We start from the raw sequence: 226770 nt of genomic DNA, 5'->3' as shown, positions 1-226770 counted from the left end.
TTACCGGCGAGGTGCGTCTCACCCTGTGCTCGGCGCTGGACGCGACCATCGAACACATCTTCTCGTCGTTGAATTTCTCGTCCATCGTCATCGACCTGACCGAGACGCAGAGTATTGACAGCACCACCCTGGGCCTCCTGGCCAAGCTGTCGATCCTGTCGCGGCAGCGCATCGGGCTGCTGCCCATGCTGACCACCAACAACCCGGACATCCTGCGCCTGCTGGATTCCATGGGTTTCGATCAGGTGTTCAACATCGTCGAGACCGTACTGCCTTGCCCGGATTGCCTGACCGACCTGCCACCGCAGGACCAGTCCGAAGCCGAGGTGCGCAGTCGCGTGCTTGAAGCCCATCGGGTGTTGATGGGCCTCAATGAATCCAACCGCAATGCCTTTCGCGATCTGGTCAGTGCCCTCGAAAGGCACTGACCGAATGATCCCTTAGCGCTTGCCGGGCAGCAGCACTTCCAGCTTTTCCTGATCCCGCGCGAACTGGCGAATGCCTTCAGCCAGCTTTTCGGTGGCCATGGCGTCTTCGTTGTGCGCCCAGCGGAAGGCGGCCTCGTTCAGCTGCTGCTTGGGCTCGCCACCGGTGCTGTCGGCGTTCAGCACGCGCGGCAGGTCGCCCTGGGCTTCCGACAGCTGCTGCAGCAATTCGGGGCTGATGGTCAGGCGATCACAGCCGGCCAGCTGCTCGATCTGGTTCAGGTTGCGGAAGCTGGCACCCATGACCACGGTGTCGTAGCCATTGGCCTTGTAGTACTGGTAGATGCGGGTCACGGACTTCACGCCCGGATCTTCCGCGCCTTCGTAGTCACGGCCTTCGGCCTTCTTGTACCAGTCGTAGATGCGACCGACGAAGGGCGAGATCAGGAATACGCCCGCTTCGGCGCAGGCGGCGGCCTGGGCGAAGGAGAACAGCAGGGTCAGGTTGGTCTGGATGCCTTCCTTCTCCAGTTGCTCGGCGGCGCGGATGCCTTCCCAGGTGGAGGCGATCTTGATCAGCACGCGGTCCTTGCCGATGCCAGCCTTCTCGTACAGTTCGATCAGGCGATGGGCGCGATCCAGGGTGGCGGCGGTATCGAACGACAGGCGCGCGTCCACTTCGGTGGAGATGCGACCGGGGATCAGCTTGAGGATCTCGCCACCGACGGCCACGGCGAAGCGATCGCAGGCCAGACCGATGTCACCCTTGGCGCCGCTGAAGGCAGCCTGCAGGTGTTCTTCGTAGCGGGGCAGGGCAGCGGCCTTGAGCAGCAGCGAGGGGTTGGTGGTGGCGTCGTAGGGCTTGAGGCGGGCGATGGCGTCCAGATCGCCGGTATCGGCGACGACCGTGGTGTATTGCTTGAGTTGTTCCAGCTTGCTCATGGCAGGTCTTTCCTTCGGTTAACGAATGGACATCGTGGAGACGTGACTCAGTGGCCCCTGAGAAGTTCAGTGGCCTCGTCATACAGGCGCAGCGGTTCAGGGCTGCGATGCAGATCGGTGGACAGCAGTTGACGGAAGCGCCGCGCGCCGGGAAAGCCCTGCGCCAGGCCCAGGATATGGCGGGTGACGTGATGGATGAGCCCACCCTGTTGCAGATGTGCTTCGACATAGGGCCGCAGCTGCAGCATGACCTCATGGCGGGTCAGTTGCGGGCGGTCGCAGCCGTAGAGTGCCGCGTCCACTTCCGCCAGTAGGTAGGGATTCTGGTAGGCCTCGCGACCCAGCATCACCCCGTCGAAGACCTCCAGCTGCTCGCGGCAGGTGTCCAGGGTCTTGATCCCGCCATTCAGGATGAATTCGAGATCTGGGAAATCCTGCACCAGCTGCGCGGCCACGTCGTAGCGCAGCGGCGGGATCTCGCGATTCTGCTTGGGCGACAGCCCTTCGAGGATGGCGATGCGCGCGTGCACGGTAAAGCTGCGGCAACCGGCCTCGGTGACCTGGCCGACGAAGTCCCGCAGGGCCTCGTAGCTGTCGCGCCCGGAGATGCCGATGCGGTGCTTGACCGTCACCGGGATAGCCACGGCATCGCGCATTGCCTTGACGCTGTCGGCCACCCGCTCGGGATAGGCCATCAGGCAGGCGCCGATCATGTTGTTCTGCACCCGGTCGCTGGGGCAGCCGACATTCAGGTTGATCTCGTCATACCCCGCCTGCTCACCCAACCGCGCCGCGGCGGCCAGCTCGGCCGGCACGCTGCCGCCCAGCTGTAGCGCCAGGGGATGCTCGGTCTCGTCATGGCGCAGAAAGCGCTGGGCATCGCCATGCAGCAGGGCACCGGTGGTGACCATCTCCGTATAGAGCAGGGCATGCTGGGACAGCAGGCGGTGGAAATAGCGGCAGTGACGGTCCGTCCAATCCATCATGGGCGCCACGGAGAAGCGGCGGGACGGCTCAGGGCGCGTGGTTGCTGGGTTTGAGGCGGTTTCGGCAAGCATCTCGGTACGTCTGTGTGGAGCCGGTTTGCTACCTTTCAGCCGCTTCGGTAGAGCTGTAGCTGCAAGGGCGCAAGCGTAAGGAGCATGAGTTGAATCGGAAGGGGACCGCTGGCGGTTCGCAGCCAAAAGAAGGCGGAATGGGCATCCCGGTCCGGGTCTGCAGCATGCTGGAGTTCTGGGTAGAGTCTATCAGGAAAGCCAGGCATCCGATTGGAGGCGGACCCTTCAAGTATCGAGAAGAAAGTGAGAGATGGAGCGTGTCCAGAGCACAACGTGGCCTTCCGCAGTTCCAACTAAGAACTCTACGCCGGCGTCTTGAACCGGGTGATGCGGACCATCCAGGGGATGGTGCCGGACTTGGAGGCTTATTCGATCGACGAATGCTGGGCGGACCTCATCGGCATGCTGGGTGTCCTGGGGGCTGGACCGGAAGAGCCTGACGCGAGTGCATATACCCATCGGCGTCGGGATATCCAGCACCAGAACGCTGGCGACGCTGGCTTGGTGGGTGGGCAAGGCCTTGCGCGTGGTCAGCGGGATGGTGGGTCTCACTGATTCGCTCCGGCAGGGGCGTCTGCTGCCACTGGCGCCCGCGGGGCCTGGACATCACCACCGCCCAGGACCTGGTCCAGGCGGATCTGCTGGTGAGCGTGCAGACCGGCCAGCACGAACCCGAGGAGCGCCGCTACTACTGCAGCCTGTGTATCCAGCTCGCGCACCCGAACGATGAACCCCGCATCTTGGTGCAGGCCGTTCTGGCCGGCTTGGACCCCATTTATCGCGAGGGCTATGCCTACTCGAAGTGCGCCATGGTGCTGGGCAGCATCGTGCAGACGGACGAGTTCATGCCGGATCTCTTCGCCCCGGCCGGGCAGGGGCGGCCCAGCGAGCGGATGCGGGTGGTGGACCGGATCAATGCGCGATACGGGCGGGTGCCCGCCGATCCGGGATGGCAGATGCGGCGGGAACTGCTGTCGCAAGGGTATACGACCAGGTGGGGGGAGTTGCCGCGGGTGGACTGAGCTATAGATATTTTTCTGATAAATTATTATCGAATCTACATGGTAAAGATTACTTGGGCGATTGCATAAGCTCAATAGTGATTCCGTCAGGGCCACTTATGTACGCAACAACTGTCCCTGCGCGCGGACCGCCTGGAATGGCTTGTGAAGAGCCTTTTATTTCCCAGCCGTGCGCTCTGATCTTCTCGACAGTCACATCTATATTTTCCACCCTTACAGCGATATGTGCTGCGCCGATCGCGCCGGCGCTGCCAGGTGCCCTGCCTAAAGTGCTAGCTGTCGAATACTCCAGAAGCTCTATAGGGAACCCTGAAGGTGATACGACTAGTGCCATACGGCACCGTGGATCATCGACACCCGTTACCTCTCGCAGGAAGTCACCGCCCATTTCGCCCTTGCGGACAACTTCGAAACCCATAGCCTCCGTCCAGAATTTTACTGCTTCTTCGAGCGAAGACACTGAGAGTCCAATGTGATCTACCACTACGGCACCATTAATCATATTCAAGCTCCATTGTTTCTTCACTTCTATGAATAATTTAAATTTGGTGCATTCGATCTATAACTTTGTATCTTTATAGGAGGTTATTCGTTTGTCATAGGCCTTTCGCAGAGGTTCATTCTGACATTTCTATCTGGTCGCCGGAGCGACATCGCTACTTAGCCTCGACAACCAGATGGAACGCTCCTGCATCTTCTTCCACTCCTGCTACACCGCCCGCTTCGCCGTCGCCTTCGTCGCGTACAGGTGCCGCTATGCTCCTTGCCGGTCTTTGGATCGCGGTAGTAGGCGATGATGTCGGTGTAGCCGCTCTGGATCTCGTCGACCAGATCCTCCGGCAGCTTGGCTTCCAGCTCCAGGCGGGTGGTGTAGCCGCCGTCCGCCGTGAGGCTGTGCTGCACGTTCTCCCCATACCAGATGATGGCGTCAGTCTCGGCCTTCACGCCCTGCCGGATGTAGGTGAGCTCCGGGCGGCATAGGGCAAGCTGGTAGGTGAGGGTGGCGGAATTGCGCTGCAGGCGGTTCCGTTCGGCCCGGGCCGCGCACGGCGCTGAGAGTTGGCCGGCGTAGGTGTGGCGCAGGTCCTTCACGTTGTCGCCGCCGCCGGCGATGGCTCCCTGCTTCTTGGCGTTGTCGAAGTCGTAGTGGAAGGTCCGGACGGCGTCGTAGCTCTTGCGGTCGACCTACAGATAACTGTGCAGGTCGCCGTTGTCATATATCAGGCTAGCGCCTTCTGTTCTTTCGAAAATCCTGACAGGGCCAGGTAGGCCACACCTGCCATGATCGCTACGTCCGCGAGGTTGAAGACGCCTGTGTGGAGTGAGCCCAGGTTCAGGACCAGGTAGTCGACAACGTGGCCATCGCGAAAGAATCGATCGATGAGATTCGAACCGCCTCCAAGAGCGATCAGGTACAGAGCCGCCGAGCGACCTGGGGACTGCTGCCAACGCGAGAGCGCCCAGTAGCTGACGCCTGCGACAGCTGCCAGCGCGCAAAGGAAAATCACTGATTTCACTGTCGATGGCAGATCCTGACCGATGCTGAGGAAGGCGCCAGGATTCAGACTCAGGACCACATCCATCCATAGGCTGGAGGTGCCAAGCCGATAGGAGATTGCGGCAAGCTGAGCCAGCGCAGCGAGCTTAATCAGTTGGTCTATCGCTACAAAAGCCAGTCCCGCCCCTGCGATGGCCCAAAGGGTCCAAGTGCTCCGCTTCATCCAAATCTCCATCTATCTACGTTAGCTGGCGGCATGATCGCATCAAAGCTGCCTTTTAGCTTCGCAGATGGGAATTTCGCCGAGACTCCAAGGGCGCAGGATCCGGGCGCGTCTCGCGCAGCTGACCAGTCAGAATGCGGTCTGGTATGGCTCGCCACGGAAGAGGTAACCGCCCCACGGATCGCTACCAAGTAAAAGCGGACACCCCTGACAGGTGTCCGCCCGCCGCCTGCCGCTTACTTCGGCATCAGCACGGTATCGACCACATGGATAACGCCGTTGGACTGCATCACGTCGGCGATGGTGACGGCGGCCTTGCCGCCCTTGGCGTCGACCAGCCAGAGTTTGCCGTCATGCAGCTTCACGGTGAGGTCTTCGCCCTGGACGGTTTTCAGCTTGGTCATGCCGCCATGCATCTTCGCCTCGGCCATCAGTTGTTTGGCGGTGTGGGTACCGGGCACCACGTGGTAGGTCAGGATCCTGGTCAGGTCGGCCTTGTGCTCGGGCTTGACCAGGGTATCGACGGTGCCGGCCGGCAGCTTGGCGAAGGCTTCGTTGCTCGGCGCGAAGACGGTGAAGGGGCCCCTGCCATTGAGGGTGTCGACCAGACCCGCCGCCTTGACGGCCGCCACCAGCGTGGTGTGGTCCTTGGAGTTGACGGCGTTCTCGACGATGGTCTTGGACGGGTACATGGGCGCGCCGCCGACCATGACGGTATCGGCGGCGAAGCTGAGCGGGGCGGTGGCACCTAGGATCGCGAGACTGGCTACGATGGCGATGCGCTTGAGCAAGGTGTGCATGGTGCGTCTCCTGAGTTTTTCGGCCCTCCGGATGAGGGTGATGAATGTACGGAGCAGCCCGGCAAACGGATGCATCAAAGCGCGATTATTTTTCCCTGGGCGATGACCGGCCCCGTCGGCGCGCCTGTCGGCGAGCCGGTCCGCGGCTCAAGGGAGACTGCCAGTACCGCCCCTGGCGTCAGTGCCGAAGCGAGTCCCGCGGGTACGGCCAGGGTCACGGCCGTAGCGTCGTCGAGCAGGCCCAGGGAATGGGGTTTGCCATCCGTCGTGATGATCCAGGCCTCGGCGCTCCTGTCTGGCCAATCCGGCTTGCCGGTGGGCACGAACAGCAGCTGCCGGCCGTTCCCCTGCAGGGTGACGCTAAATGCCAGGCTGCCATCGCTCTGTTCCAGGCGGGCGAGCAGGGCGGGTGTCGCGACCTGGACCGGGCGCAGCAACACGAGCAGCGCCAGCAGGAGGGCAGCGGCCAACGCCAGCCCGGTCGCCCAGCGCCACAGGCGCGGGTTGTTCCAGCGGCGAATCGGCTCGGGTGCCGGTTCCTCAGTCGGGAACAGCCGTTGCTGGATACCGTGCCAGACGTGAGCCGGCGGTTCGACGACCGGAAGCTCATCGAGCCACTCGGCGAAATGCCGTTGCCAGGCCGCCAGTTGCGCCTGGTATGCGGGATCCTGCCGCACGAGCTCTTCCACCTGCAGGCGTTCTTCGGAGGACAGTACGCCCAGGGCGTATTCCGCGATGAGCAGCGCGTGTCGGTCGGAAGGGGGGATCTCCTTGTCGTTCATAGGCCCAGGCACGCTCGCAGTTGCAGGAGGCCACGCCGGATCCAGCTTTTCATCGTACCGAGCGCGATACTGTGGCGGGCGGCCAGTTCGGCATAGGAATAGCCCTCGAAGAAGGCGACCCGAATATAGGTCTGCTGGTCCTTGCCCAGGGTTTTCAGACAGAGCTCGATCTGGCGACGCTGGCGATGGGCTTCGAAGTCTTCGGCGACGGACTGGGTTGCCGGCCACTCGGCAAAGGTTTCGAGCGGCTCGTGTCGATGCTGGGCGCGGCGTCGATCGATGGCCTTGTGGCGCGCCAGGGTCGCCATCCAGGTCAGGGCGCTGGAACGTGTGGCGTCGAAGGTGCCGGCCTTGAGCCAGATGGCGGTATAGACCTCCTGCAGGACCTCTTCCGCCTCCGCGCGATCCCCCACGTACTGCAGGCACACGCCGAACAGTTTGCTCGCGGTCACGCGGTAGAGCGATTCGAAGGCCAGGCGATTGCCCTGGCCGCAGGCCTGCAGCAGGACATTGAGCGCAACGGGCTCCGGGTTCATTTCAGGGCTGGCCGATACGGCTGATCTGCTCGTCAAGGATGGCGTTCCGAAAGGAGGCGCAACAAAGGTAGCTGGGCGTCAGCCCTATCGGGGCCGAGCAGCAAGAGGCCCGGGAGTGCGGTGCTTGATGGCTTCACCGCCTCGGACGGCCGCAGCAGCGAGGGGCGATCTGTTCGATTTACCATCGAACGGGCGGCTTCGCAATCGCGATTACCCTCGTGCGCTAATGCTTGCTCGGGTGGCTTAGGGCGCGCGGGCCTGCCGGCTCCCTCTCCGTATCCGCTCCTTGACCACCTTTACACAAGGCTACATGCCAGGCCGTAGCTGCCTCGCGGGCTGAGCGGCTAGCATGCACGTCCAGATCGTCCGACTGTCCAGGTAGCCCCGATGTCGCTGTCATCCGAATCCCCGCGCTGGACCTCGCGCATCCTGCTGGTGGATGACGATCCGTCGATCCGCGAGTTGATCTGTGGCTATCTGGCGCGTTTCAGCATCAATGCCCGGGGGGTGGGGGACGGCCTGGAGATGCGCCGGGCGCTGGCGGAGGAGGCCTTCGATCTGGTGGTGCTGGACCTGATGCTGCCGGGGGAGGACGGGCTTTCCCTCTGTCGTTCGCTGCGGCGCGACAGCGGCATTCCCATCCTGATGCTGACCGCCCAGTGCGAGCCGGCGGATCGCATCATCGGCCTGGAGCTGGGCGCCGACGACTATATGGCCAAGCCCTTCGAGCCCCGGGAACTGGTCGCGCGGATCCAGTCGGTGCTGCGGCGGACGCAGGATGGCCGCGTGCCCCAGCGCAAGGCGCCGCGAACCAGTGTCAGCTTCGATGGCTGGAAGCTCGATGGCGTCCTGCATCAGCTGCACTCGCCGGCCGGGGTGATGGTTCCCCTGTCCAATGCCGAGGTGCGGCTGCTGTGGGTCTTCATCGAGCAGCCGCGCCAGGTACTGAGCCGTGAGCAGTTGCTCGACGCCACCCGCGGCCGGGCGATCGAGGCCTTCGATCGCAGCATCGATCTGCAGGTGTCGCGCTTGCGCAGCAAGCTGGGCGACGATCCCCGGGCGCCGCAGTTGATCAAGACCGTGCGTGGTGAGGGCTATCTGTTCGATGCCAGGCAGATAGGGCACTAGCCGTGCGCCGCCTGGATACGCTGTTCGCCCGCCTGTTCGCGGTCTTTCTGCTGGCGATCCTGCTGGGCCATCTGCTGGCCTTTTTCTGGTTTCGGCATGGACTCGGCGAGCGACCGCCGCCACCGCCGCCGCCGCCCATGGAGGCTGAAGCCGCCTTCGATCGGCCACCGCCGCCCGGGCCTTTCCCGCACCGGGAGCCCGGCGTCTGGCGGCGCATCGAGTGGTTCCTCGGCGGCCCGCTGATCTTCCAGCTAGGCTCGCTGGTGATCGCCGCCTGGCTTGGTGCGCGATTGCTGACGCGGCCGCTGCGCCAGCTGACCGAGACCGCCGAACACCTCAGCCATAACCTCGACGGTTCGCCCATTCCGGTCACCGGCCCCTGGGAGACCCGGGAGGCCGCGCGGGCGCTCAATCGCATGCACCAGCATCTGCTCGAACAGCTCCAGCAGCGCGGGCGCATGCTCACGGCCATCTCCCATGACCTGCGCACGCCCCTGGCGCGGGTGAAGCTGCGCATCGAGGACATCGACGATCCGCGCCTGCATGCCCGGGTCAGCCAGGACGTGGACGACATGATCGAGTTGCTCGACGGCACCCTGAGGTACCTCCGCGAACAGCACCGCCAGGAGCGTCCCATCCTCTGCGACGTGCAGGCGCTGGTCGAGGCCATGGCCGAAGATGCGGCGGAGGAGGGCGCCCAGGTCGCTGTCGAGGGCAGCTGCCAGCCGTTGAAGGTGGCGCCCATGGCGTTGCGCTCCTGCCTGGGCAATCTGCTGCAGAATGCCCTGCGCTACGCGGGCCAGGCGGAGATCCGCCTGAGCGAGCAACCGGAGCGGCTGCTGATCTCCATCTTCGACCGCGGGCCGGGAATACCAGCCCAGTATCGGGAAGCGGTGTTCGAACCCTTCTATCGCCTGGAGGGCTCGCGCAATCGATCCTCTGGTGGGACCGGGCTGGGGCTGGCCATCGCCCGGGAAGCGGCGGCGCACATGGGCGGCGAGCTGACCCTCGGGGAAACGCCCGGCGGCGGCCTGACCTGCCAGGTGGTGCTGCCACGCCCCTGATGTATCGCCAGGCATACAAAGTGACCAAATGGCTGACATCTACCCGTCGGATACTGGGCGGTGCGGAACACTGATGTCCGCATTTCCCGGGAGAGACATCCATGATCAGCGGAATAGGCAGTGGCTACTCCAGCTACTACAGCAGTGCCAGCGCGATCAAAGGCACAGCTACGACAGCGTCCGGCGATAGCGTCAGCGGGGGTGAAGACGGCAATCCGTTGAAGAAGCTGTTCGACAAGCTCGACAGCGATGGCGACGGCGCCATCAGCAAGAGCGAACTCACCGCCGCCGTCAGCGCGGCGAGCGATACCCAGACGGATACCGACGAAAGCGGGGCTATCGACGTCGACAAGCTGCTCGGCATGCTCGACCAGGATGGTGATGGCAGCGTCGGCGAAAGCGAATTCGCTTCGGTCTTCGCACCGCCGCCCGGTGGTCCCCAGGGGCAAGGGGGCACCGAGGAATCCGGCAATTCCAGCGTCGCCGGACCGGGCGGTTCAGCGCGTCCGCCCATGCCGCCGCCACCGCCGCAGGGGGCGAGCGGGCAAGGGGACAGCGAGGCCGAATCCAGCGCTCAGGCGTCGTCGAGCCCCTACACGCAACTGGTCCAGGCGGTATTGCGCCAGTACCAGAGCATTGGCAGCAACGGCAGCAGCACCGCCACGGGCAGCACCTTGAACGTGGCCGCCTGAGCGGAGATCGACAACACAGGGCAGGGCGGCCAGCGGCCGTCCGGTCTGCGCAATCACCTTGTACTCGATTCCCTTCTTGCCACCAGCTCCCTTGAGGGGCGAGTACCTTGGCCTACGGCCAATCGGACTGGACCTCATCGCCTGCCGCCGCTCCGCGACAAAATCTCCAGCTGTTTCAAGATGTTGCCACCACAGGTAAGGCTTGGCTTATAGCGAAAACGTTATGATATAACGTGCGCCTTCATTGGCTTGGCCGATGCTCGGCTGTCAGCTGCGGGTATCGGCGCTTTCGCTCTGCTAAGGACTGTCATGCCTGTATCCCGCACCCTCCGGTCGGCGCTGACCGCTTCGGCGTTGGCGACCCTGGTCGCCTTCGTGCCGAAGCTTTCCAGCGCCGAGGAACGCGTCTTCGACGTGGTCGGCCCCTTCGAGATCGGTGGACTGGATCCGTCGATTTCCGGCTTCGTCTTCCAGCGCATGCAGATCACCGAGACGCTGCTCGAAGCCGATGCCCAGGGCCAGCCGCTCCCTGGCCTGGCAACGCGCTGGACGGAATCGGCGGATGGACTTACCTGGCGGCTCGCCATTCGCCAGGGGGTGAAATTCCATGACGGCAGCGACCTCACGGCGGATGCCGCGGCAGCTGCCCTCAATGCGGCACGCGGCAAGCCCGGAGTACTAAGGCAGGCAGGAATGGAATCAGTCACTGCCGAGGGCAACGAGGTGGTGATCCGCCTGGCGAAACCCTTCAAGCCCTTGCTGGCCCTGTTGGCGCATTCCTCCACCAATATCCTGGCGCTGGCCGCCTACGACGGCGAAGGCAAGGTACAGCAGATCATCGGCACGGGGCCGTACCAGCTGACCCTGCTGGAACCGCCGCAACGCCTGGCTGCCGAGCGCTTCACGGGCTACTGGGGCGCCAAGCCGGAGATCGCCAGGACCTCCTACCTGGCCGCCGGCCGCGGCGAGACCCGCACCCTGATGGCCGAGAGTGGCGATGCCGAGCTGGTATTCCAGCTCGATCCGCCCAGCATTGCCCGACTCAAGCGCTCCAGCAGTCTCAAGGTGCTGATCGAGCCAGTCCCGCGGGTGGTGCTGCTGACCCCCAACTCCGGTGCCGGCGCCACCGCGCCGGTGGAAGTACGGCAGGCACTCAGCCTGGCCATCCAGCGCGAAGGCGTCGCCGCCGCCGTGTTACGCGCGCCGGGTACCGGGGCGACTCAGCTGTTTGCCAGGAATGTGCCCGCCTGGCACGACCCCGAGCTGGCGCCGCTCGCCTACGATCCGGCGGCATCGCGCAAGCTGCTGGCCGGGCAGGGCTGGACACCGGGATCCGATGGCATCCTGCAAAAGGACGGCACGCCCCTCAGGCTCAAGCTGCTGACCTATTCCGACAGACCCGAGCTGCCGCTGATCGCCACCGCGCTGCAGGCGCAGTTGCGCGAAGTGGGCGTGGACGTGGAGGTCGCGGTGCAGAACTCCAGCGCCATCCCGGCCGCGCACAACGATGGCTCGCTGCAACTGGCGCTCTATGGCCGCAACTTCGCCCTGGTCCCGGATCCCCTGGTTACTCTGCTCAATGATTTCGGCCACGGCGGTTCGGAATGGGGTCCGCTGGGCTGGAAGAACCCGGTCTTCGACCAGGCTCTGGCCGCGCTGCTGGCCAGCGACGATCCAGCCGAGCAACAGCGCCAGCGCCATGCCGCCATGGCCCAGGTGCAAAAGGACCTGCCGGTGATTCCGGTGGCCTGGTATCGCCAGACGATGGCCGTGTCCAATGCCGTCGAAGGCGCCGCCATCGATCCCTTCGAGCGCACCTTCGGCCTGAGCAGGCTGCGGTGGACCCCATGACCCGCCTGCTTGCCTTTCGCCTGCTGCAGGCGGGGCTGGTCGCCCTGCTGGTCGGCGGTCTCACCTTCCTGTTCATGAATCTGCTGCCGGGAGACGCCGCCTACCGCATCGCGGCCGGGCGTTACGGCTATGATCTGGTGGATACCGCCGCAGCTGCGGCGGTGCGGGCCGAGCTGAATCTGGATCAGCCCCTGCTGTGGCGCTTCCTCGCCTGGATCGGCGATCTGCTGACCCTGGATCTCGGCCATTCGCTGGTCTCCGGCAAGCCGGTGATGGACGTCGTCGCCCACGAATTGGGCAGCTCCATCCGCCTGGCCATCGGTGCCGTCTGCCTGTCGTTGCTCCTGGGCCCGCCGCTGGGCGTGGTGGCCGGTCTGCGTCCGGGCAGTCTGCTGGACCGCGGCCTGCTGGTGCTGACCACCGCGATCCGCGCGCTGCCGCAATTCGTCCTGGGCGTGATCTTCGTGCTGCTGTTCGCCATCTCCTGGCAGCTGTTCCCGGCGGCCGGTCACGGTACCTTCTGGCACAGCGTCTTGCCCACGCTGACCCTGGCCCTGGGGCTCGCCGCGGTGTCGTCGCGGGTCGCCCGGGACGCCACGGTGGAGGTCGCCGCGTCCGCCTACTACCGCTTCGGCCGCCTCAAGGGCCTGAAAGGCGCCAGCGTCTTCCTGCGCCATGGCCTGCGCAACATCGGCGTGCCGGTGGTGACCTACCTGGGCGTGCAGCTGGTGTATCTCATCGAGGGCGTGGTGGTGGTGGAGACGCTGTTCGCCTGGCCGGGCATCGGTCACGGTCTGGTCCACGCCATCGTCCAGCGCGACGTGCCCATGGTGCAGGGCACCGCCCTGGCGATGGGGCTGCTGTTCGTCATCCTCAATACCCTGGTCGATCTCGCCAACCACCTGATCGATCCGCGCGGGAGAAACGCATGAATCTCGACGCTACCCTCGCTGCGGCGGCGCCTCCGGGCAAATCTTCCGCGCGCGGGCTCGGCCTGGGCCTGCTGGCGACACTGATCGCCTTCGCCGTACTCACCCCGCTGCTCTGGCCGGGCGATATCGCCCATCAGGACTATGAGGCGATTCTCGCGGGGCCCAGCAGCGCCTATCCGCTGGGTACCGATCACCTGGGCCGCGACATGCTGGCGCGGCTGTCGGTGGCCATCCGCTTCTCGCTGGGGCTGGCCTTCATCAGCGTCTGCACCGCCGCCATTCCCGGCGTGCTGCTGGGCATCCTGGCCGCCTGGAAAGGCGGACTGGTCGACAAGCTGCTGGGCGGCCTGGCCGAGCTGTTCCTGGCCTTGCCGGGGTTGCTGCTGGTGCTGCTGATCGTCGCGGTGTTTCCCGGCTCCTTCGTCGCCCTCTACAGCGCCGTGGCCCTGGTGCTCTGGGTGGAGTATTTCCGCATGACCCGGGCGCTGGCGCGCACCGTGCTGGCCTCGCCGGCGGTGGCCGCCAGCGGGCTGCTGGGCTTCGGCCCCGTCTACATCATCCGCCGCCATCTCTGGCCGCAGATGGCGCCGCTGCTCCTGACCATCGCCGCCTTTGGCGCCGCCTCGACCATCATGGCCATCGCCGCCCTGGGTTTCGTCAGCATCGGCGTGCGCCCGCCCACGGCCGAGCTGGGCCTGATGATCACCGAGTTGCTGCCCTATTACGCCGAGGCACCCCTGGTCATGGGCCTGCCTATCCTGGCGATCTTTCTAACCGTGCTGTCGCTGCTGCTCATCACCGGAGGGCGCAAGCCATGACCGCCTTGCTCACGACCACGGCGCTGGAGATCCGCACCGCCGAGGCCCGATTGGTGGAACCGCTGTCAATCCGCCTGGCGCCGGGGCAGGTGTTGTCGATCATCGGCGAGACCGGCTCGGGCAAGAGCCTGTTCGCCCAGGGCGTCGTCGGCAACCTGCCGGCGGGGCTGCAGGCCCACGGGCAGATAGGCCTGGCGGACGGCTTCAGCGAAGAAGGCCGCGAGGCCGGTCGCCGTAAGCACTGGGGCAGGGGGCTGGCGGTGCTGCCCCAGGAACCCTGGCTGAGCCTGGATCCGACCATGCAGGCACGCTCCCAGGTCGCCGAGACCTACACCCAGGTCGTCGGCCTAGCCCGTGCCGAAGCCCGCGACCGGGCCAGCGCGGATCTGGCGCGGCTGGGCCTGGCCGGCGCCGAGCGCAAGTATCCCTTCCAGCTGTCCGGGGGCATGGCCCAGCGCCTGGCCTTTGCCGCCACCCATGCCGGTGGCTCGCCAGTGCTGATCGCCGACGAGCCGACCAAAGGGCTGGATCGCGACCGCATCGACGAGGTCATCGACCTGCTCAAGGCCATGCTGGCCGAGGGGGGCAGCCTGCTCATCATCACCCACGACCTGGAAGTCGCGCGCCGCCTGGGCGGCGAGGTGATGATCATGCTCAAGGGACGGGTCATCGAATCCGGTACGGCCGAGCAGGTGCTGGGCCAGCCGCAGCATGCCTATACCCGTGAGCTGCTGGCGGCCGATCCCGCCCGGTGGCCGAAACGTACCTCGCGAGCCATTACCGACGAAGCCGTGGTGACGGTGGAGGGCCTTGCCGCCCAGCGCGGTGGCAAGCAGCTGTTCGAGGGATTGTCCTTTGGCGTTCGGCCTGGGGAGATTCTCGGCGTGACGGGACCGTCTGGCTGCGGCAAGTCGACCCTCGGCGATATCCTGCTTGGCCTGGCCGCGCACAGCGCGGGTGCGATCCGCCGCCAGCCGCGTCTCGGTCGCTTCGCCTTCCAGAAGCTGCACCAGGATCCGGTGGCTGCCTTCGCGCCCTCGGTGACCATTCGCCAACTGCTGGCGGATCTGGTGCGGCTGCATCGGCTGGATACAGCGCGGATTGCGCGGCTGATGCAGCGCCTGCGCCTCGACGAGCGCCTGCTGGATCGACTACCCGGCAACATCTCCGGAGGTGAGTTGCAGCGCTTTTCCCTGCTGCGCGTGCTGCTGCTCGACCCGGCGCTGATCTTCGCTGACGAGCCCAGCTCGCGGCTGGACCTCATTACCCAGAAGGAGATGATCGAGCTGCTGGTCGAGACCGCCGAGGAATCCGGAACCACCATCCTCTTGGTCAGCCATGACGAGGACCTGGTGGGCGCCGTCGCCGATCGGCGCATCCACCTGACAGATCCGGCGGCGCCGATGCGCAGTCAGGTGGAGCTGAAGTCCCGGCCTGAGGCGGCGGAGGTGGTCCTCGCCGCCCGCGACTAGGATTTCGCCGGTATCCCTCGGTACCGGCAGCCCCCTTCCAGCTAAGCGACTCGTCTGACATGCGACGGCAGCGGTCACGTGCTGGGCGCAACAAACGTCCAGTGAGGTTCGCTGCGCGCTGAAAAAAGCGTCGGGTATCCAGGCCCTGCTCCGAAAGCGGCAGGTTTCAACTTGGTATTACTTTACCAAGAGTTCTTGGTAGTGATTTTTGGACTGGTTAGAAAGAGATCCTGGGTTGGCCAAGCAAACTTGCACAGCTCCTGAGTCGAAACTTCCTGAGCTTGGCGCACTGAGCGATGGGACCGATGTTTTCCCGTCTGTATCTGTTAGATGAGGGACAAGGCGTGGGTTTCGTGAATCGCGCTAGAATGTTCTTATAATATGTCCTTCTTTTTATGGTAAGTGCTCGATTTTTAATGGAGATATAGGAGGCGAGCTGCGGTAAAAAACCTTAATGACTTGAATATCCAAATTTGAATTTTAGGTGAAAAGACGCCGTAAACCTTGACGCCTGGCGATAGGGAAAAGCAGCATTACGCATCCTGTGTCGACGTGCCCTTGCTGCCAATCGACTGCATTGTTCGATTCCGCGGCAGTGCCTGCACGCAAGTGGAAGCTGTCAGCGAAGTTCATGTGACGACTGATTTCTACCTCTTTGGCTGTGTGTGAGAGTTCCAGCGGTTTTATCCGGATAGTTTTGGCGTGGCAGTGAGTTATATCGAAAGATTGAACAGGCAGGCCCGCAGGTCCGTTGGTTTCGAAAATTAAGAGATCGAGTAATTCCCATGTCCGCTTTGTTTTCTTTCTGGTAGTCGATTTGCCAGCACTATGACCTGATTTCAGAGCCCGTACTGGGGAGTGCGGGCTCTCTTCAACGCGCATTTCAAGCCACGCCGGTGCGGCTCTGCTGTCCGGTGCGCGTCTGGCTGCGCGTCTTCAACCACTAGTAGTCGCCGACAATGAATAGGGGAAGTTATGCAAAGCACGCGTAATCAGAAAGGAGCGATATCCAATACCCATTTGACCAGTTTCAGCCGACTCCTCGGCCGCTGGACGTTTGGGGTGGTGGGCGGCTGTACGCTGCTGCTTGGCTGCAATGCAGCCTTCGCGGAGGGCTTGGTGGACGACAGCAAACTGGTGCTGACGGTACGCAACTTCTACTTCAACAGTGACCGCGCCAACGGACGGGCGAATCAGGAAGACTGGACCCAGGGTTTCCTGCTGGACTATCAATCAGGGTTCACACCGGGTCCCGTGGGGGTCGGGGCGGATGCCTTCGGCTATCTGGGCCTCAAGCTCGATGGCGGTCCAGGGCGCCGTGGCACCGGTAACTTGCCCGTTCATGCCGGGAATAAGCCGGCTGATGAATATTCCCGTGCCGGTGCTGCGCTGAAGCTGCGGCTGGGCAATACCGTGGTGCGCTATGGTCAACAGGCGCCCACGGCGCCGGTCTTCGCCATCAGCACCAGTCGCCTGCTGCCGCAGACTGCCACGGGGTGGAGCGTGCTCAGTAGCGACGTGGCGGATCTGTTGCTTGAAGCAGGGCATTTCACCTCTTCCACCGATCAGGTCAGCACTAACCGCGATGGCGATCTCTGGGCCGGATACGCGCGGCAGCGCGCCGATCACATCGATTTCGCCGGTGGCAAGTACAGCCCGGTCAAGGGGGTCAGCCTGTCGCTCTATGCGGCGCAGCTGGATGACATCTGGAACCAGTACTATGGCAACCTGAATCTGGTAAGGGCGCTGTCCAGCACCCAGGCACTCACCTTCGATGCCAATCTCTATCACACGCGGGATACCGGAGCGGCCAAGGCTGGCCCGATCGACAATACGTCCTATAGCCTGGCCGCTGCCTTCAGCCAGGGACCTCACACCTTCACGCTGGGCTGGGAGCAGATCGATGGTGATACGCCGTTCGACTACGTGGCCCTGGGCGACAACGATCGCCTCGGTGGCGGTATCCTCCTGGGCAACGCCGTGATGCTCTCCGACTTCAATGCCCCTGGCGAACGCTCCTGGCAAGCGCGCTACGATCTCAGCTTCAAGACGCTCGGCGTGCCCGGCCTCAGCCTGATGACCCGCTACCTCGAGGGCTCCGGTATCGATGGTCGCGAGCTGCCGGTCAACAGCGCCTATCGTGGGCTCTACGGCGCAGACGATCACGAGCGGGAAGTCGACCTGGAGGGTCGCTACGTCCTGCAAGCGGGAGCGGCCAAAGGACTGTCGATCCGGGTCCGCCAGGCCTGGCACCACGGCTCGCCGTCCACCGGCGGTTCGGTCAATCAGCTGCGGGTCATCCTCGACTATCCGCTGCAATTGCTCTGACGCTCGCGTAATCCCCAATGGACGGCCGCGACCGCTGGCAAGCGGTTCGCGGCCGTCCGTCGTCGCTGGCTTAAGCGGGCCCCGCTGCGCCGATAGCCCTAATAGTCATTTTATTAGGGATAACCCTCATGAGTCTTCGCAGCCTCAACGTCGCGCCCCGCGCCGTGCTGTTCTTTTCCGTCATCGTCCTGATCGTCTTCGCCCTCGGTGGCGTCGCCGTGGTGCAGATGGGCAAGCTCTTCGAGGCGGAGCAGGAAGTGGAGACCAACTGGCTGCCGGGCAACCAGCTGGCGGCGAAGATGAGTGGCGGATTGCTGCGGCTGCGCCTGGAAAGTCTCAGGGCCACCACCACACCGGATCCGCAGCTGCGCGCCCAGACGGTCGCGGCCTTTCCCGGTTATCGCGATGCCTTCTTCACGGCGGTCAAGGACTACGAAAAGACCCTGGCCAACGCTGAAGACCGCCAGTTGTACGGCACCGTGGTCAAGGGCGCCGAGAGCTACCGGACCCTGCTGGATGCCTTCGAGCCCAAGCTGCGCGCGGGTGACAACGAAGGCGCCATCGTCCTGATCAACACCTCGATCCGTCCGCTCACCAACGCGCTGGAAAAGACCATTGCCGAACTGAGCGCCTTCAACGAGCGCGGTGCCCAGGCGGCGGGGCAGGCGGCGGGCGCCACCTATGCCAACGGCCTGTTCTGGGTCTATGGGCTGATCGGCCTGACCATAGCGGCCACCGTCGTGCTTGCGGCTCTGCTGATCCGCAGCATCACCCTGCCGGTGGGTGAGGCCTTGCGCATTGCCCAGCGGATCGCCCGCAAGGACCTTACCGAACGGATCACCGTGGTCGGTCGCGACGAGGCGGCGGGCATGCTGCAGGCCCTGGCCCAGATGCAGGGCAATCTGCGCGACACCGTTTCCCACCTCGGCGACAGCTCGACCCAGCTGGCCTCCGCCGCGGAAGAGATGACCGCGGTGATCGACGAAGCCAGCCGCGGCTATGTGCGGCAGAACGACGAGGTCAACCAGGCTGCCAGTGCCGTCACCGAGATGAGTTCGGCGGTGGAGGAGGTTGCGCGCAACGCCGCCGATGCGGCCAGCACCTCGCTGCATACCCAGAACCTGACCAGCGACGGCCTGGACAAGGTCACCCGCACGGTGCAGTCGATCGAGGCGCTGGCGCAGAACGTGGCCAGCACCAGCGAGCAGATCCAGGCCCTGTCGTCCCGCGCCCAGGACATCAACGCCGTGGTCGAGGTCATTCGCGCCATCGCCGAACAGACCAACCTGCTGGCGCTGAACGCTGCCATCGAGGCGGCCCGGGCGGGTGAGCAGGGCCGGGGCTTCGCCGTGGTCGCCGACGAGGTACGGGCACTGGCCCATCGTACCCAGCAGTCGACTCGCGAGATCGAGCAGATGATCGGCGCCATCCAGAATGATTCATCCCAGGCCGTCAAGGCCATGGCCGAGAGTCAGCAGCTGGCCGGTGAATCCACCTCGGTCGCCCAGCTGGCCAATGTGTCCTTGGAGCAGATCGCCGAATCCATCTCCCAGATCAACGATCGCAATGCGGTTATCGCCACCGCCGCTGAAGAGCAGGCGCAGGTGGCGCGGGAGATCGATCGCAACATCACCAGTATCCGTGACCTGGCCACCCAGAGCGCGACCGGCGCCACCCAGACCGCCAGCGCCAGCGCCGAGGTCTCCAGGCTGGCCAGCGGATTGAATCTCGTGGTTCGCGAATTCGCCGTCTAGGAGGAGGGCCATGAGGCCTTCTCGCCACGCGGCGGCGGGAAGGCGTCCTTTGCGACTGGCTCCAGGTTCGTCGCGGCAATAGAAAGACTAACAAGGGCTCTGGGGCATTCGCCCGTGCGACTGCGCTGCGCTGGCACGCCTGCTCGCCGCTGGAATGCCCGCCCGACAGTCTTTAGTATTCCGTTACATCGCCTCTGGCATCGGGTAGAGAACGAATCGGCGCTTGGCCTGCCTAAACAGTGTCCAATCAACCCGGAGTCCTACCATGAACGCGAAGAAAATCTCTGCCTTGATGTTTGCTGGTCTGATCGCTGCCAGTGGCGCTGCTTTCGCCACCGAAGGCGCAGGCAATCCGCCGAAGGCCAACAGCGCTGGTATGGGCACCCCGGCTGGTCAGAAGACCGGTGAAGGTGCAGGCGCCGCGACCGGCGCCGGCAAGACCACGCTCAACGAGCAAGGCCAGAAGCAACAGCAGTAATGTCCAGGGGGTCGCCGGCACGTCCGGCGCCCCCTAAATCTGCGTCTAGAATGGAACTTTGCAAGCCTCTTGTGTCCAAGGGGGCCGAGCGTGTGGGTACAGGGGTCAGATGGTGAGTGCGGAACAGAGCAAGGTTGTCCTGGTCGTCGAAGATGAGCCGCAGATTTTGATGATTCTGGCGGATTATCTTTCCGAACTGGGTTACACCGTCCTGCAGGCGCCCTCGTCACTCGAAGCCTTTCGCATCCTGGCCGGTCGGCCACGCCTGGATCTGCTGATCACCGACTTCCGCCTTCCCGACGACGTCTCTGGCGTGATGATCGCCGAGCCCGCGCTCAAGTTGCGCCCCGATCTCAAGGTGCTCTTCATCAGTGGCTATCCAGCCGAAATCATCGATACCGGCTCGCCGTTGCTGGGCAAGGTCCCCTTGCTGACCAAGCCATTCTCCCTCGAGCGTCTCCACCTGCAGGTGCAGAAGCTGCTCGGCGCCTGATCCTCTCCCTCGCCACAGATCGTTTTTCCGCCGGCACAGTCTATCTGTCAGGTGCGACCACTCCGGTCGCCTCAGGTTGGAGATACCGGCGCCCATGGCTATCAAGCATTTCAATCATCACGAAGCGATTTCCTCTGCCGTTCCGGCTGAACAGGGTTTCGAAGCGGTCATCGCCGTCAAGGCGCGGCGCGAGGATGCCCATCCGACCTTTCACAAGGTCGCCACCGAGCGTCATTTCGATCTGGCCTCCGAGGCGGAGGAGGCCGCCGATGCCGCGCTCAATCGCGTGACCGAGATCGGCGACGACGATGAACTCCTCTGGGACGAGCGGGCCGTCTGATGAAGAGAGGCCAGGAACAGGGCGAAGAACCCCGACAGCGGCATGAATCCGGTCCGGACGACCCTGAACTGAGTCGCGAGGAAGAAGAGGACGTCGACGAGAACCAGCTGCCACGCGCCGTGGTGCTGCACGAGATCATCCGTACCCAGGGTGATCACGAACTCGAACGAACGATCGCGGCGCTGTTCTGGTCGGCGCTGGCCGCCGGCCTGACCATGGGTCTGTCGTTGATGGCGATGGGGCTACTCAATGCCAATCTGCCCGAGGGTGGCTACAGCAAGGCCATCGCCAGCTTCGGTTATTCGGCTGGCTTTCTGGCGGTGATCCTGGCACGTCAGCAGCTGTTTACCGAAAACACCCTGACGGCGGTACTGCCGGTGATGAGCGAACCCACGCTGCACAATTTCGGTCGCCTGGGGCGGCTGTGGGGTGTGGTACTGGTGGGCAATCTCATCGGGACCATCCTGGTCGCCTACGTGATCCTCAATCTGCCGCTGTTCGATGCCAAGGCCGACGCCGCTTTTCTGAAAATCGGTACCAAGGTGATGGAGAACGATGCCTCGGCGATGTTCGCCAAGGGCATCGTGTCCGGCTGGATGATCGCCACCATGGTCTGGATGCTGCCCGCTGCAGAGCACGCCAGGATCTGGATCATCGTGCTCATCACCTACCTGATGGCCCTGGGGGACTTCACCCACATCGTGGTCGGCAGTCTGGAGGTGGCTTACCTTGTGTTCGCCGGAGAGGCGAGCTGGGGCGATTTCTGGCTGACCTTCGCCGGGCCGACCCTGGCAGGCAACATCGTCGGGGGCAGTCTGATCTTTGCGCTGATCAGCCATGCCCAGGTGCGCAGCGACACCTGAAAGCGAAAGGGCCGGCAAATTGCCGGCCCTTCGCGGTGATCAGGTAGCTGCTTCGATCACTCGTCGTCGTTGAGCTGACCCATGGCGGTGGTGTTAAAGCCACCGTCGACATAGAGGATCTCGCCGCTGATGCCCGACGCCAGGTCGGAGCAGAGGAAGGCGCCGGCGTTGCCGACTTCGTCGATGGTCACGTTGCGGCGCAGGGGCGTCTGACGCTCGTTGGCGGCCAGCATCTTGCGGAAGCTCTTGATGCCCGAGGCGGCCAGGGTGCGGATGGGACCGGCGGACACGGCGTTGACGCGGGTGCCTTCCGGGCCGAGGCTGCCAGCCAGGTAACGGACGCCGGCTTCGAGGCTGGCCTTGGCCATGCCCATGACGTTGTAGTTCGGCATGGTGCGCTCGGCGCCCAGGTAGGACAGGGTCAGCAGGCTGCCATTGCGGCCGCGCATCATCTCACGACCGGCCTTGGCCAGGGCAACGAAGCTGTAGGCACTGATGTCGTGGGCGATCTTGAAGCCGTCACGGGTGGTCACGGCGGTGAAGTCGCCGTCCAACTGGTCGCCGGGGGCGAAGCCGACCGAGTGGACGATGCAATCCAGGCCATCCCACTTCTTCGCCAGCGCGGCGAACACGGCTTCGATCTGGGCGTCGTCGGCGACGTCGCAAGGGAAGCACAGCTCGGGATTGGAACCCCAGCCGGCGGCGAATTCTTCGACGCGACCCTTGAGCTTCTCGTTCTGGTAGGTGAAGGCCAGCTCGGCGCCTTCGCGGTGCATGGCCGCGGCGATGCCGGAGGCGATGGACAGCTTGCTGGCGACGCCGACGATGAGAACGCGCTTACCGGCGAGAAATCCCATGGTTTTTTCCTCTTCTGTGTTGAATCCCGGGCAGCAGCCAGGGGCTGAGGTCCGGGTTGGGCAGGGCTCTGCGCAGGTCAGAGCGAGATCTTGGCCTGGCTCCGCTAGGGGTCAGGCACGGGTGGGGCGGTAAGGTAGCAGGTCGATACCCGGGACAAAAGCGCTGGTTGACCGCTGCGGTGCGCGGTCGCGCCTCAGTTGAGGAACAGCGTCAGGGTCTGACCAGGGGTCAGGGCGGAAGCGCTGCGCGGATTCCAGTCCTGCAGCGCCTGCACGCCGATGTTGTAGCGCTTGGCGATCTGATAGAGGGAATCGCCGGCCTTGACCCGATAGTAGGTGGGGGCGGCCTTGGTCGTCTTAGCCGTCTTTACCGCCGGCTTGGTGGTCTTGACGGTATAGGAGGCCGGCATCGCCACGGCCGTGGCGGTGCTGCTGCCCGTGCCATGCAGCTTCAGCGTCTCGCCGACCTTGAGGCCTCGCTTGCCGAGATCGTTCCAGCGCTTGAGGTCACCCAGTTCCACCTCGTTGGCCCGAGCGATGGACCAGAGGCTGTCGCCAGTGCGCACCCGGTAGGTGCGCACCACGGGTTCTTCGGCCACGGCGATGGTTTCCAGGGGCGTCGTGGTCTTGCCGGTCTCGCGCCGCGGGATCATCAATTCCCGGCCAGCGGACAGGCGGCTGCTGCTGCTGAGCTTGTTGAGCGCGGCGAGTTGCTCGACGCTCACACGATTACGCTTGGCCACGCTGCGCATGGTATCGCCGCGGCGCACCTGGTATTCCTGCCACTGCACCACGGCATCGGAGGCGATGTTGGGCAGGGTCGCGACCAGGCGCTTGGCCTTTTCCGCCGGCACCAGCAGATGCTTGGGGCCGTCCATGGTCACACGCTGGGTATAGGCGGGATTCAGGCGATAGAGTTCGTTGGCATCCAGATCCGCAAGTTCCGCCACCCGGGCCAGATCCAGGTGCTGCTTGATGTCCACGACTTCGAAATAGGGTTCGTCCGGGATGGATTCCAGGGCCAGGCCGTAGGCGTCCGGATTGCGTACGATCTGGGAGACGGCGAGCAGCTTGGGGACGTAGTCCTGGGTTTCCGGCGGCAGCGACGACAGGTTCCAGTAATCGGTGGGCAGGCCGAGCGACTGGTTGCGCTCGATGGCGCGGCTGACCGTGCCTTCGCCGGCATTGTAGGCAGCCAGGGCCAGCAGCCAGTCGCCACCGAACATGTCGTGCAGCTTGCTCAGGTAGTCCAGGGCGGCGTTGGTCGAGGCGGTGATGTCGCGGCGACCGTCATAGAAGCGGGTCTGGCGCAGATTGAAATACTTGCCGGTGGTCGGGATGAACTGCCACAGACCGGAGGCGGCGCTGCGCGAGAGGGCGTTGGGATTGAAAGAGCTTTCCACCACCGGCAGCAGGGCCAGTTCCAGCGGCATGTTGCGTTCTTCCAGGCGCTCGACGATGTAATGCAGATAGGGCGCGCCGCGGCTGCATGACTGCGCGAGGGCGGCTTCGTGGCTGGCGTACCAGAGGCGCTGACGATCGATGCGCGGGTTGGTGCCGTTGTCACCGGCCCCCTGGAGCTGATAGCCGTCCCGCACCCGGTCCCAGATGTCGCCGCTGGTGGCCGCCGTGGTCGGTGCCTTGCGCAGCCATTCAGGCGGACGCTGCATCTTGCTTTGCGTCATGTGCAGATCGGCCTGATAGGCACGATTGTCTGGCTGCTGGTTGCTCTGGCAGCCGGCGAGGAAGACGGCGAGGCAGAGCGCCGAGACTTTGAAGGAGGTGGCCAGCACGTCTGGTTCGCGGGTTTTCGGCGTCGCTGGCGGCATCGGTCTGGGCTTTCCGGGAGCTGGAGGATGGGCGATTCTAGGAACCGCATCCCGGGGGGTCAAGGAACAACCCCTTGGCCTGTGACCTGTACGACGACCGCAAACCCTGGCTTACAGCGTGCTGACGGGGTCTGGGCAATAGGTGTCAGAACGTGTCCTTCCAGCCTCTCAAGGCCGCGAAATAGGTATCCTCCGGCGCATCTGCCGCCACCCCGCGCTCCTCTTGCAGACGCAGACGTACGCTGCTTTCGGCGGTACGCAGGAAGGGATTGATGCGGCGTTCGCGGCTCAGGGTGGAGGGCAGGGTGGGACGCTGGGTCTCCCGCAGCTGCTGCGTCTCGGCCAGGGCCTGCTGCACCGCGGGGTTTTCCGGTTCTACCGCCTGGGCGAAGCGCAGGTTGCTGAGGGTGTATTCGTGGCCGCAGTAGATTTCGGTGGCGTCCGGCAGGCTGGCCAGGCGTTGCAGGGAGGTCAGCATCTGGCTGGGCGTACCTTCGAAGAGCCGGCCGCAGCCGGCCGAGAAGAGGGTATCGCCGCTGAACAGCAGGGGTCGCTCACCCGCGACATGGAAGGCGATGTGGCCGGCGGTATGGCCGGGCACCCGCAGGACCTCAAAGGGAACGCCCAGCACCTCCAGGCGCTGGCCGTCCGCCAGGGGGAGGTCGACCGCGGCGATGCGTTCGTCAGCCGGCGCACTGACCCGGGCGCCGCTGCGCTGCTTGAGCGCAGTGATGCCACCGGTGTGGTCGTTATGGTGGTGGGTGATCAGGATATCGGTCAGGCGCCAGTCCGGATTGGCATCGAGCCAGGCCAGGACGGGGGCGGCATCGCCCGGATCGACCACGACCGCCTGTCTTGTCGCGGCGTCCTTGATCAGCCAGATGTAGTTATCGTTGAAAGCGGGCAGCGGAAGAATGTCGAACATGGACGAGCTCTCTGGTCGGACTGCAGGCCCCTAGGGTAGCAGTGGGTGGTAGGGCTAAGGCTTCAATATGAGAGGACCAGACGATGCACGATGAATTCTCCGCCCAAGTCGATCCGCGCTGGCTGAGGCTGATGAGCTCGGCACGGGACTGGCTGGCCGGTCCACTGGGCCAGCTGCTGCTGGAGCAGGAGCGCGTGCTGATCGACGAAGAGCTCAAGCGTCACTTCGGCAGTTACCTGATCCATTACGGTCCGCACCCCGAGGCGCCGGCCAATTGCGGTCAGCTCCGCCATGCGGTGCGCATAGGGCCGCCGCTGGGTGATGTGGACATCGTCTGCGAAGAGGGTGCCTGGCCCCTGGGCGAGCACGCGGCCGACGTGGTCCTGTTGCAGCACGGTCTGGATTTCTCCCTGGCGCCGCATCGGCTGTTGCGTGAAGCGGCACTGAGCGTGCGCCCGGGCGGGCACCTGGTGGTGGTGGGCATCAATCCCTGGAGTCTCTGGGGCGTGCGCCATTACCTGGCTCGGGATGCCCTGCGCAAGGCCCGTTGTTTCGGCCCCAGCCGGGTCGGCGACTGGCTGTCGGTGCTGGGCTTCGCGCTGGAGAAACGGCGCTTCGGGTGTTATCGTCCGCCGCTTTCATCCCCCAAGTGGCAGCAGCGGCTGGCCTGGATGGAGCAGGGTGAAGCCGAACCCAACTGCGAGCAGGCAGCGGGCGCGGGCTTCTATCTGCTGTCGGCGCGCAAGCTGATGTTCGGCCTGCGCCCCGTGCCCCAGGCGCGCAAGGAACCGCGCGGCAAGCTGGTGCCCATGCCGGTGGCCAAGATCAGCCGCCGCGAATCGAGTGAATCCAATGAGTGACGACATCGTCGAGGTCTTTACCGACGGCGCCTGCAAGGGCAATCCCGGCCCCGGTGGCTGGGGCGCCTTGCTGAAGTTCAAGGGTGCGGAGCGAGAGCTCTGGGGCGGCGAAGCCAACACCACCAACAATCGCATGGAGTTGATGGCGGCCATCCAGGCCCTGGCGGCGCTCAAGCGCCCCTGCCAGATCCGCCTGACCACCGACTCCGAGTACGTGATGAAGGGCATCACCCAGTGGCTGGTGAACTGGAAGAAGCGGGGCTGGCAGACCGCCGCGCGCCAGCCGGTGAAGAACGCCGAGTTGTGGCAGGCCCTGGACGAACAGGTGCAGCGCCACCAGGTCGAGTGGCGCTGGGTGCGCGGCCACACCGGCCACCCCGAGAACGAGCGAGCCGACCAGTTGGCCAACCGCGGTGTCGACGACGTCCGGCAGGCCAAGCAGGCCGCCAAGGCGTAACCAGGCAAGAGGTTAGCGATGAGATACGTAGTTCTGGATACCGAAACCACCGGCATGCCGGTGACCGATGGCCATAGGGTCATCGAGATCGGCGGGGTCGAGGTCGTCGGCCGGCGCCTGACCGGGCGGCATTTCCATGTCTACCTCAACCCGGATCGGCAGATCGACGAGGGCGCCATCGCGGTCCACGGCATCACCGATGAATACGTCGCCGACAAGCCGCGCTTCGCCGAGATCGCCGACAGCTTCTTCGAGTTCATCGAAGGCGCCGAGCTGGTCATCCACAACGCGCCCTTCGACGTGGGCTTCATCAACATGGAGTTCGCCCGGCTGGGTGTCCATCCCGAGCGTGCCGACATCTCCCAGCACTGCTCGGTGCTCGACACCCTGGTCATGGCCCGCGGCCGGCATCCCGGCCAGCGCAACAGCCTGGATGCCCTCTGCAAGCGCTATGGCGTAGACAACTCCAACCGCGAGCTGCATGGCGCCCTGCTGGACGCCGAGATCCTCGCGGACGTCTACCTGGCCATGACCGGTGGCCAGACCAGCCTGTCGCTGGCCGCCCACGGCCAGGAAGGCAATGGTGACGGCAATTACGTCATGCCGATCAGGCGGTTGCCGGCCGATCGCCCGCGGACCCGGGTGATCAGCGCGACCAGCACCGATCTCGATGCCCATGCGGCGCGCATGGCGGCCATCGAAAAGAGCTGCGGTCGGACTCCCCTTTGGCTGGCCGGCGCCGACGCCGAATAGCGCCTTTCAACGCTCGCCAGACAGCCGCTCGGTCCGGGAACGGGCGTTCGCGTTCGTCTGAATAAGCTGAAAGACCTCACAATTTTCAGCTATTGTTCAACTAAGATGCTGCAGGCTGGTCATTTGAGCCCGCATGAAGCCTCGAATTTCGAATTGCGCGGAACTTTATTTGTTCCTCAAAATCATATGACGATTCGGAATTATCGCTTCGCTGTTGTGGATTTACAGGTCTAGCGTTCCAGAGCAAGGTTCTTTGGCGTGGCGAGTAGTCCCATACCCGTCCGCCTGGAATGATTAGTGTGACCCGGTCAGGAAGACGCAGGTACCTAGGCTCCAGTTGGAATAGCAAGCCTTTTTTCCCGTTTTAAAATGGCGTTGGCGAGGTTGTAATGGCGCAGGAGGCGTAAGGCACCATGGTGACCGGAGCAAGAGCTTTGAGCTTGGTCCGCGAACAGCTGTTCGCGACCATCGAGGAAGCTGAATCCCATCTCGAGCGATTCATCGTCGAGCGGCACTGCAGCAGCCTGTTGCAGCGCGCGGTCGAGAGCATCGGCCAGATTCGTGGCGCCCTCACGCTGATAGAGCTGACTGGTGCCCAGTTGCTCGCCCATCAGACGCTGCAGATCGCCAACGACATTCCTGCCGGCGCCGGTGCCGAACATGACGAGCACCTCATGGCGATCTGCCGTGGACTGCATGTGCTGCGCCGCTATCTCGAACAACTGCGTAGCGGTCAGGACGAGATGCCTGAGCTGCTGCTGCCGGCGATCAACGCCCTGCGACTCGCTGGCGGCGAACCCGAACTCCCGGAAAGCTATTTCTTCAGTGTCCGTCTCGATCAGCGTCCCCTGATCAGCGAGACCACCAGTCTTGGTGTGCGTGAGCGTCAGGCCCAGGCTCGCCGGATGCGTCAGATGTACCAGGTCGGCCTGCTGGGTTTCCTGCGCGACATCAATGGCGTGGCCAGCCTCAGGCTCATGGCCAGGGCACTGGAGCGCTCCGCGGCGCTGCTGCACGATCATGTCGGCGGCTACCTGCCCTGGGTCGCCGCGGCCACGGTCGAGGGCTTCGCTCAGGGCCGCCTGACGGCCACCCGTGAACGCAAACAATTGTTCGCCCGGGTCGATCGTGAACTGCGTCAGATGCTGGGCAACGAGCTGCACGAGCCGGCTCGCAGCACTCTCAAGGAGCTGCTCTATCTGCTGGCGCTGGCCGGTGTCGAAGGCGCCCATCCGCAAGAGGTCATGAACGCCTACGGCTTCGAGCGACTCGGCTTTACCGATGCCCAGCTCGAAGCCGGCAAGAAGCGGCTCGCCGGCCCCGGTCATGCGGTGATGCATTCGCTGTCCGCGGCGATCCGCGAAGAGGTGGAGACGGTCAAGGACCTGATCGACCTCATCGAGGCCGAGTTGCGCACCGGCGCCGAGCAGAATCGCCTGCCTCGCTCCGATAATTTCTCCCGGCTGTATGTTCAGGTCGGCCTGCTGGGCAAGACCCTGGAGATGGTCGGGCAGGAGAACGCCGGTCAGGTGCTGCAGCAGTGCCTGCCCAATATCTCCCAGTTCCGCGACCGGACGGTCGTGCTGGAGGACCTGGCGCCCCTGGCCGATGCCCTGTTGCTGGTGGAAAGCCTGCTGGGCCAGCCCGAAGGGCAGGGCTCGCTGATCGACGTGCCGCTGGAAGCCGAGGGTGTCCAGGTCAGTGTCGCCAACTATCAGCTGGGCGAGGCCCAGGCGTTGCTGCACCGGGAGGCCTACAAGGGCCTGACCGACGCCAAGCGCGCCATTGGCGCCTTTCTCGATTCCCGTGGCGATACCCTGCACCTGGCCACCGTGCCGGCGCTGCTGGATACCGTTCGCGGTGCCTTGTTCTTCCTGGGTAATCCCCGCGCGGCCGAGCTGGTGCGGGCCTGTACCGGTTATATCCAGCGCTGCCTGATCGAAGGCGGCCAGGCCTGCGAGTCGGCGACTCTCGAAGTGCTGGCGGATGCCCTCAGCAGCATCGAGTTCTTTGTCGAAAGCGGTGGCACCGAGAGCCAGGACGGCACCCCGGAGATTCTTGATATCGCAGCGCAAAGCATTCGCGCCCTTGGCTGGACCTCGGCTGCGGCATGAGTGTCTGGCAGCCTGGCTGGTTCCAGACTGCCCAGCCCTCCGGTGGTTGGCTGGTCGTCCACAGTGGCCAGGCGTTTCTGAGCTCGGGCACCGAGGTGCTCTTCGCCCTGGATGATCCGCGCGTCCAGGGCTTCGTGGGGGACCGCCACGGCCTCGGTCAGTGGCAGGCGCAGCCGGTCACGCTGCTCGAGCTGGATGCGCCCGAGGACATCGGCGGCTGCGTATGGCAGCCCCTGCGGCCGCTGATGCTGCAGTCGCCCCATGCGCTGTTCAAGTTGCTGGGCTATGCCAACCAGATCGGAACCTGGGCGCGGCAGCATCGCTTCTGCGGCCAGTGCGGTACCCGGACCTTCGCCCTCGACGGCCAGCGCGGCCTCAAGTGTCCGAATTGCCAGCTCACCCAGTATCCACGGCTATCGCCCAGCATGATCGCCCTGGTCACGCGCGGCGATGAGGTGCTGCTCGCGCGATCGCCCCGTTTCGCGCCCGGCGTCTTCAGCACCCTGGCGGGCTTCGTCGAGCCGGGCGAGTCGGCGGAAGCTTGCGTGCACCGGGAGATCATGGAAGAGGTAGGGGTATCGGTCACCAACCTGCGCTACCAGGGCAGCCAGAACTGGCCGTATCCGCATTCCCTGATGCTGGGTTACCACGTCGATTACCTGGGCGGCGACATCCGTTGCCAGCCGGAGGAAATCGAAGACGCCCGCTGGTTCCATCTGCGCGAGTTGCCGACGCTGCCGCCGGCCTTTTCCATCTCGCGCTTTCTGATCGATCGCTACCGCGTCGAGCGGCTAGGCGGCGCTGAACCAGTGCTGCCAAATTAGCTTGACGGTCAAGGCCAGCACGACGCAGATGAACACCGGGCGGATGAACTTGGCGCCGCCGGCGATGGCGCTGCGCGCGCCCAGATAGGCACCCAGGGTCAGTGACAGGCCCATGGTCAGCCCCAGTACCCAGAGCACCTGCCCCAGGGCGATGAACATCATCAGGGCGACGCCGTTGCTGACGAAATTCATGGTGCGGGCCACGCCACTGGCCTTGAGCAGGTCCAGCGGGTAGAGCAGCAGGCTGCTGACGGTCCAGAAGGCGCCGGTGCCCGGTCCGAAGAGGCCGTCATAGGCGCCCAACGTCAGGCCCTGGGGCCATTGGCGCCGCTGCGGCACGGGCGCATCGCTGAGCACCGGCGCCTTGGGCGTACCGCCGAACAGCAGATAGAGGGCACAGCTGAACACCACGACCGGCAGCAGCTGATTGAGGAAGTCCGCGGAAAGATGGTGGGCGACCAGGGCGCCGATCCCCGCACCGATGGCGGTAGCCACCAGGGCATGCCGCCACTGACGGGGATGGAACAGCTTGCGTCTATAGAAGGTGTAGGCGGCGGTGGCGCTGCCAAAGGTGGAGCTGAGCTTGTTGGTGCCGATCGCCAGGTGGGGCGGCACGCCGGCCATCAGCAGGGCCGGCACCGTGAGCAGGCCACCACCGCCGGCGATGGCGTCGATGTAGCCGGCCAGAAAGGCGACCCCCGCCAGCAGCGTCAGGGTCATGGGGTCCAGGGCGAATTCGAGCATGGGGTAGGGCGCCAGATGGAACGGGGGCGCCATCATGCATCAGACGCGCAGCCGTCACCACCTGTCGCCGCCCCTGGTCAGTCCAGTGCGGGGAAGGGCAGTCCGACGTAGTTTTCCGCGATGGTCGTGCGACCCGCTCTGGAATCGAGCAGCGCCTGGAGTTCGGCGTCCTGCACCCGCTGGGTGAAGGCGTCGGTATCCGGAAAGCGGTGCAGGGCGGTGGTCATCCACCAGGAAAAGCGCACCGCCGCCCAGATGCGTTTCAGGCAAAGCGTCGAATAGCGTTCGAGGCAGGCGGCATCGCCGGTGCGATAGGCCTGCTCCAGCAGCAGATGCAGATTGCGCACGTCGCCCAGGGCCAGGTTGAGCCCCTTGGCGCCAGTGGGCGGGACGATATGGGCGGCATCGCCGACCAGGAACAGGCGGCCGTACTGCATGGGCTCGACCACATAGCTGCGCAGCGGGGCGATGCTCTTTTCCAAGGACGGACCGGTCACCAGCTGGGCTGCCGTCTCGGCGGGCAAGCGGGCCTTGAGTTCCGCCCAGAAGCGCTCGTCCGGCCAGTTCTCCACCGAGTCCCCGGCTGCCACCTGCAGGTAATAGCGGCTGCGAGTCGCCGATCTCATGCTGCACAGGGCGAAGCCGCGGGGGTGGTTGACGTAGATGAGTTCATCGGCGGCGGGCGGGGTATCGCTCAGCAGTCCCAGCCAGCCGAAGGGATAGACCCGCTCGTATTCGGTGAGCACACCGTCCGGGATGCTGCGGCGCGAGACGCCATGGAAGCCGTCGCAGCCGGCGATGTAATCGCAGTCGATGCGCAGGGTCTCACCGGCTACCTGGCAGGTGACATGGGGACGCTCGCCCTTGAGCTCATGGGGCTGGACATCGCTGGCCTGGTAGAGGGTAGGGGCGCCGCTGGCCTCGCGGGCGGCCATCAGGTCGCGGGTCACCTCGGTCTGGCCATAGACGGTGACGCAGCGTCCGCCCAGCAGATCGTTCAGGTCCAGCCGCTCGCGCTGGCCATGGATGGCGAACTCGACCCCCTCGTGTACCTGGCCTTCCTGTTCCAGCCGCTCGGCGACGCCGGCCTGGCGCAGCAGATCGACCGTGCCCTGTTCGAGCACGCCGGCGCGGATGCGGCTGAGGACATGATCGGCGCTCTGGCGCTCGACGATGACATTGTCGATGCCCGAACGGGTGAGCAGTTGACCCAGCAGCAGCCCGGATGGGCCCGCGCCGATGATGACGACTTGGGTACGCATGGAGTCTGTCCTCTTGTCTGGCGTGATCGCCGTCTTGTTATAGGGCTCCGGTATTTTTGGACGATTTTGGCTGGTATCGACAGGGACCTTTCCGATACTTTCTGGTACTTTTCAATGATTCGTGCGGCTATCGCCCAGGGACTGACGGTGACCAACGCCTTTCCACCCATCTTCAAGCTGTATGGCGAGGCTCAGGCCTGGCCGGCACCGGATCTGCTGCATTGCGAGACCATCGAGAGTCGCAGTCGGCTGCATGCCTGGCATATCGACACCCATCGCCACGCGGATCTCGCGCAACTGCTCTATGTGCGCACCGGTGGGGTACGCCTGCAGCTGGAAGACTGGCAGGGGGAAAGGCGCGGACCGCTGCTGGTGGTGCTGCCGGTGCTGTGCGTCCATGCCTTCGACTTCGATCCGGCGGTCGAAGGCTTCGTCATTACCCTGCCGGTACCCCAGGTGGAGCGGCTGAAGCAGCGCTGCCAGCGAGCCGGTCAGGGATTGTTCCTGGGGGCCGAGTGCCTGGACCTGGCAGCGCCCGATGCCCTCTGGATCGATCAGTTGATCGGCCAGCTGGTCGCTGAATACGAAGGGCACAAGCCGGGTCGCGAGATAGTGCTCGAGGCCCTGCTCGACAGCCTGGCGATCTGGCTGTTGCGGCAACATCGCCAGGAGCAGGGCACGGCCTTGCCGCGGCGTGCCGAACAGCACCTGGGACGTTTCCTGGCGCTGGTCGAGCAGCATTATCGCGAGCACTGGAGTCTGGGTCGCTACGCGACGGCGCTCGGTATTTCAGGGGTACACCTGAACGGTCTGTGTCGGCAGCTGGCCGGTGCCTCGGCGCTGGCCATCGTGCACCAGCGGCTGCTGCTGGAGGCGCGCCGCACCCTGAGCTACACCCAGGCGTCGGTGGGCGAGATCGCCGATGCCCTCGGCTTCGCCGATCCGGCCTACTTCGCGCGCTTCTTTCGCCGCGGCACCGGCCAGAGCCCGCTCAATTATCGGCGTCTGGCGGGCCAGCAACGGCAGGGCTGACGGCCGCCAGGGTTTCGCCGACCCGCGCAGCCAGGGCGTCGAGGTTGAAGGGTTTGGTGATCAGCGTCATGCCGGGGTCGAGATAGCCGTCCAGATGCGCCCCCTCGGCATAGCCAGTGGCGAACAGTACCCTGAGACCAGGCCGGCGCTGCCGCGCGATCTCGGCCAGCTGGCGACCGTTCATGCCCGGTAGCCCGACGTCGGACAGCAGCAGATCGATGGGACGTCCGCTTTCCAGCAATGGCAGGGCGCCACGGGCGTCTTCGGCCTGCAGGGTGGCATAGCCCAGCTCCCGCAGCAGATCCACCACCATCTGCCGGACCACGGGTTCGTCCTCCACCACCAGCACGGTCTTGCCCGCGCCCTGGGGCGTGACGGTGGGCGACGTCAGCCGCGGCGGCTCGACATCGGCGCCCAGGTAGCGGGGCAGATAGAGGCCGACGGTCGTACCCTTGCCGGGCAGGGAGTCGAGTCGGACATGGCCCTTGGACTGCTTGGCGTAGCCGTAGATCATCGACAGCCCCAGGCCGGTCCCCTGCCCGATGGGCTTGGTGGTGAAGAAGGGGTCGAAGGCGCGGGCCATGACCTCGGGCGGCATCCCGGTACCATCGTCCACCACCAGCAGCGCCACATAATCGCCGGCACTCACGGCGTCCAGGCCGTTGCCACTGTCGGTCAGATAGACATTGCGGGTCTCGATGCGGATGGTGCCACCATGGGGCAGGGCATCGCGGGCATTGATGACCAGGTTGAGCAGGGCGCTCTCCAGCTGGTGCGCGTCGGTCAGCGCCTGCCAGACGTTGGTGTCCAGGTCGAGGACCAGCGCGATGTCGCCGCGCAGACTGCGCAGCAGCAGCTCCTCCATGGAGCGCACACTGTCGTTGACATGAATGGGCTGCAGATCCAGCGCCTGGCGCCGGGAAAAGGCCAGCAGGCGCTGGGTGAGGGCGGCCGCGCGCTGGGCCGAGGTCAGCGCCGCATGCAGATACTGGTCGAACTTGTCCTGCCGGCCGGCCTTCTGTTGCCGCTGCAGCATGTCGAGGCTGCCCATGATGCCGGTCAGTAGATTGTTGAAGTCATGGGCGATACCCCCGGTAAGCTGGCCCACCGCTTCCATCTTCTGCGCCTGGCGCAGCTGTTCCTGCAGCTCCTGCTGCTCGGTGACGTCACGTCCGACCGCGTAGATCAGATCGTCCTCGGCACTGGCGGTCCAGTCGAGGATGCGATAGCTGCCATCACGACCGCGCAGGCGGGCCCTGAGATTCGCCGAGCCCTGCTGGCGGCCCAGACAGCGTAGCGTATCGAAGACCTGGCGCTGATCGTCCGGATGGATCAATTCGGTGAGCTGGACGGTCGCCAGGTCGGTTTCGCGTCGTCCCAGCAGGCGGGTGGCGGCGCTGTTCACCGTCTTCACCTCGCCGTCGGCGCGGCAGATCACCATGAGGTCATGGCTGATACGCCACATCCGGTCCCGCTCGCGGGTGCGCAGCTCGATCTGCTGTTCCAGCTCCCTGCGTGAGCGGGTGAGCACTTCCCGGGCATCGACGATGCTCTGGATGTCGGTGCAGGTGCCGAACCACTGCTCGATGCGCCCCTTGGCGTCACGCACCGGCTGCGCTCGACCGAGCACCCAGCGATAACGGCCCGAGCGGTGTCGCAGGCGGTATTCGATATGGTAGGGCTCGCCGGTGCTGAGGCTGTGGTGCCAGACTTTCCAGGTGCGCTCCTGGTCGTCGGGATGGAAGACGTTGGCCCAGCCTTCGCCTTCCGTGGAGCCTTCCGGCACCCCGGTGAATTCGTACCAGCGATCGTTGAAATAGAAGTGGTGGCCATCGGGGCGGGTGGCCCAGACCATCTGGTCGATGGAGTTGATGATGGCGCGCAGCTGCGCCTCGTTGCGGGCCAGCTCCTGGGCCTGGCGCCGGTGACCACTGATATCGATGAACAGCACCGCGAAGCGATCGCCCGGCAGCTTGTGGGCGCGCACCTCGTACCAGTGTTCGTGCTGCAGGTGCAGCAGGATGTCGAACTGGGTGAATTCGGCATCGCCGTTCATGAAGTCGATATAGGCGGGCAGCAGATCGGCTTCCAGCTGCGGCAGGGATTCGCGCAGCGTCCGCCCCAGGACCTGATCCAGGGGGATGCCGGTCAGGGTGGCGAAGACCGGATTTACCTCAAGGAAACGGAAGTCCTGCATCCGGCCACTGGCATCGCGGATCGCCTGGGCCATGTAGAAGCCTTCGCGCATGCCGTGATACAGCTCCTGCAGCCAGAGATCGCGCTCGGTGATGGCGGCTTCGTTGAGCTTGCGCTCGGTGATGTCGTAGCACACGCCCAGGTAGCGGCCATTGCCCTGGCTGGTCATCAGCTGGCCGCGGCGACCGAGCCAGCGCTCCTCGCCGGTGTCGGCCCGGCGGATGCGGTATTCGAGATAGTCGAGGGCGTCGTCGTCCGGCGCGGCAGTCAGGGTTCGCAGGCTGGCGACATCGTCGGGATGCAGCTGGCGGACCAACTCATCGAGGGAATAGCTGCGGCTGACCGGTAATCCCCACAGCTCGCAGAACCCCGAGGACACCAGCAAGCGGGCCTCTCCGGGCAGCAATTCGAAGGTGCCGACGCGACCGACGTCCTGGGCCAGGCGTACCCGCTCCTCGGCCATCAGCTGTTCGGTGCGGTCCTGCAGCACATGCACGAAGCCGAGTACGGTATCGGCGTCCTTCAGGGCCGTGGTAGCGATCTCCACCCAGCGCGGCGTACCGCCCTCTACCGTGATCCAGCCGGCGCCCTGGCCATGTTCATCGACCAGCGCCTGATGCTGAGCCGTGGTCAGGAAGGAGATATCCCGATCGGGCGCCAGCAGTTCAGCGAAGCGCTGACCGCGGGCTTCGTTGGCTGGCCAGCCACACAGCAGTTCGGCGCCCCGATTCCAGCGCTCGATGCACCCGTGGTGGTCGGTGATGACCAGGGCGTGGGACGTCAACTGCAGAAGCGCCTGCTGTTCGAGCAGCGAGATCGACATGCGTAGATTCCATTCAGCGAGCGGGCGTGTGGCTAGCGATTCCTAGGCTTCGATACCCTCGCTCAGCTGGACGTTCAAACTGCGCAGGGCATTCCAGTACTCAGGATAGGTCTTGCCGACGCATTCGGGGTCCAGAATGCGGATACCCGCCACTTTCAGGCCCGCCAGGGCGAAGCACATGGCGATCCGGTGGTCGGCGTGGGTCTCGATCACGGCATCGGTCCGGGTACCGGCCAGGGCCGGGTCCGCGGCTACCAGCAGGTCGTCACCCTCGACGCGGGCAAGGCCGGTGCGAATGGCGTTGAGGCCGTCGTGCAGCGCCGCGACCCGGTCGCACTCCTTGACCCGCAGGTTGGCCAGGCCGACGAAGCGCACCGGCGTCTCGTTGAAGGCGGCAAGAACGGCGAGGGTAGGGATGGCATCCTGCATCTGCGAGCCGTCGATGACCGCCGGCAGCCGCGGGAAGGCCGCGATATGGTCGCGGGCCTTGGCATCGGGCTGGGTGAAGGCGTCGTCGGCCACACCCAGATCGATGGCGCCGCCGGTCAAGGCCTGGGCCGCCCAGAGATAGGTGGCGGCGGAGGCGTCCGGCTCGATGAAGTAGTCCCGGGCGACATAGCCGGTCGGGGCGACGCGCCAGGTGGCGGCGTCCAGCTGCTCGACCTGGGCCCCGAAGGCGCGCATCGCCTCGACGGTCAGGTCGACATAACCACGGGCGCCGATGTCGCTGCCGCGCAGGGCGACGTCCACCGGTTCGCTGCCCAGCGCGGCCAGCATCAGCAGGGCGGAGACGTACTGGCTGGAGAGACCGGCATCCACCTCGAAGCGGCGGGCGGTGAGGCGGCCCTGGCCGGTGACGGTCACCGGCGGGCAGCCGCTAGGGGCGTCCACCTGGATACCATTGGCCCTCAGGGTTTCCAGCAGGGGACCGATGGGGCGCTTTTGCATATAGGCGTCACCGGTCAGGGTCACGGTGCCCGCGACGGTCGCCACCGCAGCGGTGAGGAAGCGTACCGCCGTGCCGGCGTTGCCGAGGAACAGTGGCTGGGCCGGCTGCTGCAGGTGACCGGAGCTGGTCACCACGAAGGTGGTGGCATCGGGCTCGTCGACGGTGACACCCATCTGCCGCAGGGCCTCGGACATGTGCCGGGTGTCATCGCTCTTGAGGGCGCCGGTCAAGCGACTGGTGCCCTTGGCCAGCGCGGCCAGGAGCAGCGCCCGATTGGTGATGGACTTGGAACCGGGCGGGGCGATCCGTCCGTGCAGCGCGACGTTGGGCGGGGTGACGGTGATAAAGGGTCTGGCGGACATGGAGGCTCCAAGCAACTTCGCGACGGCCGTGACGGCGGTTCGTAACAGGGGCGCCATGATGCCATTTCGGGGAGCCAGGCCAAAGCGCCTGTTGGTTAATACCACCCCTATAGAGCAAGAAAGGTTTATCTGACACCTCTGATGTCATGAACAGGTAATCAAGGCGGGGTAGTGCTAGCGGTTTTCCAGCAGAGGCCAATGCTATGTCCCTTCTCCGTCCTGATCGTCGTCGTGTCCTGCAAGGCCTGGGTGCTTCGCTTCTGTTACCGGCCCTGGGGCAAAGGACCTGGGCCGCGCCGGCCGGACGTCCAGCAATACCCGACGGTATTCAGGCCGGGGATGTCACTGACGGCCGCGCATTGATCTGGAGTCGCACGGACCGGCCCGCCCGGTTGCTGGTGGAGTGGGATACCCAGGAGAGCTTTCGCTCGCTGCGCAAGGTGGCCGGTGCTGTTACCACGGCCGCGCAGGACTATACGGCGCGTATCGACCTCGCCGAATTACCGGCCGATCAGCACATCTTCTACCGTGTCCGCTTCGAGGACGTGGACAGTGGTGCCCTCAGTGAAGCTGTCGCCGGTCACCTGCGCTCGGCGCCGAGTCAGCGTGGCGATATCCGTTTCGTCTGGGGCGGCGACACTGTGGGGCAGGGCTTTGGCATCAATCCCGATATCGGCGGCATGCGCATCTACAACGCCATGGGCGAGCGGCGACCGGACTTCTTCCTGCACAGTGGCGACACCATCTATGCGGACGGGCCGGTGCCGGCGCAAATGACGGTGGAAGAAGGGCGCATCTGGCGCAATATCACCACCGAGGCCAAGAGCAAGGTGGCGGAAACCCTGGACGAATTCCGCGGCAACTATCGCTACAACCTGATGGACGACCATCTGAAGCGGTTCAACGCAGAAGTCCCGCAGGTATGGCAGTGGGACGACCACGAGACCACCAACAACTGGTCGCCAAGCAAGACGCTGGACGAGCGCTACCAGGTCAAGGACATCAATGTGCTGAGCGGTCGGGCACGCCAGGCCTTTCTGGAGTACGCACCCATGCGCGGCGTCTCGGCCGATGGAGCAGGGCGCATCTATCGCCGGATCGCTTATGGCCCCCTGCTGGAGGTCTTCGTGCTGGACATGCGCAGCTATCGCGCTGGCAACGACAGCAACCTGGGCAGCGAAGAGAGCGGTCAAGGCGCCTTCCTCGGCCAGGAACAACTCGACTGGCTGAAGAAAGCGCTGCAGGCGTCCACGGCGACCTGGAAGGTGATCGCGGCCGATATGCCCATCGGGCTGCAGGTCCCGGACGGCAAGGATGCGCAGGGCCAGGCGCGCTGGGAGGCCATCGCCAATGGCGATCCCGGAGCCCCCAAGGGGCGCGAGCTGGAAACAGCCGACCTGCTGCGCTTCATCGCACGGCAGGGGGTTCGCAATACCGTCTGGCTCACGGCGGACGTGCATTACTGCGCCGCGCACCACTACCACCCGGACAGGGCGGCGTTCCAGGATTTCGAACCCTTCTGGGAGTTCGTGGCAGGGCCCCTCAATGCCGGCAGCTTCGGTCCCAACCCGCTGGATGCCACCTTCGGCCCCGAGGTGGTGTTCCACAAGGCGCCACCCCAGGCCAATACGTCACCCCTTAGTGGTTTTCAGTTCTTCGGCGAGGTCGAGATCGACGGTAAGACTGCGGAACTGCAGGTCACCCTCAGGGATCAGGATGGCCATCCGCAATTTACCCAGAAATTACAGCCCATACAGAGTAATACCACCCCTATATGATGATTTATTTATTGGAAATTCCTCTGCACAGTAATCAAGAAGAAGCCCAAGTTCGCGCAAATGCTAGAATCTGGTCGTTATCAGGTTGGAGTTGGCCATGCACGAAGACATCAAGAGCGCGTTCGAAGACCTCAAGCTGAGCATCGCGACCTTCAACGAGCGCTGGCCAGGCAAGGTAGTGGCCGCCCGGGTCTGGCGGCTGCCTTTGCTGGCGCAACAGCGGGTGCCGGACCACATCGCCGCGGAGTCCTTCGAGGGTAGCGCTGCGGTGGAGCTTACCCGTGATGCCTTGCTGGCCTTCCACCTGCAGCCCGGCCAGGCGCCGGGTACCGTCAGCCGCCTGCCAGGCTATATCGCCCTGACCGAACCCCTGATGGAGGAGGTCCTGGCCATCAACACCTGCAAGGCGGCCTTCAGCGCGGCCATCGAACAGACGCGCCTGGAGCTGGAGCTGGCGCCCGAGGCGCGGCCGCGCATCATGCGCAAGGCCCTGGGCGGCGCCTTCAATACCAAGCAACTGATCCGCAAAGTCCATGGCTTTCCCGATCCGGTCCGGCAGCTGACCTTTACCTGGGCCGGCCACACCGCCGGAGGAGAGCGGGTCAAGGTGTCCAAGGTACGCGAGCAACTCAAGAGCCTCGCCATGGCCCGCGCCGATCGGGAGCGGACCGCCCTGGATCGCACGCCGGAATGGCAGGAGCATCAGGCACTCAATCGCATGGCGGACGACGACATCCTGGTCCGGCACAAGAAGATCGCCCCGCATCCACGGGCGATGCTCTGGTTCGGCGAGGAAAGTCGCTATGACGCCATGATCCACGCCAACCTGCCGGTCTTCGTGGTACCGGCCCAGGACGGCATGCAGGTCGTCGACCTGCGCGATTTCGACCGTACCCAGCGCGGGGCGCTGCGACCCGACATCAAGCCGCGTCGCGAGGTGCTGGCCACACGGCTGCTGTACCTGCCTACCGACAATCCCGAACGACCTGCCGCCCAGCGCAACAACGAGGCGACACTCAAGCGTTCGACCTACAGCCGCTGAGCGCCGTTGGCGTTACCGAGCGGGTGGATGTCGTAACCAGATCCTTCACCGCTGAGTGAAAAGGTAACGAAATCCTCCGCAACAGTTGTCTCAATGTCAGGCTCCAATCAATAAAATCTATCTATTTCAACGACTTATGAATATTGGCACGGCGAGTGCGTTATTACTGACACAAGAACAACAAGATGCGCCGCTAACCGCCAACAACAAGAACAAGACGGCCAAGGCTCGCGAACCGATCATTTTGGAACGCTGCAGAGCAACCAAAGTAATCTGTTCACTTCCCACCTGCTTGGTGGGGCGTACTAAAGATCGATGACGTTGATGTCCGACAACAAAAACAAGAGGACAGCAGACGTACTTGAACAGGGGAGCCTCCGGGCTCCCTTTTTTCATGCCTGCAAGAAGGTCGCTAGAGGGCAGGGGATGGCTGCCCTGACAGCACGATTAACCTCCAGCTTTGGCGCATCCCGCGTCCTTGATCTATCGTGTGCGCAGCCCATCCGCCGCGGATAACCGTCATGACCCTTGCGAAGACCTTGCCCGCCCACTGGCTGAACGAGCCGAAGCGCTGGTCCGACACGGATGGCCTGCTGCACATCTGCACCGATCGCGAGACCGACTTCTGGCAGAAGACCCAATACGGTTTTGAGCGTGATAGCGGACATTTCCGCGGTTATGCGGCCGGAGCGGACTTCACCGCCCAGGTGCGGATCACCGGGACCTTTTCCGAGCTGTATGACCAGGCCGGCCTGATGGTGCGGCAGGGCCCCGAGCAGTGGTGCAAGACCGGGCTCGAGATCAGCGATGGCATCGCCCATCTGGGCAGCGTCCTCACCCTGGGGCATTCCGACTGGGCCCTCGGGCCCATGCCTGATGCGTTGCGCGGCTTCTGGCTGCGGATGACACTGCATGACGAGGTGCTGCGCCTCCAGTATTCCCTGGATGGTCTGAGCTGGCCGCTGTTGCGGCTGTGCCGGTTCGCGAGCGAAGAGGGCGCGGACTTGCAGGTCGGGCCTTATTGCTGCTCGCCGCAGCGCGAGGGCCTGGAGGTCAGCTTCGCCGACCTGCAGATCGGTCGGGCGATCGTCAAGGAACTGCATGACCTGAGCTGACCGCAGGGTGGATCAGCTCATCCAGTTGCCGCCGTCGACGTTGTAGGTCTGGGCGACCACGAAATCGCTGTCGCTGGACGCCAGGAACAGCGCCATGCCGACCAGGTCCTCGGCGGTTCCCATGCGGCCGTAGGGTACGGCTTCACCGACCAGGCGCTTCTTCTCGCCCAGCGGCCGTTGCTCGTAATGGGCAAAGAGGGCGTCCACACCCTCCCAATGCTCGCCGTCGACCACGCCGGGGGCGATGGCATTGACGTTGATGCGGTGCTTGATGAGGTCGAGGCCGGCCGACTGGGTCAGGCTGATGACCGCGGCCTTGGTCGCGCAATAGACGGCAACCAGGGCTTCGCCGCGGCGCCCGGCCTGGCTGGCCATATTGATGATCTTGCCGCCATGCCCCTGGGCGATCATCTGCCGGGCAGCGGCCTGCAGGGTGAACAAGGGCCCGGCTACGTTGATTGCGAACAGCCGGTCATAGCTTTCCCGCGAGATCTCGACGATGGGGGCCAGGTCGAACAGGGCGGCATTGTTGACCAGGATGTCGAGCTTGCCGGCGGTAGCGACCACCTGGGAGATGGCCGTGTCGATGGACGCCTGGTCGGTGACGTCCATGGCAAGAGCGTAGGCGCGCTCGCCCAGTTCGTTGGCGGTCTCCCGGGCTCTTTCGATATTGATGTCGGCGATGGCCACCGTCGCGCCTTCCCGCAGGTAGGCCTCGGCGAAGGCCTTGCCGATACCGCGCGCAGCGCCGGTGATCAGGGCGCTTTTTCCTTCCAGTCTGTTCATAGTCTTGGCTCCGATCGAGAGACTGACCGCGCGCTGCAGCGCGCAGTCAGGTCTTGGATAAAGGGACGTTACTTGAGATAGCCCGCGCGTTTCATTTCGCGGGTCGTCGAGGTCTGGGCCGCGTTGAGGGCCTGCTCGACGCTCATCTGGCCGGTGAGGGCAGCGGAGAACAACTTGCCGACCGAGGTACCGATGGCCTGGAACTCGGGGATGGTCACGTACTGGATACCGACATAGGGCACCGGCTTGGCCGAGGGATGGGCCGGGTCGGCGTGCTGCATCATCTCCAGGGTGATCCTGGCGAAGGGCGCAGCGCTCAGGTAGGCCTGGCTGTAGGTCGACTGGCGAGTGCCCGGCGGGACGTTGGAGATGCCATCCTGGTCGGCCACCAGCTGGATGTATTCCTTGGAGGTCGCCCAGGTGATGAAGGTCTTGGCAGCCTCCTTGTGCTTGGCGCTCGCCGGGATCGCCAGCGACCAGGCATACAGCCAGGACGAGCCCTTGTCGGTGACCTCATGGGGCGAGGCGGCGAAGCCGACCGCATCGGCCACCTTGCTCTGGCTCTTGTCGGTGGTGAAGGAGCCGGCGACGCTGGCATCCACCCAGAGCGCGCACTTGCCGCTGTTGAACAGGGCCAGGTTCTCGTTGAAGCCGTTGCTGGAAGCCCCGGGCGGGCCGTACTTCTTCATGTTGTCGACGTAGAAATTGGCCGCTGCCGTCCACTCGGGACTGGTTAGTTCGGGCTGCCATTGTTCGTCGAACCAGCGCGCGCCGAAGGCGTTGCCCATCAGGCTGAGCAACGCGACGTTTTCCCCCCAGCCGGCCTTGCCTCTCAGGCAGAGACCGTATTGCTCCTTGTCCGGCTGGTTGAGCTGGCTGGCGAAGGCGGCGAGTTGCGTCCAGGTCGGTTTGTCGGGCATCTGCAGGCCGGCGGCCTTGAACAGATCCTTGCGGTAGTAGGTGACGGTGCTTTCGCCGTAGAACGGCAGTGCATAGAGACGGTTGTTGACCGACAGCCCCTGGCGGACCGCCGGGAAGATGTCTTCGACGTCATAGCTGGCAGGGAGGTTGTCGAGCGGCTCCAGCCAGTTCTTGGCACCCCAGAGCGGTGTTTCGTAGGTGCCGATGGTCAGGACATCGAATTGGCCACCACCGGTGGTGATGTCGGTGGTCAGCCGCTGCCGCAGCACATTTTCTTCGAGCACCACCCAGTTGAGCTTGATATCGGGGTGCTGTTTTTCGAAGACCTGGGACAGGCGCTGCATGCGCACCATGTCGCTGTTGTTGACGGTGGCAACGGTGACCGATTCGACGGCCTGGGCAACACCGGTCAGTCCGAGACCGGCCAGCAGCAGCAACGCGATAGGGCGCTTCATCTTCTTCTCTCCGTGACTGCCACGGCGGGCAGCTTGTTGTTGTTATGAGCGGCTGGCCGCCGATATAAATCTGATCTCGACAGGCCCGCTGGAGAGGATTACAACAGCAGGGCGAAGCCGCTGGCTAACCTGGCATTGACCAGTTGCCGATACATTTTTGACCTGGATCGCACAGCGCGCCGAGGTCAAAAAAGCATCGATAGCCAGGCGGACGGGTGCAGCCTTACCAGAACACGCAGAGGTACATCATGAAGGCGACCGCCTTCCTCGAGGCGCGGCCAGCAGAGCTGGAAGTGATCTTCGCCGCGCCCGACCAGAGTTTTCGCTGGTACGAGCACAACTATCCCTACGCCCTGGCGCGCTGGAATCATCACCCCGAATACGAGATCCACCTGATCCGCCAGGGCAGTGGCCGACTGCTGGCCGGCGACTATGTCGGGCCCTTTGCGGCAGGTCACGTAGCCATGATCGGGCCGGATCTGCCACATGACTGGATCGGTGATCTGCCACCCGGCGAGGTACTCGCCGGTCGCGATGTGGTCATCCAGTTCAATGGTGACTTGCTGCGCTCGCTGAGCGCTGTGGCACCGGAGCTGGGCGATTATCTGCCGTTGCTGGAACAGGCCCGACGCGGTCTGGAGTTCACCGGCGATACGGCCCTGCAGGCGGCTGCATTGATCGAGGCGATGGGCCAGGCCCGGGGTGCCGAGCGCCTGCTCAGGCTGTTCGCCTTGCTGGGCTTGCTGTCCCGGGCGCCGGGACGCGAAAGGATCGTCCTGGCCAGTGCCTGTTATGCGCCGGCGCTGGATGCCCGCAGTTCCGCAAGGGTGCATCAGGCCTTCGACTATCTGCTGAGCGAACTCACCGAAGATATCCGGCTGCCGGTGATTGCCAGGCGTGTCGGCATGAGCGAGGCGGGGTTTTCACGCTTTTTCAAGAAGGTTACCGGCCACGGCTTCATCGAACTGGCGCGCAAGCTGCGCATCCAGCGGGCCTGTCGTCTGCTGCGGCAGGCGGAGCTGTCCATTGCAGCCATCTGCTTCGAGGTGGGCTATTCCAATCTGTCCAATTTCAACCGGCATTTTCGCAACGAAACCGGACAGACGCCCAGCCAGTATCGCCAGGAACAGATCGGGACGCGGCGTCAGCAGCCGCAGAGGTGAGGGCGGGCGAGGGTGGTTATGCCCTGCCAGGACCCTATAAAGGTAGGCGTAGCTGACGCTGGAGCGCCCGCTACGCCAGGCGGAGCCTTATTCCGCGCTGGACGGCTTGGCCCAGAGATTGATGTCGCCTTCGACCGCATGGGTATCGATCTCGGCCAGTTCCTCGGCGGTAAAGGTCAGGTTGTCCAGGGCTGCCACGTTTTCCACGATCTGCTCGGGCCGACTGGCGCCGATCAGGGCGCTGGTGATGCGCGGATCGCGCAGGGTCCAGGCCAGGGCCAGCTGCGCCAGGCTCTGGCCGCGGCGCTTGGCGATGGCATCCAGGGCGCGTACCCGGGCCAGGTTCTCGTCGGACAGATGACCTTGCTGCAGCGACTGGCCACCGGGCTGATTGACCCGGGCTTCGGCTGGAACGCCATTGAGATACTTGTCGGTCAGCAATCCCTGGGCCAGGGGTGTAAAGGCGATCACGCCACTGCCGATTTCCTCGGTCGCCTCCAGCAGATCCTTTTCGATCCAGCGATTGAGCAGGTTGTAGGCCGGCTGATGGATCAGCAGCGGGATCTTCCAGTCGGCCAGCAGCTTGGCCATTTCCCGGGTCTTGGTCCCCGAATAGGAGCTGATGCCGATATAGAGCGCCTTGCCTTGCTGGACCGCCGTGGCCAGGGCACTGGCGGTTTCTTCCAGCGGGGTGTGTTCGTCGAAACGGTGCGAATAGAAGATGTCGACGTAATCCAGGCCAAGACGCTTGAGGCTCTGATCCAGGCTGGCCAGGACGTATTTGCGCGAGCCGCCACCTTGGCCATAGGGTCCGGGCCACATGTCCCAGCCGGCCTTGCTGGAAATGATGAGTTCGTCGCGGTAGGCCGCGAAGTCTTCGCGCAGCAGCCGACCGAAATTGATCTCGGCGCTGCCATAGGGCGGCCCGTAATTGTTGGCCAGGTCGAAGTGATTGATGCCCAGATCGAAGGCGGTGCGCAGCAAGGCGCGTTGACGATCCAGCGGCGTGGTGTCGCCGAAGTTGTGCCACAGGCCCAGAGAAAGCGCCGGCAGCACGAGACCGCTGCGACCCACGCGGCGGTAAGGAATACGGTCATAGCGATCGGAAGCGGCTTGATAAGCCATGCAAAACTCCTTGGGATGGAATACGTGTTGGAAACCCAGGACATTCGCGCGCGGTGACACAGGCAGAGGCGCGACAACCGGAAAGAACTCCGGGAACGAACGCCATCCGATTAAAGCTGCCAGCGGCGTCTTGTACAAACGGGCGCTGCGGAATTTGCGGTGCAGGTGTACGGTAAGCGGCGATCTGAATCCCTGGAGTCGTAGTGCCAGGCAACGTGGCGTGGTCGTGGCAAATTGAAGAAAGCCGCCAGCGTGAAAAGGCAGCCACCTGGTGCAGCGCTCCCTAACCCTGACTTCGCATAATGTATATTATGTTAAATTGGATATGGGCCTGGGCTGACAACTGCCCTTTGCCATCCCATTCGGCGTTTAACGTTCTCGCCAATCCAGCCAGCAGACTCCACTCTCGCTTCCCTACCCTGGCGCTGCCGATCAGCATGTTTTGCAAGACGTGCAGCTTCGAGCAGGATTTCCTTGAGTGACGATCCTGAAGACGCGTCCGTTACGAACGACGCCTTCAGGATCTCCAGACCGATCGCCGCAACGTCCAGCGACCCTCAGGTCGCCAGGACCTGCTCCAGTCGCTGCAAGCGCTCCCGGTACACACGCCGTGCGGCCAGCGCGTCTTCCAGGGTCACGGCGACGAACCGGGCTTTCTGATTCGGCTGCAGCTGGCCGATTAGATCCAGGTCACTGCTGATGACGGTGCCGATCATGGCGTAGCCGCCGCCAGACACCGCGTCTCGGTGCAGGACGATGGGTTCAAGGCCCGCCGGCACCTGGATCGAGCCGATGGGATAACAGCTGTCGACGATATTGGACGGATCCGAGCCGGCGCCAAAGGGTTGTTCGCGCGGCGTGAATTGCAGCGGCCGACCGCCCTTGAATCTATAGCCGATGCGATCGGCTTCGGAGCCTACCGTCCAGGTATCGGCGAAGAACGCCTCGGCGGCGTCCGCGGTCAGGCGGTGATGATAGAGACCCGGCACGACCCGCAGGATCACCTCGCCGCCGCAAGCCGGCACCAGGTCGCCTGGCAACCGGACGCCAGGCTTGACGCCTGTCGCCGGGGTGCCGACAGCCAGTTCGTCACCCGCGGCGAGCCTTCGACCCTGGAAGCCACCCAGGCCGCCCAGGGTGTACGTCGAGCGACTGCCCAGCACCTCGGGCACATCGAAGCCGCCCGCCACGGCCAGATAGCCACGGGCACCGGCCTTGAGGTAATCGAACTTGAGCACCTGGCCGACGCGTACGCTGAAGGCTTCGTCCAGCGGCATTTCGGCGCCGTCTAGGCGTGGCGTCATGCGCGCGCCGCTCAGGGCGACCAGGGCGTCTTCGGCGAAGAGCAGCTCCGGACCGAGCAAGGTGCATTCCAGGGCCGCGGCGCCGGCTGTGTTGCCCACCAGCAGATTGGCCGCGCGCAAGGCATAGCTGTCCATGGCACCCGACGGCGGAATGCCCAGGTGGTAGTAGCCTTCACGGCCGAGGTCCTGGATCGAGGTGGCCAGGCCGGGTTTGAGTACCTTGATCATGCCAGCTCCTCCATCAGGGTGCGCGGATAGCCACGGGGATCGTCGAGGAAGGCGTCCAGGGAAAAGTCCACCGGCCGGATATTCAGGGTGAAGCTACCCTCCTCTACCTCGGCCAGCATCCGGTCGTACTCGGCGCGGTCGATGGCGCGGAAACGGACGATGTCGCCGGGCCGGAAGAACACCATAAGCTCCTGCAGGTAATCGAGCCGCTGCGCCGGATCGTAGATGGGCGCCGGCGTCACACCGAACATCTGGTAGCCACCGGCGCCCCGTACCGAATAGATGCAGCCGAAGCAGCCGCCGTGGCCAAGGGTCTGCTTGGGTGTGTCGGTGCGGGGTCGCAGGTACTTGGGGACCTGCAACTGCCGCTCGGACTCCACCATCTGGAACATGAACGGCAATCCGGCGACGAAACCCACCATGGACACGAACCAGGGCGCGCCGCTGTGGGCGGCGATAAAGGCTTCGACGTCGGCCAGGCCGTTGACGCGCGCAGCGTATTCCAGATCGGTGGCGGACGGATCCTGGTGGCGATCGCGAAAGCGCATCAGCGTCTCGTGGGTCCAGGGATCGTTGTAGAGCACCGGGATTTCGATCATCCGCGTGGCCAGTTGGCGCTCGGCCACCGCCTGGTCTTCCACGCCCTGGACCGCGGCCAGGAGCCGGTCGGGCGGCAGCACGTCGGGATCGAAACGGATCTGGAAGGAGGCATTGGCCAGGCAGATGTCGTGGATGCCGGGCAATTGCAGCGCCTGCACCGCACGGGTCATGGCCAGGCCACGGAAAAACGCTTCCAGGGACATGCTTTCGGACAATTCGACGAACAGGTGCTCGTCGCCACCGAAGCTATAGCGGATCGCGGTCGTCATGCGGAGATCTCCTCGGCCAACCAGTGTTCCAGGGTACCGGTGTCGAAGCGCGCTTCGATCACCCAGGGCTCGTCCAGCAGACGGCGATGCAGACTGGCGGTGGTGGCCATGCCGCTCAGACGCAATTCATCCAGCGCCTGGCGGGCACGGGCCAGGGCCTCGCCGCGATCGGTGCCATGGGCGATGAGCTTGGCCAGCAGCGAGTCGTAATAAGGGGGTACCCGATAGCCCGCGTACAGATGACTGTCGACACGGATGCCCGGGCCCTGCGGCCAGGCGAGCTGCTCGACCGTCCCGAGGCTGGGAAAGAAGTTGCGCGCCGGATCTTCGGCGTTGAGTCTCAGCTCGATGGCGGCGCCCTGCAGATGGATGTCTTCCTGGCGCAGCCCCAGGGGTTCACCCCCGGCGATGCGCAGCATGGCCTGGACCAGATCGATACCGGTGACCATCTCGGAGACCGGGTGCTCGACCTGGATGCGGGTGTTCATCTCGATGAAGAAGAATTCGCCGCTGGCTTCATCGAACAGGTACTCCAGGGTCCCCGCGCCGCGATAGCCGAGGCGTTCGGCCAGGCGTACCGCGCTGGCGCAGAGGGTCTCGCGCTGGGCAGCGCTCAGCACCGGCGATGGCGCTTCTTCCAGGAGCTTCTGGCGGCGCCGCTGCAACGAGCATTCGCGCTCGAACAGATGCACGGCGCGCTGGCCATCGCCAAGGATCTGCACCTCTATATGACGAGCGCGCTCGATGAAGCGCTCCAGATAGAGGGCGCCGCTGCCAAAGGCGGTCTGGGCTTCACGCTGGGCGACGGGAAATTCCCGCGCCAGCTCGGCGGCGTCGCGTGCCAGGCGGATGCCCCGGCCTCCGCCCCCGGCCGCTGCCTTGATCAGCAGCGGATAGCCCACCGTCTCGGCTGCCGCTATGGCGGCCTCTATATCAGCCGGTTCGCTGGCAGAGCCTGGGACCACCGGAACGCCAGCTGCCTGCGCGGTACGTCGTGCCTCGGCCTTGTCGCCCATGCGGCGGATGATGTCACCCGAGGGGCCGACGAAGACGGCACCCGCCTCCTCCACTGCATCGGCAAAGGCGGCGTTCTCGGCCAGGAAGCCATAGCCGGGATGCACCGCATCGGCGCCGCTGTCACGCAAGGCTTTGAGCAGGGCCTCTATATTGAGGTAGCTGCGATCCGCGCGCGCCGGGCCGATCACCACCACGGCATCGGCCTGGCGCGCCGCCAGCGAATCCTGGTCGGCCTCGCTGCAGGCCAGCACCGTCTCGATGTCCAGCGCCTTGGCGGCGCGCAGGATACGAACGGCGATCTCGCCACGATTGGCCACCAGCAGACGGCGGATGCCGCCTCCTGGCGTACTCACGAGGAGGCTCCGCTCAGGGTGGCCAGCAACTGACCCGGCTCGACCGGATCACCGTCCTCCACCGCGAAGGCCGTCAGGGTCCCGTCCACCTCGGCATGGACCTCCGAGAATTGCTTCATCACCTCGACCAGGCCGATCACCGTGCCGGCGGTGACGGTTTCCCCGACCTCCACATAGGGCGCCGCATCGGGCGTGGGTTTGCGATAGAACGTTCCGGGCAAGGGCGAGAGCACCGAATGTTCGGCCATGACGATTCCTCTTCTAGGCAATGTTGTCGGAAAGGCAGGCGTAGCGAAGGACTGGAGGACCCGGCGTCTTGGCGCCGGTGTCCGCATGAAAACTAGCCGGCGCCTGGGGCGCGGATGGCGATGCCGGCGGCGGCGAGGCGCTGGCGGATGGCCTGGGCCAGGCCCAGCGCACCAGGGGTATCGCTGTGCAGGCAGATGGATTCGAAGGCCACCTCAACATCGCCCCCCTCCACCGTGGCGACCCTGCCCTGCTGGCAGGCTCTGAGTACCCGTTCGGCCACGGCCTGGGGATCGAGCGCGCCCATGCGCCGGACCAGCACGATGGACCCGCTGGCGTCATAGTCCCGGTCGGCATAGAACTCGCGCATCAGGGGCTGGCCCAGCTCGCGACCGATTCGCCAGGTGGCCGAATCGGGCAGGCAATAGAGCAGCAGCCCGGGTTCGAGCCGTTGCAGCGTCTCCACCAGCAGCCGGGCAGCCGTCTCGTCCCGCGCCAGGTGCATGAACAGCGCGCCATGGGGTTTGAGATGTTGCAGCCGCAGGCCATGCAACCGGGCGAATTCACGCAGGGCGCCGAGCTGATAGACGATATCGGCCACCAGTTCTTCGGCGGGCATCTGCAGGGGCCGGCGGCCGAAACCCACCAGATCGCGATAGCCCGGATGGGCGCCGATGGCCACGTTGCGCGCCTTGGCCTGCAGCACGGTGCGCTGCATGAGGGCGGGATCGCCGGCATGGAAGCCGGTGGCGATATTGGCCGAACTGACCAGGTCGAGCAGCTGGTCATCCACGCCATCGCCCAGTGTCCAGGCGCCAAAGCCCTCGCCCATGTCGGAATTGAAGTCCACCTCGATCATTGCGGTATTCCCTGGCAGTGGTGCGGTGTCCTCGACCTTAGGACTGCCCTGCCCCCTTGGGAAGATTTATTATCCAAGGTCCAGCGTTCGGAAAAATCGATACCTCAGGACAGTCGTGATGGCCCTTACCCTGCGTCAGCTACGCTACTTCACCGCGACCGCCGAACTGGGGCAGATCTCCCAGGCGGCCATCCACCTGAACATTTCCCAGTCGGCGGTGACCAGTGCCATCCAGGAACTGGAGAGTCTGCTGGGCGCCAGTCTGTTCGTCCGCTCGGCGCAAGGAATGGCGCTGACCGATGCCGGCCGGCATTTCCTCAACCATGCCTACGGCATCCTGCGCGGGGTCGACGATGCCCTGAGCAGCGCCCTGCCCGACCACCGCGCCAGCGGCGAATTGCGCATCGCCGCCAGCTATACGGTGATCGGCTACTTCCTGCCGCACCATCTGCAACGCCTGGCGCAGCTCTATCCCGAGGTGACGGTGGCGGTGCACGAACAGGAGCGCCAGGCCATCGAGGAGGCGCTGCTGGACAGGCGCATCGACATGGCGGTGGTCCTGACCGCCAACCTGACCCACGAGGACATCGTCTCCGAGACGCTCTTCAATTCCGAACGCCGTCTCTGGCTGCCGAGTGGCCATCCCCTGCGCGATCGACCCAATGTCAGCCTGGCCGATGTCGCCCGCGAGCCCTATGTGCTGCTGACCGTCGACGAGGCGGAACAGAGTGCCAGGCGCTACTGGCGCCAGTCAGGCCGTGAACCCCAGGTGCGCTTGCGGACCAGCTCGGTGGAAGCCGTGCGCAGCATGGTGGCCAACGGCAGCGGCGTGGCCATTCTCTCCGACCTGGTCTATCGCCCTTGGTCGCTGGAGGGCAAGCGCCTGGAGACGCGCACCCTGGTAGAGCCCATCACGCCCATGAGCGTGGGGCTGGCCTGGCACCGCGAGCACCCCCTGACACCGGCCATGCAGGCCTTTCGCAGCTACTTCCACAGCGCCTTTCTGGCACCCCAGCAGCTAGGGGCGCGACGTTAGTAGAAGATTGAAATCCTCATGATCGAAAGGATTCCGTATTTGCAGCGTTATCAACGACTGAAATCCTCACGTTCTTGAGGATTGCGCTGCCTTTCCCTTTAGCGTTAGCCTGATCCCCACGCTCGTGAGGATAAATCATGCAGGTGATACTCAAGAATGCCGCCGACCTGGGCGCCCTCGTCCGCCAGGCGCGCAAGGCCCAGTCACTGCGCCAGGACGACGCCGCCGGCAGTCTCGGCGTCAGTGAAAACTTTCTCGGCAAGGTCGAGCGCGGTGGCGAAACCGTCCAATGGGGCAAGCTGTTCCAGGTACTGGAAGGCCTGGGGGTGCGTCTGATCGTGGATCTGCCCCCTGAAGTGGCAGCCCAGCCGGATACCCGGACACCATGAGGCGTGAACTCCTGGCCTGGATCGACGACCAGCTGGTGGGTCGGCTGGCTGACGAGAACGGTATCTGGTCGTTCCGGTACGAGTCCGGTTGGCAGGCCTTCGGGCTCTGTCCGCAATTGCCCTTGCAGCGCGAGCCGCTGATCGATGGCAGTTCGCAGCGACCGGTGCAGTGGTACTTCGACAATCTGCTGCCCGAGGAAGGCCAGCGGCAACTGCTCGCCCAGGATGCGCGCCTGGATGCCGCCGATGCCTTCGCCCTGCTGAGCTGGTACGGCGCCGAATCCGCCGGCTCCCTTACCCTGCTCGCCGAAGGTCAGCACCTGCCGCCGGGAGATCGCCGCCCCCTGAGCGATGCCGATCTCTCCCGGCGGATCCAGGCCATGCCGCAGCTGCCGCTGACCCACGAGGCGCACAAGCGCATGTCGCTGGCCGGCGCCCAGCACAAGCTGGCGGTGATCCTCGATGACCAGGGGCTGCAGGAACCCGTGGGCGCCCTGCCCTCCACCCATATCCTCAAGCCGGACCATCCCCACGAGGCCTTCGCCCATTCGGTAATCAACGAGTGGTTCACCATGCGCCTGGCGGGTCTGGCCGGGCTGATGGTTCCCGCCGTCGAGCGCCGCTACGTGCCCGAGCCGATCTATCTGATCGAGCGCTTCGACCGCGTCCGTACCCCGGGCGGCTGGCAACGGCGCCATGGCATCGACGCCTGCCAGGTGCTGGGTCTGGACCGTCATTTCAAGTACCAGGCGGGTAGCGTGGAGCGCCTGGCCGAACTGGCCCGGCTGTGCGAGGCGCCCGCCGTGACCCGGACGCGGCTGTTCAACTGGCTGGCCTTCAACGTGCTGGTGGGCAATACCGATGCCCATCTGAAGAATCTGGGCTTTCTGGTCTCACCCCGTGGGCTGGCCCTTGCGCCCTGCTATGACCTGCTCTGCACGGCCGTGTACGAGAGCCGCGCCTTCGATCAGCAGCGCTGGCCGGACGCGACCACCCTCGCCTGGCCGATCCTGGGTGAAAGCCGGCTGGTGGCCATCGACCGCGAGCGACTGCTGGATGCAGCCGAAGCGCTGGGTATCAAGCGCTCGCCGGCTGCTGCCCAATTGCAACGCCTGCGCCAGCGCCTGTCCCTGCAGGCTCAGCAGTTGCTGGAACAGACCGAGCGGGAAAATCAGACTCTGGCCGGCGCGCGACCGGAGCTGCGGGCGGTCTTCGCCGGCGAGTTGCGCTGTCTGCGCGCGATCAGGGCTCTGATCGCCGAACAGGTCGAGCGGCTGGCATGACGGCTACGCTCAAAGCGGCAACACCGCCAGCAGGCGTTCGCGTCTGAGCTGCTGCAGGCGGGCAATCAGCTCGCGCGTAGGCGTGCCGCTCGTGAACTGTTGCAGCCGTTGACCGTCGACCGATCCCAGCCATTCCAGCTGGTTCGAGCCCGCCGGCTCGACCGCCAGCAGCAGGCAGTCACCGCCCAGCCGGGACAACAGCCGTACGATCCGGCTCTGCGGACCCTGGGTGAGCCACTCTTCGTGCAGCCCGCCGACGTCCTCCAGTTGCAGCACCGGGAGGTCGCTGCAGTCGGGCAAGCCGCTGCGCAATTCCGCCGTTACCGCGGGGTCGAGATCGCCATGCAGGATGACCAGCGCCACGGCCGGTCGGAGGTCGTCTACCGCTGTCCAGCATTGGCTCGTCATGCGGGACCTCCTGGTGATCGGTCGTGGTTTTGGGTTCAGGCGAAGGCGTTGTGGTAGGCGTTGAGCGCCGGGGCACCCCCGAGGTGAACATAGAGTACCCGGCTGCCCTTGGCGATCTCGCCACTGCGCGCCATGGCGATTAGCCCGGCCATGGATTTGCCCTCGTAGACCGGGTCGGTGAGCATCCCCTCCATCTGCGCGGTGTAGCGGATGGCCTCGACGGTGGGACCATCCGGCAGGCCGTAGTCCGGTCCGCAGAAGCGGGGCTCGATGATGACATCCTCGTCGCGGATCTCCTGCTTCAGGCCGATCATCTCGGCGGTGTTGCGCGCGATCTTGGTCACCGCGGCGCGGGTCATCTCGGCGTCCGCCGCCGTGTCGATGCCGATCAGGCGCCGCTCGCGCTCCTGGGCGCGAAAGCCCACGACCATGCCGCCCTGGGTAGAACCGGTACAGGTGGCCGTCACCACGGTATCGAAGAAGAGGCCCTGCTCGCGTTCCTGACCGGCCAGTTCATCGGCGAAATGGGCATAGCCGAGGCCACCCAGCGGATGGTCCGAAGCGCCGGCGGGAATGGCGTAAGGCTTGCCGCCTTCACGCCGCACCTCATCCAGCGCGCGCTCCCAGGTCGCCTTCACCGCGGTGGAATAGCCCTCGCCTTCCAGCAGCGTCTGGGCGCCCATCAGGCGGGACAGCAGGATGTTGCCGACCTTGTCGTAGACCGGGTCTTCCCACTTGGTCCACTCCTCTTGGACCAGCCGACACTTCATGCCCAGCACCGCGGCGACGGCAGCGACCTGGCGCGTGTGGTTGGACTGGATGTTACCGATGGAGACCAGGGTGTCGCAGCCCTGTGCCAGGGCATCGGCGGCCAGCCATTCCAGCTTGCGCACCTTGTTGCCGCCATAGGCGAGACCGGAGGAAACGTCGTCACGCTTGGCCCAGAGTTCGATACCGAGGTCCTTCGACATGCGCTCCAGCTTGTGCAGGGGCGATGGGAAATAACCGAGCTTGACGCGGGGAAAACGCTTTTCGAGGTCCAGGGACATAGCAGCGACTCCAGTGGTGAGAGAACGCCTTCAATGCTAGGGAAAACCCTGAAAAAGGTGCTTTCGAATGAGCGGTACGAAATCTGCTTTCCTTTTGAACGAATCCCAGAATCCGCATGGATGTTCCTCCAACAACCGCTTTCCAAGGAGAATCTTTCGATGAGCGAAGCTGCGGAACTGACCCCGGTAGAACGCAAGATCCTGCGCGCCTTGCAGCAGGACGGCCGGCTGAGCAATGCCGAGCTGGCGCGCCAGGTTGCCCTGAGCCCGAGCGCCTGCTGGAACCACACGCGCAGGCTGTTCGAGAGCGGCGTCATCACCAGCGTCAGGGCCCATGTGGACCCCAAGGCGGTGCAACGGGAAACCGCGGTACTGGTAGGCGTGGTGCTGGACAGATCGACCCCGGACTCCTTTGAGGCCTTCGAAGCGGCCGCCCGCGCCCTGCCCCCGGTGCTGGAGTGTTACCTGGTGGCCGGCGACGTTGACTACTTCATCAAGCTCAGGGTCAAGGACATCGCCGCCTTCAATCGCCTGCACAGCGAACGGCTGATCGCCCTGCCCGGCGTGCGCCAGGTGCGCACCTTTTTTGTGCTGAACGAAGTCAAGACCGAGGGGCTGTTGCCTATCTGAACAGGCGGGTGGCGCCCAGGGAGGGACGGGTGCCGAGCGGCGCCCGTTCAGATAAGGGGTTTCACAGAGGGCGGCGTCCTGATTTGACGCCGCCTCAGGTCATTACACGACCACGTTCAACAGCAACACCACGATCAAACCGACCACGGCGACGATCGATTGCACCACCGAAATAGTCTTGGTGGCTTCGCCCATCGTCATGCCGAAGGATTCCTTCACCATCCAGAAACCTGCATGGTTGGCGTAGTTGAAGAACAGCGAGCCGCAGCCAATGGACAAGGCCAGCAGCGGCAGGTTGAGGCTGGGATCGGCACCGGCAAGCGGCGCCAGCAAGCCGGCAGCCCCTACGATACCGACCGTGGCGGAACCGGTAGAGACCGAAAGCAACATGGCGATCAACCAGCCGAGGACCAGCGGAGGGAACGCCGACTGCTGAGTCAGGTGGACAATCGCATCGCCCACCTTGGCGCTGGTCAGCAGCTGCTGAAAGGCACCGCCGCCAGCGATGATCATGATGATCGAGGCGATTGGCTTGAGGCTCTTGCCCAGCGATTCGCGTAATTGCTCCGCATCGCCGCCGCGCGCGAGTACCAGACTCGCGCCGGCGAACAGCACGCCCAGCAGCATCGCTATCAGCGGATTGCCGAGGAAACCAGCCATTTTCAGCAGCGCATTGTCCTTGGCCAATACCATCTCGGCGACGGCATGGATCAGCATCAGGATCGCCGGCAGCAAGGCTGCCAGCACGCCAAGGTATACGCTGGGGCCTGGTTTATCGTCGGCTTTTTCAGCCAGGGTGAACTGATCCAGCAACACCTGATCGGGCCGAGTGCTCATGCGCGGGGAAATGAAAGCGCCATACAGTGGGCCGCCCAGGATCATCGCCGGGATAGCCGCCAGGAAACCATAGAGCATGGTCGGCCCGACCGAGGTTTTCAGCGCGGCGATGGCCGTCAACGGGCCAGGGTGCGGCGGGACCATACCGTGCATGGCAGCCAGTGCGGCAATCACCGGAACGCCCACATAGACATAGGCTGACCCCTTGAAGCGCGCCTGACTTTCCAGCTTGCGCGCCACGCTGAAGATCAGCGGCAGCATGATCACCAGGCCGACCTCGAAAAACATCGGAATGCCAATCACGAACGCGACCATCATCATCGCCCACGGAATCATCCGATCCGATGTGCGCCTGAGGATGACCGCGGCAATCTGCTCGGTGACGCCGGCGTCCGCAAGTATTTTGCCGAGCATCGCCCCCAGCGCGATGACCACCCCCACAGCCCCCAGTGTCTTGCCGGCGCCGGTGACCAGCTGGGAGACGATGCGATCTGGCTCCATACCGGTTGCAAAGCCTACGCCGACGGAAACTACCAGCAAAGCCAGCAGCGGGTGCATTTTGAGGCGCGAGACGATCAGCACTACCAGCACCACGACGCTGATCAATGCAGTCAGTAACAGATCTATATCTAAGGGAGTCATGAAAGGTTCTCGGTTGGGCTGGTGCCAAACTCTTGTAAGAGGGTGAGATGAATGGCCTCTGCAGCGGCTAGGTTGCAGCGTTCGTCTTTCTAGAAACCAAATAACCTGCGAGGCGCCTGCACCAGTAGCGCGGCGCTGGCTTGCGCGGAGAGCTCCAGGGCTTGCAACTGGTCGACGACGGTGGCGAAGTCAACGCTTTGCTCATGTTGCGTATGCGGCCAGTCGCTGCCCCATACCAACTGATGCGGGCCAACGCTTTTTTCCAGCAACGGTAATGCCCTTCGAGCGAAATCAATGTTCTGTCGTGGCGTACCTCCCAGACGATAGATTCCCGATACCTTGATCCAGATCGAGCCTTTCGATCCGGCCTCAAGCAACTCGCCAAACCCGGGCTGATCGAGACCCGCATTCGCGTCCGGCCGCCCCAGGTGATCGATCACCACTTTCACGCCGAACGGCGTCAATTGCCGGATCAAGCCCGGCAGATCCCTGATTTCCCGGTGCAACTCGACATGCCAGTCGAGCTCGGCGATATCGCTGAAAAATCCTTGCCAGGCACTGTCACGAAAATCAGGTAACGCCTTGCCGATCAGGTTCAGGCGCACGCCGACCACGCCCAGTTGCGCCATGTCATTCAAGGTGGAACGACTGATGCCTGGCTCCAGCACGACCACACCGCGCAACTGCTCAGGTGCTTGCTTCAACGCCGCCAACAGGTAGCTATTGTCGGTGCCAAGGAAACTTGGTTGCACCAATACACCGTGACTCAAACCTTGGGTTCGCAAATGCTCAAGGTACTGGTCAAGCGTGGCGTCGTACTCGGGACTGTAGCGGCGTGCACCGATCAGCTGCAGATCACGGCTGAACACATGGGCATGGGCGTCAATGCCGGTGATCGATTTGGAGCGAGGAGCTGACATGGGTTTCATCTACTAATGGTTGGGATCATCACGCCCGAGCGCGCTGATTACCGTTGATAGTGGCCGGAACGGCGGTGGCATTAGCTTCAAGGTCCCTGCCCCGGGTTTCAGGCAGGCAAAGTGCGGCAAGCACCCCCACGCCGTAGGCGATTCCGGCATCGATACCTATCGCCGAACCCAGGGACATAGAATCACTCATGTGCCCGACCAGGAATGGAAATACAGCGGACAGCACCCGGCCAAAGTTGTAGCAAAAGCCAACGCCGGCGCCGGCGCCGCGTACATCGGCCGGGTAAAGTTCGTTGAAGAACGCTCCCAGACTGGCCGGAATACCGGCGGCGAAGAACCCCAGCGGGAACCCCAGGAACAGCATCTGCGTATTGGTCAGTGGCAAAAATACGTAGCACTGCACCGTGACCACGCAGCACAAGGCAAACAGCACAATGTTTTTTCGACGGCCAATGCGATCGATCAAATAGCCGCTGGCCACACAACCACACCAGAAGGCGAGGATGACCACCGCCAGATAGCCGCCCGAGTTCAGCACAGACAGATGGCGCTCGGTCTTGAGGAAAGTGGGTAACCAGGTCATTACCGCGTGATAGCCACCGTGTGCGCCCAGCCCCAGCAGCCCGCCAAACAGCGTCACGCGAATCAGTTCCGGGCGGAAAATGCCCGCGAGCGACGTGAAGAAACTCTGCGGAATGGCGTTGCCTTCTTGCAGACGCCGGAAGCTGTCCGGCTCCTCGACGTTACGACGCACCCAGAAGATCAGGAACGACGGCAGCAACCCGACCAGGAACATCACCCGCCAGGCCATGTCCTGCGGCACAGAGGTATAGATCAGCGTGAACACCCCGACCGCCAGGCCCCAACCCACCGCCCAGGCACTTTGTACAGTGCCCATGACCTTGCCGCGATAGCGCGGATTGATCGTCTCGGCCATCAGTACCGCGCCGGCCGCCCACTCCCCGCCAAGTCCGAAACCCTGCAGCGCCTTGACCACCAACAGCTGATTGAAGCCCGTGACGAAAGCCGAGAGAAAGGTGAAGAACGAGAACCACAGAATCATCAACTGCAAGGTGCGCACACGGCCGTAGCGGTCAGACAACGTCCCACCCACCCAGCCACCGAGTGCCGAGGTGACGAGGGTAACGCCGCTAATCAATCCGGCATCGCCCTTGGTCAGCGCGAAAGCGGCGATCAGCGCCGGAATCGCCAGACCGAACATCTGTACTTCCAAGGCGTCGAGCGACCATCCGCCGAAGCAGGCCCAAAATGTCTTGCGCTCACGAGGAGTGATTTGGCGATACCAGCTGAACATGAGTCTTATCCTTATAGGTGTTACGCAAGACAGCCGACGGCCAACCCGCCGCGAGAGGGTCGACGTTGGCAACCAAACAGCAATCGGGCGGCGATCTAGCCGCCGCAGAACGCTTGGCTACGCAGACAGGCGTCAGCGAATATCCACGCTGTAGCGGAAATGCTCGGCGTGGCCGCGCGAGCGACGCCACTCCAGCGGGCTACCCGCGTAATCGCGTGCCAAGCGCTCGATCACGATCACCGGACTGTTGACCGGTACCTGGAGCAGGCGGGCATGCACGTCATTCACCGATTCGGCGGTCAGCGTTTCTTCGGCCGAGGCAACAACCTGTCCGCACACCTCTTCGTAGATCGGATACAGCAGCGGCCCTTCGCGACTGAGGTCGATCTCCAGCAGCTCCTGAAACCGCTGGCGGGGCAACCAGATTTCTTCGGCGAGCACCGGCTTAACATCGAGCAGACGCACACGGACAATACGAATGACCAACGCATCGGCGGGCAACCCTAGCGCTTGCGCTACGGCCGAAGGTGCGGCAACGGGCTCGATCGAGAGGATGCGACTCTCCGGGACCTGGCGCTCACCGGAAACCGTCTGGAATCGGAAGAAACGAAACAAGGAGGATTGAAACTGCGCCCGTCGAATGAACGTCCCGCGCCCTTGCTGACGTTCCAGAATGCCCTCACTGACCAAGGCATCAATCGCCTTGCGCACCGTGCCGGTGGACAGCTGATATTCCGCAGAAAGCGCCGCTTCGGTAGGGATCGCCTCCCCCGGACGCCAGCGATTATTGGCGATCTGCTCAGCCAATTGGTCACGCAGGCGTTGGTACAGCGGCAGTCGGGCATCACTGGATAAAGAATTCATCGACTTTATTCACCTTGTTATCTAGTCATCTATATGAATCTTGCAGCGAGTATTTGCCCAGACAACTTCGCTGTCAAGGAAGGGCCTTTTGTCTCGCTGACGAATGGCTGCCCTACCGCCCTTGTCATCGACAGGCAGGTCTTCGCCAGCAATATCAGATCCTGGCCGATTGCTGCCCCGAACCAAGGGCAGCTATGAATCGATAGCTCGAGGATCTAAAGCCGCCAATTGTGGCCCTCCCCGACCAGGAGTCGCACCTGTTTCGGAAACCGGCGTGAGGGTCAGGCCTTTACGGCCAGGGCCAGGATGGTCGCCACCAGCGCCTGGGTGCGTGGAACCAGGGTATCGAGCACCAGGAATTCGGCGTCGGTGTGTACCTTGCCCCCCACGGGGCCCAGGCCACAGAGGGTGGGCACGCCCAGGCTGGCGGTGAACCCGGAGTCGGCGCAACCGCCGGTGAATTCGCCCTCGACGCTGAAGCCGAGGTCCTGGGCCTCGCGCTGGTAGAGAGCCAGCAGGTCGTGGCTCAGGTGCGCCTCCATCGGCAGGAACAGGCAGGTGGGTTCGACACGGGCGGCTGTCCCCGGCACCTCCACCTCGGCGATGATGGCCTCGATGCGCGCCTGCAGCGCGGGCCAGTCGGCCAAGGCGACGAAGCGCACATCCAGGCGCGCGGTGGCGCTGGGCGCCACGGTATTGCTGGAGGTGCCGCCCTCGATGAGGCCGACGTTGGTGGTGATGCCGCGCTCGTAGTCGGTCAGGGCGTGCAGCTTGGCCACCTTGAGCGCCAGGGCCTGGATGGCACTGGCGCCCTCGGCGTGGCTGACGCCGGCATGGGCGGCACGACCGCTCACGCTGATAGCCAGGGTGGCGCCGCCCTTGCGCGCCTTGACCACGTTGCCACTGACCCGCCCGGGCTCGCAGTTGAGCACGGCCCGGGCGCCGCGGGCCGCCGCTTCCAGGTGCGGGCGAGCCGTGCCGGAACCGATCTCTTCGTCGCCGGTGTAGAGCACCCGCACCGGAAACGGCAACTCGCCGGCGCGCTTCAGCGCGCGCAGCGCGAAGCAACTCGCCACCAGTCCACCCTTCATGTCCGCGACGCCGGGGCCATAGGCCCGGCTGGCATCGCGGGTGAAGCCGCGGCTGGCCACGGTGCCCGGCGGAAAGACGGTGTCGCGGTGGCCCAGCAGCAACACCGCAGCGCCGGTGGCGGGCCCCACCTGGGCGGCGAGGACGTCACCGAAGTCGGCGATCGGCGTCCGGGCAACCTCGATGCCGTCTTCGGCCAGGGCGGCGGTGAGCACTGCACCGACGGCATCGACGCCGGCCTTGTCGTAGCTGTTGGAATCGGTATCGACCAGGCGTTGCAGGAGAAGGGTCATCGGCTCGCGCTGGGTGGCGAGCCACTCCAGGGCAGTGGTCTTGGCAAGGGGCATCAGCTGCGGCTCCAGCGATCGCCCAGGTCCCAGAACAACCCGGCCATGAGTTGCAGCCCCTGCCGCGCGACCGGGGCCAGGAGATGCTCGTTGGGCGCGTGCTGGGAGCAGGCGGGATAGGAATGGGGCACCCAGAGGGTGGGCAGTTCGAGGATGTCGGCAAAGATGTCATTGGGCAAGCCACCGCCGAAATTGGGCAGCAAGGCGGGCTTTTCGCCCAGGGTGCGGGTCAGGGAGGTCAGCGCCCAATCCACCCAGGGATTCTCCGGGTCCAGCCGCGAGGCGTGGAGGATCTCGTCCTTGGCACGGGAAACGCGCACCGCGGCGAAACCCCGTTCGGCCAGGTGCGCCTCGATCAGCGGGATGAAGGTCGTGCAATCGCAGCCGGCGACGAAGCGGATCTGGCAGTGGGCGCGGGCGCTGCCGGGAATGGCATTCACCGGTGCCTCGGGATTGCCGGTGGTGAAGGCCAGCAGTTCGAAGGTGTTCCAGCCGTAGACACGTTCCGCCGGGGTCAGCCCGGGCTCGCCCCAGTGGGGATCGATGGCCGGATCGCCCGGCGCGCCGCCCACCTCGATGTCGGCCAGCGCCCTGCGCACCGGTGCGGGCAGCTCGGTGGGCTTGAGCCCCGCGACCTGGATCTGGCCCCGGGCATCCACCAGGCTGGCCAGGGCATGGGCGAGGATGATCCCGGGATTGGCCAGCAGCCCGCCCCAGTTGCCGGAGTGATGGCCGCCTTCGCGCAGCTCCAGGTGCAGATCGAAATTGAAGGTGCCGCGGGCACCCAGGAACAGCGTCGGCCGGGATGCCGAGACTCGCGGACCGTCGGAGGCGATGAACAGATCGGCGGCCAGGGCCTGGCGCTGCTCCTGGCAGAAGGCGCGCAGGCCGACCGAGCCGATCTCCTCGCCCATCTCCAGCAGCAGCTTGACGTTGTAGCCCAGGCGTCCGCCGCGGGCGGCGATCACCTGTTCCAGCGCCGCCAGGTTGAGCAGGTGCTGGCCCTTGTTGTCGGCGGTGCCGCGGCCGTACCAGCGCTCGCCCTGCTCCACCAGGGTCCAGGGCGCGAGGCCTTCGCGCCAGCGGCTGGCATCACCGCGCACCACGTCACCGTGGCCATAGCTGAGCAGGGTCGGCAACGCCAAGTCCTCGATTCGCTCGGCGATCAGCAAGGGCCCCTTGCCGGCGACCGGATTGTCCAGCTGCCGGCTGGTGAAGCCGAGACTGGCCACATAGGGGGCGATGAATTCATCCAGGTAGCGCTGCAGCTCCGCCTGGCGCTCGGGCTCCTGGCTTTCGGTAGGATGGGCCACCGCGGTGGCGAGCCGCGTACGAAAGGCGCCGCTGTCGAAGTGCGCGGCGGCAAGCTCAAGGGCATGGGTACGGCTGGTCATGGCGGACTCCGGGGTCAGGCAGGTTCGGGCAGATGGCAGCGCTTGCTGCCGCCGGGGATGGGTTCACGTTCCGGATAGCGCTCGGCGCAGGGGCCGAAGCAGCGCGGGCAGCGGGGATGGAAGGCGCAGCCGCTGGGCGGCGAGATGGGATTGGGAAAGCTGCCGCCCAGGCCCAGCGCCGGCAGGCCCAGGCTGGGATCAGGGGTGAGCACCGCATCCAGCAGCGCCCGGGTATAGGGGTGCGCCGGCTGGGCGAACAGCGCCGCTCGCTCGCGCTCCTCGACGATCTTGCCGAGGTACATCACCGCCACCCGGTCGGCCAGGTGCTCCACCACCGCCAGGTTGTGGCTGATGAGCAGATAGGTCAGACCGAATTCACGCTTGAGTTCCAGCAGCAGGTTGAGGATCTGCGCCTGCACCGAGACGTCCAGTGCCGAGGTGGGTTCGTCGCAGATCAGCACGTCCGGGCGCATCACCAGGGCGCGGGCGATGGCCACCCGCTGGCGCTGACCACCACTGAGCTGGCCGGGATGGCTGTCGGCGGCGCGCCGTGGCAAACCCACCACGTCGAGCATCTCGGCGACCCGCTGTTGCTGCTCGGCCGTCGAGCCCAGGCCATGCACCTTGAGCGGCAATGCCACGATCTCGCGCACCGTCTTGCGCGGATTGAGCGACGAATAAGGGTCCTGGAAGATCGGCTGGATATGCCGGGCCATTCGCTTGCGATCCACCCCGCGCAGGTGCTCGCCGCCTACCAGGATGTCGCCGCTGGTGGGTGCCAGCAGCCCCAGCAGCAGCTTGGCCAGGGTGCTCTTGCCGCACCCCGATTCCCCCACCAGACCCAGGGTCTCGCCGCGATGGAGCCGCAACGAAATGCCATCCACCGCCTTGAGGGTGGCCGGCGGGCGGAACAGGCCGCGACCCAGGGTGAATTCGCGGCGGATGTCGCACAGTTCCAGAGCGATCTCGCGGCTCATCGCACACCTCCGACCCGGCGCAGGGGTTCGCTGGGCAGGGCGAAATGGCAACGCGCCAGGTGCGCGCCCTCCTCCAACAAGGGCACGCTGTCGGCGCAGACCGCCACCGCCTGCGGGCATCTGTTGCGAAAGGCGCAGCCGTGCTGCTCGCCGACCAGGCTGGGGACCAGGCCGGGAATGGCGCCCAGCGGCTGCCCGGGACGGGTCCGGCCCGGTACCGGGATGCTCGCCAGCAGCCCACGGGTATAGGGGTGTCGGGGGGCGGCGAACAGCTCGGCGGCCGGTGCCTGCTCGACGATCTGGCCGGCATACATGACCGCTACCCGGTCGGCGATGCGCGCCACCAGCCCCAGGTCATGGGTGATGAACACGATGGCCGTGCCGAATTCCCGCTGCAGATCGCGCAACAGGTGCAGGATCTGCGCCTGGATGGTGACGTCCAGCGCCGTGGTGGGTTCGTCGGCGATGATGAGGTCCGGTTCGCAGAGCAGCGCCATGGCGATCACCACCCGCTGGCGCAATCCGCCACTGAGCTGGTGCGGATACTGGCGCAGGCGCTCGCCGGCGTTGCTGATGCCGACCTTTTCCAGCATGGCCTCCGCGCCTGCCCAGGCGGCCTTGCGATCCAGCCTGCGGTGACGCCGCAGCACCTCGGCGAGCTGGTCGCCGATGCTGTAGGCCGGATTGAGGGCGGTCATGGGTTCCTGGAAGATCATCGCCAGGCGATTGCCGCGCAGGTCGCGCATGCCCTTTTCGCCCAGCGTTAGGAGGTCGTGCTCGCCCAGCGTCAGGCGCGCCGCCTGGCGCCGGGCCTGACGCGGCAGCAGATCCATCAGCGCCAGGGAGGTGAGCGACTTGCCGCAGCCGGACTCGCCCACCAGGCAGAGCATCTCGCCCCGCTCCACCTGCAGGTCCAGGCCGCGCACGGCGTGCAGGGTGTCATCCCCCAGGGGGATATCGATGCGCAGGTCTCTTACGTCGAGCAGTGCCATGGTCAGTCCTCCGCTTAGTTGCGCCCGCTGGGCGCGGCCAGATCCCGGATACCGTCACCCACCAGGTTGATGGCCAGCACCAGCAGCATCAGGGCGATGCCGGGAATGGCGATCACCCAGGGCGAAAAGAACATGTAGGGCTTGCCTTCGGCGATCATCAGGCCCCAGGACGGCAACGGCGGCTGCACGCCCACGCCGAGAAAGGACAGGGTCGCCTCCAGCAGGATCGCGTGGGCCATCTCCAGGGTGATCACCACGATCAGCGCGCCCAGCACATTGGGCAGGATCTCGCCGACGATGACCCGCCAGGGCGAACAGCCCAGCGCCTGGGCAGCGGCGACGTATTCGGCGTCGCGAATCTGCTGCACGGCGGCGCGCACCACCACGGCGAAGCGATCCCACAGCAGACAGCCGAGCAGGATCACCACCACCTGCAGCGAGCCACCCACCAGGGAGGCGGCGGCCAGGGCCACCATCACCACCGGCAAGGCCAGGCGGGTGGTCACCAGGTAGCTCACCAGGGCGTCGACCTTGCCGCCGTAGTAGCCGGCGAGCACCCCGAGCAAGGTGCCGATGGCGCCGGAGATGAGCGCCGCGGCGAGACCGATGAACAGCGAGATGCGCGCGCCATAGAGCAGCCGGGAGAGATAGTCGCGGCCGAGCTTGTCGGTGCCCAGCGGATGGGCCCAGGTGCCCTTGGCCATCCATACCGGTGGTTTCATCCGCTGCATCACGTCCTGGGCATAGGGGTCGTGGGGCGCCAGCCAGGGCGCGGCCAGGGCGGCGAAGACGATGACGACGAGCAGCACGGCGCCCAGGGCGAAGCCGCGGTGGCCGAACCAGCGGCGCAGCTGGCGGCCCAGCGTCGGGCGCGGGGGCAGATGGTCGTCGAGCACGAAGGGATTGGCGACGGTCATGGAGCCTCCTAGCGCACGCGAATGCGCGGGTCGAGCAAGGCGTTGAGCAGATCGGCCACCAGCGTCAGCACGATATAGATCAACGCGATCAAGAGGACGATGGCCTGCACCACCGGGAAGTCGTTGCGGGCGATGGCGTCCCAGGCCAGTTGGCCGATGCCCTGCAGCGAGAACACCGCCTCGATCACCACCGAGCCGCCCAGCATGAAGCCGAACTCCACCGCGGCCAGGGCCACCACCGGGATCAGCGCATTGCGCAGGGCGTGCTTGAACAGTACCCGCGCCGGACTCAGGCCCTTGGCCCGGGCGGTGCGGATGTAGTCGGCGCCCAATACATCGAGCATCCCGGCCCGGGTCAGGCGCATCAGCGAGGGAGTGGCGTAGTAGCCCAGGGCGATCGCCGGCAGGATGAAGTGCTGCCAGCTGGTATTGCCGGACACCGGCAGCCATTTCAGGGTGACGGCGAAGACGACGATCAGCACTAGGGCGAACCAGAAGCTGGGCATCGCCTGGCCGAAGGTCGCCAGGGTCAGCGCCAGGCGGTCGATCCAGGTGTCGCGCCGGACCGCGGCCAGCACCCCGAGCGGGATGGCGATGAGCAGCGCCACCAGCAGCGCGATGGCGCCCAGGGTCAGGGTGATGGGCAGGCGGCTGGCGATGAGATCCCGTACCGATTCCTGGAAGAAGAACGATTGCCCCAGGTCCAGGCGCAGCAACTGCCCGATCCACTCGACGTACTGCGTCGCCAGGGGTTTATCGAGGCCGTGTTGATGACGCACCACCTCGATCTGCTCGGCGGTGGCCTCGGGTCCGGCGATGGCGGTGGCCAGGTCGCCGGACAGGTGCAGCAGGAAGAAACTGATGAGGGAAACGGTAAAGGCCACGGCCAGGGCGATACCCAGGCGGCGCAGGAGGTATGCGGACATGCTCGGCTCCTCGGCGAGAGGCGCCCCCATGCGGGGCGCCGGGACGGATCAGTTCCAGTGGGCCAGGGCGAAGCGCGGCAATTCGTCCGGATAGGGCTGGAAGGCCAGGTCCGAGGTGAAGGCGTAGTTGATGGAATAGTTGAACACCGGCGCCCAGTAGGCCTGCGCGGCGATCCGCTGCAGCGCCTTGCGGTAGTTGTCCTTGCGCACCGCCGGATCCATGGCGGTGTCGGCCACCTTGAGCCAGTCGATCACCTGGGGATCCTTGGCGACGTCGTCGGCATTGCCCTTGAAATACACGCCCGTGGCCGCCGAGGCGTCGGCGATGGAGAACGAGCCCCAGGCGAGAAAGGCCATGGGCACCTTGCCGGCGCGCTGCTGGTCGCGCAGGGCAGCGTATTTCAGATACCGCAGCTTGGCATCGATGCCCACCGCACGCAGGTCCCCGATCAGCGCCTCGACCACGTCACGATCGCGGTAGGCGAAGATCTCGGTGCTGAAGCCGTTGGGATAGCCGGCGGCCTTGAGCAGCGCCTTGGCCTTGGCCGGGTCGTAGGCGTAACCCGGTACGGCTTTGGCGTCGCAGCCGAATTGCTCCGGATAGCAGGCCACCTGCAGCGGCTGGCTGCCGCCTCCCATGAGCTGACTGGCGATGGCCTGGCGGTTGATCGCGTAGTTGACCGCCTGGCGCACCTCGGCCTTGGCAAAGGGTGAATCCGGGCTGGAGGCGCCCTGGGCGTCCATGCTGAGGAAGCCGATCCTCATGCTGGCGCCGCTCTCCACGGTGAGGTTGGGCGCGGCCTTGAGTTGCTCGGCCTGGTCCGGCGCCACGCGCCAGGCCCAGTCGATGCCGCCGGTCATGAGCTCGGCGAGCCGGGTCTCGGCGTCGGGGATGACGCGGAACTGGATGTGGCCGATGCGTGGCTGACCCTGGGGACTGTCCTTGAAATAGTCCGGATTGCGCTCCAGCGTGACCCCCTGGCCGCTGGTGACCGCGACGATGCGATAGGGCCCGGTACCCACCGGCTTTTGCGCGAAGCCCGCCAGACCGACCTTCTGGAAGTACTTGCCGGGATAGATGGGCAAGGGATTGGCCAGGTATTCCAGCGCGGCGGGAAACGGCTGCTTGAGGTGCAGGCGAACCTTGTATTCGCCCAGCTTCTCGGCGCTCTTGATCCAGTTGACATTCTGCTGGGTGACCACCTTGCCTTCGGGCGAGGCCACGTAGTTGAAGGTGAAGACTACGTCGTCGGCGGTGAAGGGATCGCCGTTGTGGAAGGTCACGCCCTGGCGCAGATCGAAGTCGAGGGTCAGCGGATCGACCTGCTGCCAGCCGGTAGCCAGCATCGGCCGGTATTCACCGGTCTGGGGATCGCGGTAGATCAGGGTATCCCAGGCCAGGTGGGCGAGGATGACGCCTTCACGGGCATCATTGTGATAGGGGCTGACGTTTTCGGGCTCGGTGTCGGAGGCGTAGACCAGGGTGTCGTTGGCTTTGCCGGCGAAGGCCTGGCCCTGGGCCAGGAAGAGGGAAAACGCGATGCCACAAGCGAAACCTTTGAGTCCCATGCCGTCTGTCTCCGGGGCGGTGGTTGGTCAAAGGCAGGTCCGCGAAGCGCGGGAAAGGAGTTCTTGCTGAAGCCTGTTGTTGGTCTCTTGACCCGACTCTAGGTCTTGCCATCCCATGCCACAAGCAGAATATTTAGATGCAAGCCATGCCTTTTCGGCAAAGGAGACCCTATGCAGCCCTATGGCATTCAGTCCACCGCCCTGCGCTATTTCCTCGAGGTGGTGCGGTGCGGCTCCATCAGCGAAGCCTCCCAGCGGCTCAACGTCGCGGCCAGTGCGGTAAGTCGCCAGATCGCCAAACTGGAGCGCGAACTGGAGACGCCGCTGCTCGAACGCCGCGCCCGTGGCGTCGTGCCCAGCGCCGCCGGCGAGCGTCTGGCCGTGCATGCGCGCAAGGCGCAGCTGGCCAGCGAGCAGGTCGCGGCCGAGTTGCGGGGCCTCGCCGACCTGCGCCGCGGCCAGGTACGCCTGGCCACCACCGAAGGCTTTTCGCTGGACTTCCTGCCCGAGGTCATCGTGGCCTTTCGCCAGGGCTATGCCGGCATCCACTTTTCCCTGGAAGTCTGCGCGCCGGCGGCGGTCACGCGCCGGGTCCAGGAAGGTGACGCCGACCTGGGCCTCACCTTCAGCCTCAGGCCTGAGCCGGACATCAGCGTCGACGCCACCTTGAGTGGCGCCATCGAGGCGGTGGTGGCGCCCGAGCATCCCCTTGCCGGCCGTACCGGGCTGACCCTGGCCGATCTACAGCCCTTTCCGCTGGCGCTGCCGATGCCCGATACCACGGTGCGCCAGCTGTTCGACATCTGCTGTGGCGTCCAGGGACTCTCCTTCGAACCCGTGCTGGTGAGCAACAACATGCAGGCGCTCTATCGCTTCGCCGCCTTGGGCGGTGGCGTGGCGCTCTCAAGCGAACTGAGCCTGCGTAGTCGACTGCGCGAAGGCCAACTGGTGGCCCTGCCCCTGCTGGACGAAGGCCTGGCCGCGCGGCGGATCGAATTGCAGAGCATGGCGGGTCGCGAATTGCCGCCGGCGGTGAATGCCTTTCGCCAGGCGCTGATCGCGGCGCTGGGGCGCTGAGTCAAAGCAGTGCATCGTGCCGCTTCGAACGCACTGCAACGGGGCGGCACGCTGGATACAGCCTCAACGTCATGGCGAGCAATCAGCATGGCACGGGGCCTGGCGGCAACTGGCACGCATCTGGCAAAGGCCATAGCGTGCAGGAGCACCGGCCAGCCGGTTTGATGCACCACAATCTGCAATGGATGACTAGGGTTCCGACTCGCTCGTGCGGGTGTCTGGTCCGAGAGTCGTCGACCTCTGATGGGGTTACACGGCGGGACAAAAGCCCGGGAGACACAGCGCCAGTCGCGTGCTCCTGTCCCGTCGTCCATCCTATTGGAGGTCCCATGCGCCATCCCCTGCTCGCCTCGCTCGTTCTCGGTTGTTCCCTGCTGCTTGGTGCCACCGCTCAGGCGGCGCCGCGCGACGACTTCAAGGTGTGCTGGACGATCTATGCCGGCTGGATGCCCTGGGGCGAAGCCCAGGCCCAGGGCATCATCGACAAGTGGGCCAAGAAATACGGCATCCACATCGAGGTCGTGCAGCTCAACGACTACGTCGAATCCATCAATCAATACACCACCGGCCAGTTCGACGGCTGCGCCATGACCAACATGGACGCCCTGACCATTCCGGCCGCCGGCGGCGTGAACAGCACGGCGCTGATCGTCAGCGACTACTCCAACGGCAACGACGGCGTGGTGATGAAGGGCAAGGGCAAGACCCTGGCCGACCTCAAGGGCCAGCAGGTCAACCTAGTGCAGTTCTCCGTCTCCCACTATTTGCTGGCGCGCGCGCTGCAGAGCGTGGGGCTGAGCGAGAGGGACCTGACCACCGTCAACACCTCCGACGCCGACATGGTGGCTGCCTTCCAGACCGCCGACGTGCGCAACGTGGTGACCTGGAATCCGCTGCTGGCCGAGATCAAGGCTCAGCCAGACACCACCGAGGTGTTCGACTCCAGCAAGATTCCCGGCGAGATCCTCGACATGCTGGTGGTGAACACCGCCACGCTCAAGGACAACCCGGCCCTGGGCAAGGCCCTGACCGGTGCCTGGTTCGAGATGCTGGCGCTGATGCAGTCCGGCGACGCCAAGGGCAAGGCGGCTCTGGAGGCCATGGCCAAGGCCTCGGGTACCGATCTCGCCGGCTTCCAGGCGCAACTGGACAAGACCCGGCTGTTCGCCACGCCCGCCGAGGCCCTGGCCTTCGTCAAGGATCCCGCGCTGCCGACCACCATGCAGCGCATCGCCCACTTCTCCTTCGAACACGGCCTGCTGGGCCAGGGCGCACTCAGCGCCGAGGCCATCGGCATCGCCTATCCGGGCGGCAAGACCAGCGGGGACGCGGGCAATCTCAAGCTGCGCTTCGATCCGACCTTCGTACAGCTGGCCGCCGACGGCAAGCTCTGAGCCCCGCCGCGAGGACGACGCCCATGCGCTTCATCAATCGGCATCCCGATCGGGGCGGCCGGCTCCTGCTGGTCCTGCTGGTCCTGCTGCCCTTCGCCCTGCTCGCCCTGCTCTATCTGGTGGGCTCGGCCACCCGGCTGGCGGAGAACCCCAACGACAAGCTGCTGCCCAGCGTGGCGCAGATGGCCGATGCGGTGCAGCGCCTGGCCTTTACCGCCGACGTGCGTACCGGGGGTTATCCGTTCTGGCAGGACACCCTGGCCAGCCTGCAACGCCTGGGGCTGGGCCTGGGAATCGCCGCGCTGATCGCCCTGGTGGTGGGCATCGCCGCGGGCAGTCTGCCCCTGGTCGGCGCGCCGCTGTCGCCGCTGGTGACGGTGCTCTCGATGATCCCGCCGCTGGCGATCCTGCCGATTCTCTTCATCGTCTTCGGCCTGGGCGAACTGGCCAAGGTGATGCTGATCGTGGTGGGCGTCACCCCGGTGCTGATCCGCGAGCTGGACCAGCGCGCCCGGGAGCTGCCACGCGAACTGCTGATCAAGGCCCAGACCCTGGGCGCCAACAGCTGGACGGTGATCCTGCGCCTGGTGCTGCCGCAGCTGCTGCCGCGCCTGCTCATCGCCCTGCGGCTGCAGCTGGGCGCCGCCTGGCTGTTTCTCATCGCCGCCGAGGCCATCGCCGCCACCGATGGCCTGGGCTATCGCATCTTCCTGGTGCGGCGCTATCTGGCCATGGACGTGATCCTGCCCTATGTCGCCTGGATCACCCTGCTGGCCTGGCTGCTGGACGCGGGCCTGCGCCTGCTGACGCGGCGCGCCTTTCCCTGGTACGGGGAGGGTCGCTGATGATCGAGGTCCGCAATCTCTGGCAGCGCTATGGCGAGCAGGTGGTGCTCGAAGGCCTCAATCTGCAGGTGCGCGAAGGCGAATTCTGCGCCCTGGTCGGTGCCTCCGGCTGCGGCAAATCCACCTTCCTGCGCCTGCTGCTCGGCCAGGAGCGGCCCAGCCGTGGCGAGATCCGCATCGATGGTCAGCCGCTCTCGGCGGAACCGGATCCCGAGCGGGGCGTGGTCTTTCAGCGCTATACGGTGTTTCCCCACCTGAGCGTGCTGGACAACGTCGCCCTGGGCCTGGAATTGCCCAGGTCCCCGCTGCTCGGCCGGCTGCTGGGCACGGCCAAGCGCCAGGCCCGGGAACAGGCCGCCGCCCTGCTCGAACGCGTCGGCCTGAGCCAGGCGCTGGGCAAGTACCCGGGGCAGCTGTCCGGCGGCATGCAGCAGCGCCTCGCCATCGCCCAGGCGCTGATCGTCCGGCCGCGCATCCTGCTCCTGGACGAGCCTTTCGGCGCCCTCGATCCCGGCATCCGCAAGGACATGCACGCCCTGCTGCTGGAGCTCTGGCACGAGCGCCCGCTCACCGTGTTCATGGTCACCCATGACCTGCACGAGGGCTTCAGCCTGGCCACCCGGGTGCTGGTGTTCGACAAGGTCCGCCAGGACCCGCAAGCCCCCGGCGCCTATGGCGCCCGCATCACCTACGACCTGCCCCTCACCGCCAAGACCCGGCCCGTGCATGCGCCTGGGACTCGGCCAGCCCTTACCTGACGAGGTTGCCCATGACTGACGAGGTTGCCCATGACTGACGAACTGCTCTACCAGGAACGCGTCCCCGGCGGCGGCACCGCCTCCTTCATCCTGCGCCGCGGCCAGACCCTGCGGCTGACCGACGTGGAAGGCGGCGCCAATGTCAGCCTGCTGCTGTTCAATGCCGATGACCGCAGCGAGTGGCTGAACCTGCCCGATACCCTCAAGGGCCAGCACACCGCGCGTCTCACCGCCGGCCATTGCCTCTATTCCGACATGGGGCGGGTGCTGGCGGCCGTGGTGCGCGACACCTGCGGCTGGCACGACAGCTTTGGCGGCGTGGCCAATGCCGCCGAGGTGGCGGAGAAATACGGCGCGGGTCGCTACCAGGAGCTGCGCAACGGCTTCCACCGCAATGGCACCGACAACCTGCTGGTGGAACTGGCCAAGTGGGGCCTGGGCCTGGAAGACCTGCTGATGACCCTCAACCTGTTCAGCCGGGTGGACGTGGATGCCGAGGGCGCCTTTGCCTTCGTGCCCGGCAACTCCCGCGCCGGCGATCTGGTCGAGCTCCATGCGCCCATGAACACCCTGGTGGTGCTGACCGCCCTGCAGCATCCGCTGGACCCGGACCCGATCTATGCGCCGCGCCCGGTCGATCTCGCCCAGTTGCGCGCGGCGCCCGAGGTGGCCGAACGCTGCCGCACCTCGCGCCCGGAAAACGAGCGCGCCTTTCAGAACACCGCCCGCTACTTCCTCTGAGGCCCTGCCATGACCCTGATCGCCAGCACCAAACGCCTGGAAGATGCCAGCTACCGTGCCCTCCTGCCGGCCGGAGCGCCCTACCTCAAGGAGGTCAAGGCCGGCCAGACCCTGCGCATCCATGACCTGGAAGGCAACCAGGCGGTGGACACCCTCTTCTACGCCGCCGCCAACCCCCAGGAACGCTACGATCCCCAGCGCACCCTGAGACGCCAGGGCCGGGTCTATCTGTCGACCGGCAGCGTGCTCTATTCCAACCTGGGCAATCCCCTGCTGACCATCGTCGCCGACACCTGTGGCCGCCACGACACCCTGGGCGGCGCCTGCTCCCAGGAGAGCAACACGGTGCGCTACGCCCTGGATCGCCGGCAGATGCACAGCTGCCGTGACAACTTCCTCTGCGCCGGTGGTCATGACGGGCGCCTGGGCAAGCGCGACATCGGCGCCAACATCAACTTCTTCATGAACGTGCCGGTGACCGCGGACGGCGGCCTGACCTTCGCCGATGGCATCTCCGGCGCCGGCAAGTATGTGGAGTTGCGCGCCGAGACCGACGTCATCGTGCTGATCTCCAATTGCCCGCAACTCAACAACCCCTGCAACGGCTGGAACCCCACTCCGGCGGAGGTGCTGCTATGGGACTGACCCGCGCACGCCAGCTCTGGCAGTGGCTGCGACCGCATCTCCATCGCCTCTGCGAAGTCCGCGCCGGGCGCTACAGCTACCGCGGCAAGCGCTAGACGCCGACTGACCTACCGCCCTCGCGCGGCCTCCTGGGGACGACCCCCGGAGCTTTTATCTGGCGGGACGGCCCGCCGCCTTCGAGGACGCCTCGAATGTTCACCACCCTGCTCATCGCCAATCGTGGCGCCATCAGCTGCCGCATCCAGCGCACCCTGCGCGACCTGGGCGTCGCCGCGGTCGCCGTCTACAGCGAAGCCGATCGCGCCAGCCGCCATGTCAGCGCGGCCGATCAGGCCTTCAGCCTGGGCGAAGGCGCCGCCGCGGCCACCTACCTGGACACCGCCAAGCTGCTCGAGGTGGCGCGCCAGAGCGGCGCCCAGGCCATTCACCCGGGTTATGGCTTCCTTTCCGAGAACGCCGCCTTCGCCGAAGCCTGCGAAGCCGCCGGCATCGCCTTCGTCGGGCCCACCCCCGAGCAACTGCGCACCTTTGGTCTCAAGCACACGGCGCGGGCCCTGGCGCGCGCCCAGGGCGTGCCGCTGCTGGAGGGCACCGAACTGCTGGATACCCTGGAAGGGGCACTGGCGGCCGCGCAACGGATCGGTTATCCGGTGATGCTCAAGAGCACCGCCGGTGGCGGTGGCATCGGCATGCGCGTGTGCCGCACGGACCCTGAACTCGCCGAGGCCTTCGACGCCGTGCGCCGGCTGGGTCAGAACAACTTCAGCGACGCGGGCGTCTTCCTGGAGAAGTACATCGAGCGCGCCCGGCACCTGGAGGTGCAGGTGTTCGGTGATGGCCAGGGCGAGGTGCTGGCGCTGGGCGTGCGCGACTGCTCGGTGCAGCGCCGCAACCAGAAGGTACTGGAGGAGACTCCGGCGCCCAACCTGCCAGCCGGCATGGCCGAGGCGCTCTGCGCCGCCGCCCTGGAGCTGGCACGCGCGGTACGCTATCGCAGCGCCGGTACCGTGGAGTTCGTCTACGACAGCGACGCCGACCGCTTCTACTTCCTGGAGGTGAACACCCGGCTGCAGGTCGAGCACGGCGTCACCGAGCAGGTCTGGGGCGTGGACCTGGTGCGCTGGATGATCGAACTGGCCGCTGGCGAACTGCCGCCGCTGGCCGTGCTCGCCGCGGGGCTGCAGCCCCAGGGCCATGCCATCCAGGCGCGGCTCTATGCCGAAGACCCGGGTCGCGACTTCCAGCCCAGCCCGGGCCTGCTGACCCAGGTCGACTTCCCACCCGCGGATGGCCGGGCGCTGCGCCTGGACACCTGGGTCGAGGCCGGCTGCGAGATCCCGCCCTATTTCGATCCCCTGGTGGCCAAGGTCATCGCCTGGGCCCCCGACCGTGACGCCGCCCGGCAACGCCTCGATCAGGCCCTGGCGGCGACCCGGCTCTACGGCGTGGAAACCAATGGCGACTACCTGCGGCAGATCCTCGCCGCCGCGCCCTTCGCCTCGGGCCAGCCCTGGACGCGCTGCCTGGAGGGGCTGACCTACCAGGCCACCACCCTGGAGGTGCTCAGCGCCGGCACCCAGACCACGGTGCAGGACGCCCCCGGGCGCCTCGGCTACTGGTCGGTGGGCATTCCCCCTTCCGGCCCCATGGACGACCGCGCCCTGCGCCTGGGCAATCGCCTGCTCGGTAACGACGGCCGCGCGGCCGCCCTGGAAATCACCCTGGCCGGTCCTACCCTGAGATTCAACACCGAGGCCGTGGTGGTGGTCACCGGCGCGGCGCTGCCGATCCTGCTGGACGACCAACCCCAGGCCATGGACAGCGTCTTTCGCGTCCCCGCGGGTGCCATCCTGCACCTGGGCGCCATCACCGGCGCCGGCGCCCGCAGCTATCTCTGCCTGAGAGGCGGCCTGGACCTGCCCGACTACCTGGGCAGTCGCAGCACCTTCACCCTCGGCCAGTTCGGCGGTCACGGTGGCCGCGCCCTGCGCGCCGGCGACGTGCTGCACCTGCACCCGCTGACCGACGCACGCGCGCAGGCCCGGCTGCCCCTCGCCCTGACCACCCGATTGCCCGAGACCCGCACCCTGCGCGTCATCTATGGGCCGCACGGTGCGCCGGACTATTTCAGCCCGGCCTATCTGGATCTCTTTCTCGCCACCGACTGGGAGGTGCACTTCAATTCCAGTCGCACCGGCGTGCGACTGATCGGCCCCAAGCCGGAATGGACCCGCGAAGACGGCGGCGAGGCCGGTCTGCATCCCTCCAACATCCACGACAATCCCTATGCGGTGGGCGCCGTGGACTTCACCGGCGACATGCCGGTCATCCTCGGCCCGGACGGCCCCAGCCTGGGCGGCTTCGTCTGCCCGGTCACGGTGATCGAAGCCGACCTCTGGCAACTGGGCCAGCTCAAGGCCGGTGACCGGCTGCGCTTCCTGCCGGTGGACCTGGCGACCGCGCGGCGCCTGCAGCAGGCACGCCTGGCCGAGGAAAGCAGCTTGCAGCCGCAGGCGGCGATCGCCATCACGCCCAGGCGCGGCGATCCCGTGGTGCTGGACCTGGGCCAGGGCGCCGAGCGCCTGGTGGCGCGGCTTTCCGGAGATACCCATCTGCTGCTGGAGATCGGCCCGCCGGAGCTGGACCTGGCCTTGCGCTTTCGCGGCCATGGGCTGATGCAGGCGCTGGCCGCGCTGGCGCTGCCCGGGTTGTACGAACTCACCCCCGGCATCCGTTCGCTGCAGGTGCACTATCAGCCCGAGGCACTGCCCCTGGCAGAGCTGCTGGCGGCGGTCAGTCGCTGCTGGCAGTCGCTGGGCGATGCCCAGGACCTGCGGGTGCCCTCGCGCATCGTCCATCTGCCGCTGTCCTGGGACGATCCGGCCTGCCGCCTGGCCATCGAGAAATACACCACCACGGTGCGCAAGGACGCGCCCTGGTGCCCGAGCAATCTGGAGTTCATCCGCCGGGTGAATGGCCTGGAGTCCCTGGAGGCGGTCAAGCGCATCGTCTTCGACGCCAGCTACCTGGTGATGGGCCTCGGCGACGTCTATCTGGGCGCGCCGGTGGCCACTCCCCTCGATCCGCGTCACCGGCTGGTAACCACCAAGTACAACCCGGCGCGTACCTGGACCGCGGAAAACTCGGTGGGCATCGGTGGCGCCTATCTCTGCGTGTACGGCATGGAAGGCCCCGGCGGCTATCAGTTCGTCGGTCGCACCCTGCAGATGTGGAATCGCTACCGTGACGTGGAAGCCTTCCACGGCCAGCCCTATCTGCTGCGCTTCTTCGATCAGATCCGCTTCCATGAGGTGTCGGCGGACGAGCTGCTGCGCATCCGCGCGGACTTCCCCCTGGGTCGCGTGCCGCTGCGCATCGAAGAGAGCGAATTGTCCCTGGCCGACTACCAGGCCTTCCTGGCACGCGAAGCCGAGGGCATTACCACCTTCCGCACGCGCCAGCAGAGCGCCTTCGCCGCCGAGCGGCAGCGCTGGATCGACTCCGGCCAGGCGCATTTCGACAGCCAGGAAGCCGCCGTCGAAGCCACCGAGGATGCCCCCCTCGCCAGCCACCAGCTGGCCCTGGAAAGCCCGGTGGCCGGCAATCTCTGGCAGGCCCAGGTACAGCCGGGCGACCAGGTGGAAGCCGGCCAGCCGTTGCTGATCCTGGAATCCATGAAGATGGAAATCCCGTTGCTCGCGCCCTGCAGCGGCCGGATCCACGACCTGCAGGTCCAGCCCGGCTCGCCGATCCGCGCCGGCCAGCGCCTGCTGGTCATCGACAAGACGTGAAGGAAGCCACCATGACATTCGATCTGCGCCTCGACACCCTGAGCGCCGCCTATGCCGCCGGGACCCGGACCCCACGCACGCTCATCGTTGAATTGCGGGAACAGGCCGCGGCCCTCAACCCCGAGTACCACCTGTTCATCCACCTGCTGACCCCAGCCGAGCTGGAGCCCTATCTCGCCGCCCTGGACGATCGCGATCCCGCCGAGCTGCCGCTCTATGGCATCCCCTTCGCCATCAAGGACAACATCGACCTCGCCGGCATCCCCACCACGGCGGCCTGCCCGGCCTATGCCTATGTGCCCGAACGCTCGGCGACCCTGGTGGAACAGCTGGTCGCCCTGGGCGCCGTGCCGCTGGGCAAGTGCAATCTCGACCAGTTCGCCACCGGCCTCAACGGCACCCGCTCGCCCTACGGCGCCTGCCGCAACAGTGTCCACCCGGACTATCCTGCCGGCGGCTCCAGTGCCGGTTCGGCCCTGGCCGTGGCCCTGGGTGTCGCCAGCTTCGCCCTGGGCACCGATACCGCCGGTTCCGGGCGCGTGCCCGCGGGGCTGAACAACCTGGTGGGCCTCAAGGGCAGCAAGGGACTGCTGTCCACCGCCGGCGTGGTGCCCGCCTGCCAGACCCTGGACTGCGTGACCTTCTTTACCGCCACCGCCGCCGAAGCCAGCACGCTGCTGGCGCTCACCGCCCGCCTCGATCCGCGCGATCCCTACAGCCGCGCCAATCCACAGTGGAACGAGGCCAGCGCCTTCGGCCGCCCGCGGCCCTTCCGCTTCGGCGTCCCGACCCAGCTGGAATTCCTCGGCTGCCCGGAAAGCCCGGCGCTGTTCGCGGCCACCAAGGCGCAGCTGGAAGCCCTGGGGGGCGAAGCCGTGCCGCTGGATCTTGCGCCCTTCCTGGAAGCCGCACGCCTGCTCTATGAGGGCCCCTGGGTCGCCGAGCGCTACAGCGTGACCGGCGCCCTGATCGAGGCCGAACCGGACGCCGTACTGCCGGTGATCCGCGCCGTGCTGGAAAAGGCCCCCGGCACCACGGCGGTGGACGCCTTTCGCGCCGGCTACCGCCTGCAGGCGCTGAAAGCCCGGTGCGACACCCTGCTCGCCGAACTGGATTGCGTCCTTACCCCCACCTATCCGCGCCCGGTGACCCTGGCCGAACTGGCCGCCGAACCGGTCGCCCGCAACGCCGACCTGGGTTACTACACCAACTTCATGAACCTGCTGGACTACGCCGCCGTGGCCGTGCCGGCCGGCGTCATGGCCAACGGCCTGCCCTGGGGCGTGACGCTGTTCGGCCGGGTGTTCACCGACCAGTACCTGCTGAGCCTGGCCGCGGCCCTGCAGGAAGCACAAGGCCTGGCGCTGGTCGGCGGCGCCCTGCCACACGCCAGCCTGCCGGCGCGTCCCGCCCGCCATGACCGTACCCGCCTGGTGGTCTGCGGTGCCCACCTGCAGGGGCTGCCGCTCAACGGCCAGTTGCTCGCCCGTGGCGGCCGACGCCTGGCGCTGACCCGGAGCGCGCCGCACTATCGCCTCCACGCCCTGGCCGGCGGTCCGCCGCTCCGGCCCGGCATGGTCCGGGTCGCCGAAGACGGCGCCGCCATCGAGGTGGAGGTCTGGGAGCTGCCCAGCAGCGAACTAGGTAGCTTTCTCACCGGCATCCCCGCCCCGCTCGGCCTGGGTAAGGTCGAACTGGCCGATGGCAGCTGGGAAACCGGCTTCATCTGCGAGCCCTATGGCCTTGCGGGAGCCGAGGACATCACGGCGCATGATGGGTGGCGGGCGTGGTTGGCGAGTCGCAGCGCCGTTTAGGTCGGGAAACGAGCTAGGCGGCGAAGCCACCGTATCAGCCAGGATGCGCAGCGCCGCTTCTAACCGCCGCTGTGCAAGCGGTGGACGCAAGCACCCGTCTGCTGTTCATGAGCTTCTTTCAAGCCGCCATGAGCTGCGGGCGCTAGCCGTACCCGTGGCCGCCTGCTATCAAGGGTGTTCGAAGCCGCTGACCGTTGCTGGGCAGTGGCGCCTCCTTGCTTGAAGATCGAAACACCCTCATGCCTCTCTCCTGCACCGACCGCTACGACCTTCCCCTGTCCACCGCTTCCGCCCGCGCCGCCGAGCGCTATCAGGCCGGCGCAGATCTCTTGCTGTCGCTCTGGCCCGGTGCGGCGGAAGCGTTGGACGAGGCCATCGCGGCCGATCCTGGCTTCGCCCTGCCCCATGCAGCGCGGGCACGGCTGCAGCTGATCGACAACCAGGCCGGCGCTGCCCGGGAGACCATCGCCCAGGCGCAGCGGCTGGTTGAGCGACATGGCACGGAGCGCGAGCGCAGCCATGTCGAGGTCGTGCGGCGGCTGATCGCTGGGGAAGCCGCCCAGGCCCTGCAGGGCGCGCTGGAACACGCCGAGCGCTGGCCGCGCGACATCCTGATCCTCGGCCTGCCGCTGGGGGCCTTCGGCTTGCTGGCATTTTCGGGGCGGGCGGATCATGACCAGGCGCGGGTCGACCTCTGCGAGCGCCATGCCCGCCATTTCGCCGCGGATGACTAGTGGTTCCTGACCTACCGCGGCTGGTCCCACGGCGAGAACGGCGACGTGGTCCGCGGTCGGGCGCTTGCCGAGCGGGCGCTCGAGCTGCGCCGCCACAACGTCAACGCGGCCCATGCCCTGACCCATGTCCTGCACGAATCCGGCGCCAGCCAGGCCGCTCAGGCCCTGATTGCCGGCTGGCTGCCCGAGTACCCCCATCACGGTACCCTGCATGGCCATATCGCCTGGCACGGCGCCCTGGTGGCCCTGGAACAGGGTGACAGCCAGGGCGCGCTGGCCCTCTACCAGCGCTTCGTGGCGCCGGCCGCGTCCACCGCCGGCCCGCTCAATCGGGTCAGCGACAACGCCTCCTTTCTCTGGCGCCTGGGCCTCTATGGCCATGAGGTGCCCGCCGGCCTCTGGCAGGCCACCGCCGCCAGCGCGGATGGGCTGTTCCAGCAACCGGGGCTGCCCTTTGCCGATGTCCATATGGCACTGATCGCCGCGGCGACCGGGGATCGTCGGGCGGTGGAAACCCGCGTCGCTGTATTGGAAAGTCGTCTGCGCGATGGCGTCCTGCCCGCCGGGCCGGTCGTCCCGCTGCTCTGCCGTGCGCTCCTGGCCTTCGCCGAAGCCGATTACCTGGGTTGTGCCCGCCTGCTGGAGCCATTGCGCGCTGACGTCCCCCGCATCGGCGGCAGCGGCGCCCAGCGCGAGGTCATCGAAGACACCTTGCTGGTCGCCCTGCTGCGCGGGGGTGAACAGGCCAAGGCCGCGGCGCTGCTGGACGAGCGGCTGCACCGCTGGCCCTCTACCCGGGATCGGCGCTGGCAGGCCAGCCTGGCACTCCCTCGCTAGGACGCCCACCTAGCCGCCCTAGCCGCCCTAGCGAGGGAGCGGTAGAGCCTCTATCTCTGTAGATGCGAATTCATTATATTTGCCTCTACAGATTGGAGAATCCTATGTCCCAGGTTGCCGTCGTCGAGCAATTTTCGAAAAGCCAGAGCACGATTGGTCTAAGGGCAGCGCTCAATATCCTGGAAAGATGGCAAGCTTCCAGCGAGCAGAGTTGCCGGATCCTGCGCATCTCACGCAGCACCTATACCCGAGCGTCGCAGCGGGACAGCGAATGGGCGGTGAGCCTGGATGCCGATCAACTGCAGCGTGTCAGCCTGGTGCTGAACATGCATTCCGCGTTGCGCCTGGTTTTCGACAACCCGGAAAACGTCTATGGCTTCGTCGCCATGGCCAATCACAATGAATTCTTCAATGGCCGTTCGCCGCTGGAGATAATGGCCCAAGGCGACATGATCTCCCTCTATGAAACCTTCCGGCGTATCGACGTCCTGCGCGGTGCCGGATGGTGAAGCTGGAGGACCTGCCCCTGCTGGCCGATGAGCGTCTACAAGGGCATCGCCTGGTCAACTCCAAATTCCCGCCCATCCACCTGTTCGACGATGTTGCCAATGCCGAAGATTTCGCCGTGCTCCATCAGTTACAGGTGTTGACCAACCCGCGCCTACAAAACGAACTGGGGCGTCTGGAGCTGATTCCCCGAGAACAGATTCCCTTCGGCATCTCGGGTTGCTCCTATGCGACAGCGCCCTTCATTCACGTCAATCCAGAGGGTTCGCGCTTCAGCGATGGCACCTTCGGCGCTCTCTATCTGGCCGACCATCCCGATACCGCCCTTGCCGAAGTCCACCATCATCAGCAGGCCTACTGGTCGAAGGTGCCGGCACTGAAGTACGAGCGTTTCGTCTTCCGTAATCTTTCGGTGAGCTTCTCCGAGAAGGGGGTACGCGACGCCCTGGTGCTAAAAGCAGCAGACCCTATCCATGATCCCTTGGACTACAGCGCGGCGCGCAGTCTGGGCGCCGCCGCCAAACGCGCCGGCTGCCCAGGTCTGCGCTATCGCTCGGTACGCCGCCCCGGCAGCCATTGCTGGGCGCTGCTAACCCCGCGCCTGGTCACTGCCGTGGTCCAGGCGGCGCCGGTTGAGATGATCTGGAATGGCGGCATCATCAGCGTGAATCGCCTCACCGCCGTGCCGGGCGAGTCGGACTGATCTGACACCGACCCATCAGGCGTGGGTCAGATACCAGCGCCAGTCCTGTTCCCCCACCTCGGCCATGAACTGCCGGTATTCCGCACGCTTGATCGCCAGATAGACCTCGACGAAACGCTCACCCAGCGCCTCCCGGATCCAGCTGGAGCGCTCCAGCGCCTGCAGCGCGGTGAGCCAGTCGGTGGGCAGGAAGTCGGTGGCCTGCTCGTAGCCATTGCCGACGATGGCCGGCCCCGGGTCGCGTCTGTCACGGATGCCTTCGTGGATGGCAGCGAGGATGGCCGCAGCGGCCAGATAGGGATTGGCATCGGCGCCGCAGATGCGGTGCTCGATGTGGCGACTGCTGGCCGGACCTCCAGGTACGCGCAGGGATACGCTGCGGTTGTTGACTCCCCAGCTTTTGGCCAGCGGCGCATAGCTGTTGGCCTGGAAACGGCGGTAGGAGTTGGCGTTGGGACAGAAGATCGCCAGGGCGTCCAGCATCCGGTGCTGCATGCCGCCGATGGAATGGCGCAGCAGCGGCGTGCCCTGCGGGTCCTCGCTGGCATAGAGGTTGTTGCCCTCGGCATCGGCCAGGCTGACGTGCAGGTGCAGGCCACTGCCCGCCTGGTCGCCGAACGGCTTGGCCATGAAGCAGGCCTGCAGGCCGTGGCGGTTGGCCACGCCCTTGACCAGGCGCTTGTAGCGAATGCCTTCGTCGATGGCCTGGAGGGCGTCGAAGCGGTGCAGCAGGGTCAGTTCGAGCTGGCCGGGGGCGTATTCGGAGATGGCCGTGCGCACCGGCAGGCCCTGCACCTCGCAGGCGGCGTAGAGGTCATCGAGAAACGGCTGCAGCTGCTCCAGTTCGTAGACCCCGTAGACCTGCGGCGAGCCGGGTCGCACGCCATTCATCTGCAGCGCCGGTTGCGGCCGGCCCTGGGCGTCGCGGGTGCGGTCGAGCAGATAGAACTCCAGCTCCACCGCCATCACCGGCTGGAAGCCGTCGGCCTGCAGCCGTTCGATCACCCGTACCAGGGCGTGCCGGGGATCGGCGGGCGTGGCCGGCAGCCCCTGGGTCGGGTGCATGCTCACCTGCACCTGACCGGTCGGGGTGCTGCGCCAGGGTTGCAGGGTCAGACTGCCGGGCAGTGGATAGGTCCAGCAGTCGACGTCGGCGACCTCCCAGACCAGACCGGTGGCGTCGACGTCCTCCCCCTGCAGGGTCAGCGCCAGGATGGAGCTGGGTAGCGGCCGGCCCTCCTCATAGATGGCCAGCAGTTCGTCCCGGTGCAGCAGCTTGCCGCGGGGCACACCATTGGCATCGATCAGCATGAGTTCGATGCTGCGCACCTCGGGGTGGGCGGCGAGGAAGTCGCGGGCTTCCTGAGCGTCGGCGAAGTTCATGGCTGACACTCCCGGGCGCCGGGCAGCGCCAGGAGTTCGGCGAGGCCCTGGTCGAGGGTGGCGAGCAGTAGATCGACGTCTGCCGCAGCGAGATCCGGGCAGCACAGGGTCATGTTGTGGAAGGGGGTGATGAGGATGCCCCGGTTGATCAGATAGAGGTGCAACGCCTGCTGCAGGCTGTCATGGAAGGCGGCTTCCGCCTCGGCGCCGGTGGTGGGCGGCGTGGCGCAGAACTGGAATTCGCAGCGGGCGCCCAGCTCCGTCACCGACCAGGCCAGGCCATGGCGGGCGATCACCGCGCGCAGACCGGCGGCCAGTCGCGCTGCCATCGGCAGCATCCGTTCGTAGGCGGCCGGCGTCGCCACTTCCTCCAGGTTGACTCTCAGGCAGCGCATGGCCAGGGCATTGGCCGACAGCGTGGTGCCCATGCCGCTGTGCCCATGGCCGTGGCTGGTCTCGCTGGCGTGCTGCTGCGCCAGGCGCATGGCCTGGGCCATCTCGTGGCTGCAGCCATAGGCCGAACAGGGGACGCCCCCGGCGATGGGTTTGCCGAAGGTGATGAAGTCCGGCTGCAGATTCCAGGCGCGGGTACAGCCGCCGGGGCCGGTGGACAGGGTATGGGTCTCGTCGATGATCAGCAGGGTGCCGTATTGCCGGGTCAGGGCGCGGACCTGGTCCATGAAGCCCGGGGCGGGCAGCACCATGCCGATGTTGGTCATGGCCGGTTCGCAGATCAGCGCGGCGACGTCACCCTTCGCCAGTGCCTCCTCTAGCGCCGCCAGGTCGTTGAAGGGCACGGCCCGGCTGGTCTCGGCCAGGTTGTGCGCCTGGCCGATCAGGCCGCCGCGGTGCACGGTGCGACCCTCCTGATGGCGCACCATGACGTCGTCGACGGTACCGTGATAGCAGCCGTCGAACACCAGCAGCACCTTGCGATTGGTGATGGCGCGCGCCCAGCGGATGACATAGCGATTGGCGTCGGTGGCGGTGGTCGCCACCTGCCAGAACGGCAGGCCGAAGCGCTCGGCGAGCAATTCCCCGGCGACCACGGCATCCTCGCCGGGCAGCATGGTGGTGAGCCCGCGCGCGCCCTGCTCGGCCAGGGCCCGGGCGATGGGCGCCGGCGAATGGCCGAACATGCTGCCGGTGTCGCCCAGGCAGAAGTCGATGTACTCGTGGCCGTCTACATCGTGGAAGCGCGAACCCTGGGCATGGCTGACGAACAGCGCACTGGGCATCGACCAGTCGTTCATCCAGTGCATGGGCACGCCGCCGAACAGCGAGTGCCGGGCCCGCTCGGCCAGGGCGAGGGATTTGGGATTGCGCGCCAGGAAGCGCTCGCGTTCGGCCGCGACGCAGGTCTGGACGGCGGCTTCGCTGATACCACTGGTGGTCATGTCGGACTCCTCTTGGGGTGGAGGGCGTCTCGGCCGGGCTCAGTGCCCGGCCGAGACGCCGCAATCGATGGCCAGGTCGGCGCCGGTGATGGAGCGGGCGGCGGGTTGGCACAGGAAAAAGGCCAGTTCGGCGACTTCCTCGGGTTGGATGAAGCGCGCCTGCTCGCCTTGCGGATACTTCTCCAGCAATTCCTGCAGATAGGCGGCGGGATCGCCATTGCCGTAGCGCTCTGCCTGAAAGCTCAGCATGGGCGTCGCCACATCGCCGGGGGAGATGCTGTTGCAGCGCACCCCGCTGGGCGCCAGGTCCAGCGCCAGGGCCTTGGTCATCAGGGTCACCGCGCCCTTGCTGGCGCAGTAGACGGCGGCATTGCGATTGCCCTGGCGACCGGCATCGCTGCTCAGGTTGACGATGGCGCCGCGGGTGTCGCGCAGCGCGGGAATGGCCGCGGCGCAGAGAAAGAAGCTGGCCTTGAGATTGACGTCCAGCACCAGGTCGAAGTCTTCCTCGCTGAAGGTCTCGGCCGGGCCTTCGCGCCAGACGCCGGCGCAGTTGACCAGGGCGTCGAGGCGACCGAGGCGGTCCAGGACGCTGGCGACCACCTCCCGGCTCGCGCGGGCCTGGCGCAGGTCAGCAGCGTGCTGGCCGGCAAGGTGGCCGTCGGCCTGGAGCGCCGCCAGGGCTGCGCCGTCGAGATCGGTGCCGAAGACCTGCCAGCCCGCCTGCAGGAAATGCTCGCGCACCGCCCCCCCGATGCCACCCAGAACCCCACTGACCAGTACGACCGGCTGCATGTCAGGCCCCCTTGTTTTCGATGCGGCTGTTGCCGCCGTCCACCACCAGGTATTCCCCGGTGATGTAGCTCGCCTCGGGCGAGGCCAGGAAGGCCACCGCCGCCGCGACCTCGGCGGGGCGGCCGGCGCGACCCACGGGGACCCGCGTCGCCGCCTGCAATTCTTCCGGCAGGCTGGAGGCGGTTTCGATCCAGCCAGGGGCCACGGCGTTGACCGTGATGCCCTGCCCGGCCACCTCCAGCGCCAGACTCATGTTCATGCCGACCATGGCCGCCTTGGCCGCGCTGTAGGCCGCTGCCTGCGGAATGCCCGCCCGGGTGCCGGTGGCGGAACTGACGTGAACGATGCGGCCATAGCCGCGCGCCTGCATGCCGGGCAATACGGCGCGAGTCAGCAGGAAGGCCGTGGTCAGGTTGCGCGCCAGGGTCAGATTCCAGTCGGCCAGGGTCATCCGCGCCACCTCCACCAGGGGCTCGGGACTGCCCTGCATGGTCATGCCGGCGTTGTTGACCAGGATGTCGATGCGGCCCCAACGCGCCTCGGCCCACTGGCAGAAGTCGCCAACGGCGGCCTCCTCGGTGAGATCCAGGGCCTGACCTTCAGCGGTAAAGCCGGCGGCGCGCAATTCCGCCACCCGCTCCGCGATCCGGGCGCTGCTGGCGGTGACGAGCAACCGTACCCCCGCCGCGCCCAGGCGGCGGGCTATCGCCATGCCGATGCCAGCTTCGCTGCCGGCACCGCTGATCAGGGCCACCTGGCCCGCCATCGACTCGCTCATATCACTGTCTCCGTTGTTGTCTGACTGGACTCTAAGCCTGTCTGGCTGATACAAAAAGACGATCGTTATCAGCGAAATTGACAACCATGGCTTTTACCAGTGAAACGCTTCGAGTCTTCCTCGCCGTGATCGACGAGGGCTCCTTTTCCGCGGCGGCCCGCGTCCTGGGGCGGGTGCCGTCAGCGGTGAACATGGCGATTTCCCAGCTGGAGGCCGAGCTGGACCTGGTGCTGTTCGATCGCGCCACCCGCAAGGCCTTGCCGACCCCCGCCGCGCGCGCCCTCGAACCCCAGGCGCGGCAGGTGGCCAGCCAGCTCAATCTGCTCGACGCTCACGCCCTGCAATTGCACGCTGGGCTGGAGCGGCGCTTCGTGCTGGTGATGGCGCCGGAGTTGCAGACGGGTGCCTGGAGTCGGCCGCTGGTGACCCTGGCCGAGGAATTTCCGGCGCTGGAAATCGAGATCCGCTCGGCGGCACGCGCCGAGGCGATCCGCCTGCTGCACGATGGCAGCGTCGACCTGGCGCTGATCTTCGAACGACCGGGGATCAACGAGCAGGAAGGTTTCGCCGAGGCCGGCAGCCAGTTGCTCACGGCGGTGGCGGCGCCCGGCTACCCCTCGACCCACACCGGTCGACCTCTGGGCGAAACGCTGATGGCCGATACCCGCCAGATCGTGGTGGCCGGCGGCGACCGCAACGCCTCGGACCCGCAGATCGTGCTGTCGCAGCGGGTCTGGCTCACCGACAGCTATCTGGCGACGCTGGACCTAGTGCAGGCCGGGCTGGGCTGGGCCTATCTGCCTCACCCGCTGGTGCGCCCACTAATCGCCGCCGGGCTGCTCGAACAGGTGCAATTCGACAACATGGCCAGCCAGATCCGTCGCTGGATCGACGTCATCTGGATCAAGAACCGCCCCCAGGGCCTGGGCGCGCGGCGCTATCTGCAACTCCTGCGGGAGCAGATCGGCACCAAGCCGGAATAGTAGCCTTAGCGCCCTTCGGTGAGCCGCTGCAGCAGTTGCACACGCCGCGCCTGGTCCGCGGCTTCCTTGGCCCGGGCCAGTGGCAGCAAGGCTGCGGCCCGCGCGGGCGACAGGATGAACAGGCCGTCGTCGTCTCCCAGGGCGAGGTCACCGGGGCAGACGAGCGTCTCGCCGAGCTGAAGTTCGACGTTCAATTCGCCCAGCGCCTCGCCGCCCTGGGTGGTGACGGCGCTGATGCCGCGATGGAAGACCGGCAGACCGAGTTGGCGAAGCGCCTGGATGTCGGTGATGGCGCCGCTCACCACCACGCCGGCCAGGCCCTTGACCAGGGCCGCCAGGGTGCGCAATTCGCCCCAGCAGGCGCAGTGGGGATCGCCGACGGCCTCGATCACCAGGACGTCGCCCGGGCGACTGGTGATCAGCGCCTCGCGCAACAGGGCGCCGTGGGGCAAGGGAATGCGCGCCGTCACCACCCGGCCCAGCAGGCGCGCACCGGCTATCGCCGGCTTGAGCTCGGGCAGGTAACCCGTACGTCCGAGATGCCCCAGGGTCGAGGCGGAAATCTCGGCGTAGCCGGCGATCAGCGCGGCCGGCAGCTCGCTCAGGTGGCTGGGCATACGGCCTCCCGGGGGCGGATCAGCGGGCAGTTGGAGCAGTATTCGGCAGGTGCCGTGGCCTGGTAGTAGAAGCAGCAGGTGCGCCGGAAGCGGACGGGACGTCCCACGGTACTGGCCGTTGCAGGCCGGCGGAATTGGGCCAGCGGATTGGTCTCCAGCCCCAGCTCCGCCGGCGTGGCCGCCAGCAGCCAGGCGAAGTCCTCGGCGCAGCGGGCACGAATGGCCGGATCGTCCAATTCGGCAAGGCGGCGGTCGTACAGCGAATAGAGCCGCACCGCGACGTTTTCCCAGAGGATGCGCGGCGAGACGCGGCCAACCTGCGCCAGGGTCTCCCAGAGCGGCCGCAGCAGCTCGCCGAACAGGGCGCGGGCCAGCAACGCCCGGGCGGTGGCGTGATCGTCGAGGGCAGGCAGCGGCCGGGTATCGCTCAGCGGTAGCGACGAGTGCCAGCGTCCCTGGACGTGGCCATCCTCGATCCAGACATTGCCAGGCGTCAGGTCCAGGCGCCGGTCATAGGCCGACAGGGCGTGGAAGGCCACCCCGGTGGTAAGGAAGCCCAGCCGTTTGGTCAGCAGCGATGCCGCGACCCGCCGCGTAGGGGCTTGCATGCGCGCCCCCAGGTCGTCGAGCAACTCGGCACAGCGCGCGGCGTCCAGCCAGGCGGCGACCGGCTGGCTGTGCTGCCCATCGCGCTCTCTGGCTTCGCGCAGGCCGAAGGTAGCGCGCAGCTCGTCCCGTTGGGCACTGTCGAGGGTGGGCCTCAGGCACATGGCGGTACCTCGCGACCGAAGGGAATGCACAGCGGCGTGCCGAAATAGGGATCGGCGATGATCCGGCATTCCAAGGCGAACACCTCGCGTACCAGGGCTTGCGTCAACACCGCCGCGGGAGCCCCCTGGGCGTAAGCGCGACGCTGGTGGACGGCGACCAGGTGATCGGCATAGCGGCAGGCGAGATTGAGGTCGTGCAGCACCATGACGATGGTCTTGCCCTCCTCCCGGTTCAGCTGGCGCAGCAGGTCCAGCACCTCGATCTGGTGCGCCAGGTCCAGGTAGGTGGTGGGTTCGTCCAGCAGCAGGCAGTCGGTATCCTGGGCCAGGGTCAGGGCGATCCAGGCGCGCTGGCGCTGACCGCCGGAGAGGTCGTCCACCGGCCGCTCCGCCAGCGCCAGCAGGTCGGTTAGGCGCAGCGCCTTGTCCACCGCCGCGGCATCGTCCGCCGACCATTGACGCATCCAGTTCTGGTAGGGATAGCGGCCCAGGCTGACCAGCTGCCGCACGCTGATGCCCTCGGGCGCCACCGGGGTCTGTGGCAGGACCGCCAATCGCCGGGCCAGGGCGGCGGTGGACTGCCGGTGGATGTCCTGGCCGTCGAGCAGCACCTGGCCCTGGCGCGGTTCCAGCAGCCGGGCGCAGGCCTTGAGCAGGGTGCTCTTGCCGGAGCCGTTGCTGCCAATGAGGACCGAGACGCGACCCGGTGGTAGGTCGAGGTCGAGGGCCTCGATGATGGTCTGGGTGCCGTAGCCGAGGGTCAGGCCGCGGCTGGCCAGGGTTGCCATGAAGCCTCCTTCAGGGGCGTTGCCGGATCAGCAGGTAGAGGAAAAAGGGCGCCCCAAGGGCGGCGACGAAGATGCCGGCCGGCAGATCCAGGGGCAGGAACAGGGTACGACCCAGGAGGTCGGCGAGCATCACCAGCAGCGCTCCCACCAGGGCCGCCAGCAGCGCCTGACCGGCGAACCCACTGGGCAGCAGGCGGCGGGCGATATGGGGCGCGATGAGGCCGACGAAGGCGATGGCGCCCCCCCAGGCGATGGCCACCCCGGCCAGGGCCACGGCCAGCGCCAGCAGGGCCGCGCGTTGCCGCTGCAGGCGCACGCCGAGGCCGCGGGCCAGGTCGTCGTCGAGTTGCGCCAGCACGGCGTGTCGCGCCAGGACCGCCAGTGGCAGCAACAGGGCCAGCCACCACAGGCCCAGGGCGCGCACCTCCGGCCAGCTGGCGCCATAGACGCTGCCGGTCAGCCAGACGTAGGCGGACAGCGTGGTGGTCAGCGGGCTGAACACCAGCAGGAAGGTAGTGGCCGCGGCGAGCATGGCCGATACCCCTACCCCCACCAGCACCAGCCGCAACGGCGAGGCCCCGTGATTCCAGGCCAGGCCATAGACCAGCAGCGCCGCCAGGCCCGCGCCGAGCATCGCGGCCAGCGGCAGGCCATGCGGCCCGAGACTTGCGGCAAGAAACGCCAGATAGCAGACCGCCCCGGCACTGGCGCCGCTGGTGATGCCGAGCAGGTCCGGCGAGGCCAGGGGATTGCGCACCTGGCCCTGCAGCAGCAGGCCGGACACCGCCAGGGCGCTGCCGACCAGGGCCGCTAGCAGCGCCCGCGGCAGGCGCAACTGGGTGACGATGAAACCCAGGCCGCCGTGCGCGTCGTCGGCGAAGGCGGCCAGCACCTGGGTGGGCGTCAACCAGACCTTGCCCAGGCAGAGGCACAGCAGCAAGGCCGCCAGGGCCACCAGCGCGGCGACGACCAGCCGCCCCAGGGTGGCCGGGGCCAGGCGCCGGGAAAAGCGGCCGAGCCGCCAGACGATCTCAACGGCCATGGCGGCCTCCCCGGCGCGCGAGATGGATGAAGAACGGCCCGCCGAACAGGGCGGTCATGATACCCACGGGTACCTCCTGGGGCAGGATCACCACCCGCGCCAGGCTGTCGGCCAGCACCAGCAGGAGGGCCCCGCCCAGGGCGCAGCCGGGGATCAGCCAGCGATGCTCGTTTCGCGCGCGGGCCAACAGCCCGCGCACCAGGTGCGGCACCATCAGGCCGATGAAGCCGATGTTGCCGGCCAGGGACACGGCGCTGCCAGCCAGGCAGATCACCAGCACCCCGGCCAGCAACCGGATCAGTCCGATCGGCTGGCCGAGGCCACGGGCGAGGTCGTCACCGGCGACCAGTACATCCAGCTGCCCGGCCAGGACCATGGCGGCGGCCAGGGCCAGCAGGCTGAACACCAGCAGGGGCGCAGCCATGGCCAGGTTGCGCTCACCCACCGAACCGGCCAGCCAGAACAGCACGCTGTCCAGGCCCTCCTGATTGATCACCAGCAGCGCCTGGCTGAAGGCGGTGAACAGCGCCGCCAGGGCGGCGCCAGCCAGCACGATGCGCAGCGGCGTCAGGCGCGCCTGGCCCCGGTTGCCCAGGATCCAGACCAGGGTGCCGGCCACCGCCGCGCCCAGCAGCGCGCAGAGCACCCAGCCTTCCGTGCTGGACAGCCCCAGCAGGGTGATGCCCAGCACCAGGGCGAAGGTAGCCCCGGCGTTGATGCCGAACAGCCCCGGCGAAGCCAGGGGATTGCGCGTCATGGCCTGCATCAGGGCACCGGCCACCGCCAGGTTGGCACCCACCACCAGAGCGACCAGCAGCCGCGTCAGGCGCGTGGTGTTGACCAGGGTGGCATCCAGCGCCAGCGAAGGATCCTGCACCAGCGCCGCCACCACGCTGCTAGGCGCGATCCAGCGCGCACCGACCGAGAGGCTCAGCACGGCGGTCAGCGCCAGGGCCAGGGCGAGCAGCAGCAATCTGAAGGGTGCGCTCATGCGGCCCCCTGGGCGGCCAGAACGCCCTCGATATCGTCCAGCAGCCGATTCGCCGCGAGAATGCCGCCGCCCAGGCTCCAGGCCACCCCGTCGACCCGCCAGACCTGCCCGCGGCGGGGGGCGCTCAGGCGTTGCCAGAGCGGGTGTTCGAGCAGACTGGCGTAGTTGCGCTGCACCGCGGCCTGGTCGGCGCGCAGGAAGACGAAGAAGACCTCGGCCTCCACCACCGGCAGGCTTTCCCGGGAGGTCAGCTTGATCGAGGGCGCGGCGCTGCCCTGGCTGGCCGCCGGCCAGGCGAAGCCCAGTTCGCTGAGTACCCGCCCGGCGAAGCTGTCGGGCAGGTAGCTGCGCAGGTGATCGGCGCGCACATCCAGTACCGCCACCGTCGGCGGCCACTGGGCCCCGTAATGGCGTTGCAGCGCCTCGCGCAGACGGGCGATGCGCGCCTGCCAGGCCTGCAGCAGGGCCGTGGCGGCCGCTTCACGCCCCGCAGCGGTGCCCAGGGCCAGCAGGGTCTGCTTGAATTCGAAGACCTCCTCCAGCATCACCACCGGGCACAGCTGCTGCAGCAAGGGTGCGATCCGGCCATGGCGAAAGCGCGAGGCGACGATCAGGTCGGGCGCCAGCAGTGCCAGGTCTTCCAGACTCGGCTGGGTTTCCAGCCCCAGCGAGGGCACTCCCGCCAGCGCCGGGCGCAGGTAGCGATAGACGGGTTTCTCGCTCCAGGACTCGACCACCCCGCAAGGCCTGAGCCCCAGGGCCACGGCGCTGTCGGTGGCGCCCTGGAACAGCGTGGCCACGCGCGTGGACTGCGCCCGGGCGACGCCTGGCGGCAGCGCCAGGCCGGTGGCGAGCACGCCGCCGAGCCCGAGCAGGCGGCGGCGGGTCATAGAGAGGGAAACACTAGGGGGCATGGCTCACCTGATGAAAGGGATTGACCACCCTGCCCTTGCCGAACGGCATGCTGCCGGGCCCACCGGCCCGCTCGATCATCGGGCGCAGCAGCCACTTCTGCGGCCAGTCCGGCGCCTCGAACAAGGTCTCCCGGAGCAGCGCCCGGGCCTCGGCGTCGAAATCCAGGGCCACGATGCGTTCTTCCAGTACCTCGCGCAGCAGCGTCCAGGCAGCGGTCAGCGGGACAGCGTAGCAGTTCGCGACGGTCTCGAAGATGGCCCTGAGGTTGACCTGGATGCCCAGCGTCTGGAACCAGAACAGCAGGTCGCGCGGATGCTCGTGATACAGCGTCTGGGCATGGCCGGGCTTGATCCGGTACTGCGGATCGGCCAGCCCCTGGCGCTCCAGCCAGGGCACGTACAGGCGCAGGGAGTCGTGGTCGCGTAGCAGCAGGCCCTGGATGCGCCCGGCGCGCCAGACCAGCACGGCATTCTGCCCGTGCACCTCGCCGAGCAGGCCGAGGCGGAACATCCGCAGGTTGAGATCGATGAAGCTGCGGCACAGCTCACCCAACAACAGCAGGACGTTGGCCGGGGTCGGCGCCAGTGCCCGGGCCGCCAGCCAGTCGTCGAAGAAATGTCGGCGACTGTCCGGCAACGGCGTGCCGAGCGCGGCCATGGGCAGCAGGCGGCAGTCGGGATCGGCCAGCAGCGCCGCGGGATAGCCGCGCACCATGGCCGAGAGATGCCGCGGCGCCTCGTCGAACAGGGTCGCCGCCGGCGGCATGAAGGCCCACCAGCGCGACTCGTCGCACAGGTGCAGGCTCTCCGCGAGCACCGGGTCCAGGGTGCGGGCCTGGCGCAACAGGGCCTCGCTGCGCGAGCCGTTGATCATCTTCACCGCCGGCAGGTAGCGCGAGGCGCCCAGGGAATGCACCGCCATGGGCAACTTGAGCTGGGCCACGCCCGCGCCCTCCTCCATGAGCATGGAGCGCAGCGACGAGGTGGCGTGGCAGCGTGCGCCGGCGAAGTCCAGGTGCTGGCAGACGCCGCTGGCGAAGGCCTCGTCCAGCCGGCCCGGCAGTCCCTCGGCGAGTTGCCAGGGGTGTACCGGCAGCGCCAGGTGACTCTCGGCCAGGCCGCGCTGCTGCAATTCGGCCTGCAACTCGGCCAGCGCCGCTGGGGTCAGCAGGGCGGCCGCCGGCCCCTGGCCCTCCGCCACCACCCCCTCGCCGCACAGCAGCTGATCGCGGCGCACCGCGACCCAGGCCAGGCGCACGGGTTGGCCGAATTCGGCCTGGTAGGCCTGGTAGTCGGCGTCGTTCAGGCCCAGCTTGGCCTTGGCCAGGGGGTGATAGGGTCGATCCCGCAGGGCGGCCCAGCGCTCCAGTTGCAGGAAGGCGGCCTGGCCGTCGCCCTCCAGCAGCGGACCCGGGACCAGGGGTTGTTCCAGCGACAGCCGGGTCTGCCGCAGGCTGGTGGCCAGGGTCTCGCGCAGCAGGGCGATGCCCCGCGCCTGCTCCGGATCGGCAGCCGCCTCGGCGAACACCAGGGTGACGAAGGCATCCGGCGTGAGGGTGCTCCAGGCGTCGCCCTGGCGCGCCAGGATCGGCGTACCGGGCACCTTCACCCAGGCCTGGGTAATGCCCGGGCGCACCCGCGCGGCGATGAAACGCTGCTCGCGGGGATCGCAGCAGCACTCCCAGAGCCGCTCCTCCGGGGCCGCCGGCTGCAGCGCGACGGGATGTTCCGGGGCCGCGGCCGCCAGGGTCACGGCCAGCGGGGCGAAGACGTCTTCGGCCAGCAGGCAGTCGAACAGGTCCTGCAGGATGAGATCGGTGGCGAGGGTCTGGGCGTTCATGGGGATTCTCCGCAGGAATGGGCGGTCAGGCGGGCCTGCAGGGCCCGGAAGGCGATGCCGCGCTCGTCGCCGAGCACGAAGGTGGTGACGCCCCGGGCGCGCCAGAGGTCGAGGTCCTCAGGGCGCCGGGGGATGGCGCAATAGGGGGTGCCCTGGCGCTGGGCGGCGGCCCAGGTCTGGCGCAGCGCCTCCTGCACCTCCGGATCGGCGATGCGCCAGGGGCGGCCGAGGGATTGCGACAGGTCCGCCGCCCCTTCGAGCAGCAGGTCCACCCCGGGCACCGCGGCGATCTCCGCTGCCCGGGCAACGCCCGCGGCGCTCTCGATCATGGCGACCACCAGGATCTGCGCATTGGCGCAGGTCACGTAGTCGGCCAGGCTGGCTTTGCCGAAGGAGCCAGGCCGCCCGGCATTGAGGCTGCGCTGGCCCTCCGGGTGGTATTTGCAGGCGCGCACCGCGGCGGCCAGCACCGCCGGGTCTTCCACACAGGGCAGCACGATCCCCTGGGCGCCGGCATCGAGCAGGCGCAGCAGGCGCTTGGGCTCGGCGTCCGATACCCGCACCAGCGGCGTGAGGTCGTAGCTCTCGGCGGTGCGGATCATGTTCTCCAGGGTTTCCGGATTGATCAGCACGTGCTCCATGTCGATGATCACGAAGTCGTAGCCGGCTTCGGCGATCAGCTCGATGCTGGCGGGCGTGGGCAACGAGGCGAACAGGCCGTGGCTGGGCGTGCCGGCCGCCAGGGCGGCCTTGAGTCGATTGCGCCTCAGCATGCGGCGGGCCGGTAGGGATGCAGGGGATTGGCCACCGCCTTGAAGCGCCGCTCGCCATCGCCCAGCAGGCGCCGCTTGGTCAGCTCCTCCACCTCGAAGGTGGGGGCGAAGACGTCGAACAGCGCATAGCGCTCCCGGTACTGGGGATGGGCGCGCTGGTAGTCGAGGATGACCGTGGCGGTCGCCTGCCAGAAGTCGGCCTCGGCCAGGGCGAAGTGCTGGCGTAGGAACACCGCCAACTCGCCCAGGGCGATGAAGAAGAAGGCATCGCAGGTGAAGTCCCGTACCGCGTCCACGTCCTCGGTGAGGATGAAGGAGTTGCGGTTGATCCGCGCGTGGCTCGCCGGCAAGGGCTCCAGGGTCGGGCGCAGCTCCGGACGTGCCAGGTGGCGCTCGGCATAGCGTACGCCGTCGTGGAAGTCCTTGAGGGCGATGCGCAGCGGCCAGCCGTCGCGGTGGATCAGCACGATGTTCTGGCCGTGGGACTCCATGCCGATGCCTTCAGCGTGGAGCATGTGCATCAGCGGCGTCACCGTGACCCTGAGCAGTTGCCCCAGCCAGGTGTCCAGGCCGTGGCGCTCGATCCAGGCGGCGACGAAGGGCCGCGGCGCACCCTGACCGTAGCGATTCTCCACCTGGGTCAGGCCGTTGAAGGGAACCGCCTGCTCATCCGCGCGCAGATAGGCATGGATGCTCTCGCGCCAGACGGCGCCGAGGGTGCCGTAGACCTGCCCCGCGCGACTGGCCGGCAGCGTGCGGCTGTCGTAGGCGACGCCGGCGACCTCGCCGAGCACCACGAAGTCCAGGTCGCGGGCCGTGGCATCGGTTTCGATCAGGCGCTGCAGCCAGTCGGTGATGATTGGGCCGTTGAGCACCGTATGGCGCGCCAGGATGCGGGTGCTGGAGGTATTGGTCAGGCACATCGCCAGCTTGACGTAGGGCCGCCGGGGCGCACTGCGATTGGCCAGGGTGCGGATGGACTGCTGGGCGGCGTACTGGTCGCGAGAGGTGCCGAGGTAGAGCAGCTCGCCGCTCACCAGCTCGGGCTGGAACAGCGCGGCGAGGTGCTGCTCCCATTGCCAGGGATGCACCGGGATCAGCTGGTAATCGTCCAGCGCCCGCCCCTGTTCGCGCCACTCGGCGGCCAGGGCCGCCCAGCGCTGGGCACCGAATTCCTCGGCGATGAAGGCCGGAAAATCCAGATGGCGAGAGTGCCCCACCGAGGCCCGCTCGCGCGCCAGGGCCAGCCAGACCACCTGGATCGGCTCGCCGAATTCCGGTCCGTAGCGGCGATTCTCGGCCAGGGAGAAGCCGATGCGCGACTTGTAGCAGGGGTGGTAGCCATGGGCGTCCATGAAGTGCCGTTCCAGCGCGTCCACATCCAGTTCGTGGGCCGGGCGGTCGGGACGATAATCCTGGCGGCGCGACTGCAGGTCCTTGAGCAGGGTCTGCTCCAGCTCCTGGACGAAGCGCGGCCACAGCGGCGCGGCGCTCTGCTCGCCGAGCAATTCGGCCAGGGTCTCGTGCAGCGTCGGCGCACGGCTCCCCTGGGCGTCCTGGCGCACCAGGCGCTGGGGGTCCAGGCGGATCAGGCCGAAGCTGGCAGCGGCGGGCGCATAGCCCAGGTACTGCACCGGTTGGCCATCGGCGGCGCGACCGGCCAGGCGATACTGCGCCAGGCCATCCGCCACTGGTTGTACCTGGGCGCCGAGCACCTCTTCGTAGATCAGCGTCTGCAGCAATTGCGCCACCACGCGCTGCTCGACCTGGCGATAGAGGGCGGCGTCGGCGGGCGACGGCCAGGGCTGCGCAGGAAGTGAAAGCTGAGCGGTCATGAGTACCTCCGAACGGAAAGGGATTGGCCGGCGGGAAAGCGCCAGGCCCAGGGCAGGGCCAGCAGGATGAACAGACCGGTGGCGATGAAGGCGTCCTGGATGGCGACGCCGGTGGCGGCCTGGCGCGGGCCCCAGCCGGACGCGCCGCCCAGGCGCAGTTCCAGCCACAGGGAGGCGGCCACCACGGCCACCGAGGACACCAGGCGCCGGGCGATGTTGTTCATGGCCGCGCCCTGGGTGACCTGGGCATCCGGCAGGGTATTGAGGCCGGCGGTGGTGGCCGGCATGTAGGACAGCCCCAGGCCGACGCCGCGCAGGACCATCAGCGCGCAGATCCAGGCGAGTCCGGCATGGCTGCCAACCACACCCAGGGCCAGGGTGGCCAGGCCGCTGAGCGCCAGGCCGGTGGCGATCACGCCACGGGGTCCGCGGCGGTCGAGCAGGCGCCCGCCGACCTGACCGAACAGCGCCGCCGCCAGCGCCGTGCAGAGCAGTGCCAGACCGGTCCAGAGCGCGCTGTGGCCCAGTACCAGCTGGATCAGCAGCGGCAGCAGCACCAGGCATTCGAACATGCCCACCGCCTGGACCACGGCGATGATGACGCTGGCCCGGTAGCCGCGCAGGGCGAACAGTCGCAGCGGCAGCAGCGGATGGCGGCGTCGCAGTTGCAGGCGGACAAAGGCCAGCAGGCACAGGAATCCGGCCGCCAGGGCCAGCAGATTGAGGGGTTCGCCCACCGCCGTCAGCTCGCGCAGCCGGCCGAGGGTCACCAGCAGCAATCCCAGGCCAGTGGCGATCAGCAGGTAGCCGGCCAGGTCGAAGGGCTGGTGTTCGCGGGGGGCATCCGCGGGCACCACCACCTGCCCCATGGCCAGGGCCAGCAGGCCCACCGGGACGTTGAGCAGGAACAGGGCGCGCCAGTCGAACACCTCCAGCAGCAGGCTGCCGCACAAGGGCCCCACCGCTGGCGCCAGCATCACCGCCCCGCCCCACCAGCCGGTCACCCGCCCGCGCTCCTCCTTGGGATAGACGGAGAAGATGATGCCCAGCGCCAGGGGAATCATCAGGCCGCTGGCCACCCCCTGGACCATGCGCGCCAGCAGCACGCCGGCGATGGAATCGGCCAGGGCGCCCAGCGCCGAGCCGGCGATGAAGGCCAGCAACCCGAGGCGATAGAGCCGCCGCCGCCCGAGGCGCCCGGCCAGGAAACCGGTCAGCGGCATGGTGATGCCCATGGCGACCATGAAGCCGGCGACGATCCAGCTGGCCAGCAGCGGCCCCAGGTCGAAGGCGGCGATGAAGGCCGGCAGCGCCGGATTGAGCGCGGTATTGGCCAGGCTGACGGTGACCGTGCCCAGCAGCACGTTCACCGCCACCAAGACCCGCGGGATCGCCACGCTCACGCCGAGGCCCTCCCGTTCCCGTCGAGGAACAGTTGCCGTGGGCGCGGATGGCAGAGGAAGTCCGCGTGGGAGATGTTGTAGCCATAGGCGCCGGCCAGGGGCAGCACCAGCAGGTCGCCCACCCGTACCTCACCCAGCGGCTGGCCGCGGCTGAGGATGTCCTTGGGGGTACAGAGCTGGCCCACCACCGTCCAGGCCTTGCCCCCGGTCGCCGTCGCCCGCGCCTCGCGGGGCAGGTGCAGCACCGGGTGATCGTGCCCCTGGGCCACCGGCAGGCGGAACTGGTGGGTTCCGCCGCGGCAGACCAGGAAGTGCTGGCCATGACTGGTCTTGGTATCCAGCACCTCCATGGCGTAGTAGCCGCAGAAGGCCGCGAGGAAACGGCCCGGTTCGAAGCGGATCAGCGGCGGCTGCGCCTGGGCGGCCAGACGGGCGCGCAGGTGCGCGCACAGCCGCGCCCAGTCGAATCGCCGACCTTCGCGGTAATCCACCCCGATGCCGCCCCCGACGTTGAGCCGCACCAGGCTCTCCGGGCGCCGGGCCAGGCCGCGCCAGTGCGGCCAGCGTTCCAGATAGAAGTCCAGCAGGTGCAGATGGCGCTCGACCGAGTGCTGGTGCGACAGGGCATGCACATGGAAGCCCTGCAGCTGCAGGTGGCTGGCCGCCTCCACCGCTGCCACCGCGCCGTGCAGATCGGCCTCGTCGAAGCCGAAGGGCGTCGCCGTACCGGCCATGGCCAGGGTACTGGTGAGCCCGGCCGGCAATTGTGGGTTGATGCGGATGTACACCGGCTGTAGCCGTCCCAGGGAGCGGGCCAGCCGTTGCAGGCGCTGGATCTCGCCGAGGCTCTCCAGGTGGATGGCTTCGACCCCGGCGCTCAGGGCGGTGCGCAGGTCGGAATCCAGCTTGCCCGGACCGGAGAAGATGAACGGCTTGCGCTGCGGGCAGGCGGCGAGGCGATCGATCTCGCCACCGGAGGAGATCTCGAAGCCGTGCACCAGCGGCGCCAGGGCCGCCAGGATCGGCGCCTCGCTGTTGGCCTTGATGGCGTAGTACAGCTCCACGCCCGGCGGCAATTCGGCCATCAGCGCGGCAACGTGCCGCCGCAGGGCATCGAGGTCGTAGACGAAGGCCGCCAGGGGATCGCCGGACTGCGCCTGGGCCTCCACCAGGGCGGCGCGGACCGCGGCCGGTAGCTCACCCATGACGCACCTCCGCGCCCCAGGGGCAAGGCAACTGCACATAACCGGCCTGGCGATCGGCCTGGGCGGCGAGGCGCACCTTGAGATTGGTCTTGCAGGGAATCGGCTGGCCGGCGATCAACGCATCCAGCTCGGGCGCGGCGCGTTGCAGATCCCGGCGGATGGCGATCAACTCGGCTTCCACCTGCCGCCACAGGCGCGGCGCCAGGTGCGGACGCTCCCAGCTCAGCGCCAGCACCGCCTCGGCGAGGTTATTAACGAACAGGCAGTAGGCGATGCGCCGCCAGCCCTGGTCGCGGCTGTAGAGCAACGACTGGCGCACCCGGGGATGGACGTGGGCGTCCAGGGTCTCGGCGCCCAGGGTATCGGTCAGCTTGATGCCTTCGAAGTCGCGCAGTAGCAGCCGGACGGGCCGGCCATTGTCATGCACCAGCACGCAATTCTGCAGGTGCGGCTCCAGCACCACGCCGTGCTCGAAGAACAATCGCAGCACCGGCCCCAGCAACAGCCGCTGGTAATCCTGGAACCAGGCCAGTCGCGCCTGATCGCTGGGCTCCCGACCGCCGCAGCGGCTGAGGAAGTCCTGCAGCAGCGGCTGCAGGCGGGTGTCGCGGGCGAACAGGGTGCCGGCCAGCAGGCAGCAGTCGGCGCCATGCTCCAGGCAGAAATTCTCGCGCAGGATGGCACCGGTCTGCTCGCGGAACCAGCGCTCGTCCTCGGCGCTCGCCGCCGGCGGTGCCCAGCTCAGGGCTCCCGGCTCGCGCACCATGTCCAGGCCCGCCACCCGCCCCTGCAGGCGCTGCATGAGGCGGTCGACGATCAGGGTGCTTTGCAGTTCATACCAGGCGTTCTTGCGCACGCAATTGGTGATGCGCACATTCAGCGAGCCCTTGACGAAGTAGGCATGGCCCGCGCGGTACCAGGTGCGTATGGAGGCAGTGGGACTGGCCAGGGCGCCGCTGGGCCCGAGGTCACGGATCAGCCCCTCGCTGACCAGCGCCTGGACCCGCGGATCGCTCAGGAACAGCTGTGCCTGGACCGGGTGCAGCACGATCCGCGCCCGCTCCGCAGCGGCCTGCGCCTGGTCCACGAAGCCCTGCAGCACCTGGGCATCGCTCAGGCCGTTGCCAGCCACCTGCAACCCGGCGCGCGGCACCTCCAGCACGTGCATGGGGGTGCTGGTGTGCAACTCCGGTGCATAGGCCTCGGCCGGCAGCGGCTCCGGCCAGCGCCGCGCCTTGGGCGCCGGGTGATTGGGATGGCCGAACCAGAGGCCCTGCTCGCTGGCCAGGTAGTCGCTGAGCGGCGCGGGATGTCGCGTGATCTGCACGTGGTCGACGATGGCCGCGGTCAGGCGCTGGCTCTGCAGGACCTGCTGCAGCAACTCGCCATTGTGGGCGCCGGCGAGTTCTTCGCAGGCCTCCAGCAGATAATCGATGAAGGCGGGAAAGTCCGGGCAATACCAGCGCTGGTCCCCGCGTCTTACATAGATATCGGATAGATAACGCTGGCTGCCGAGTTCATCCTGTCGATCGACGACCAGAAAGAACTGGCGGTCTCCAGGAAAGTTGATCAGCAAGGGGACGCCGCCGTCTTGCAACCAACTCAGATAATTGGCCGGCGCTATACCGCGCCGATCTTCCGGCCAGTTATAAGTCAGGCACTTTTCCGGCAGCGCGAATTCCTTGATCAGGCAATTCATCAGGGCATGGGAAGACGCCAGCTCGCTGACGATGCGGGAAAGCAGCGTGGATTCGAAAGAAGTCATGGCAGTGTCCAGGAGGTTGCGCGTCGCGGGGAGCGATCCGGTGTCACGGCACTCGGGTGGTGCCTTGCGCTCAGCCACGGGGCTCGGCCAGCGCCGCCACGAGGGCCGCCTCCAGGCGATCGAGCAGCACCAGGCAATGGCTTTCCTGCAGGATCAGCGGGGGCAGCAGCCGCACCACGTTGCCGTCGCGGCCGCCGCGCTCCAGCAGCAGCCCCTGGGCGAAACAGTGGCGCTGGATGGCCGCCGCCAGGGCGGGATCGGCCGGCAGGCTGCCGAGTGCATCCGCTTCGCCGCTCGGGTCAACGATCTCCAGGCCCAGCATCAGGCCGAGGCCACGGACATTGCCGATGGCGGGGAAACGTTCGCGCCGCCGCTCCAGATGCCGTTTGAGCCAGCCACCGAGCTGGGCGGCATGGCTGACCAGGCCTTCGCGCTTGATGGCCTCCAGGGTGGCCAGCCCCGTGGCCATCGCCAGCTGATTGCCGCGGAAGGTCCCGGTATGGCCACCGGGCTCCCAGGCGTCGAATTCGCGGCGAATCGCCAGCAGCGCCAGCGGCAGGCCACCGCCCACGGCCTTGGACAGCACCAGGATGTCGGGCTCGATGCCGGCATGCTGGCAGGCAAACAACTCGCCGGTGCGACCGAAGCCGGTCTGGACCTCGTCGACGATGAGCAGGATGCCGTGCGCCCGGGTGACCTGGCGCAGGGTCCGCAGCCAGGCCGCCGGTGCCGGGTTGACGCCGCCCTCCCCCTGGACCGCCTCGACGATCACCGCCGCCGGCCGGCAGACGCCGCTTTCCACATCGCCGAAGAACCGCTCCAGATAGCGCGCCAGGGCCGCGGCGCCCTGCTCGCCACCCAGGCCCAGCGGGCAGCGGTACTCATGGGGATAGGGCAGGAATTGCACCCCGGGCATCAACCCCGCCACGCCCTGCTTGGGCGCGAGATTGCCGGTCACGGCCAGGGCGCCGTGGGTCATGCCGTGGTAGCCGCCGGAGAAGGCCACCACGTTGCTGCGTCCGGTGACCTTCTTGGCCAGCTTCAGCGCCGCTTCCACCGCATCGGCGCCGGACGGCCCGCAGAACTGCAGGCAGTAGTCTTCCGCCCGACCCGGCAGCAGACCCAGCAGGCGCTCGCTGAAGGCGTCCTTGAGCGGCGTGGTGAGGTCCAGGCTGTGCATGGGCAGGCCGCTGCCGAGAAAGTCGGTGATGGCCGCGGTGACTGCCGGATGGTTGTGCCCCAGGGCCAGGGTGCCGGCCCCGGCCAGGCAATCCAGGTAGGTCTTGCCTTCGACGTCGGTCACCCAGACACCGGCGGCCTTGGCGATGGCCAGCGGCAGCTTGCGCGGATAGCTGCGGACATTTGATTCGAAGCGCGCCTGGCGAGCGAGAAAGAAGGCGTTGTCGGCTACTGCGGTATCGCGACTGAGGGATGGTTGAAGCATGGCGTCAGACCTCGGGACGTTTATCTTCGGTAACGATAATCAGTTTCATTCTCATCCTTCAACCGCTATTCCGGTAAATAGCCCAGTCTTTGAACTCGCCCAACTTTGGCCAATGTGCGGACGACAGGAAACCCGAACTCACTACAGTCCGTTATTGAAATAGCTCGGTAATAAGCTTGATAAGGATCTTGTTTCAGCTATATCCGCAGGGCACTCCTGTCGATGAATAACGAATTTCAGCCAAATAACGCAGCAAGGTTCTGCCGGTAATTAACGGCTCATACAATCTGCCGCTGCGCAGGACTGCCCGAGCCCTGCGCAGCAACGGGCTCCGGCGGCCTCAGAACGCCAGGGTGGTGGAGAAGACGAAGGTCCGCGGCGTGGAGATCGTCAGGCCGGGTTCGCTGTCGTCGGACGCGCCGGCGGAGGCCCAGTAGCGCTCGTTCATCACGTTCTCCACCGAGGCCCTCAGGGTCACGCGGGTGGCGTCGACCTTGAAGGCGTAGCGCGCGCCCACGTCGAAGCGATGCCAGGCGTCGATTTCCTTGCTGTTGGCCTGGTCCAGATACTGGGAGCTGGTGTAGATCCCCCGTCCGGTCAGGGTCAGGCCGGGCACCGCCGGGATGTCCAGTTCGGCGCCGAGGTTGGCATTGAGCCTGGGCGTGGCCGGGGCGCGATTGCCGTCGAAGGTGCCGCCCACGGTGTCCCTGAGCTCGCTGTCGATGTACATCAGGCCGCCCAGCACGCGGAAGCCGGCCAGCGGCTCGCCGAATACGCTCAGCTCCGCCCCGTCGTTGATCCGCTTGCCGTTGGGACCGAAGGTACGGCTGGTGGCGTTGGTCTCGTAGGCTGGCTGCTTGATGCGGAAGGCACTCGCGGTCACGGCCACGGCGCCGAAGTCGTACTTGGCGCCCACCTCCGCCTGACGGCTGATGAAGGGCGGGAAGATCTCGTCCTCGTTCAGCGCGGTGGACGGCGCGATCTTGCCCTGGCTGAGGCCTTCCATGTAGTTGGCATAGAGCGACAGGCGCTCGGTGGCCTTGAACAGCACCCCCGCCGAGGGCGAGACCTTTTCCTCGTCGTAGGCGGTGGTTTGCTTCACCCCATCGGACCAGTCGTCCACCTTGACCCGCTGCCAGCGGGCGCCGAGGGTGACCAGCAGGCGGTCGTCGAAGAAGCCCAGGGTGTCGGCCAGGGCCACGCCACTGAAGCGGTTCTCGGTGTAGTCCTTGGCATCGGACCGGGTGCGCACGCCCGGCGCGGGCAGGTCGCGGGGCGCATAGAGGTTGCTCGCCCCGCTGGCGTAGCGCCCGCCACCGTTCTCGAAGTCCATGTAGAAGTAGTCGGCACTGACATTGAGCTCGTGACTGACCGGCCCGGTCTGCAGCCATTTGCGCGCGCCCACGTTGGCGGTGCGGACGTTTTCGTCACGGGTGAAGTCGCGCGGCTGGACGGTGAAATCGCCGGCGTCGTTGGTGAGGGACACATTGTGGCGCAGGAAATCGTGATCGCTGCGGCGCGCGCCCACGGCGCCGTAGACCATCAGCGAATCGTCGACGTCGAATTCGCCACGCAGGGCGCCAAAGGTGTCCTTGGTCTGGGCGCGGGTCCAGCGCTGGGCATAGTTGTGGCGCACGTCGTCGGCATCGGGCACCCGGGCATTGGCACCGACCAGCACCCGCTCCTGGGGCGCATCGGTGTCGCGCTCGGTGTGGCCGAGATCGAGGCCCAGGCGCAGGCGTTCCACGCGATAGTCCAGACCGAGCACGCCAATCTGCCGGTCGACGTGCTGGTGATCCCAGGTGGTGTCGCCGGATTGCTTGACGCCGTTGAAGCGCATCCCGAAGCGATTGTCCGCGCCGAAGCGACGGCCGATGTCCACGGCGCCGCCCACCTGGCTGTCGGAGGCATAGCTGCCGGTGATTTCGGTGATGGGCTGGTCGGTGGCGCGCTTGGGCACCACGTTGATGCCCCCGCCGACGCTGCCGCGAGGCGAGATGCCGTTGAGCAACTGGCTCGGCCCCTTGAGGATGTCGACCCGTTCGGCCATCTCCATGTCGATGGAATAGGTCGGCAGCACGCCATAGAGCCCGTTGTAGGCGACGTCGCTGTTGAACAGGCTGAAACCGCGGATGGTGAACTGCTCGAAGCGACCACCCGACGGATTGGTGGAGCGCACCGAGGGATCGCTGGCGATCAGGTCGGTAAGGGTGCGGGCCTGAAGATTCTGGACGGTCTGGGCGGTGTAGGAGGTCTGGCTGAAGGGCGTGTCCATGAAGTCGCGATTGCCCAGCAGTCCCTGGGAGCCTTGCCGCGCGACCTGGCCGCCGGCGTAGGGCGTGTCATCCGCCTGCAGACTGGTGGCGACGATGGAGGTGCTGGCCAGCTCCTGGACGCCGCTGTCCTGCGGCGCTGGCGCCAGGGTGAAGTCGCGCTCCCCCAGCGGTTGCAGTCGCAGGCCCGAGCCGGCCAGCAGGCGGCTGAAGCCCTCCTCCACGCCATAGTCGCCGTTGAGGCCAGCGCTGCTGCGCTTGCCCACCAGCCCCGGATCCACCGCCAGATTGACGCCGGATTCCGCGGCGAAGCGCGTCAGCGCCTGGGCGAGACTGCCAGCGGGAATCTCGTAGTGCCGGCGGGCGGCCTCCTGGGCCCAGGCAGAACCCGCCCACCAGGGAGTACCACTCAACGCCACCAGCAAGCCCGTGCGCAGCAACGGCCGCAATACCAACGTCACCATCGAATCCCCTCCTTTGATTGTCCTATGCCGTTAATGACCGACGAGTACGGAAAAGGGGACAGGCTTTTTTCAGGCGGCGACCGAGCGGGGTTTCAGGGTTACCCAGAAGCGGGTACGCCAATGCACCTCAACTGGCAGCGTCGCGGCCAGCAGCGCCAGTACCCGGTCGGTATCGGCGAGCTGAAAGCTGCCGGTGACCCTGAGGTCGGCCACCGCGGGATCCCAGCGCAGCAGGCCAGGACGATAGCGACTGAATTGCTGCAGGAATTCGCCCAGTGGCTGGTCCTGGGCGATCAGCACGCCCTGGCGCCAGCTCAGCAGAGTCGCGGAAAACGGCTCGATGGCACCGATCCCCAAGGTACTCAGGCGCAACTGCTGGCCCTTGCCCAGTTCCAGCCCCGGCCCGCTCAGCGGTCGCACCCCCACGCTACCGCTGACCACGCGCACGTCGCATCCTTCATCGTCCTGCTGCACGCAGACCTCGGCCTGCTCCACCATCAGGGTCCCGAAGCGGGTATCCAGCCTCAGCGCCTGGGTACCGGGTACGCGCAGCGAGAGCTCGCCGCGCACCAGGGTCAGGCGTCGCCGGGTCTGATCCAGGTCCACGGCGGTCGCGGTATTGAGTTGCAGCAGGCTGCCATCCGCCAGGGTCAGGCTGCGGCGTTCGCCGGTGGCGGTGCTGAGATCGGCGGTCCAGGCGTCCAGCGGCACTTCCTGGGTCAGCCACCACCCCGTCGGTACCACCACCGCCAGGCCCAGCAACTGCCGCAGGGCGGTACGTCGGCCGCGATCGGCCGGTTGCAGACTGGCCATGGCCAGCCGCGACGGCACCGCGGCGAAGCGTTGCTGCAGCGCCAAGGCCGCCTGCCAGGCGCGCTCGTGCTCGGCATGGGCCTGGCGCCAGGCCTGCAACTGCTGGTGTTCGCGCTCGCCAGCCGCACCGGACTCCAGCAACGCCAGCCAGCCCGCGGCCTCGCGGATCGCGGTCCGCCGCCGGTCCTGGGCGCCGCTCAGCACAGCTCCGCCAGCAGGCAATGTTCATAGGCCTGCGCCATGTATCTCTTGATGGTGCGCTCGGAGACCTGCAAGCGCTCGGCGATCTCGCGGTAGGTGAGGTCTTCGAGCTGGCTGAGCAGGAAGGCATGGCGCACCGTGGCGGGCAGGCCGTCGAGCAGCTCATCGAGGGCCTGCAGGGTTTCCAGCAGGACCCAGCGTTGCTCGGGCGATGGAGCACAGGCTTCGGGCAGCTCGGCCAGGGCGTCGAGATACGCCTGCTCCAGGCTGCGCCGGCGCTGGAAATTGATCAGCAGGCGCTTGCCGATGGTCACCAGGTACGCCCGCGGCTCCTGCAGTTCGCCCAGCACCTCGGGGTTGCGCACCAGCCGCAGAAAGGCCTCCTGGCTGAGATCGGCCGCATCCCATTCGCTGCCCAGCCGCCGCCGCAACCAGGCCTGTAGCCAGCCGCTGTGATCGCAATAGAGCCGATGAAGATGACGTGAGGATGCGAGAGCCATATCACTCATGACGGGTGCTGCCTGCTCGATGATGCTTAGATGATATTGATTCTACTTTACATCACGCATCGGCGACCAGCCCGGAGCCGTCTATCCCTGCCCTTTCGCCCGGAAGATGGGTAAATGCCAGCACGGTGTTCAGCCTGCCGGGCTTTCCGCCGGCACCGGCGACAGATCGACACTCCGGCAATAGTCCATGAACAGCCGCGTCGCCTTGGTCAACTCGTTGTTGCGCAGGTAGGCCATGATGAAGGTCGAGGCCGGCATGTCGTCATGGATGTTGACCTGGGCCAGGCGCTTGCCGTCGTAGGTCAGGTCGGTGGTTGGCCGGGTGACCAGCACGGAAAAGCCCAGCCCCTGCCCCACCATGCAGCGCACCATCTCGATGGAGGGGGAGCTGTAGGCCACCGTGGGGTGGTAGCCCTTCTCCTTGAAGATGTCGATGAAGTAGTTACGGCTGGGCACCACGTCCAGCAGGATCATGGGCTCGCGACTCAGCTCCTTGAGCGTCACCGCCTTCTTGCCCGCCAGGGGGTGGGCAATGGGCAACAGGGCATAGGGCTTGTGCGGCGCATTGAGCTTCTCCTTGGTGATGGAATCACCCAGCTCCAGATCGTAGAGAAACACCAGGTCGAAGCGTCCCCGGTGCACGCCGTGCATGAGTTCGTGCTGCTCGCCGTCGTGCAGCTGGATGGTGATTTCCGGATAGAGCCGCTTGAAGCCGGCGACCAGCTTGGGCAGGTAAAGCGGCGCGGCGGATTCGAAACAACCGATGGCCACGGTGCCCGAGACCATCTCGTTTTCCGCCTTGGCGTTCTGTTCCAGCTCGTGGGACAGCCGCAACAGTTCCTTGGCCTTATCGTAGAGTCGGCGCCCACTGGCGGTGAGGGAAACACCCTGGGCGTGATGGCGGATAAACAACTTCTGCTCGAAACTTTCTTCGAGATTCTTGATGGCGACGGAAATCGACGGCTGGGATATGTGCAGTTGTCGCGCTGCCTCGACGATGCTGTCTTCCTCGACCACCGCGACGAAATAACGAATTTGCCTGAGCGTAAAGTGGGTCACGGATTACCTATAGGAAAAAACTGTGCAGAGCTCGTTTTTGCATAGCCTTTACTCTCGAAGCGAAAGCTGTGCCAGGCAGGCTGCGCCTGTCTTCAACGCCCATCAAACCTTTGAAAATCCAGTGGATCTCCGCAGCATCCTTATCATGCCAGTGCACCAAAACCCTGCATCGAAGCCTTTAATGGCAGCACTTTGCCCCTTATGAGGGCATAGAGGAAAAGTTCTCCAGCAGCCGTTTTCTCTGTATAGCAAAGTCCTATACAGAGGCCTGTAATTTGTTAATTGACGATAAGTCCACCGATTGCCAATTCTGTAATTACAGCGACCGGACAGCCCTCTTCGGAGGTGTCCTTCCAATGAATGGCGACGGGTTTTAACGATGACTTTCGACTGGAACTACATGTTCGGCCTTATCGGCGACACTCAATTCTGGCTGGCAACCTGGACCGTCATCAAACTCAGCACCCTCACCTGGGTCATCAGCATCGCCCTGGGCTTCTTCATCGCCCTGGCCAAGCAGTCCCGGCATCCCGCGCTCAACCTGCCGGCCCGTGCCTACATCTGGTTCTTTCGCAGCGTGCCGCTGCTGGTGCTGCTGATCTTCATCTACAACCTGCCGCAGGCGCTGCCGGGCACCTCGGTGGTGCTGGCCGATCCCTTCTGGGCCGGCCTGATCGGCCTGGTCATCAGCGAGACGGCCTATGTCGCCGAGATCCACCGCGGCGGCCTGCTGTCGATTCCCAAAGGCCAGGGTGAGGCGGCGCGGGCACTCGGGCTGCGCTTTCTCGGCACCCAGTGGCGCATCGTCATTCCCCAGGCCCTGCGCGTGGCCCTGCCGTCGCTGGCCAACGAATACATCTCCATCGTCAAGCTCAGCTCCCTGGTATCGGTGATCTCCCTCACCGAGATCCTGATGGTCGGCCAGCGTCTCTATTCGCAGAATTTCCTGGTCATGGAGACCATGGTGGCGGTGGCCTTCTACTACGTGCTGATCGTCACCCTCTTCGACTTCCTGCTCAAACGCCTGGAGCGCTACCTCGACGTCACCCAGCGCAAGGTGGTACGGACCCCCAACGCCCAGGTGCTGGCCCTGGCCACCCAGGCGTCGACCGCCAGCGCCAAGCCGCAGTGGGACGCCAGTACTCCCGCGCTGCAGGCGGCGCGCCTGCACAAGGCCTACAACGACGTCGAGGTGCTGGGCTCGGTCAACCTGCGCATCCAGCCCGGCGAGGTGGTCTCGGTGATCGGCCCGTCCGGCTCGGGCAAGACCACCCTGATCCGCCTGCTCAACGGCCTGGAGCAACTTGACAACGGCGAGATCCGCATCAACGGCCAGCCCTTCATCCACCTGCACAAGGACGGCGCCCAGAAGCCGCGCTTCATCGAGCACAGCGAGCATCGCCTGGACATCGGCATGGTGTTCCAGAGCTTCAATCTCTTCCCCCACCTCACTGTGCTGGACAACCTCCTGCTCGCACCGCGCTATCACCGCCTGGATGCCCCCGCGGCGCTCAGGCAGCAGGCCTATGCCCTGCTGCACAAGGTCGGGATGCTCGATCACACCTGGAAGTATCCGCACCAGCTGTCCGGCGGCCAGCAGCAGCGGGTGGCCATCGCCCGGGCGCTGATGATGCGACCGCAGATCATGCTGTTCGACGAGCCCACCTCGGCGCTCGACCCGGAAAAGGTCAACGAGGTGCTGCAGGTGATCGAGGCCCTGGCCCAGGAGGGCATCACCATGGTGATCGTCACCCACGAGATGAACTTCGCCTTCAAGGTCTCGGACCGCATCGTGTTCATGGAAAAGGGCCGTGTGGTCTGCGACGACGCGCCCCAGGTACTGCGCAACGGCCAGCATCCCCGCGTCGAGGCTTTCCTCAAGGACGTGTCCCTGGCTTGACCCCAACCCCTTGGCTTCTGGAGAACCCCTATGATCGAGCAAGCGCAACTGGACCAGTTTCACCGCGACGGCTACCTGGTGGTCGCGAATCTGCTGACGGCCGAGGAAATCGCCGCCCTGCAGGCCGATTTCGATCATTGGGTCGAAGACAGTCGCAGCCACGCCGAGGCCTGGGGCGAGACCCAGGATGGCCGTGCCCGCTTCGATGTCGAACTGGATCACCGGCCCGACCACCCCTCCCTGCGCCGGGTCAGTTCGCCGACCGAGATCTCCGCGGCCTATCGCCAGGTCGCCTTCACCTCGCGGATGGCCCAGGTCGCGGCTCAGCTCATCGGTGGCAGCGGCACGCGATTCCACCACAGCAAGATCAATTCGAAGCTGCCGCGCACCGCCACCCAGGTGAAGTGGCACCAGGACTTCCTCTTCACGCCCCACAGCAACGATGACGTGGTCACCGCGCTGCTGATGGTGAGCGAGGTGACACCGGAGAACGGCCCCCTCACCGTCATCCCCGGCAGCCACAGGGGCCCGCTGTGGTCGCACTGGCAGGACGGCCGTTTCACCGGCGCGGTCGACGACAGCGTGGTGGCCGAGCACTGCGGCGAGCCCGTGGCCTGCTTCGGCCCGGCCGGCTCGGTGTGCTTCATGCACACCCGCCTGCTGCACGCCTCCAGCCCCAACCAGACCGAGTTGCCGCGCACCCTGTTCATCAGCGTCTATGCCGCCGAGGATGCCCTGCCCTTCAGCGAGAATCCGCTGCCCAGCGAGCACGCCGGGGTGCTGGTGGCCGGCCAGGAAAGCGGGCTGGTGCGCAGCGTGGCCAACAGCGTGCGGCTGCCACAGAAACCGCGCGGCGCTTCCTTCTTCGTCCAGCAGGCCGGGCTCGACCAGGCTGCCGTTTGACCCTTCCTACTCTTCAAGGAGCTTCGTCATGCAAAGATTCAGCAGCGCCTCGATTCGAATCCTCTCCACCGCCGTACTGGGCGCCGGCCTGGCGCTGGTCTCCTGCCTGGCCTCGGCCGACTTCCTGCAGCCGGGCAAGCTGGTCGCCGGGTCCGACCTGACCTTCTTCCCCTACGAATACGTGCAGGACAACAAGCCGGCCGGCTTCGACATCGAATTCGTCGAGGGGCTGGGCAAGCTCATGGGCCGCTCCGTGGAGACGATCGACACCCGCTTTCCCAACCTCATCACTGGGCTCCAGGGTGGCCGCTTCGACATCACCAATTCCTCGATGTACATCACCGCGGACCGCCTCAAGGTGATCGACATGATCCCCTACCTGAAGAGCGGCGAGTCGATCATCGCGCTCAAGGGCAGCAGCTATCAGCCCAAGAAGCCGGAAGACTTCTGCGGCCACAAGATCGGCTCCATGGGCGCCACCTCCTGGCTGCAGCAGCTGCACAAGCTTTCCGACGAGTACTGCGTGAAGAACGGCCTCAAGCCGATCGCCGTGAGCGAATACGGCACCGATCCCCAGACCACCCAGGCGCTGCTGTCCAAGGCCGTTGAGGCGCAGATCACCGACGCCGCAGTGGCCCGCGGCCTGGTGGAAAAGCTCGGCAATCGCGTGGTGATCTCCTCGGATAGTCTGATCTACCCGGTGCTCAACGGCTTCGGCGTGAAGAAGGGCAACGATGCGGTCAAGACCGCCCTGGTGGAGGCGCTCAAGCAATACAGCGCCACCCCGGAGTACGCCGCGCTGCTGAAGAAATACAACTTCCAGGCACCCACCGAGGCGGACATCGCCGCCCTGATGCCCAAGCCCTGAGCCTTCCGGAGTCACGACCATGGCACTTTCTCCCGAGGAACGGCTGCGCATCGATCTGGCGGCGACCTTTCGCGTCATCGCCCACCTCGACATGCACGAAGCCGTCGCCAACCACTTCAGCGCCGCCGTCTCCGCCGACGGCAAGCAGTTCCTGATCAACCCCAAGTGGAAGCACTTCTCGCGCATCCGCGCCAGTGATCTGCTGCTACTCGACGCGGACGATCCCCGAGGCGCCGAGCGGCCCGACGTGGACAGCACGGCCTGGTCGATCCACGGGCAGATCCATCGCCTGCTGCCGGAGGCCCGGGTGGTGCTGCACCTGCACCCGGTCTACACCACGGCGGTGGCCTGCCTGGCCAAGCCCGAGGTGCCGCCCATCGACCAGAACACCGCGCGCTACTTCAAGCGCCTGGCGGTGGACGAACTCTATGGCGGCATGGCCGATACCGAGGCCGAGGGTGCGCGCCTGGCCGGGTTGCTGGATGGCAAGCAGCGGCTGCTGATGGGCAACCACGGCGTCATGGTGATCGCCCCCACCATCGGCCAGGCCTTCGACGATATCTGGACCCTGGAGCGCGCCTGCCAGATCCTGGTCACCGCCTGGTCCACCGGCCAGCCGCTCAAGGTGCTCTCCGCCGAGGTCGCCGAGAAAACCGCGCGGGCCTGGGAAGGCATCACCGACTTCTCCGAGCAGCACTTCGCCGAGATGAAAGAACTGATGATCCAACAGGACCCTTCCGTGCTGGATTGATCGCCGCGGAGCCTACGCGCTCCGCCTTCCTACTGCTTAGATGACGGCCGCACCCCGCCGCGCGGCCGAAGGGTACCCTCATGTCCACATTACCGACCACGATCGACACCCTGGTGATAGGCGCTGGCCAAGCCGGCGTCGCCATGAGCGAGCACCTGGGACGGCTCGGCATCGAGCACCTGGTGCTGGAAAAGAACCGCATCGCCGAAGCCTGGCGCACCGGTCGCTGGGATTCCCTGGTGGCCAACGGCCCGGCCTGGCATGACCGCTTCCCCGGACTGGAATTCCAGACGGCGCCGGACGGCTTTCCCGGCAAGGACGAGATCGCCGCCTACTTCGAGACCTATGCCCGGCAGATCGGCGCGCCCATCCGCACCGGCGTCGCCGTCACCCGGGTGACCCGCCAGGCCGGCCAGGCTGGCTTTCTGGTGGAAACCTCGGCCGGCAGCCTGAACGCCCAGCGCGTGGTGGTGGCCACCGGTCCCTTCCAGAAGCCGGTGATCCCGGCCATCGCACCAACGGACGAGGGCCTCTACCAGATCCACTCCGCCCATTATTTCAATCCGCAGCAACTGCCCGAGGGCGCGGTGCTGGTGGTGGGCGCCGGCTCCTCCGGGGTGCAGATCGCCGAGGAATTGCTGCGCGCCGGCAAGCGCGTCTATCTCTCCGTCGGCCCCCATGACCGGCCGCCGCGGGCCTATCGCGGCCGCGACTTCTGCTGGTGGCTGGGCGTACTCGGCCTGTGGGACACCGAGACCATGCAGCCGGGTCGCGAACACGTGACCATCGCCGTGAGCGGCGCCCGCGGCGGCCATACCGTGGACTTCCGCCGCCTGGCCCAGGCCGGCATGACCCTGGTGGGCCTCACCGACAGCTTCGTCGACGGGGTGGTGCGCTTCCGCCCGGACCTCAACGGGAATCTCGACGCCGGCGACGCCAACTACCTGGCCCTGCTGGACGCCGCCGACGCCTATGCCGCCCGCCACGGCCTGGATCTGCCCGAAGAACCCACGGCCCGCGAGCGGGTGGTGGACGCCACCTGCATCCGCGAACCGCTCAAGGAACTGGACCTGCGGGCCGCGGGCGTCCGCGCGGTGATCTGGGCCACCGGCTATGCCACCGACTTCAGTTGGCTGCAGGTGGATACCTTTGGCGACAACGGCAAGCCCAGGCACCAGCGCGGGGTCGGTGCCGAGCCGGGCATCTATTTCGTCGGGCTGCCCTGGCTCAGTCGTCGCGGCTCGGCCTTCATCTGGGGCTGCTGGCACGACGCCCGCCACGTGGCCGACCAGATCGCCATCCAGCGCCGCTACCAGGACTACCGTCCCAGCATCGAGACGGCCGCCCACCCCCAGCAATCGCGTAGCGCCTGACGCCCTTATCGAGACCCGGAGATCCCGCATGGCCACCCCGACCCACACCCGTATCCGCATGTTCAACACCAAGGACACCTACCCCAACCAGACCCTGGACAACGACCTCTGCCAGGCCGTGCGCGCCGGCAACACCGTCTATGTACGTGGTCAGGTCGGCACCGATTTCGACGGCAGGCTGGTCGGGCTGGGCGATCCCCGCGCCCAGGCCGAGCAGGCCATGAAGAACGTCAAGCAACTGCTGGAAGAAGCCGGCAGCGACCTCAGCCACATCGTCAAGACCACCACCTACCTGATCGATCCGCGCTATCGCGAGCCGGTGTACCAGGAGGTCGGCAAGTGGCTCAAGGGCGTCTTTCCCATCTCCACCGGCCTGGTGGTCGCGGCCCTGGGCCAGCCCCAGTGGCTGATGGAGATCGACGTCATCGCCGTGATCCCCGACTGAGGCAGCCCCATGACCTTTTCCCTCACCGCCCGCTGCGCCGAGACCGGTCAATTCGGCATCGCCATCAGTTCGTCGAGCATCGCCGTGGGCGCCCGCTGTCCCTGGCTGCAACCCGGGATCGGCGCGGTCAGCTCGCAGAACATCACCCTGCCCGCCCTGGGGCCGCGCACCCTGGAGCGACTGGCTGCGGGACAGGCTCCCAGCGCGGCCCTGGCCGAGAGCCTGGCCGGCGACGGCTACGCCGAGTATCGCCAGGTGACCGTCATCGACGCCCAGGGCCGCAGTGCCCATCACAGCGGTGCCCATACCCTGGGCGTGCACCAGGCGCGCAGCGGTCGGGACTGCGTGGGCGCTGGCAACATGCTGGCGAGTCCCGCAGTGGTGGAGGCGCTGGTGGCAAGCTTCGAAGCCAGCCAGGGCGCCCTCGCCGAGCGCTTGTTGCTGGCCATGCAGGCGGCGATGGCCGCCGGTGGCGAGGCCGGTCCGGTGCATTCGGCGGCGCTGCTGGTGGTGGGCGACGCCAGCTGGCCCATCGTCAATCTGCGGGTCGACTGGGCCGAGACGGACCCGATCGGCGAGCTGGCGGCGCTGTGGCGCGCCTATGAACCCCAGTTGCAGGACTATCTCGACCGGGCGGTGCGCCCGGATCTCGCCCCCGGCTACGGCGTCCCGGGAGACGACCGATGAGCGCCAGCGGTGAACTGCTGGCGCGGTTGGTGGCCTTCGACACCACCAGCCGCGAATCCAACCTGGCGCTGATCGACTTTGTCGCCGGCTACCTGGAGGGCTTCGGCGTACCCTATGAGCTGATCCACAACGGCGAAGGCACCAAGGCCAATCTGTTCGCCACCCTGGGGCCGGCGGACGTACCGGGCATCGTGCTCTCGGGGCATACCGACGTGGTGCCGGTAGACGGCCAGGCCTGGACCCGTCCCCCCTTCGCCCTCAGCGAAAGCGCCGGCAAGCTCTACGGTCGCGGTACCGCCGACATGAAGGGCTTTCTGGCCTGCCTGCTGGCACTGGTGCCCGCGGCCAGCCGCGCGGCCCTGCGCCGCCCGCTGCACCTGGCGTTGTCCTACGACGAGGAAGTCGGCTGCCTTGGCGTGCGCAGCCTGCTCGACCAGTTGGCCCTGCGTCCGGTCAAGCCGCTGCTGTGCCTGATCGGTGAGCCCACGGAGCTGAAACCCGTGCTCGGCCACAAGGGCAAGGTAGCCATGCGCTGCCAGGTGCACGGCGCGGCCTGTCATTCGGCCTATGCGCCCCAGGGCGTCAACGCCGTCGAATACGCCGCGCGCCTGGTCGTGGAACTCGGCCGGCTCGGTGAGGCGCTCAAGACAGCGGAACGCCAGGACCCTCGCTTCGATCCGCCCTTCTCCACGGTGCAGACCGGCCTCATCGATGGCGGCCAGGCACTGAACATCGTGCCCCAGGACTGCACCTTCGATTTCGAGATCCGCGCCCTGCCCGCCCAGGACCCCTACCAGGTGATCCATCAGCTCCAGGCCCATGCCGAAGCGGCATTGCTCCCGGCCATGCGTGCCATCAGCGGCCAGAGCGCCATCCGCTTCACGGAACTGTCGAGCTATCCCGGCCTGGATACCGCCGTCGAAAGCGAGGCGGCCGACTGGATCGCGCAGTTCTGTGGCTCGCGCGACTTCGGCACGGTGGCCTTCGGTACCGAAGGGGGTCTGTTCGCCGCGGCCGGCATTCCCACCGTGGTCTGCGGTCCCGGCAGCATGGCCCAGGGCCACAAGCCGGACGAGTTCATCAGCCAGGTGCAGCTGGACGGCTGCGATGCCATGCTAGGGCGGGTGTTGGCCTTCGCCTGCCGCTAGGTCCTGTACGAAATGTGCCTGCGCTCGGTGATGCTTCGTTGAAAAAGGCCTGGATCGCCACCCGGCCACAATGCTCATTTACCGGTCGTAAACTCGTGCGCGAGCCCGGTCCGCTTCCTTAGACTTTCTCGTGGGGCCGCCTAGGCCTCGCCTGACCTTTCGCTCGGCGACTTTTCGTACAGGACCTGGCCCCATCATTCCATTTTGCGGAATGCTGAACTGACCAGAAAGCCCATTCCCTCGAAAGCGCCCTGATCCCAAGCTGGTAGCACCTATCGGGCCCCCTCGGCCCGCTGCCTGCCAGGAGTCGGATCATGAAGCTCTATCACACCCCGCTGTCCGGTCATGCCCATCGCGCCGTGCTCTTCGCATCGCTGCTGGGGATCAGGGTCGAGCTGATCGACATCGATATTCCGGCCGGCGCCAATCGCACGGCGGAATTCCTCGCCCTCAATCCCTTCGGCCAGGTGCCGGTGCTGGAGGACGGCGGCGTGGTCGTCGCCGACTCCAACGCCATCCTCGTCTACCTGGCGAAGAAACTGGGCCGTACCGATTGGCTACCGGAAGACCCCGCTGGCGCGGCCGCGGTACAGCGCTGGCTGTCGGTGGCTGCAGGCGAACTAGCCTATGGCCCGGCAGCGGCGCGACTGATCACGGTATTCGGCGCCCGCCTGAATCCGGAAGAAGTCATCGCCCGCGCCCATATCCTGCTCGAACGCTTGGAGGCGCACCTGACCACGGGCAAGTGGTTGGCTGCCGATCACCCGACCATCGCCGACATTGCCCTCTACAGCTACCTGGCCGGAGCGCCGGAAGGCAATGTGGAGCTGGCGCCCTATACGGCGGTGCGCGCCTTCCTACAGCGGGTGGAGGCCCTGCCCGGCTTCGTGCCCTTTCCCGAGACCGTGGCCGGTCTCCGCGCCTGATCGCGTCGTCACCCTACTGGAGGCCAAGGTCATGCACGAGCCCCTACCCACCTGGCACGCCGGGGAAACCTTCATCCAGGAACGGCTAGGCGTCCGCGAGCGCCTGGAGGCCCTGGGGCCGCGGGTGATCCGGCCGTTCATGCCCGACCAGCATCGGCAGTTCTTCGCCCAGCTGTCCTTCGTTGTACTGGGCAGCGTGGATGCCGCGGGCGACGCTTGGGCGACGATCCTGGAAGGCCAGCCGGGCTTTCTCGCCTCGCCCACGTCCACCACCCTGGATATCGCTGCCCGCCCGACCAGCGAGGATCCAGCAGCGCCCGGACTGGGCGCAGACGCGGCAGTAGGCCTGCTGGGCATCGAGTGGCACACCCGCCGCCGCAATCGCATGAACGGCATCCTCAGCCCCACGGCCCAGGGACTGCGCGTGACGGTGGACCAGAGCTTCGGCAACTGCCCGCGCTATATCCAGCTGCGTGACCTGAGCTTCGCTCACGAACCGGGCGCCGTCCCGGTCACGCCCGGGGAGCAGCTCGCCAGCCTGGATGCGTCGGCCCGGGCGCTCATTGCCGGCGCCGATGCCTTTTTCGTCGCCTCCTACGCCGACCAGCAGGACCAGCGACGGGTCGATGTCTCGCACCGCGGCGGCAAGCCGGGCTTCGTCCGGGTAGACGCCGAGGGCTTGCTGACCATTCCCGACTTCAACGGCAATCTGTTCTTCAATACCCTGGGCAATGTCGTCGCCAATGGCCGCGCCGGACTGCTGTTCGCGGACCTGGAGCGCGGCGATCTGCTGCAGCTGAGCGGGACCGCCGAGGTGCTGTTCGACTCGCCCGAGATCGCCGCCTTCGAAGGCGCCGAACGCCTCTGGACCTTTCGCCCCCAGCGTATCGTCCGTCGCCGTGGTGCCCTGGCGTTGCGCTGGCAGGCGCAGCCCGGCGGCGAGTCGGACAGCAGTCGGCTGACCGGCAGCTGGGCGGAAGCCAAGCGGCGCCTGCAGGCCAGGGCCCAGGACCGCACCTGGCGTCCGCTGCGCATCACCCGGATCGTCCAGGAGAGCGCCACCATCCGCTCCTTCCACCTCGAATCGGTGGACGGCGCAGCCCTGCCCCCCTACCAGGCCGGTCAATTCCTGCCGATCCGGGTGACACCCGAGACGGGGCAACCCTCCCTGGTGCGAACCTACACCCTGACCTCCCTCCCCGCCGACGGCCATTACCGCATCAGCGTCAAGCGCGACGGCCTGGTCTCGCGACTGCTGCACGACCAGCTGCGCGAAGGCGACCTGATCGAGGCCCGGGCACCCGCCGGCGACTTCATCCTGGCGGCCTCGGCGGAGCGCCCCCTGGTGTTCCTCGCCGCCGGGATCGGTATCACTCCGTTGCTGGCCATGCTGCGCCAGGCGGTCCATCAGGGTCGGCGGCCAGTCACGCTGTTCTATGGCGCCCGGACCCAGGCGGAACGGGCCTTCGACCGGGAGCTGAGCGAGCTGATGGCCAAGGCTCCGGAAACGCTACGGGTGATCAGGGTGCTGAGCAATCCCGCTGCTGCCCTCCCCGGGGTGGACTATGACGTCGCCGGGCGCATCGACATGGAACTGCTGGGCCGCCAGCTGCCCTTCGGTGACTATGACTTCTACCTCTGCGGTCCCGCGGCCTTTACCCAGGGCCTCTATGACGGCTTGCGCGGTTTTGGCATCGAGGATGGCCGTATCCATGCCGAAGCCTTCGGTCCGGCCGGCCTGGTGCGCAGCGGTGCGGCGACGGCGGCGACGGTACGGCCTGCCACGGCCACCGAGGCCGTCCGGGTGCGCTTCGCGGCGTCCGGCCAGCAAGCGCAGTGGACGCCCGCCTCCGGCAGCCTGCTGGACCTGGCCGAAGCCCAGGGCCTGGAGCCCGCCTTCAGCTGTCGCGAGGGGCACTGCGGCAGCTGTCGCACGGGACTGCTCCAGGGCGCGGTCACCTATGCCAAGGAACCCGCCGCGGCGGTCGCCGCCGACCAGGTCCTGCTCTGTTGCGCGCGGCCCGCGGCCGGGTCCGTACCACTGGAACTCGATCTCTAGGCTGGCCTACCTGGCCGGGTCGACTACCATGGGCGTCTTGCCGGGCCGCTCCGGCGCCCTGAGGAAGACCCCGCAGATGGATCGTTGGCAGGCGATGCGCGTGTTCGTGAAGGTGGCCGAGACCGAGAGTTTCGCCCGCGCCGCCCGGGATCTGCACCTGAGCGCCCCGGCGGTGACCCGCCTGGTGGCGGGCCTGGAAGCGCTGGTCGGCGCCCGCTTGCTGGTGCGCACCACCCGTTCGGTGAAACCCACCGAGGCCGGCGTTCGCTATCTGCAGGATTGCCGGCGCATCCTCGGCGAGATCGCCGAGGCGGAACTGGCCGCGGCCGGGCACTACGCCAAGCCGGTCGGCACCCTGGCGATCACCGCGCCGCTGCTCCTCGGCCAACTGCACGTATTGCCGCTGGTGCTGGACTACCTCGAGCGTTATCCGGACGTGCGCGCCCGGACCTTCTTCGTCGACAGGCCGGTGAACATCGTCGACGAAGGCATGGACATCGCCCTGCGCATCGGTCATCTGGCCGACTCCGGCCTCACCGCCATTCAGGTCGGCTGCATGCGGCGGGTGGTCTGCGCCGCGCCCAGCTACCTGGCAACCCGTGGCATCCCGGGGACGCCCGCCGCGCTGCGCGATCACCGCGTCCTGGTGTCCCACAGCGCCTGGTCGTCGCTGGAATGGCGTTTCGCCGGGGGACAACGGGTGGTGGTCGAGCCTTTGCTGCACAGCAACACCAATGCCGCCGCGATCAGCGCGGCCGAGAGCGGTCTGGGCCTCACCCGCGTGCCCCACTATCAGATCGCTCAGTCCCTGGCGGACGGCGTGCTGCAACTGGTACTCGAAGACCACGAAGAGGCGCCGCTGCCGGTCAATCTGATCTATCCCGAGGGGCGCCAGGCGCCGGCCAAGGTCCGGGCGTTCATCGACCTGGCGGTAGCGGGATTGCGGAGCAATCCGCTGTTCAACCCGCGTCAGTGACCGAGTATCGCCTTGGTCTCCAGGTATTCCTCCAGGCCGTGGACGCCATATTCGCGCCCGTTGCCGGAGCCCTTGTAGCCGCCGAAGGGTGCGCAGGGGTTCCAGGCCGGATAGTTGAGATGGACCTGCCCGGCACGAAGACGGGCCGCCACCGCGGCGACCTGGTCGGGATCCCGGCCCTGGACGTGGGCACTGAGGCCATAGCGGCTGTCGTTGGCGATGGCGATGGCTTCCTCGACGGAACCATAGGGCAGCAGGCAGAGCACCGGCCCGAAGATCTCCTCCTGGGCGATGCGCATGTCGGTGGTGACCGCCGAGAAGACCGTGGGCCGCGCATAGAAGCCTACGGGCTGATCCTCCGGGCGGCCCGGCCCGCCACAGATCAGCCTGGCGCCCTCCGCCAGGCCGCTCTCGATCAGTTCCTGAACCCGGGCGAACTGGGCGCCATTGACCAGGGGACCATGGGTCGTCGCGGGCGCCAGGGGATCGCCGACCACGAGGCTGGCCACGGTGGCCGCCGCCAGGCGCTCCACCTCCGCCAACTGGGCCTGGGGCACCAGCATCCGCGTCGGCGCGCTGCAGGACTGGCCGCTGTTGCGGAAGGCCGCCAGTACGCCCTTGGCCACGGCCGTCTCGAGGTCGGCGTCGGGTAGCAGCAGGTTCGGCGACTTGCCACCCAGCTCCTGGGTCACTCGCTTCACGGTGGCGGCGGCGGCCCGGGCCACCTGCACCCCGGCGCGATTGGAGCCGGTGATGGAGATCATGTCGACCTCGGGATGCTCGGCCAGCGCGGCGCCAACGGTGGGGCCGTCACCGTTGATCAGGTTGAACACCCCGGCCGGTATCCCCGCGTCATGGACCGCCTGGGCGAACAGCAAGGCGCTCAATGGCGCCAGTTCGCTGGGCTTGAGCACTACCGTGCAGCCAGCGGCCAGCGCCGGCGCGACCTTGGCGGTGATCTGGTACAGCGGCCAGTTCCAAGGGGTGATGAGGGCGCAGACGCCGATGGCCTCGCGGCGGATGCGCAGCGTACCCTCGCTGTGCTCGAAGGCGTAGTCGAGCGCGACCTCGCGCGCGACGCGCAGATGTTCCAGGGCCAGGGGCACCTGCAGGGCGCGCGCCGCGGCCAGAGGCGCGCCCATCTCCCGGGTGATGACCTGGGAGAAGATCTCGCTGCGCTGCGTCAGCAGGCCATGGAGTCGCTCCAGCAGCCGGGCCCGGGCGGCCGGGGTACGACCGGACCAGTCGCTGAAGGCCGCGCGGGCGGCCTGTACGGCCCGATCCACCTCGGCGGCGCTGCCCAGGGCCACGTCGATCAGGGGACGTTCATTCGCCGGGTTGATCACCCTGACCCGTTCCGGGCCAGCGGCGGGCACCCAGCGACCGTCGAGATAGAAGTGGCTGGTGGTCCGGGGATCGAGCAGGTCGTGCAGCGTGGCGTCCAGCATGGCGGTGTCTCCTGAAGATTGAACGCGACTCAGCCCAGGGCCTGGGTCACCAGGGCGAAGGATCGGACAGTCCCCGACGATCGTGGCGGCGTGCCTCTGGCCATGCGCGGGGCGCGATCCACGCAGGCCAGGCCGGCGGCTACCAGCCAGTCGGCCAGGCCGCAATCGGCGAGGATGTCGATGCGCACGAATTCACCCTGGGTCGCCTCCAGCAGCGGTGCGATCAGGGCCTTGGCCGCCTCGGCATCCGGCGCTACCACGGGGCCTATCACCAGCCCCCGGCCGAAGTGTCTGAGCAGGGCCAGCCCCTGCAATTCACCCGCCCGCTCCAGCCCCATTACCTGCAGCGCCTCGGGCAGCAGCTCATCCAGCAGCCGAGCACGCTGCAGACCGCTGGCGGCGTTGGCCAGGGCGATCACCTGCGGATAGTCGGCCGGCGCCAGGCGGCGGCAGCGCGACTCGGCGAGCACCGGCGCGGTGGGCGCACTGGCCAGGCAGCCCTGGTGCTGCTGGATATGGTCGAAGGTCGCGAAACCCAGGCTGGCGTACAGCGGGGCGCCCGCCTCGGTGGCATTGAGGATGGGCGTGCGCGGCGCCGTGGCGTCCAGGCACAGCTGCATCAAGCGCCGACCGATCCCCTTGCCCTGATGCTCATCGCTGACGATCACCAGGCCGATGGACGAAAAGTCGCCCTGGTGGCAGGCGAAGGCGATGCCCACCAGTTGACCCTCGTGTTCGGCGACGAACCCGTCAGCGGTGCGCTGGACCAGAGCCCAATCGGCTTCCCGATGCGGCCAGCGCAGCCGTTGCGACAACGCGTGGGCGGCCGGCAGGTCCTGGGCGGTGGCGGGTCGATAGCTGTAGGTCGAGGCGTTCATGAGCGCTCCTGGTGGGATGTCCGGGATCAGCAGGCGCGGGCCAGCGCCTCGATCTCGACGAGATAACCATGGTGCAGGTGCGGCACGGGCACCACCGCCCGCGCCGGGCGATGCTCACCCAGATAGCCGGCATAGAGGCGGTCGAAGGTGGGCCAATGCTCGATACCCACCACATAGACGGTCACCTTGAGCAGATCCTGCGGCCCACGCCCGGCGGAGGCCAGGATGGCGCAGAGGTTATCCAGGGCGATGCGCGCCTGATCGGCGAAGTTCGCCGCCACGCTGTGGCTGCCATCGGGCCGCACCGGCAGCTGCCCGGAGACATACAGCAGCCCCTGGTAGGCCACCGCCTGGCTGTAATGCCCACCGGGTGGTGCGGCCGCGGCGGTCTGGAGGAATTCGGGATCAACGGCCATGCAGGCGACTCCAGGCAGTGAGGGCGCCGGTGGCGTCCACGGCGTGATAGTGATCGAACTGGCCACCGGTGGCGCAGGCATGATTGGGCAGGACCCGCAGGCGACTACCCACGGGGAAGCGCTGCTCCAGATCGGCGGGCGCCCCTCCCGCGAAGCTGATCATGCCGTGCTCCTGATTGGCGCCGGACAGGAGCGCGCCTTCGAGCCAGGTCCCGTCCAGGTCGCAGACCTGGCCGTAACCGAAATCGCGTTGCTGCCGCTGGGTACCGCGGTCGCGACTCAGCGCCATCCAACCGGCGTCCACCAGTACCCAGCCCTTTTCCGGCTGGTGGCCGATCACCGTGGTGAGGACACTCAGCGCCAGGTCGTCGGCGCGGCAGATGCCGACGTTGAGCATCACCAGGTCCTGGAAGACATAGACCCCGGCGCGCACCTCGGTGACGCCGGTCAGGTCCCGGGCCGACAGCGCCGTGGGTGTCGAGCCGATACTCACCTGCGGACAGGCGAAGCCCTGGGCCCGCAGCCGCTCGGCGGCCGCCACGCAGAGGGCGCGCTCCTGCTCGGCCAGCGCCTGCAAGGCCGCGGCCTCGTGCAGCTCGTAGCTGGAGCCGGCGTGGGTGAGCACGCCCACGAGAGTCATGCCGCCGGCCCGCAGCACCTCGGCGACCTGCAACAGTTTGGGATCGTCGGGCTGCAGGCCGGCGCGATGACCGTCGCAGTCGATCTCCAGCCAGACGTCGAAGGCTTCGGCATGGCGCTGTCCGGCTTCGACGATGGCGCGCGCCCCCGCCAGGCTGTCGGTGAGAATGCCGAGCCGGCAGCCCCGCCGCCGCAGCGCCCGCACCTGCTCCAGCCGCGCCGGGGCGATGGCCACGGCATAGAGCACGTCGGTGATGCCCAGGGCGAAGCAGGCCTCGGCCTCCTGCAGCGTGGAAACGGTCACGCCCTGGGCGCCCGCGTCCAGTTGCCGGCGCATGACCGCCTCGCTCTTGCTGGTCTTCACGTGGGGCCGCAGGCGTACGCCGAGGGCGTCCATGCGTGCTTGCATGAGCTGGATGTTGCGGGTCATCCGCGTCTCGTCGATGAGCGCGGCGGGGGTGTCGAGGGTGAGCAGGGACGGGGTCATGGCAGGGACTCGACCAATGGGCGATGGCTCGACTGTACCCAGCCAGCCTAAACCTGTGCTTCAATTCAAATGACTCATTCCTTCAGCTCAGATTAATGATCGCCATCGAAGACCTGCGCCTGATGGTGCTGCTGGCACGTTCCGATTCCTTGAGCGCGGCGGCGCGCGCCCTGAACGTCTCGCCGCCCGCCCTCTCCACTCGGCTGCGCAGGCTGGAGACGCGGCTCGGCGTGGCCCTGGCCAATCGCGATGCTCGGCGGCTGAGCCTCACCCCCGATGGCGAACGCCTGGCCCAGGAATGCGCCGAGCTGCTCGAACGCCTGGACGCCCTGCCCGAGGCGTTCGCCCGCCACGACCACCCATTGGTGGGTACCCTGCGCCTGGCGGCGCCCTTCGGCTATGGTCGCCAGCGCATCGCTCCGCTGCTGGCCCGCTTCGCCAGCCTGCATCCAGGCGTGCGCCTGCAACTGGACCTGCGCGAGACGCCCTGGCCTGATCGACACGACAGCGACGCGGTCATCCATATCGGCGCCATCGAGGACAGCTCCTGGATCGCCAAGCCCCTGGCGCACAACGAGCGCTGGCTGTGCGCCAGTCCCGCCTACCTGGCCGAGCACGGCGTGCCCGGGGAGCCGCAGGACCTGCTGCGGCACCGCTGCATCTGCATCCGCGAGAACGACGAGGACGTGACGCTCTGGCAACTCCGCCACGCTGAGGAGCGCCGGACACTGCGCATCTAGCCCGCGCTGCTGACCAACGATGGCAGCGTGGCCCGACGCTGGGCGGAACAGGGCCAGGGCATCGTGCTGCGCTCCGAATGGGACGTGGCCGACGCCATCGCCCGCGGCGCACTGGTCCGGTTGCTGCCGGACTGGCGTTTCGATCGTGCGCCCATCACCCTGCTGGTCCCCGCGCGCAAGCAGCGCAGCGCCCGGCTCCAGGCGCTGGCGCGCTTCCTCGACCGGGCGGTGAAGGGGCTGGAGGCGGACACCGACGTGCAATAAAGGCAGCGCCAGAGGGCCGCCGCAGAAACTGCGGCGAGGCGGTGAGGAACACCGCGGGCAGCGCTCAGGCACCCTGCATTTCGGCATTCGCCACCGTGGCCGCTCCCTAGACTCAGGGGCTGACCTGCCACTGGGAGCGCCACCATGCCACTGCACCCCGATCTGCGAGACCCACGCCTGTTCAAGGAATCCGCCTATGTCGACGGTCACTGGATAGCCGCCGACAACGGCGCCACCTTCGCCGTGGAAAATCCTGCCACCGGCGCCGTCATCGCCCAGGTGGCGGCGCTCGAGGCGGCGGAAACCGCCCGCGCCATCGCCGCCGCGGAAGCGGCCTGGCCGGCCTGGCGCGAGCGTCCGGCAGCCGAGCGAGCGGTCCTGCTGGAGCGCTGGCACGCGCTGATGCTGGAGCATCAGGAAGACCTGGCCCTGCTGATGACCCTGGAACAGGGCAAGCCCCTGGCCGAGGCGCGCGGCGAGATCGCCTATGGCGCCAGCTTCGTCAAATGGTTCGCCGAGGAAGCCCGGCGCAGCTTTGGCGACATCCTGCCCGCCCCCGCCCGGGATCGCCGGGTGCTGGTGCTGCGGCAACCGGTGGGGGTCGCCGCCGCCATCACCCCCTGGAATTTCCCCAACGCCATGATCACCCGCAAGGCCGCGCCGGCGCTGGCCGCCGGTTGCCCGGTGGTGATCAAGCCCTCGGACCTCACCCCGCTCTCGGCCCTGGCGCTCGCCGAGCTGGCCGACCGCGCCGGCTTTCCGCCTGGCGTATTCAATGTGCTCACCGGGATGCCCGCCGGCATCGGCGGCGAACTGACCGGCAATCCGGCGGTACGCAAGCTGTCGTTCACCGGCTCCACCCGCATTGGCCAACTGCTGTTGGCGCAGTGCGCGGCCACGGTGAAGCGCACCAGCATGGAGCTGGGCGGCAACGCCCCCTTCATCGTCTTCGACGACGCCGATCTGGACCTGGCCATCGCCGGGGTGCTGCAGAGCAAATTCCGCAACGCCGGCCAGACCTGCGTCTGCGCCAACCGCATCCTGGTGCAGGACGGCATCCACGACCGCTTCGCCGAGCGGCTGGTCGCCGAGGTGGCCAAATTCAAGGTGGGCAACGGCCTGGAGGCCGGCGTGACCCTCGGGCCGCTGATCAATCGCCTGGCGGTGGACAAGGTGGCGCGCCATGTCGACGACGCCCTGACCCAGGGCGCCAAGGCACTGTTCGGCGGACCGCCCAGCGGCCGCGACCAGTTCGTCGCCCCCACGGTGCTGACCGGCGCCACGGCGGACATGCTGCTGGCCCGCGAGGAGACCTTTGGCCCGGTGGCACCGCTGTTCCGCTTCCGCGACGAAGCCGAGGCCCTGGCGCTGGCCAATGCCACGCCCTACGGCCTGGGCGCCTACTACTACACCCAGGACCTGCGCCGCGCCTGGCGCGTCGGCGAACAGCTGGAATTCGGCATGGTGGCGCTCAACACCGGCACCCTGTCGATGGAGGTCGCGCCCTTTGGCGGCGTGAAGCAATCCGGCCTGGGCCGCGAGGGCTCGCACCTGGGGCTGGACGAGTACCTGGAGGTCAAGGCCTGGCACCTCGGCGGCCTCGCCTAGGCTTAGCTGAAAACTGCCTGCGCTCGGCCATGCTGCGTTGAAAATCAGTTCGGTCGCCAGTCCGATCGGGATGCTCATTTACCACTCGTAAACTCCGCTTCATCACTGATTTTCGCCTTGCCTGACCTTCCCTCGGCAACTTTTCAGAAAAGCCTATGAACGCTTTTGGCGGCAGGCAACCGAAAATGCCGCCGCCCCCAAGCAAAACAGCCGATCACGATGCCGGGGCCGGCAACTTCAGCGTTACCGACCCTGCGGCCTGCGTAGGCTAAAACTCTCGCCCCTGCCTGGAGTATCGCTGCATGAATTCCGCTGCCAAAGCCACCGACCGCCTGCTGGGTCTTCGCGAACAAGGCGTGCCCCGCGGCATCATCACCGCCCATCCCGTCGTGGTGGCCCGCGCCCAGGGCAGCGAAGTCTGGGACGTGGACGGGCGCCGCTACCTCGATTTCGTCGGCGGCATCGGCGTGCTCAACGTCGGTCACAACCATCCACGGGTGGTGGAGGCCGTACGCCGCCAGGTCGGGGAGATCTCCCACGCCAGCTTCCAGGTGATGGCCTACGAGCCCTACCTGGAGCTGGCCAGCCGTCTCAATACCCTCATCGGCAACGGCGAAGCCTACAAGACGCTGCTGCTGACCTCCGGCGCCGAAGCCGTGGAGAACGCCATCAAGATCGCCCGCGCCCACACCCGGCGCCCCGGGGTGATCGCCTTTCGCGGCGGCTTCCATGGCCGCACCCTGCTCGGCGTGACCCTCACCGGCTTCGCCCAGCCCTACAAGCAGAACTTCGGGCCTTTCCCCGGTGACATCTACCACGCGCCCTACCCCGATGCCTTCCGCGGGGTGGATAGCCAGCAGGCCCTGGCCGGCTTGCGCGAAGTCTTCGCCACCCAGGTCGCGCCCGACCAGGTGGCTGCCCTCCTGATCGAACCGGTGCAGGGCGACGGCGGCTTCCGCCCGGCGCCGGTGGAATTCCTCCAGGCGCTGCGCGCCCTCTGCGACCAGCACGGCATCGTGCTGATCGCCGACGAGATCCAGACCGGCTTCGGCCGGACCGGCAGCCTCTTCGCCTTCCAGCAGACCGGCGTCCAGCCCGACCTGGTGACGGTGGCCAAGAGCCTGGCCGGTGGCCTGCCGCTCTCCGGGGTGGTCGGTCGCGCCGCCATCATGGATGCGCCCCTGCCCGGCGGCCTCGGCGGTACCTACGGCGGCAACGCCCTAGCCTGCGCCGCGGCCCTGGCGGTGCTGGACGTGTTCGCGGAAGAGGATCTGGTCGCCCGTGGCGTCGCCCTCGGCGAGCAGTTGCGCAGCGGTCTGCTCGAGCTGCAGCGGCGGCATCCACGCATCGGCGAGGTGCGCGGCCGCGGCTTCATGCTGGCGGTGGAAATGGTCGGCGCCGATGGCCACAGCCCGGACGCCGCCCTCGCCCAGCAGGTCATCGACGGCGCCCGCCAGGCGGGCCTGCTGGTGATCAAGTGCGGTGTCGAACGCAACGTCATCCGCTTCCTGGCACCGCTGGTGACCACCGAGGCACAACTGGCCGAAGCCTTGCACATGTTCGGCCAAGCCCTCGCCCAGGCCGGTGCCTGAGGTCGAACGTAACGCCGCCTGACATCGGCAGAGCGGCGCCAAGGGGAAACCGACCATGAGAATCACGCGTTACCAGGCCATAGGCTTTTCCTGCTACGGCACCCTCGTCGACCGCGAAGGGGGCATCCTCGAAGCCCTGCGCCCCCTTGTGGCGCAGGCGGGCCTCAGCACCCATCCCGACTGGCTGCTCGGCAGCTATCACCGCCTGGCCCGCGAGCTGCGCCAGGCCGCGCCCAACGCCAGCCAGACCAGCCTGCACCTGCGTATCCACCAGCGTCTGGCGCAAGAGTTGCAGCAGGAAGACGATCTGGATGCCAGCGTGGCCTTTGGAAACGCCACGACGTGCTGGCCGGTGTTCGAGGATGCGCCGGGCGCGCTGCAGTACCTGAGCAAGTTCTATCGATTGGTGTTGCTGGCCTCGCCCGATGACGGCGATGCCGCGGCGGTCACGGCACGCTTGCCCGAGGTGTTCGCCGCCGTGATCCCCAACCGCGGCGGCGATCTGCGCCTGGCGCTGGACAACACCCTGGAGGAGCTTGGCCTGGCGCGCGGGGATCTGCTGCCGGTAAGGGGCAGCGAACCGGACGACCCCTGGAACCCCCTGGTGGATTTTCCGCTGTGTACCTTGCGCCGTGATCGCTCGCGGCCCTGGAACCTTTCACGGCAGGCCCTGGATGGCACGCGGTGCGAGTACGCGAGTCTCGCCGACCTGGTGCATGCGCATCAGACCGCCCTGCGTGCCTAGCCTGACGTTCACGACTGCGAGGAACGACGATGGACGCCGCAACAAAACTGGACCGCATCGACATCAACATCCTGGTGCAACTGCAGAAGGATGGCCGGATGACCAATGTCAGTCTCGCCGAAGCCGTGGGCCTCTCGCCCAGCCCCTGCCTGCAGCGCGTCAAGCGCCTGGAGGCGGCCGGCTACATCAGCGGCTACGAAGCCCACGTCAATCTCGCCAAGATCGCCAACTCGGTGACGGTCTTCACCGAGGTCACCCTCTCCGACCACAAGCGCGCCGACTTCGTGAAGTTCGAGTCCTTCATCCGCGGTGTCGACGAGATCCTCGAATGCCACCTCATCAGCGGCGGCTACGACTACCTGCTGCGGTTCATGTGCAGCAGCATCGGCCATTACCAGGAGCTGATGGAATCCATCCTCGACCGCAACGTCGGCATCGAGAAGTACTTCAGCTACATCGTCATCAAGTCGCCGGTGGTCAAGAACGCCCTGCCGCTGCGCAGCCTGATCAAGGCGGGCTGACCACCCTCGCCGCGACGCTCCACCAGCATCCCGCTGCCGGAGCGTCCTCTTCTCAGCGCAGGATGCAATACAGCTTGCGCACGCTCTCCCGGCTGTCCCAGGCCATGGGCGTTTCCGCCGGTACCAGCACCGCCTCGCCCGCCTTGACGGTGCAGGCCGCTTCCCCTTCGACCTCAAGGGTCACGGCGCCGGCATAAAGCAGCATCAGCTCGCAGTGGGGATTGCTCACCGCCTTGCGCCTGTAGGCCGTGCATTCCCACATTCCGATCCGCAGGGCGCCGCCACCGCTTTCGAACAGATCGCAGCCAGTGGCCGTGGGCTCGAGGCTGAGCAGGACGCTGGCCGCCGGCGGCGGCGAGGGCTCGCGCGGGGCCGCGGGATCCAGCAGCACGGGTCCCTGGGGCATGGGCCCCTCGCTGGCCCGGCCGGGAAAGGCCATGAACAGGCGCCGCAACTCACCGCTGTGACGCCAGCGACAAGTCAGACCCCGCGGCAGGATGAAGGCATCGCCGGCCTCCAGCTGCAGGACCTTTCCGTCCCATTCCAGCTGCAGCGCTCCGGCCTCGATGAGGCTGACTTCCACCCAGGGGTAGTCGTCCAGCTGGCAGTCGGCGGAATGAGCAACGGCGCTGCCCATCACATAGCCCAGGCGGCCATCGTGCAGGTGCGGTTCCCGGCCGGCGGCCAGGGGATCAGCGTGCAGCGGTTGCAGCGCGCGCGGCAGCTGGCGGTCATTGGGCGGTTGGCAGTAGTGCAGCAAGGGCATAGCGAATCCTCAGGACCAGAGGCGCGGCGGGCGTGCCGCGGACCTGGCCAGTATCGACCGCCAAGGCGCCTGGGTTATGGCGTTTGCGCCCCGGACCAGCACAGAAGCTACCGTTTTTCCCAGAAGCGGCGCAGTTTCCACCGCACCACCGATCATGACGGCGATGCCAGGGATTTCAGGACAAACTACCGCCCCGTTGCGCCATCCTTGGGCTTTGCCGGAGACCTTTCCCATGACGCTGCTCTACAAGGCCGACCCCGAACGCGGCCAGGCCTGGCGACACCTGTTCCAGGCGCGGGCGCCCGATATCGAATTCCGCCAATGGCCGGAGGTGGGCAACGCCGATGAGGTGCGCTACCTGGCCTGCTGGCAACCGCCGGAAGACCTCGCCAGTCGCTTTCCCAACCTGGAGGTGCTGTTCGCCACCTCGGCCGGGGTCGATCAGTTCGACCTGAGCCTGTTGCCTGCCGACCTGCCGGTGGTGCGCATGCTGGACCCCGGCATCGTCGCCGGCATGGTCGAGTACGCCACCCTTATGGTGCTGGCGCTGCATCGCCAGTTGCCGCGCTACTTCGACCAGCAGGCCGCAGGACGCTGGCAGGAGCATGCCCTGGTGACGGCAGAGAACCGACGCGTGGGGGTGCTGGGTCTCGGCCAGATCGGCCAGGCAGTGCTGGAGCGGCTCGCCACCTTTGGTTTCCAGCTTTCGGGCTGGTCGCGCTCGGCCCATGAGCTGCCGGGGGTGCGCTGCCATGCGGGCATCGAGCAGCTGCCGGCGTTCCTGGCCGACTGCGAGATTCTCATCTGCCTGCTGCCCCTGACCCGGGAGACGCGTGGAATTCTCGCTGCCGAACTCTTCGCCGCCCTGCCTCGCGGCGCCAGCCTGATCAACCTGGGGCGTGGTGCCCAGCTGGTGGAAGCCGAGCTGCTGGCGGCCCTGGACAGCGGTCAGCTGAGCCAGGCGGTGCTGGACGTGGTGGAGCCGGAACCGCCGGCAGCCGACCATCCCTTCTGGCAGCATCCACGGATCTGGCTGACGCCCCACGTGGGCGCCATGACGGTGCCGGAAACGGCCTTCACCGTGCTGCTGGACAACATCCGCCGCCACCAGCGCGGTGAGCCGCTGCGGGGGCTGGTCGATCGGCAGCGAGGCTACTAGCCGAGGCTCGGGGTGGCCTCAGCCCAGGGCCACCCGTAACCGTCCCAGCAAGGCATCGCAGGCAGCGAGCTGGCTCAATTCGACATACTCGTCCGGCTTGTGCGCCTGCTCGATGCTGCCGGGGCCGCAAACCACCACCGGGGTGTCCAGGCGACTGGCGAAAAGTCCGCCCTCGGTGCCGAAGGCCACCTTGAGCTGGGTGGTGCCGGGTTCGACCAGGGTTTGCAGGAAGCGTACGGCTTCGACGCTGGGATGGGTGTCCAGGCCCGGATAGGCATTGACCGTCTCGATCTCGATGGCGGCCTTGGCTGAGGTCTGTAGTGCCTCCCTGACCAGGCTGTCCGCCGTTTCCTGCAGCGCGGCGACCAGGCTGGCGGGATCGTCCGCCGGCAGATGGCGAATCTCGAAGTCCAGGGTGCAGAGGTTGGGCACGATGTTCAGCGCCTTGCCGCCGTCGATCCGCCCGACATGCAGGGTGGTGTAGGGAATATCGTAGGCCGCGTCATGCGCGCCCTTTTCCGCCAGCCGCCGCTGGCTGGCACGCAGGGCGCCGACCAGGTCGCTGGCCAGGTGGATGGCGTTGACGTGCCGCGGCGCCAGGGAGGAATGACCTTCCTGGCCATGGCAGTGGGCGCGCAACGCGGCCTTGCCCTTGTGGCCGAGGGCAACCTGCATGTTCGTGGGTTCGCCGACGATGCAGAGGAAAGGCCGCACCGGCGCCAGCTCCAGCACATCCAGCAGTCGCCGTACCCCGACGCAGCCGATCTCCTCGTCGTGGGAGAGTGCCAGCTGCAAGGGTCGTTTCAGCGGTTCACCGCGAGCGGCGTCCAGCAGCGCCACCACCGCACAGGCGACGAAGCCCTTCATGTCGCAGGCGCCGCGGCCATGGATCCGGCCGTTCTTGAGGGTCCCCGCGAATGGCGGCAGCGTCCAGGCCTGGCCGGCCACGGGCACTACGTCCGTATGCCCGGAGAGCAGCACGCCGGGCACGTCGCCTGGGCCGACGCTGGCGAAGAGATTGGCCTTGCACCCGCTCTCGTCGAGCACCAGGCGGCAGGCGATACCGGCGCCTTCCAGCAGGCCCTGCACATGCTGGATCAGCGCCAGGTTGGAGTCGGCGGAAACGGTGGGAAAGCCGATCAGGGTGCGCAGCAGGTCCTGGCTGTTCATCCGGCGAGGCTCTCGCTGCGCGGTTGCGCGAAGCGGCCGATGTCGAAGGCCGCCAGGGGCGTCTCGGTACGCCCGGTGGCGATCAGCTCGGCCATGGTATCGCCCACGCCCGGGCCGAGCTGGAAGCCGGCGCCACAGAAGCCGAAGGCGTAGTAGAGGCCGTCCACCTGACTGCTGGGACCCATGATCGGCAGGTCATCGACGATATAGCCCTCGACCCCGCTCCAGGTACGGATCACGTTGATCCGCCCCAGCGCCGGCGCCAGGCGGCGCAGCTGGGCCAGTTGGTTGAGCATGCCATGGGGCTCGGCCCGGGCCAGGCGGGTATCCAGGTCCGGTCGGGTGCGGAAGCAGCCGCCAAAGATGACGTTGCCCCGGGGGATCTGGCGGAAATAGATGGTCTCGCTCACCAGCGGCGAAGACACGCCCACGGTCTCGCGGAAGACATAGGGCAAGGGCTCGGTGACCCCCATCTGCGGGCCGTGGGTCTCGATGGGCACCGGCTCGCCGAACTGGCTCGACAACCGGCTGCCCCAGGCACCGGCGGTGATCAGCAGCCGTGGCGCCTGATAGCGCCGGCCATCGGCGGCCTGCACCAGGAAGTCACCGCCCGGCTTGGTGACCTGGGTGATCTCGACCCCTTCCTGGAGATCGACGCCTTCGCGCACCGCGGCGCGGGCGAACGCCGGGGCGGCCAGGCGCGGATTGGCGTGGCCATCGTGGGGCGCATAGGAGCCGGCCACCACCTCGGGGCCCAGATAGGGAAACTTCTCGTGCAGCGCCGCGCCTTCAAGTACCTGAAGTTCCAGGGCGGCGGTCTCCGGCGCCCGGGCATACTCGTGCAGCATGGCGATGCGCGCCGGATCGTAGACCACCCGCAGATGACCGCCTGGAATGAATTCCAGATCGTCACCGATAAGCTCCGGCAGGCGACCCCAGATCCCCCGCGACCGCGTGGCCAGCGCGACCTGACTCAGGTAGCGGCCCTGACGGCGGACATTGCCGAAATTGGTGCCACTGGCGAAGCGCCCGACCTGGTCACGCTCCAGCAGGAGCACCGACAAGCCCCGGCGACGCAGGAAAAACGCGCTGGCGCTGCCCATGATGCCGGCGCCGACGATGATGACATCGGCCCGGTTGGCGGCCTGCTGACTCATGATGAAACCTCCTCTTCGCTGGTCACGATGCCCAGCGGCAATGGCCGGATCGGCGCCTGGCCACGCAGGCGGCCGACGGTTTCCACCGGCACCCCCGATTCGGCGGCGATGATCTCGGCCCCGGCCTGGGCGCAATAGCGACCCTGGCACCGGCCCATGCCGACCCGGCTGAAGGCCTTGGCGCGGTTGGCTTCACGGGCGCCCTTTTCACGCACCACGGCGCGCAGTTCACCGGCGGTGATGCCTTCGCAACGGCAGACCACCGCGGTGTCCGGCAGACTGGCCATCTGCCTGGCCGGCCAGGGAAAGGCCTCGGCCAGGCCCAGGCGAAAGCGCTCCTGCACCGCCAGCGCCTCGCGGCAGCGCTCGGCGAGGCCGCCGGGCGCCGTGCGGCCGAGATCGGTCAGGACCGCGCAGGCGGCCAGTTGCCCGGCCAACTCGGCGCCGTCGGCGCCCCGTACCCGCGCCCCATCCCCGGCGGCATAGACGCCGGGCGTCGAGGTGCGGCCGTCGCCGTCCAGTTGTAGCACCCACTGGCCGGTCGCCTGCTCGAATTCGAAGGCGCAGCGGGCCAGGTCGCCCAGCTGGGTTTCCGGACGCAGGTGATACCCCAGGCCCACGGCGTCACCTGCTACCTCCTGGCGCAAGCCACGGGCATCGGCGAAGGCCACGCCGGCAACCCCCTGCTCGGCATCGCCGAGAATCTCCAGTGGCGTGACGCCGAAATGCAGCGGCACACCGGCGCGCTTGAGCGCGGCCATGAGCTGTACGCCCTTCCAGGCCACACCCGGGCGGGCCAGCAGCTTGGGCGTCGCCAGTGCACGCAGGCGCAGCGGCGCGGTGTCGAGTACCGCCGCCACCATGGCGCCGGCCTGCTGGTACTGGGCGGCAACGAGATAGAGCAAGGGCCCGCTGCCCATGAAGATAACCCGGCGGCCGATGGACACCGCCTGGGCCTTGAGGGCGATCTGGGCGCCACCCAGGGTATAGGTGCCGGCCAGATTCCAGCCCGGCACCGGCAGCAGCCGATCGCCGGCACCGGTACAGAGCACCAGGGCGTCGAAATCCAGGGTGCGCTGGCGATTGCCCTGTGCCGTATAGAGAGTGCGCTCGTGCAGGTGCCAGGCCAGGGTATCCGGGCGGTAGTCGAGGCGCCCACGCAGGCTGTCGAAGGTGCGGTGCAAGGCCTCGGCCTTGCCTGCCTCGCTGCCATAGAGGGTGGCGTAGGGCCGCTGGAAACCCTCGGGCTGACGTCGATAGATCTGGCCGCCATCGCGGCGATTCTCGTCGATCACCACCGGGGCGATACCCGCGGAAAGCAGGGTTTCCGCACAGCGCACGCCAGCCGGACCCGCGCCGACGATGACCACCCGCGGCGGGTTCGCGCCCTGTTGAACTAGGCCAGATTCCATACGGCCTCCGGTTGCGTGGTCAGGATCTGCAGGCCTTCGCGTACCTCGGTGCCGCAGGCGCGCAGGCGTTCGCCCTCGGCCGTCCAGACCCAGCAATCCTGGCAGGCGCCCATCAGGCAGAAGCCGGCGCGACGTTCGTCGCCGAATTCGGAGCGGCGCAGCGCCGGGCCGTTGGTGAGCAAGGCGACCATCAGGGTGTCGCCGGCCAGGGCGGTGACCGGCAGGCCATCGACACTGAGGCTGACCTGCGGTCGGCCGGTTTCGCCGAGACGCTGGAAGCGGGTAGTCATGCGCGAACTCCTTGGGTGTGCAGCACGGTACCGCCCTGCAGTCGTTGCAGGGCGTCACCGTCGTGATGGCAGAGGATGCGATTGCCACCGGCCAGCATCCGAGGCTGCGGCGGCACCCGGTCGCAGCGCCCTTCGATGCGTACCGGGCAGCGCTGCAGGAAGCTGCAGAGTCGGCCACTGGCGGCTGCCGACGGGACCCAGGGCAGCGGCGCACGGATCGGCTGTTCTTCCAGCCAGCCCTGACGCAGCTCGGGCACCGAGGCGGTGAGCAGGTCGGTGTAGGGATGCAGCGGCGGATGCTGCAAGGTGGCCGGCGTGCCCACTTCCACCGGCTGTCCGGCATAGAGCACCAGCACCTCGTCGCACAGGCTGCGCACCGTGGAGATGTCATGGCTGATGAACAGATAGGCCAGCCCCAGTTCGCGGCGCAGTTCGGCGAGCAGGTCGAGGATGGCGGCGCCGACCACGGTATCCAGCGCCGAGGTGACCTCGTCGCAGAGGATCAGCTCGGGTTCGGCCGCCAGTGCCCGGGCCAGGTTGACCCGCTGCTTCTGACCACCGGACAGTTCGCCCGGACGCCGACTGGCGAGGCTGGCCGGCAGCTGCACGCGGTCGAGCAATTCGCGGACCTTGCGCTGGCGGGTCGCCTTGTCGAAGGCGTGATAGGTCTCCAGCGGCCGCATGAGGATGCGCTCCACGCTGTGGGACGGATTGAGCGCCGTGTCGGCGTTCTGATAAACCAGTTGCACCCGGCGGAACTGCTCACGGGTGCGGCCTTCCAGGCCTGGCGGCAACAGTTCGCCGCCCAGGCGCACGCTGCCCTGGGCCGGCGGCAGCAGGCCGGCGATCACCCGCGCCAGGGTCGACTTGCCCGACCCGGACTCGCCGATCACACCCAGGGCCTGGCCCTTGGCGATGCGCAGGTCGATGCCTTCCAGCACCCGGTAGTGCGGCAGGCCATCGGCGCCGAGGGAACCATAGCCCGCCACCAGATCCCTGACCTCCAGGATCGGCGCCGTGGTCTCCACGGTGGGCAGGCCACGCTCCGCCAGGGGTTCCGGCCGGGCCGCGGCCAACAGGCTGCGGGTATAGGGATGCCGGGCACTCGCCAGCAGCCGCTCGGTGCGGCGATTCTCATAGACTTCGCCACCATTGAGCACCAGGATGCGATCAGCCATCTGGGCCACTACCGCCAGGTCGTGGGAGACGTAGATGGCGGTCACGCCACGCTCGCGCACCACCTGCTTGAACACCCGCAGCACCTCGATCTGGGTGGTGACGTCCAAGGCCGTGGTGGGTTCATCGAGGATCACCAGGGTCGGATCGGTGATCAGCGCCATGGCGGCCATCAACCGCTGCAACTGACCGCCCGAGACCTGGTGCGGATAGCGCTGGCCGATGTGCTCGGGGTCCGGCAGCGCCAGCTCCTTGAACAGTTGCAACGCCCGCGCCTCGGCTTCCCGGCGGTTCAACACGCCATGGATCAGCGCGCTCTCGATGATCTGTTCCATGAGCCGCCGCGCCGGATTGAAGGCCGCCGCCGCGCTCTGGGCAATGTAGGCGACGGTGCGACCGCGCAGGCGCCGCAGGCCAGCGGCGTCCAGCTCCAGCACCTGGGTGTCGCCGACGCGGATCGAGCCACCGGCCAACCGACAGCCCGCCCGGGCATAGCCGAGCAACGACAGGGCGATGGTGGTCTTGCCCGAGCCCGACTCGCCGATCAGCGCCAGCACCTCGCCCTTGGCCAGGCTGAAGCCGACGTCCTTGACGATGGTGGTTTCACTGCCGTCGTCGCCCTGGGCGACCACCCGCAGGTCCTTGACCTCTACCAGCAATTCCATCTCAGCGCCCTCCCCGGCGTCGCGCGCCGAACCGGTCGATGAGCAGGTTGACACCCACGGTCAGGGTGCCGATGGCCAGCGCCGGCATCAGCACCGCCGGGGCGCCGTCGGCCAGACCGCCGATGTTTTCCCGGACCAGGGAGCCCAGGTCGGCATTCGGCGGTTGCACGCCGAGACCGAGAAAGCTCATGCCGCTGAGCAGCAGCACGATATAGACGAATCTCAGCCCCAGATCGGTGAGCAGCGGCAGGCGCATGTTGGGCAGCATCTCCCGCAGGGCGATGTAGAACCGGCCCTCGCCGCGGGTGCGGGCGACCTGGACGTACTCCAGCTCGGTGAGGTTCATCGCCAGGCTGCGGGCGATGCGATAGCAGCCGGGGGCATAGCCCACCACCGCCATGACGATCAGCAGCGGCACCGAGGAGCCGAAGGCCGAGACCATGACCAGCGCCAGCATCTTGCTCGGCAGCGAGATCAGCGCATCGATCAGCCGTGACAGCGGCTCGTCCACCCAGCGGCCGGACAGCGCCGCCAGCAGACCGAGCCCGGTGCCCAGCACGCAGGAGAGCACGGCGGCGACCAGCGCCAGGCCGACGGTGAAACGGGCGCCGTCGAGGATGCGGCTGAGGACATCGCGCCCCAGGTAGTCGGTGCCCAGCAGGTGCGCCTGACTGTAACCGGCCAGCACCGCGCTATCGCCCAGGGCGCCCGGGTCATAGGGGGTCAGCCAGGCGCCGAACACGGCGATGAACAGCCAGAAGGCCACCAGCACGCCGCCGAAAATGCCGGTCAGCGACCAGCGGGCCCGCCGCCGGGTACGGGGGGGTGACAACTGGGCGTCGAGGGTCTTGCCATCCACCGGCAGGACGGACGCGGCACGTACGGGAGTCACGGGTCGGGTCATAGCGTTCTCAGCCTCGGATTGGACAGGATGGCGCAGAGATCCGCCAGGGTCATGAGGACCAGGTAGGCGCAGCAGAACAGCATGGCGCAGGCCTGGATCAGCGGCAGGTCGCGACTAGCGACGCCGTCCACCATCAGCTGGGCGATGCCCGGGTAGTTGAAGATGGTCTCGACGATCACCACCCCGCCCATCAGGTAGGAAAGACTCAGGGCGATGGAGTTGGCGATGGGGCCCACGGCATTGGGCAAGGCATGGCGCAGCACGGCGCGGACCGGACCGACGCCCTTGAGCCGCGCCATCTCCACATAGGAACTCTGCAACTGCTCCACCAGGGCGGCGCGGGTCATCCGCGCCATCTGCGCCACGATCACGCAGCACAGGGTGCCCACCGGCAGCGCATAGGCGCGCAGGAAATCCAGGGGGCCGTCGATGTCATGGGCGAAGGTCAGCGCCGAGGTCCACTGCAGGTGCACGGCGAAGACCAGCACCGCCAGGGTCGCCACCAGGAATTCCGGTACCGCGACGATGCCCAGGGTAAAGACGTTGAGGGCCCGGTCCAGGCGGCCGCCGGCATTCATCGCCGAGACGATGCCCAGGCCCAGCGCCAGGGGCACCGACACCAGGGCGGTGACCCCGGCCAGCATCAGCGAGCTGCCGAGCCGATCGCCGATCATGCTGGTGATGGGCATCTGGCTCGCCAGCGACTGGCCGAGATCGCCGTGCAGGAGACCGCCCAGCCAGTGGACGTAGCGCAGCAACGCGGGCTGGTCGAGACCCATCTGGGCACGCAGGGCCGCGACCTGCTCGGGCAGCGCGAACTGGCCCAGCGCCTGCTGGGCGGCATCGCCCGGCAGCAGCGCGGAGACGAAGAACACCAGCAACGAGACGATGAGCAGGGTCAGCAACCCGCCCCCGAGGCGTCTGGCGATGAGCGTGAAAACGGAAAGGTCCAAAGCCACCTCCTGCTTGAGCGTGGAGCGGCGAGCCGGGCCCTCGCGGACAGACTCGCCGGCAGGCACCGGGCGTCAGGCCTCCAGCCAGACGTGCTCGGCGAACATGTAGCCCATGAAGCCGCCGATGGGGATGATCCCGTAGCCACCGAGCTTGGGCGAGTGGGCATCGATGGAGCTGGTGAAGATCGGCAGGCCGATGCCGCAGTGCTGGTGGATCAGCAGCTGCATGTCGGCGTACATCTGCTTGCGCTTGGCGATGTCCGTCTCGCCACGGGAGGTCACCAGCAACTGGTCGAACTGCTCGTTCTTCCAGCCCGACTCGTTGAAGGGCGCATCGGACTTGAAGAATTGCGACAGCAGGATATTGGCCGTGGGCCGGGCGTTGATGTTGCCGAAACCCAGCGGGTCCTTCATCCAGTGGCTGTTCCAGTAGCCGTCGGCACTGACCCGGTTGACCATCAGGTTGAGCCCCGCCTGGCGCGCCGACTGCTGCAGCACCAGGGCCATCTCGTTGGCGTTGTCGGCGGCGGTTGAGGTCACCAGGGGCAGCTTCGCCCCGGCGATGCCAGCCTTCTGGAACAGGAACTTGGCCTTGTCCGGATCATAGGGCCGCTGGGGCAGGTCCGCGGCGTAATAGGGTGTCCCGGGCATGATCGGCTGATCGTTGCCGATGACGCCGTAGCCAAGGAATACCGACTTGAGAATCTGCTCGCGGTCGAACAGCAGCTTCATGCCCTCGACCACGTTGGGATCGTTGAAGGGACGATTGGGAATTCTCATGATGAGATCGGTGTAGCTACCGGAATTATTGGCGACGATCTTGAGCTTGCCGCCCTGCTTGAGCCGATCCGCCGAACGGGGATCCACCGACACGGTGAGCTGGACGTCGCCGGCCAGCAGGGCATTGACCCGCGAAGGCTCGTCGCCGATGCCGATCAGCTCGATCTCGTCCAGATAGGGCTTGCCGGACTTCCAGTAGTTTTCGTTGCGCACGCCCACGGTGCGCACGCCCGGCTTGAATTCCTTGACCTTGAAGGGCCCGGTACCGTTGGCGGTTGAGAAATCCTTGGTGCCGTCGGCGATGATCAGGAACGGTGAGATGGCCAGCACCGCGGGCAGCTCGGAGTTCGGCGACACCAGGCGGATGCGCACCTCGTCGGGCGCCACCGCGGTGACTTCGGCGAACTGATCAGCCAGGGCCTTGACTTTGGAACCCACCGCCGGGTCCTTGTGGCGCAGCAGCGAGTAGACGACATCGGCGCTGTCCAAAGTCTTGCCATTGTGGAATTGCACACCCTGGCGCAGCTTGATCGTCCAGGTCAGGGCATCCTGGGTCTCCACGCTGGTGGCCAGGGCCATCTGGGGTTCCAGATGGCTGTCGAAGACGGTCAGGCCGTTGTAGAAGAAATACTGGCGGGCATAGTCGCCCGAGAAAGAGCCCTTGGCCGGATCGAGGGTATCGGCGGTGGAGGAACCCGCCGCTGCGGCACGCACCCGACCGCCGCGACGCGGGGTGCCGGTGACCGCATCTTCTGCGGCGAAGGCCTGGCCATCCCGACCGAGCAGACTGCCCACCCCGGTCGCCAGCAATCCGGCGGCGCCCAGCAGGCGCAGCGCATCGCGCCGCGACACCCCCCGATGCAGGGCCTCGAAGGCCCGAACGCTTTCAGCAGCTCCTATCAGGGGACTTCCAGTCTTTTTCTCGGTCATGTCGGCTCGCTCGTTGGGGACTCGGTCGCCAGTCCGCGCACCCCTCCCCGGGCACACGAAGCTGTTCTCTTGGCCGCCTTGTCGTGCGGCCAGGTTCATTACAGCACCCGCCCCTCGTCGATTACCGTCGAATTGCCCCCGCGGCGAGACAGAAAAGACCGTTTTGACCGAGCCGCTCAGCATTGTTTGCGGTGTGCGTCGCGACGGCGCGTCGGGGCCCGTCATGCCCGCCTTTGGCGCGCTGGTGCGGCGTTTCGCTTGGCTTGACGGAGCGCGGTGCGGACCGCGACGGGAGGCTGGACGATCGCAAAAAGCCCGCAGCGACAGCAGGTTCTGCGCAGCGGTGCCGGTCAGCGGTGCCGGTCAGCGCTGCGACAGGCTGCGGAAACGAAAAAACCGCCAAGCCGGGCGCTGCGTGGCAGGGCCTGGACTGGCGGTGGCGGGATCGGAACCGGGACCGGGGCTAGTGCAGGCGATCCTGGACGCGGTAATACAGCCCTACCAGCGGCAGGAACCAGGGCTTGCCGAAATGCCCGGGAATCGCCGGCCAGTCCAGCACCCGCCAGGGATTGGCCTGGCCGCGGCCTTCCAGTACCTCGGCCATCACCCGGCCCATGTGCACCGACATCTGCACGCCATGGCCGCTGTAGCCCATGGCATAGAACAGGCCGTCCTGCTCGCCGGCGCGGGGCAGGCGATCGGCGGTCATGTCCACCAGGCCGCCCCAGCAATAGTCGATGGGCGTCTGGGCCAGGCTGGGAAAGAGCTGGCCCAGCGCGGCGCGCAGCACGGCGCCGCTCTTGGCGTCCTGGCGTGGATCGGACAGGGCGAAACGCGCCCGTCCGCCGAAGATCAGCCGGTGATCCGGGGTGGTGCGGAAATAGTTGCCGATGATGCGGCTGGTGACATAGGTGCGCCGATTGGGCAGCAATCCGTCCAGCTGCGCCTTGGGCAGGGGCGCGGTGGCGATGATGAAACTGCCCACCGAGGCGATGCGCCGGCGAAACCACTGGAAGGGGCCGACGCTGGCGTTGCCCGTGGCCACCAGCACCTGGCGGGCGCGCAACTCGCCCCTGGCGCTGATCACGCGAAAACTGCCATCGGGCAGTCGCTGCAGATCGCTGACCGCCGCGCCCTCGAATACCTGGGCGCCCCGCCGCACGGCCGCCTCCGCCAGCCCGACGCCGAAGCGCCCCATGTGCATCTGGGCGCCGTTGTGCTGCAGCAGACCGCCATGGAAATCGTCGGACGCCACCTCAGCGCGCACCTGGGCGGCGTCGAGCAGTTCGACCTGCGGGTCCACCTCCTGGCGGATCAGTTCGCAGGTGCGCGCGAGGTTGTCATAGTGCTGCGGCTTGGCCGCCAGCTTGAGCTTGCCGGCCTTGTGGAAGTCGCAGGCGATGCCCTCCTCGGCGATCACCGCCTCGACGCTGGCCACCGCATCGGCATAGGCCTGGTAGAACGCCCGGGCCTTTTCCGCGCCCAGACTGGCGTGCAGGGCCGCGTAATCCTGGGCGACCCCGGTGTTGCAGTGGCCGCCGTTGCGTCCGGAGGCTTCGCCGATCACCCGGCCAGTCTCCAGCACCGCCACGCTGGCACCGCGCTGGCGTAGCGCCACGGCCGCGGAGAGCCCGGTGAAGCCGCCGCCGATGACGGCGACATCCACCTCGCCCGCCACCGGCCCGGGGGTAGCCCCGGTAAAGCCCGGCGCGGTCGCGAGCCAGTAGGAATCGGACGATGCTGGACCAAGACTCATGGGCGGGCGCTCCGGCAGCTCAGGGGGTTATTCGAGACCGACCACCGCGGCCAGGCCGCCGATGTCCTTGATCTCGGTGTTGGTGTAGAACGGCGTACTCGGCTCATGGCCGCGATTCACGAACACCTTGTTCTTGATGTTCATGTAGTCGGCGGGAATGAGGTCGTAGCGAAAGCTCGACGACACATGCAGCACGTCTTCCGGACCGCAGCCGAGGGTGTCCAGCATGTATTCGAAGGCCTGCAGGCGCGGCTTGTAGGCCTGACCCTGCTCGGCGGTGAAGACCCGGTGGAAGGGCACGCCCAGCTTGTCGACGTTGGACATGATCTGCTCGTCGGCGGCGTTGGAATAGATCACCAGCGGGATCTTGTCGGCGATCTTGGCCAGGCCCGCGGTCACGTCCGGATGCGGCCCCCAGCTCGGCACCGCCTCGTAGTAGGCATTGGCCTCGGCGTCGGTGAAGGAGATGCCCCAGCGCTTGCAGGTGCGCTCCACCGCCGCGTACAGCACCTCCGAATAGGGCTTCCAGGCGCCGAGCACCTCGTCGAAGCGATAGCCGTTGAAGTCCTTGCAGAACTGGTCCATCGCCTCGGCGGGAATGCGGTCGGCGAACATCTCGCGGGCCATGTCGGACATGCGGAAACGGGTCAGGGTGCCGTAGCAGTCGAAGGTGATGTACTTGGGCCGAAAGGCGGTCATGGCAAGGGTCCTTTGACAGGGGTCATGAGTGAGAGGCCGGGACGCCGGTGGCGTCCCTGGCAAGCATTACAGCACCGGCGGACCTGACAGTTGTCCGCTTTCAGGCGCCGCGGGAGACAGAAAAAACCGTTTTAGCGGTAGGGCCCAGCATTGTTTGCGGCGACCTCAGGCTTTGGCTGAAAAGTGCCTGCGCTCGGCCATGCTGCGTTAAAAATCATCTCGGAATGCTCATTTACCATTCGTAAACTCGAGCGCGAGTCCGATCCGCTTCCTCGCTGATTTTTGCCTTGCCTGACCATCGCTCAGCGACTTTTCAGCCAAGCCTCAGGAGTGTTCCAGGTCGATCAGCACGCTCTTGCTGCGCAGGGTCGCCTCATAGGCGGCGCGGCCCAGGTCCTTGCCGATGCCGGACCTCTTGTAACCGCCGGTGGGAATGATCCAGTCGTGGCTGCGGCCATAGCGATTGACCCAGACGGTACCGGCTTCCAGCGCCCGGGTCAGCCGCAACGCCCGGCCAAGGTCGGCGGTGTGCACCCCGGCGGCCAGGCCATAGGTGGGGTGGTCGGCCAGGGCCAGGGCCTCGGCTTCGTCGTCGAACACCTGCACGGTCAGCACCGGGCCGAAGATCTCTTCGTGTACCGCAGGGTTGGCCGCGTCGACCCCGGTAATCACCGTCGGCTGATAGTAGGCACCACCCATGCCCTCTTCCAGGGCGCCACCGACCAGGATCTCCGCGCCGGCTGCCCGGCTGCGGGAGACGATGTCCTGGATGCGCTGCCCCTGGCGGTGGGAAATGATTGGCGCCAGGGTAGCCTCCGCCGCCCAGGTCGGCCCCGGGCGCAAGGCGGCGAAGGCCGCGCGTATGCCTTCCAGCATCGGCTCCAGGGCGGCGCGCTGGACCAGCAGTCGCGAACCCGAGACGCACACCTGGCCGGCGTTGCCGGTGATGGCGGCCGCCACGCTGCGGGCGGTACGGGCCAGATCCGGAGCGTCGGCGAACACCAGTTGCGGACTCTTGCCGCCCAGCTCCAGGGTCACCGGCTTGGGCCCGCTCTCGGCGCAGGCGACCATGATGGCGGTGCCGGTCCCGGAGGAACCGGTAAAGGTGACCTTGCCGATGCGCGGATGGCGACACAGGGCGTCGCCGGTGGTCCGACCATCGCCCTGGACCACGCTGAGGATGCCGGCCGGCAGGCCCGCCAGCACGGCCAGTTCCGCCAGGCGCAGGATGGAAAAGGGTGTCAGTTCCGAAGGCTTGATCACCACCGCATTGCCGGCGGCGAGCGCCGGGGCCATCTTCCAGCCCGCCATGCTCAGCGGGAAATTCCAGGGGGCGATGGCGCCCACCACGCCATAGGGTTCGGTGATCTGCAGGCCCAGGTGGCTGGTGGCGGTGGCCGCCACCTCGCCGCCGTGCTTGTCGGCGAATTCGGCGAAGAAGCGGATGCCCTCGGCGACATAGGGAATGTCCCAGGCCAGTACCTCGCGCAGCGGTCGGGTCGAACCCACCGCCTCCAACGGACCGAGGATCTCGCCATCGGCCTCCACCAGATCGGCCCAGCGGCGCATCACCCGCGCGCGTTCGCGCGGCGGCCGACTGGCCCAGTCGCTGGCCTTCCAGGCGCGCCAGGTGCCCTCCACCACCTCGTCCACCAGATCCGCCGAGGCGCACGGCAGGCCGCTCTGGAAGCCACCATCGGACGGCCGGAACACCTCCAGTTCGGCGCGGGCATCGCAGGTGCGACCGCCGGTGAAGTGGGCACAACGAACCGCTATTGCTCTGGGGTCGAACGAGGCCATGGCGCGCTCCGCTAGGGCTGTGGGCTTGGCCCCAATGCTAGGCCGCCGGGCCGCCATCTTTTGCCGAACTGGCAGGGGCCTTCGGTGCCTCGCAGTGGCGCGTCCACCCGCCGGCAACCGAATCTGCCGTCGCGGCTTGCTAGGCTGGCGCCTGAATCAGCCAGACCCGAACCGGAGCCCTGCCGTGTCCCACGCCACCTTGAGACCCCTGCGCGAAACCGACCTCGCCACCGCCCACCACCTGTCCCAGGCGCTGCACTGGCCCCATCGCCTGGAAGACTGGCAGTGCCTGTTCCACACCGGCGAAGGCCTGGTGCTGGAAGACGACCAGGGCGTGTTCGGCACCGGCTTCTGCGTGCCCCAGGGCGACTACGCCACCATCGGCCTGGTGATCGTCGCCGACAGCCACCAGGGCCAGGGCCATGGCCGCCGCCTCATGGACGGCCTGCTGCAACTGGCCGGCAATCGCACGCCTTTGCTGGTCGCCACCCTGCGCGGCGCCCCGCTCTACCGCAGCCAGGGCTTCGAATCCTATGAGCGCATCTATCAGCACCAGGTGGCGAGTCTGCCGGCCATGGGTGAGCATCATCCGCTGGAAGGCCAGGTCCGCGCGTTGAATCCGGCAGCGGCGCCGCAGCTGGAGGCCCTCGCCCAGGCAGCTACCGGCCTGGACCGCAGCGCCCTGCTCCGCGAACTGGTGCCCCAGGCCGAGCGCATCGTCGGATTGGAACAGGAGGGTCAGCTACGCGGCTTCGCCCTGCTGCGCCCCTACGGCCGCGGCCTGTCGGTCGGCCCGGTGATCGCCGAATCCACCGAGCAGGCCAAGGCTCTGGTGCTCGCCTTGCTGCGCCACGCCGAAGGGCGCTACCTGAGATTCGACGTGACGGCCCGCAGCGGTTTCAATCCCTGGCTGATTGAAATCGGCGTCCCCCAGGTCGATGAGGTCGAGCAGATGGCCAGGGGCGCGGCGCCGGTGGCGCGCGCAGGGGTGGATCAGTTCGCGCTGCTGACCCAGGCGCTGGGTTGAACAGGCAATCAGGTATCAACCCGACCTGGGCGTCACACCTGAGCCGGTTCACCTAACGCCACTCGCACCCCGCCACGCGGTTGCAGCTGGTGCGGGCGCGGTCGCCCTGGGACGTGGAGAAGCGACTGATGACGTTCCAGCCCAGCTGCCGGGTGCGGCCCAGCCAGAGGGTGCCGTCACTGGTCAGGCCGCTGAAGAACTGCAGCCGTCCCAGCCGCGTACTGGTCTGGGCCCAGGAGCGGCCCGATACCGGATCATAGCCACGCATCAGGGTGTCGTTGCCCTGCACCGCCACCCCGTACCAACCGCCCTGCCCGTCCTGACAGCGCAGCACGAAGGCGCTGCGCACGCAGGTGTCGGCCGGTTTGAGACTGGGAATGGCCGCCTGGACGACGGGCACTGTCAGCAGCAGGGCCGCGGTGAGCAGGCCGGTACGCAGGATCGCAGACGAGGTCATTGCGGCAGTCGGTTGGCAGCGGGACGCCCAGCATGAGGCAAATCCCCGCGGCTCGCCAGCCAGCCAGGCTCTGGCGTCAGCCTTTCGCCGTCCGCCACAGCCGCCCGATATCGCGAGCGGTCCGCTCCAGCAACACCTCGGCCTGGGCCAGGGCCTCTTCCAGACTCAGCGGGCCCGGCACCAGGCTGAAGGCGGCGGCGAGACCCTGCTCATAGAGGGCGTCGTAGCCCTCTCCCAGCGATCCGGCCACGGCCACCACCGGCACGCCGTGGCGCCGGGCCAGACGCAGTACACCCGCCGGGGTCTTGCCCCTCAGGGTCTGGCCGTCCAACCGCCCTTCGCCGGTCACCGCCAGATCGGCGTCGATCAGGGCGTCGTCCAGACCGACCAGTTCCGCCACCACCTCGATGCCGGGGCGGAAGGTCGCCTGGAGAAAGGCCAGGGCCGCAAAGCCGACGCCACCGGCGGCGCCGGCACCCGGTTGCTCCCGGACATCACGACCCAGGGTCGCGGCGGTAACGGTGGCGAAATACGCCAGGGCCGCGTCGAGCTGGCGAACCTGCTCGGGCGAAGCGCCCTTTTGCGGACCGAAGATCTGACTGGCGCCCTGGGGACCACAGAGCGGATTGTCGACGTCGGCGGCAATGACCACCTCCACCTCCGCCAGCCGTGGGTGCAGTGCCGTCACGTCCAGGCTGGCCAACATCGCCAGGGCTGCCCCGCCCGGCCCCAGCGCCTGACCCTGCCTGTCCAAAAGGCGCACACCCAGCGCTTGCAGCAGCCCCGCGCCGCCGTCATTGGTGGCACTGCCGCCGATGGCCAGCACCAGGCGCTCGGCGCCGGCGTCCAGCGCGGCGTGCAGGAGCTCGCCCGTACCGCGAGAGGTGGCGACCAGCACGTCGCGCCGGTTCCTGGGGACCAGCTCCAGACCGCTGGCGCTGGCCATCTCGACGAAGGCGGTGCGCTGCTCGGCCAGCCAGCCCCAGCGGGCGGTCACCGGCTCGCCCAGCGGACCGGTCACCCGTGCCTCGCGCACCTCGCCGCCGGTTGCGGCCAGTACGGCATCCAGGGTGCCTTCACCGCCATCGCCCAGGGGGCACTCGATGATCTCGGCCGCGGGCAGGGCCTGACGCAGGCCACGGGCCAGGGCGCGGGCGACACCGGCAGCGGACAGGCTTTCCTTGAAGGAATCAGGGGCGACGACGATTTTCATGGGCGATTCTCCGTTGTTATGCGCCGAGTGTTTCCCGGTTCGGCCGGCGCCACAACAGGACAAAAGCCCAGCGCAGCGAGGTCAAGACTGTGAATTCGCCCAGTCCTGATCCAGCAGCAGCAGCGCGCAGTACAACTCGGCGGCCTCGGCGAAACGCCGCGGATCCCGTCCGGTCAGCGCCTGGATCCGCTCCAGCCGATGCCGCAAGCCATTGCGATGCAGCCCCAGGGCCTCGGCACAGGCCTGGGGGCTGGCGTCCTGGGCGAACCAGCTACGCAGCGTCGCCAGCAGCTGGCCGTCCCGGTCGGCCTGGCGCAAGCGCAGCAACGGCTCCAGCAACCAGGCGCCGTGCGAGCGCTCAACCTGACCCTGGAGCCAGGTGGGCAGGGCCAGGTCGTCCTGCGCCACCCGGACGAGGTCAGGTCGCAGGCGCCTGGCCACCGTCAGCAGATCCAAGGCCCGCTGAGTCGTCTCGGCCAACCCCGACCAGGGTCGGGCCTCCGGGATCCAGGCACTGCGCTGCAACGACCAGCCCTGCCCCGGCAGCTCCCCCAGCAGCGCCTCAGGCGCTTGCGCGCCGGGTCGATACCAGAGCCACTGCCCCTCTTTGCGCGGCAGGCACCAGCTGTGCGTCAGCCGCTGCTGGGCCCAGTCGCCAAAGCCCGGTGCAGGCACGGCGAATTCGAGCAGCAGCACGTCACGCGGCAGCTCCGGCCGCAAGCCGAGCAGACTGGCATGGCGACCCACTTCGGGCGCCGCACCCGGTGTAAGCAGCTGACGCAGCAGGGGGACGGTCATGCGGCTGGTTACGGGCGGTTGCCCGGCGGCCTGCTCGATGAGCATTTCCGCGGTAAGGCGCAGGAGCTCGGCGGGCAGGCGCAAGTGCTCGGCGTCCGCCCCGGACACGCCAAGGACCCCGACCAGCTCGCCCGCGCGATACAACGGCAGGTTGATACCTGCCTGGGCGCCAGCCAGCCGTGCGGCGGCGACGGCATCCAGCGCCACCGCACGGCCTTCGGCGATGACCTGGCGCGCGCCGGCATGGCGGGTGAACAGTCGCGCCGGATCGCCCGAGCCGATGATCAGCCCGGACGCATCCATGACATTGACGTTGCCCGGCAGGATGCGCATGGCGCGTTCGACGATTTCCTGCGCCAGGGTCTGGCTCAGCTCCATGGCCACCTCCAAGGTTGGCGCGCGTCCTTGCGACGCGCCGTCACCTTAGAGGCGTCGCCTGCCGCTGGGCAAGCCGCCAGGCGGCCGGAGGCCGTTACGCCGAGGTGCTCAGCACTCCACGCCGCACCTGGTCGCGCTCGATGGATTCGAATAGCGCCTTGAAGTTGCCCTCGCCGAAACCGGTATCGCCCTTGCGCTGGATGAATTCGAAGAACACCGGTCCCAGCAGGGTCTGGGAGAAGATCTGCAGCAGCAGGCGGCGCTCGTCACCTTCGGAGGTACCGTCGAGGAGGATGCCGCGGGCTTTCAGCTGCTCCACCGGTTCGCCATGGTTGGGCACCCGCCCTTCGAGCATCTCGTAGTAGGTCTCCGGCGGCGCGGTCATGAATCGCGTACCGTAGGCCTTGAGCCGATCCCAGGTGGCGATCAGATCGTCGGTGAGAAAGGCGACGTGCTGGATGCCCTCGCCGTTGAACTGCATGAGGAATTCCTCGATCTGCCCAGCACCCTTGGAGGACTCCTCGTTGAGCGGGATGCGCACCAGGCCGTCCGGCGCTGCCATGGCCTTGGAAGTCAGACCGGTGTACTCGCCCTTGATGTCGAAGTAGCGCAGCTCGCGGAAGTTGAACAGCCGCTCGTAGAAGTCGGCCCAGTAGGCCATGCGCCCGCGATAGACGTTGTGGGTCAGGTGGTCGATGACCTTGAGGCCGGCGCCCACCGGCTTGCGCTCGACTCCCTCAAGAAACACGAAATCGATGTCGTAGATCGAGCTGCCCTCCTCGTAGCGATCGATGAGGTACAGCGGCGCACCGCCGATGCCCCTGATCGCCGGCAGCCGCAGTTCCATCGGGCCGGTAGGCATGTCCACCGCCTGGGCGCCCAGCTCCAGCGCCTTGGCGTAGGCGTGGTGGGAGTCGCGGCAACGAAAGGCCATGCCGCAGACCGAAGGTCCGTGCTCGGCGGCGAAATAGGCCGCATGGCCGGTCTTCTCCCGATTGACGATGGCGTTGATGTCGCCCTGGCGGAACAGCACCACGTCCTTGGATCGGTGGTTGGCGACGTGGCTGAAGCCAAGGCTTTCCAGTACGGGTTCGATGACGTTGGGCGTGGGCGAAGCGAATTCGATGAACTCGAAACCCATGAGGCCCATGGGATTTTCAAACAGATCGGCCATGACTGGCTCCTTGACGGGTAACGTGACGGACGTTGTCGGTAACGCGGGCTAGCACCCCGTCAGGGGCGGCGCGCAGGAAATGCCGCGCACGCTGCGGGCGAGGAAATCGCCCAGGAGGAGCTGACAGCCCAGGCGTTTCACGAGGCCACCTGTGCCGGGGTATCCGGCTGAACCTCGGGGCGCGCCTGCTGGAAAGCCGGATGCGCGGCGGCCAGGGCCTCCACCCGCAGGAGGCGCGGATAGGGCGACAGGTCCACCTGGAAACGCCGCGCCGCATAGAGCTGGGGCAGCAGATAGACGTCCGCCAGCCCTACGTCGCCGAAACAGAAGCCAGCGGACCCGATCTGCGCCTCCACCGCCGCCAGGCCCTCGCCGATCCAGTGCGAAATCCAGTCGAGGATGGCCGGTTCTTCCAGGCCCAGACCGCGCAGGCGGTTGAGCACCGAAACGTTGTGCAGCGGATGGACATCGCAGGCGATCAGGGCGGCGACCCCCCGATGCCGGGCGCGCAGCAGCGGCTCGGCCGGCAGTAAGGGCACCGTTGGATAGCGCTCTTCCAGGTATTCGAGGATGGCGGGCGACTGGATCAGCACCTCGCCACTGTCGAGGCGCAGGCTGGGCAGTCGTCCCTGGGCATTGAGCGTGCGATAGGCCGGCTGGCGCTGCTCGCCGGCCAGCAGATTGACCGGCACGGCCTGGTAGTCCAACCCCTTCAGCGCCAGGGCCAGACGGACCCGATAGGCCGAGGTCGAACGGTAATAGGTGAAGAGGTCCATCGACACTGCCCCGCGATTGCCTGCCGGCTTCTTATTATGCGTAAGTTCATTACGTTAAAAGGAATCTGCGCCTGCCCGGAGGCCTTGTCAACGGCACTCGGGTCGTTGCCCAATCCGCGCTGCCCTACCCCGCGGCCAGCACCTGGCCGCGACATTCGCCGAAGCCGATCGTGGGTAGTCCAGGCCGCTGACAGCGCGCCCTGAGGATGACCTCGTCACCGTCTTCCAGAAAGGTACGGGTTTCGCCGCCTGGCAGTTGCAGCGGCTGCTTGCCGCCCTGGGTGAGCTCCAGCAGGCTGCCGCAACTGTCGGCATCCGGCCCGGACAGGGTGCCCGAACCAAAGAAGTCGCCGGGTTGGAGGGCACAGCCATTGACGGTGTGATGGGTCACCATCTGCGCCACCGTCCAGTACATGTTCAGGGTATTGCTCAGGGCGATCCGCTGGGCGGGCAACCCCTGCTCCAGCATGTGCGGCGTGCGCAGCAGCACTTCCAGTTCGATGTCCAGCGCGCCCTGGGCCTGGTCCCGCTCGTCGTACAGATAGGCCAGGGGCTGGGGATCCCCGGCAGGCCGCGCTGGCTGCGCCTGGCGATAGGGTGCCAGGGCTTCCGCGGTCACTACCCAAGGCGACAGGGTGCTGGCGAAACTCTTCGACAGGAAGGGGCCCAGCGGCTGGTATTCCCAGGCCTGGATGTCCCGCGCCGACCAGTCGTTGAGCAGGCAGAAACCGGCGATGTGCTCCGCCGCGTTGCCGATGGCGATGGACTCGCCCTGGGCATTGCCCGGGCCGATCCAGATCCCCAGCTCCAGCTCGTAGTCCAGCCGGCGGCAAGGCCCGAATACGGGCGCCTCCAGCCCAGGCGGGAGCGTCTGACCCTTGGGTCGCTTGAACGCCTCGCCAGAGACCCCGAGGGTCGAGGCGCGGCCGTGATAGGCGATGGGCACGTGCTTGTAGTTGGGCAGCAGCGGATTGTCCGGGCGGAATAGCCGACCGATCTGGGTGGCATGGTGGATGCCGACATAGAAGTCGGTGTAGTCGCCGACCCGCGCCGGCAGGTGCATCCGGCAGGCGCTCTGGGGTGCCAGCAGATACTCGGCCAGCTCTTCGAGTTGCTCGCGTTGCGGATGGTCGGCGCGCAGCAAGGCCTGCAGGGCCTGGCGCAGGGCGACCCGCGCCGGCCCGCCGGCGGCGAAGAAGGCATTGAGCGTTTCCTGAGCGGCCAGTTCGGCGGCCCGCTGGGCCTCGCCGCGGAACAGACCCGCTTCGAGAGCGAAACCCAGATCGAGGATGAAGTCACCCACCGCCACGCCCCCGCGAGGCCTCTCCTCGCCGCGGCTGAACACGCCCAGGGGCAGGTTGTGCAGGGAAAAATCCGCATGGCCATTGGCCGAGGCGACCCAGCTGGGCAATTCGTCGGTCATGCCGATGCTCCCGCGCCAGGCGCGACAAAGGTCTTGGTGAGGCCCGCCCAGCAGGCATCGTAGTCGGGCTGCAGCAGCGGCGATGCCAGCGCGTGGCGGGTCGGCCGCAGGACGCGCCCGGTTTCGAACATGAAGGCCATGGTGTTCTCGATCCGGTGCGGCCGCAGGTCGGCGGCGATGGCGTTCTGGGTGGAAACCTGATCCGGGCCATGGGCGCTCATGCAGCCGTGCAGGGAGGCCCCACCCGGCGCGAAGCCATCGGCCTTGGCGTCGTAGGCGCCCTGGATCAGACCCATGAATTCGTTCATCAGATTGCGGTGGAACCAGGGTGGTCTGAAGGTGTTTTCCGCGACCATCCAGCGGGGCGGAAAGATCACGAAGTCGATGTTGGCCACCCCTTCGCTGGTTCCGGGTGCGGTCAGCACGGTGAAGATCGATGGATCGGGATGATCGAAACTCACGGTGCCCAGGGTATTGAAGCGACGCAGGTCGTATTTGTAGGGCACGTTGTTGCCATGCCAGGCGACCACGTCGAGCGGCGAGTGATCCAGCTCGGTCTCCCAGAGTTCGCCGAGGAATTTCTGCACCAGCCGGGTGGGCGCCTCCCGATCCTCGAAGCGGGCCACGGGCGCCTGGAAATCCCGCGGATTGGCCAGGCCGTTGCTGCCGATCGGGCCCAGCTCGGGCAGCCGCAGGGAGCGCCCGTGGTTTTCGCAGACGTAACCCCGTACCGCCTCGCCCTCCACCACCTCCACCCGGAATTTCATGCCGCGTGGAATCACCGCGATCTCCAGCGGCTCGATGCGCAGCAGACCTAGCTCGGTAACCAGGTCCAACCGCCCCCGCTCCGGCACGATCAGCAATTCTCCGTCGGCGTCGTAGAAGACGCCGGTCATGCTGGCATTGGCGGCATAGCGATAGAGGCTGACGCCCTCGGCCTGGTCACCCGGGTCGGTGGCGACGAGCCGTTCCAGCCCGGCGAGAAAATCGGTGGCGGCGGCCGGCATCGGCAAGGGATTCCAGCGCAGGCGATTGGGTGTGGGCGCGCCCAGCTCCGCGCCGGTCAACTGCAGCGCGCAGCGCTGAAAGCGGCCATGGGCGGCCGAAGGCCTGAGCCGATACAGCCAGGAGCGCCGAGTCTCGTGGCGCGGGACGGTAAAGGCCGTCCCGGAGAGTTGCTCGGCATAGAGGCCGAAGGGCGCGCGTTGCGGCGAGTTCTGCCCGATCGGCAAGGCACCCGGCAGGGCCTCGGCGCTGAAGTGATTGCCAAAGCCGGATTGGTAGGTCACTGGCCTTGTTGCTTGTTCTTGTCTGTCCACCTGGGCCACCCATTATGCGTAACAGGTTTACGCAAAAAGTAAATTGAACCCAGGAGAGCGTCAAGCTATAACGCTGCCTTTACCCACGCGATCGAAGCGATGACGAACACCCCCGAAGCAGCACCCCCACGACGCCAGAAGGTGCAGGCGGCCGAGGTCGGCACCGACATCCTCAAGGCCCTCGCCGAGCTGGCGCCGTCGACGTCCTTGTCGCGCCTGGCCAGCCACCTGGACATGCCCGCCAGCAAGGTGCACCGCTACCTGCAGGCGCTGATCGCCAGCGGGTTCGCCGAGCAGGACCCGCGGACCAATCACTACGGACTCGGTCAGGCCGCCCTTTTCGTTGGCCTGGCGGCCCTGGGTCGGCTGGACGTGGTGAAGCTGGCGGCGCCGGTGCTGGCCGATCTGCGCGACAAGGTCGGCGAAACCAGCTTTCTGGCGGTCTGGGGCAACAGGGGGCCGACCGTGGTGCTGGTGGAACAGGCGCTGCGCGCCGTCACCCTGGTGACCCAGGTCGGCTCGGTGCTGCCGCTGCTGGGCTCGTCCACGGGCCTGGTGTTCAATACCTTCCTGCCGGAGGTCGAGACGGCGGCATTGCGCGCGGAAGAATTGCACCGGCCGGACGCGCCCAGCGTGGCGCAGCTGGCGGAAGGTGCACGCCAGCTGCGGGAGACCCATATCCAACCGGTGCATGGCTTGCTGATGGCGGGCGTCAATGCGCTGTCCGCACCGCTGTTTGGAGCCGGTGGCCGGCTGGCCGGGGTGCTGACCCTGGTCGGCGCCGCGCCAGGCTTCCAGGCCGAGGTCGGAGGCGCCGCGGCGAGCCGTCTGCACACCGCCGCCCAGGCCATCAGCAGGCGGCTGGGCGGATAGCGCGGACGAATCCGGGCACAGCATCGCAGTCGGGAGCGCCGATGGTCGCGGCAGCGCTCCACTCGATCCGTTCCAGCCTCCATTCGGCTAAAGGATCACCCGGACTGGCCGTTTGCCATTAAGCTTACTGTTAGCGCGTTTATCATTGGCGCACTGCTTTCTGGTGACCTCTTCATGACTGCTCTTTCCTATCGTGATCGCAACCAGGCTCTCAACGACTCCCTGGGCAAATTCTGGCAAGTCGCCAAACCCGTGGTTCAGGCGGCCATGGCCATTCATGTGGCGCTGCTGGTCATTTTCGTCCTGCTCGACCAGATCCTGATGGCCTGGGCCAACGTGCTCAGCATCGCGGCCTACGTGGGCTGCCTGGCCGCCCTGCGCCAGCGCCGTTATCGCATCGCCAGCCTGACCATGTGCTGCGAGATCGTCGCCCACGCCTGGCTCGCCACCTGGCAACTCGGCTGGGACAGCAACTTCCACTACTACGTGCTGTGCATCCTGCCGATCGTCATCTACAACTACCGCACCGCGCCGATCCGTCATCTGGTGCTGGTCACCGGCATCCTGGTGACCCTGGCGGGCGGCTATCTGTTGCACCCACCCGCTACCCTCGCGCCCCTGGCGATGAAGCTGTTCGGCACGATCAATATCATCAGCGCCCTGGGGTTGCTACTCTACGGCACCGGCGCCTCCTTCCACCACAGCACCAAGATGCAGCTGGACCTGCTGCATTCCGCCAGCCACGACAGCCTCACCAACCTCTACAACCGCCGGCGGATTCTCGACCAGGCCGACCAGCACAGTGGCGTGACCGGCAGCCTCATCCTCTTCGACGTGGATCACTTCAAGCACATCAACGATCGCTTCGGCCACGATTGCGGCGATCTGGTGCTGCAGGGCATCGCCGACGTCATCCGCCGCGAGGTACGCCATTCCGATCTGGCGGCGCGCTGGGGCGGCGAGGAATTCCTGGTACTGCTGCCCCAGGCGCGGACCGACGTAGCCTGGGGCGTGGCGGAACGCATCCGCCAGCGCCTGACCGATGTCACCCAGTCCCTCGAACGTGGTCCCGCGCGGGTCACCGCGACCCTGGCGGTGTGCGAGATTCGCGATTGCGAAGCCTTCGCCAGCGCCCTGGAGCGCGCCGACCAGGCGCTCTACCGTGGCAAGCAGGAAGGTCGCGACCGGGTGATGCTGGCGGCCTGAGATCCCGCCTGTCCTAGACCACGAAGCGCTGCAGGGCGCCGTGCAGATCGGCGGCCAGGGCGGAAAGATGCTGGCTGCTGGCACTGGTCTGCTGGGCGCCGGCGGCGGTCTGGGTCGCCGCGTCGCGGATCAGCGTCAGGTTGCGATCGACCGCCGCCGTGGTGGCCGTCTGCTCTTCGGTGGCCGCGGCGATGGCGTCGTTGCGCTGGCCGATGGCGGTGATGGCCTGAGTGATGCCTTCCAGCACCTGCCAGGTCGCCTGGGCCTGGTCGCGGGTATGGCTGGCCTGGAGTCGACTCTGATCCAGGGCAGTCACCGTCTTCTCGCTGACCTGCTGCATGCCATCGATCAGGCCTTCGATCTCACGGGTGGAGTCGCCCGTGCGGCGGGCCAGGCCCCGCACCTCGTCGGCCACCACGGCGAAGCCGCGTCCGGCATCCCCGGCACGGGCTGCCTCGATGGCGGCGTTGAGCGCCAGCAGGTTGGTCTGCTCGGCGACGTTGCGGATGACATCGAGCATCTTGCCGATGCCCTTGGATTGCTCGGCCAGCTGGCCAGCCTGGTTGGCCGCCTCGTCCACGTTGCCCACCAGCTGGGTGATGGCGGCCAGCGTCTGGCGGACCTGCGTCTGCCCCTGCTTGGCCTGATCGACGCAGCGCTGCGATTCGGCGGAGGTGGAGGTCGCGTGCTCGCACACCGCCTGGACCGCCTGATTGAGCTGGGTGACGGCATTGGCCGCATGCTGGATATCGGTCGTCTGCTGCTCCAGGTTGCGGCAGCTTTCATCCATCACGGCACTCACCTGGGTCGAGGCCGAGGCCAGTTGCTCCGAGGCATTGCCGGTATGGGCCAGCACCTCGCGCAGATTGCCCTGCATACGCTCCAGCGCCAGCAGCAGCATGGCTGCCTCGTCGCGCCCCTGGGGCTGGATGTTCTGCCGCAGATCACCCGCGGCGATGCCGCCGGAGATGTCCAGCGCCTGGCGCAGCGGCTGCACTACGCTACGGGTCAGTCGCCAGGCCAAGAGCAGCAGCAGCAGAATGGCGCCGCCAATGACCGACCAGACGATGGCGCGGGCCTGCAGGAACTGGACGTTCGCCACCTCCTTGGCCTGGGCCGCGCCCTGCTTGTTCAATTCGCGCAGCAGTTGCACCTGCATGTCCATCAGATCGCCCTTGAGACCCACCACGGTATCCAGTTGCATCCGCGCGGCCGGGATCTGCTGCTGCTCGATCAGGCGCACCTCTTCGCGTAGGCCTTCCACGAAAGGCAGGTAGGCTTCGTGCAGGGCCTTGATCGAATCCCCTTCGGTCGCATCGGTGACGACCGGCGCATAGTCCCGGAACAGCTGATCGGTCTCGTTGACCAGTTGCTCCAGGGTGACCCGGCTCATGGCCACGGCGCCCGGATCCTCGGCATTGAGCAGCACCACCGAGGCCTGGTTGCGCAACTTGCCGAGGTTGATCGCCAGGGAATCGGCGATGGCGATACTGGGCAACCAGTCCTGCTCCATGCTCAGGGCCTGACGGCGCAGCTGCTGCATCTCCCATAGCGAAAAGCTGCCCAATCCGGCGAGCAGCACGGCGGCGAAGGTAAAGGAGAACAGCATCCGCGGGCCGGTCTTGAGAGCTCTCAACCAGGAACGGCGGGACAGGCGGCGAAGGGGTGCTAGGATCCGAAGCATGGAGGCGTCACTGCAGGAAGACGGTCAAGCACAGCAGCCTAGGCAAGCAAGATGTCGAGCTGATTACAAAATGCCATTGCCCGAAAAAATCAGACGATTGCGGCGAAAGGTAACAGGGGCTAAGGTCCGTCCCCTCCGTTTGCCATCCTACTCGACGCTGTCATGACTACCCCTGTCGCCAAGGCTTCTCCCTTACAGATACTGCTGCTCGGCATCGCCCAGATCCTCGTCTGGGGTGGCTCCTTTTTCATTCTCGCAGTGCTGGCCGATCCGGTGGTACAGGAGACCGGCTGGTCCCGGCAATGGGTTTATGGCGGTCTTTCGCTCGGCGTCCTGGTCTCCGGCCTGCTCGCACCTGCGTGTGGCCGCCGGATCGCCCGCCAGGGAGGCCGGACGCTGCTGTCGCTGAGCGGTCTGGGGGTGGCCGCCGGGCTGATCCTGATGGCCAGCGCCCAGCATCTGCCGCTGTTCCTGCTCGCCTGGGTGGTGATGGGTATCGGCATGGCCGCGGGTCTGTACGATGCATTGTTCGCGACCCTGGGCACCTGCTACGGCGCCCAGGCCCGCTCGGCGATCAGCGGCATCACTCTGGTCTCCGGCTTCTGCACCGCCATTACCTGGCCCGTCGCCGCCTTCATGGTGAGTCATCTGGGCTGGCGCGGTGCCTGCCTGGTCTATGCGGCCGTCCTGTTGCTGACGATCTGGCCCCTGTATCGACGCGCCCTGCCCGCGCCGGTCCTCGCCACCCGGGCGCCGCGGCCCAACCAGACGGCACCGGCAGTACCGGTTGATCGCACCCTGTACATCGTACTCACTGCCCTCTTCACCCTGGGAGCGGTACTGATGACAGCCATCTCCATCCAGCTGATCACCCTGCTGCAGGGGATCGGCTACAGCCTGGCCAGCGCCGTGGCGCTGAGCGCCTGCCTGGGGCCAAGTCAGGTCGCCTCACGGATCATCGACCTGCTCAACCGCAACGGCCATCCGCTGTGGACCGCCCTGGCCTCGGTGGTCTGCACGGCCGCCGGCCTGCTGCTGGTCACCCTGGGGCCCGGCCTGGTCTGGGTGACGGTCGTGGGTCTGGTGATCTTCGGCGCGGGCAATGGCCTGAGGGCCATCATTCGCGGCGCCCTGCCGCTGGCGCTCTGGAGTCCGGCGGAATACGCCACCATCCTCGGCCGCATGGCGCGCCCGGCATTGCTCGGCCAGGCCGCCACGCCCCTGCTCTGTGGCTATGTCCTGGAACACCATGGCCCCCAGGCGGTGCTGGGTCTGCTCTGCCTGCTGGCGCTGATCAACGTGGCACTGGTCGCCTGGTTGTTCAGGGCGATCCTCAGCCGTCGCGACGCCTAGTCGCAGGCAATTTCCAGGGGTACCAGGCGCAACCTGATGCCGGTGCGACGCAGGGTAAGGATATCGCCCTCACGCTGCCCGACCTCGTCGCCCAGGGTGCTGCGCAGCGTTTTTTCGTCGAGCAACTGGGCATAGGTCCGGGGATCTTCCCCCTGGCAGCTTTCGGCGATATGCAATTCGCCCTGCAGCAGCTTGCCCGCAGTGCGCCCGCTGGTGAGATCCACGAGCAGATAATCCTGGTCAGGCTGGTAGTTGAAGGTCATGCGAATTCCCCGGCGACTGTAGCCATGGGAACCGCTCGTACCCGGTTGGTTCAGGACGTCGGGTTGCCTTCCTCGTCCAGACGAGTGCGCAGCATGACCAGGGTCTCGCGCAGATCATCCAGGCCCGCATCGCCCAGGGCGCAGACCTGCCGCACCCGGCTGTTGACCCCATTGGCCTGATCGCGCAGCGCGCGACCCGCAGGCGTCAGTTCTATCGACAGATTGCGCTCGTCTTCGGCACTGCGACGGCGCGTGACCAGCCCGGCGGCCTCGAGGCGCTTGACCACGGGGGTCAGGGCACCGGAATCCTGCCGCAGCCGATTGGACAATTCCTTGAGCGTGAGGCCGTCATGCTCCCAGAGCACCAGCATGATCAGGTACTGCGGGAAGGTCAGGCCCATGCTCTCCAGCAGGGGCTTGTAGAGTTGCGTCATCGCCAGCGAAGCCGAGTACAGGGAAAAGCAGAGTTGCTGGTCGAGGAGCAGTGGATCTTTGGCTGTCATGGGATCTGCCATTACAAAAAGCGTGAAAAGAGTGGAAGGTGCGAGCTATCCCCAGCCAGGTCAAGCACCCGGGTGACGTGGGGTCGGTTGCCGGAAACATCCGGTAACTGGCACTGGATTCCGATACCACAGGATGCCACAGTGAGCGGCTGGACATAAATAATAAGGGTAATACCTGCATGGCCGTTTCCTCTGCCACGCCAGCCGTTCCTGGCGAAAATTCCCTCGCCGCCCTGGCCGGCGCCTCGCCGATGGTCGCGGGGATCCTGGCCTCCTGTGCGCTGGCTCACCTCATCAACGACCTGATCCAATCCGTCCTGCCCTCGATCTATCCAATGCTCAAGGACAGTTATGGTCTTACTTTTACCCAGATCGGCCTGATCACCCTGGCTTTCCAGATCACCGCCTCCCTGCTGCAACCCTGGATCGGCTTCCATACCGACCGCCATCCTAAACCCTATCTGCTGCCCGCCGGCATGGTCTGTACCCTGATTGGCGTACTGCTGCTCGCCTTTGTCGGCAGTTTTCCCGCGATCCTGGCCGCTTCGGCGCTGATCGGCGTCGGTTCCTCGACCTTTCACCCGGAAACCTCGCGGGTAGCCCGCCTGGCGTCGGGGGGACGCTTCGGCCTGGCGCAATCCACCTTCCAGGTCGGCGGCAACGCCGGCACCGCCATCGGCCCCCTGCTGGCGGCAGCCATCGTCATTCCCTATGGTCAGACTCATGTCGCCTGGTTCGCGCTCTTCGCGCTGTTCGCCATCGGCGTGCAGTACGGACTGTCGCGCTGGTATCGCAACCACCTGCGTAGCGCCAAGGGTCGCAAGGCCGCCGCAGTCAGCCATGGCCTGTCGCGCGGCCAGGTGACCTTCGCGCTGATCGTGCTGGCGCTGCTGGTGTTCTCCAAGTACATCTACATGGCCAGCATCACCAGCTACTTCACCTTCTATCTCATCGAGCGTTTTGGCCTCTCGGTGGCCAGCTCCCAGCTGCACCTCTTTCTCTTCCTAGGTGCGGTCGCGGCCGGAACCTTCTTCGGTGGTCCCATCGGCGATCGCATCGGCCGCAAGGCGGTCATCTGGTTCTCGATCCTGGGCGCGGCGCCTTTCACCCTCGCCCTGCCCTATGTCGATCTGTTCTGGACCAGTGTGCTCAGCGTCATCATCGGCTTCATCCTGGCGTCGGCTTTCTCGGCCATTGTGGTCTATGCCCAGGAGCTGGTACCGGGCAACGTGGGCATGATCGCCGGGATCTTCTTCGGCCTGATGTTCGGCGTCAGTGCCATCGCCGCCGCGGGACTAGGCAATCTCGCTGACCATCGCGGCATCGAATACGTCTACCAGCTGTGCTCCTACATGCCGCTGCTGGGTGTCCTGACCATCCTGCTGCCCTCCACTCGCCGCAAGGCGGCCTGAGGTCCGCGCCACGGGAGCACGAGGCTCCCGTGGCGAAGCGCCTCGCCACCCGCTACGCTGGCCGCCCCCTGAGCTTTCGCCGAGTCGCGATGAAGAGTCCGCTGCACTACCTGGTCCGTTACCCCTCCGCCAACCTGCTGTTCATCCAGTTGCTCGGGCTGCTGCTCTACCCCTTCGTGGAGCAGGAAGAACATGGGCGCGCCATCATCGGCGCCTTCGGTATCATCGTCCTCGCCACCGCCCTGCGCATGGTGCGCCGGAGCCCAACCATCCAGTGGCTGGGATTCATTCTCGCCGGCTGCATCCTGGTGCTCACGGTACTGGTGGAGTGGCAGGGCAATCGCCACCTGGTGGTATCCCTGGCCATCCTCGATGCGATCTTCTACTTCTATGCCGCGGGCAGTCTCATCGCCTACATGATGGAAGACCAGCGAGCGACCACTGATGAACTCTTCGCCGTGGGTGCGACCTTCACCCTGCTGGCCTGGGCCTTCGCCCATGCCTACTCGGCCTGTCAGATCCTGCAGCCCAACAGCTTCACCGCCGCCAACGATCCCCTGGCCGCACGCACCTGGACCGAGCTGCTCTACGTCAGCTTCGCGATCCTCTCCGGCGTCGGCCTGAGCGATATCTACCCGATCAAGCCGATGGCACGCTCGTTGGTCATGCTCGGCCAGTTCTCCGGTGTCATGTACATCGCCCTGGTGGTGACTCGGCTGGTCACCCTGACGGTGCGCAGCCGCTAGCCGAATCGTGCCAGGCTGAAGCTGCCGAGCTCGATGTCGCTGCGCCCGGTGGTCACGCGCTGGGCGAGCGCTTCGCCCAGCGCGGCCGAATGCTTGAAGCCATGTCCCGAACAGGCACTCACCACGGTCACGCCCGGCAGCGCCGGATGCTCGTCGACGATGAAGCCGAAGTCGGGCGTCACGGTGTAAGCGCAGACCGCGCTGCGTACCGCCCGGTCTGAAAGACCTTCAACCCACCTTTCCACTTGATCACTGAAGAGCCCGCTCGATTCTTCAGGGTGAAGGGATCTTTCGATCCCTATAGGGGTGGTATTATTCTGGTATTGTTCTGTGGCGACCTTCACGGCATTTTCGCCAGGCAGAAGAGGAAAGCCGTAGAAGAGATCGCTGTCGCCACTGCCATGGGCGAGGATGAAGCTCGGTGAATCCGCCGGAAACAGTTCGGGCCTGGCGACTTCAAACCAGTGCAGAGTCTGACGGCAGACGCGCAGTAGCCGGTCGAACGGTGCGCCCAGCAATTCAGCGCTCCACATGCCGGCAGCGACGATGACCCGCTTCGCCCGCCAGCGGCCCTGTGCCGAATGCAGCAGTACGCCCTGCTCGTCCGTCTCCAGGCGTTCGATGACGGTATCGGTATGGATCCGGGCACCCCGCTCGCGTGCCCCGTCCAGTTGCGCCTGGATACAGGTTTCCGGATAGAGGTAACCCCCACCTGGTTCGAAATAGCCCAGTGCGTCTTCCGCTACCTGGAATTGCGGAAAGCGCTGGCGAATGGCGGCGCCATCCCAGGCCTCATGAGGGATCCCGTACTGGCGCGCCAGCTCTAGGGTGGCCTGGGTGAAATCCGGGCGACCGTGATGGGAGGTTGCCGTCGCGGTGGCGGTCATGATCAATACCCCGCATTGCTCGAACAGCCGGACGCCCCTCTCCGCCTCCAGCTCGCGCCAGAGTTGCTGCGAGCGGATCGCCAAGGGCACATAGGCTGCGCCCTCGCCCACCGCCTGGCGAGTAATGCGCGTCGCGCCGTGACTGGAGCCCAGCTCATGGGGCGGTGCATAGCGATCGATGCCTGCGACCTTCACTCCACGCCTGGCCAGTTGGTAAAGCGTGGCCGCGCCCATGGCGCCCAGGCCCAGGACAATGACGTCAAAGGTTGAGTCCTGCACGCTTATCCCCTCGGAGTACTGACGGAGCTGGCACTCTAGCAGAGACCCCTGGCTTTTCTGCACACTGCCCTTCCCTGGTGACGTCCTGGCACAGAAGTTGGCCCACGGCACTCATTTAATAGGGGTGGTATTACCAGGGAAGACTGTAGGCGCAGGCCTGATCATGATCCTGATCCGTCAGCAGGCGTGCTGAACGTGGCGCGGTGGGATGCAACGGCGCATCCACGGGTCGCCAGGCAAACAGGCGGCCCAAGTCGCGATAGCCGGAAAACAGGAAACCACCACTGCGGACCTGGTAGGCACGGCGCCTGACTCGATAGACCCGTGGAATGAAATACCAGGGCAAGCCCGGCAGATCGTGGTGAACCAGGTGCAGGGTGTTGTTGAGAAATAGCCAGCGCAGCGCCCCACCGCTTTCGTTGAGTACGCATCTTTGCGCAGGGTCCAGCGCCGGACGATGCTCGTAGAAAGATCGGATCAGCGCCACGGCCAACGCCGGCCAGGCTACCCCCAGCACATAGACCCCCAGCGGCATGCCGGACAGCCAGTGGATCGCCAGGAGCAAGCCTGCACACAGCGCCAGATGAATCAGCCAGACGCGCAGCACGCCCCGCTCCCGGCGCCACCCGCGGCGTACTTCGAGCTCCAGCATGCCGTGAAGCGACAGGATCGGGCCAACCAGGAGCCGACCGATCAGGGTCTTGTCCATCCAGAGCAACGCACGCCCGACCTGCCCTCGCCGCTCCCAGAGTTCGCCATTGACATAACGGCTCTCGGGATCGAGGGTCGGATCGGTGAGGTTCTCGCGCCGATGGTGCGCCAGGTGGCTGTCACGATAGAGCGGAAAGGGAAACCAGAGGCCGAGGGGCGGATAGGCGAGAAAGGCATTCACCCCGGGCCAGCGCGTCGGATGTCCATGAATCAACTCGTGTTGCAGGGACTGATGCAGCACCACCAGGATCGTCAGCGGCGGCAGGATCCAGAAACCCAGTAGCGGCCACGCCCAGACCAGCGTCAGCCAGCCGGCGTAGACAGCGACGATCAGCCCCCAGGTTGGCCATTCGCTTCGACCGGTGGCGGTTTGCAGGAGCAATTTGATCAGACGGCGGTGCCGCGCATCGAGATAGACAGTCACCGCAGGATCCTGATAACGAAAAATCAACGCTGACCCTAGGGAAAAACAAGAGAGAAGCCAAATACCGTTAAGGTATTACCTCATGAAAAAGACGTTATTCAACCACCTCGCTCGTTGTAACTTCGCCTGATTGAACGCCTTGTTTAAGCCATCTGTTACGTCTTACCTTACATAGCATAACATTCAAAAAATCATAAGCTTATAAACAAACACCGATCAGGCAGCTTAACTGTTGCGTGAGCAACACCTGAATTGAAGATCAGTTTAAGACATATCCTTAGCAGCTTTGAAGATTGGCGGCGCTCTTTAACGCTCATCTAGACTTCCGGCAACTTTCACGGACTTCAAAGTTCGCCATGCCGCTGTCTGATAAAACTTTCTGCCTGCTGCGCCTGTACGAATTGCCAAGGTGAAGTTCGTTGCCTGGCTGGAAGCCTCCGACGTGCCCAGGGCCCCTCCGCTAGCGAGGCTGCCGACCCTGAATCGAGTCGAAGCGGCAACGTGCACCCGCTACCTTGCTACAGCGCGGGTATCCCTCGTCGGCATCCTCGGCCGCCGCCTGATGGCGGCGATGGTACTGATCGGCTGCACCCGAGTCGCCCATACCGAGCTGGCTCGTCTTGGGCTCGCGCTTCCCGACTCTCTGCTGACACGACCAGAAGGATCTTCTCTTCCATGAGCATCATTTCCGCAGGCTGGGGCGCCGGCCCTTCCGCGCGTCACGCCGAACTCTCGGCCCGCTTTCAGCCGCTGTTCCAGCGTATTCGCGCGGGCGCCATAGAACGCGAGGTGCAGCGGCGACTGCCGGTCGAAGAACTGGCCTGGCTGAAGGCGGCCGGTTTCACCGCCTTGCGGTTGCCGGTCGAGCATGGCGGCGCGGGCGTTACCCTGCCGGAATTGTTTGCCCTGCTCATCGAACTGGGCGAGGCCGATTCCAATCTGGTGCAGGCGCTGCGCGGTCACATGGGCTTTGTCGAAGGCTTGCTCAACAGCGATGACCAGGCACGTCGCAGCCGCTGGTTTGCCCGTATCGCCGCGGGTGAAACCCTGGGTCCGGCCTCCAGCGAGGTCGGCGATGCCCGGCGAGCCGAATTCAGTACCCGCGTGCGTCGGGAGGGTGACACCCTGCTGCTCTCGGGCACCAAGTTCTATACCACGGGTTCGCTCTATGCGGACTGGATCGACGTGGGCGCCACCGATGACGCCGGCAATCGCGTCATGGCGACCATCCGCCGCGACGCTCCCGGCGTAGCGGTGGTGGATGACTGGAATGGCTTCGGCCAGACGCTGACCGCCAGCGGCACGGCCACCTTTACCAACGTGCGGGTAGCGCCTGGGGACGTGGTTACGGTAGGCGAGCGCTTCCGCTATTCGCCGGGCTTCTTCCAGGTCTTCCACCTCGCCAACCTGGCGGGCATGGGGCGGGCCATGAGCAGCGAGGTAGCGGCCGCGGTCGCCGCTCGCACCCGCACCTTCACCATTAGTAATGCCGACCGGGTCAGCCAGGATCCACAGGTATTGGCCGTGGTAGGCCAGGTGCGCAGCGCCGCCTACTGCGCCGGGGTGATCGCCCTGAAGAATGCCGAGGCGCTGCAGCGCGTGCATGACCTCAGGCAGGCGGATGACCAGGCGGCCGAGGATCGCGCGGTGGAACTGGCCGAACTGGAGGTCTGCCAATCGCTCAATGTGGTTACGGACCTGATCATCGACGCCTCCGGACGCCTCTTCGACGCCCTGGGCGCCTCGGCCACGCTGAGACCGCAGGGACTGGATCGCTTCTGGCGCAATGCCCGCACCCTCGCCTCCCATAATCCGCGCATCTACAAGGATCGCATAGTCGGCGACTTCGCGGTCAACGGCACGCCGCCGCCACCGCAGTGGAAGATCGGCGTCGCCTAGGGGCCGAAGCGGCCGGAAATGCCGACGAGAGCCGTCCTGCCCCGCTGTTCGCCGCCCCCGGCGATGCTTTAAGCTCGCCGGCTTTCCTCCTGGAGCGGTGTCATGGAAAGGTCGCGCAGCAATCGTCAGGCCGTATGGAAGGCTATCAAGGATCCGCGCTTCATCCCCGTTGCCGTGGCAGCGGTGTGCATTGTGCTGTTCTTCGTCCTGGGGCTGGTCGACGTCCTGGGCAACTGATCGCCCCGCTGAGACGCTGGCCTATCCCTGCCGCGGGATGGGCCATCACAGCGGAGGGCGCAGCCCGTGCGGGCTATTACCTGGACGGTTTTCCCGGGACAGAGGCCTTTCGCCAGGTTGGCGAGCCGGGAAGCCAGGTGAAGGTATGAACTGCAAAAAGCGCGAAAAGCGGCCTGGAACCAGGCCGCGGAGGACAGCAATCAGCCTTTGCGCTGATTGAGGAAGCGGAAGCAGCCGGCCAGTAGATCATCGAAGCGCCACGGCTTGGGCAGATAGTAGATATCCGGCGCGCGTTCGGGCTGGAGTTCTTCGAAATAACCCGAGGAGACGATGATGGGCAGACCCGGCAGCTGCTGCTTGACGCGGCGCGCCAGCTCCAGACCGTCGATGACACCCGGCATGCGGACATCGGTGATCAGCAGATCCGGCGTCGGACGCGCACTCGACAGGTATTCCCAGGCTTGGTCCGCGGTACCGAAGGTGTGCACCTGAAAGCCTTCGCCTTCGAGCACCTCTTCCATCAGCCCGAGCAACATGTTCTCGTCTTCGACAACCACTACCACTGGCTTCATAAATCCGTCTCGATCTCCGCAGGTCCGCCATCTGACTGGACGTATCTCGTTGGGGCGCGAATTCTACTCCTATCCTGCGTCCGCTGCGCACTCTCCTCTGAGCTTAGACGCGAGGTGCGACATCCTGCCCCACTGATCGACAGAAAAGCCTGCCGGGAGCCAAACAGGATTTCTTCTAAAGGGGTGGTATTAATCAGTAGAGCATATTGCCGCTTCCTCGGGGAACCGTGGCGGAGCCCCTCAGTCGGAAAACAGGTATCTCGAAAGGCTTCCCGCGATTCCGACGCGTCAGCTTTTCAGGATCCCGGGAAGCCGTCTGCCTGAGGAAATGCGCATGACGGCCATCGACTGGACAGGTTGGCTCAACGCCCCCTGGATCACCACGCTGATCGCGGCAGGGGTCGCCCTGCTGATCAGCAGCATCCTCCTGATACTGGCGTTTGCGGCCATCCGCCGACTGGCCAACCCCTTCCTGCTGGCGCGCAACCTGGTGAAGTACGCCGAGAAGCCGGCGCGGCTGGCGGTCCCTCTGGTGGTGTTGCAAGGTGTCTGGAATTCCGCACCCGATGCCCTGCCGCTGTTGCGTGCGGTACAGCACCTCACCGGTCTGCTGAGCATCGCTGCCTTCACCTGGCTGGGTCTCAGGGCGGTCAAGGCCGTCGGAGCCACCATCGCCCTGCGCAATCCCGTGGATGTGGTGGACAACCTGCGGGCACGGCGTATCCAGACGCAGAATCGGGTGCTGGTACGCAGCCTCAGCTTCATCGTGCTGCTGGTGGGTATCGCCCTGATGCTGATGACCTTTCCCGCGGTTCGCCAGGTCGGTGCCAGCCTGCTCGCCTCCGCCGGTGTCGCCGGCCTGGTCGCGGGTATCGCCGCGCGCCCGGTGCTGGGCAATCTCATCGCCGGGCTGCAGATCGCCGTGACGCAGCCGATCCGGCTGGACGACGTGGTCATCGTCGAAGGGGAATGGGGCCGGGTGGAAGAGATCACCGGCACCTATGTGGTGGTCCGCATCTGGGACGACCGTCGCCTGGTGGTTCCCCTGCAGTACTTCATCGAGACCCCCTTCCAGAACTGGACGCGCTCATCCTCCAGCCTGATCGGTTCAGTCTTCATATGGGTTGACTATTCCCTGCCCCTGGCGCCGATCCGCACCGAATTGGAACGCGCCTGTGCCGAGGTGCCCCATTTATGGGACGAGCGTGTCTGCGTGCTGCAGGTGACCGACGCATCCCATGATTCGATTCAGATCCGGGTGCTGGTGAGCTCGGGCGATTCCTCGAAGAACTGGGACCTGCGCTGCTTCGTGCGAGAACGGCTGATCACCTTCATCAATCGTGAGTTTCCCCTCTGTCTGCCCAAGCTGCGAACGGAGCTGGGACGTCGGGATGTGCTTCCCACACCACAATCCGACGAAAGGCACGAACCGGTCGTACGCCAGCCAGAAGTCTGATTTATCGGCTAATTGTCTCGATCAGGCGGCCATTAAGCGGTTCACCTGCAGCTTATTTCTTAGCGCACCAAGAGTGAGCGCCAGCTTTTGGGCATGTATTTGGCAATACGAAGCAGGACCGCAACATTCGAGCAGGAAACTTGTGACGTTGTCCGAGAGTCAGTGCGAGAGCAATCTGGAATTCCGCGAAGCAGTTCTCGCCCAAATCCAGACATCTCAGAAGAGATGACCGGCAAAAAGGCTGTAGCAGCTCGGCTGTAGGCGTTTTTGAACCAGGAGCATCGAGCTTCAGGAAGAAGCAATCAGGTAAACCTCAGTCTCGAACTTGCTGCATTGGGAGCGCACCATGGCAAATGCCGTCGTGGGGAAATTTGGGGCTCTGGAGCCCGTTGAAACTGCCACTCTTTCCACCAGATCCAGCTCTCCTCGCAAGCGCACGGATGAGCCTCAGCTGACGCTGAGCTCCGTCGTCGAAAGCCGCAAACGTATCCTCTTCGTGACCCCGGAAATTTCCGACTTCGTCAAGGCCGGTGGCCTGGGCGAGGTTTCGGGCGCCCTGCCGCGCGCCCTCGCCGCCTCCCATGACGTCCGGGTGCTGATCCCCGGCTACCGTCAGGTGATGGCCGCGATCAAGGACCGTGTGCAGATGGTCGGCCGCATCGCCGCCCGTGCCGCCATGCCCGCCTGTGACATCGGTCGCGTCAATCTGGAAGACGGGCTGGTCGTCTATGTATTGATCTGTCCCGAGCTGTACGAGCGCTCTGGCAATCCCTACGGCGACCTGAACGGCGCCGACTGGGCCGACAACCACATCCGTTTCGGTCGTCTGGCCAGCGCCGCCGCCGACTTCGCCCTGGGCGACGCCTCGATTCGCTGGGTGCCGGACCTGCTGCACCTCAACGACTGGCAGACCGGCCTCGCTGCTGGCTACCTGCGTTGGAAGGGTGCCAGCACCCCTTGCCTGACCACCATCCACAACCTGGCCTACCAGGGCCTATTCCCCGCCTCGGTCATGGCCGACCTGGACATCCCCGCCCATGCCTTCCAGATGGAAGGCCTCGAGTTCTGGGGCAAGGTTTCCTTTCTCAAGGCGGGCCTGGTCTATGCCGACCACATCACCACGGTCAGCCATACCTATGCGCACGAGATCACCACGCCCGAATTCGGCTGCGGCCTGGAAGGGCTGCTGCAGGTCAAGGCGCGGGAAGGCAAGCTGACCGGTCTGCTCAATGGCATCGATGATGGCTGGAGCGCTTGCAGCGATCCGCACCTGTGCCAGCAGTTCCACGAATCCGACTGGGACGGCAAGGCGGTCAACGCTGCCCGCATCCGCGAGGAATTCGGTCTCGAGCCGTCCAACGGTCCGCTGTTCGCGGTGGTCTCGCGCCTGGTCCAGCAGAAAGGCATAGATCTGACCATCCAGGCCGCCGATCACATCGTTGCCCGCGGTGGTCAGCTGATGGTCATCGGCTGTGGCGAGCCGCACATCGAGCGTCAGGTGCGGGCCCTGGCCCTGCGCTACCCTGGCCGTGTCAGTGCCCACATCGGCTTCTGCGAGACGGAAGCCCGACGCATGTATGCCGGCAGCGACTTCCTGCTGATGCCCTCGCGCTTCGAGCCTTGCGGCCTGAGCCAGATGTACGCCCAGCGTTTCGCCTCCCTGCCGATCGCCACCCGCACCGGCGGTCTGGCCGACAGTATCGAGGACGGCACCACCGGCTTCCTGTTCGCCCCGCTGTCGCTGGAAAACTACATCAGCGCCATCGACCGCGCCCTGGGTGTGTTCGAGCGCCAGGACCTGCTGCTGGCCATGCGGCACCGGGCAATGCAGGGCCCGTTCTTCTGGTCAGAATGCGCCAAGCCCTACGCCTCGCTGTACCTTGACCTGCTCCAGGTCACCGCGCACCAGGAGCGTCACGTCGGCGCCTGATGCGCGACGTGGCTACCAAGCGCTTTTCCTTCGCCAAAAGGCCGACGAAAAGCGCTTTCCCCGCCCAACTTTGAGCAACTCTCACCGGTCATAACAGCAACTGCGGCCGACTGGGCCGCAGTGTCTTTTCTGCCGTCCGGCTTCGGGAGTTCTCTATCCATGACTGATATTTCGCGCGACGCAGCCGCGGTAACCGGGGGCTATGCCTGGCAAACCCGTGCCGGTGCCACCCTGGTGGGCAAGGACCGTACCCTCTTCCACTTCTGGGCACCCAGCGCCGATGCCGTTTCGGTGGTCCTGGAAGGCGGCATGACCCTTGCCATGGAGGCCGAGCAAGGCGGCTGGTTCGCGGTCGAGGCCCAGTGCGGCGCCGGTACCCGTTATCGCTATCAGATCGAGGACCTGCTGGTCCCGGATCCTGCGTCCCGCGCCCAGGCCGGCGACGTGCACGAGCCAAGCATCGTTATCGACCCCACCACCTACCACTGGCAAAGCGTCGAGTGGCAGGGTCGCCCCTGGCACGAAAGCGTCATCTACGAAGTGCATGTCGGCACCCTGGGTGGCTTTTCCGGTGTCGAGAAGCTGGTACCCCGCCTGGCCGCGCTCGGCGTCACCGCCATCGAACTGATGCCGCTGTCGGAATTTCCCGGTGATCGCAACTGGGGCTATGACGGCGTCCTGCCCTATGCGGTGGAAGCCTCCTACGGCACCCCGGACGATCTCAAGTCGCTGATCGACACCGCCCACGGCCATGGCGTCATGGTCTATCTGGACGTGGTCTACAACCACTTCGGGCCGGACGGGAACTACCTGCACGCCTACGCCGAGCGCTTCTTTCGCGAAGACATCCATACACCCTGGGGCGCCGCCATCGATTTCCGTCAGGACGCCGTGCGCCGCTACTTCATCGACAACGCCTTGATGTGGCTGATGGAGTACCGCTTCGATGGCCTGAGATTCGATGCGGTCCATGCCATCAACGACAAGGGCTTCCTTGAAGAGATGGCCGAGGAGATCCGCAGCACCGTCGAGCCGGGTCGCCACATCCACCTGATGCTGGAGAACGAAGACAACACCGCCACCCTGCTGGGCGGCAAGCACTACGACGCGCAGTGGGCGGACGACTGGCACAACGTCATCCATCCCATGCTGACCGACGAGAACGAAGGCTACTACCAGGACTTCACCGAGGACGCCACGGCCAAGCTGGTGCGCTGCCTGGGCGAAGGCTTCATTTACCAGGGCGAGCAGACCCGCCACGGCAAGGCCCGCGGCGAACCCAGCAAGGACCTGCCGGCCTCGGCCTTCGTCATCTTCCTGCAGAACCACGACCAGGTCGGCAACCGCGCCTTCGGTGAACGCCTGACCCGTCTGGCACCGGAGCCGGCGCTGAAGGCCGCCACCGCGCTCTTGCTGCTCAGTCCGATGATTCCGCTGCTGTTCATTGGCGAGGAGTGGGGTAGCCGTCAGCCCTTCCTGTTCTTCACCAGCCACAACGATGAACTGGCCGAACTGGTCCGCGATGGTCGCCGTAACGAATTCAAGGACTTCGATTTCTTCACCAGTGAAGAGCATCGCCAGCAGATCCCCGATCCGAACGCGCCCAAGACCTTCGAGGACTCCAAGCCCAATTTCGGCGAAGCCGATCAGCCCGATCACGCTGCCTGGGTGGGGCTGTACCGCGAGCTGCTGGAGATCCGCCACCGCGAACTCTTCCCGCGTCTGGAAGGGGCGCGTCCCGTAGGCGCCGAAGCGCTGGCCGACCGCGCCGTGCGCGCGCGCTGGAGCCTCGCCGACGGCAGCCGCCTGACCATCGAACTCAACCTGAGCGACAAGGCCGTACAGCTCGACGAGGCGCCTCAGGGCGAGTTGCTGCACAGCAGCGATGCGGCGGCAACGCCTGCCCGCCAGGACGGCATGCTGACCGCGCATTCGGCACTGGTCTGGCTGGAGAAAAAGGCATGAGTGGCGATCGTCTGGAACAACTGGCCGAGGCCGCGGGCATCGCCATCGAATGGACCGCCTACGACGGCAAGCAGCAACGAGTAAGCCCGGAGGCATTGCGTAATCTGCTAAAGGCCATCGAATTGCCGGCAGACAGCGACGCCGATATCGACGCCAGCCTGCGCAAGCTGGACGAGGTAGGCGACAAGCACCACCTGCCGCCGCTCATCACCGCGGTGGTCGATAAACCGGTCGGTGCGCCGGACCAGTTCAAGCGCGGTGTCCGCTATCAGGTACAGCTGGAAGGCGGCGAGCGTCTGGACGGCCAGGTCGATGACCGCGGACAGCTGGCGCCGATCAGCGCCGCCGGTTATCACCAGGCCGAGGTCGATGGCGAAGCCCTGACCCTGGCCGTCGCGCCGGAACGCTGCTTCACCATCGCCGACGCCACCGGCAATGAACAGGCCCGTCTCTGGGGTCTGGCCGTGCAGCTCTACAGCCTCAGACGCGAAGGGGGCAGCGGCGCCGGCGATCTCCAGGGCCTGGTGCACTTCGCCAAGGCCGCTGGCGACAAAGGCGCCGACGCCCTGGCCATCAGCCCCTTGCACGCCATGTTCAGCGCCGATGGCAGCCGCTACAGCCCCTACTCGCCGTCGAGTCGGGTGTTCTTCAATGTGCTCTATGCCGCGCCGGAGCTGGTCCTGGGTGCCGAGTCCGTACGCCAGGCCATGCAGCGCGCCGGTCTGCAGGCGGAAGCCGAGCGCCTGGAGCAGCTGGAGCTGATCGATTGGCCGGCGCTGGCCAAGCTGCGCCTGCGCCTGTTGCGCACCCTGCACCTGGATTTCCGCACCGCCAGCGGCGAGCTGCGCGAGCGTTTCGAGGCCTTCTGCCGCGACGGTGGCGAGGCGCTGGAAAACCATTGTCGCTTCGAAGCCCTGCATGCCTCCTTCACCCAGGGCGCTGCCTCGCCGAGCTGGCAGCATTGGCCGCAGCAGTATCGCGACCCCAAGAACCCGGCCGTGGCCGAATTCGCCGAACGCCATGCCCAGGACGTGGAGTTCTACGCCTTCACCCAATGGCTGGCGAGCGAAGGACTGTCCGCGGCTCAGGCACAGTGCCGCGACGCGGGCATGAAGATCGGCCTGATCGCCGATATCGCCGTGGGCGCGGATGGTGGTGGCAGCCAGGCCTGGAGTCGACAGGAAGAGTTGCTGGCCTCGGTCACCGTGGGTTGCCCACCGGACCTGCTCAACCAGAAAGGCCAGGGCTGGGGCATTTCCGCCTTCTCGCCCACCGGCATGGTCAAGCACGGCTTCCGCGCCTTCATCGAGATGCTCAGGGCCAACTTCGCCCATGCCGGCGGTGTGCGCATCGACCACGTAATGGGCCTGCAACGCCTCTGGCTGGTGCCCGAGGGCGCTTCGCCGGCCGACGGTGCCTATCTCTCCTACCCCATCGACGACCTGCTGCGGCTGGTCGCCCTGGAGTCCTGGCGTCATCGCTGCGTGGTCATGGGTGAAGACCTGGGGACGGTCCCCGAAGGCTTCCGCGAACGCCTGGCCGAGCGCGCCATCATGGGCATGCAGGTGCTGCTGTTCGAGCGAGATGGCAAGGCCTTCAAGCCCGCTGCGCAATGGTCGGACACAGCGATGGGCATGCCCACCACCCATGACCTGCCGACCCTTACCGGTTGGTGGCAGGGCCGCGATGCCGACTGGCAGGAGGAGCTGGGGCTGCTGCCCGATGGCACCTCGCGCCAGGACCGGCTCGACGAGCGGGCCGAGGATCGCCAATACCTGGCCAAGGTGCTGGAACTGGACGACACCCGAGAAAGCAACGTCGAACAGGCGGTCGATTCCGCCATCGCCTTCATCGGCCGCACCCCGGCACCGCTGATCATCCTGCCGGTGGAAGACGCCCTGGGCCAGCTGGAGCAGGCCAACCTGCCCGGCACCACCAACGAACACCCCAATTGGCTGCGCCGCTGGGACGACCCGGCCGAGCGCCTGCTGAACGCTGCTACCCCTAAACGACGCCTGAGCGTGCTGAGCACTGCGCGTAATAATCCGGAGAACACTCGATGAGTCGCTTGCGCGCTACCGTACGCCTGCAGTTCCACAAGGACTTCACCTTCGACGATGCCCTGCCCCTGGTGAACTACTACGCCAAGCTGGGTATCAGCCACGTCTACGCCTCGCCCATCACCACCGCTCGCGCCGGCTCCGTGCACGGCTACGACGTGGTGGACCCGACTCGGGTCAACCCGGAGCTGGGCGGCGAAGAGGCGCTGCGGCGCCTGGTCGCCCGCCTGCGTGAGCACGGCATGGGGCTGATCGCTGACTTCGTGCCCAACCACACCAACGTGGGCGGTTCGGAAAATGCCTGGTGGCTGGACATTCTCGAATGGGGTCGTCAGAGCCGCTATGCCGGCTTCTACGACATCAACTGGTACGGCCCGGACCCGGATCTGCAGGGCCAGGTGCTGCTGCCCTTCCTCGGTGACGCCTATGGCAACGTGCTGCAGGCCGGCGACCTCAAGCTGGTGTTCGACGCCGAGCAAGGCGCCTTCCGCGTGGAGTACTACGCCCACCACTTCCCCATCAACCCGGGCACCTATGGCCAGATCCTGCGCGAGAGCGACCTGCCCCAACTGAGCCTCTTCGCGGATGCCTTCTCGGCGCGTGCCAAGGATCTGGACGAAGCCCGCGGCGCCCAGCGCCAGCTGGCGGATGCCGCCAGGGATCCCGCTGTGGCAGCGGCCATCGAGAAGGCGGTCGCCGCCTTCGATGGCAGCCAGCCGGCCAACCAGGAACGCCTGCATGCCCTGCTGGAGAGTCAGCATTATCGCCTGGCCAGCTGGCGCACCGCATCGGACGACATCAACTGGCGGCGCTTCTTCGACATCACCGAACTCGGCGGCCTGCGCATGGAGCGCCACGAGGTGTTCGAGGAGACCCATTCGCTGATCTTCCGCCTGATCAGCGAAGGCCTGCTCGACGGCCTGCGCCTGGATCACATCGACGGCCTGGCCAATCCCCGTGCCTATTGCCGCAAGCTGCGCCGTCGGGTGGACGACCTTTGCGCCAGCCGCACCGGTGGCGCGCCGGAAGATGGTTTCCCCATCTACATAGAGAAGATCCTCGCCGAGGGCGAAACGCTCCGCGAAGGCTGGGGCATCGATGGCACCACCGGCTACGAATTCATGAACGAGGTATCGGCGGTGCAGCATGCGGCCAGCGGCGAAGCACCGCTCCGCCGGTTCTGGGCCGAGCGGACCGGTCGTACCGAGGACTTCCTCGAAGAGGTACGGGAAGCACGGCGTCTGGTTCTCACCGGCGCGCTGTCCAGCGAATTCGAATCGGCCGTGCACACCCTGCACCTGCTCGCCCAACAGGACTGGCGTACCCGCGACACCAGTCAGGGCGCCATCCGCCGGGTTCTGCTGGAGCTGATCGTGCAGTTCAAGGTCTATCGCACCTATGCCGGCGCGGCGGGTTTCGTCGGTGCCGATGCCCAGTGGTTCGATACCGCGCTGGAGGCCGCCCGCCCCCATGTCAGCGAAGCAGAACAGCCGTTGCTGGAGCAACTGCGCGCCTGGCTGGGTGGTGATGCTCCGCGGCACAAGCCCGTGGGCAGCGTGGCACGTCGCGAACAGCGCCGGGCGATCACCAAGTTCCAGCAGCTCACTTCGCCCATTGCTGCCAAGGCCGTGGAAGACACCGCCTGCTATCGCTCCGCACCGCTGCTGTCGCGCAATGACGTGGGTTTCGATCCGCAGCATTTCGCCCAGCCGGTCAGTGCCTTCCACCAGGCCAGCGGTTGGCGCGCCGAACACTTCCCGCGCAACATGCTCACCACCGCGACCCACGACCACAAGCGTGGCGAGGACACCCGCGCCCGCCTGGCGGTGGTCTCGGAACGTCCGGATGCCTACATCGCCCAGGCCACCCGCTGGATGCAGCAGGCCGCCCCGCTGCGCGGCCAGTGGAACGACGCCCCGGCGCCGACGCCGGGCGATGAACTTATGCTCTACCAGACCCTGCTCGCCAGCTGGCCACTGCATCTGCAGGCCGATGACCGGCAGGGTCTGGAGGCCTATCTAGAGCGTCTGCTGCAGTGGCAGGAAAAGGCCCTGCGCGAGGAGAAGCTGGAGTCCGACTGGTGGGCGCCGAACGGGGACTACGAAGCGGCCTGCAAGGCCTTTCTGGAAGGTCTGCTCACCGACGATCAGTACCGCGGCCTGCGCAGCGAGATCGTCACTGCGGTACAGGAACTGGCGCCAGCAGGTGCCCTGAACGGCCTGGTGCAGATGCTACTGCGCAATACCGCGCCCGGCGTGCCCGACCTCTACCAGGGTGGTGAATTCTGGGACTTCAGCCTGGTGGAGCCCGACAACCGTCGCGCCGTGGACTACGCCCCGCGGCAGCAGGCGCTGACCAGGCACGCCTCGGTCGATGCTGCCCTGGATGCCTGGCAGAACGGCGAGATCAAGCAGCAGGTGCTGGCTGCCGTATTGCAACTGCGCAAGCAGCGGCCGCAACTGTTCACCGAAGGTGACTATCTGCCCCTGAGCGTTGTGGGTGCCCACGCCGATCAGGTGCTGGCCTTCGCCCGTACCTGGGAACAACAGGCAGTAATCGTCATCGTGCCGGTGCATGCCTCCGAACTGCTGGAGAACAACGGAAAACTGCATTTTTCCGCAGAGGCTTGGCAGGACACCCGGATAAAACTTCCCGAAACCTTGTCCATGTACCGTTTTGGGGAAACTTTTGCCCCGGCATCTGTCCATGACCAGAAGAAAGAGCTTTCTGTCGGCGAGGTTCTGGCACGTTTTCCGCTTGGATTGCTCAGCACACAAGACATCACTCAAGGAGCCGCACCGCAATGACCCAAAAAGACGAACGCATCCAGCAGCTCGCCTATCAGATCTGGGAGTCCGAAGGACGGCCGGCTCACGAACATGATCGCCACTGGGAGATGGCGACCCGACTGTACGAAGCCGAACAGGAAGGCGTGGCCAAGAAGACCGCGGCCAAGAAGCCCCGCGCGACCAAGGCTGTAGCCAGCGCGGAAAAGCCTGTTACTAGCAAGGCCGGCACCACTGGCAAGACCAAGAGTGGCAGCGAGAAGGCCGCTACCGAAGACGCAGCTGCCGGTGAGTCCGTGACCGAGAAGGTCGAGTCGGCCGCCAAGAAGGTTGCCAGCAAGGTCAAGCAGGCGGTCAAGCCCAGTGCAGGCAAGACCGGTGCGAGCAAGGCCCCGGCCAGCAAGGCCAAGGCTGACGCCAACGTCGAGGCCACCGGCGTAGGTGTGGCACCGGCCACGCCCAAGAAGCCGCGCGCTTCCCGTGCCAAGGCGGCCACGGCCAAGCCTGCCGCTACCGAGTGATGTGATGTTCCGGCCTGGCCGTTCGGCCAGGCCTTCCCCTGCCGCCTCGCTGCGGTGTTCGCGTTACCGCTGTTCTCCTGATTTTTCGAGAAAAAACAACGCTTTGTCGGTTCGCCATCAGGGCCCGGAACTGCGCTGCGCCGGGCCTTTCATATACAGGTAGCCGGATCTGTATCGATTCAGCCACCGGCAGGTATTGAGAGCCGAGTCAGAGCTACTTCCTTCCTAGCTATCCCCGAGAGCGTCGAAATGACATCAACCGATTCCAACAAGCCCTTAACCGAAGCGACCGCGTTCATCAGCAAGTCCAAGTCTCGTGTTCGTGAAGGCCTGCCCTATCCCCTGGGCGCTACCTGGGACGGCTCCGGCGTGAACTTCGCCATCTTTTCCGCCAACGCCACCAAGATAGAACTCTGTCTCTTCGACGACGAAGGCAAGGAAGAAATCGAACGCATCGAGCTGCCGGAATTCACCAACGAGATCTGGCACGGCTACCTGCCCGATGCCCGTCCCGGCACCCTCTACGGTTACCGCGTACACGGCCCCTATGAGCCGCAGAATGGCCATCGCTTCAACCACAACAAGCTGCTGATCGATCCCTACGCCAAGCAGATCGTCGGTGAGCTGGAGTGGAACGACGCCTTGTTCGGCTACACCATCGGCCATGCCGATGGCGACCTGTCCTTCGACGAGCGCGACAGCGCCCCCTTCATGCCGCGCTGCCGGGTGATCGATCCGGCCTTCACCTGGGGCAACACCACCCATCCGCGTGTCCCGCGTGACCGCACCGTGTTCTACGAGACCCATGTCCGCGGCTACACCATGCAGCACCCGGCAGTGCCCGAGAACGCCCGGGGCACCTTCTCCGGCCTGCAGGAAAGCGAAGTCATCGATTACATCAAGTCGCTCGGCGTGACCTCCGTCGAGCTGATGCCGATCCACTATTTCCTCGATGACAACCACCTGCTGGAAAAGGGCCTGAGAAACTTCTGGGGCTACAACACCCTGGCCTTCTTCGCCCCGCACTCGCGCTACATGGCCAGCCAATCCATCGGCGAATTCAAGGTGATGGTTGCGCGCATGCACAATGCCGGCCTCGAGGTCATCCTCGACGTGGTCTACAACCACACCGCCGAAGGCAACGAGATGGGCCCGACCCTTTCGCTGAAGGGCATCGACAACGCCAACTACTACCGCCTGATGCCCGATGATGCGCGTTACTACATCAACGATACCGGTACCGGCAACACCCTGAACATGAGCCACCCCTGCGTGCTGCAGATGGTCACCGACTCGCTGCGCTACTGGGCGACCGAGATGGGCGTGGACGGCTTCCGCTTCGACCTGGCCACCATCCTGGGCCGCGAGCCGGACGGCTTCGACGAAGGCGGCGGTTTCCTGCATGCCTGCCGTCAGGATCCCATCCTGGCCGAGACCAAGCTCATCGCCGAACCCTGGGACTGCGGCCCCGGCGGCTATCAGGTCGGCAACTTCCCACCCGGCTGGATGGAGTGGAACGATACCTTCCGCGACACCGCGCGTGCCTTCTGGAAGGGTGACGAAGACAAGATCGGCGATTTCGCGAAGATCCTGCTGGGCTCCGGCGACAAGTTCAACCGTCGCGGTCGCAAGCCTTACTCGTCCGTGAACTTCGTGACCGCCCACGATGGCTTCACCCTGGCCGATACCGTGTCGTACAACGACAAACACAACGAGGCCAATGGCGAAGGCAACAACGACGGCCACTCCCATAACCTGTCGTGGAACTGCGGTGTCGAAGGTGAGACCGATGATCCGGAGATCATCGAACTGCGCTATCGGCAGATGCGCAACCTGCTGGCGACCCTCTTCCTTTCCCAGGGCACGCCCATGCTGCTGGCCGGGGACGAGTTCGCGCGTACCCAGGGTGGCAACAACAACGGCTACTGCCAGGACAGCGAGATCGGCTGGGTCAACTGGGAGATCAGCGAAAAGAGCGCCGAACTGCAGGAATACGTGCGCAACCTGATCGACCTGCGTCGCCGCTATCCGCTGCTGCGTCGTAGCCGCTTCTTCACTGGTGCCTACAACGAAGAACTGGGCGTCAAGGATGTTACCTGGCTGCAGCCCGGGGGCACCGAGATGGGCGACGAGCAGTGGCAGGACGGCAGCAACAAGTGCATGGGCATCCTGCTCGATGGCCGTGCCCAGCCGACCGGCATTCGTCGCAAGGGCGCGGATACCTCGCTGCTGATTCTGGTCAATGCTCATTATGACGTGGTGGATTTCACCCTGCCGGAAGTCCCCATGGGCGAGCATTGGTCCCTGCAGCTGGATACCAATCAGCCTGACCTGGATGCCGGCGACGTCTTCAATTTCGGAGACACCTATCAGGTCACCGGACGCTCGGTATTGCTGTTCGAGCTGACCCAGACCAAGCGGAGGAAGCGCCAGGCATGACGAACGCGCAACAGGGTTTTTCGTTCAAGGTCCTGACCATCAACACGCACAAGGGCTTCACGTCCTTCAACCGCAAGTTCATCTTGCCGGAATTGCGCGAGGCGGTGCGGACGGTGTCAGCGGACATTGTCTTCTTGCAGGAGGTATTGGGTACCCACGAAAAGCACCCGTTGCGCTTCGAGAACTGGCCGGCGGCGCCGCAGTACGAGTTCCTGGCCGATTCGATGTGGACCGACTTTGCCTACGGGCGAAATGCGGTCTACCCGGACGGCCATCACGGTAATGCGGTGCTGTCGAAGTTTCCCATCGTCAGTTACGACAACTTCGACATTTCCATCGCCGGTCCGGAAAAGCGCGGGATGCTGCATTGCGTCCTGCGTATCCCGGATCAGGCCGTGGATCTGCACGTCATCTGCGTGCATCTGGGCCTGCGCGAGAAACATCGCCAGATGCAGATGCAGCTGATCTGCGAACACATCAATTCCCTGCCCAGCGACGCCCCCGTCGTGGTGGCAGGGGACTTCAACGACTGGCGTCAGAAGGCCAATGACATCCTTGGCCAGGGCGCGGGACTCGAAGAGGTGTTCATGAAGACCGCGGGGCGCCTGCCCAAGACCTTCCCGGCGAAGCGACCCCTGCTCTGCCTGGATCGCATCTACACGCGCAACGTCAGCGTCGGGCGCCCACAGGTGCTCGGTAATCAGCCGTGGTCGCACCTGTCCGACCATGCACCCCTGGCTGCGGACTTCCACCTATGAATTTCGAATGGCGGGACGGAAACCGCATCGCCTTGCTGGAAAACGGCGAGGACTTCTTTCCACGGGTCTTCGAGGCGATCCGCGCGGCCGAGCGCGAGGTCATCATCGAGACCTTCATCCTCTTCCACGACAAGGTCGGCAAGGCCTTGCAGGAAGAGCTGGTCGCGGCGGCCAAGCGAGGTGTCCAGGTGGACATCACCGTGGACGCCTACGGCTCGCCCGATCTGCCACGCGACTTCATCGATGAAATGGTGCATGCCGGCGTGCGGTTTCGCTACTACGATCCGCGCCCCCTGGTCATGGGCATGAGGACCAATCTCTTCCGCCGCCTGCATCGCAAGATCGTGGTGGTGGACGCCCGCCTGGGGTTCATCGGCGGTATCAACTACTCCGCCGAGCACCTGGGCGACTTCGGGCCCGAAGCCAAGCAGGACTACGCCGTCGAGGTCGAAGGCCCCATCGTCGATGACATCCACCGCTTCGCGCGCGACGCCATCAACTCTCCGGAGGAAACCCACCGCTGGTGGGGCAAGCGCTCGCAGAAGCCGGCCGACAACCGCAATCCCGGCAATGCCCAGGCGCTGCTGGTGTTCCGCGATAACGACGAGCATCGCGCCGACATTGAAAAGCACTACCTGGAGATGCTGCGCAACGCCAAGCGCGAGGTGGTGATCGCCAACGCCTATTTTTTCCCCGGCTATCGGCTGCTCAGGGAAATGCGCAATGCGGCGCAGCGTGGCGTCCGCGTGGTGCTGATCGTGCAGGGCGAACCGGACATGGCCATCGTCAAGGTCGGCGCGCAGATGCTCTACAACTACCTGGTCAAGGCCGGGGTGGAGATCTACGAATATTGCCTGCGGCCCCTGCACGGCAAGGTGGCGACCATGGACGAGCACTGGTCCACGGTGGGTTCGAGCAATCTCGACCCCTTGAGTCTCTCGCTCAATCTCGAATGCAACCTGATCTTCCATGACCACGCCTTCAACCGTGAATTGCGCGGTCGCCTGGAAACCCTGATCCAGAATCACTGCGAGCACGTCGACAGCAGCAAGGTACCCAAACGCACCTACTGGCACCTGGCCAAGACGATGCTGGTCTTTCACTTCCTGCGCCACTTTCCCGCCTGGGTCGGCTGGCTGCCCGGTCATACCCCCAAGATCGAGTTGGTGAGTCCGCCGGTGCAGCCCGAACTCGAAACCCAGGACCGGGTCGATTCCTCGATTTCAAGGTATCCCCAACGATGAGCAGCCACAGCGACGCCCTGGATCATACCGACGACGAGGACGACCAGCAGGCTGGCGACAAACGCCAGAATGGTCGCTGGGTGCTGGCGAAGAAGATCCTCACCTGGGTCTTCCTGATCGCGGTGGTGGTGCTGCTCGTGATCTATGCCCGCAAGGTGGACTGGGGCGAGGTCTGGAAGGTCTTCACCGGCTACAAGTGGACCACGCTGGCCATGGCCGGCGGCCTGGTGGTGCTGTCGTACATCATGTATGGCTGCTACGACCTGATCGGGCGTGCCTATTGCGGGCACAAGCTGGTCAAGCGCCAGGTATTCCTGGTGTCCTTCATCTGCTACGCCTTCACCCTGACCCTGAGCACCTGGGTCGGCGGCATCGGCATGAGATACCGTCTCTATTCCCGCCTGGGCCTTTCCAGCGGCACCATCACCCGCATCTTTTCCCTGAGCATCGCCACCAACTGGCTCGGCTATATCCTGCTGGCCGGTGGCATCTTCGTCAGTGGCGTGGTGGACATGCCGCCCAACTGGTTCGTGGGTGATACCACCCTGCGACTGATCGGCTTCGGCCTGCTGGCTTTCATCGTCTTCTACCTGGGCGTCTGCGCCTTCGCCAAGCAGCGCGAATGGACGGTGCGCAAGCAGCGCCTCGCCCTGCCCTCGCTGCGCATGGCCTGCCTGCAGCTGCTGGTCTCCTCGGTCAACTGGATGGCCATGGCGGCCATCGTCTACCTGTTCCTTGGCCGCCAGGTGGACTATCTGCATGTACTGGGCGTCCTGCTGCTCTCCAGCATCGCTATGGTCATCGTGCATATCCCGGCTGGGGTCGGGGTGCTGGAGACGGTGTTCATCGCCCTGCTGGCCAATGACGGCCTTTCCCAAGGCAAGATCATCGCCGCCCTGCTTGGCTACCGGACGCTGTATTTCATCCTGCCGCTGCTGATCGCCGCGGTGCTCTACTTCGCCCTGGAAAGCCGGGCCAAGAAGCTAAAGGTCAGCAATGACCGGCGCGAAGAGCGCAAGCAGCAGGAAAAGCACGCGACTTGAAGCAGTCTCACCGGTTGTTGGGCTGGTGCATGGAAATCAGCCGATAGAACAGGACCCGCCCGCCTTCGGTGGCGGGCCCCTCGCCATCGCGCAAGCGGGCACCGGCCTTGAAATACAGGTGATGGCTGCTCCAGGCGCTGTCCAGTTGCAGACCCAGGTCACCGTTGCGCGACCCGGCGCCATGGGCGCGGACGGTGAGCACGCCACTGCGGGCCAGCTTGATGTCATAGCTGAAGCGGCTGTTGAGGGGCAGGCGCTCCAGCAGGATGACCTCCTTGGGGCTGTCACTGGGGCTTTCCCGCAACCGGGCGATCAACTGGCCCTGGGGGATCTGTCCCTTGCCGGTCGCCGGGCTCTCCACGCGATAGATGAGTTGCAACAGCGCCTGGGGTGCTTCCGGCACGGCTGTTTGGTCCTCGATCTGGCTGATGATGACCTCGGGGCGTGAGGGCACCTGTTGCACCACCGCTTCAGCCTGCAGCAGGGCATCCCCTTCGCGGTATTTCCACGCATAGGCACTGCCGTCCGGGCGCGTCTCACGCAGCTCGGTGGCGGGATAGGTGTTGAAGGGTTGCGGCGTACCGGTCACCGGGACCCAGAACACCAGCGATCCCCCTTCGCCACGCGCGAGATAGGGGCTGCGAAAGCCGCTGCTGTTGAGTTCGGCGGTCTGTACCTGGGCCACGGGCATGGGTACGGGAACCGTCAGATTCCATTCGGCGAGATCGATCATGGTGTTCTCAGTTGCCAGATGCCTGACAAGCATCGCCCAGAACGGGGATGCCTGTCAGCGGAACGCGCCCCTGATGGGGCGCTCCCGGATCAGCCCTGCGGCTTGAACACCAGCAGACCCAGCGGTGGCACTTGCAGGTTCAGCGAGGCCGGCTGGCCATGGGCGCCGATCTCCTCGGCCGTTACCCCGCCGCCGTTGCCCAGGTTGGAACCACCGTAGCGCTCGGCATCGCTGTTGAAGATCTCATGCCAATGGCCCAGCGACGGCACGCCCACCCGGTAGTCGTGACGCGGTACCGGAGTGAAGTTGGCGACTACCAGCAGCGGTCGCTGCTGGGCGTCCTTGCGCAGCCAGGCGAAGACGCTGTTGCCATTGTCGTCGCCGACCACCCAGTCGAAGCCTTCGGGTAGGTGATCGCGCTCGTGCAGTGCCGGCTCGTGACGATAGAGGTGGTTGAGATCGGCCAGCAGCTGCTGAACGCCTCGGTGGGTGCCGTGCTCCAGCAGGAACCAGTCCAGCTCGCGATCATGACTCCACTCGCGCCATTGGCCGAATTCGCAGCCCATGAACAGCAGCTTCTTGCCCGGATGGGTCCACATGAAGCTCAGGTAGGTGCGCAGATTGGCGAATTTCTGCCAGACGTCGCCCGGCATCTTCTCGATCATCGAGCCCTTGCCGTGCACCACCTCGTCGTGGGAGATGGGCAGCATGAAGCGCTCTGACCAGGCATACACCAGGCCGAAGGTCATCTGGTGGTGATGGTACTGGCGATAGACCGGGTCCTCTTCCACATAGTGGAGGGTGTCGTTCATCCAGCCCATGTTCCACTTGAAGTCGAAACCCAGGCCGCCTTCGCTGACCGGCGCACTGACGCCCGGCCAGGAGGTGGATTCCTCGGCGATCACCAGAGCACCCGGCGCTTCCTCGTGGACCACCTCATTGAGGTGACGCAGGAAGGCGATGGTTTCCAGGTTCTCGCGACCACCATGGATGTTGGGGATCCACTCGCCGTGCTTGCGCGAGTAGTCGCGGTAGAGCATGGAGGCCACGGCATCCACGCGCAGACCGTCGATGTGGAAGTGCTTGAGCCAGTGCATGGCCGACGCCAGCATGAAGCCGTGCACCTCATGGCGCCCCAGGTTGTAGATGTAGGTGTTCCAATCCTGGTGGAAGCCCTCGTAGGGGTGCTCGTATTCGTACAGCGCGGTGCCATCGAAGCGGGCCAGGCCGTGTTCGTCGGTCGGGAAATGCGCCGGTACCCAGTCGAGGATGACGCCGATGTCGGCCTGGTGGCAGGCGTCGACGAAGGCGGCGAAATCCGCCGGGGTGCCGAAGCGCGAGGTAGGCGCGAACTGGCCCAGGGGCTGGTAGCCCCAGGACCCGCTGAAGGGATGCTCCATGATCGGCAACAGCTCGATATGGGTGAAGCCCATTTCGCGGATGTAGGGAATGAGGCGCTCGGCCAGTTCGCGCCAGTTGTACTGGCGCCCCTCGTCACCGCCTTCGCGGCGCCAGGACCCGGCGTGCAGTTCGTAGACCGAAATGGGCGCTTCCACACCCTGCAGCTCGCGACGGCGAGCCATCCAGTCCTGGTCGTGCCAGGTGAAGGGCTTGTTGTCGGCCACCACCGAGGCGGTGCGCGGTGGCAATTCCGCGGCCAGAGCAATGGGATCGGCCTTGAGCGGCAACACGCCGTGCTGGCCGAGAATCTCGTACTTGTAGGCCGTGCCCACCGGCAGACGCGGCACGAAGAGCTCCCAGACACCGCTGTTGGCGCGCAGGCGCATGGGCAGACGGCGCCCGTCCCAGCTGTTGAAGTCGCCGACCACCGAGACGCGCCGGGCATTGGGCGCCCAGACCGCGAAACGCACGCCCTCCACGCCGTCGACCTGGCAGCGCTGGGCGCCAAAGGTCTCGCCGAGATTGCGGTGGCGGCCTTCGTTGAACAGGTAGAGATCGGTTTCTCCCAGCAGCAAACCGAAGGAATAGGGATCCTCGGTCTCCTGCACACCGCTCGGCCAGCGGATGACCAGCTTGTAGGGCGCGGCGTACTCCAGCCGCGCGACGAACAGTCCGGGCACCCGCCCGGGCTGCATCTGGGCCAGCGGCCGACCGCTGACGCGATCGACCAACTCTGCGCCCAGGGCACTGGGCAGGAAGGCGCGGACAATCAGGCCTTCGCCATCGGGATGGGGACCGAGCACGGCGAAGGGATTGCCGTGCTCGCCACGGGCCAGGGACTCGGCCTCGGCAGCCGAGAGCCGGGCGTCGTCCAGCGGAGCGACAGGAACGGTGTTGTGATCGGTCATGCGCGGGCTCCGGACAAAAGGGTCTCGACGATGGCGGCAACGCCCCGTAGCGGGATGTTGATCCAGGTGGGTCGGTTGGCAGCCTCGTAGCCTATCTCATAGACCGCCTTCTCCAGGCTGTAGAGATCCAGCGCCGCCTGCTCGCCCCGCTCGCTCCACTGGTGGCCGATGTCGGCCGCCGCAGCGCGATAGCCTTCCAGGAAGGCCGCGTAGGAAGCATTGCGGTAGGTCTCTGCTGCCTTGGCACGCAGTTGCAGGTGCTCTTCCGAGGTATCCGCGCCGGCGTTGCTCGACTGGGTGACCATGGCCGCCGCGTAGTCGAAGGAGCGCAGTACCCCGGCGACGTCCTTGTGCGGACCGTACTTGCCGCGACGTTCTTCCAGCGACCGTGCCGGCTCGCCTTCGAAGTCGATGAGGATGGCGTCGTCCTGGGCCACCAGCACCTGACCCAGGTGCAGATCGCCGTGGACGCGGATACGCAGACCGCCCTCGACATCGGCCGCCAGGGCCTCGATGCGCTTGGCCAGGGCTTCGCGCTTGCCGACCAGGCCCTGCAGCAGGGACTTGCCAGTGGCGTCGAGCTGATCGCCCATGCCCTGCAGGGTATCTAGGGCGTTGTCCACCTGGAGGCGAACGCGATGCGCCAGGTCCTTGGCCGCCTGGGCATCCACGGTTTCGGGAGCGAAGGCCGCATCCTCGGTAGGCTGCGCCAGCACAAGATGCATCTCGCCCAGACGCTTGCCCAGCACACCGGCGAAGGCCGTCAGATCGCCCATGGCGGTGAATTCGTTCTCCACGTCGGAGATGCCGCCGCTGAGCAGGTCACGGGTGACGCGATCCAGACCGTCGAGGCTCCAGGTCCAGGCATCGCCCTGGTTGTGGATGTGCTGCTGCACCAGCATCAGTACGTGCGGCGTGCCGTCCGCCGCGATGCGCTGGGCGACGGCATGGGTCGCAGCGATGTTGGCGAACCCGGCCTGGGCCAGGTAGCGTCCCATCTCCACTTCCGGGTGGATACCCGGCGCCACCTTGCGGATCAGTTTGAGCATCAGGTGGTCGCCGACGATCAGCGAACTGTTGGACTGCTCGACGCCCAGGTGCTTGATCTCGATGTCCGGATCCAGTGCGAAGTCTTCGGCCTGGTCGTAGACCTCGAAACTCAGGTCCCCGGCAGGGGACGCCAGCCTCGCACCCTTGCGGAAGGCATCGAACACGCCATGCACGAAGCTGGTGAGGGCGAAGGCGTCAGTCACCAGGCCCACACGCCGCACATGGCGGATGCGGGAAAGCGCCAGCTGGGTCGCCAGCGGACTGCAATGCTGGTCCTCTTCGGCGAGGAAGCCGAGTGGCAAGGCGTAGCGCTCTTCGCCCTTGGCATTGGTCACCACCACCTCACTGAACATCACCGGCAGCTTGGGCGTGTTGATCTGCACGGCATAGTCCAGCCGCACACCGGTGATGGCCTCGTCCTTGGAACCGAACCAGCGACGCTTGGGCAGATAGACCGGCAGCACCTCTTCGAAGATGCGGCGTGGCTCGCCGTCCAGCAGTTCCTGCAGATTGCGCTTGATGACCACCGTCTGGTAGTCGGGCATCGGTGCCGGCGGCTCGGTGTGCCAGGCGGGCATCTGCTCGTTGCCAGCCAGGTAGAACCAGTAGAAGCCATAGGGCGGCAGGGTCAGCATGTAGGGCAGCTGGCCGATGGGCGGGAAGGCGCTGCCACCGATCATCTCCACCGGTACCTGACCGGCGAAGCTGGACAGGTCCAGTTCCACCGCCTGGGCAGCGCGGGAGACGTTGGCCACGCAGAGGATGGTCTCGTGCTCGCCCTGGGCATTGGTGAAGTCGCGCAGGTAGGCCAGGATGCGTCTGTTGGTGGGCGACAGCATCTTCAGGGTGCCGCGACCGAAGGCCTTCTGCTGCTTGCGCACGGCCAGCATGCGCCGTGTCCAGTTGAGCAGCGAATGCGGATCGCGCGACTGGGCCTCGACGTTGATTGCCTGGTAGCCGTAGAGCGGGTCCATGATCGAGGGCAGTACCAGGCTGGCCGGGTCGGCGCGGGAGAAGCCGCCGTTGCGGTCGACCGACCACTGCATCGGGGTCCGCACGCCATCGCGATCGCCCAGGTGGATGTTGTCACCCATGCCGATTTCGTCGCCGTAATACATCGTCGGGGTACCGGGCATCGACAGCAACAGGCTGTTGAGCAGCTCGATACGGCGACGGTCGCGTTCCAGCAGGGGCGCCAGGCGACGGCGGATGCCGAGGTTGATGCGCGCGCGGCGATCCGAGGCATAGTAGTTCCAGAGATAGTCCCGCTCGCGGTCGGTGACCATCTCCAGGGTCAGTTCATCGTGGTTGCGCAGGAAGATCGACCACTGACAGTTGGCCGGGATCTCCGGAGTCTGGCGCAGGATATCGGTGATGGGGAAACGGTCTTCCTGGGCGATGGCCATGTACATGCGCGGCATCAGCGGGAAATGGAAGGCCATGTGGCATTCGTCGCCATCGCCGAAATACAGCTGGGTGTCTTCCGGCCACTGGTTGGCCTCGGCCAGCAGCATGCGGTCCGGATAGTTGGCGTCGATCTCGGCGCGAATCTCCTTGAGCACCACGTGGGTCTCGGGGAGGTTCTCGTTGTTGGTACCGTCGCGCTCCACCAGATAGGGAATGGCGTCCAGCCGCAGGCCGTCGACACCCAGATCCAGCCAGTACCTCATGATCGAGATGACGGCCTTCATGACCTGGGGATTGTCGAAGTTGAGGTCCGGCTGGTGGGAATAGAAGCGGTGCCAGAAGTACTGGCCGGCGACCGGGTCCCAGGTCCAGTTGGACTTCTCGGTGTCGAGGAAGATGATGCGGGTGCCATCGTACTTCTGGTCGTCGTCGGACCAGACGTAGAAGTTACGCGCCGCCGAGCCCTTCTTGGCGCGCCGGGCGCGCTGGAACCAGGGGTGCTGGTCGGAGGTGTGGTTGATGACCAGTTCGGTGATCACCCGCAGGCCACGGGCATGGGCCTCGGCGATGAAACGCTTGGCATCGGCCATGGTGCCGTAGTCGGGATGGATGCCGCGGTACTCGGCGATGTCGTAGCCGTCATCGCGCCGCGGCGAGGGATAGAACGGCAGCAGCCAGATGGTGTTGACGCCCAGGCTGGCGATGTAGTCCAGCTTGTCGATCAGGCCGGGGAAGTCGCCGATGCCATCGTTGTTGGAGTCGAAGAACGACTTCACGTGCACCTGGTAGATGATCGCATCCTTGTACCAGAGCGGATCGTCGATGAAGGCGGCGGGTTTGCGGGAGCGAGCTTTATTGGGTTTTGCCATGTCGTCAGGTCCTTAACAGGGCGTCTGAAGCGTATGCGTGCACCGGTCGTCGAGGCCGTCCGGCGATGATGACGGAAGGCGCCAGGCACTCGGGGATCTGTCCCCGAGCGGCCTGACGCGCTCCGCCCGAGGTATCGCTAGTGGCCCGCCTGGATGCGCCAGATGCCGAAGGGCATCGACGGCTCCAGCCGTGTCCATTGAGTCTTGCCGTGCCAGGCCCAGCGGTGCCCGGTCATCAGGTCTTCACCGTAGGTGGTGGCGTGATCGTCGAGGCCCAGCTCCCACAGCGGCAATTCGAAGTGGCCCTCCTGGGCATTGAAGGGATCCAGGTTGATCGCCACCAGGATGAAGTTGCCCAGGTCGTCGGTGCGCTTGCCGAAGTAGAGGATCTGGTCGTTCCAGCAGGTGTAGACCTTCAGCCCCAGATGGGTTTGCAGCGCGGGGTTTTGCCGGCGGATGCGATTGAGCTGGGCGATCTCGCCCATGATGTTGCCCGGCGCATAGAAGTCGCGCGGCCGCAGCTCGTATTTCTCCGAATCCAGGTACTCCTCCTTGCCCGGCGTGAGCGGCGCGCCCTCGCAGAGTTCGAAGCCGGCGTACATGCCCCAGAGGCCGGAGCCCATGGTCGCCAGTGCCGCGCGGATCAGGAAGCCGGGGCGGCCACTGGTCTGCAGGAAGGCCGGGTTGATGTCCGGCGTGTTGACGAAGAAATTCGGCCGGTAGCAGTCGCGCAGGGGGGCTTCGTTGAGCTCGGTGAAATACTCGGTCAGCTCGGCCTTGGTGTTACGCCAGGTGAAGTAGGTGTAGCTCTGGCTGTAGCCCACCTTACCCAGGCGCGCCATCATCGCCGGCTTGGTGAAGGCCTCGGCGAGGAACATGACGTCGGCGTCGCGGCCGCGGATATCGGCGATCAGCCACTCCCAGAAGGGCAGCGGCTTGGTGTGGGGGTTGTCGACGCGGAAGATCTTCACGCCCTGCTCCACCCAGTGCCAGACCACATCACGCAACGCCAGCCACAGATCCGGCACGGCGTCCTGGGCATAGAAGTCGACGTTGACGATGTCCTGGTACTTCTTCGGCGGATTCTCCGCGTAGCGCATTGAGCCGTCCGGACGCCAGGAGAACCAGCCCGGATGCTCCTTGAGCCACGGATGGTCGGGCGAGCACTGGATGGCGAAGTCCAGGGCGATCTCCAGGCCGTGGTCGGCGGCTGCCGCCACCAGGGCGCGGAAGTCCTCCAGGGTACCCAGCTCGGGATGCACGGCATCGTGGCCGCCATCCGGACTGCCGATGGCATAGGGGCTGCCCGGCTGATCGGCGCCGGCACCCAGGGTGTTGTTCTTGCCCTTGCGATGGGCCAGTCCGATCGGATGGATCGGCGGGAAATACAGCACATCGAAGCCCATGTCACGCACGCGCGGCAATTCGCCGATCACATTGCGAAAGGTGCCATGGCGATGGGGATCATCGGTGATGGAACGGGGAAAGAGTTCGTACCAGCTGGCGAATTCGGCGCGCAGGCGCTCGATGTCCAGGGGATATTCGATGCTGTGGGTCAGGTGGGCATAGGCGTCCACCGGGGTCATGGCCTGGCTCGCCTCGCCCGCCAGCAGCACGGCGACCTTGTCACCTTCGCTACCGGCCTGGTCCAGGCGCTGCAGCAGGGCCTCGAGCGGGCCGCGCTGCTCGCGATCGGCACGGGACAGCGCCTGCTCGACATGGAGGCGGCCTTCCTGCAGTTCCAGGTTCAGCCCGACGCCCGCGGCGTACTTCTTCTCGATTTCGTAGCGGTAGGTGCCCCAGACATCCCACCAGGCCTGGACCACGAATTCATAGCGGCCCACGACTGGCGGCGTGAAGCGTCCACGCCAGAGGTCATTGGTCTCGAGCGTCAGCGGGGCCTGTTGCCAGTTCTCTTCGCCCTCCTGACGCCAGAGCACACTGGCAGCCAGCTTGTCGTGGCCATCGGCGAAGATCTTGGCGGTCACTTCGACCACCCGCCCGGCGATGCCCTTGGCGGGGAACTGGCCATTGTCCACGGCCGGCGTGACCGCCTCTATAGCGATGCGCGGGGTCTGGGCGGCGGTAGCGGGGTCGAGGGAAAGGGTGGAAAAAGAACCGGGGAGATCGGTGTTCGACATCGAGCCTGACTCCATCTTGGGACGCGTGAAAGGCCGCAACGCGCCAGCGCTGCGACCTTGGTCATGAACCCGCTACTGCTTGGCTTACCGCCAAAGAGGCCCGGCTGGCCGAACCCCTAAAGGGAGTCGGTAACCCGCAGCGACGTCCATGAGGACGCCGCTCCAGACAGCCGCGGCTCTACTGCAACCGGAAGCACTCACGCGGGTGTGTCTGAAAGAGTCTGAGCACCGACGGCGCGCAAAAGTTCAGCCAAACCTCAATGACCGGCAGGGACGTAAAATCAGAAAAAATCCCGAAATATCATATGCTTAAATCAAATATATGAAGCGATATCTAACCTAACAACGAACGCCCTGGTGTTAGTCGAATAGCAGCGCAGCACACGCCGGGATGGCAATCGTACTAAGGCTACTATTCGGGAAATCACCTAAATAAGTACTCGCAACCCTATGATTTCAATAGAAAGGTGTATAGGGCAGATCGCGCTTGTGGGCGCTACGCCGGTAGGTATTGAGAATGATCTCCAGGGTAGCCGGGCTTACCGCCTTGCCTTCCAGGAAATCGTCGATCTCGGCATAGGTGATGCCGAAGGCATCTTCATCGGCCTTGCCAGGCGACAGGGATTCCAGATCGGCGGTCGGCACCTTGTGCACCAACTCGTTCGGTGCGCCTAGCCACTCGGCCACCGCCCTTACCCGCCGCTTGTTGAGTCCGTGCAAAGGAGTCAGGTCACAGGCGCCATCGCCGAACTTGGTATAGAAACCCATCAGCGCTTCCGCCGCATGATCGGTGCCTATCACCAGGCCCCGGCGTGCGCCGGCTACGGCGTACTGGGCAATCATGCGCTGGCGCGCCTTGATGTTGCCCAGGGTGAAGTCTTCATGGAGTTCGTCATCGAAGGCCACTCGGGCTTCGCGCACCGAGGCGAGCATGGCGTCGCTGGCGGGCTTGATATTGACGGTATGGGTCTCGTCAGGCTGGATGAATTGCAGGGCGCGCTGGGCATCCGCCTCATCGCGCTGCACGCCATAGGGCAGCCGCATGGCGATGAATCTCAGGCGGGCATTGCCACTTTCCTCGCGCGCGCGCTCCACCGCCAGCTGGGCCAGTCGACCCGCGGTGGAGGAATCCACGCCGCCACTGATGCCCAGCACATAGCTTTCCTGCCGGCTGCCGAGCAGATAGTCCTTGAGGAACCGGATACGACGCTCCGCTTCCGCGGCCGCATCGAAATGTTCGGGGACCTGCAGGGCCTGGATGATGTCGCGCTGAAGGGCTTCGGTCATCGGGCGTTCTCCTCTGATTCGCGTTCGAGACGTTGATGATAGGGCACCACGGCGCCGAGGCTGTGACGGGCCGCCGCCAGTTGCACGGCCTCGCGATCGCCGGGGAAGTGCCGGGTTTCGGAATAGAGCACGATGTCATCGCCAACCCGGTAGCCCCAGGCGAAGCAGACGGTTCCCTGGGGAATGCCGTCCGCTCCGCCGGGCCCGGCCAGCCCGGTATTGGCGATGGCCACCTGAGCCGGACTGTCACGCAGGGCACCGGCGGCCATCTCCCGCGCCACTTCCTCGCTGGTGAGGTTATGACGCTCGACGGTCTCCGGCCTGACGCCCAGGAGACGCTGCTTGGCTTCGGGGGAATAGACGACGTAACCCGATTCGATGCAGCCGCCGCTGCCGGGTATCTCCGACAGCAGCCCCACGACCTTGCCGGCCGTGCAGGATTCGGCCGTGGTGAGTTGCAGTTCGCGGGTCTTGAGATAGTCCAGCATGGACTCGATGGTGTTCATGAGTGCGTGTCCCCAAAAGCGGTGCTCCTCCCTTGGAAGAGCGGCGAATTGGGGAAGTTCTGGGGCTACCTGTCCGGTATTCTCCAGGTCGGCGGGCGTATCGATGTCGTGGTGGATACCGGCGTCCGCGACTTCCCGCTCTAGCACCGAACCCTCGCGCAGGAGCCGTTTCGCTCCCTCGTCCCCCTCGAGTTCGCCTAGCGCAGCGGCAAAATTCCGACCAAAGAGCACGGGATGACCACGCCTGCCCTGGCAGGTCGGGATGATGATACGTTCGGGATGATGGAGGTCCAGCAACTGCCGGGCCGTCGCGGGCTGTACGAAGGGCATATCGCCCAGGGTTACCAGCCAACCGGACGCACCGGACGTCGCGCGCACCGCGGCGGCCAGACTGTCGCCCATGCCGGTGGTGGGCAGGCTCAGCACTGCCAGGCCTTCCTGTTGCGCCAGCTCGGCGCGCCAGGGAGCGCTGTCCGAAACCACGGCCAGACACGGCAGACCCAGGCCTCGCCACAGTCGAAAGGTCGCCTGCAACACCGTCAGCTCGGCCGGTCCGGGCAAGGCGGCCTGCAGCTTGTCGCCACCGCCTGCGGCGCGGAAGCGACTCCCGGCACCCGCCGCGAGGATCAGCACCTGAACCGGGGCCATCCCTAGGCGACCTGCTCCACCGCCACCAGGGCGCGCTTCTTCTGGGTCAGAGCGATGCCGTTCTTGACGGCGACCACCTCTGCCAGCAGCGACAGGGCGATTTCCGGTGGGGTGTGACTGCCGATATGCAGGCCGATGGGGCCATGCAGGCGATTGATCGCTGCGACCGGCAGGTCCAGCTGCAGCAGCCGCTCCCGCCGCCGGTCATTGTTGCGCAGTGAGCCCAGGGCGCCGACGTAGAAGGCGTCGGACTGCAGCGCCGTCAGCAGGGCCAGGTCATCCAGGCGCGGATCGTGGGTCAGGGCTACCACCGCGGTGCGTTCGTCCGGGCGGATCGACAGCACGGCATCGTCCGGCATGCCGGAGATGAAACGCGCCTGGCGCGTCTCCCAGCCCTGACGGAATTCCTCGCGGGGATCGCAGACCAGCACCTCGAAATCGAGCATGGCCGCCATGTCGGCGACATAGAGCGACAGCTGACCGGCACCGATCAGCAGCAGGCGCCAGCGCGGTCCATGGACCAGGCGCAGCCGCTGCTCGTCCAGGGTGACCGGCGCATCGTGGGTGGTGCTGGAAATCCGCACCTCGCCGGTCGCCAGGTCCAGCTCACGCAAGGCCAGTTCGTGGCCGTCGCAGCATTGCAGCAACTGCTCGACCCAGCGCCAGTCACCGACCTGCTCCTGGACCAGACGCAGGGTACCGCCACAGGGCAGCCCGAAACGCGCGGCTTCGTCGCCGGAGACGCCGTAGGTGATGATCTCCGGGCGCTTCCCGGCGAACTGGCCGGCGTGCAGTCGGGCGATCAGATCGTCCTCGATGCAGCCACCGGACACGGAGCCACAGACCTGGCCATCGTCGCGCAGGGCCAGCATGGCGCCCGGCGGCCGGGGCGAACTGCCCCAGGTCTGGACCACGGTGAACAGGCTGACGCCCTGTCCCTCCCGTCGCCAGGCCAGGGTCTTGCGCAAAACTTCTTGATCGACACTGTCCACGCCCTGCTCCTCTCTACCCTGCACCTGCGACGGCAAAAGCGTCGTTCCGGGGGTAGAACCCAACAGCGGAGCGGGGTTCCGCAGGGCGGAACCCGATGGATCGCCGGCCTATCCATAGGGGACACCCAAGAGGAGAACGCCCATGCCCCGCTCGATCTGGAAAGGCGCCGTCAGCTTCGGCCTGGTGCACATCCCCGTTTCGGTCGTCTCGGCGACCCGGCAATCGGGCATCGACTTCGACTGGCTGGACGAACGCAGTCTCGATCCGGTGGGCTACAAGCGGATCAACAAGACCACCGGCAAGGAGGTGCCCAGCGAACACATCGTCAAGGGCGTCGAACATGGCAAGGGCAAGTACGTGGTGCTCAGCGAGGACGAGATCCACAATGCGCTGCCCGAGGCCACTCGCACCATCGACATCCTCACCTTCGTCGAGGCGCGGGAGATCTCCATCCTGCACTTCGAGAAGCCCTACTACCTGGCGCCGGACAAGAACGGCGAAAAGGTCTATGCCCTGCTCCGCGACACCCTGAGCGCCGCCGGCAAGGTGGGCGTGGCCAACCTGGTGATGCACTCCAAGCAGCACCTGGCGGTGATCATGCCGCTGGGCGATGCGCTGGTGCTCAACACCCTGCGCTGGGCCGACGAGGTCCGCTCCGCGGAAGACGTCGGGCTCGAAGGGCTGGACGCCAAGGTCACCAAGAAGGAAGTGGACATGGCCCAGCGGCTGGTGGACGAGATGACCGAGCAATGGGATCCGGAGCAGTACCACGACACCTTCAAGGACAACGTCATGGCCCTGGTCGAACGCAAGCTCAAGGACGGCAAGCTGGAAGCTGTCGCCGAGGAGCCCGAAACCGAGGACAGCGGTGCCGACGTCATCGACCTCACCGAATTGCTGCGCCGCAGCCTGGGCGGCAAGCAGGACAAGGCCAAGGAGGCGCCCAAGCCCAAGGGTACCGGTCGTTCGACCAGCCGCCGTAGCCCTGCCACCAGCCGTACCCGCAAGGCCAAGTGAGGACCGCCGCCATGGCCAGCCCGTCCAGCGAATACAACCGCAAGCGCAACTTCGACATCACCGCCGAGCCGCGGGACGAGGACAGTCCGCGCCGGCGTAAGGCCAAGGGCGTCCTGGGTTTCGTCATCCAGAAGCACGATGCCCGTCGCCTGCACTATGACTTCCGTCTGGAGCTGGACGGCACCCTCAAGAGCTGGGCGGTGCCCAAGGGTCCCAGCCTGGATCCCAGTGAAAAACGTCTGGCGGTACAGGTGGAAGATCATCCGCTCGCCTACGGCAGCTTCGAAGGCAGCATTCCTGAAGGCCAGTACGGCGCGGGCGATGTCATCGTCTGGGACCGCGGCGAGTGGCAGGCGGAGGGCGATGCGGCCGAAGCCTATGCCGCTGGCAAGCTCAAGTTCCAACTCCGCGGCGAAAAGCTCCGCGGCCACTGGACCCTGGTACGCACCCGGTTGCAGGGCCATGGCGACAAGCCGCAGTGGTTGCTGATCAAGGAACGCGACGCTGAAGCCCGCGACAGCGCCGACTACGAGGTGACCGCGGCCGAACCCGACAGCGTGCTGAGCGACAAAACCCTGCCGCGGCTGGCGCAGCCCAAGTCCAAGTCCAAGGGCAAAACCGCCAGCCAACCGAAGGCAGCCAAGGCGCCGGCGCGCCAGGCCAAGGCACGCAAGGCCAAGCTGCCCGAGACCCTGGAGGCGCAACTGGCGACCCTGGTCGACAGTCCGCCGGCCGGCGACTGGCTGTACGAGGTGAAATACGACGGCTACCGGCTGCTCGCCCATATCGAGGGTGGTGAGGTGCACCTCTTCACCCGCAGCGGCAACGACTGGACCGAACGTCTGCCCGAGCAGGCCAGGGCCCTGGCGGCCCTTGGTCTGGAAAACGCCTGGCTGGACGGCGAGATCGTGGTCAACGATGCCCAGGGCATCTCCAGCTTTCAGGCGCTGCAGAATGCCTTCGAGACCGGCAAGGCGACCCGCATCGCCTATTACCTGTTCGACCTGCCCTATCTCAATGGCGCGGATCTGCGCGAGGTACCGGTCGAGCAGCGCCGCGAGCTGCTCGGCAAGCTGCTGGAGCACGGCAACGGCAGCGACCTGCTGCGCTTTTCCGCCGCCTTCGAGGTACCGGCCGATCGCATCCTAGCCAGCGCCTGCGAACTGGGCCTCGAAGGGGTGATCGGCAAGCGCCTGGGCAGTGCCTATCGCTCCCGGCGCAACAAGGACTGGATCAAGCTCAAGTGCGCCCATCGCCAGGAATTCATCATCGTCGGCTACACCCCGCCCAAGGGCGGCCGCCAGCACCTGGGCGCGCTGCTGGTGGCGCTGCACGATGACCAGGGCCGGCTGCACTATGCCGGCAAGGTCGGCACCGGCTTTACCGCCGCCCTGCTCAAGCAGTTGCACGCCCGATTCCAGCCGCTGATCGTCGATCAGCCGCCGGTGGTGGATCCGCCCAGGGGCGCCGCCTACCGCGAGGTGACCTGGTTGCGGCCCGAGCAGCTGTGCGAGATCGCCTACGCCGAGCTGACCCAGGATCGCATCGTCCGTCAGGGCGTCTTCCATGGCCTGCGTGACGACAAGCCCGCCGAGGGTATCGGCCTCGAACAGGCTGCGCCGGCACGGGAAGCCGAAGGTCCCGACGCCCCGCCCCGGCGCAAACCCGGTGCCGGACAGCAGGAGGCTACCGTCGCCGGAGTGCGCATCAGCCACCCCGAGCGCGTCATCGACGAGGCCAGCGGCGCGCGCAAACTCGACGTGGCAGGCTATTACGCCGCCGTCGCCGACTGGATCCTGCCGCACCTGGCCGATCGGCCCGTGGCCCTGGTCCGTACGCCCGAGGGTATCGCCGGCGAGCAGATCTTTCAGAAGCACAAGCAGACCCTGGCGATCCCCCATATCCGCGAACTCGCGCCTGAGCTGGATCCGGGTCACGCGCCGCTGATGGTCATCGACAGCCGCGAGGCGCTCATCGGCGCGGCCCAGATGGGTACGCTGGAGCTCCATACCTGGAATGCCACCGCCGCGCGCATCGATCGCCCCGACCGCTTCATTCTCGATCTCGACCCCGATCCCGCCCTGCCCTGGTCGCGCATGGTGGAAGCGACGGAGCTGGTGCTGACCCTGCTCGACGAGCTGGACCTCCAGGCGTTCGTCAAGACCAGCGGCGGCCGCGGCCTGCACCTGGTGGTGCCCCTGGATCGGCGCCAGGATTGGGACATCGTCAAGGCCTTCGCCCAGGCGGCCGCCCAGCACCTGGCCAACACCCTGCCCAAGCTCTTCGCCGCCAAGATGGGCGCCCGGAACCGCCAGGGGAAGATCTTCGTCGACTACCTGCGTAATCGCCATGGCGCCACCACGGTGAGTGCCTTTTCCCTGCGCGCCCGTCCCCACCTCGGCGTTTCGGTGCCCGTGGCGCGCGACGAGCTGACCGACCTGCAGGGCAGCGACCAATGGCGCTTCGATTCGCTCCTGCAACGCCTCGAAGGGCTCAAGGACGATCCCTGGGCCGGGTATGCCGAGGTGCGCCAGAGCCTCACGGCCGCGCGGCGCAAACGACTGGGCGTGGCCTAGCGACACGCCTGCCGTCGGCCAGCATAGGGCCCAAGCGAAACCCCTTATCGCTCCCCGTGGTCTGCACTAACGAGCGCTGTCGTGGACAGCGCCGTCGCCAGCCACGGGATGGAGCCGATGTCGATCGATCTGGATAGCCTTCAGGACACCCTGGACGAGTGGGCCTATGACGAGGTCACTCCCGCACTGCTGCAACACCGACTCCAGATTCTCAATCAGCGCGGCCTCGACCGCCTGCCCCTGCCCGGCCAGGGTCAGACCCTGGATCGTTGGCGCGCTTTGGCCCAGGTAGCCCATCATGATCTGGGCCTGGTCAAGCTGTACGAGGGCCATACCGATGCCCTGGCCATCCTGAGCGAACTGGATGGCTACGTACCGCCTGAAAGCCTCTGGGGCGTCTGGGCTGCCGAGCCGCCGGACGCCCGCCTGCTGGTACGCTACAGCGCCGACGGCATGGTCACCCTGCACGGCCGCAAGTCCTGGTGCTCCGGCGCCGCCCTGGTCAGCCATGCCCTGGTCACCGCCTGGATGGACGACCATCCGATGCTGGTGGCGGTGGAAATGAAGCAACCCGGCGTCGAGGTTACCCAGGACGGCTGGCGCGCCATCGGTATGCAGCACACGGGTAGCGTCGATGTGCTCTTCGATGGCGCCGCCGGCGTGCTGGTCGGGGCTCCCGGTCGGTACCTGCACCGTCCCGGCTTCTGGCATGGCGGCGGCGGCATCGCCGCCTGCTGGTATGGCTCAGCCACCGCCCTGGCCGATACCCTGCGCGCCCATTGCAAGCGTCATCGCGAACCCCATGCCCTCGCGCACCTGGGCCACGTGGACGCCGCCCTGCTCGGCGCCGTCACGGCCTTGCGCCAGGCCGCCCACTGGATCGACCTCAATCCTGAGGCGGACGCCCGCTATCCCGTCTGCCAGTTGCGGGCCCTGGTCGAGCAGTGCGCCGAAATCGTCATCCGCCATACCGGCCGCGCCTTCGGCGCCGCGCCGCTGTGCCGTGACGCCTATTGCGCCCGCCACATGGCGGACCTTCCCGTCTACCTGCGCCAGAGTCACGCCGAACGTGATCTGGCGGTACTGGGTGACCTCAATCTGCTGGAGGGTGCCCCTTGGCAACTGTAGGCGATCGTCAGATTCAAGGACTCGGCACCCCGCCCGAGGCGTGGCTGCAGTGGTCAGGCTTTGGCGAGATGCCGGCCATCGAAGCCGCGCAACTGGTTCCGCCGGGACATCGCGCCGTAGTGGTCGCCCCTCACCCGGACGACGAAATCCTCGGTTGCGGCGGCCTGCTCTGCCTGCTGGGCGAACTGGGTCGCCGGTTGGCGCTGGTGGCGGTCACCGATGGCGATGGCAGCCATCCGCAGTCCACCCTCTGGCCCGCCAGCCGCCTGCGCAATACCCGCCCGCTGGAAACCCGCGAAGCCCTGCGCCGGCTGCGCCTGGAACGCGCCACCGTGACGCGCCTGGCGATCCCTGACGGTCAGGTCAGCGAGCGGGAAGACGCCTTGCAACAGCGCCTGCTGGAGTTCATCACTCCCGAGGACGTGGTCTTCGCCACCTGGCGGCTGGATGGCCATCCCGATCACGAGGCGACCGGCCGTGCGGCGGTGGAAGCCTGCCGTTTGCGCGGGGCTCGCTGCATCGAGGTGCCGGTCTGGACCTGGCACTGGGCCGCTCCCGGTGATCCGCGCGTGCCCTGGGACCGGGCGCGGCGCCTGGATCTGGAAGAAGACGTCCTCGCGCTGAAGAAGCGTGCGGTCAGCGCCTTTGGCAGTCAGCTGACCGAGGACGCCAGCACGGGACAGGGGCCGATCCTGCCGCCTGCGGTGGTTGCCCGTCTTACCCGTGCCTGGGAGGTCTATCTGACGTGACTGTCTCCATGAGCTATTTCGACTCGCTCTACGCCAACAGCGAAGACCCCTGGGACTACCGCCATCGCTGGTACGAGGCGCGCAAGCGCGATCTGACCCTGGCCGTGCTGCCGCATCGCCGCTACACGCACGGTTATGAGCCAGGCTGCTCTACCGGTGAACTGTCCCGGCGCCTGGCCGAACGCTGCGAACGGTTGCTGGTCAGCGACGGCAATGCCTCGGCGGTCGCCACTGCTAGCGAGCGCCTGGCCGACCAGCCCCACGTCGAGGTACGGCACGCGCTTTTGCCCAACGCCTGGCCCGCGGGCGCCTTTGATCTCATCGTCATCAGCGAGATCGGCTACTACCTCGGTGAGCGCGGCCTGGATGCCCTGCTGGATCGCGCCCACAGCGCCCTGTTGCCCGGCGGGGTGCTGCTCGGCTGCCACTGGCGCCACCCCATCGACGGCTGCGCCCTGACCGGCGACCAGGTCCACGCACGCATGGCCGCCCTGCCCGGCCTGCATCGCCTGAGCCAGCTCGAAGAAGCCGATTTCGTCCTCACCCTCTGGTCTTCCGATCCCACCTCCGTCGCCCGCCGGGAGCAGCTTCTATGATAGGTGCCGTGATACCCGCTCATAACGAAGAGCAACACGTCGAACGCTGTCTGCAATCGGTGCTGCGCGCCGCGCGGCATCCGGCCCTGCTGGGTGAGACCGTCGAGATCGTCATCGTGCTGGACAGCTGCACCGACGGCACCGCCGACATCGTTCGTCGCCTGCCGGTAACCGCACTGGAGGTCTGGGCCTGCAACGTCGGCCTGACCCGGGCGACCGGCGCGGCCCACCTGATCCAGCGGGGCGCGCGCTGGCTGGCCTGCACCGATGCCGACTCCGAGGTGGCGCCGGACTGGTTTGCCGCCCAACTCGCCTACGGCGCCGATGCCGTCTGCGGTGTGGTCGAGGTGGACGACTGGGCCCCGCATTCCCCCGGTCTGAGAGCGCGCTATGAGGCGGCCTATCACGATCGTGAAGGCCATCAGCACATCCACGGCGCCAACTTTGGCATCTCGGCGGCGGCCTACCTGCGCGCCGGGGGCTTTCCCTCCATGACCGTGGACGAGGACGTCACCCTGGTCACCGCGCTCAAGACCCAGGGCGCGCGTATCGCCTGGAGCAACAGCGTGCGGGTGCGCACCAGCTCACGGCTGGACTGCCGGGCTCGCGGCGGCTTTGGTGACTACCTGAGCCTGCTCGGCGCCACCGCCTGACGGTTAGACGCCCAGGGCGAAGGCCCCGGGCGTCGCGCCGAACTGGCGGCGAAAGGCCGCGATGAAGGCCGATGGCGAGTTGTAGCCGCAATCCAGCGCCACCTCGGTCACCGCGGCGCCCTGCTCCAGGCGTTCAAGGGCGCTGATCAGCCGCAACCGCTGGCGCCAGGTCCTGAAGGTCAGCTCGGTATCCCGCAGGAAGGCACGACTCAGGGTCTTTTCCGACGCCCCCAGCACCCCCGACCATTGCGCCAGGGTACGGTCGTCCGACGGATTGGCCGCCAGGGCCTCGCACAGCAGCCGCAGCCGGCCATCTTGGGGCGCCGGCAGCGACAACCCCACCTCGGGCGCCGCCTGCAGCTGATCGAGCATCACCGACACCAGCCGGCCTTCAGCGCCGTCCTCATCATATTCCCGGGCGAAGCCACTGAAGGTCTTGATCAGCTCGCGGATCAAGGGGCTGACCGCCACCACGCGACAGCGCTCGCCGACATAGGGCGCCGCCTCGGCGCTAACATAGAGACTGCGCATCTCCGCCTGCGGCGAGGAACGCACCTGGTGCTCCACATCGGCGGCGATCCACACCGCCCGCTGCGGCGGCGCGACGTAGCTGCCCTCAGCGGTGGTCACCGTGAGCACCCCCCGGATGGCATAGGACAGTTGCCCCCAGGGATGTCGGTGCCAGGGTGTCCAGGCCGGTTGCGCCAGGGACTCGACGCGGGCATAGAGCCGCCGGGGCAGGTGAGCGAGCGCGGGAACGGGACGTTCGACCGCAGACTGTCCGTTTGACGACATCATTGGGGCTTTTCGCGTTAGTCGGCTAGGTCAGGAGACGATAGCCTTGAGGCCATCCACAGACAACCCGAGAGAGACCATGGCTCGTCCCCGCCTGATGCCCGACAACTTCACCCTGCTGCTGGTTGCCACGGTGATCCTGGCCAGCGTGCTGCCCTGCCAGGGCCTCGCTGCCCAGGTCGCCAACGTGGTGACCAACATCGCCATCGGCCTGCTGTTCTTCCTGCATGGCGCCAAGCTGTCGCGCCAGGCGCTGGTGGCCGGCATCACCCACTGGCGGCTGCACCTGCTGGTGTTCGCCTTCACCTTCGTCAGCTTTCCGCTGCTTGGCTGGGCGCTGCAGCCGCTGCTGGCGCCCCTGGTGACACCGGAGCTCTATCTTGGCGTGCTGTTCATGTGCGCCCTGCCCGCCACCGTGCAGTCGTCCATCGCCTTCGTCTCCATGGCTCGCGGCAATGTCTCGGCGGCGGTCTGCAGTGCGTCGCTGTCCAGCCTGCTCGGCATCTTCCTTACTCCGCTGCTGGTACGGCTGCTGCTCGACGCCCATGGCGGCTCGGACGGCCAGAGCACCCTCGACGCCATCGTCAAGATCTGCGTCCAGCTGCTGCTGCCCTTTGTTGCCGGCCAGCTGCTGCGCCCGGTGATCGGCCACTGGGTCGATCGCCACAAGGGCAAGCTCAAGTTCGTCGACCAGGGGTCCATCCTGCTGGTGGTCTACACCGCCTTCAGCGCCGCGGTGATCGAAGGCCTGTGGCGCGAGACACCGATCCTGTCGCTGGTGGGCCTGGTGTTCATCTGCGCCACCCTGCTGACCCTGGTGCTGCTGGCCACGCGTTACAGCGCGCGGCTGCTGGGCATGAGCAAGGAAGACGAGATCACCGTGGTCTTCTGCGGCTCCAAGAAGAGCCTGGCCACGGGGGTGCCCATGGCCAAGGTGCTGTTCGCCGGCAGCACCATGGGGCCGGTGCTGCTGCCCATCATGCTGTTCCACCAGATCCAGCTGATGGTCTGCGCGGTACTGGCCCAGCGCTACGCCAAGCGTGAGGCGGTAGTGCCTGTCACACCCGTGGTAGCGCCGCTACCCAAGTGATGCGCGCAATGGCGAGGCGCCCGATCAGCGCGCCTCGTCCTCGCGAACCGGCTTGCGCATGGTGACCCACTCTTCCGCAGCCGTGGGATGGATGCCCAGGGTGTCGTCGAAGCAAGCCTTGGTCGCCCCGGCCTTGAGGGCAATGGCCAGGCACTGGATCTGCTCGCCGGCATCCGGTCCCACCATGTGGCAGCCCAGTACCTGATCGCTGTCGGCATCCACCACCAGCTTCATCAGGGTGCGCTCCTGGACATCGGTCAGGCTGAGCTTGGTCGGCCGGAAGCTGCTCTGGAAGATCTTCAGCCGATGGCCACGTTCGCGGGCCTCTTCCTCGCTCAGGCCGATGCTGGCCAGGTTGGGCAGGCTGAAGACCGCACTGGCGATCAGGTCGTAGTTCAACGGGCGATAGCTGTCCGGATTGAACAGGTGCCGCGCCAGGGTCATGCCCTCGGCCAGGGCCACCGGGGTCAGTTGCACCCGGCCGATGACGTCGCCGATGGCGTAGATCGACGGCTCGGTGGTCTGGAAGGTCTCGCCGACCTCGATGAAGCCCCGCGCATCCAGGGCGACCCCGGTGTTTTCCAGCCCCAGGTCATCCAGCATCGGTCGGCGGCCGGTGGCATAGAACACGCAATCGGCTTCCAGCACCCGATCATCCTTGAGCGTCACCTGCAGGCTGCCATCGGCGGCCTTGTCGATCCGCGCCACGTCGGCATTGAACTGCAGGTCATGGCCACGTTTGAGCATCTCGTCGCGCAGGTGCTCGCGCACGCCCTGGTCGAAGCCGCGCAGGAACAGCTCGCGGCGATACAGCAGCGTGGTGCGGGCGCCCAGGCCCTGGAAGATCGAGGCGAATTCCACGGCGATGTAGCCGCCCCCCACCACCACCACCCGCTTGGGCAGCTCCGGCAGGTAGAAGGCCTCGTTGGAGGTGATGGCGTGCTCACGCCCGGGGAAGTCCGGCACGTCCGGCCAGCCACCGGTGGCGATGAGGATGCGTTCGCAGCGATAGCGCTGGCCTTCGACCTCGACGGTATGGGGATCGAGGATGCGGGCATGGGCTTCCAGCAGGGTCACCCCGCTGTTGACCAGCAAGGCCCGGTAGATGCCGTTCAGCCGGCGGATCTCGTGGTCCTTGCTGGCGACCAGGGTATTCCAGTCGAAGGCCGGGACCTCGGCGTCCCAGCCATAGCCACGGGCCTGGCGGAATTCGTCACGAAAGGAGGCACCGTAGATGAAGTATTTCTTGGGCATGCAGCCCACGTTGACGCAGGTGCCGCCGAGGTAGCGGCTTTCCGCGACCGCCACCCGGGCCCCGAAGTCGGCGGCGAAACGCGCCGCGCGCACGCCGCCCGAACCGGCGCCTATCACGAAGAGGTCGAAATCAAAGGTCGTCATGGAACTCTCTCTCTGCAGCTGCTGGCGCCAGCATAACGCAAGGCCACCCCGGGCAGCGGCGCGGATGGCCAACCGCCAGAAACGACAAGGCCACCCGCAGGTGGCCTGGTCCAGTGCACAGGGCGTCTTACAGCGCCTTGTACAGATGCTCGAAGCAGAAGTTGGTGGCTTCGACGAAGCCTTCCGCGCTGCCGCAGTCGAAACGCTGACCCTTGAATTTGTAGGCCAGTACGCAACCGTCCTGCGCCTGCTTCATCAGGGCGTCGGTGATCTGGATCTCGCCACCCTTGCCCGGCTCGGTCTGCTCGATCAGGTCGAAGATGTCCGGGGTCAGGATGTAGCGGCCGATGATCGCCAGGTTGGAAGGGGCATCTTCCGGCTTGGGCTTCTCGACCATGTTGTTCACGCGGTAGATGTCGTCGCGGATCATCTCGCCGGCGATCACGCCGTACTTGTTGGTCTCGTTGGCCGGGACTTCCTGGATGGCCACGATCGAGCAACGGAACTGGTTGTACAGCTTGACCATCTGCTTGAGGACGCTGTCGCCGTCCAGGTTCAGGCAAAGGTCGTCCGCCAGCACCACGGCGAAGGGCTCGTCACCGATCAGCGGGCGGCCGGTCAGGATGGCGTGGCCCAGGCCCTTCATTTCCACCTGACGGGTGTAGGAGAAGGTGCAGTTGTCGATCAGCTTGCGAATGCCGACCAGGTACTTTTCCTTGTCGGTGTTCTTGATCTGGCTTTCCAGCTCGTAGCTGATGTCGAAATGGTCTTCCAGCGAGCGCTTGCCACGACCGGTGACGATCCCGATCTGATGCAGGCCCGCCTCCAGAGCTTCCTCCACGGCGTACTGCACCAGCGGCTTGTTCACAATGGGCAGCATTTCCTTGGGCATGGCCTTGGTCGCAGGGAGAAAACGAGTGCCATAGCCGGCTGCCGGAAACAGACATTTGGTGATCATGGGAGTCCTTTGATCTGTACGTGAAGGCAAAACGAACGGCGGTCTATCCAGCCGCTTGTCGCATACAATGCCCGAAGCGCGCGACGCTGGAAATAGCCAGGCATGGGCGCTCTGTGGACGTGCGGATACGACTCCAGGATTGCCTTCCGGTTCTGCGCAAAGCCGCAAAGAACTGCTATCGTCCAAAGTTTGGAACCAGCGTCACGACTCCGCGGATAGATCTCGACATGAAGAAATGGATGCTCCCGTTGCTGTGTGTTTCCCTCGCCGGCTGCTCCCTGGGCGGTCACCACGAGGCAGCGGAAACGCGGCCACTGAGCGCGGAACAGACCACCCTGCTGCGCCAGAACGACCTGTTGCAGGCCAAGCTGCTGGTCCTGGGTGGCAGTGAGGAACAGCTCAAGCTCGCGGATGCCCTGCTCCTGCGCAATGGCGGCACCAGCGCCGATGGCGAGGTGGAATTCTATCGGGCGGTAATCGCCATCAAGCAGGGTCCGCAGACCGACGATGTCCTGGAATTGCTGAACGCCTCCGCCGATCATCGCTATCCGCTGGCCTATGCCCTGCTCTATCGCATGTACACCGACCCCTTCCTGGTGCCCGAGGCGGATCCGATCCAGGCGCAGACCTACAAGAGCGCCTATGGCGAGCTGGCGGTCGCCAAGAGTGGCTACCCGTCCTTCGACAAGGCCCTGGAAGTCACCCGCCAGCTGGCGCCCTGAAGCCGCCCCTCTAGCCGGCCGCTTTTGCAGCCGTTCACAGTCTGGCACTGGCGAATGAGCAGCCGTTGACCTTTCCTTCATGTGAATGATGTCAATTGGCCGCACGACGGTAGCATCGAACCTCTACCGTCCGCCGCCCAGAGCCATTCCCATGTCCTCGATTGGCAAGCTGTCACCCGATATCGTTGCCGTCCGCACCGTGACGCAGCGGCTCGTCCTGCTGCTGATCGGGTTCTTCGCGCTGGCCATCCTGCTGACGCGGCTGCCGACCTTCATCAACGCGGCCAGTGGCGAGACCTGGCAGATCCGCGGTGGCCAGATTCCGCTGATGCAGTATCCCGCCATGCCGGAACGCAGCCTGGTCGCCAACCGCCAGCTGATCGTCATGCTCGAGCCGGGTGATCGCATCCTGGTCCTGGACAGCGCGCCCTTCCGCCCCTGGAAGAAAGTCATGCTGATCGGCGAAGACAGCCGCATCGGCTGGATTCGCGTTACCCCGGCCCTGGGCGCGATCCGTCTGGAATGACACCGGCCCCGGACCGCGACGGCAGCAGTCGCATGACCCGGGTGTCATGCCAGCGATACCAGCGTTCATGGCCCAGGCGCTGCGCCTGCCGATGTTCCGGATGGGCACCCCAGGCCGCGACCGCCGCCTGGTCGATCCAGTAGGACAGGGTGATGCCCCGGCCATCGGCGCCGCGTACCGACTCCATGCCGAGAAAGCCCGGTTGCGCCTGCGCCAACTCCACCATGCGCGCGGCCATCCGCTCATAGTCGGGATCCTCGTCCGTGCGCTGCGAGATGAAGGCGATCACCACGCAGTCCTCGGGCAGCTCCAGCCGACTCATGTCCTTAGGCTCCGTGTCGCGACCACCGCCTCCAGCCAGGCGCGCACCACCGAGGGGACCCGACCGGCCAGCGCCTCCCGCTCGGGCTGATAGAGGGTGCCGAAATAACAGGGATGGCTTTCCAGTTCGAACGCCGCGGGTAGCCCTTCTTCATCCCAGGCGAGGACGCGCCAGCCGGCAGCGAGCAAGGTCGGCAGATAGGCGGGATTTACCCCGAAGCGACAGCGATAGGTGGCCTCGACCCGTTCGGCGCCGGCCGCCTCCGCCAGGCGCGAACCCGGCAGCAGCCGGAGTTGATTCTGCACCTCGATGCGGGCGCAGCTCAGGGGCGTGAGCATCGCGCGGGTCGCCAACGGATCGTCTTCACCGTGCGCGGCGTCCGTCCAGCCCAGTACTGACTGGACGTACTCCAGGAGCGCGTATTGCAGCCCGCCACAGGTACCCAGAAAGGGAATCCGCTGTTCGCGGGCTGTGCGCAGGGTCGCCAGCACCCCTTCGCGATGGCGATAGGGACTGCCGGGCACGCACCAGAGGCCGTCGCAGTGGGCAAGGGCGCCATCGGCTTCTACAGTCGGCAACCAGCGGGATCTCAGCGTGACACCCAGCGCCAGGGCCGTCAGCGCCAGGGCGTGGGGGATGGCCTGGTGGGCAATGATGGATGCATCCTGGTCACCCAGGAGCACGATTTCATACGACGTCATGACGGACACCTGCAGGCGTGGAAGGTCCGACTGACTCTAAGCCTTCAGGGCCACGGTTTTAATAGGCGTCGCGGACAGCAACCCTTGCGCCCCTGCCCTGTTGGTCAGGGCCGCCTTTCGCCGCGCGCAAGAAGACGCTCGGTACAACGGCTGTACCGAGCGCCGGATACCACGCGATCAGGGCGCCGGATTGGGCTGGTCGACGTGGATGGCTTCGATGGCGGCCAGGGTTTCCCGGTCCAGCACCAGCTCGCTGCTCGCCAGGTTGCTTTCCAGCTGGGCGAGCGAGGTGGCGCCGATGATGTTACTGGTCACGAAAGGCCGACTGGTGACGAAGGCCAGGGCCATCTGCGCCGGATCCAGGCCGCGCTCCCGGGCCAGCTCGACATAGGCCTGGGCGGCGCGCTGCGTCTGCGGATTGCTGTAGCGCTGGAAGCGTTCGAACAGCGTCAGTCGCGCGCCCTCCGGACGCGCGCCCTGCAGGTACTTGCCCGCCAGCACGCCGAAGGCCAGTGGCGAATAGGCCAGCAAGCCTACCTGCTCGCGGATGGCCTGCTCGGCCAGACCCACCTCGAAGCTGCGATTGAGCAGGTTGTAGGGATTCTGGATGGAGACCACCCGCGGCCAGCCACGGGTCTCGCTCAGGTGCAGGAATTGCTGCACGCCCCAGGGCGTTTCGTTGGACAGCCCGACATGGCGGACCTTGCCTGCCTTCACCAGGCTATCCAGGGCTTCCAGGGTCTCTTCGAGGGGCGTGAAGTCGGCATCGCTGTGCTCATAGCCCAACTGGCCGAAGTAGTTGGTCCGCCGATCCGGCCAGTGCAGCTGATAGAGATCCAGATAGTCGGTGTTCAGACGCTGCAGGCTGGCGTCCAGCGCCGCGGTGAGATTGGCCCTGGTAAAGGCCAGCCCGCCATTGCGGATATAGTCCATGTCGCGTCCCGGACCGGCCGCCTTGCTGGCCAGTATCCAGTCGGCGCGATCGCCATGCTGTCGGAAGTAGTTGCCGATGATGGTCTCGGTACGGGTGTAGGTCTCGGCGCGCGGCGGCACCGGATACATCTCCGCGGTGTCGATGAAGTTGACCCCGGCGGCCTTGGCGGCGCGCAACTGCTCGAAGGCCTCGGCCTCGGTGTTCTGCTCACCCCAGGTCATGGTGCCCAGCGCGATGGCGCTAACCTTGAGATCGGTACGACCCAGCGATCGAAAGTGCATCTGGAAGCTCTCTGTCGTTGCGGAAGTCGTACAAGTTAGCAGGCGGCTGCCTGGTCTGCCCATCGGTCCGATGAGGCTGCCGATCCGACGCCGACCGGCGCGACCTCGCCAGGTGCCCCGCATATCCGTAGAATGTCGCCCCGCCTCCGCGCCCTGGGTTCCCTCACCCCAGGTAACCAAAAAAGGACTGCCCATGCCTGCCTTGCTTGCCACCCCACAGCGTGCCCTCGTGGCCGCGCTCGTCGCTTTCCACATCCTCATCATCATCGCCAGCAACTACCTGGTGCAGTTGCCGCTGCAGCTGTTCGGCTGGCACACCACCTGGGGTGCCTTCAGCTTCCCCTTCATCTTCCTGGCCACCGACCTCACCGTGCGGGTGATGGGCAAGGCGGCGGCGCGTCAGGTCATCGCCCGGGTGATGCTGCCGGCGCTGGTGGTCTCCTATGGGGTTTCCGTGCTCTTCCAGGACGGCAGCTTCCAGGGCTGGATGGCGCTGGCCGCCCTCAATGTCTTCGTCCTGCGCATCTCCCTGGCAAGCTTCTGCGCCTATGTGCTCGGCCAGTTGCTCGACATCCAGGTGTTCGACCGCCTGCGGCGCTCGCGCCACTGGTGGCTGGCGCCGACGGTCTCGACTCTGTTCGGCAACGCCCTCGACACCCTGGCGTTCTTTTCCATCGCCTTCTGGCGCAGCGACAATCCCTTCATGGCCAGCCATTGGCCGGAGATCGCCCTGGTCGACTACGGGGTCAAGCTGACGGTCAGCCTGCTGCTCTTCGTGCCGCTCTACGGCGTGCTGCTGCGCTCCCTGGTACCCCTGGCCTGGGCACGGCGCCCGGACCTTGCCTGAGTGCAGGATTGCTGCCAGGCGCGGCTTGCCCCTAGAGTGAAGCCCCCTTCACTGCCCCGGGTTCCGCCATGCTCGCCACCGCCCTCGCCCGCTTTCCGCGCCTGACGCTGCAATCCTCGGCGACCCCGCTGGAGGTCCTGCCGCGACTGTCGGCAGAGCTGGGCCGACCGGTCTACTGCAAGCGCGACGACACCACCAGCCTAGCCCTGGGCGGCAACAAGGTGCGCAAGCTGGAGTACCTGGTCGCCGCGGCGCTGGCCGCCGGCGCCGACACCCTGGTGACCGCCGGCGCCATCCAGTCCAATCATGTCCGTCAGACTGCAGCCGTCGCCGCGCAGCAGGGGCTGGCCTGCGTCGCCCTGCTGGAAAATCCCATCGCCACCACGGCTCCCGGCTATCTGCACGGCGGCAATCGTCTCCTGCTCGAACTCTTCGGCGCCGAGGTCAGGGCCGTCGCCGCCCTCGATGATCCGGTCAGCCAGCTGGAAGCCGCAGCCGAGCGCCTGCGCCAGCAAGGGCGCAAGCCCTGGGTGATTCCCATTGGCGGCTCGAGCGCCCTGGGCGCCCTCGGCTACGTCCGTGCCGGCCTGGAACTCGACGCTCAGCTGCACGAACTGGAGCTGCAACCCGCTGCCGTCATCCTCGCCTCCGGCAGTGCCGGCACCCAGGCCGGTCTGGACCTGGCCCTCCACCATCTGCGACCGGAGTTGCCGGTGATCGGGGTCACCGTCTCCCGCACCGAGGCCGAACAGCTGCCCAAGGTCGCCCTGCTGCGACAACAACTGGCCGAGCTGTTGGGCGTCACCCTGCCTCAGGATCCGCTGCAGCTGCGTGATGGCTATTTCGGCCCCCGCTATGGCGAACCCAATCCCGGCACCCTGGCGGCCATCCGCCGGCTGGGCCGGCTGGAAGGTCTGGTGCTCGACCCGGTCTACACCGGCAAGGCCATGGCCGGCCTGCTGGACATGGTAGCCACCGGCGCTTTGCCGCCCGGCCCCCTGGTATTCCTGCACACCGGCGGAGCCCCGGGTACCTTCGCCTATGGCGACTGGTTGGCCTGATCGGCTAGCCAAGTCCCTGGGCGATGGCATAACGTCAGCAGTTTTCGGACTTGGGATGTCAGAACAGACACCCCCATAGTGGCGCACCCTCATAACCTCAAGGATTTCCTCCATGCGCAAAGCTCTCCCCCAGCGTCTGTTCCGTAGCGCCGCCCTGCTGCTCGCCCTGGGCCTGGCCCATCAGGCCACCGCCCAGGCCGAAGACCTCCTGCAGACCGTCAAGCAGCGTGGCGAACTGGTCGTCGGCCTGGAAGGCACCTATCCGCCCTTCAGCTTCCAGAACGAACAGGGCCAGCTGACCGGCTTCGAAGTGGACTTCGCCAAGGCGCTGGCCAAGGAACTGGGCGTCGACGCCAAGATCCAGCCCGGCAAGTGGGATGGCCTGCTGGCAGCCCTGGAATCCCGTCGCCTGGACGTGGTGATCAACCAGGTCACCATCAGCGAGGAGCGCAAGAAGAAATACGATTTCTCCACCCCCTACACCGTCTCCGGCATCCAGGCCCTGGTGCGCAAGGACGATGTGGACAGCATCAAGACTGCCGCCGACCTCGCCGGCAAGAAGGTCGGCGTCGGCCTGGGTACCAACTACGAGCAGTGGCTGCGCCAGAACGTACCCAAGGCGGACGTGCGCACCTACGAAGACGATCCGACCAAGTACCAGGATCTGCGCGTCGGCCGTATCGACGCCATCCTCGTCGACCGCCTGGCCGCCCTGGAATTGCTGTCCAAGACCAAGGACAAGCTGGCCCTGGCCGGTGAGCCTTTCAGCCGCCAGGAATCGGGCATCGCCGAGCGCAAGGGCGATCCGGAATTCCATGCCGCGGTCGACCAGGCCATCGCCAAGCTGCGCGCCGACGGCACCCTGGCCAAGATCTCCGAGAAGTGGTTCAAGGCTGACGTCACCCAATGAGCGACACGCTACAGCTCCTGCTCGATTCGCTGCCCTTCCTGCTGAAGGGCGCGATCTGGACAGTGGTCCTGAGCCTCGGCGGCATGTTCTTCGGACTGCTGCTGGGTTTCGGCCTGGCCCTGCTGCGCCGCTCCCGGAGTCTGCCGCTGCGTAGCCTGGCGCGGCTGTACATTTCGTTTTTCCGGGGTACGCCACTGCTGGTGCAGCTGTTCGTCATCTACTACGGCCTGCCCGAGCTCGGTCTCCAGCTCGATCCGCTGCCGGCGGCGCTGATCGGCTTCTCGCTGAACATGGCGGCCTACACGGCAGAGATCATCCGCTCGGCCATCGGCGCCATCGACCGCGGCCAGTGGGAAGCCGCCGCCAGCATCGGCATGACGCCCCTGCAGACCCTGAGGCGCGCCATCCTGCCCCAGGCGCTGCGGATCGCCCTGCCACCGCTCGGCAACAGCTTCATCTCGCTGGTCAAGGACACCTCGCTGGCGGCCACCATCCAGGTGCCTGAGCTGTTCCGCCAGGCCCAGCTGATCACTGCCCGCACCTTCGAGATTTTCAGTATGTACCTGGCCGCAGCGCTGCTCTACTGGGTGCTGGCCAGCCTGCTGTCCACCCTGCAGAATCGCCTGGAGCGACACTACGGGCGTCACATCAACGAGCGAGGCCCGTCATGATCGAGGTGCAGGGGCTGTCCAAGTCCTTTCAACAGCAGACCGTGCTCCAGGCCATCGACCTCCAGGTGGCCCAGGGCGAGGTGGTCGCCATCATCGGCCCCAGCGGCTCGGGCAAGACCACCCTGCTGCGCTGCCTCAATCTGCTGGAGACCCCGGACGCCGGCAGCATCCGCCTGGGTGAGCTACGTATCGATGCCAGCCGGCCGCTCAAGGCCCAGCAGGGCACCATTCGCCAGTTGCGGCAGAGCATGGGTTTCGTCTTCCAGAACTTCAATCTGTTTCCCCATCGCACCGCGCTGGAGAACGTGATCGAAGGGCCCATCATCGTCCAGGGCGAAGCGCGCGAGACCGCCAGCGCCCGCGGTCGCGAGCTGTTGGCCAAGGTCGGGCTGGCCGACAAGGCGGATACCTATCCCGGGCAGCTGTCGGGTGGCCAGCAGCAGCGGGTCGCCATCGCCCGGGCGCTGGCCATGCGTCCCCAGGCCATCCTCTTCGACGAGCCCACCTCGGCGCTGGATCCCGAGCGGGTCGGCGAGGTGCTCGAGACGATCCGCGGGCTGGCCCAGGAGGGTCGTACCCTGGTGATCGTCACCCACGAGATGGCCTTCGCCCGCGACGTCGCCCACCGGGTGCTGTTCATGGACGCTGGCCGCATCGTCGAACAGGGCCCGGCAGCCGAGCTGTTCAATCAGCCGCGTGAAGAACGAACCCGGCGCTTCCTGGCCAAGTTCGTTCGCGACAGCGCCGCCGACTACTCCTGAGCCAGGCCGGCACAGCCCTGCAGGCTGGCCTGGCTGACGTTGCTGTTGGCCGGCACGCCATGGGTCAGCCAGACGTTGCCGCCAATGGTCGAACCCTGGCCGATGGTGATGCGCCCGAGGATGGTCGCCCCGGCATAGATCACCACGTCGTCCTCGACGATGGGATGGCGCGGGTGGCCCTTCTTGAGATTGCCCTCAGCATCGGCCGGGAAGCGCTTGGCGCCCAGGGTCACGGCCTGATAGATGCGCACCCGGTCGCCGATGATGCAGGTCTCGCCGATCACCACGCCCGTGCCATGATCGATGAAGAAGCCTTCGCCGATCTGGGCGCCCGGGTGGATGTCGATCCCGGTCGCCGAATGCGCCCGCTCGCTGACCATCCGCGCCAGCAGCGGCAGGCCGCTGCGATAGAAGTGATGGGCGATGCGGTGATGGATCATGGCGTAGATGCCCGGATAGCACAGCAGTACCTCGTCCACGCTGCGCGCAGCGGGATCGCCCTGGTAGGCGGCGATCACGTCGGTATCCAGCAGGCGGCGCAGATCCGGCAGCGCCAGGGCAAAGGCCTGTACCAGCCGGCGCGCCTCATCGGCGCGATTGACGCCGTTCTCGCCACGCTGCTTGGCGAAATAGTCCAGCTCCAGCTTCGCCTGGATCACCAGGGCATTGAGCGCTCGCTCCAGCTCGAAGCCGACATAGAAGTCCTCGCTTTCCTGGCGTAACTGATCCGGCCCGAGGCGCAGCGGAAAGAGCGCCCCGCTGAGGGATTCGATCACGCTGGCCATGACGCTGCGCGACGGCAGCTCGCGGCCACTGAATTCGCGAAAACGTCCATGGGTCTCGCGCCATTGACTGCGCGCCTCATGCAGTTCACCGACGATGCGCCCTAGTTGCCAGTCGTTGCCGCCCGTGGATTGCCCGTTAAGTTCGCTCATAAGTCATCTATCCAGTTGCCAGGCTGCCGAGGATAAAGTATCCGCTGGTCCCTGACAGCCCACGTCGCGCCAGGCGCGCTAAGCTGTCGCCCTTTGCCCATCAAGGAGCGCCACCCATGATCGCTTCCCCGCTGGTCACCGCCGCCTGGCTGCACGAGCAACTCGGTCGCCCGGACCTGCTGATCCTCGATGCCAGTCTCTATCTGCCCAATGAACCCCAGATCGCCGACGAGACCTATCGGCAGCAGCACATCCCCGGCGCCCTGCGCTTCGATATCGAATACTTCTCGGACCCGGACACCGCGCTGCCGCACATGGTCCCCAGCGCCGGGCGCTTCGCCCGCCTGGCCGGCGAACTGGGCGTCACCCCGGAGACCACCCTGGTCGTCTACGACCAGAAGGGTCTCTTCTCCGCCGCCCGGGCCTGGTGGCTGTTCCGCCTGTTCGGCCATGACCAGGTGCTGGTGCTCGATGGCGGCCTGCCGCTCTGGCGTGAACAGGGCCTGCCGCTGGAGGCCGGTGAAAACCTGCCCAGCCCGCAATCACCCTACCCCGTCATCTTCAACAACCGCCTGCTCTGCGGCCTGGGCGATGTGCAGACCGCGCTCAGCGTGGGCCAGACCCAGGTGCTCGACGCGCGCGGCGCCAAACGCTTCACCGGCGAGATCGCCGAGCCGCGCCCGGGCGTCGCCTCCGGTCATATGCCCGGCAGCCAGAATCTGCCCTACGACAGCCTGCTGACCGACAACGGCACCCTGCTGCCACCCCAGGAGCTGCGCCAGCGCTTCCAGGCCCTGGGTATCGATGGCCTGCATCCGGTGATCACCAGCTGCGGCAGTGGGGTCACCGCCACGGTGCTGCTGCTCGCCCTCAGTGTCGCCGGCTTTCCGGATGGCCGACTCTATGACGGTTCCTGGAGCGAATGGGGTCAGCATCCCGCCACGATCAAGGTCCTGGGCGCTGCCTGAGGTTTGGCTAAGGTACTGATTTCCTTCATAACCTGTAGTATTCGATAGAGGCGCCTAATCGTCAGCATCGCCTTTAACAATGAGGTGAATCGTCAAAATGCGATTAGTATGCGTCCTATCGATTTCAACCCTGACTTAAACCCATCAAGGAGTCATCAATGTCCCTGATCAACACCGAAGTGAAGCCTTTCACCGCGACCGCCTACCACAATGGCAAATTCGTCCAGGTGACCGAGGCCGATCTGAAGGGCAAGTGGTCCGCCATCGTGTTCTACCCGGCTGACTTCACCTTCGTGTGCCCCACCGAGCTGGAAGACCTTGCTGACCTGTACCCCGAGTTCCAGAAGCTGGGCGTAGAGATCTATGGCGTGTCCTGCGACACCCACTTCGCCCACAAGGCCTGGCACGACACCTCGGAAGCCATCAAGAAGGTCAACTACCCGCTGGTAGGCGATCCCACCGCTCGCCTGGCACGCAACTTCGAAGTGCTGATCGAAGAAGAAGGCCTGGCCCTGCGTGGCACCTTCCTGATCAACCCGGAAGGTCAGATCAAGCTGTGCGAAATCCACGACAACGGTATCGGCCGTGATGCCAGCGAACTGCTGCGCAAGGTCCGCGCCGCCCAGTACGTCGCCAACCACCCGGGCGAAGTCTGCCCGGCCAAGTGGAAAGAAGGCGAAGCGACCCTGACCCCCTCGCTGGACCTGGTCGGCAAGATCTAACGCCCGCCTGATCTAGCCCGAGCGCCCGGGCGCCTTGCCCGCGCGCTCTTTTTTTGCCCATTTTTTACGGAAGCCACGTCGCCATGTTGGACGCAAATCTGAAAGCCCAGCTCAAGACCTACCTCGAACGCGTCACGCGCCCCATCGAGATCGTCGCGTCCCTCGACGATGGCGCGAAGTCCCGTGAAATGCACAGCCTGCTGCAGGATATCGCCAGCCTGTCCGATCAGGTCAGCCTCAGCACCGACGGCAGCGATGAGCGTCGTCCCTCCTTCGCCCTGCTGACCCCCGGTCAGAACATCGACCTGCGCTTCGCCGGTCTGCCCATGGGCCACGAATTCACGTCCCTGGTCCTTGCCCTGCTCCAGGTCGGCGGTCATCCGTCCAAGGCCAGCCAGGACGTCATCGAGCAGGTCAAGGCCCTCGACGGCAACTACCAGTTCGAAACCTACTTTTCCCTGTCCTGCCAGAACTGCCCGGACGTGGTGCAAGCCCTTAATCTCATGGCCGTGCTCAATCCCCGGGTCAAGCACGTGGCCGTCGACGGCGCCCTGTTCCAGGACGAAGTCGAGCGCCGCCGGATCATGGCCGTGCCCAGCGTCTACCTGAACGGCGAACCCTTCGGCCAGGGCCGCATGGGCCTGGAAGAGATCGTCGCCAAGCTCGACACCGGTGCCGCCGCCCGCTCCGCCGACAAGCTCAAGGCCAAGGACGCCTTCGACGTCCTGGTCATTGGTGGCGGCCCCGCTGGTGCTGCAGCAGCCGTCTATGCCGCGCGCAAGGGCATCCGCACCGGCGTCGCCGCTGAGCGCTTTGGTGGCCAGGTGCTGGATACCCTCGCCATCGAGAACTTCATCTCCATCAAGGAGACCGAAGGCCCGAAGCTGGCCATGGCGCTCGAGGAGCACGTCAAGCAGTACGAAGTCGACATCATGAACCTGCAGCGCGCCGAGCAGCTGATTCCGGCGCACGACGCCGGCGGTCTGCACGAAGTACGCTTCGCCGATGGCGGCTCGCTCAAGGCCAAGACGCTGATCCTTGCCACCGGTGCCCGCTGGCGTGAGATGAACGTGCCGGGTGAGCAGGAATACCGTAACCGCGGCGTAGCCTACTGCCCGCACTGCGACGGCCCCCTGTTCAAGGGCAAGCGCGTCGCCGTGGTCGGCGGCGGCAACTCGGGAGTCGAGGCAGCCATCGACCTCGCCGGCATCGTCGCCCAGGTGACCCTGATCGAGTATGACGGCCAGCTGCGTGCCGACGCCGTGCTGCAGCGCAAGCTGTTCAGCCTGCCTAACGTCACCGTCATCACCAGTGCGCTCACCAGTGAAGTCAAGGGTGACGGCCAGAAGGTCAACGGCCTGGTCTACAAGGACCGCAATTCCAGCGAGTTCCACCACATCGACCTGGAAGGCGTCTTCGTGCAGATCGGTCTGGTACCCAACACTGACTGGCTCAAGGGCACCGTGGAGCTGTCGCCACGTGGCGAGATCGAAGTGGACGCGCGCTGCCAGACCTCCCTGCCCGGCGTGTTCGCGGCGGGCGACGTCACCACCGTGCCCTACAAGCAGATCATCATCGCCTTGGGCGAAGGCGCCAAGGCCTCCCTGGCCGCCTTCGATCACCTGATCCGCACCAGCGCCTGATCAATCTGACGCTCCACTCCAAGCCCGACACCTGTCGGGCTTTTTTTCGTCTGGTGCTTTTTCCCCAGGCGTTGGCATGGTTCTCGCTGCAACCTAACCAGGCGTCATAAAGATGGGCACGAACGGTCTAGGAGTTCTTCCCGGACTTTCGTTAGGATCTTGGTGCCGGGTCCCTAGACCTGGCAGCTTCAGCGGTTGAGGACCAGGCGACAAATGCACAGACAGATTTCTTCCAGCATCCACGATTCCTATCCCCCCAAGCTGGCGCCCGCCACCCCGCTCACCCATCCGGAACTCGTAGCCTCTCTGGAGGCCACCCTGGCCCAGCGCCAATCCGGCCCGGTGTGGCTGTTCGCCTACGGCTCGCTGATCTGGCGCCCCGAGTGCCCCGCGGTCGACGTTCGCCGGGCGCGGGTGCACGGCTATCACCGCGGTCTCTATCTCTGGTCCCAGCTGCATCGCGGCACCCCCGAACAACCTGGCCTGGTACTGGGCCTGGATCGCGGCGGCTCCTGCTCGGGCTTCGCCTACCAGTTGCCCGAGGATCAGCTGGACGACCATCTGCTGGCCCTCTGGAAACGCGAAATGCCGGATGGCTCCTACCGTCCTCGCTGGCTGCAATGCCACCTGGAAGACGGTAGCAAGGTCCAGGCGCTCGGCTTCGTGCTGAAACGCAATCTACCCTGCTATGCCGGCAGCCTGCCCGATGACATCCTCAATCGCGTCCTGACCGAAGCCTGCGGCCATTTCGGCACCACCCTGGAGTACGTCGAACGCACCATCACGGCGCTCAGGGCTCACGCCATGCCCGATCGGAACCTGGAAGCCCTGCTGCAACGTTATCGCAGCGCACCACTGCTGGAGGCCATGCAAGGATGAAGCAGCGCCAGATCAATCCCAGCAAGCTGCTGCTCAGCAAATGGACGGCCGTCCAACCACGCGAACGGCAGAAGCATTTCATCGTGACCCGGGTGCATACCCCTGAAGTCGAGACCGATCCCATCTCGCAGATAGATATACAAGCCGTTCTCACTCGTCGTACCTGGACGCTGGACTGGCACGAGTTGCAGGATGCAGAATGCTGGCTGCAAGGCTGGCAATAAAACTCCGAAAGCAGGGCCGGAATTTTGCGACTAGCATCGCGATATGACGGCACGTTTCTGCAAAGGTGAAACCCTGTAGCAGCCAATGCTGTCACAGTGCCACCTTTGAACAGGAAGCTCTTCCGGATGACCCTCTATGTCGAACTCGCCAGCGCCTTCAACACCCTGAAAGGCGGATTCGAACCCCTGCGCTGCGTGATCTCCACGCGAGATCAACGTGCCTACGATGTCGAAGTCTTCTCTCGTAGCGGTCAGTCGGTACTCAATCGCCCCATCGCCCGCACCGAATTGCTCGACGCTGCCATGCTCGAAGCCTTCATCCTCGACAGCCGCTCACGCATCGAGCGCGACGCGGATGAAACACCCTACTGGACGATTCCCTCCTAAACGAAAAAGGCCACTCACGCATGAGTGGCCTTTTCATTTGGATGGTGCCCGAGGCCGGAATCGAACCGGCACGACGGTTAAGTCGAGGGATTTTAAGTCCCTTGTGTCTACCAGTTTCACCACTCGGGCAGAACCGAATCCTCAGACGACCGGATTCGTAGAACCTGATCCAGTATTCACACATCCCTGGATGATGAAAAGCCCCGTAGACCAGGGATCTACGGGGCTCTCAATAGTGGAGGCCGAGGTCGGAATCGAACCGGCGTACACGGATTTGCAATCCGCTGCATGACCACTCTGCCACCCGGCCTCAAACCTGAATGTCTTGCGACACTCATGTAAAACATGGAGCGGGAAACGAGACTCGAACTCGCGACCCCGACCTTGGCAAGGTCGTGCTCTACCAACTGAGCTATTCCCGCTTGGTGACGGGCGCCATTCTATCTGAGCTACCCTTCATGTCAAGCCATTGATTCAAAAACTTATTTCTTTTTCTCGGCGCTCATCAGATGCGGCCAGGCCGCCATCAGATAGGTGCACATGGACCACAGCGTCAGTGCCGCCGCGACGATGAGCAAGGCGTAGCCACTGATTACCCAGAAGGTCATCTGCGGTGGATTGGCCAGCAGGATGACCAGGGCCAACATCTGCGCCGCAGTCTTCCATTTGCCCAGATTGGAGACCGCGACCTGGGCACGGGCACCCAGCTCGGCCATCCACTCCCGCAGCGCCGATACGACGATCTCGCGCCCGACGATGATGACGGCGGGCAGCGTCAGCCAGGCGTTGGCGTGCTCCTGCACGAGCAATACCAAGGCTACGGCGACGATGAGCTTGTCCGCTACCGGATCCAGAAAGGCACCAAAGGGCGTGCTCTGCCCCAGCCGCCGCGCCAGATACCCATCCAGCCAGTCGGTCGCGCAGGCAATCGCGAAGACGGTGCTAGCGGTCCAGTAGCTCCAGTGGACTGGCAGGTAGAACAGGATGACGAACAGGGGAATAAGGAAGACGCGCAGTACGGTAAGCAGATTTGGAATATTCATTGGCGCGGCTGTTGGTGAACGTGAGGCGATTCTACTCGCTGTGCAAGGCGGCATAAATCTGCTCGGCCAGCTTTTTGCTAATGCTGGGCGCTTTGGCAATTTCCTCGATGCTGGCGCGCTGCAATTCGCGAAGCCCACCAAAGTGTTTCAGGAGTTCCTGACGACGCTTGGGCCCGATACCGGCAACCTCTTCCAGGGAGGAGGTCCTGCGCGCCTTGCCGCGACGCGCGCGATGCCCGGTAATAGCGAAACGGTGCGCCTCATCACGGATCTGTTGAATGAGGTGCAGCGCGGGCGAATGAGCCGGCAGGGTGAATTCGTTGGAAGGATCGTCCAGATAGAGGACCTCGAGGCCAGGCTTGCGGGTGACGCCTTTGGCCACCCCCAGCAAAACCAGATCCGGCACGGCGAGCTCCCTGAGCACCTCACGGGCCATGGCCAACTGGCCCTTGCCGCCATCCACCAGCAGGATGTCTGGCAACTTGCCCTCTCCCGCTTTCAGCCGACTGAAGCGACGCGTCAGCGCCTGATGCATCGCCGCATAGTCGTCGCCAGCCGTTACGCCTTCGATGTTATAGCGACGATAGTCCGATTTGAGCGGCCCTTCCGGTCCGAAGACTACACAGGACGCCACGGTCGCCTCGCCACTGGAGTGACTGATATCGAAACATTCCAGCCGTTGCGGTGGTTCGGGCAGATCCAGCGCCTGGACCAGGGCGTCGAAACGCACACCCATGTGCTGCCGATTGGCCAGACGCGTATTCAACGCCTGCTCTGCATTGGTTACCGCCAACTGCTGCCAGCGTGCCCGGGTCCCGCGGACGCGATGCGCGATGACCAGCTGCCGCTTATGGACTTCGGCAAAGGCATCGATCAGGGTAGCGAAGTCCTCATGGACGGAATTGACGATTATCTCATCCGGCAGATCCCGTTCCAGGTAAGCGAGATAGTACTGCTCCAGGAAGGCGACTAGCACCTCACTGGAATCCTCTTCGATCCCCACCTCCGGAAAGAAATTCTTGCTGCCCAGCACCCGACCGCCGCGGACACTGACCAAGTGGACACAGGCACCGCCGGGGTTGACGAGGGCAGCGATGACATCGACGTCGCCGGTGCCACCTTCGATACTCTGCTGGTCCTGCACACGCCTGACCAGGGCTACCTGGTCACGTAGCTCAGCAGCGCGCTCGAATTGCAGATTGACCGAGGCACTCTCCATCTTGACTTGCAGCTCTTCGGCCAGGGCATTGCTGCGCCCCTCGAGAAACATGGCGGAATGGCGAACGTCCTCGCCATATTCCTGCTCACTTACCAGCGCAACACAGGGTCCTTTACATCTCTTGATCTGGTACTGCAGACAGGGCCGCGTACGATTGCGAAAGTAGTTGTCATCGCACTGGCGCACTTGGAAGGCTTTCTGCAGCAGATTGAGACTTTCGCGGATGGCACCGGCACTGGGATAGGGCCCGAAATAGCGTCCCTTTCCTCTCTTCTCACCGCGGTGAATGGTCAGCCGAGGATACTTATCCTCGGTGGAAAGATAGACGTAGGGATAGGACTTATCATCCCGCAACAGGATGTTGTAGGGCGGACGCCACTGCTTGATGAGGTTTTGTTCCAGCAGGAGCGCTTCGGTCTCGTTGCCGGTGATGGTGGTCTCGATCTGGGCGATCTTGGACACCATGGAAGCCGTCTTGGGCGCCAAGCCGGTCTTTCTGAAGTAACTCGAAAGGCGGTTCTTGAGGTTCTTGGCTTTACCTACGTAGAGGAGCTTGCCGCCCTCATCGAACATCCGGTAGACGCCCGGACGTCCACTGCAACCTGATAAAAAGGCCGCAGCATCGAAAGATTGACTCATATCAACTCGTTGCATCTACCATGCCGTGGCGAACAGCCAACATGGCCAGTTCGACATCGCTGGTAATCGATAATTTCTCGAAGATCCGATAGCGATAGGTGTTGACGGTCTTGGGGGACAAACAAAGCTTGTCGGAAATAACCTGGACTTTCTGGCAGCCCGCGATCATCAGCGCGATCTGAATCTCACGCTCGGACAGCTGATCGAACGGCGACGCTTCGGCCTTGGACTGGAAGGGCTTCAAGGCGAGCTGCTGAGCAATCTGCGCACTGATGTAGCGCCGACCGGCAAAAGCCTGCTTGATGGCGGTGATCATCTCTTCGATGTCAGCACCCTTGGTCAGATACCCGGCAGCGCCCGCCTGGAGCAGACGTGTCGGAAAGGGATCTTCCTCACAGGCCGTGACGACAACCACCTTCAGGTCAGGCCGAGTGCGCAGGAGCTTACGCGTAGCTTCCAGCCCACCAATACCGGGCATACGGACGTCCATCAAGACGACATCCGGCTCGAGCTCACGGGCCAGCATCAAGGCATTTTCGCCACTGTCTGCCTGGCCGACGACCTGGATTCCTGCTACATCCGCGAGCATCCGTACGATGCCGGTACGAACAAGATCATGGTCGTCGACAACTAGCACCTTGATCAAAATCGAATCCCCTTCGCTTGCGCTTTCATCGCTTGCGTCACCTGAGCACCTGTCCGCGGATCCTAACGTTCAAGAGATAGGATCCTAGGCCACGCTAGAAATTTAATTGGTCATGCAAAGAAAAAAGGGGTACGACGCTTCGCACCCCTTGCCTACCGGCCTTAGGCCATTGGGCATTGTATACCGAAAAGGTTAAGGAAAATGTACCAGATCAGAATCATTCCCGGTCAGGTTACCGGTGGCCATGATGGTTCTCTGACTGGCTGCTGCAGTCGATCTTGGCCAGCGTGCTTTTGCCGACTCGCTATGTCGGCAGCGGGCAGCTCGACGGCTGCATAAGCAATAGGAGTCTGCCCTGGCGGCCATTTTTTCAGGTCTATCATGCCTGCGGCGACCTCAAGGCGTTGGGCTTCGCAAGCTCAGCGCCAAACTACGATGATTCTGTGCCGCGCTTCCAACACAACAGCCCGGCGCAGCCGGGCTGTTGTGGCTCTTGAGCTCTTGCAGACTTAAAGCTGCACCGCCTAGCAGGCACTGCTCCAACGCCGCCGCCGCGCCCTTTTGGTCCCCTCTCCCCCGGGAGAGGGCTAGGGTGAGGGCACCCTCAGCTACGTAGCTTCAGGCTTCCACTAGCCGATTATCCGCTCCCAGCGCTCAAGCGCCCTGACGCCCGGCCAAACTTTTCCCGCCCCAAAGACAACACCCCCGCCAGAATGAACTGAGCGGGGGTGCTGGGTGTTAGGCGCTTGACGATGACCTACTCTCACATGGGGAAACCCCACACTACCATCGGCGATGCATCGTTTCACTTCTGAGTTCGGGAAGGGATCAGGTGGTTCCAATGCTCTATGTTCGTCAAGCAATTCGGTTGGCTGACCAGGCGATAGAGCTGCCTGGCTGGCCCAATTGGGTCTGTGATCGAAGTAGACAACTCGTCTTGGGTCTTGCGAACCCACGCGCCGGTTTTCGGCGTCGTCTTCCTCACGCTCTGACCACGGTCAGATTGTTTGGGTGTTATATGGTCAAGCCTCACGGGCAATTAGTATCGGTTAGCTCAACGCCTCACAGCGCTTACACACCCGACCTATCAACGTCGTAGTCTTCGACGGCCCTTCAGGAAGCTCAAGGCTCCAGTGAGATCTCATCTTGAGGCAAGTTTCCCGCTTAGATGCTTTCAGCGGTTATCTCTTCCGAACGTAGCTACCCGGCAATGCCACTGGCGTGACAACCGGAACACCAGAGGTTCGTCCACTCCGGTCCTCTCGTACTAGGAGCAGCCCCTCTCAAATCTCAAACGTCCACGGCAGATAGGGACCGAACTGTCTCACGACGTTCTAAACCCAGCTCGCGTACCACTTTAAATGGCGAACAGCCATACCCTTGGGACCGGCTTCAGCCCCAGGATGTGATGAGCCGACATCGAGGTGCCAAACACCGCCGTCGATATGAACTCTTGGGCGGTATCAGCCTGTTATCCCCGGAGTACCTTTTATCCGTTGAGCGATGGCCCTTCCATACAGAACCACCGGATCACTAAGACCTACTTTCGTACCTGCTCGACGTGTCTGTCTCGCAGTCAAGCGCGCTTTTGCCTTTATACTCTACGACCGATTTCCGACCGGTCTGAGCGCACCTTCGTACTCCTCCGTTACTCTTTAGGAGGAGACCGCCCCAGTCAAACTGCCCACCATACACTGTCCTCGATCCGGATAACGGACCAGAGTTAGAACCTCAAGATTGCCAGGGTGGTATTTCAAGGATGGCTCCACGCAGACTGGCGTCCACGCTTCAAAGCCTCCCACCTATCCTACACAAGCAAGCTCAAAGTCCAGTGCAAAGCTACAGTAAAGGTTCACGGGGTCTTTCCGTCTAGCCGCGGATACACTGCATCTTCACAGCGATTTCAATTTCACTGAGTCTCGGGTGGAGACAGCGCCGCCATCGTTACGCCATTCGTGCAGGTCGGAACTTACCCGACAAGGAATTTCGCTACCTTAGGACCGTTATAGTTACGGCCGCCGTTTACCGGGGCTTCGATCAAGAGCTTCGCTTGCGCTAACCCCATCAATTAACCTTCCGGCACCGGGCAGGCGTCACACCCTATACGTCCACTTTCGTGTTTGCAGAGTGCTGTGTTTTTAATAAACAGTCGCAGCGGCCTGGTATCTTCGACCGGCATGAGCTTACGGGGTAAACCCTTCACCCTCACCGGCGCACCTTCTCCCGAAGTTACGGTGCCATTTTGCCTAGTTCCTTCACCCGAGTTCTCTCAAGCGCCTTGGTATTCTCTACCCGACCACCTGTGTCGGTTTGGGGTACGGTTCCTAGTTACCTGAAGCTTAGAGGCTTTTCCTGGAAGCATGGCATCAACCACTTCTCCTTCTAAAAGAAGGATCGTCATCAGCTCTCGGCCTTAACTGTCCGGATTTACCTAAACAGTCAGCCTACCACCTTAAACTTGGACAACCAACGCCAAGCTGGCCTAGCCTTCTCCGTCCCCCCATCGCAGTAACTAGAAGTACGGGAATATTAACCCGTTTCCCATCGACTACGCCTTTCAGCCTCGCCTTAGGGACCGACTCACCCTGCGTCGATTAACGTTGCGCAGGAACCCTTGGTCTTTCGGCGTGCGAGTTTTTCACTCGCATTGTCGTTACTCATGTCAGCATTCGCACTTCTGATACCTCCAGCAAGCTTCTCAACTCACCTTCACAGGCTTACAGAACGCTCCTCTACCGCATCACCAAAGGTGATACCCGTAGCTTCGGTGCCTGGTTTGAGCCCCGTTACATCTTCCGCGCAGGCCGACTCGACTAGTGAGCTATTACGCTTTCTTTAAAGGGTGGCTGCTTCTAAGCCAACCTCCTAGCTGTCTAAGCCTTCCCACATCGTTTACCACTTAACCAGGACTTTGGGACCTTAGCTGACGGTCTGGGTTGTTTCCCTTTTCACGACGGACGTTAGCACCCGCCGTGTGTCTCCCATGCTCGGCACTTCTGGGTATTCGGAGTTTGCATCGGTTTGGTAAGTCGGGATGACCCCCTAGCCGAAACAGTGCTCTACCCCCCAGAGTGATACATGAGGCGCTACCTAAATAGCTTTCGAGGAGAACCAGCTATCTCCGAGCTTGATTAGCCTTTCACTCCGATCCACAAGTCATCCCCTGCCTTTTCAACGGAAGTGGGTTCGGTCCTCCAGTCAGTGTTACCTAACCTTCAACCTGCTCATGGATAGATCGCCCGGTTTCGGGTCTATTCCCAGCGACTAAACGCCCTATTAAGACTCGCTTTCGCTACGCCTCCCCTATTCGGTTAAGCTCGCCACTGAAAATAAGTCGCTGACCCATTATACAAAAGGTACGCAGTCACCCAACAAAGTGGGCTCCCACTGCTTGTACGCATACGGTTTCAGGTTCTATTTCACTCCCCTCTCCGGGGTTCTTTTCGCCTTTCCCTCACGGTACTGGTTCACTATCGGTCAGTCAGGAGTATTTAGCCTTGGAGGATGGTCCCCCCATATTCAGACAGGGTTTCTCGTGCCCCGTCCTACTCGATTTCATTGATAAGAGCGTTTCGCGTACAGGGCTATCACCCACTATGGCCGCCTTTTCCAAAGCGTTCCGCTACTCTCAAATCAACTTAAGGGCTGGTCCCCGTTCGCTCGCCACTACTAAGGGAATCTCGGTTGATTTCTTTTCCTCAGGGTACTTAGATGTTTCAGTTCCCCTGGTTCGCCTCTTAACCCTATGGATTCAGGTTAAGATACCTAGCTTATGCTAGGTGGGTTTCCCC

General features: G+C 65.9%; 197 protein-coding genes, 3 tRNA genes, 2 rRNA genes, 4 pseudogenes and 1 riboswitch (2 of these 207 only partly in view). Of the genes and pseudogenes, 97 read left to right on the top strand and 109 right to left on the bottom strand.

Annotation, left to right across the window (positions count from 1 at the left end):
• Nucleotides 1-428, top strand: the 3' portion of a protein-coding gene (gene rssC / locus AABM56_RS11255) for an anti-sigma factor antagonist RssC (protein WP_007158388.1). The gene continues 55 nt to the left of window position 1, outside the view; the window shows 428 of its 483 coding nt (coding positions 56-483); its start codon lies beyond the left edge, outside the window; it ends in the stop codon at nt 426-428.
• Nucleotides 429-440: 12 nt separating this feature from the next.
• Here rssC and tal read toward each other — a convergent pair whose 3' ends face one another.
• Nucleotides 441-1367 (bottom strand): transaldolase, encoded by a 927-nt coding sequence (gene tal, locus AABM56_RS11250; protein WP_133861615.1) that lies wholly within the window; start codon nt 1365-1367, stop codon nt 441-443.
• A gap of 47 nt (nt 1368-1414) precedes the next feature.
• Entirely contained in the window at nt 1415-2425 is a 1011-nt protein-coding gene (gene dusA, locus AABM56_RS11245; RefSeq protein ID WP_347884096.1) for a tRNA dihydrouridine(20/20a) synthase DusA, read from the bottom strand.
• 644 nt (nt 2426-3069) lie between these two features.
• On the opposite strand from dusA, the gene AABM56_RS11240 reads away from it, so the two are divergent.
• Nucleotides 3070-3447: a DUF4113 domain-containing protein gene (locus tag AABM56_RS11240; protein ID WP_133861657.1), complete on the top strand. Its 378-nt coding sequence runs from the start codon at nt 3070-3072 to the stop codon at nt 3445-3447.
• Between the two features lie 49 nt (nt 3448-3496).
• Here the strand turns inward: AABM56_RS11240 and AABM56_RS11235 are convergent, their stop codons facing one another.
• The 6 genes and pseudogenes from AABM56_RS11235 to AABM56_RS11210 form a co-directional block, all read right to left on the bottom strand.
• Nucleotides 3497-3949, bottom strand: coding sequence for a VOC family protein (locus tag AABM56_RS11235; RefSeq protein ID WP_178083915.1), 453 nt, complete (start codon nt 3947-3949; stop codon nt 3497-3499).
• A gap of 207 nt (nt 3950-4156) precedes the next feature.
• A pseudogene (locus AABM56_RS11230) lies at nt 4157-4659 on the bottom strand (phage late control D family protein); the annotation flags it as partial.
• An 8-nt stretch (nt 4660-4667) separates the two neighbouring features.
• A complete protein-coding gene (gene lspA / locus AABM56_RS11225) occupies nt 4668-5168 on the bottom strand; it encodes a signal peptidase II (RefSeq protein WP_263259211.1) in 501 nt (166 codons plus the stop codon).
• Nucleotides 5169-5404: 236 nt separating this feature from the next.
• Nucleotides 5405-5968, bottom strand: coding sequence for a fasciclin domain-containing protein (locus tag AABM56_RS11220; protein ID WP_133861659.1), 564 nt, complete (start codon nt 5966-5968; stop codon nt 5405-5407).
• 74 nt (nt 5969-6042) lie between these two features.
• Nucleotides 6043-6750, bottom strand: coding sequence for an anti-sigma factor (locus AABM56_RS11215; protein ID WP_133861660.1), 708 nt, complete (start codon nt 6748-6750; stop codon nt 6043-6045).
• Entirely contained in the window at nt 6747-7286 is a 540-nt protein-coding gene (locus tag AABM56_RS11210) for a sigma-70 family RNA polymerase sigma factor (RefSeq protein WP_133861661.1), read from the bottom strand. Before AABM56_RS11210 ends, AABM56_RS11215 begins: the two co-directional genes overlap by 4 nt.
• 387 nt (nt 7287-7673) lie before the next feature.
• Between AABM56_RS11210 and AABM56_RS11205 the strand changes: the two genes are divergently transcribed.
• From AABM56_RS11205 to AABM56_RS11145, 13 genes are all read left to right on the top strand, one after another.
• Nucleotides 7674-8414, top strand: a complete 741-nt coding sequence (locus AABM56_RS11205) for a response regulator (protein ID WP_027602269.1) — start codon at nt 7674-7676, stop codon at nt 8412-8414.
• Nucleotides 8415-8416: 2 nt separating this feature from the next.
• Nucleotides 8417-9478: an ATP-binding protein gene (locus tag AABM56_RS11200; protein ID WP_133861662.1), complete on the top strand. Its 1062-nt coding sequence runs from the start codon at nt 8417-8419 to the stop codon at nt 9476-9478.
• Nucleotides 9479-9579: 101 nt separating this feature from the next.
• Nucleotides 9580-10170 (top strand): EF-hand domain-containing protein, encoded by a 591-nt coding sequence (locus AABM56_RS11195; RefSeq protein ID WP_133861663.1) that lies wholly within the window; start codon nt 9580-9582, stop codon nt 10168-10170.
• A 309-nt stretch (nt 10171-10479) separates the two neighbouring features.
• Complete coding sequence (locus tag AABM56_RS11190) at nt 10480-12021, top strand: ABC transporter substrate-binding protein (protein ID WP_347884095.1); 1542 nt, start codon at nt 10480-10482, stop codon at nt 12019-12021.
• Nucleotides 12018-12953 (top strand): ABC transporter permease, encoded by a 936-nt coding sequence (locus tag AABM56_RS11185; protein ID WP_133861665.1) that lies wholly within the window; start codon nt 12018-12020, stop codon nt 12951-12953. The genes AABM56_RS11190 and AABM56_RS11185 overlap by 4 nt, the downstream gene beginning before the upstream one ends.
• Entirely contained in the window at nt 12950-13771 is an 822-nt protein-coding gene (locus tag AABM56_RS11180) for an ABC transporter permease (protein ID WP_133861666.1), read from the top strand. The genes AABM56_RS11185 and AABM56_RS11180 overlap by 4 nt, the downstream gene beginning before the upstream one ends.
• On the top strand, nt 13768-15243 hold the full coding sequence (locus AABM56_RS11175; protein ID WP_347884094.1) for an ATP-binding cassette domain-containing protein: 1476 nt from the start codon (nt 13768-13770) through the stop codon (nt 15241-15243). Before AABM56_RS11180 ends, AABM56_RS11175 begins: the two co-directional genes overlap by 4 nt.
• Nucleotides 15244-16362: 1119 nt before the next feature.
• On the top strand, nt 16363-17571 hold the full coding sequence (locus AABM56_RS11170; protein ID WP_347884093.1) for an OprD family porin: 1209 nt from the start codon (nt 16363-16365) through the stop codon (nt 17569-17571).
• 128 nt (nt 17572-17699) lie between these two features.
• Complete coding sequence (locus AABM56_RS11165) at nt 17700-19325, top strand: methyl-accepting chemotaxis protein (RefSeq protein WP_347884092.1); 1626 nt, start codon at nt 17700-17702, stop codon at nt 19323-19325.
• Nucleotides 19326-19590: 265 nt separating this feature from the next.
• The gene (locus AABM56_RS11160; protein ID WP_037007037.1) at nt 19591-19803 is read left to right on the top strand and encodes a hypothetical protein; all 213 of its coding nucleotides are present in this window, start codon (nt 19591-19593) and stop codon (nt 19801-19803) included.
• Nucleotides 19804-19915: 112 nt separating this feature from the next.
• Nucleotides 19916-20296, top strand: a complete 381-nt coding sequence (locus tag AABM56_RS11155) for a response regulator (RefSeq protein ID WP_007161706.1) — start codon at nt 19916-19918, stop codon at nt 20294-20296.
• Nucleotides 20297-20390: 94 nt separating this feature from the next.
• Nucleotides 20391-20636, top strand: a complete 246-nt coding sequence (locus AABM56_RS11150) for a hypothetical protein (protein WP_133861670.1) — start codon at nt 20391-20393, stop codon at nt 20634-20636.
• Nucleotides 20636-21499, top strand: a complete 864-nt coding sequence (locus tag AABM56_RS11145; protein WP_347884091.1) for a formate/nitrite transporter family protein — start codon at nt 20636-20638, stop codon at nt 21497-21499. The genes AABM56_RS11150 and AABM56_RS11145 overlap by 1 nt, the downstream gene beginning before the upstream one ends.
• Before the next feature lie 56 nt (nt 21500-21555).
• Here the strand turns inward: AABM56_RS11145 and fabI are convergent, their stop codons facing one another.
• The 3 genes from fabI to gloB form a co-directional block, all read right to left on the bottom strand.
• A complete protein-coding gene (fabI, locus tag AABM56_RS11140) occupies nt 21556-22356 on the bottom strand; it encodes an enoyl-ACP reductase FabI (protein ID WP_042134086.1) in 801 nt (266 codons plus the stop codon).
• A 194-nt stretch (nt 22357-22550) separates the two neighbouring features.
• Nucleotides 22551-24185: a lytic transglycosylase domain-containing protein gene (locus tag AABM56_RS11135; protein WP_133861672.1), complete on the bottom strand. Its 1635-nt coding sequence runs from the start codon at nt 24183-24185 to the stop codon at nt 22551-22553.
• Between the two features lie 145 nt (nt 24186-24330).
• Complete coding sequence (gene gloB, locus AABM56_RS11130) at nt 24331-25110, bottom strand: hydroxyacylglutathione hydrolase (protein WP_133861673.1); 780 nt, start codon at nt 25108-25110, stop codon at nt 24331-24333.
• 83 nt (nt 25111-25193) lie between these two features.
• On the opposite strand from gloB, the gene AABM56_RS11125 reads away from it, so the two are divergent.
• The 5 genes from AABM56_RS11125 to nudC all read left to right on the top strand — a co-directional run bounded on the left by AABM56_RS11125 (nt 25194) and on the right by nudC (nt 30118).
• The gene (locus tag AABM56_RS11125; RefSeq protein WP_133861674.1) at nt 25194-25970 is read left to right on the top strand and encodes a methyltransferase domain-containing protein; all 777 of its coding nucleotides are present in this window, start codon (nt 25194-25196) and stop codon (nt 25968-25970) included.
• A complete protein-coding gene (gene rnhA, locus AABM56_RS11120; RefSeq protein ID WP_133861675.1) occupies nt 25963-26427 on the top strand; it encodes a ribonuclease HI in 465 nt (154 codons plus the stop codon). The genes AABM56_RS11125 and rnhA overlap by 8 nt, the downstream gene beginning before the upstream one ends.
• 18 nt (nt 26428-26445) lie before the next feature.
• The gene (dnaQ, locus tag AABM56_RS11115; RefSeq protein WP_133861676.1) at nt 26446-27180 is read left to right on the top strand and encodes a DNA polymerase III subunit epsilon; all 735 of its coding nucleotides are present in this window, start codon (nt 26446-26448) and stop codon (nt 27178-27180) included.
• 434 nt (nt 27181-27614) lie between these two features.
• Complete coding sequence (locus tag AABM56_RS11110) at nt 27615-29294, top strand: ferrous iron transporter B (protein WP_133861677.1); 1680 nt, start codon at nt 27615-27617, stop codon at nt 29292-29294.
• Nucleotides 29291-30118 (top strand): NAD(+) diphosphatase, encoded by an 828-nt coding sequence (gene nudC, locus AABM56_RS11105; protein WP_133861678.1) that lies wholly within the window; start codon nt 29291-29293, stop codon nt 30116-30118. The genes AABM56_RS11110 and nudC overlap by 4 nt, the downstream gene beginning before the upstream one ends.
• Here nudC and AABM56_RS11100 read toward each other — a convergent pair.
• Together AABM56_RS11100 and pobA are read right to left on the bottom strand one after the other, a co-directional pair.
• Nucleotides 30086-30862: a TSUP family transporter gene (locus tag AABM56_RS11100; RefSeq protein ID WP_133861898.1), complete on the bottom strand. Its 777-nt coding sequence runs from the start codon at nt 30860-30862 to the stop codon at nt 30086-30088. The two genes, nudC and AABM56_RS11100, sit on opposite strands and share 33 nt — an antisense overlap.
• A gap of 77 nt (nt 30863-30939) precedes the next feature.
• Nucleotides 30940-32124, bottom strand: coding sequence for a 4-hydroxybenzoate 3-monooxygenase (gene pobA, locus AABM56_RS11095; protein WP_133861679.1), 1185 nt, complete (start codon nt 32122-32124; stop codon nt 30940-30942).
• Between the two features lie 114 nt (nt 32125-32238).
• Here pobA and AABM56_RS11090 point away from each other — a divergent pair, with 114 nt between their 5' ends.
• A complete protein-coding gene (locus AABM56_RS11090; protein WP_133861680.1) occupies nt 32239-33156 on the top strand; it encodes a helix-turn-helix domain-containing protein in 918 nt (305 codons plus the stop codon).
• On the opposite strand, the gene AABM56_RS11085 is transcribed toward AABM56_RS11090, so the two are convergent.
• Both AABM56_RS11085 and AABM56_RS11080 read right to left on the bottom strand, forming a co-directional pair.
• Nucleotides 33116-36175: a hybrid sensor histidine kinase/response regulator gene (locus AABM56_RS11085; RefSeq protein ID WP_133861681.1), complete on the bottom strand. Its 3060-nt coding sequence runs from the start codon at nt 36173-36175 to the stop codon at nt 33116-33118. The genes AABM56_RS11090 and AABM56_RS11085 overlap by 41 nt on opposite strands.
• A 42-nt stretch (nt 36176-36217) precedes the next feature.
• Complete coding sequence (locus AABM56_RS11080) at nt 36218-37486, bottom strand: 3-phosphoshikimate 1-carboxyvinyltransferase (protein ID WP_133861682.1); 1269 nt, start codon at nt 37484-37486, stop codon at nt 36218-36220.
• A gap of 203 nt (nt 37487-37689) precedes the next feature.
• Here AABM56_RS11080 and AABM56_RS11075 point away from each other — a divergent pair, with 203 nt between their 5' ends.
• From AABM56_RS11075 to AABM56_RS11065, 3 genes are all read left to right on the top strand, one after another.
• Nucleotides 37690-39264 (top strand): alkaline phosphatase D family protein, encoded by a 1575-nt coding sequence (locus AABM56_RS11075; protein ID WP_347884090.1) that lies wholly within the window; start codon nt 37690-37692, stop codon nt 39262-39264.
• A gap of 97 nt (nt 39265-39361) precedes the next feature.
• Nucleotides 39362-40306: a DNA replication terminus site-binding protein gene (locus tag AABM56_RS11070; protein ID WP_133861684.1), complete on the top strand. Its 945-nt coding sequence runs from the start codon at nt 39362-39364 to the stop codon at nt 40304-40306.
• A gap of 521 nt (nt 40307-40827) precedes the next feature.
• Entirely contained in the window at nt 40828-41421 is a 594-nt protein-coding gene (locus AABM56_RS11065) for a DUF1349 domain-containing protein (protein ID WP_133861685.1), read from the top strand.
• A 12-nt stretch (nt 41422-41433) separates the two neighbouring features.
• Here the strand turns inward: AABM56_RS11065 and AABM56_RS11060 are convergent, their stop codons facing one another.
• Both AABM56_RS11060 and AABM56_RS11055 read right to left on the bottom strand, forming a co-directional pair.
• Nucleotides 41434-42207: an L-iditol 2-dehydrogenase gene (locus tag AABM56_RS11060; RefSeq protein WP_133861686.1), complete on the bottom strand. Its 774-nt coding sequence runs from the start codon at nt 42205-42207 to the stop codon at nt 41434-41436.
• A gap of 68 nt (nt 42208-42275) precedes the next feature.
• A complete protein-coding gene (locus tag AABM56_RS11055; protein WP_133861687.1) occupies nt 42276-43583 on the bottom strand; it encodes a sugar ABC transporter substrate-binding protein in 1308 nt (435 codons plus the stop codon).
• Nucleotides 43584-43831: 248 nt separating this feature from the next.
• Here AABM56_RS11055 and AABM56_RS11050 point away from each other — a divergent pair, with 248 nt between their 5' ends.
• Complete coding sequence (locus AABM56_RS11050; protein WP_347884089.1) at nt 43832-44746, top strand: AraC family transcriptional regulator; 915 nt, start codon at nt 43832-43834, stop codon at nt 44744-44746.
• An 87-nt stretch (nt 44747-44833) separates the two neighbouring features.
• Here AABM56_RS11050 and mgrA read toward each other — a convergent pair whose 3' ends face one another.
• The 6 genes from mgrA to AABM56_RS11020 all read right to left on the bottom strand — a co-directional run bounded on the left by mgrA (nt 44834) and on the right by AABM56_RS11020 (nt 50747).
• Complete coding sequence (gene mgrA, locus AABM56_RS11045; protein ID WP_133861689.1) at nt 44834-45871, bottom strand: L-glyceraldehyde 3-phosphate reductase; 1038 nt, start codon at nt 45869-45871, stop codon at nt 44834-44836.
• A gap of 557 nt (nt 45872-46428) precedes the next feature.
• Complete coding sequence (locus AABM56_RS11040) at nt 46429-47403, bottom strand: biotin-dependent carboxyltransferase family protein (protein WP_133861690.1); 975 nt, start codon at nt 47401-47403, stop codon at nt 46429-46431.
• Nucleotides 47400-48272: an allophanate hydrolase subunit 1 gene (locus tag AABM56_RS11035; protein ID WP_133861691.1), complete on the bottom strand. Its 873-nt coding sequence runs from the start codon at nt 48270-48272 to the stop codon at nt 47400-47402. Before AABM56_RS11035 ends, AABM56_RS11040 begins: the two co-directional genes overlap by 4 nt.
• On the bottom strand, nt 48269-49642 hold the full coding sequence (locus tag AABM56_RS11030; protein WP_263259218.1) for an acetyl-CoA carboxylase biotin carboxylase subunit: 1374 nt from the start codon (nt 49640-49642) through the stop codon (nt 48269-48271). Before AABM56_RS11030 ends, AABM56_RS11035 begins: the two co-directional genes overlap by 4 nt.
• Nucleotides 49639-49890 (bottom strand): acetyl-CoA carboxylase, encoded by a 252-nt coding sequence (locus tag AABM56_RS11025; protein WP_133861693.1) that lies wholly within the window; start codon nt 49888-49890, stop codon nt 49639-49641. The genes AABM56_RS11030 and AABM56_RS11025 overlap by 4 nt, the downstream gene beginning before the upstream one ends.
• Nucleotides 49891-49982: 92 nt before the next feature.
• Entirely contained in the window at nt 49983-50747 is a 765-nt protein-coding gene (locus tag AABM56_RS11020; protein ID WP_133861694.1) for a 5-oxoprolinase subunit PxpA, read from the bottom strand.
• Nucleotides 50748-50865: 118 nt separating this feature from the next.
• Here AABM56_RS11020 and AABM56_RS11015 point away from each other — a divergent pair, with 118 nt between their 5' ends.
• From AABM56_RS11015 to AABM56_RS11005, 3 genes are all read left to right on the top strand, one after another.
• Complete coding sequence (locus AABM56_RS11015) at nt 50866-51783, top strand: LysR family transcriptional regulator (protein WP_263259219.1); 918 nt, start codon at nt 50866-50868, stop codon at nt 51781-51783.
• A gap of 137 nt (nt 51784-51920) precedes the next feature.
• Nucleotides 51921-52172 (top strand): helix-turn-helix domain-containing protein, encoded by a 252-nt coding sequence (locus AABM56_RS11010; protein WP_133861696.1) that lies wholly within the window; start codon nt 51921-51923, stop codon nt 52170-52172.
• Nucleotides 52169-53455 (top strand): HipA domain-containing protein, encoded by a 1287-nt coding sequence (locus tag AABM56_RS11005; RefSeq protein ID WP_133861697.1) that lies wholly within the window; start codon nt 52169-52171, stop codon nt 53453-53455. Before AABM56_RS11010 ends, AABM56_RS11005 begins: the two co-directional genes overlap by 4 nt.
• 9 nt (nt 53456-53464) lie before the next feature.
• Here AABM56_RS11005 and AABM56_RS11000 read toward each other — a convergent pair whose 3' ends face one another.
• Nucleotides 53465-53863 carry a hypothetical protein gene (locus AABM56_RS11000; protein ID WP_133861698.1) on the bottom strand — a complete coding sequence of 133 codons (399 nt, stop codon included), beginning with the start codon at nt 53861-53863 and terminating at the stop codon, nt 53465-53467.
• A gap of 35 nt (nt 53864-53898) precedes the next feature.
• A complete protein-coding gene (locus AABM56_RS10995) occupies nt 53899-54912 on the bottom strand; it encodes a 1-aminocyclopropane-1-carboxylate deaminase (protein WP_133861699.1) in 1014 nt (337 codons plus the stop codon).
• Between the two features lie 159 nt (nt 54913-55071).
• On the opposite strand from AABM56_RS10995, the gene AABM56_RS10990 reads away from it, so the two are divergent.
• The gene (locus tag AABM56_RS10990; protein WP_133861700.1) at nt 55072-55542 is read left to right on the top strand and encodes an Lrp/AsnC family transcriptional regulator; all 471 of its coding nucleotides are present in this window, start codon (nt 55072-55074) and stop codon (nt 55540-55542) included.
• Between the two features lie 102 nt (nt 55543-55644).
• Here AABM56_RS10990 and AABM56_RS10985 read toward each other — a convergent pair whose 3' ends face one another.
• The 11 genes from AABM56_RS10985 to AABM56_RS10935 all read right to left on the bottom strand — a co-directional run bounded on the left by AABM56_RS10985 (nt 55645) and on the right by AABM56_RS10935 (nt 68340).
• On the bottom strand, nt 55645-57021 hold the full coding sequence (locus AABM56_RS10985; protein ID WP_133861701.1) for a GntP family permease: 1377 nt from the start codon (nt 57019-57021) through the stop codon (nt 55645-55647).
• A gap of 89 nt (nt 57022-57110) precedes the next feature.
• The gene (locus AABM56_RS10980; protein ID WP_133861702.1) at nt 57111-57941 is read right to left on the bottom strand and encodes an amidohydrolase; all 831 of its coding nucleotides are present in this window, start codon (nt 57939-57941) and stop codon (nt 57111-57113) included.
• A 28-nt stretch (nt 57942-57969) separates the two neighbouring features.
• Nucleotides 57970-59265, bottom strand: coding sequence for an MFS transporter (locus tag AABM56_RS10975; protein ID WP_347884088.1), 1296 nt, complete (start codon nt 59263-59265; stop codon nt 57970-57972).
• A gap of 132 nt (nt 59266-59397) precedes the next feature.
• Entirely contained in the window at nt 59398-60129 is a 732-nt protein-coding gene (locus tag AABM56_RS10970) for a GntR family transcriptional regulator (RefSeq protein WP_347884087.1), read from the bottom strand.
• A gap of 281 nt (nt 60130-60410) precedes the next feature.
• Nucleotides 60411-61565, bottom strand: a complete 1155-nt coding sequence (locus AABM56_RS10965; protein ID WP_133861705.1) for a M20 family metallopeptidase — start codon at nt 61563-61565, stop codon at nt 60411-60413.
• Nucleotides 61565-62959 carry a M20 family metallopeptidase gene (locus AABM56_RS10960; RefSeq protein WP_133861706.1) on the bottom strand — a complete coding sequence of 465 codons (1395 nt, stop codon included), beginning with the start codon at nt 62957-62959 and terminating at the stop codon, nt 61565-61567. Before AABM56_RS10960 ends, AABM56_RS10965 begins: the two co-directional genes overlap by 1 nt.
• Before the next feature lie 14 nt (nt 62960-62973).
• Nucleotides 62974-63936: an ABC transporter ATP-binding protein gene (locus AABM56_RS10955; RefSeq protein WP_133861707.1), complete on the bottom strand. Its 963-nt coding sequence runs from the start codon at nt 63934-63936 to the stop codon at nt 62974-62976.
• Nucleotides 63933-64928, bottom strand: coding sequence for an ABC transporter ATP-binding protein (locus AABM56_RS10950; RefSeq protein ID WP_133861708.1), 996 nt, complete (start codon nt 64926-64928; stop codon nt 63933-63935). Before AABM56_RS10950 ends, AABM56_RS10955 begins: the two co-directional genes overlap by 4 nt.
• A 14-nt stretch (nt 64929-64942) precedes the next feature.
• A complete protein-coding gene (locus AABM56_RS10945; RefSeq protein ID WP_133861709.1) occupies nt 64943-65845 on the bottom strand; it encodes an ABC transporter permease in 903 nt (300 codons plus the stop codon).
• Between the two features lie 8 nt (nt 65846-65853).
• Nucleotides 65854-66771, bottom strand: a complete 918-nt coding sequence (locus tag AABM56_RS10940) for an ABC transporter permease (RefSeq protein WP_133861710.1) — start codon at nt 66769-66771, stop codon at nt 65854-65856.
• A 48-nt stretch (nt 66772-66819) separates the two neighbouring features.
• Nucleotides 66820-68340, bottom strand: a complete 1521-nt coding sequence (locus AABM56_RS10935; protein ID WP_133861711.1) for an ABC transporter substrate-binding protein — start codon at nt 68338-68340, stop codon at nt 66820-66822.
• 171 nt (nt 68341-68511) lie between these two features.
• On the opposite strand from AABM56_RS10935, the gene AABM56_RS10930 reads away from it, so the two are divergent.
• The 12 genes and pseudogenes from AABM56_RS10930 to AABM56_RS10875 all read left to right on the top strand — a co-directional run bounded on the left by AABM56_RS10930 (nt 68512) and on the right by AABM56_RS10875 (nt 82186).
• Entirely contained in the window at nt 68512-69417 is a 906-nt protein-coding gene (locus tag AABM56_RS10930; protein ID WP_133861712.1) for a LysR family transcriptional regulator, read from the top strand.
• A gap of 178 nt (nt 69418-69595) precedes the next feature.
• A riboswitch (guanidine-I (ykkC/yxkD leader) is annotated at nt 69596-69695 on the top strand.
• 51 nt (nt 69696-69746) lie between these two features.
• The gene (locus tag AABM56_RS10925; RefSeq protein ID WP_347884086.1) at nt 69747-70811 is read left to right on the top strand and encodes a putative urea ABC transporter substrate-binding protein; all 1065 of its coding nucleotides are present in this window, start codon (nt 69747-69749) and stop codon (nt 70809-70811) included.
• 23 nt (nt 70812-70834) lie between these two features.
• Entirely contained in the window at nt 70835-71656 is an 822-nt protein-coding gene (locus AABM56_RS10920) for an ABC transporter permease (protein WP_347884085.1), read from the top strand.
• Nucleotides 71656-72366, top strand: a pseudogene (locus tag AABM56_RS10915) (ABC transporter ATP-binding protein); the annotation flags it as partial. The gene AABM56_RS10920 and the pseudogene AABM56_RS10915, both read left to right, overlap by 1 nt.
• A 78-nt stretch (nt 72367-72444) precedes the next feature.
• A complete protein-coding gene (locus AABM56_RS10910; RefSeq protein ID WP_347884084.1) occupies nt 72445-73155 on the top strand; it encodes an urea amidolyase associated protein UAAP1 in 711 nt (236 codons plus the stop codon).
• 9 nt (nt 73156-73164) lie between these two features.
• Nucleotides 73165-73800, top strand: coding sequence for an urea amidolyase associated protein UAAP2 (locus AABM56_RS10905; protein WP_133861716.1), 636 nt, complete (start codon nt 73165-73167; stop codon nt 73798-73800).
• 191 nt (nt 73801-73991) lie between these two features.
• Nucleotides 73992-77591: an urea carboxylase gene (gene uca / locus AABM56_RS10900; protein WP_133861717.1), complete on the top strand. Its 3600-nt coding sequence runs from the start codon at nt 73992-73994 to the stop codon at nt 77589-77591.
• An 11-nt stretch (nt 77592-77602) separates the two neighbouring features.
• A complete protein-coding gene (gene atzF, locus AABM56_RS10895) occupies nt 77603-79405 on the top strand; it encodes an allophanate hydrolase (RefSeq protein WP_347884083.1) in 1803 nt (600 codons plus the stop codon).
• A gap of 239 nt (nt 79406-79644) precedes the next feature.
• Nucleotides 79645-80139, top strand: coding sequence for a hypothetical protein (locus tag AABM56_RS10890; protein ID WP_347884082.1), 495 nt, complete (start codon nt 79645-79647; stop codon nt 80137-80139).
• Between the two features lie 45 nt (nt 80140-80184).
• The gene (locus AABM56_RS10885; protein WP_347884081.1) at nt 80185-80976 is read left to right on the top strand and encodes a hypothetical protein; all 792 of its coding nucleotides are present in this window, start codon (nt 80185-80187) and stop codon (nt 80974-80976) included.
• A 104-nt stretch (nt 80977-81080) separates the two neighbouring features.
• Nucleotides 81081-81485 (top strand): antitoxin Xre-like helix-turn-helix domain-containing protein, encoded by a 405-nt coding sequence (locus AABM56_RS10880; protein WP_133861720.1) that lies wholly within the window; start codon nt 81081-81083, stop codon nt 81483-81485.
• Nucleotides 81479-82186, top strand: a complete 708-nt coding sequence (locus AABM56_RS10875) for an RES family NAD+ phosphorylase (RefSeq protein WP_133861721.1) — start codon at nt 81479-81481, stop codon at nt 82184-82186. The genes AABM56_RS10880 and AABM56_RS10875 overlap by 7 nt, the downstream gene beginning before the upstream one ends.
• Before the next feature lie 15 nt (nt 82187-82201).
• Here AABM56_RS10875 and AABM56_RS10870 read toward each other — a convergent pair whose 3' ends face one another.
• From AABM56_RS10870 to AABM56_RS10855, 4 genes are read right to left on the bottom strand one after another with little or no spacing between them, the layout of a single operon-like run.
• A complete protein-coding gene (locus AABM56_RS10870; RefSeq protein ID WP_133861722.1) occupies nt 82202-83569 on the bottom strand; it encodes a glutamine synthetase family protein in 1368 nt (455 codons plus the stop codon).
• Nucleotides 83566-84966 carry an aspartate aminotransferase family protein gene (locus AABM56_RS10865; protein ID WP_347884080.1) on the bottom strand — a complete coding sequence of 467 codons (1401 nt, stop codon included), beginning with the start codon at nt 84964-84966 and terminating at the stop codon, nt 83566-83568. Before AABM56_RS10865 ends, AABM56_RS10870 begins: the two co-directional genes overlap by 4 nt.
• A gap of 39 nt (nt 84967-85005) precedes the next feature.
• Nucleotides 85006-85761 carry an SDR family NAD(P)-dependent oxidoreductase gene (locus tag AABM56_RS10860; RefSeq protein WP_133861724.1) on the bottom strand — a complete coding sequence of 252 codons (756 nt, stop codon included), beginning with the start codon at nt 85759-85761 and terminating at the stop codon, nt 85006-85008.
• Between the two features lies 1 nt (nt 85762).
• The gene (locus tag AABM56_RS10855) at nt 85763-86539 is read right to left on the bottom strand and encodes an SDR family NAD(P)-dependent oxidoreductase (RefSeq protein WP_133861725.1); all 777 of its coding nucleotides are present in this window, start codon (nt 86537-86539) and stop codon (nt 85763-85765) included.
• 86 nt (nt 86540-86625) lie between these two features.
• Between AABM56_RS10855 and AABM56_RS10850 the strand changes: the two genes are divergently transcribed.
• The gene (locus AABM56_RS10850) at nt 86626-87522 is read left to right on the top strand and encodes a LysR family transcriptional regulator (protein ID WP_133861726.1); all 897 of its coding nucleotides are present in this window, start codon (nt 86626-86628) and stop codon (nt 87520-87522) included.
• Nucleotides 87523-87527: 5 nt separating this feature from the next.
• Here the strand turns inward: AABM56_RS10850 and AABM56_RS10845 are convergent, their stop codons facing one another.
• The 17 genes from AABM56_RS10845 to AABM56_RS10765 form a co-directional block, all read right to left on the bottom strand.
• On the bottom strand, nt 87528-88139 hold the full coding sequence (locus AABM56_RS10845) for an RraA family protein (RefSeq protein WP_133861727.1): 612 nt from the start codon (nt 88137-88139) through the stop codon (nt 87528-87530).
• Entirely contained in the window at nt 88124-88909 is a 786-nt protein-coding gene (locus AABM56_RS10840; protein ID WP_133861728.1) for an IucA/IucC family C-terminal-domain containing protein, read from the bottom strand. Before AABM56_RS10840 ends, AABM56_RS10845 begins: the two co-directional genes overlap by 16 nt.
• Nucleotides 88900-89697 carry an ABC transporter ATP-binding protein gene (locus tag AABM56_RS10835; protein WP_133861729.1) on the bottom strand — a complete coding sequence of 266 codons (798 nt, stop codon included), beginning with the start codon at nt 89695-89697 and terminating at the stop codon, nt 88900-88902. The genes AABM56_RS10840 and AABM56_RS10835 overlap by 10 nt, the downstream gene beginning before the upstream one ends.
• Nucleotides 89698-89707: 10 nt before the next feature.
• A complete protein-coding gene (locus AABM56_RS10830) occupies nt 89708-90739 on the bottom strand; it encodes an iron chelate uptake ABC transporter family permease subunit (RefSeq protein ID WP_133861730.1) in 1032 nt (343 codons plus the stop codon).
• Nucleotides 90729-91730 (bottom strand): iron ABC transporter permease, encoded by a 1002-nt coding sequence (locus tag AABM56_RS10825; protein ID WP_263259226.1) that lies wholly within the window; start codon nt 91728-91730, stop codon nt 90729-90731. The genes AABM56_RS10830 and AABM56_RS10825 overlap by 11 nt, the downstream gene beginning before the upstream one ends.
• Complete coding sequence (locus tag AABM56_RS10820) at nt 91727-92644, bottom strand: ABC transporter substrate-binding protein (RefSeq protein ID WP_133861732.1); 918 nt, start codon at nt 92642-92644, stop codon at nt 91727-91729. Before AABM56_RS10820 ends, AABM56_RS10825 begins: the two co-directional genes overlap by 4 nt.
• A complete protein-coding gene (locus tag AABM56_RS10815; protein WP_133861733.1) occupies nt 92634-94484 on the bottom strand; it encodes an IucA/IucC family protein in 1851 nt (616 codons plus the stop codon). The genes AABM56_RS10820 and AABM56_RS10815 overlap by 11 nt, the downstream gene beginning before the upstream one ends.
• Nucleotides 94481-95257: an HpcH/HpaI aldolase/citrate lyase family protein gene (locus tag AABM56_RS10810; protein ID WP_133861734.1), complete on the bottom strand. Its 777-nt coding sequence runs from the start codon at nt 95255-95257 to the stop codon at nt 94481-94483. Before AABM56_RS10810 ends, AABM56_RS10815 begins: the two co-directional genes overlap by 4 nt.
• Nucleotides 95251-97092: an IucA/IucC family protein gene (locus tag AABM56_RS10805; RefSeq protein ID WP_133861735.1), complete on the bottom strand. Its 1842-nt coding sequence runs from the start codon at nt 97090-97092 to the stop codon at nt 95251-95253. Before AABM56_RS10805 ends, AABM56_RS10810 begins: the two co-directional genes overlap by 7 nt.
• Nucleotides 97089-98495, bottom strand: coding sequence for a DHA2 family efflux MFS transporter permease subunit (locus AABM56_RS10800; protein WP_347884079.1), 1407 nt, complete (start codon nt 98493-98495; stop codon nt 97089-97091). The genes AABM56_RS10805 and AABM56_RS10800 overlap by 4 nt, the downstream gene beginning before the upstream one ends.
• Nucleotides 98492-99700 (bottom strand): type III PLP-dependent enzyme, encoded by a 1209-nt coding sequence (locus tag AABM56_RS10795; RefSeq protein ID WP_133861737.1) that lies wholly within the window; start codon nt 99698-99700, stop codon nt 98492-98494. Before AABM56_RS10795 ends, AABM56_RS10800 begins: the two co-directional genes overlap by 4 nt.
• Nucleotides 99693-101465: an IucA/IucC family siderophore biosynthesis protein gene (locus tag AABM56_RS10790; protein ID WP_133861738.1), complete on the bottom strand. Its 1773-nt coding sequence runs from the start codon at nt 101463-101465 to the stop codon at nt 99693-99695. The genes AABM56_RS10795 and AABM56_RS10790 overlap by 8 nt, the downstream gene beginning before the upstream one ends.
• Before the next feature lie 70 nt (nt 101466-101535).
• Nucleotides 101536-102909, bottom strand: a complete 1374-nt coding sequence (locus tag AABM56_RS10785; RefSeq protein WP_347884078.1) for a diaminobutyrate--2-oxoglutarate transaminase — start codon at nt 102907-102909, stop codon at nt 101536-101538.
• Between the two features lie 340 nt (nt 102910-103249).
• Nucleotides 103250-105646: a TonB-dependent receptor gene (locus tag AABM56_RS10780; RefSeq protein ID WP_133861740.1), complete on the bottom strand. Its 2397-nt coding sequence runs from the start codon at nt 105644-105646 to the stop codon at nt 103250-103252.
• 69 nt (nt 105647-105715) lie between these two features.
• A complete protein-coding gene (locus AABM56_RS10775; protein ID WP_133861741.1) occupies nt 105716-106663 on the bottom strand; it encodes a FecR domain-containing protein in 948 nt (315 codons plus the stop codon).
• The gene (locus AABM56_RS10770; RefSeq protein WP_133861742.1) at nt 106657-107169 is read right to left on the bottom strand and encodes a sigma-70 family RNA polymerase sigma factor; all 513 of its coding nucleotides are present in this window, start codon (nt 107167-107169) and stop codon (nt 106657-106659) included. Before AABM56_RS10770 ends, AABM56_RS10775 begins: the two co-directional genes overlap by 7 nt.
• A gap of 129 nt (nt 107170-107298) precedes the next feature.
• Entirely contained in the window at nt 107299-108228 is a 930-nt protein-coding gene (locus tag AABM56_RS10765; protein WP_133861743.1) for a LysR family transcriptional regulator, read from the bottom strand.
• 379 nt (nt 108229-108607) lie between these two features.
• Here AABM56_RS10765 and AABM56_RS10760 point away from each other — a divergent pair, with 379 nt between their 5' ends.
• The 11 genes from AABM56_RS10760 to AABM56_RS10710 all read left to right on the top strand — a co-directional run bounded on the left by AABM56_RS10760 (nt 108608) and on the right by AABM56_RS10710 (nt 120264).
• A complete protein-coding gene (locus AABM56_RS10760; RefSeq protein WP_133861744.1) occupies nt 108608-110128 on the top strand; it encodes an amino acid ABC transporter permease/ATP-binding protein in 1521 nt (506 codons plus the stop codon).
• Nucleotides 110129-110158: 30 nt separating this feature from the next.
• Complete coding sequence (locus AABM56_RS10755) at nt 110159-111031, top strand: phytanoyl-CoA dioxygenase family protein (protein ID WP_133861745.1); 873 nt, start codon at nt 110159-110161, stop codon at nt 111029-111031.
• A 28-nt stretch (nt 111032-111059) separates the two neighbouring features.
• On the top strand, nt 111060-111899 hold the full coding sequence (locus AABM56_RS10750; RefSeq protein WP_133861746.1) for an ABC transporter substrate-binding protein: 840 nt from the start codon (nt 111060-111062) through the stop codon (nt 111897-111899).
• Nucleotides 111900-111918: 19 nt separating this feature from the next.
• Nucleotides 111919-112650 carry a class II aldolase and adducin N-terminal domain-containing protein gene (locus AABM56_RS10745; protein WP_133861747.1) on the top strand — a complete coding sequence of 244 codons (732 nt, stop codon included), beginning with the start codon at nt 111919-111921 and terminating at the stop codon, nt 112648-112650.
• 80 nt (nt 112651-112730) lie between these two features.
• Entirely contained in the window at nt 112731-114023 is a 1293-nt protein-coding gene (locus AABM56_RS10740) for an NAD(P)/FAD-dependent oxidoreductase (protein ID WP_133861748.1), read from the top strand.
• A gap of 28 nt (nt 114024-114051) precedes the next feature.
• On the top strand, nt 114052-114468 hold the full coding sequence (locus AABM56_RS10735) for a RidA family protein (protein WP_133861749.1): 417 nt from the start codon (nt 114052-114054) through the stop codon (nt 114466-114468).
• Nucleotides 114469-114477: 9 nt separating this feature from the next.
• Nucleotides 114478-115155 carry a DUF1028 domain-containing protein gene (locus tag AABM56_RS10730; protein WP_133861750.1) on the top strand — a complete coding sequence of 226 codons (678 nt, stop codon included), beginning with the start codon at nt 114478-114480 and terminating at the stop codon, nt 115153-115155.
• Complete coding sequence (gene argE, locus AABM56_RS10725) at nt 115152-116303, top strand: acetylornithine deacetylase (protein WP_133861751.1); 1152 nt, start codon at nt 115152-115154, stop codon at nt 116301-116303. Before AABM56_RS10730 ends, argE (AABM56_RS10725) begins: the two co-directional genes overlap by 4 nt.
• A gap of 314 nt (nt 116304-116617) precedes the next feature.
• Nucleotides 116618-117229, top strand: coding sequence for a glutathione S-transferase family protein (locus AABM56_RS10720; protein WP_263259237.1), 612 nt, complete (start codon nt 116618-116620; stop codon nt 117227-117229).
• Between the two features lie 31 nt (nt 117230-117260).
• On the top strand, nt 117261-119288 hold the full coding sequence (locus AABM56_RS10715) for a pyridoxamine 5'-phosphate oxidase family protein (protein WP_133861753.1): 2028 nt from the start codon (nt 117261-117263) through the stop codon (nt 119286-119288).
• A 76-nt stretch (nt 119289-119364) separates the two neighbouring features.
• A complete protein-coding gene (locus AABM56_RS10710) occupies nt 119365-120264 on the top strand; it encodes a LysR family transcriptional regulator (protein WP_133861754.1) in 900 nt (299 codons plus the stop codon).
• Here AABM56_RS10710 and AABM56_RS10705 read toward each other — a convergent pair.
• From AABM56_RS10705 to AABM56_RS10690, 4 genes are read right to left on the bottom strand one after another with little or no spacing between them, the layout of a single operon-like run.
• Complete coding sequence (locus AABM56_RS10705) at nt 120258-121712, bottom strand: aldehyde dehydrogenase family protein (RefSeq protein WP_133861755.1); 1455 nt, start codon at nt 121710-121712, stop codon at nt 120258-120260. The genes AABM56_RS10710 and AABM56_RS10705 overlap by 7 nt on opposite strands.
• A gap of 29 nt (nt 121713-121741) precedes the next feature.
• On the bottom strand, nt 121742-122590 hold the full coding sequence (locus tag AABM56_RS10700; protein ID WP_133861756.1) for a GNAT family N-acetyltransferase: 849 nt from the start codon (nt 122588-122590) through the stop codon (nt 121742-121744).
• A gap of 26 nt (nt 122591-122616) precedes the next feature.
• The gene (locus tag AABM56_RS10695; protein WP_263259238.1) at nt 122617-123006 is read right to left on the bottom strand and encodes a RidA family protein; all 390 of its coding nucleotides are present in this window, start codon (nt 123004-123006) and stop codon (nt 122617-122619) included.
• Nucleotides 122996-124132, bottom strand: a complete 1137-nt coding sequence (locus AABM56_RS10690) for an alanine racemase (protein WP_347884077.1) — start codon at nt 124130-124132, stop codon at nt 122996-122998. Before AABM56_RS10690 ends, AABM56_RS10695 begins: the two co-directional genes overlap by 11 nt.
• Nucleotides 124133-124227: 95 nt before the next feature.
• Between AABM56_RS10690 and AABM56_RS10685 the strand changes: the two are divergent.
• From AABM56_RS10685 to AABM56_RS10665, 5 genes and pseudogenes are all read left to right on the top strand, one after another.
• A pseudogene (locus AABM56_RS10685) lies at nt 124228-125136 on the top strand (LysR family transcriptional regulator).
• Between the two features lie 144 nt (nt 125137-125280).
• Nucleotides 125281-126744 (top strand): NAD-dependent succinate-semialdehyde dehydrogenase, encoded by a 1464-nt coding sequence (locus AABM56_RS10680; RefSeq protein WP_133861760.1) that lies wholly within the window; start codon nt 125281-125283, stop codon nt 126742-126744.
• A 302-nt stretch (nt 126745-127046) separates the two neighbouring features.
• Complete coding sequence (gabT, locus tag AABM56_RS10675) at nt 127047-128336, top strand: 4-aminobutyrate--2-oxoglutarate transaminase (protein WP_133861761.1); 1290 nt, start codon at nt 127047-127049, stop codon at nt 128334-128336.
• Nucleotides 128337-128391: 55 nt separating this feature from the next.
• Nucleotides 128392-129081 carry a haloacid dehalogenase gene (locus tag AABM56_RS10670; protein WP_133861762.1) on the top strand — a complete coding sequence of 230 codons (690 nt, stop codon included), beginning with the start codon at nt 128392-128394 and terminating at the stop codon, nt 129079-129081.
• A 29-nt stretch (nt 129082-129110) separates the two neighbouring features.
• Nucleotides 129111-129602, top strand: a complete 492-nt coding sequence (locus tag AABM56_RS10665) for an Lrp/AsnC family transcriptional regulator (protein WP_007161776.1) — start codon at nt 129111-129113, stop codon at nt 129600-129602.
• A 52-nt stretch (nt 129603-129654) separates the two neighbouring features.
• Here AABM56_RS10665 and AABM56_RS10660 read toward each other — a convergent pair whose 3' ends face one another.
• Nucleotides 129655-130368, bottom strand: a complete 714-nt coding sequence (locus AABM56_RS10660) for a cupin domain-containing protein (RefSeq protein WP_133861763.1) — start codon at nt 130366-130368, stop codon at nt 129655-129657.
• A gap of 232 nt (nt 130369-130600) precedes the next feature.
• Between AABM56_RS10660 and AABM56_RS10655 the strand changes: the two genes are divergently transcribed.
• Nucleotides 130601-131527, top strand: coding sequence for a glyoxylate/hydroxypyruvate reductase A (locus tag AABM56_RS10655; RefSeq protein WP_133861764.1), 927 nt, complete (start codon nt 130601-130603; stop codon nt 131525-131527).
• Between the two features lie 18 nt (nt 131528-131545).
• Here AABM56_RS10655 and argE (AABM56_RS10650) read toward each other — a convergent pair whose 3' ends face one another.
• From argE (AABM56_RS10650) to AABM56_RS10600, 11 genes are all read right to left on the bottom strand, one after another.
• Nucleotides 131546-132697 carry an acetylornithine deacetylase gene (gene argE, locus AABM56_RS10650; RefSeq protein ID WP_133861765.1) on the bottom strand — a complete coding sequence of 384 codons (1152 nt, stop codon included), beginning with the start codon at nt 132695-132697 and terminating at the stop codon, nt 131546-131548.
• Nucleotides 132694-133854, bottom strand: coding sequence for an FAD-binding oxidoreductase (locus AABM56_RS10645; protein WP_133861766.1), 1161 nt, complete (start codon nt 133852-133854; stop codon nt 132694-132696). The genes argE (AABM56_RS10650) and AABM56_RS10645 overlap by 4 nt, the downstream gene beginning before the upstream one ends.
• Nucleotides 133851-135266: an NAD(P)/FAD-dependent oxidoreductase gene (locus AABM56_RS10640; protein WP_133861767.1), complete on the bottom strand. Its 1416-nt coding sequence runs from the start codon at nt 135264-135266 to the stop codon at nt 133851-133853. Before AABM56_RS10640 ends, AABM56_RS10645 begins: the two co-directional genes overlap by 4 nt.
• Complete coding sequence (locus tag AABM56_RS10635) at nt 135251-135556, bottom strand: (2Fe-2S)-binding protein (RefSeq protein ID WP_133861768.1); 306 nt, start codon at nt 135554-135556, stop codon at nt 135251-135253. Before AABM56_RS10635 ends, AABM56_RS10640 begins: the two co-directional genes overlap by 16 nt.
• Nucleotides 135553-137397 carry an ABC transporter ATP-binding protein gene (locus tag AABM56_RS10630; RefSeq protein WP_133861769.1) on the bottom strand — a complete coding sequence of 615 codons (1845 nt, stop codon included), beginning with the start codon at nt 137395-137397 and terminating at the stop codon, nt 135553-135555. Before AABM56_RS10630 ends, AABM56_RS10635 begins: the two co-directional genes overlap by 4 nt.
• Before the next feature lies 1 nt (nt 137398).
• Nucleotides 137399-138301: an ABC transporter permease gene (locus AABM56_RS10625; RefSeq protein ID WP_133861770.1), complete on the bottom strand. Its 903-nt coding sequence runs from the start codon at nt 138299-138301 to the stop codon at nt 137399-137401.
• Nucleotides 138298-139254: an ABC transporter permease gene (locus tag AABM56_RS10620; RefSeq protein WP_133861771.1), complete on the bottom strand. Its 957-nt coding sequence runs from the start codon at nt 139252-139254 to the stop codon at nt 138298-138300. The genes AABM56_RS10625 and AABM56_RS10620 overlap by 4 nt, the downstream gene beginning before the upstream one ends.
• Before the next feature lie 72 nt (nt 139255-139326).
• Complete coding sequence (locus AABM56_RS10615) at nt 139327-140964, bottom strand: ABC transporter substrate-binding protein (protein WP_133861772.1); 1638 nt, start codon at nt 140962-140964, stop codon at nt 139327-139329.
• Nucleotides 140965-141427: 463 nt separating this feature from the next.
• Nucleotides 141428-142720 carry an FAD-binding oxidoreductase gene (locus AABM56_RS10610; RefSeq protein WP_133861773.1) on the bottom strand — a complete coding sequence of 431 codons (1293 nt, stop codon included), beginning with the start codon at nt 142718-142720 and terminating at the stop codon, nt 141428-141430.
• A 27-nt stretch (nt 142721-142747) separates the two neighbouring features.
• The gene (locus tag AABM56_RS10605) at nt 142748-143419 is read right to left on the bottom strand and encodes a haloacid dehalogenase type II (protein ID WP_133861774.1); all 672 of its coding nucleotides are present in this window, start codon (nt 143417-143419) and stop codon (nt 142748-142750) included.
• A 324-nt stretch (nt 143420-143743) separates the two neighbouring features.
• Nucleotides 143744-145219: an aldehyde dehydrogenase family protein gene (locus AABM56_RS10600; protein WP_133861775.1), complete on the bottom strand. Its 1476-nt coding sequence runs from the start codon at nt 145217-145219 to the stop codon at nt 143744-143746.
• Nucleotides 145220-145403: 184 nt separating this feature from the next.
• Here AABM56_RS10600 and AABM56_RS10595 point away from each other — a divergent pair, with 184 nt between their 5' ends.
• A complete protein-coding gene (locus tag AABM56_RS10595) occupies nt 145404-146246 on the top strand; it encodes a GNAT family N-acetyltransferase (protein ID WP_347884076.1) in 843 nt (280 codons plus the stop codon).
• Between the two features lie 52 nt (nt 146247-146298).
• Here AABM56_RS10595 and AABM56_RS10590 read toward each other — a convergent pair whose 3' ends face one another.
• The 7 genes from AABM56_RS10590 to hmgA all read right to left on the bottom strand — a co-directional run bounded on the left by AABM56_RS10590 (nt 146299) and on the right by hmgA (nt 153754).
• Nucleotides 146299-146703 (bottom strand): hypothetical protein, encoded by a 405-nt coding sequence (locus AABM56_RS10590; protein WP_133861777.1) that lies wholly within the window; start codon nt 146701-146703, stop codon nt 146299-146301.
• A gap of 76 nt (nt 146704-146779) precedes the next feature.
• Nucleotides 146780-147916 (bottom strand): glycerate kinase, encoded by a 1137-nt coding sequence (locus AABM56_RS10585; protein WP_347884075.1) that lies wholly within the window; start codon nt 147914-147916, stop codon nt 146780-146782.
• Nucleotides 147917-147997: 81 nt separating this feature from the next.
• Complete coding sequence (locus tag AABM56_RS10580) at nt 147998-149092, bottom strand: sugar diacid recognition domain-containing protein (protein ID WP_347884074.1); 1095 nt, start codon at nt 149090-149092, stop codon at nt 147998-148000.
• A gap of 94 nt (nt 149093-149186) precedes the next feature.
• Nucleotides 149187-150266, bottom strand: coding sequence for a 4-hydroxyphenylpyruvate dioxygenase (gene hppD, locus AABM56_RS10575; protein ID WP_133861780.1), 1080 nt, complete (start codon nt 150264-150266; stop codon nt 149187-149189).
• A 137-nt stretch (nt 150267-150403) separates the two neighbouring features.
• A complete protein-coding gene (gene maiA, locus AABM56_RS10570) occupies nt 150404-151042 on the bottom strand; it encodes a maleylacetoacetate isomerase (protein WP_133861781.1) in 639 nt (212 codons plus the stop codon).
• Nucleotides 151043-151166: 124 nt separating this feature from the next.
• Nucleotides 151167-152465, bottom strand: coding sequence for a fumarylacetoacetase (fahA, locus tag AABM56_RS10565; protein ID WP_133861782.1), 1299 nt, complete (start codon nt 152463-152465; stop codon nt 151167-151169).
• On the bottom strand, nt 152462-153754 hold the full coding sequence (gene hmgA / locus AABM56_RS10560; protein WP_133861783.1) for a homogentisate 1,2-dioxygenase: 1293 nt from the start codon (nt 153752-153754) through the stop codon (nt 152462-152464). The genes fahA and hmgA overlap by 4 nt, the downstream gene beginning before the upstream one ends.
• Nucleotides 153755-153883: 129 nt before the next feature.
• Here hmgA and AABM56_RS10555 point away from each other — a divergent pair, with 129 nt between their 5' ends.
• Nucleotides 153884-154657, top strand: coding sequence for an IclR family transcriptional regulator (locus AABM56_RS10555; protein WP_347884073.1), 774 nt, complete (start codon nt 153884-153886; stop codon nt 154655-154657).
• Nucleotides 154658-154831: 174 nt separating this feature from the next.
• The gene (locus AABM56_RS10550) at nt 154832-155863 is read left to right on the top strand and encodes a diguanylate cyclase (protein WP_133861785.1); all 1032 of its coding nucleotides are present in this window, start codon (nt 154832-154834) and stop codon (nt 155861-155863) included.
• A 13-nt stretch (nt 155864-155876) separates the two neighbouring features.
• On the opposite strand, the gene AABM56_RS10545 is transcribed toward AABM56_RS10550, so the two are convergent.
• Entirely contained in the window at nt 155877-157547 is a 1671-nt protein-coding gene (locus tag AABM56_RS10545) for a methyl-accepting chemotaxis protein (RefSeq protein WP_133861786.1), read from the bottom strand.
• 162 nt (nt 157548-157709) lie between these two features.
• Between AABM56_RS10545 and AABM56_RS10540 the strand changes: the two genes are divergently transcribed.
• Entirely contained in the window at nt 157710-158900 is a 1191-nt protein-coding gene (locus AABM56_RS10540; protein ID WP_347884072.1) for an MFS transporter, read from the top strand.
• Here the strand turns inward: AABM56_RS10540 and AABM56_RS10535 are convergent.
• Both AABM56_RS10535 and AABM56_RS10530 read right to left on the bottom strand, forming a co-directional pair.
• Nucleotides 158897-159163, bottom strand: coding sequence for a hypothetical protein (locus AABM56_RS10535; protein WP_263259254.1), 267 nt, complete (start codon nt 159161-159163; stop codon nt 158897-158899). The two genes, AABM56_RS10540 and AABM56_RS10535, sit on opposite strands and share 4 nt — an antisense overlap.
• Before the next feature lie 50 nt (nt 159164-159213).
• Nucleotides 159214-159666: a MarR family winged helix-turn-helix transcriptional regulator gene (locus tag AABM56_RS10530; protein WP_133861789.1), complete on the bottom strand. Its 453-nt coding sequence runs from the start codon at nt 159664-159666 to the stop codon at nt 159214-159216.
• A gap of 251 nt (nt 159667-159917) precedes the next feature.
• On the opposite strand from AABM56_RS10530, the gene AABM56_RS10525 reads away from it, so the two are divergent.
• Nucleotides 159918-161078, top strand: coding sequence for an MFS transporter (locus AABM56_RS10525; RefSeq protein WP_178083922.1), 1161 nt, complete (start codon nt 159918-159920; stop codon nt 161076-161078).
• Nucleotides 161079-161167: 89 nt separating this feature from the next.
• Nucleotides 161168-161824 carry an ion channel gene (locus tag AABM56_RS10520; protein ID WP_133861899.1) on the top strand — a complete coding sequence of 219 codons (657 nt, stop codon included), beginning with the start codon at nt 161168-161170 and terminating at the stop codon, nt 161822-161824.
• On the opposite strand, the gene solA is transcribed toward AABM56_RS10520, so the two are convergent.
• Both solA and AABM56_RS10510 read right to left on the bottom strand, forming a co-directional pair.
• Nucleotides 161821-162990: an N-methyl-L-tryptophan oxidase gene (gene solA, locus AABM56_RS10515; RefSeq protein WP_133861791.1), complete on the bottom strand. Its 1170-nt coding sequence runs from the start codon at nt 162988-162990 to the stop codon at nt 161821-161823. The genes AABM56_RS10520 and solA overlap by 4 nt on opposite strands.
• 130 nt (nt 162991-163120) lie before the next feature.
• Entirely contained in the window at nt 163121-164125 is a 1005-nt protein-coding gene (locus AABM56_RS10510; RefSeq protein ID WP_347884071.1) for a fatty acid desaturase, read from the bottom strand.
• Nucleotides 164126-164800: 675 nt separating this feature from the next.
• Between AABM56_RS10510 and AABM56_RS10505 the strand changes: the two genes are divergently transcribed.
• Entirely contained in the window at nt 164801-166024 is a 1224-nt protein-coding gene (locus AABM56_RS10505; RefSeq protein WP_133861793.1) for an acyl-CoA dehydrogenase family protein, read from the top strand.
• A 102-nt stretch (nt 166025-166126) separates the two neighbouring features.
• On the top strand, nt 166127-166261 hold the full coding sequence (locus AABM56_RS10500; protein ID WP_256664572.1) for a hypothetical protein: 135 nt from the start codon (nt 166127-166129) through the stop codon (nt 166259-166261).
• A gap of 200 nt (nt 166262-166461) precedes the next feature.
• Here AABM56_RS10500 and AABM56_RS10495 read toward each other — a convergent pair whose 3' ends face one another.
• Nucleotides 166462-166833 carry a response regulator gene (locus AABM56_RS10495; protein WP_108581805.1) on the bottom strand — a complete coding sequence of 124 codons (372 nt, stop codon included), beginning with the start codon at nt 166831-166833 and terminating at the stop codon, nt 166462-166464.
• Nucleotides 166834-167167: 334 nt separating this feature from the next.
• Between AABM56_RS10495 and AABM56_RS10490 the strand changes: the two genes are divergently transcribed.
• The 10 genes from AABM56_RS10490 to AABM56_RS10445 all read left to right on the top strand — a co-directional run bounded on the left by AABM56_RS10490 (nt 167168) and on the right by AABM56_RS10445 (nt 183035).
• The gene (locus tag AABM56_RS10490) at nt 167168-168289 is read left to right on the top strand and encodes a mechanosensitive ion channel family protein (protein WP_133861794.1); all 1122 of its coding nucleotides are present in this window, start codon (nt 167168-167170) and stop codon (nt 168287-168289) included.
• A gap of 346 nt (nt 168290-168635) precedes the next feature.
• Nucleotides 168636-170219, top strand: coding sequence for a glycogen synthase GlgA (glgA, locus tag AABM56_RS10485; RefSeq protein ID WP_263259255.1), 1584 nt, complete (start codon nt 168636-168638; stop codon nt 170217-170219).
• 159 nt (nt 170220-170378) lie between these two features.
• On the top strand, nt 170379-172184 hold the full coding sequence (treZ, locus tag AABM56_RS10480; protein WP_133861795.1) for a malto-oligosyltrehalose trehalohydrolase: 1806 nt from the start codon (nt 170379-170381) through the stop codon (nt 172182-172184).
• Nucleotides 172181-174247, top strand: coding sequence for a 4-alpha-glucanotransferase (gene malQ / locus AABM56_RS10475; RefSeq protein WP_133861796.1), 2067 nt, complete (start codon nt 172181-172183; stop codon nt 174245-174247). Before treZ ends, malQ begins: the two co-directional genes overlap by 4 nt.
• On the top strand, nt 174244-177051 hold the full coding sequence (treY, locus tag AABM56_RS10470; RefSeq protein WP_263259257.1) for a malto-oligosyltrehalose synthase: 2808 nt from the start codon (nt 174244-174246) through the stop codon (nt 177049-177051). The genes malQ and treY overlap by 4 nt, the downstream gene beginning before the upstream one ends.
• On the top strand, nt 177048-177551 hold the full coding sequence (locus AABM56_RS10465; protein WP_133861798.1) for a DUF2934 domain-containing protein: 504 nt from the start codon (nt 177048-177050) through the stop codon (nt 177549-177551). The genes treY and AABM56_RS10465 overlap by 4 nt, the downstream gene beginning before the upstream one ends.
• A 249-nt stretch (nt 177552-177800) precedes the next feature.
• Nucleotides 177801-179990 carry a glycogen debranching protein GlgX gene (gene glgX, locus AABM56_RS10460; protein ID WP_252977116.1) on the top strand — a complete coding sequence of 730 codons (2190 nt, stop codon included), beginning with the start codon at nt 177801-177803 and terminating at the stop codon, nt 179988-179990.
• On the top strand, nt 179987-180748 hold the full coding sequence (locus AABM56_RS10455; RefSeq protein ID WP_133861799.1) for an endonuclease/exonuclease/phosphatase family protein: 762 nt from the start codon (nt 179987-179989) through the stop codon (nt 180746-180748). Before glgX ends, AABM56_RS10455 begins: the two co-directional genes overlap by 4 nt.
• Nucleotides 180745-181992: a cardiolipin synthase ClsB gene (gene clsB, locus AABM56_RS10450; RefSeq protein ID WP_263259258.1), complete on the top strand. Its 1248-nt coding sequence runs from the start codon at nt 180745-180747 to the stop codon at nt 181990-181992. The genes AABM56_RS10455 and clsB overlap by 4 nt, the downstream gene beginning before the upstream one ends.
• A complete protein-coding gene (locus AABM56_RS10445) occupies nt 181989-183035 on the top strand; it encodes a YbhN family protein (RefSeq protein ID WP_133861801.1) in 1047 nt (348 codons plus the stop codon). Before clsB ends, AABM56_RS10445 begins: the two co-directional genes overlap by 4 nt.
• A 7-nt stretch (nt 183036-183042) precedes the next feature.
• Here AABM56_RS10445 and AABM56_RS10440 read toward each other — a convergent pair whose 3' ends face one another.
• The 8 genes and pseudogenes from AABM56_RS10440 to AABM56_RS10405 all read right to left on the bottom strand — a co-directional run bounded on the left by AABM56_RS10440 (nt 183043) and on the right by AABM56_RS10405 (nt 194977).
• Nucleotides 183043-183768, bottom strand: coding sequence for a polysaccharide lyase family 7 protein (locus tag AABM56_RS10440; RefSeq protein ID WP_133861802.1), 726 nt, complete (start codon nt 183766-183768; stop codon nt 183043-183045).
• A gap of 89 nt (nt 183769-183857) precedes the next feature.
• A complete protein-coding gene (gene glgB, locus AABM56_RS10435) occupies nt 183858-186077 on the bottom strand; it encodes a 1,4-alpha-glucan branching protein GlgB (RefSeq protein ID WP_347884070.1) in 2220 nt (739 codons plus the stop codon).
• On the bottom strand, nt 186074-189403 hold the full coding sequence (treS, locus tag AABM56_RS10430) for a maltose alpha-D-glucosyltransferase (protein ID WP_133861804.1): 3330 nt from the start codon (nt 189401-189403) through the stop codon (nt 186074-186076). The genes glgB and treS overlap by 4 nt, the downstream gene beginning before the upstream one ends.
• A gap of 137 nt (nt 189404-189540) precedes the next feature.
• The gene (locus AABM56_RS10425) at nt 189541-191544 is read right to left on the bottom strand and encodes an alpha-1,4-glucan--maltose-1-phosphate maltosyltransferase (protein WP_133861805.1); all 2004 of its coding nucleotides are present in this window, start codon (nt 191542-191544) and stop codon (nt 189541-189543) included.
• Between the two features lie 456 nt (nt 191545-192000).
• Nucleotides 192001-192831, bottom strand: a complete 831-nt coding sequence (nadE, locus tag AABM56_RS10420; protein WP_263259259.1) for an ammonia-dependent NAD(+) synthetase — start codon at nt 192829-192831, stop codon at nt 192001-192003.
• Nucleotides 192828-193337, bottom strand: coding sequence for a CinA family protein (locus AABM56_RS10415; protein WP_263259264.1), 510 nt, complete (start codon nt 193335-193337; stop codon nt 192828-192830). Before AABM56_RS10415 ends, nadE begins: the two co-directional genes overlap by 4 nt.
• A 165-nt stretch (nt 193338-193502) precedes the next feature.
• Nucleotides 193503-193985, bottom strand: a pseudogene (locus AABM56_RS10410) (NTP transferase domain-containing protein); the annotation flags it as partial.
• Between the two features lie 2 nt (nt 193986-193987).
• Entirely contained in the window at nt 193988-194977 is a 990-nt protein-coding gene (locus tag AABM56_RS10405; protein WP_133861808.1) for an XdhC family protein, read from the bottom strand.
• A gap of 142 nt (nt 194978-195119) precedes the next feature.
• On the opposite strand from AABM56_RS10405, the gene AABM56_RS10400 reads away from it, so the two are divergent.
• The 6 genes from AABM56_RS10400 to AABM56_RS10375 all read left to right on the top strand — a co-directional run bounded on the left by AABM56_RS10400 (nt 195120) and on the right by AABM56_RS10375 (nt 201697).
• Entirely contained in the window at nt 195120-195995 is an 876-nt protein-coding gene (locus AABM56_RS10400; RefSeq protein WP_133861809.1) for a Ku protein, read from the top strand.
• An 11-nt stretch (nt 195996-196006) separates the two neighbouring features.
• Nucleotides 196007-198571, top strand: a complete 2565-nt coding sequence (ligD, locus tag AABM56_RS10395; protein WP_347884069.1) for a DNA ligase D — start codon at nt 196007-196009, stop codon at nt 198569-198571.
• Nucleotides 198572-198652: 81 nt separating this feature from the next.
• Nucleotides 198653-199699, top strand: a complete 1047-nt coding sequence (locus tag AABM56_RS10390; protein WP_133861811.1) for an acyl-CoA dehydrogenase family protein — start codon at nt 198653-198655, stop codon at nt 199697-199699.
• Complete coding sequence (locus AABM56_RS10385; RefSeq protein ID WP_263259261.1) at nt 199687-200448, top strand: PIG-L deacetylase family protein; 762 nt, start codon at nt 199687-199689, stop codon at nt 200446-200448. The genes AABM56_RS10390 and AABM56_RS10385 overlap by 13 nt, the downstream gene beginning before the upstream one ends.
• Nucleotides 200445-201044: a trans-aconitate 2-methyltransferase gene (locus tag AABM56_RS10380; RefSeq protein WP_166655921.1), complete on the top strand. Its 600-nt coding sequence runs from the start codon at nt 200445-200447 to the stop codon at nt 201042-201044. The genes AABM56_RS10385 and AABM56_RS10380 overlap by 4 nt, the downstream gene beginning before the upstream one ends.
• Nucleotides 201041-201697, top strand: a complete 657-nt coding sequence (locus AABM56_RS10375) for a glycosyltransferase family 2 protein (RefSeq protein ID WP_133861813.1) — start codon at nt 201041-201043, stop codon at nt 201695-201697. The genes AABM56_RS10380 and AABM56_RS10375 overlap by 4 nt, the downstream gene beginning before the upstream one ends.
• 3 nt (nt 201698-201700) lie before the next feature.
• On the opposite strand, the gene AABM56_RS10370 is transcribed toward AABM56_RS10375, so the two are convergent.
• Nucleotides 201701-202495: a helix-turn-helix domain-containing protein gene (locus AABM56_RS10370; protein ID WP_133861814.1), complete on the bottom strand. Its 795-nt coding sequence runs from the start codon at nt 202493-202495 to the stop codon at nt 201701-201703.
• 76 nt (nt 202496-202571) lie between these two features.
• Between AABM56_RS10370 and AABM56_RS10365 the strand changes: the two genes are divergently transcribed.
• Nucleotides 202572-203582: a bile acid:sodium symporter family protein gene (locus AABM56_RS10365; RefSeq protein WP_133861815.1), complete on the top strand. Its 1011-nt coding sequence runs from the start codon at nt 202572-202574 to the stop codon at nt 203580-203582.
• A gap of 24 nt (nt 203583-203606) precedes the next feature.
• Here AABM56_RS10365 and gorA read toward each other — a convergent pair whose 3' ends face one another.
• Both gorA and galU read right to left on the bottom strand, forming a co-directional pair.
• Nucleotides 203607-204980: a glutathione-disulfide reductase gene (gene gorA / locus AABM56_RS10360; protein ID WP_133861816.1), complete on the bottom strand. Its 1374-nt coding sequence runs from the start codon at nt 204978-204980 to the stop codon at nt 203607-203609.
• A gap of 127 nt (nt 204981-205107) precedes the next feature.
• Nucleotides 205108-205938, bottom strand: a complete 831-nt coding sequence (galU, locus tag AABM56_RS10355; RefSeq protein WP_133861817.1) for a UTP--glucose-1-phosphate uridylyltransferase GalU — start codon at nt 205936-205938, stop codon at nt 205108-205110.
• A 239-nt stretch (nt 205939-206177) separates the two neighbouring features.
• Between galU and AABM56_RS10350 the strand changes: the two genes are divergently transcribed.
• Both AABM56_RS10350 and AABM56_RS10345 read left to right on the top strand, forming a co-directional pair.
• A complete protein-coding gene (locus AABM56_RS10350; protein WP_256664577.1) occupies nt 206178-206660 on the top strand; it encodes a hypothetical protein in 483 nt (160 codons plus the stop codon).
• Nucleotides 206661-206811: 151 nt separating this feature from the next.
• Entirely contained in the window at nt 206812-207186 is a 375-nt protein-coding gene (locus AABM56_RS10345; RefSeq protein WP_133861819.1) for a hypothetical protein, read from the top strand.
• Here the strand turns inward: AABM56_RS10345 and AABM56_RS10340 are convergent.
• The 3 genes from AABM56_RS10340 to AABM56_RS10330 all read right to left on the bottom strand — a co-directional run bounded on the left by AABM56_RS10340 (nt 207152) and on the right by AABM56_RS10330 (nt 209424).
• The gene (locus tag AABM56_RS10340) at nt 207152-207508 is read right to left on the bottom strand and encodes an antibiotic biosynthesis monooxygenase (RefSeq protein ID WP_133861820.1); all 357 of its coding nucleotides are present in this window, start codon (nt 207506-207508) and stop codon (nt 207152-207154) included. The two genes, AABM56_RS10345 and AABM56_RS10340, sit on opposite strands and share 35 nt — an antisense overlap.
• The gene (locus tag AABM56_RS10335) at nt 207505-208209 is read right to left on the bottom strand and encodes a gamma-glutamyl-gamma-aminobutyrate hydrolase family protein (protein WP_347884068.1); all 705 of its coding nucleotides are present in this window, start codon (nt 208207-208209) and stop codon (nt 207505-207507) included. The genes AABM56_RS10340 and AABM56_RS10335 overlap by 4 nt, the downstream gene beginning before the upstream one ends.
• A gap of 177 nt (nt 208210-208386) precedes the next feature.
• Nucleotides 208387-209424 (bottom strand): NADP(H)-dependent aldo-keto reductase, encoded by a 1038-nt coding sequence (locus tag AABM56_RS10330; RefSeq protein ID WP_133861822.1) that lies wholly within the window; start codon nt 209422-209424, stop codon nt 208387-208389.
• A 193-nt stretch (nt 209425-209617) separates the two neighbouring features.
• Between AABM56_RS10330 and AABM56_RS10325 the strand changes: the two genes are divergently transcribed.
• The 5 genes from AABM56_RS10325 to tcyN all read left to right on the top strand — a co-directional run bounded on the left by AABM56_RS10325 (nt 209618) and on the right by tcyN (nt 213674).
• Nucleotides 209618-210271, top strand: a complete 654-nt coding sequence (locus AABM56_RS10325; RefSeq protein WP_133861823.1) for a 7-cyano-7-deazaguanine/7-aminomethyl-7-deazaguanine transporter — start codon at nt 209618-209620, stop codon at nt 210269-210271.
• A 68-nt stretch (nt 210272-210339) separates the two neighbouring features.
• Nucleotides 210340-211332, top strand: coding sequence for a D-cysteine desulfhydrase (locus AABM56_RS10320; protein ID WP_263259262.1), 993 nt, complete (start codon nt 210340-210342; stop codon nt 211330-211332).
• A 112-nt stretch (nt 211333-211444) separates the two neighbouring features.
• Nucleotides 211445-212242 carry a cystine ABC transporter substrate-binding protein gene (gene tcyJ / locus AABM56_RS10315; RefSeq protein ID WP_133861825.1) on the top strand — a complete coding sequence of 266 codons (798 nt, stop codon included), beginning with the start codon at nt 211445-211447 and terminating at the stop codon, nt 212240-212242.
• Entirely contained in the window at nt 212239-212913 is a 675-nt protein-coding gene (gene tcyL, locus AABM56_RS10310) for a cystine ABC transporter permease (protein WP_133861826.1), read from the top strand. Before tcyJ ends, tcyL begins: the two co-directional genes overlap by 4 nt.
• On the top strand, nt 212910-213674 hold the full coding sequence (tcyN, locus tag AABM56_RS10305; protein WP_347884067.1) for an L-cystine ABC transporter ATP-binding protein TcyN: 765 nt from the start codon (nt 212910-212912) through the stop codon (nt 213672-213674). Before tcyL ends, tcyN begins: the two co-directional genes overlap by 4 nt.
• Here the strand turns inward: tcyN and epsC are convergent.
• Entirely contained in the window at nt 213665-214609 is a 945-nt protein-coding gene (epsC, locus tag AABM56_RS10300; RefSeq protein ID WP_007161852.1) for a serine O-acetyltransferase EpsC, read from the bottom strand. The two genes, tcyN and epsC, sit on opposite strands and share 10 nt — an antisense overlap.
• Before the next feature lie 116 nt (nt 214610-214725).
• Between epsC and sseA the strand changes: the two genes are divergently transcribed.
• The 6 genes from sseA (at nt 214726) to AABM56_RS10270 (ending at nt 219432) form a co-directional block, all read left to right on the top strand.
• On the top strand, nt 214726-215577 hold the full coding sequence (gene sseA / locus AABM56_RS10295; RefSeq protein WP_133861828.1) for a 3-mercaptopyruvate sulfurtransferase: 852 nt from the start codon (nt 214726-214728) through the stop codon (nt 215575-215577).
• Nucleotides 215578-215735: 158 nt separating this feature from the next.
• Nucleotides 215736-216299, top strand: a complete 564-nt coding sequence (gene ahpC / locus AABM56_RS10290; RefSeq protein WP_007161854.1) for an alkyl hydroperoxide reductase subunit C — start codon at nt 215736-215738, stop codon at nt 216297-216299.
• A gap of 83 nt (nt 216300-216382) precedes the next feature.
• A complete protein-coding gene (gene ahpF, locus AABM56_RS10285) occupies nt 216383-217942 on the top strand; it encodes an alkyl hydroperoxide reductase subunit F (protein WP_347884066.1) in 1560 nt (519 codons plus the stop codon).
• A 213-nt stretch (nt 217943-218155) separates the two neighbouring features.
• A complete protein-coding gene (locus tag AABM56_RS10280) occupies nt 218156-218821 on the top strand; it encodes a gamma-glutamylcyclotransferase (RefSeq protein WP_133861830.1) in 666 nt (221 codons plus the stop codon).
• Nucleotides 218818-219045 carry a TIGR02450 family Trp-rich protein gene (locus AABM56_RS10275; protein WP_133861831.1) on the top strand — a complete coding sequence of 76 codons (228 nt, stop codon included), beginning with the start codon at nt 218818-218820 and terminating at the stop codon, nt 219043-219045. Before AABM56_RS10280 ends, AABM56_RS10275 begins: the two co-directional genes overlap by 4 nt.
• Nucleotides 219046-219171: 126 nt before the next feature.
• A complete protein-coding gene (locus tag AABM56_RS10270; protein ID WP_007161858.1) occupies nt 219172-219432 on the top strand; it encodes a hypothetical protein in 261 nt (86 codons plus the stop codon).
• 42 nt (nt 219433-219474) lie between these two features.
• Here AABM56_RS10270 and AABM56_RS10265 read toward each other — a convergent pair.
• From AABM56_RS10265 to AABM56_RS10230, 8 genes are all read right to left on the bottom strand, one after another.
• A tRNA-Leu gene (locus AABM56_RS10265) sits at nt 219475-219561 on the bottom strand.
• Nucleotides 219562-219668: 107 nt separating this feature from the next.
• Nucleotides 219669-219742: transfer RNA gene (locus AABM56_RS10260), tRNA-Cys, on the bottom strand.
• A gap of 36 nt (nt 219743-219778) precedes the next feature.
• Nucleotides 219779-219854: transfer RNA gene (locus AABM56_RS10255), tRNA-Gly, on the bottom strand.
• Nucleotides 219855-219914: 60 nt separating this feature from the next.
• The gene (gene pgsA / locus AABM56_RS10250; protein WP_133861891.1) at nt 219915-220475 is read right to left on the bottom strand and encodes a CDP-diacylglycerol--glycerol-3-phosphate 3-phosphatidyltransferase; all 561 of its coding nucleotides are present in this window, start codon (nt 220473-220475) and stop codon (nt 219915-219917) included.
• Nucleotides 220476-220506: 31 nt separating this feature from the next.
• Nucleotides 220507-222333, bottom strand: coding sequence for an excinuclease ABC subunit UvrC (gene uvrC, locus AABM56_RS10245; RefSeq protein ID WP_133861892.1), 1827 nt, complete (start codon nt 222331-222333; stop codon nt 220507-220509).
• A 1-nt stretch (nt 222334) separates the two neighbouring features.
• Nucleotides 222335-222979: a UvrY/SirA/GacA family response regulator transcription factor gene (uvrY, locus tag AABM56_RS10240; RefSeq protein ID WP_133861893.1), complete on the bottom strand. Its 645-nt coding sequence runs from the start codon at nt 222977-222979 to the stop codon at nt 222335-222337.
• A 744-nt stretch (nt 222980-223723) separates the two neighbouring features.
• Nucleotides 223724-223839: ribosomal RNA gene (gene rrf, locus AABM56_RS10235) — 5S ribosomal RNA — on the bottom strand.
• Between the two features lie 158 nt (nt 223840-223997).
• Nucleotides 223998-226770 (bottom strand): 23S ribosomal RNA (locus AABM56_RS10230); it runs 120 nt beyond the window's last position.

The organism is Pseudomonas aestiva, assembly GCF_039908605.1.
GTDB classification, from domain to species: Bacteria; Pseudomonadota; Gammaproteobacteria; order Pseudomonadales; family Pseudomonadaceae; genus Chryseomonas; species Chryseomonas aestiva.
The sequence above is the reverse complement of the archived record's forward strand: the minus strand, read 5'-3'. Positions and strand labels throughout refer to the sequence as shown.

What these genes read in the sequence shown, in the direction of transcription:
- AABM56_RS10655 (WP_133861764.1), top strand. Translation starts at nt 130,601, where the DNA reads ATGACGCTGCTCTACAAGGCCGACCCCGAACGCGGCCAGGCCTGGCGA.
- tal (WP_133861615.1), bottom strand. Translation starts at nt 1,367, where the DNA reads ATGAGCAAGCTGGAACAACTCAAGCAATACACCACGGTCGTCGCCGAT.
- uvrC (WP_133861892.1), bottom strand. Translation starts at nt 222,333, where the DNA reads ATGAGTCAATCTTTCGATGCTGCGGCCTTTTTATCAGGTTGCAGTGGA.
- AABM56_RS10690 (WP_347884077.1), bottom strand. Translation starts at nt 124,132, where the DNA reads ATGACCCCGTCCCTGCTCACCCTCGACACCCCCGCCGCGCTCATCGAC.
- AABM56_RS11100 (WP_133861898.1), bottom strand. Translation starts at nt 30,862, where the DNA reads ATGCTCGAATTCGCCCTGGACCCCATGACCCTGACGCTGCTGGCGGGG.
- dnaQ (WP_133861676.1), top strand. Translation starts at nt 26,446, where the DNA reads ATGAGATACGTAGTTCTGGATACCGAAACCACCGGCATGCCGGTGACC.
- sseA (WP_133861828.1), top strand. Translation starts at nt 214,726, where the DNA reads ATGATCGCTTCCCCGCTGGTCACCGCCGCCTGGCTGCACGAGCAACTC.
- AABM56_RS11050 (WP_347884089.1), top strand. Translation starts at nt 43,832, where the DNA reads ATGAAGGCGACCGCCTTCCTCGAGGCGCGGCCAGCAGAGCTGGAAGTG.
- AABM56_RS10985 (WP_133861701.1), bottom strand. Translation starts at nt 57,021, where the DNA reads ATGACTCCCTTAGATATAGATCTGTTACTGACTGCATTGATCAGCGTC.
- AABM56_RS10995 (WP_133861699.1), bottom strand. Translation starts at nt 54,912, where the DNA reads ATGTCCCTGGACCTCGAAAAGCGTTTTCCCCGCGTCAAGCTCGGTTAT.
- AABM56_RS10975 (WP_347884088.1), bottom strand. Translation starts at nt 59,265, where the DNA reads ATGTTCAGCTGGTATCGCCAAATCACTCCTCGTGAGCGCAAGACATTT.
- pobA (WP_133861679.1), bottom strand. Translation starts at nt 32,124, where the DNA reads ATGCGTACCCAAGTCGTCATCATCGGCGCGGGCCCATCCGGGCTGCTG.
- tcyJ (WP_133861825.1), top strand. Translation starts at nt 211,445, where the DNA reads ATGCGCAAAGCTCTCCCCCAGCGTCTGTTCCGTAGCGCCGCCCTGCTG.
- AABM56_RS10700 (WP_133861756.1), bottom strand. Translation starts at nt 122,590, where the DNA reads ATGAACGCCTCGACCTACAGCTATCGACCCGCCACCGCCCAGGACCTG.
- AABM56_RS11215 (WP_133861660.1), bottom strand. Translation starts at nt 6,750, where the DNA reads ATGAACGACAAGGAGATCCCCCCTTCCGACCGACACGCGCTGCTCATC.
- AABM56_RS10875 (WP_133861721.1), top strand. Translation starts at nt 81,479, where the DNA reads ATGGTGAAGCTGGAGGACCTGCCCCTGCTGGCCGATGAGCGTCTACAA.
- epsC (WP_007161852.1), bottom strand. Translation starts at nt 214,609, where the DNA reads ATGAGCGAACTTAACGGGCAATCCACGGGCGGCAACGACTGGCAACTA.
- AABM56_RS11205 (WP_027602269.1), top strand. Translation starts at nt 7,674, where the DNA reads ATGTCGCTGTCATCCGAATCCCCGCGCTGGACCTCGCGCATCCTGCTG.
- clsB (WP_263259258.1), top strand. Translation starts at nt 180,745, where the DNA reads ATGAATTTCGAATGGCGGGACGGAAACCGCATCGCCTTGCTGGAAAAC.
- hppD (WP_133861780.1), bottom strand. Translation starts at nt 150,266, where the DNA reads ATGGCCGATCTGTTTGAAAATCCCATGGGCCTCATGGGTTTCGAGTTC.
- glgB (WP_347884070.1), bottom strand. Translation starts at nt 186,077, where the DNA reads ATGACCGATCACAACACCGTTCCTGTCGCTCCGCTGGACGACGCCCGG.
- AABM56_RS11025 (WP_133861693.1), bottom strand. Translation starts at nt 49,890, where the DNA reads ATGGCCGAACATTCGGTGCTCTCGCCCTTGCCCGGAACGTTCTATCGC.
- AABM56_RS10345 (WP_133861819.1), top strand. Translation starts at nt 206,812, where the DNA reads ATGTCCTCGATTGGCAAGCTGTCACCCGATATCGTTGCCGTCCGCACC.
- AABM56_RS10615 (WP_133861772.1), bottom strand. Translation starts at nt 140,964, where the DNA reads ATGACCGAGAAAAAGACTGGAAGTCCCCTGATAGGAGCTGCTGAAAGC.
- AABM56_RS10920 (WP_347884085.1), top strand. Translation starts at nt 70,835, where the DNA reads ATGCGCTTCATCAATCGGCATCCCGATCGGGGCGGCCGGCTCCTGCTG.
- AABM56_RS10375 (WP_133861813.1), top strand. Translation starts at nt 201,041, where the DNA reads ATGATAGGTGCCGTGATACCCGCTCATAACGAAGAGCAACACGTCGAA.
- AABM56_RS10815 (WP_133861733.1), bottom strand. Translation starts at nt 94,484, where the DNA reads ATGAACGCCCAGACCCTCGCCACCGATCTCATCCTGCAGGACCTGTTC.
- AABM56_RS11080 (WP_133861682.1), bottom strand. Translation starts at nt 37,486, where the DNA reads ATGTCCGCCAGACCCTTTATCACCGTCACCCCGCCCAACGTCGCGCTG.
- AABM56_RS10980 (WP_133861702.1), bottom strand. Translation starts at nt 57,941, where the DNA reads ATGTCAGCTCCTCGCTCCAAATCGATCACCGGCATTGACGCCCATGCC.
- AABM56_RS10495 (WP_108581805.1), bottom strand. Translation starts at nt 166,833, where the DNA reads ATGAAGCCAGTGGTAGTGGTTGTCGAAGACGAGAACATGTTGCTCGGG.
- AABM56_RS10770 (WP_133861742.1), bottom strand. Translation starts at nt 107,169, where the DNA reads ATGAGTGATATGGCTCTCGCATCCTCACGTCATCTTCATCGGCTCTAT.
- atzF (WP_347884083.1), top strand. Translation starts at nt 77,603, where the DNA reads ATGACATTCGATCTGCGCCTCGACACCCTGAGCGCCGCCTATGCCGCC.
- AABM56_RS10465 (WP_133861798.1), top strand. Translation starts at nt 177,048, where the DNA reads ATGACCCAAAAAGACGAACGCATCCAGCAGCTCGCCTATCAGATCTGG.
- AABM56_RS10580 (WP_347884074.1), bottom strand. Translation starts at nt 149,092, where the DNA reads ATGGAGCTGAGCCAGACCCTGGCGCAGGAAATCGTCGAACGCGCCATG.
- AABM56_RS10440 (WP_133861802.1), bottom strand. Translation starts at nt 183,768, where the DNA reads ATGATCGATCTCGCCGAATGGAATCTGACGGTTCCCGTACCCATGCCC.
- AABM56_RS11165 (WP_347884092.1), top strand. Translation starts at nt 17,700, where the DNA reads ATGAGTCTTCGCAGCCTCAACGTCGCGCCCCGCGCCGTGCTGTTCTTT.
- AABM56_RS10320 (WP_263259262.1), top strand. Translation starts at nt 210,340, where the DNA reads ATGCTCGCCACCGCCCTCGCCCGCTTTCCGCGCCTGACGCTGCAATCC.
- AABM56_RS10840 (WP_133861728.1), bottom strand. Translation starts at nt 88,909, where the DNA reads ATGTGCCTGAGGCCCACCCTCGACAGTGCCCAACGGGACGAGCTGCGC.
- AABM56_RS10790 (WP_133861738.1), bottom strand. Translation starts at nt 101,465, where the DNA reads ATGACTTCTTTCGAATCCACGCTGCTTTCCCGCATCGTCAGCGAGCTG.
- AABM56_RS10810 (WP_133861734.1), bottom strand. Translation starts at nt 95,257, where the DNA reads ATGCTGAGGCGCAATCGACTCAAGGCCGCCCTGGCGGCCGGCACGCCC.
- AABM56_RS10720 (WP_263259237.1), top strand. Translation starts at nt 116,618, where the DNA reads ATGAAGCTCTATCACACCCCGCTGTCCGGTCATGCCCATCGCGCCGTG.
- AABM56_RS10805 (WP_133861735.1), bottom strand. Translation starts at nt 97,092, where the DNA reads ATGACCGCTCAGCTTTCACTTCCTGCGCAGCCCTGGCCGTCGCCCGCC.
- galU (WP_133861817.1), bottom strand. Translation starts at nt 205,938, where the DNA reads ATGATCACCAAATGTCTGTTTCCGGCAGCCGGCTATGGCACTCGTTTT.
- ahpC (WP_007161854.1), top strand. Translation starts at nt 215,736, where the DNA reads ATGTCCCTGATCAACACCGAAGTGAAGCCTTTCACCGCGACCGCCTAC.
- AABM56_RS10935 (WP_133861711.1), bottom strand. Translation starts at nt 68,340, where the DNA reads ATGGGACTCAAAGGTTTCGCTTGTGGCATCGCGTTTTCCCTCTTCCTG.
- AABM56_RS10645 (WP_133861766.1), bottom strand. Translation starts at nt 133,854, where the DNA reads ATGAGTCAGCAGGCCGCCAACCGGGCCGATGTCATCATCGTCGGCGCC.
- AABM56_RS11090 (WP_133861680.1), top strand. Translation starts at nt 32,239, where the DNA reads ATGATTCGTGCGGCTATCGCCCAGGGACTGACGGTGACCAACGCCTTT.
- ahpF (WP_347884066.1), top strand. Translation starts at nt 216,383, where the DNA reads ATGTTGGACGCAAATCTGAAAGCCCAGCTCAAGACCTACCTCGAACGC.
- AABM56_RS10530 (WP_133861789.1), bottom strand. Translation starts at nt 159,666, where the DNA reads ATGACAGCCAAAGATCCACTGCTCCTCGACCAGCAACTCTGCTTTTCC.
- AABM56_RS11060 (WP_133861686.1), bottom strand. Translation starts at nt 42,207, where the DNA reads ATGAACAGACTGGAAGGAAAAAGCGCCCTGATCACCGGCGCTGCGCGC.
- AABM56_RS10835 (WP_133861729.1), bottom strand. Translation starts at nt 89,697, where the DNA reads ATGGCAACCCTGGCCAGCCGCGGCCTGACCCTCGGCTACGGCACCCAG.
- AABM56_RS10525 (WP_178083922.1), top strand. Translation starts at nt 159,918, where the DNA reads ATGGTCGCGGGGATCCTGGCCTCCTGTGCGCTGGCTCACCTCATCAAC.
- AABM56_RS11000 (WP_133861698.1), bottom strand. Translation starts at nt 53,863, where the DNA reads ATGACGAGCCAATGCTGGACAGCGGTAGACGACCTCCGACCGGCCGTG.
- AABM56_RS10735 (WP_133861749.1), top strand. Translation starts at nt 114,052, where the DNA reads ATGGCCACCCCGACCCACACCCGTATCCGCATGTTCAACACCAAGGAC.
- AABM56_RS10415 (WP_263259264.1), bottom strand. Translation starts at nt 193,337, where the DNA reads ATGAACACCATCGAGTCCATGCTGGACTATCTCAAGACCCGCGAACTG.
- AABM56_RS10945 (WP_133861709.1), bottom strand. Translation starts at nt 65,845, where the DNA reads ATGACCGTCGCCAATCCCTTCGTGCTCGACGACCATCTGCCCCCGCGC.
- AABM56_RS10590 (WP_133861777.1), bottom strand. Translation starts at nt 146,703, where the DNA reads ATGACCTCGTCTGCGATCCTGCGTACCGGCCTGCTCACCGCGGCCCTG.
- AABM56_RS10925 (WP_347884086.1), top strand. Translation starts at nt 69,747, where the DNA reads ATGCGCCATCCCCTGCTCGCCTCGCTCGTTCTCGGTTGTTCCCTGCTG.
- AABM56_RS10545 (WP_133861786.1), bottom strand. Translation starts at nt 157,547, where the DNA reads ATGCTTCGGATCCTAGCACCCCTTCGCCGCCTGTCCCGCCGTTCCTGG.
- AABM56_RS11010 (WP_133861696.1), top strand. Translation starts at nt 51,921, where the DNA reads ATGCAGGTGATACTCAAGAATGCCGCCGACCTGGGCGCCCTCGTCCGC.
- AABM56_RS11235 (WP_178083915.1), bottom strand. Translation starts at nt 3,949, where the DNA reads ATGATTAATGGTGCCGTAGTGGTAGATCACATTGGACTCTCAGTGTCT.
- AABM56_RS10730 (WP_133861750.1), top strand. Translation starts at nt 114,478, where the DNA reads ATGACCTTTTCCCTCACCGCCCGCTGCGCCGAGACCGGTCAATTCGGC.
- tcyL (WP_133861826.1), top strand. Translation starts at nt 212,239, where the DNA reads ATGAGCGACACGCTACAGCTCCTGCTCGATTCGCTGCCCTTCCTGCTG.
- AABM56_RS11070 (WP_133861684.1), top strand. Translation starts at nt 39,362, where the DNA reads ATGCACGAAGACATCAAGAGCGCGTTCGAAGACCTCAAGCTGAGCATC.
- AABM56_RS10370 (WP_133861814.1), bottom strand. Translation starts at nt 202,495, where the DNA reads ATGATGTCGTCAAACGGACAGTCTGCGGTCGAACGTCCCGTTCCCGCG.
- AABM56_RS10865 (WP_347884080.1), bottom strand. Translation starts at nt 84,966, where the DNA reads ATGACCACCAGTGGTATCAGCGAAGCCGCCGTCCAGACCTGCGTCGCG.
- AABM56_RS10970 (WP_347884087.1), bottom strand. Translation starts at nt 60,129, where the DNA reads ATGAATTCTTTATCCAGTGATGCCCGACTGCCGCTGTACCAACGCCTG.
- glgX (WP_252977116.1), top strand. Translation starts at nt 177,801, where the DNA reads ATGACATCAACCGATTCCAACAAGCCCTTAACCGAAGCGACCGCGTTC.
- AABM56_RS10780 (WP_133861740.1), bottom strand. Translation starts at nt 105,646, where the DNA reads ATGGTGACGTTGGTATTGCGGCCGTTGCTGCGCACGGGCTTGCTGGTG.
- AABM56_RS10910 (WP_347884084.1), top strand. Translation starts at nt 72,445, where the DNA reads ATGACTGACGAACTGCTCTACCAGGAACGCGTCCCCGGCGGCGGCACC.
- AABM56_RS11220 (WP_133861659.1), bottom strand. Translation starts at nt 5,968, where the DNA reads ATGCACACCTTGCTCAAGCGCATCGCCATCGTAGCCAGTCTCGCGATC.
- AABM56_RS10755 (WP_133861745.1), top strand. Translation starts at nt 110,159, where the DNA reads ATGATCGAGCAAGCGCAACTGGACCAGTTTCACCGCGACGGCTACCTG.
- AABM56_RS11185 (WP_133861665.1), top strand. Translation starts at nt 12,018, where the DNA reads ATGACCCGCCTGCTTGCCTTTCGCCTGCTGCAGGCGGGGCTGGTCGCC.
- AABM56_RS10960 (WP_133861706.1), bottom strand. Translation starts at nt 62,959, where the DNA reads ATGACCAGCCGTACCCATGCCCTTGAGCTTGCCGCCGCGCACTTCGAC.
- AABM56_RS10990 (WP_133861700.1), top strand. Translation starts at nt 55,072, where the DNA reads ATGAGCGAAGCTGCGGAACTGACCCCGGTAGAACGCAAGATCCTGCGC.
- argE (WP_133861751.1), top strand. Translation starts at nt 115,152, where the DNA reads ATGAGCGCCAGCGGTGAACTGCTGGCGCGGTTGGTGGCCTTCGACACC.
- AABM56_RS10455 (WP_133861799.1), top strand. Translation starts at nt 179,987, where the DNA reads ATGACGAACGCGCAACAGGGTTTTTCGTTCAAGGTCCTGACCATCAAC.
- AABM56_RS10425 (WP_133861805.1), bottom strand. Translation starts at nt 191,544, where the DNA reads ATGTCGAACACCGATCTCCCCGGTTCTTTTTCCACCCTTTCCCTCGAC.
- AABM56_RS10930 (WP_133861712.1), top strand. Translation starts at nt 68,512, where the DNA reads ATGCAGCCCTATGGCATTCAGTCCACCGCCCTGCGCTATTTCCTCGAG.
- treS (WP_133861804.1), bottom strand. Translation starts at nt 189,403, where the DNA reads ATGGCAAAACCCAATAAAGCTCGCTCCCGCAAACCCGCCGCCTTCATC.
- AABM56_RS10820 (WP_133861732.1), bottom strand. Translation starts at nt 92,644, where the DNA reads ATGCCCCCTAGTGTTTCCCTCTCTATGACCCGCCGCCGCCTGCTCGGG.
- AABM56_RS10365 (WP_133861815.1), top strand. Translation starts at nt 202,572, where the DNA reads ATGGCTCGTCCCCGCCTGATGCCCGACAACTTCACCCTGCTGCTGGTT.
- AABM56_RS10695 (WP_263259238.1), bottom strand. Translation starts at nt 123,006, where the DNA reads ATGGCCGTTGATCCCGAATTCCTCCAGACCGCCGCGGCCGCACCACCC.
- lspA (WP_263259211.1), bottom strand. Translation starts at nt 5,168, where the DNA reads ATGAAGCGGAGCACTTGGACCCTTTGGGCCATCGCAGGGGCGGGACTG.
- AABM56_RS11065 (WP_133861685.1), top strand. Translation starts at nt 40,828, where the DNA reads ATGACCCTTGCGAAGACCTTGCCCGCCCACTGGCTGAACGAGCCGAAG.
- AABM56_RS10270 (WP_007161858.1), top strand. Translation starts at nt 219,172, where the DNA reads ATGACCCTCTATGTCGAACTCGCCAGCGCCTTCAACACCCTGAAAGGC.
- gorA (WP_133861816.1), bottom strand. Translation starts at nt 204,980, where the DNA reads ATGACGACCTTTGATTTCGACCTCTTCGTGATAGGCGCCGGTTCGGGC.
- AABM56_RS11160 (WP_037007037.1), top strand. Translation starts at nt 19,591, where the DNA reads ATGAACGCGAAGAAAATCTCTGCCTTGATGTTTGCTGGTCTGATCGCT.
- AABM56_RS10660 (WP_133861763.1), bottom strand. Translation starts at nt 130,368, where the DNA reads ATGCCCTTGCTGCACTACTGCCAACCGCCCAATGACCGCCAGCTGCCG.
- AABM56_RS10740 (WP_133861748.1), top strand. Translation starts at nt 112,731, where the DNA reads ATGTCCACATTACCGACCACGATCGACACCCTGGTGATAGGCGCTGGC.
- AABM56_RS10860 (WP_133861724.1), bottom strand. Translation starts at nt 85,761, where the DNA reads ATGCAGCCGGTCGTACTGGTCAGTGGGGTTCTGGGTGGCATCGGGGGG.
- AABM56_RS10550 (WP_133861785.1), top strand. Translation starts at nt 154,832, where the DNA reads ATGACTGCTCTTTCCTATCGTGATCGCAACCAGGCTCTCAACGACTCC.
- AABM56_RS11145 (WP_347884091.1), top strand. Translation starts at nt 20,636, where the DNA reads ATGAAGAGAGGCCAGGAACAGGGCGAAGAACCCCGACAGCGGCATGAA.
- AABM56_RS10795 (WP_133861737.1), bottom strand. Translation starts at nt 99,700, where the DNA reads ATGGGTGAGCTACCGGCCGCGGTCCGCGCCGCCCTGGTGGAGGCCCAG.
- gabT (WP_133861761.1), top strand. Translation starts at nt 127,047, where the DNA reads ATGAATTCCGCTGCCAAAGCCACCGACCGCCTGCTGGGTCTTCGCGAA.
- AABM56_RS11035 (WP_133861691.1), bottom strand. Translation starts at nt 48,272, where the DNA reads ATGACGACCGCGATCCGCTATAGCTTCGGTGGCGACGAGCACCTGTTC.
- uca (WP_133861717.1), top strand. Translation starts at nt 73,992, where the DNA reads ATGTTCACCACCCTGCTCATCGCCAATCGTGGCGCCATCAGCTGCCGC.
- AABM56_RS10940 (WP_133861710.1), bottom strand. Translation starts at nt 66,771, where the DNA reads ATGTCCGCATACCTCCTGCGCCGCCTGGGTATCGCCCTGGCCGTGGCC.
- AABM56_RS10680 (WP_133861760.1), top strand. Translation starts at nt 125,281, where the DNA reads ATGCCACTGCACCCCGATCTGCGAGACCCACGCCTGTTCAAGGAATCC.
- ligD (WP_347884069.1), top strand. Translation starts at nt 196,007, where the DNA reads ATGGCCAGCCCGTCCAGCGAATACAACCGCAAGCGCAACTTCGACATC.
- AABM56_RS10630 (WP_133861769.1), bottom strand. Translation starts at nt 137,397, where the DNA reads ATGGAATTGCTGGTAGAGGTCAAGGACCTGCGGGTGGTCGCCCAGGGC.
- AABM56_RS11005 (WP_133861697.1), top strand. Translation starts at nt 52,169, where the DNA reads ATGAGGCGTGAACTCCTGGCCTGGATCGACGACCAGCTGGTGGGTCGG.
- argE (WP_133861765.1), bottom strand. Translation starts at nt 132,697, where the DNA reads ATGAACAGCCAGGACCTGCTGCGCACCCTGATCGGCTTTCCCACCGTT.
- AABM56_RS11210 (WP_133861661.1), bottom strand. Translation starts at nt 7,286, where the DNA reads ATGAACCCGGAGCCCGTTGCGCTCAATGTCCTGCTGCAGGCCTGCGGC.
- AABM56_RS10760 (WP_133861744.1), top strand. Translation starts at nt 108,608, where the DNA reads ATGACTTTCGACTGGAACTACATGTTCGGCCTTATCGGCGACACTCAA.
- AABM56_RS10640 (WP_133861767.1), bottom strand. Translation starts at nt 135,266, where the DNA reads ATGGAATCTGGCCTAGTTCAACAGGGCGCGAACCCGCCGCGGGTGGTC.
- AABM56_RS10585 (WP_347884075.1), bottom strand. Translation starts at nt 147,916, where the DNA reads ATGAAAATCGTCGTCGCCCCTGATTCCTTCAAGGAAAGCCTGTCCGCT.
- AABM56_RS11180 (WP_133861666.1), top strand. Translation starts at nt 12,950, where the DNA reads ATGAATCTCGACGCTACCCTCGCTGCGGCGGCGCCTCCGGGCAAATCT.
- nudC (WP_133861678.1), top strand. Translation starts at nt 29,291, where the DNA reads ATGAGTGTCTGGCAGCCTGGCTGGTTCCAGACTGCCCAGCCCTCCGGT.
- mgrA (WP_133861689.1), bottom strand. Translation starts at nt 45,871, where the DNA reads ATGGCTTATCAAGCCGCTTCCGATCGCTATGACCGTATTCCTTACCGC.
- AABM56_RS11195 (WP_133861663.1), top strand. Translation starts at nt 9,580, where the DNA reads ATGATCAGCGGAATAGGCAGTGGCTACTCCAGCTACTACAGCAGTGCC.
- AABM56_RS10870 (WP_133861722.1), bottom strand. Translation starts at nt 83,569, where the DNA reads ATGAACTTCGCCGACGCTCAGGAAGCCCGCGACTTCCTCGCCGCCCAC.
- AABM56_RS10845 (WP_133861727.1), bottom strand. Translation starts at nt 88,139, where the DNA reads ATGCCCAGCCACCTGAGCGAGCTGCCGGCCGCGCTGATCGCCGGCTAC.
- AABM56_RS10785 (WP_347884078.1), bottom strand. Translation starts at nt 102,909, where the DNA reads ATGCTTCAACCATCCCTCAGTCGCGATACCGCAGTAGCCGACAACGCC.
- AABM56_RS11040 (WP_133861690.1), bottom strand. Translation starts at nt 47,403, where the DNA reads ATGATCAAGGTACTCAAACCCGGCCTGGCCACCTCGATCCAGGACCTC.
- AABM56_RS10705 (WP_133861755.1), bottom strand. Translation starts at nt 121,712, where the DNA reads ATGCTGGACGCCACGCTGCACGACCTGCTCGATCCCCGGACCACCAGC.
- AABM56_RS10500 (WP_256664572.1), top strand. Translation starts at nt 166,127, where the DNA reads ATGGAAAGGTCGCGCAGCAATCGTCAGGCCGTATGGAAGGCTATCAAG.
- AABM56_RS11075 (WP_347884090.1), top strand. Translation starts at nt 37,690, where the DNA reads ATGTCCCTTCTCCGTCCTGATCGTCGTCGTGTCCTGCAAGGCCTGGGT.
- fabI (WP_042134086.1), bottom strand. Translation starts at nt 22,356, where the DNA reads ATGGGATTTCTCGCCGGTAAGCGCGTTCTCATCGTCGGCGTCGCCAGC.
- AABM56_RS10330 (WP_133861822.1), bottom strand. Translation starts at nt 209,424, where the DNA reads ATGCACTTTCGATCGCTGGGTCGTACCGATCTCAAGGTTAGCGCCATC.
- AABM56_RS10505 (WP_133861793.1), top strand. Translation starts at nt 164,801, where the DNA reads ATGAGCATCATTTCCGCAGGCTGGGGCGCCGGCCCTTCCGCGCGTCAC.
- AABM56_RS10890 (WP_347884082.1), top strand. Translation starts at nt 79,645, where the DNA reads ATGCCTCTCTCCTGCACCGACCGCTACGACCTTCCCCTGTCCACCGCT.
- AABM56_RS10275 (WP_133861831.1), top strand. Translation starts at nt 218,818, where the DNA reads ATGAAGCAGCGCCAGATCAATCCCAGCAAGCTGCTGCTCAGCAAATGG.
- AABM56_RS10950 (WP_133861708.1), bottom strand. Translation starts at nt 64,928, where the DNA reads ATGGCACTGCTCGACGTAAGAGACCTGCGCATCGATATCCCCCTGGGG.
- glgA (WP_263259255.1), top strand. Translation starts at nt 168,636, where the DNA reads ATGGCAAATGCCGTCGTGGGGAAATTTGGGGCTCTGGAGCCCGTTGAA.
- AABM56_RS11190 (WP_347884095.1), top strand. Translation starts at nt 10,480, where the DNA reads ATGCCTGTATCCCGCACCCTCCGGTCGGCGCTGACCGCTTCGGCGTTG.
- pgsA (WP_133861891.1), bottom strand. Translation starts at nt 220,475, where the DNA reads ATGAATATTCCAAATCTGCTTACCGTACTGCGCGTCTTCCTTATTCCC.
- AABM56_RS10610 (WP_133861773.1), bottom strand. Translation starts at nt 142,720, where the DNA reads ATGAGTCTTGGTCCAGCATCGTCCGATTCCTACTGGCTCGCGACCGCG.
- AABM56_RS10400 (WP_133861809.1), top strand. Translation starts at nt 195,120, where the DNA reads ATGCCCCGCTCGATCTGGAAAGGCGCCGTCAGCTTCGGCCTGGTGCAC.
- AABM56_RS10715 (WP_133861753.1), top strand. Translation starts at nt 117,261, where the DNA reads ATGCACGAGCCCCTACCCACCTGGCACGCCGGGGAAACCTTCATCCAG.
- treZ (WP_133861795.1), top strand. Translation starts at nt 170,379, where the DNA reads ATGACTGATATTTCGCGCGACGCAGCCGCGGTAACCGGGGGCTATGCC.
- AABM56_RS11015 (WP_263259219.1), top strand. Translation starts at nt 50,866, where the DNA reads ATGGCCCTTACCCTGCGTCAGCTACGCTACTTCACCGCGACCGCCGAA.
- AABM56_RS11125 (WP_133861674.1), top strand. Translation starts at nt 25,194, where the DNA reads ATGCACGATGAATTCTCCGCCCAAGTCGATCCGCGCTGGCTGAGGCTG.
- AABM56_RS10850 (WP_133861726.1), top strand. Translation starts at nt 86,626, where the DNA reads ATGGCTTTTACCAGTGAAACGCTTCGAGTCTTCCTCGCCGTGATCGAC.
- AABM56_RS10965 (WP_133861705.1), bottom strand. Translation starts at nt 61,565, where the DNA reads ATGCCCCTTGCCAAGACCACTGCCCTGGAGTGGCTCGCCACCCAGCGC.
- dusA (WP_347884096.1), bottom strand. Translation starts at nt 2,425, where the DNA reads ATGCTTGCCGAAACCGCCTCAAACCCAGCAACCACGCGCCCTGAGCCG.
- AABM56_RS10905 (WP_133861716.1), top strand. Translation starts at nt 73,165, where the DNA reads ATGACCCTGATCGCCAGCACCAAACGCCTGGAAGATGCCAGCTACCGT.
- AABM56_RS10745 (WP_133861747.1), top strand. Translation starts at nt 111,919, where the DNA reads ATGGCACTTTCTCCCGAGGAACGGCTGCGCATCGATCTGGCGGCGACC.
- AABM56_RS10490 (WP_133861794.1), top strand. Translation starts at nt 167,168, where the DNA reads ATGACGGCCATCGACTGGACAGGTTGGCTCAACGCCCCCTGGATCACC.
- tcyN (WP_347884067.1), top strand. Translation starts at nt 212,910, where the DNA reads ATGATCGAGGTGCAGGGGCTGTCCAAGTCCTTTCAACAGCAGACCGTG.
- AABM56_RS10520 (WP_133861899.1), top strand. Translation starts at nt 161,168, where the DNA reads ATGAAGAGTCCGCTGCACTACCTGGTCCGTTACCCCTCCGCCAACCTG.
- nadE (WP_263259259.1), bottom strand. Translation starts at nt 192,831, where the DNA reads ATGACCGAAGCCCTTCAGCGCGACATCATCCAGGCCCTGCAGGTCCCC.
- AABM56_RS10635 (WP_133861768.1), bottom strand. Translation starts at nt 135,556, where the DNA reads ATGACTACCCGCTTCCAGCGTCTCGGCGAAACCGGCCGACCGCAGGTC.
- treY (WP_263259257.1), top strand. Translation starts at nt 174,244, where the DNA reads ATGAGTCGCTTGCGCGCTACCGTACGCCTGCAGTTCCACAAGGACTTC.
- AABM56_RS10625 (WP_133861770.1), bottom strand. Translation starts at nt 138,301, where the DNA reads ATGACCCGACCCGTGACTCCCGTACGTGCCGCGTCCGTCCTGCCGGTG.
- AABM56_RS11055 (WP_133861687.1), bottom strand. Translation starts at nt 43,583, where the DNA reads ATGAAGCGCCCTATCGCGTTGCTGCTGCTGGCCGGTCTCGGACTGACC.
- AABM56_RS11135 (WP_133861672.1), bottom strand. Translation starts at nt 24,185, where the DNA reads ATGCCGCCAGCGACGCCGAAAACCCGCGAACCAGACGTGCTGGCCACC.
- AABM56_RS11175 (WP_347884094.1), top strand. Translation starts at nt 13,768, where the DNA reads ATGACCGCCTTGCTCACGACCACGGCGCTGGAGATCCGCACCGCCGAG.
- AABM56_RS10445 (WP_133861801.1), top strand. Translation starts at nt 181,989, where the DNA reads ATGAGCAGCCACAGCGACGCCCTGGATCATACCGACGACGAGGACGAC.
- AABM56_RS11085 (WP_133861681.1), bottom strand. Translation starts at nt 36,175, where the DNA reads ATGTCGATCTCGCTGCTCGAACAGCAGGCGCTTCTGCAGTTGACGTCC.
- AABM56_RS10670 (WP_133861762.1), top strand. Translation starts at nt 128,392, where the DNA reads ATGAGAATCACGCGTTACCAGGCCATAGGCTTTTCCTGCTACGGCACC.
- AABM56_RS10825 (WP_263259226.1), bottom strand. Translation starts at nt 91,730, where the DNA reads ATGAGCGCACCCTTCAGATTGCTGCTGCTCGCCCTGGCCCTGGCGCTG.
- AABM56_RS10350 (WP_256664577.1), top strand. Translation starts at nt 206,178, where the DNA reads ATGCTCCCGTTGCTGTGTGTTTCCCTCGCCGGCTGCTCCCTGGGCGGT.
- AABM56_RS10880 (WP_133861720.1), top strand. Translation starts at nt 81,081, where the DNA reads ATGTCCCAGGTTGCCGTCGTCGAGCAATTTTCGAAAAGCCAGAGCACG.
- rnhA (WP_133861675.1), top strand. Translation starts at nt 25,963, where the DNA reads ATGAGTGACGACATCGTCGAGGTCTTTACCGACGGCGCCTGCAAGGGC.
- AABM56_RS10665 (WP_007161776.1), top strand. Translation starts at nt 129,111, where the DNA reads ATGGACGCCGCAACAAAACTGGACCGCATCGACATCAACATCCTGGTG.
- AABM56_RS10335 (WP_347884068.1), bottom strand. Translation starts at nt 208,209, where the DNA reads ATGACGTCGTATGAAATCGTGCTCCTGGGTGACCAGGATGCATCCATC.
- malQ (WP_133861796.1), top strand. Translation starts at nt 172,181, where the DNA reads ATGAGTGGCGATCGTCTGGAACAACTGGCCGAGGCCGCGGGCATCGCC.
- AABM56_RS10955 (WP_133861707.1), bottom strand. Translation starts at nt 63,936, where the DNA reads ATGAGCCGCGAGATCGCTCTGGAACTGTGCGACATCCGCCGCGAATTC.
- AABM56_RS10605 (WP_133861774.1), bottom strand. Translation starts at nt 143,419, where the DNA reads ATGACCGCCTTTCGGCCCAAGTACATCACCTTCGACTGCTACGGCACC.
- AABM56_RS10280 (WP_133861830.1), top strand. Translation starts at nt 218,156, where the DNA reads ATGCACAGACAGATTTCTTCCAGCATCCACGATTCCTATCCCCCCAAG.
- maiA (WP_133861781.1), bottom strand. Translation starts at nt 151,042, where the DNA reads ATGGACCTCTTCACCTATTACCGTTCGACCTCGGCCTATCGGGTCCGT.
- AABM56_RS10750 (WP_133861746.1), top strand. Translation starts at nt 111,060, where the DNA reads ATGCAAAGATTCAGCAGCGCCTCGATTCGAATCCTCTCCACCGCCGTA.
- AABM56_RS10600 (WP_133861775.1), bottom strand. Translation starts at nt 145,219, where the DNA reads ATGGCCTCGTTCGACCCCAGAGCAATAGCGGTTCGTTGTGCCCACTTC.
- AABM56_RS10555 (WP_347884073.1), top strand. Translation starts at nt 153,884, where the DNA reads ATGACGAACACCCCCGAAGCAGCACCCCCACGACGCCAGAAGGTGCAG.
- fahA (WP_133861782.1), bottom strand. Translation starts at nt 152,465, where the DNA reads ATGACCGACGAATTGCCCAGCTGGGTCGCCTCGGCCAATGGCCATGCG.
- AABM56_RS10340 (WP_133861820.1), bottom strand. Translation starts at nt 207,508, where the DNA reads ATGAGTCGGCTGGAGCTGCCCGAGGACTGCGTGGTGATCGCCTTCATC.
- AABM56_RS10710 (WP_133861754.1), top strand. Translation starts at nt 119,365, where the DNA reads ATGGATCGTTGGCAGGCGATGCGCGTGTTCGTGAAGGTGGCCGAGACC.
- AABM56_RS10325 (WP_133861823.1), top strand. Translation starts at nt 209,618, where the DNA reads ATGCCTGCCTTGCTTGCCACCCCACAGCGTGCCCTCGTGGCCGCGCTC.
- gloB (WP_133861673.1), bottom strand. Translation starts at nt 25,110, where the DNA reads ATGTTCGACATTCTTCCGCTGCCCGCTTTCAACGATAACTACATCTGG.
- AABM56_RS10540 (WP_347884072.1), top strand. Translation starts at nt 157,710, where the DNA reads ATGACTACCCCTGTCGCCAAGGCTTCTCCCTTACAGATACTGCTGCTC.
- AABM56_RS11020 (WP_133861694.1), bottom strand. Translation starts at nt 50,747, where the DNA reads ATGATCGAGGTGGACTTCAATTCCGACATGGGCGAGGGCTTTGGCGCC.
- AABM56_RS11150 (WP_133861670.1), top strand. Translation starts at nt 20,391, where the DNA reads ATGGCTATCAAGCATTTCAATCATCACGAAGCGATTTCCTCTGCCGTT.
- AABM56_RS10535 (WP_263259254.1), bottom strand. Translation starts at nt 159,163, where the DNA reads ATGACCTTCAACTACCAGCCTGACCAGGATTATCTGCTCGTGGATCTC.
- AABM56_RS10855 (WP_133861725.1), bottom strand. Translation starts at nt 86,539, where the DNA reads ATGAGCGAGTCGATGGCGGGCCAGGTGGCCCTGATCAGCGGTGCCGGC.
- AABM56_RS10830 (WP_133861730.1), bottom strand. Translation starts at nt 90,739, where the DNA reads ATGGCCGTTGAGATCGTCTGGCGGCTCGGCCGCTTTTCCCGGCGCCTG.